Source organism: Pradoshia sp. Z6_59, from assembly GCF_058267515.1.
Map to the genome: position 1 here is coordinate 1 of NZ_JBZCPP010000002.1, position 230,686 is coordinate 230,686.

The 230,686-nt window shown below is 37.0% G+C and carries 243 protein-coding genes, 1 other RNA gene, 6 pseudogenes, 1 riboswitch and 2 other annotated features; of the genes and pseudogenes, 81 read left to right on the forward strand and 169 right to left on the reverse strand.

The window, feature by feature from the left end; translation table 11 throughout:
* From AC4D4B_RS02050 to AC4D4B_RS02070, 5 genes are all read right to left on the reverse strand, one after another.
* A partial coding sequence (locus AC4D4B_RS02050; RefSeq protein WP_490999058.1) for a SpaA isopeptide-forming pilin-related protein occupies nt 1–2,256 on the reverse strand: 2,256 nt, incomplete at its 3' end.
* A 258-nt stretch (nt 2,257–2,514) separates the two neighbouring features.
* Nucleotides 2,515–2,711, reverse strand: a non-coding RNA gene (gene ssrS, locus AC4D4B_RS02055) — 6S RNA.
* Between the two features lie 125 nt (nt 2,712–2,836).
* A complete protein-coding gene (locus tag AC4D4B_RS02060) occupies nt 2,837–3,724 on the reverse strand; it encodes a TIGR01777 family oxidoreductase (protein ID WP_490999059.1) in 888 nt (295 codons plus the stop codon).
* Between the two features lie 73 nt (nt 3,725–3,797).
* Nucleotides 3,798–4,670 (reverse strand): ATP-grasp domain-containing protein, encoded by an 873-nt coding sequence (locus tag AC4D4B_RS02065; RefSeq protein WP_490995395.1) that lies wholly within the window; start codon nt 4,668–4,670, stop codon nt 3,798–3,800.
* Nucleotide 4,671: 1 nt separating this feature from the next.
* Complete coding sequence (locus AC4D4B_RS02070; RefSeq protein ID WP_490995396.1) at nt 4,672–5,565, reverse strand: ATP-grasp domain-containing protein; 894 nt, start codon at nt 5,563–5,565, stop codon at nt 4,672–4,674.
* Between the two features lie 171 nt (nt 5,566–5,736).
* On the opposite strand from AC4D4B_RS02070, the gene AC4D4B_RS02075 reads away from it, so the two are divergent.
* Nucleotides 5,737–6,501, forward strand: coding sequence for a YqcI/YcgG family protein (locus AC4D4B_RS02075; protein ID WP_490999060.1), 765 nt, complete (start codon nt 5,737–5,739; stop codon nt 6,499–6,501).
* A 61-nt stretch (nt 6,502–6,562) separates the two neighbouring features.
* Here the strand turns inward: AC4D4B_RS02075 and AC4D4B_RS02080 are convergent.
* Nucleotides 6,563–6,745 (reverse strand): annotated as a pseudogene (locus AC4D4B_RS02080) (KGG domain-containing protein); the annotation flags it as partial.
* A 327-nt stretch (nt 6,746–7,072) separates the two neighbouring features.
* On the opposite strand from AC4D4B_RS02080, the gene AC4D4B_RS02085 reads away from it, so the two are divergent.
* The 3 genes from AC4D4B_RS02085 to AC4D4B_RS02095 are packed head-to-tail and all read left to right on the forward strand — an operon-like array spanning nt 7,073 to nt 9,819.
* The gene (locus AC4D4B_RS02085) at nt 7,073–7,750 is read left to right on the forward strand and encodes a nuclease-related domain-containing protein (protein WP_490999061.1); all 678 of its coding nucleotides are present in this window, start codon (nt 7,073–7,075) and stop codon (nt 7,748–7,750) included.
* Nucleotides 7,751–7,805: 55 nt separating this feature from the next.
* On the forward strand, nt 7,806–9,290 hold the full coding sequence (locus tag AC4D4B_RS02090; protein ID WP_490999062.1) for an FAD-binding oxidoreductase: 1,485 nt from the start codon (nt 7,806–7,808) through the stop codon (nt 9,288–9,290).
* Nucleotides 9,283–9,819 carry a hypothetical protein gene (locus AC4D4B_RS02095; RefSeq protein WP_490999063.1) on the forward strand — a complete coding sequence of 179 codons (537 nt, stop codon included), beginning with the start codon at nt 9,283–9,285 and terminating at the stop codon, nt 9,817–9,819. Before AC4D4B_RS02090 ends, AC4D4B_RS02095 begins: the two co-directional genes overlap by 8 nt.
* Before the next feature lie 16 nt (nt 9,820–9,835).
* Here the strand turns inward: AC4D4B_RS02095 and AC4D4B_RS02100 are convergent, their stop codons facing one another.
* The 3 genes from AC4D4B_RS02100 to AC4D4B_RS02110 all read right to left on the reverse strand — a co-directional run bounded on the left by AC4D4B_RS02100 (nt 9,836) and on the right by AC4D4B_RS02110 (nt 12,089).
* Nucleotides 9,836–10,510, reverse strand: coding sequence for an SOS response-associated peptidase (locus AC4D4B_RS02100; RefSeq protein WP_490999064.1), 675 nt, complete (start codon nt 10,508–10,510; stop codon nt 9,836–9,838).
* 74 nt (nt 10,511–10,584) lie between these two features.
* Complete coding sequence (locus AC4D4B_RS02105; RefSeq protein ID WP_490999065.1) at nt 10,585–11,064, reverse strand: spore coat protein; 480 nt, start codon at nt 11,062–11,064, stop codon at nt 10,585–10,587.
* A gap of 464 nt (nt 11,065–11,528) precedes the next feature.
* Nucleotides 11,529–12,089: a phosphatidylglycerophosphatase A family protein gene (locus tag AC4D4B_RS02110; RefSeq protein WP_077247956.1), complete on the reverse strand. Its 561-nt coding sequence runs from the start codon at nt 12,087–12,089 to the stop codon at nt 11,529–11,531.
* A 136-nt stretch (nt 12,090–12,225) separates the two neighbouring features.
* Here AC4D4B_RS02110 and AC4D4B_RS02115 point away from each other — a divergent pair, with 136 nt between their 5' ends.
* From AC4D4B_RS02115 to AC4D4B_RS02125, 3 genes are all read left to right on the forward strand, one after another.
* On the forward strand, nt 12,226–12,957 hold the full coding sequence (locus tag AC4D4B_RS02115) for an alpha/beta hydrolase (protein WP_490999066.1): 732 nt from the start codon (nt 12,226–12,228) through the stop codon (nt 12,955–12,957).
* A 78-nt stretch (nt 12,958–13,035) separates the two neighbouring features.
* Nucleotides 13,036–13,551: a 2'-5' RNA ligase family protein gene (locus AC4D4B_RS02120; RefSeq protein ID WP_490995404.1), complete on the forward strand. Its 516-nt coding sequence runs from the start codon at nt 13,036–13,038 to the stop codon at nt 13,549–13,551.
* Nucleotides 13,552–13,556: 5 nt separating this feature from the next.
* On the forward strand, nt 13,557–13,982 hold the full coding sequence (locus tag AC4D4B_RS02125) for a GNAT family N-acetyltransferase (RefSeq protein ID WP_490995405.1): 426 nt from the start codon (nt 13,557–13,559) through the stop codon (nt 13,980–13,982).
* A gap of 110 nt (nt 13,983–14,092) precedes the next feature.
* Here the strand turns inward: AC4D4B_RS02125 and AC4D4B_RS02130 are convergent, their stop codons facing one another.
* Entirely contained in the window at nt 14,093–14,380 is a 288-nt protein-coding gene (locus AC4D4B_RS02130) for a hypothetical protein (protein ID WP_490995406.1), read from the reverse strand.
* A 155-nt stretch (nt 14,381–14,535) separates the two neighbouring features.
* On the opposite strand from AC4D4B_RS02130, the gene AC4D4B_RS02135 reads away from it, so the two are divergent.
* Entirely contained in the window at nt 14,536–16,848 is a 2,313-nt protein-coding gene (locus AC4D4B_RS02135) for a UvrD-helicase domain-containing protein (protein ID WP_490999067.1), read from the forward strand.
* A 63-nt stretch (nt 16,849–16,911) separates the two neighbouring features.
* On the opposite strand, the gene spoVIF is transcribed toward AC4D4B_RS02135, so the two are convergent.
* Entirely contained in the window at nt 16,912–17,169 is a 258-nt protein-coding gene (gene spoVIF, locus AC4D4B_RS02140; protein ID WP_490999068.1) for a sporulation-specific transcription regulator SpoVIF, read from the reverse strand.
* 189 nt (nt 17,170–17,358) lie between these two features.
* Complete coding sequence (locus AC4D4B_RS02145; protein WP_066101369.1) at nt 17,359–17,517, reverse strand: YjcZ family sporulation protein; 159 nt, start codon at nt 17,515–17,517, stop codon at nt 17,359–17,361.
* Between the two features lie 171 nt (nt 17,518–17,688).
* Here AC4D4B_RS02145 and AC4D4B_RS02150 point away from each other — a divergent pair, with 171 nt between their 5' ends.
* Entirely contained in the window at nt 17,689–18,375 is a 687-nt protein-coding gene (locus tag AC4D4B_RS02150; protein ID WP_490999069.1) for a GNAT family N-acetyltransferase, read from the forward strand.
* A 420-nt stretch (nt 18,376–18,795) separates the two neighbouring features.
* Here the strand turns inward: AC4D4B_RS02150 and AC4D4B_RS02155 are convergent, their stop codons facing one another.
* From AC4D4B_RS02155 to mgtE, 13 genes are all read right to left on the reverse strand, one after another.
* Nucleotides 18,796–22,548 (reverse strand): AAA domain-containing protein, encoded by a 3,753-nt coding sequence (locus AC4D4B_RS02155; RefSeq protein ID WP_490999070.1) that lies wholly within the window; start codon nt 22,546–22,548, stop codon nt 18,796–18,798.
* A gap of 271 nt (nt 22,549–22,819) precedes the next feature.
* Entirely contained in the window at nt 22,820–23,176 is a 357-nt protein-coding gene (gene spoVAE, locus AC4D4B_RS02160) for a stage V sporulation protein AE (RefSeq protein ID WP_490995411.1), read from the reverse strand.
* A gap of 22 nt (nt 23,177–23,198) precedes the next feature.
* Entirely contained in the window at nt 23,199–24,215 is a 1,017-nt protein-coding gene (gene spoVAD / locus AC4D4B_RS02165) for a stage V sporulation protein AD (protein WP_490995412.1), read from the reverse strand.
* A gap of 1 nt (nt 24,216) precedes the next feature.
* The gene (gene spoVAC, locus AC4D4B_RS02170) at nt 24,217–24,693 is read right to left on the reverse strand and encodes a stage V sporulation protein AC (protein ID WP_490995413.1); all 477 of its coding nucleotides are present in this window, start codon (nt 24,691–24,693) and stop codon (nt 24,217–24,219) included.
* Nucleotides 24,694–24,705: 12 nt separating this feature from the next.
* Nucleotides 24,706–25,176 (reverse strand): sporulation protein, encoded by a 471-nt coding sequence (locus tag AC4D4B_RS02175; protein ID WP_490995414.1) that lies wholly within the window; start codon nt 25,174–25,176, stop codon nt 24,706–24,708.
* 351 nt (nt 25,177–25,527) lie between these two features.
* Complete coding sequence (locus tag AC4D4B_RS02180) at nt 25,528–26,103, reverse strand: hypothetical protein (protein ID WP_490995415.1); 576 nt, start codon at nt 26,101–26,103, stop codon at nt 25,528–25,530.
* A gap of 194 nt (nt 26,104–26,297) precedes the next feature.
* On the reverse strand, nt 26,298–27,155 hold the full coding sequence (nikC, locus tag AC4D4B_RS02185) for a nickel transporter permease (RefSeq protein ID WP_066102359.1): 858 nt from the start codon (nt 27,153–27,155) through the stop codon (nt 26,298–26,300).
* Nucleotides 27,156–27,212: 57 nt separating this feature from the next.
* Nucleotides 27,213–28,220 carry an ABC transporter permease gene (locus AC4D4B_RS02190; protein ID WP_490995416.1) on the reverse strand — a complete coding sequence of 336 codons (1,008 nt, stop codon included), beginning with the start codon at nt 28,218–28,220 and terminating at the stop codon, nt 27,213–27,215.
* 75 nt (nt 28,221–28,295) lie between these two features.
* The gene (locus AC4D4B_RS02195; protein ID WP_490999071.1) at nt 28,296–29,894 is read right to left on the reverse strand and encodes an ABC transporter substrate-binding protein; all 1,599 of its coding nucleotides are present in this window, start codon (nt 29,892–29,894) and stop codon (nt 28,296–28,298) included.
* A gap of 13 nt (nt 29,895–29,907) precedes the next feature.
* Nucleotides 29,908–30,903 carry an ABC transporter ATP-binding protein gene (locus AC4D4B_RS02200; RefSeq protein WP_490995418.1) on the reverse strand — a complete coding sequence of 332 codons (996 nt, stop codon included), beginning with the start codon at nt 30,901–30,903 and terminating at the stop codon, nt 29,908–29,910.
* Entirely contained in the window at nt 30,881–31,852 is a 972-nt protein-coding gene (locus AC4D4B_RS02205; RefSeq protein WP_490999221.1) for an ABC transporter ATP-binding protein, read from the reverse strand. The genes AC4D4B_RS02200 and AC4D4B_RS02205 overlap by 23 nt, the downstream gene beginning before the upstream one ends.
* Nucleotides 31,853–32,195: 343 nt before the next feature.
* A complete protein-coding gene (fabI, locus tag AC4D4B_RS02210; RefSeq protein WP_490999072.1) occupies nt 32,196–32,975 on the reverse strand; it encodes an enoyl-ACP reductase FabI in 780 nt (259 codons plus the stop codon).
* Between the two features lie 108 nt (nt 32,976–33,083).
* On the reverse strand, nt 33,084–34,445 hold the full coding sequence (gene mgtE / locus AC4D4B_RS02215; RefSeq protein WP_490995420.1) for a magnesium transporter: 1,362 nt from the start codon (nt 34,443–34,445) through the stop codon (nt 33,084–33,086).
* Between the two features lie 132 nt (nt 34,446–34,577).
* On the opposite strand from mgtE, the gene prpE reads away from it, so the two are divergent.
* Entirely contained in the window at nt 34,578–35,324 is a 747-nt protein-coding gene (prpE, locus tag AC4D4B_RS02220) for a bis(5'-nucleosyl)-tetraphosphatase PrpE (protein ID WP_490999073.1), read from the forward strand.
* Between the two features lie 209 nt (nt 35,325–35,533).
* Here the strand turns inward: prpE and AC4D4B_RS02225 are convergent, their stop codons facing one another.
* The 3 genes from AC4D4B_RS02225 to yjbM form a co-directional block, all read right to left on the reverse strand.
* Nucleotides 35,534–36,433, reverse strand: a complete 900-nt coding sequence (locus AC4D4B_RS02225) for an RluA family pseudouridine synthase (protein WP_490995422.1) — start codon at nt 36,431–36,433, stop codon at nt 35,534–35,536.
* Nucleotides 36,434–36,559: 126 nt separating this feature from the next.
* The gene (locus tag AC4D4B_RS02230; protein WP_490999074.1) at nt 36,560–37,354 is read right to left on the reverse strand and encodes an NAD kinase; all 795 of its coding nucleotides are present in this window, start codon (nt 37,352–37,354) and stop codon (nt 36,560–36,562) included.
* Nucleotides 37,355–37,376: 22 nt separating this feature from the next.
* Nucleotides 37,377–38,000, reverse strand: a complete 624-nt coding sequence (gene yjbM, locus AC4D4B_RS02235) for a GTP diphosphokinase (RefSeq protein WP_066101419.1) — start codon at nt 37,998–38,000, stop codon at nt 37,377–37,379.
* Between the two features lie 272 nt (nt 38,001–38,272).
* Between yjbM and AC4D4B_RS02240 the strand changes: the two genes are divergently transcribed.
* From AC4D4B_RS02240 to AC4D4B_RS02260, 5 genes are all read left to right on the forward strand, one after another.
* Nucleotides 38,273–38,869, forward strand: coding sequence for a CYTH domain-containing protein (locus tag AC4D4B_RS02240; RefSeq protein ID WP_490999075.1), 597 nt, complete (start codon nt 38,273–38,275; stop codon nt 38,867–38,869).
* 5 nt (nt 38,870–38,874) lie between these two features.
* The gene (locus AC4D4B_RS02245; protein ID WP_490995424.1) at nt 38,875–39,546 is read left to right on the forward strand and encodes a lytic transglycosylase domain-containing protein; all 672 of its coding nucleotides are present in this window, start codon (nt 38,875–38,877) and stop codon (nt 39,544–39,546) included.
* Nucleotides 39,547–39,765: 219 nt separating this feature from the next.
* Complete coding sequence (locus AC4D4B_RS02250; protein ID WP_490999076.1) at nt 39,766–40,170, forward strand: globin domain-containing protein; 405 nt, start codon at nt 39,766–39,768, stop codon at nt 40,168–40,170.
* Complete coding sequence (locus AC4D4B_RS02255) at nt 40,163–41,044, forward strand: ClpXP adapter SpxH family protein (protein ID WP_490995426.1); 882 nt, start codon at nt 40,163–40,165, stop codon at nt 41,042–41,044. The genes AC4D4B_RS02250 and AC4D4B_RS02255 overlap by 8 nt, the downstream gene beginning before the upstream one ends.
* A 305-nt stretch (nt 41,045–41,349) precedes the next feature.
* Nucleotides 41,350–41,523, forward strand: a complete 174-nt coding sequence (locus tag AC4D4B_RS02260; protein WP_490995427.1) for a hypothetical protein — start codon at nt 41,350–41,352, stop codon at nt 41,521–41,523.
* A gap of 290 nt (nt 41,524–41,813) precedes the next feature.
* Here the strand turns inward: AC4D4B_RS02260 and AC4D4B_RS02265 are convergent, their stop codons facing one another.
* From AC4D4B_RS02265 to AC4D4B_RS02295, 7 genes are all read right to left on the reverse strand, one after another.
* Entirely contained in the window at nt 41,814–41,972 is a 159-nt protein-coding gene (locus AC4D4B_RS02265) for a hypothetical protein (protein ID WP_490999077.1), read from the reverse strand.
* A 275-nt stretch (nt 41,973–42,247) separates the two neighbouring features.
* A complete protein-coding gene (gene pepF, locus AC4D4B_RS02270; RefSeq protein ID WP_490999078.1) occupies nt 42,248–44,059 on the reverse strand; it encodes an oligoendopeptidase F in 1,812 nt (603 codons plus the stop codon).
* Between the two features lie 51 nt (nt 44,060–44,110).
* Nucleotides 44,111–45,256 (reverse strand): competence protein CoiA, encoded by a 1,146-nt coding sequence (locus tag AC4D4B_RS02275; protein ID WP_490999079.1) that lies wholly within the window; start codon nt 45,254–45,256, stop codon nt 44,111–44,113.
* A 122-nt stretch (nt 45,257–45,378) separates the two neighbouring features.
* Nucleotides 45,379–46,893, reverse strand: coding sequence for a cardiolipin synthase (gene cls / locus AC4D4B_RS02280; protein ID WP_490995431.1), 1,515 nt, complete (start codon nt 46,891–46,893; stop codon nt 45,379–45,381).
* A 193-nt stretch (nt 46,894–47,086) separates the two neighbouring features.
* On the reverse strand, nt 47,087–47,746 hold the full coding sequence (mecA, locus tag AC4D4B_RS02285; RefSeq protein ID WP_066101444.1) for an adaptor protein MecA: 660 nt from the start codon (nt 47,744–47,746) through the stop codon (nt 47,087–47,089).
* A 259-nt stretch (nt 47,747–48,005) separates the two neighbouring features.
* The gene (gene spxA, locus AC4D4B_RS02290; protein WP_066101447.1) at nt 48,006–48,401 is read right to left on the reverse strand and encodes a transcriptional regulator SpxA; all 396 of its coding nucleotides are present in this window, start codon (nt 48,399–48,401) and stop codon (nt 48,006–48,008) included.
* Between the two features lie 355 nt (nt 48,402–48,756).
* Nucleotides 48,757–49,338, reverse strand: coding sequence for a GNAT family N-acetyltransferase (locus AC4D4B_RS02295; RefSeq protein WP_490995432.1), 582 nt, complete (start codon nt 49,336–49,338; stop codon nt 48,757–48,759).
* 294 nt (nt 49,339–49,632) lie between these two features.
* Here AC4D4B_RS02295 and AC4D4B_RS02300 point away from each other — a divergent pair, with 294 nt between their 5' ends.
* Complete coding sequence (locus AC4D4B_RS02300; protein ID WP_490995433.1) at nt 49,633–49,821, forward strand: hypothetical protein; 189 nt, start codon at nt 49,633–49,635, stop codon at nt 49,819–49,821.
* A gap of 516 nt (nt 49,822–50,337) precedes the next feature.
* Here AC4D4B_RS02300 and AC4D4B_RS02305 read toward each other — a convergent pair.
* From AC4D4B_RS02305 to AC4D4B_RS02330, 6 genes are all read right to left on the reverse strand, one after another.
* A complete protein-coding gene (locus AC4D4B_RS02305) occupies nt 50,338–51,525 on the reverse strand; it encodes a putative glycoside hydrolase (protein ID WP_490995680.1) in 1,188 nt (395 codons plus the stop codon).
* Between the two features lie 191 nt (nt 51,526–51,716).
* Nucleotides 51,717–52,655: an ABC transporter ATP-binding protein gene (locus tag AC4D4B_RS02310; RefSeq protein WP_490995434.1), complete on the reverse strand. Its 939-nt coding sequence runs from the start codon at nt 52,653–52,655 to the stop codon at nt 51,717–51,719.
* Between the two features lies 1 nt (nt 52,656).
* Nucleotides 52,657–53,727 carry an ABC transporter ATP-binding protein gene (locus tag AC4D4B_RS02315; RefSeq protein WP_490995435.1) on the reverse strand — a complete coding sequence of 357 codons (1,071 nt, stop codon included), beginning with the start codon at nt 53,725–53,727 and terminating at the stop codon, nt 52,657–52,659.
* 18 nt (nt 53,728–53,745) lie between these two features.
* Nucleotides 53,746–54,774 (reverse strand): oligopeptide ABC transporter permease, encoded by a 1,029-nt coding sequence (gene opp3C / locus AC4D4B_RS02320; RefSeq protein ID WP_490995436.1) that lies wholly within the window; start codon nt 54,772–54,774, stop codon nt 53,746–53,748.
* A complete protein-coding gene (gene opp3b, locus AC4D4B_RS02325) occupies nt 54,774–55,703 on the reverse strand; it encodes an oligopeptide ABC transporter permease (protein WP_066101463.1) in 930 nt (309 codons plus the stop codon). Before opp3b ends, opp3C begins: the two co-directional genes overlap by 1 nt.
* A gap of 124 nt (nt 55,704–55,827) precedes the next feature.
* A complete protein-coding gene (locus AC4D4B_RS02330; protein WP_490995437.1) occupies nt 55,828–57,489 on the reverse strand; it encodes a peptide ABC transporter substrate-binding protein in 1,662 nt (553 codons plus the stop codon).
* Between the two features lie 359 nt (nt 57,490–57,848).
* Between AC4D4B_RS02330 and AC4D4B_RS02335 the strand changes: the two genes are divergently transcribed.
* Both AC4D4B_RS02335 and trpS read left to right on the forward strand, forming a co-directional pair.
* Nucleotides 57,849–58,229: a DUF3899 domain-containing protein gene (locus AC4D4B_RS02335; RefSeq protein ID WP_490995438.1), complete on the forward strand. Its 381-nt coding sequence runs from the start codon at nt 57,849–57,851 to the stop codon at nt 58,227–58,229.
* Nucleotides 58,230–58,276: 47 nt separating this feature from the next.
* Nucleotides 58,277–58,515 (forward strand) — a binding site (T-box leader).
* Nucleotides 58,516–58,561: 46 nt separating this feature from the next.
* Nucleotides 58,562–59,551 carry a tryptophan--tRNA ligase gene (gene trpS / locus AC4D4B_RS02340; protein WP_490995439.1) on the forward strand — a complete coding sequence of 330 codons (990 nt, stop codon included), beginning with the start codon at nt 58,562–58,564 and terminating at the stop codon, nt 59,549–59,551.
* A 721-nt stretch (nt 59,552–60,272) separates the two neighbouring features.
* On the opposite strand, the gene AC4D4B_RS02345 is transcribed toward trpS, so the two are convergent.
* The 4 genes from AC4D4B_RS02345 to AC4D4B_RS02360 all read right to left on the reverse strand — a co-directional run bounded on the left by AC4D4B_RS02345 (nt 60,273) and on the right by AC4D4B_RS02360 (nt 64,242).
* Nucleotides 60,273–61,034: a YjbA family protein gene (locus AC4D4B_RS02345; RefSeq protein WP_490995440.1), complete on the reverse strand. Its 762-nt coding sequence runs from the start codon at nt 61,032–61,034 to the stop codon at nt 60,273–60,275.
* A gap of 105 nt (nt 61,035–61,139) precedes the next feature.
* Nucleotides 61,140–61,910 (reverse strand): DUF2268 domain-containing putative Zn-dependent protease, encoded by a 771-nt coding sequence (locus AC4D4B_RS02350; protein WP_490999080.1) that lies wholly within the window; start codon nt 61,908–61,910, stop codon nt 61,140–61,142.
* Between the two features lie 121 nt (nt 61,911–62,031).
* Nucleotides 62,032–63,273, reverse strand: a complete 1,242-nt coding sequence (gene fabF, locus AC4D4B_RS02355) for a beta-ketoacyl-ACP synthase II (RefSeq protein WP_490995442.1) — start codon at nt 63,271–63,273, stop codon at nt 62,032–62,034.
* 33 nt (nt 63,274–63,306) lie between these two features.
* Nucleotides 63,307–64,242: a beta-ketoacyl-ACP synthase III gene (locus tag AC4D4B_RS02360; RefSeq protein WP_490995443.1), complete on the reverse strand. Its 936-nt coding sequence runs from the start codon at nt 64,240–64,242 to the stop codon at nt 63,307–63,309.
* A gap of 163 nt (nt 64,243–64,405) precedes the next feature.
* Here AC4D4B_RS02360 and AC4D4B_RS02365 point away from each other — a divergent pair, with 163 nt between their 5' ends.
* On the forward strand, nt 64,406–64,672 hold the full coding sequence (locus AC4D4B_RS02365; RefSeq protein WP_490999081.1) for a hypothetical protein: 267 nt from the start codon (nt 64,406–64,408) through the stop codon (nt 64,670–64,672).
* Between the two features lie 7 nt (nt 64,673–64,679).
* Here AC4D4B_RS02365 and AC4D4B_RS02370 read toward each other — a convergent pair whose 3' ends face one another.
* The 3 genes from AC4D4B_RS02370 to AC4D4B_RS02380 form a co-directional block, all read right to left on the reverse strand.
* Nucleotides 64,680–64,868: a ComZ family protein gene (locus AC4D4B_RS02370; RefSeq protein WP_490995445.1), complete on the reverse strand. Its 189-nt coding sequence runs from the start codon at nt 64,866–64,868 to the stop codon at nt 64,680–64,682.
* Between the two features lie 75 nt (nt 64,869–64,943).
* Nucleotides 64,944–65,696, reverse strand: a complete 753-nt coding sequence (locus tag AC4D4B_RS02375) for a Rossmann-fold NAD(P)-binding domain-containing protein (protein WP_490995446.1) — start codon at nt 65,694–65,696, stop codon at nt 64,944–64,946.
* Between the two features lie 59 nt (nt 65,697–65,755).
* Nucleotides 65,756–66,478 (reverse strand): alpha/beta fold hydrolase, encoded by a 723-nt coding sequence (locus tag AC4D4B_RS02380; protein ID WP_490995447.1) that lies wholly within the window; start codon nt 66,476–66,478, stop codon nt 65,756–65,758.
* Nucleotides 66,479–66,741: 263 nt separating this feature from the next.
* Here AC4D4B_RS02380 and AC4D4B_RS02385 point away from each other — a divergent pair, with 263 nt between their 5' ends.
* Nucleotides 66,742–66,933 carry a YjzD family protein gene (locus AC4D4B_RS02385; protein ID WP_490995448.1) on the forward strand — a complete coding sequence of 64 codons (192 nt, stop codon included), beginning with the start codon at nt 66,742–66,744 and terminating at the stop codon, nt 66,931–66,933.
* Between the two features lie 26 nt (nt 66,934–66,959).
* Here the strand turns inward: AC4D4B_RS02385 and AC4D4B_RS02390 are convergent, their stop codons facing one another.
* The 7 genes from AC4D4B_RS02390 to AC4D4B_RS02420 form a co-directional block, all read right to left on the reverse strand.
* The gene (locus AC4D4B_RS02390; RefSeq protein ID WP_066101493.1) at nt 66,960–67,145 is read right to left on the reverse strand and encodes a YjzC family protein; all 186 of its coding nucleotides are present in this window, start codon (nt 67,143–67,145) and stop codon (nt 66,960–66,962) included.
* Nucleotides 67,146–67,191: 46 nt separating this feature from the next.
* Nucleotides 67,192–68,154, reverse strand: coding sequence for an ornithine carbamoyltransferase (argF, locus tag AC4D4B_RS02395; RefSeq protein WP_490995449.1), 963 nt, complete (start codon nt 68,152–68,154; stop codon nt 67,192–67,194).
* 57 nt (nt 68,155–68,211) lie between these two features.
* Nucleotides 68,212–69,375, reverse strand: coding sequence for an acetylornithine transaminase (gene argD / locus AC4D4B_RS02400; RefSeq protein WP_490999082.1), 1,164 nt, complete (start codon nt 69,373–69,375; stop codon nt 68,212–68,214).
* A complete protein-coding gene (gene argB / locus AC4D4B_RS02405; RefSeq protein WP_490999083.1) occupies nt 69,375–70,145 on the reverse strand; it encodes an acetylglutamate kinase in 771 nt (256 codons plus the stop codon). Before argB ends, argD begins: the two co-directional genes overlap by 1 nt.
* Nucleotides 70,146–70,159: 14 nt before the next feature.
* A complete protein-coding gene (argJ, locus tag AC4D4B_RS02410; protein WP_490995452.1) occupies nt 70,160–71,386 on the reverse strand; it encodes a bifunctional ornithine acetyltransferase/N-acetylglutamate synthase in 1,227 nt (408 codons plus the stop codon).
* Between the two features lie 25 nt (nt 71,387–71,411).
* Entirely contained in the window at nt 71,412–72,449 is a 1,038-nt protein-coding gene (gene argC / locus AC4D4B_RS02415) for an N-acetyl-gamma-glutamyl-phosphate reductase (protein WP_490999084.1), read from the reverse strand.
* A 540-nt stretch (nt 72,450–72,989) separates the two neighbouring features.
* Nucleotides 72,990–73,196 (reverse strand): twin-arginine translocase TatA/TatE family subunit, encoded by a 207-nt coding sequence (locus tag AC4D4B_RS02420; RefSeq protein WP_066101510.1) that lies wholly within the window; start codon nt 73,194–73,196, stop codon nt 72,990–72,992.
* A 240-nt stretch (nt 73,197–73,436) separates the two neighbouring features.
* Between AC4D4B_RS02420 and AC4D4B_RS02425 the strand changes: the two genes are divergently transcribed.
* On the forward strand, nt 73,437–74,087 hold the full coding sequence (locus AC4D4B_RS02425) for an MOSC domain-containing protein (RefSeq protein WP_490995454.1): 651 nt from the start codon (nt 73,437–73,439) through the stop codon (nt 74,085–74,087).
* Between the two features lie 237 nt (nt 74,088–74,324).
* Here the strand turns inward: AC4D4B_RS02425 and AC4D4B_RS02430 are convergent, their stop codons facing one another.
* The 5 genes from AC4D4B_RS02430 to AC4D4B_RS02450 all read right to left on the reverse strand — a co-directional run bounded on the left by AC4D4B_RS02430 (nt 74,325) and on the right by AC4D4B_RS02450 (nt 76,621).
* Nucleotides 74,325–74,795, reverse strand: a complete 471-nt coding sequence (locus AC4D4B_RS02430; protein ID WP_490999085.1) for a GNAT family N-acetyltransferase — start codon at nt 74,793–74,795, stop codon at nt 74,325–74,327.
* 185 nt (nt 74,796–74,980) lie between these two features.
* On the reverse strand, nt 74,981–75,115 hold the full coding sequence (locus tag AC4D4B_RS02435) for a hypothetical protein (RefSeq protein ID WP_490995456.1): 135 nt from the start codon (nt 75,113–75,115) through the stop codon (nt 74,981–74,983).
* Between the two features lie 84 nt (nt 75,116–75,199).
* Nucleotides 75,200–75,469, reverse strand: a complete 270-nt coding sequence (locus AC4D4B_RS02440) for a thiamine phosphate synthase (RefSeq protein WP_490995457.1) — start codon at nt 75,467–75,469, stop codon at nt 75,200–75,202.
* Between the two features lie 6 nt (nt 75,470–75,475).
* Nucleotides 75,476–75,784 carry a metal-sulfur cluster assembly factor gene (locus AC4D4B_RS02445; protein ID WP_490995458.1) on the reverse strand — a complete coding sequence of 103 codons (309 nt, stop codon included), beginning with the start codon at nt 75,782–75,784 and terminating at the stop codon, nt 75,476–75,478.
* Nucleotides 75,785–75,856: 72 nt separating this feature from the next.
* Nucleotides 75,857–76,621, reverse strand: coding sequence for a prolyl oligopeptidase family serine peptidase (locus AC4D4B_RS02450; protein ID WP_490995459.1), 765 nt, complete (start codon nt 76,619–76,621; stop codon nt 75,857–75,859).
* 146 nt (nt 76,622–76,767) lie between these two features.
* On the opposite strand from AC4D4B_RS02450, the gene AC4D4B_RS02455 reads away from it, so the two are divergent.
* The 3 genes from AC4D4B_RS02455 to AC4D4B_RS02465 all read left to right on the forward strand — a co-directional run bounded on the left by AC4D4B_RS02455 (nt 76,768) and on the right by AC4D4B_RS02465 (nt 77,999).
* On the forward strand, nt 76,768–77,586 hold the full coding sequence (locus AC4D4B_RS02455) for a Cof-type HAD-IIB family hydrolase (RefSeq protein ID WP_490999086.1): 819 nt from the start codon (nt 76,768–76,770) through the stop codon (nt 77,584–77,586).
* 77 nt (nt 77,587–77,663) lie between these two features.
* On the forward strand, nt 77,664–77,804 hold the full coding sequence (locus AC4D4B_RS02460; protein WP_490995461.1) for a competence protein: 141 nt from the start codon (nt 77,664–77,666) through the stop codon (nt 77,802–77,804).
* Nucleotides 77,805–77,999, forward strand: a complete 195-nt coding sequence (locus AC4D4B_RS02465) for a DUF3813 domain-containing protein (protein ID WP_490995462.1) — start codon at nt 77,805–77,807, stop codon at nt 77,997–77,999. It abuts the gene before it with no gap.
* A 38-nt stretch (nt 78,000–78,037) separates the two neighbouring features.
* On the opposite strand, the gene AC4D4B_RS02470 is transcribed toward AC4D4B_RS02465, so the two are convergent.
* Nucleotides 78,038–78,880, reverse strand: a complete 843-nt coding sequence (locus AC4D4B_RS02470; protein ID WP_066101567.1) for a YitT family protein — start codon at nt 78,878–78,880, stop codon at nt 78,038–78,040.
* 135 nt (nt 78,881–79,015) lie between these two features.
* Here AC4D4B_RS02470 and AC4D4B_RS02475 point away from each other — a divergent pair, with 135 nt between their 5' ends.
* The 3 genes from AC4D4B_RS02475 (at nt 79,016) to AC4D4B_RS02485 (ending at nt 80,712) form a co-directional block, all read left to right on the forward strand.
* The gene (locus tag AC4D4B_RS02475; protein ID WP_490999087.1) at nt 79,016–79,873 is read left to right on the forward strand and encodes a DegV family protein; all 858 of its coding nucleotides are present in this window, start codon (nt 79,016–79,018) and stop codon (nt 79,871–79,873) included.
* Between the two features lie 87 nt (nt 79,874–79,960).
* Complete coding sequence (locus AC4D4B_RS02480) at nt 79,961–80,095, forward strand: DUF3941 domain-containing protein (RefSeq protein ID WP_490995463.1); 135 nt, start codon at nt 79,961–79,963, stop codon at nt 80,093–80,095.
* 125 nt (nt 80,096–80,220) lie between these two features.
* Nucleotides 80,221–80,712 (forward strand): YajQ family cyclic di-GMP-binding protein, encoded by a 492-nt coding sequence (locus tag AC4D4B_RS02485; protein ID WP_490995464.1) that lies wholly within the window; start codon nt 80,221–80,223, stop codon nt 80,710–80,712.
* Nucleotides 80,713–80,766: 54 nt separating this feature from the next.
* Here the strand turns inward: AC4D4B_RS02485 and AC4D4B_RS02490 are convergent, their stop codons facing one another.
* A complete protein-coding gene (locus AC4D4B_RS02490; protein ID WP_490999088.1) occupies nt 80,767–81,201 on the reverse strand; it encodes a DUF1259 domain-containing protein in 435 nt (144 codons plus the stop codon).
* Nucleotides 81,202–81,427: 226 nt separating this feature from the next.
* Between AC4D4B_RS02490 and AC4D4B_RS02495 the strand changes: the two genes are divergently transcribed.
* Both AC4D4B_RS02495 and AC4D4B_RS02500 read left to right on the forward strand, forming a co-directional pair.
* Nucleotides 81,428–82,300 carry an SDR family oxidoreductase gene (locus tag AC4D4B_RS02495; RefSeq protein ID WP_490995465.1) on the forward strand — a complete coding sequence of 291 codons (873 nt, stop codon included), beginning with the start codon at nt 81,428–81,430 and terminating at the stop codon, nt 82,298–82,300.
* Nucleotides 82,301–82,510: 210 nt separating this feature from the next.
* Nucleotides 82,511–83,377: an SDR family oxidoreductase gene (locus AC4D4B_RS02500; RefSeq protein WP_490995466.1), complete on the forward strand. Its 867-nt coding sequence runs from the start codon at nt 82,511–82,513 to the stop codon at nt 83,375–83,377.
* A 47-nt stretch (nt 83,378–83,424) separates the two neighbouring features.
* Here AC4D4B_RS02500 and AC4D4B_RS02505 read toward each other — a convergent pair whose 3' ends face one another.
* The 6 genes from AC4D4B_RS02505 to AC4D4B_RS02530 all read right to left on the reverse strand — a co-directional run bounded on the left by AC4D4B_RS02505 (nt 83,425) and on the right by AC4D4B_RS02530 (nt 91,405).
* Nucleotides 83,425–84,456 carry a LacI family DNA-binding transcriptional regulator gene (locus tag AC4D4B_RS02505; RefSeq protein WP_490999089.1) on the reverse strand — a complete coding sequence of 344 codons (1,032 nt, stop codon included), beginning with the start codon at nt 84,454–84,456 and terminating at the stop codon, nt 83,425–83,427.
* A gap of 30 nt (nt 84,457–84,486) precedes the next feature.
* A complete protein-coding gene (locus AC4D4B_RS02510; protein ID WP_490995468.1) occupies nt 84,487–86,154 on the reverse strand; it encodes a glycoside hydrolase family 13 protein in 1,668 nt (555 codons plus the stop codon).
* Between the two features lie 76 nt (nt 86,155–86,230).
* Nucleotides 86,231–87,772, reverse strand: a complete 1,542-nt coding sequence (locus tag AC4D4B_RS02515) for an alpha-amylase family glycosyl hydrolase (protein ID WP_490995469.1) — start codon at nt 87,770–87,772, stop codon at nt 86,231–86,233.
* A gap of 36 nt (nt 87,773–87,808) precedes the next feature.
* Nucleotides 87,809–88,654, reverse strand: coding sequence for a sugar ABC transporter permease (locus AC4D4B_RS02520; protein ID WP_490999090.1), 846 nt, complete (start codon nt 88,652–88,654; stop codon nt 87,809–87,811).
* Nucleotides 88,654–89,943 carry a carbohydrate ABC transporter permease gene (locus AC4D4B_RS02525; protein WP_066101593.1) on the reverse strand — a complete coding sequence of 430 codons (1,290 nt, stop codon included), beginning with the start codon at nt 89,941–89,943 and terminating at the stop codon, nt 88,654–88,656. The genes AC4D4B_RS02520 and AC4D4B_RS02525 overlap by 1 nt, the downstream gene beginning before the upstream one ends.
* Before the next feature lie 196 nt (nt 89,944–90,139).
* On the reverse strand, nt 90,140–91,405 hold the full coding sequence (locus AC4D4B_RS02530; protein WP_066101595.1) for an extracellular solute-binding protein: 1,266 nt from the start codon (nt 91,403–91,405) through the stop codon (nt 90,140–90,142).
* A gap of 335 nt (nt 91,406–91,740) precedes the next feature.
* Here AC4D4B_RS02530 and AC4D4B_RS02535 point away from each other — a divergent pair, with 335 nt between their 5' ends.
* Nucleotides 91,741–93,480 carry a glycoside hydrolase family 13 protein gene (locus tag AC4D4B_RS02535; RefSeq protein ID WP_490999091.1) on the forward strand — a complete coding sequence of 580 codons (1,740 nt, stop codon included), beginning with the start codon at nt 91,741–91,743 and terminating at the stop codon, nt 93,478–93,480.
* 103 nt (nt 93,481–93,583) lie between these two features.
* Here the strand turns inward: AC4D4B_RS02535 and AC4D4B_RS02540 are convergent, their stop codons facing one another.
* Nucleotides 93,584–94,060, reverse strand: a complete 477-nt coding sequence (locus tag AC4D4B_RS02540) for a GNAT family N-acetyltransferase (RefSeq protein WP_490995474.1) — start codon at nt 94,058–94,060, stop codon at nt 93,584–93,586.
* 221 nt (nt 94,061–94,281) lie between these two features.
* Between AC4D4B_RS02540 and AC4D4B_RS02545 the strand changes: the two genes are divergently transcribed.
* Together AC4D4B_RS02545 and AC4D4B_RS02550 are read left to right on the forward strand one after the other, a co-directional pair.
* Nucleotides 94,282–94,665 (forward strand): hypothetical protein, encoded by a 384-nt coding sequence (locus tag AC4D4B_RS02545; protein ID WP_490999092.1) that lies wholly within the window; start codon nt 94,282–94,284, stop codon nt 94,663–94,665.
* Nucleotides 94,655–95,137 carry an aminodeoxychorismate lyase gene (locus tag AC4D4B_RS02550; protein ID WP_490999093.1) on the forward strand — a complete coding sequence of 161 codons (483 nt, stop codon included), beginning with the start codon at nt 94,655–94,657 and terminating at the stop codon, nt 95,135–95,137. Before AC4D4B_RS02545 ends, AC4D4B_RS02550 begins: the two co-directional genes overlap by 11 nt.
* Nucleotides 95,138–95,204: 67 nt before the next feature.
* Here AC4D4B_RS02550 and AC4D4B_RS02555 read toward each other — a convergent pair whose 3' ends face one another.
* The 3 genes from AC4D4B_RS02555 to asnB form a co-directional block, all read right to left on the reverse strand.
* On the reverse strand, nt 95,205–96,131 hold the full coding sequence (locus tag AC4D4B_RS02555) for an aminoglycoside phosphotransferase family protein (protein WP_490999094.1): 927 nt from the start codon (nt 96,129–96,131) through the stop codon (nt 95,205–95,207).
* A 129-nt stretch (nt 96,132–96,260) separates the two neighbouring features.
* The gene (locus AC4D4B_RS02560) at nt 96,261–96,758 is read right to left on the reverse strand and encodes a hypothetical protein (RefSeq protein WP_490999222.1); all 498 of its coding nucleotides are present in this window, start codon (nt 96,756–96,758) and stop codon (nt 96,261–96,263) included.
* A gap of 355 nt (nt 96,759–97,113) precedes the next feature.
* Nucleotides 97,114–98,964, reverse strand: a complete 1,851-nt coding sequence (asnB, locus tag AC4D4B_RS02565) for an asparagine synthase (glutamine-hydrolyzing) (RefSeq protein ID WP_490999095.1) — start codon at nt 98,962–98,964, stop codon at nt 97,114–97,116.
* 220 nt (nt 98,965–99,184) lie between these two features.
* Between asnB and AC4D4B_RS02570 the strand changes: the two genes are divergently transcribed.
* Nucleotides 99,185–99,754 carry a DUF2777 family protein gene (locus AC4D4B_RS02570; RefSeq protein ID WP_490999096.1) on the forward strand — a complete coding sequence of 190 codons (570 nt, stop codon included), beginning with the start codon at nt 99,185–99,187 and terminating at the stop codon, nt 99,752–99,754.
* Between the two features lie 131 nt (nt 99,755–99,885).
* Here the strand turns inward: AC4D4B_RS02570 and AC4D4B_RS02575 are convergent, their stop codons facing one another.
* The 10 genes and pseudogenes from AC4D4B_RS02575 to AC4D4B_RS02620 form a co-directional block, all read right to left on the reverse strand.
* On the reverse strand, nt 99,886–100,461 hold the full coding sequence (locus tag AC4D4B_RS02575) for a DUF1572 family protein (protein ID WP_490999097.1): 576 nt from the start codon (nt 100,459–100,461) through the stop codon (nt 99,886–99,888).
* A gap of 205 nt (nt 100,462–100,666) precedes the next feature.
* Nucleotides 100,667–101,149, reverse strand: a complete 483-nt coding sequence (locus tag AC4D4B_RS02580) for a DinB family protein (RefSeq protein ID WP_490999098.1) — start codon at nt 101,147–101,149, stop codon at nt 100,667–100,669.
* Nucleotides 101,150–101,178: 29 nt separating this feature from the next.
* Nucleotides 101,179–101,685 carry a DNA topology modulation protein gene (locus AC4D4B_RS02585; protein WP_490995481.1) on the reverse strand — a complete coding sequence of 169 codons (507 nt, stop codon included), beginning with the start codon at nt 101,683–101,685 and terminating at the stop codon, nt 101,179–101,181.
* Nucleotides 101,686–101,882: 197 nt separating this feature from the next.
* Complete coding sequence (locus AC4D4B_RS02590) at nt 101,883–102,443, reverse strand: DUF2238 domain-containing protein (protein ID WP_490999099.1); 561 nt, start codon at nt 102,441–102,443, stop codon at nt 101,883–101,885.
* A gap of 278 nt (nt 102,444–102,721) precedes the next feature.
* Nucleotides 102,722–103,236 (reverse strand): annotated as a pseudogene (locus AC4D4B_RS02595) (shikimate kinase).
* A 283-nt stretch (nt 103,237–103,519) separates the two neighbouring features.
* Nucleotides 103,520–104,212: a copper homeostasis protein CutC gene (locus AC4D4B_RS02600; RefSeq protein WP_490999100.1), complete on the reverse strand. Its 693-nt coding sequence runs from the start codon at nt 104,210–104,212 to the stop codon at nt 103,520–103,522.
* A gap of 241 nt (nt 104,213–104,453) precedes the next feature.
* Nucleotides 104,454–105,302, reverse strand: a complete 849-nt coding sequence (locus AC4D4B_RS02605; RefSeq protein ID WP_490999101.1) for a GNAT family N-acetyltransferase — start codon at nt 105,300–105,302, stop codon at nt 104,454–104,456.
* A 119-nt stretch (nt 105,303–105,421) separates the two neighbouring features.
* Nucleotides 105,422–105,778 (reverse strand): DUF1516 family protein, encoded by a 357-nt coding sequence (locus AC4D4B_RS02610; RefSeq protein ID WP_490995486.1) that lies wholly within the window; start codon nt 105,776–105,778, stop codon nt 105,422–105,424.
* 80 nt (nt 105,779–105,858) lie between these two features.
* Entirely contained in the window at nt 105,859–106,743 is an 885-nt protein-coding gene (locus AC4D4B_RS02615; protein WP_490995487.1) for a fumarylacetoacetate hydrolase family protein, read from the reverse strand.
* A 120-nt stretch (nt 106,744–106,863) separates the two neighbouring features.
* A complete protein-coding gene (locus AC4D4B_RS02620; RefSeq protein WP_490999102.1) occupies nt 106,864–108,057 on the reverse strand; it encodes a DUF418 domain-containing protein in 1,194 nt (397 codons plus the stop codon).
* Between the two features lie 189 nt (nt 108,058–108,246).
* On the opposite strand from AC4D4B_RS02620, the gene AC4D4B_RS02625 reads away from it, so the two are divergent.
* Genes AC4D4B_RS02625 through AC4D4B_RS02650 form a run of 6 tightly spaced genes read left to right on the forward strand, consistent with a single transcriptional unit; the run spans nt 108,247 to nt 110,127 of the window.
* Nucleotides 108,247–108,468, forward strand: coding sequence for a spore germination protein (locus tag AC4D4B_RS02625; protein ID WP_139891460.1), 222 nt, complete (start codon nt 108,247–108,249; stop codon nt 108,466–108,468).
* A gap of 11 nt (nt 108,469–108,479) precedes the next feature.
* Nucleotides 108,480–108,701: a spore germination protein GerPB gene (locus AC4D4B_RS02630; RefSeq protein ID WP_066101641.1), complete on the forward strand. Its 222-nt coding sequence runs from the start codon at nt 108,480–108,482 to the stop codon at nt 108,699–108,701.
* Nucleotides 108,698–109,315: a spore germination protein GerPC gene (gene gerPC / locus AC4D4B_RS02635; RefSeq protein ID WP_490999103.1), complete on the forward strand. Its 618-nt coding sequence runs from the start codon at nt 108,698–108,700 to the stop codon at nt 109,313–109,315. The genes AC4D4B_RS02630 and gerPC overlap by 4 nt, the downstream gene beginning before the upstream one ends.
* 8 nt (nt 109,316–109,323) lie before the next feature.
* Nucleotides 109,324–109,500, forward strand: coding sequence for a spore gernimation protein GerPD (locus AC4D4B_RS02640; protein WP_139063800.1), 177 nt, complete (start codon nt 109,324–109,326; stop codon nt 109,498–109,500).
* Nucleotides 109,501–109,513: 13 nt separating this feature from the next.
* On the forward strand, nt 109,514–109,909 hold the full coding sequence (locus AC4D4B_RS02645) for a spore germination protein GerPE (RefSeq protein ID WP_490995491.1): 396 nt from the start codon (nt 109,514–109,516) through the stop codon (nt 109,907–109,909).
* Nucleotides 109,909–110,127, forward strand: a complete 219-nt coding sequence (locus AC4D4B_RS02650) for a spore germination protein (protein ID WP_490995492.1) — start codon at nt 109,909–109,911, stop codon at nt 110,125–110,127. The genes AC4D4B_RS02645 and AC4D4B_RS02650 overlap by 1 nt, the downstream gene beginning before the upstream one ends.
* Before the next feature lie 4 nt (nt 110,128–110,131).
* On the opposite strand, the gene hlpB is transcribed toward AC4D4B_RS02650, so the two are convergent.
* Entirely contained in the window at nt 110,132–110,434 is a 303-nt protein-coding gene (gene hlpB, locus AC4D4B_RS02655) for an HNH nuclease-like protein HlpB (protein ID WP_490995493.1), read from the reverse strand.
* 244 nt (nt 110,435–110,678) lie between these two features.
* Here hlpB and AC4D4B_RS02660 point away from each other — a divergent pair, with 244 nt between their 5' ends.
* A complete protein-coding gene (locus AC4D4B_RS02660; RefSeq protein WP_490995494.1) occupies nt 110,679–111,587 on the forward strand; it encodes a 3-hydroxyacyl-CoA dehydrogenase in 909 nt (302 codons plus the stop codon).
* 135 nt (nt 111,588–111,722) lie between these two features.
* Nucleotides 111,723–112,154: an SMI1/KNR4 family protein gene (locus tag AC4D4B_RS02665; protein ID WP_490999104.1), complete on the forward strand. Its 432-nt coding sequence runs from the start codon at nt 111,723–111,725 to the stop codon at nt 112,152–112,154.
* A gap of 121 nt (nt 112,155–112,275) precedes the next feature.
* On the opposite strand, the gene addA is transcribed toward AC4D4B_RS02665, so the two are convergent.
* The 7 genes from addA to AC4D4B_RS02700 all read right to left on the reverse strand — a co-directional run bounded on the left by addA (nt 112,276) and on the right by AC4D4B_RS02700 (nt 124,339).
* Nucleotides 112,276–116,016 (reverse strand): helicase-exonuclease AddAB subunit AddA, encoded by a 3,741-nt coding sequence (gene addA, locus AC4D4B_RS02670; protein ID WP_490999105.1) that lies wholly within the window; start codon nt 116,014–116,016, stop codon nt 112,276–112,278.
* Nucleotides 116,009–119,488, reverse strand: a complete 3,480-nt coding sequence (gene addB / locus AC4D4B_RS02675) for a helicase-exonuclease AddAB subunit AddB (protein ID WP_490995497.1) — start codon at nt 119,486–119,488, stop codon at nt 116,009–116,011. The genes addA and addB overlap by 8 nt, the downstream gene beginning before the upstream one ends.
* A gap of 280 nt (nt 119,489–119,768) precedes the next feature.
* On the reverse strand, nt 119,769–120,182 hold the full coding sequence (locus AC4D4B_RS02680; RefSeq protein ID WP_490999106.1) for a GNAT family N-acetyltransferase: 414 nt from the start codon (nt 120,180–120,182) through the stop codon (nt 119,769–119,771).
* 32 nt (nt 120,183–120,214) lie between these two features.
* Nucleotides 120,215–121,291: a beta-carotene 15,15'-monooxygenase gene (locus AC4D4B_RS02685; RefSeq protein WP_490999107.1), complete on the reverse strand. Its 1,077-nt coding sequence runs from the start codon at nt 121,289–121,291 to the stop codon at nt 120,215–120,217.
* Between the two features lie 190 nt (nt 121,292–121,481).
* Complete coding sequence (gene abc-f, locus AC4D4B_RS02690) at nt 121,482–123,377, reverse strand: ribosomal protection-like ABC-F family protein (protein ID WP_490995500.1); 1,896 nt, start codon at nt 123,375–123,377, stop codon at nt 121,482–121,484.
* 130 nt (nt 123,378–123,507) lie between these two features.
* The gene (locus AC4D4B_RS02695; RefSeq protein ID WP_490995501.1) at nt 123,508–123,627 is read right to left on the reverse strand and encodes an RAxF-45 family protein; all 120 of its coding nucleotides are present in this window, start codon (nt 123,625–123,627) and stop codon (nt 123,508–123,510) included.
* A 100-nt stretch (nt 123,628–123,727) separates the two neighbouring features.
* Nucleotides 123,728–124,339 (reverse strand): TVP38/TMEM64 family protein, encoded by a 612-nt coding sequence (locus AC4D4B_RS02700; RefSeq protein ID WP_490995502.1) that lies wholly within the window; start codon nt 124,337–124,339, stop codon nt 123,728–123,730.
* 211 nt (nt 124,340–124,550) lie between these two features.
* On the opposite strand from AC4D4B_RS02700, the gene AC4D4B_RS02705 reads away from it, so the two are divergent.
* Nucleotides 124,551–124,925: a YhjD family protein gene (locus AC4D4B_RS02705; RefSeq protein WP_066101681.1), complete on the forward strand. Its 375-nt coding sequence runs from the start codon at nt 124,551–124,553 to the stop codon at nt 124,923–124,925.
* Nucleotides 124,926–124,941: 16 nt separating this feature from the next.
* Here the strand turns inward: AC4D4B_RS02705 and AC4D4B_RS02710 are convergent, their stop codons facing one another.
* Nucleotides 124,942–125,535, reverse strand: a complete 594-nt coding sequence (locus AC4D4B_RS02710) for a competence protein ComK (RefSeq protein WP_490995503.1) — start codon at nt 125,533–125,535, stop codon at nt 124,942–124,944.
* A gap of 259 nt (nt 125,536–125,794) precedes the next feature.
* Here AC4D4B_RS02710 and AC4D4B_RS02715 point away from each other — a divergent pair, with 259 nt between their 5' ends.
* Nucleotides 125,795–126,025, forward strand: coding sequence for an IDEAL domain-containing protein (locus AC4D4B_RS02715; protein WP_490995504.1), 231 nt, complete (start codon nt 125,795–125,797; stop codon nt 126,023–126,025).
* A gap of 116 nt (nt 126,026–126,141) precedes the next feature.
* On the opposite strand, the gene AC4D4B_RS02720 is transcribed toward AC4D4B_RS02715, so the two are convergent.
* From AC4D4B_RS02720 to AC4D4B_RS02740, 5 genes are all read right to left on the reverse strand, one after another.
* Nucleotides 126,142–126,951 (reverse strand): aminoglycoside adenylyltransferase domain-containing protein, encoded by an 810-nt coding sequence (locus AC4D4B_RS02720; protein ID WP_490995505.1) that lies wholly within the window; start codon nt 126,949–126,951, stop codon nt 126,142–126,144.
* 11 nt (nt 126,952–126,962) lie between these two features.
* The gene (locus AC4D4B_RS02725) at nt 126,963–127,418 is read right to left on the reverse strand and encodes a GNAT family N-acetyltransferase (RefSeq protein WP_490995506.1); all 456 of its coding nucleotides are present in this window, start codon (nt 127,416–127,418) and stop codon (nt 126,963–126,965) included.
* A 57-nt stretch (nt 127,419–127,475) separates the two neighbouring features.
* Nucleotides 127,476–127,940: an NUDIX domain-containing protein gene (locus AC4D4B_RS02730; protein ID WP_490995507.1), complete on the reverse strand. Its 465-nt coding sequence runs from the start codon at nt 127,938–127,940 to the stop codon at nt 127,476–127,478.
* 72 nt (nt 127,941–128,012) lie between these two features.
* On the reverse strand, nt 128,013–128,552 hold the full coding sequence (locus AC4D4B_RS02735) for a DinB family protein (protein WP_490995508.1): 540 nt from the start codon (nt 128,550–128,552) through the stop codon (nt 128,013–128,015).
* A gap of 114 nt (nt 128,553–128,666) precedes the next feature.
* Nucleotides 128,667–129,923 (reverse strand): M48 family metallopeptidase, encoded by a 1,257-nt coding sequence (locus AC4D4B_RS02740; RefSeq protein WP_490999108.1) that lies wholly within the window; start codon nt 129,921–129,923, stop codon nt 128,667–128,669.
* Nucleotides 129,924–130,120: 197 nt separating this feature from the next.
* Between AC4D4B_RS02740 and AC4D4B_RS02745 the strand changes: the two genes are divergently transcribed.
* The gene (locus tag AC4D4B_RS02745) at nt 130,121–130,714 is read left to right on the forward strand and encodes an SCO family protein (protein WP_490999109.1); all 594 of its coding nucleotides are present in this window, start codon (nt 130,121–130,123) and stop codon (nt 130,712–130,714) included.
* Between the two features lie 168 nt (nt 130,715–130,882).
* Here AC4D4B_RS02745 and AC4D4B_RS02750 read toward each other — a convergent pair whose 3' ends face one another.
* Nucleotides 130,883–131,785: a patatin-like phospholipase family protein gene (locus tag AC4D4B_RS02750; protein ID WP_490995511.1), complete on the reverse strand. Its 903-nt coding sequence runs from the start codon at nt 131,783–131,785 to the stop codon at nt 130,883–130,885.
* Nucleotides 131,786–132,349: 564 nt separating this feature from the next.
* Nucleotides 132,350–132,621, forward strand: a binding site (T-box leader).
* A 64-nt stretch (nt 132,622–132,685) separates the two neighbouring features.
* Here AC4D4B_RS02750 and AC4D4B_RS02755 point away from each other — a divergent pair.
* On the forward strand, nt 132,686–133,891 hold the full coding sequence (locus tag AC4D4B_RS02755; protein ID WP_490999110.1) for an MFS transporter: 1,206 nt from the start codon (nt 132,686–132,688) through the stop codon (nt 133,889–133,891).
* 70 nt (nt 133,892–133,961) lie between these two features.
* On the opposite strand, the gene AC4D4B_RS02760 is transcribed toward AC4D4B_RS02755, so the two are convergent.
* From AC4D4B_RS02760 to AC4D4B_RS02770, 3 genes are all read right to left on the reverse strand, one after another.
* A complete protein-coding gene (locus AC4D4B_RS02760) occupies nt 133,962–134,774 on the reverse strand; it encodes an alpha/beta fold hydrolase (RefSeq protein ID WP_490999111.1) in 813 nt (270 codons plus the stop codon).
* A gap of 155 nt (nt 134,775–134,929) precedes the next feature.
* Nucleotides 134,930–135,319 (reverse strand): hypothetical protein, encoded by a 390-nt coding sequence (locus AC4D4B_RS02765; RefSeq protein ID WP_490999112.1) that lies wholly within the window; start codon nt 135,317–135,319, stop codon nt 134,930–134,932.
* 255 nt (nt 135,320–135,574) lie between these two features.
* Complete coding sequence (locus AC4D4B_RS02770; protein WP_490999113.1) at nt 135,575–136,333, reverse strand: SDR family NAD(P)-dependent oxidoreductase; 759 nt, start codon at nt 136,331–136,333, stop codon at nt 135,575–135,577.
* 136 nt (nt 136,334–136,469) lie between these two features.
* On the opposite strand from AC4D4B_RS02770, the gene AC4D4B_RS02775 reads away from it, so the two are divergent.
* Nucleotides 136,470–136,898, forward strand: coding sequence for an RrF2 family transcriptional regulator (locus AC4D4B_RS02775; protein WP_490999114.1), 429 nt, complete (start codon nt 136,470–136,472; stop codon nt 136,896–136,898).
* Nucleotides 136,899–137,014: 116 nt separating this feature from the next.
* Here AC4D4B_RS02775 and AC4D4B_RS02780 read toward each other — a convergent pair whose 3' ends face one another.
* The 11 genes from AC4D4B_RS02780 to AC4D4B_RS02830 all read right to left on the reverse strand — a co-directional run bounded on the left by AC4D4B_RS02780 (nt 137,015) and on the right by AC4D4B_RS02830 (nt 146,120).
* On the reverse strand, nt 137,015–138,001 hold the full coding sequence (locus tag AC4D4B_RS02780) for an ABC transporter substrate-binding protein (protein WP_490999115.1): 987 nt from the start codon (nt 137,999–138,001) through the stop codon (nt 137,015–137,017).
* 14 nt (nt 138,002–138,015) lie between these two features.
* A complete protein-coding gene (locus AC4D4B_RS02785; RefSeq protein ID WP_490999116.1) occupies nt 138,016–138,684 on the reverse strand; it encodes an ABC transporter ATP-binding protein in 669 nt (222 codons plus the stop codon).
* A gap of 25 nt (nt 138,685–138,709) precedes the next feature.
* Nucleotides 138,710–139,471, reverse strand: coding sequence for an ABC transporter permease (locus tag AC4D4B_RS02790; RefSeq protein ID WP_490999117.1), 762 nt, complete (start codon nt 139,469–139,471; stop codon nt 138,710–138,712).
* Nucleotides 139,472–139,614: 143 nt separating this feature from the next.
* Complete coding sequence (locus AC4D4B_RS02795; protein WP_490999118.1) at nt 139,615–140,088, reverse strand: hypothetical protein; 474 nt, start codon at nt 140,086–140,088, stop codon at nt 139,615–139,617.
* Between the two features lie 391 nt (nt 140,089–140,479).
* Nucleotides 140,480–140,830 carry an immunity protein CdiI family protein gene (locus AC4D4B_RS02800; RefSeq protein ID WP_490999119.1) on the reverse strand — a complete coding sequence of 117 codons (351 nt, stop codon included), beginning with the start codon at nt 140,828–140,830 and terminating at the stop codon, nt 140,480–140,482.
* 3 nt (nt 140,831–140,833) lie between these two features.
* Nucleotides 140,834–141,718: an SMP-30/gluconolactonase/LRE family protein gene (locus AC4D4B_RS02805; protein WP_490999120.1), complete on the reverse strand. Its 885-nt coding sequence runs from the start codon at nt 141,716–141,718 to the stop codon at nt 140,834–140,836.
* A gap of 287 nt (nt 141,719–142,005) precedes the next feature.
* The gene (locus AC4D4B_RS02810; protein WP_490999121.1) at nt 142,006–143,172 is read right to left on the reverse strand and encodes an MFS transporter; all 1,167 of its coding nucleotides are present in this window, start codon (nt 143,170–143,172) and stop codon (nt 142,006–142,008) included.
* A gap of 180 nt (nt 143,173–143,352) precedes the next feature.
* Nucleotides 143,353–144,201 (reverse strand): alpha/beta fold hydrolase, encoded by an 849-nt coding sequence (locus tag AC4D4B_RS02815; RefSeq protein ID WP_490999122.1) that lies wholly within the window; start codon nt 144,199–144,201, stop codon nt 143,353–143,355.
* Nucleotides 144,202–144,301: 100 nt separating this feature from the next.
* The gene (locus AC4D4B_RS02820) at nt 144,302–144,976 is read right to left on the reverse strand and encodes an HAD family hydrolase (RefSeq protein WP_490999123.1); all 675 of its coding nucleotides are present in this window, start codon (nt 144,974–144,976) and stop codon (nt 144,302–144,304) included.
* A gap of 87 nt (nt 144,977–145,063) precedes the next feature.
* A complete protein-coding gene (locus AC4D4B_RS02825) occupies nt 145,064–145,585 on the reverse strand; it encodes a GNAT family N-acetyltransferase (RefSeq protein WP_490999124.1) in 522 nt (173 codons plus the stop codon).
* Between the two features lie 79 nt (nt 145,586–145,664).
* The gene (locus tag AC4D4B_RS02830; protein ID WP_490999125.1) at nt 145,665–146,120 is read right to left on the reverse strand and encodes a GNAT family N-acetyltransferase; all 456 of its coding nucleotides are present in this window, start codon (nt 146,118–146,120) and stop codon (nt 145,665–145,667) included.
* Nucleotides 146,121–146,409: 289 nt separating this feature from the next.
* Between AC4D4B_RS02830 and AC4D4B_RS02835 the strand changes: the two genes are divergently transcribed.
* A complete protein-coding gene (locus AC4D4B_RS02835) occupies nt 146,410–146,733 on the forward strand; it encodes a hypothetical protein (RefSeq protein WP_490999126.1) in 324 nt (107 codons plus the stop codon).
* A 163-nt stretch (nt 146,734–146,896) separates the two neighbouring features.
* Nucleotides 146,897–147,124 (forward strand): annotated as a pseudogene (locus AC4D4B_RS02840) (DUF2651 family protein); the annotation flags it as partial.
* 13 nt (nt 147,125–147,137) lie between these two features.
* Here AC4D4B_RS02840 and AC4D4B_RS02845 read toward each other — a convergent pair.
* Nucleotides 147,138–147,767 carry an FMN-binding negative transcriptional regulator gene (locus tag AC4D4B_RS02845; RefSeq protein ID WP_490995532.1) on the reverse strand — a complete coding sequence of 210 codons (630 nt, stop codon included), beginning with the start codon at nt 147,765–147,767 and terminating at the stop codon, nt 147,138–147,140.
* A 79-nt stretch (nt 147,768–147,846) separates the two neighbouring features.
* Entirely contained in the window at nt 147,847–148,557 is a 711-nt protein-coding gene (locus tag AC4D4B_RS02850; RefSeq protein ID WP_490999127.1) for a B3/B4 domain-containing protein, read from the reverse strand.
* 427 nt (nt 148,558–148,984) lie between these two features.
* On the opposite strand from AC4D4B_RS02850, the gene AC4D4B_RS02855 reads away from it, so the two are divergent.
* Nucleotides 148,985–149,719: an alpha/beta hydrolase gene (locus AC4D4B_RS02855; RefSeq protein ID WP_490999128.1), complete on the forward strand. Its 735-nt coding sequence runs from the start codon at nt 148,985–148,987 to the stop codon at nt 149,717–149,719.
* Nucleotides 149,720–149,924: 205 nt separating this feature from the next.
* Here AC4D4B_RS02855 and AC4D4B_RS02860 read toward each other — a convergent pair whose 3' ends face one another.
* Nucleotides 149,925–150,302, reverse strand: a complete 378-nt coding sequence (locus AC4D4B_RS02860; RefSeq protein WP_490999129.1) for a nuclear transport factor 2 family protein — start codon at nt 150,300–150,302, stop codon at nt 149,925–149,927.
* Between the two features lie 205 nt (nt 150,303–150,507).
* Between AC4D4B_RS02860 and AC4D4B_RS02865 the strand changes: the two genes are divergently transcribed.
* Entirely contained in the window at nt 150,508–150,663 is a 156-nt protein-coding gene (locus tag AC4D4B_RS02865) for a hypothetical protein (RefSeq protein ID WP_175354227.1), read from the forward strand.
* A 17-nt stretch (nt 150,664–150,680) separates the two neighbouring features.
* Nucleotides 150,681–150,962, forward strand: coding sequence for a hypothetical protein (locus AC4D4B_RS02870; RefSeq protein WP_490999130.1), 282 nt, complete (start codon nt 150,681–150,683; stop codon nt 150,960–150,962).
* A gap of 47 nt (nt 150,963–151,009) precedes the next feature.
* On the opposite strand, the gene AC4D4B_RS02875 is transcribed toward AC4D4B_RS02870, so the two are convergent.
* The 11 genes and pseudogenes from AC4D4B_RS02875 to AC4D4B_RS02925 form a co-directional block, all read right to left on the reverse strand.
* Complete coding sequence (locus AC4D4B_RS02875; protein ID WP_490999131.1) at nt 151,010–151,834, reverse strand: aminoglycoside phosphotransferase family protein; 825 nt, start codon at nt 151,832–151,834, stop codon at nt 151,010–151,012.
* A gap of 122 nt (nt 151,835–151,956) precedes the next feature.
* Nucleotides 151,957–152,421, reverse strand: a complete 465-nt coding sequence (locus AC4D4B_RS02880) for a GNAT family N-acetyltransferase (protein WP_490999132.1) — start codon at nt 152,419–152,421, stop codon at nt 151,957–151,959.
* Between the two features lie 81 nt (nt 152,422–152,502).
* Complete coding sequence (locus AC4D4B_RS02885) at nt 152,503–153,396, reverse strand: DMT family transporter (RefSeq protein WP_490999133.1); 894 nt, start codon at nt 153,394–153,396, stop codon at nt 152,503–152,505.
* Nucleotides 153,397–153,660: 264 nt separating this feature from the next.
* Nucleotides 153,661–153,972: pseudogene (locus tag AC4D4B_RS02890) on the reverse strand (GNAT family N-acetyltransferase); the annotation flags it as partial.
* Between the two features lie 45 nt (nt 153,973–154,017).
* Nucleotides 154,018–154,443 carry a GNAT family N-acetyltransferase gene (locus AC4D4B_RS02895; protein WP_490999134.1) on the reverse strand — a complete coding sequence of 142 codons (426 nt, stop codon included), beginning with the start codon at nt 154,441–154,443 and terminating at the stop codon, nt 154,018–154,020.
* A 116-nt stretch (nt 154,444–154,559) separates the two neighbouring features.
* A pseudogene (locus AC4D4B_RS02900) lies at nt 154,560–155,270 on the reverse strand (nucleotidyltransferase domain-containing protein).
* Between the two features lie 121 nt (nt 155,271–155,391).
* Entirely contained in the window at nt 155,392–155,928 is a 537-nt protein-coding gene (locus AC4D4B_RS02905; protein WP_490999223.1) for a GNAT family N-acetyltransferase, read from the reverse strand.
* 74 nt (nt 155,929–156,002) lie between these two features.
* Nucleotides 156,003–156,547 (reverse strand): annotated as a pseudogene (locus tag AC4D4B_RS02910) (GNAT family N-acetyltransferase).
* A 31-nt stretch (nt 156,548–156,578) separates the two neighbouring features.
* The gene (locus tag AC4D4B_RS02915; protein WP_490995543.1) at nt 156,579–157,334 is read right to left on the reverse strand and encodes an SDR family oxidoreductase; all 756 of its coding nucleotides are present in this window, start codon (nt 157,332–157,334) and stop codon (nt 156,579–156,581) included.
* A 181-nt stretch (nt 157,335–157,515) separates the two neighbouring features.
* On the reverse strand, nt 157,516–157,824 hold the full coding sequence (locus tag AC4D4B_RS02920) for an AzlD domain-containing protein (RefSeq protein WP_490999135.1): 309 nt from the start codon (nt 157,822–157,824) through the stop codon (nt 157,516–157,518).
* Nucleotides 157,817–158,539 carry an AzlC family ABC transporter permease gene (locus AC4D4B_RS02925; protein WP_490999136.1) on the reverse strand — a complete coding sequence of 241 codons (723 nt, stop codon included), beginning with the start codon at nt 158,537–158,539 and terminating at the stop codon, nt 157,817–157,819. The genes AC4D4B_RS02920 and AC4D4B_RS02925 overlap by 8 nt, the downstream gene beginning before the upstream one ends.
* Nucleotides 158,540–158,785: 246 nt before the next feature.
* Between AC4D4B_RS02925 and AC4D4B_RS02930 the strand changes: the two genes are divergently transcribed.
* The gene (locus AC4D4B_RS02930) at nt 158,786–159,193 is read left to right on the forward strand and encodes a hypothetical protein (protein ID WP_066101814.1); all 408 of its coding nucleotides are present in this window, start codon (nt 158,786–158,788) and stop codon (nt 159,191–159,193) included.
* Between the two features lie 61 nt (nt 159,194–159,254).
* Here AC4D4B_RS02930 and AC4D4B_RS02935 read toward each other — a convergent pair whose 3' ends face one another.
* The 6 genes from AC4D4B_RS02935 to AC4D4B_RS02960 form a co-directional block, all read right to left on the reverse strand.
* Nucleotides 159,255–160,049 (reverse strand): ABC transporter ATP-binding protein, encoded by a 795-nt coding sequence (locus AC4D4B_RS02935; RefSeq protein WP_066101815.1) that lies wholly within the window; start codon nt 160,047–160,049, stop codon nt 159,255–159,257.
* Nucleotides 160,015–161,061: an ABC transporter permease gene (locus AC4D4B_RS02940; protein ID WP_490999137.1), complete on the reverse strand. Its 1,047-nt coding sequence runs from the start codon at nt 161,059–161,061 to the stop codon at nt 160,015–160,017. Before AC4D4B_RS02940 ends, AC4D4B_RS02935 begins: the two co-directional genes overlap by 35 nt.
* Before the next feature lie 45 nt (nt 161,062–161,106).
* The gene (locus AC4D4B_RS02945) at nt 161,107–162,096 is read right to left on the reverse strand and encodes an ABC transporter substrate-binding protein (RefSeq protein WP_490995547.1); all 990 of its coding nucleotides are present in this window, start codon (nt 162,094–162,096) and stop codon (nt 161,107–161,109) included.
* Between the two features lie 269 nt (nt 162,097–162,365).
* Complete coding sequence (locus AC4D4B_RS02950; protein ID WP_490999138.1) at nt 162,366–163,919, reverse strand: fatty acid--CoA ligase family protein; 1,554 nt, start codon at nt 163,917–163,919, stop codon at nt 162,366–162,368.
* Nucleotides 163,920–164,205: 286 nt separating this feature from the next.
* Nucleotides 164,206–165,195, reverse strand: a complete 990-nt coding sequence (gene lplA, locus AC4D4B_RS02955) for a lipoate--protein ligase (RefSeq protein WP_490995549.1) — start codon at nt 165,193–165,195, stop codon at nt 164,206–164,208.
* Nucleotides 165,196–165,213: 18 nt separating this feature from the next.
* Nucleotides 165,214–165,951 carry an MBL fold metallo-hydrolase gene (locus AC4D4B_RS02960; RefSeq protein WP_490999139.1) on the reverse strand — a complete coding sequence of 246 codons (738 nt, stop codon included), beginning with the start codon at nt 165,949–165,951 and terminating at the stop codon, nt 165,214–165,216.
* A gap of 348 nt (nt 165,952–166,299) precedes the next feature.
* Between AC4D4B_RS02960 and yhfH the strand changes: the two genes are divergently transcribed.
* The 3 genes from yhfH to AC4D4B_RS02975 all read left to right on the forward strand — a co-directional run bounded on the left by yhfH (nt 166,300) and on the right by AC4D4B_RS02975 (nt 167,562).
* Nucleotides 166,300–166,434 carry a protein YhfH gene (gene yhfH, locus AC4D4B_RS02965; protein WP_077247967.1) on the forward strand — a complete coding sequence of 45 codons (135 nt, stop codon included), beginning with the start codon at nt 166,300–166,302 and terminating at the stop codon, nt 166,432–166,434.
* A gap of 578 nt (nt 166,435–167,012) precedes the next feature.
* Complete coding sequence (locus tag AC4D4B_RS02970; RefSeq protein ID WP_490999140.1) at nt 167,013–167,159, forward strand: hypothetical protein; 147 nt, start codon at nt 167,013–167,015, stop codon at nt 167,157–167,159.
* A 268-nt stretch (nt 167,160–167,427) separates the two neighbouring features.
* Nucleotides 167,428–167,562, forward strand: coding sequence for a hypothetical protein (locus AC4D4B_RS02975; RefSeq protein ID WP_257468976.1), 135 nt, complete (start codon nt 167,428–167,430; stop codon nt 167,560–167,562).
* Nucleotides 167,563–167,863: 301 nt separating this feature from the next.
* On the opposite strand, the gene AC4D4B_RS02980 is transcribed toward AC4D4B_RS02975, so the two are convergent.
* From AC4D4B_RS02980 to hemE, 4 genes are all read right to left on the reverse strand, one after another.
* Nucleotides 167,864–168,394, reverse strand: coding sequence for a GNAT family N-acetyltransferase (locus AC4D4B_RS02980; RefSeq protein WP_490999224.1), 531 nt, complete (start codon nt 168,392–168,394; stop codon nt 167,864–167,866).
* A gap of 210 nt (nt 168,395–168,604) precedes the next feature.
* A complete protein-coding gene (gene hemY, locus AC4D4B_RS02985; protein WP_490999141.1) occupies nt 168,605–170,038 on the reverse strand; it encodes a protoporphyrinogen oxidase in 1,434 nt (477 codons plus the stop codon).
* 29 nt (nt 170,039–170,067) lie between these two features.
* The gene (gene hemH / locus AC4D4B_RS02990) at nt 170,068–171,006 is read right to left on the reverse strand and encodes a ferrochelatase (protein ID WP_490999142.1); all 939 of its coding nucleotides are present in this window, start codon (nt 171,004–171,006) and stop codon (nt 170,068–170,070) included.
* Nucleotides 171,006–172,067 carry a uroporphyrinogen decarboxylase gene (hemE, locus tag AC4D4B_RS02995; RefSeq protein WP_490995554.1) on the reverse strand — a complete coding sequence of 354 codons (1,062 nt, stop codon included), beginning with the start codon at nt 172,065–172,067 and terminating at the stop codon, nt 171,006–171,008. The genes hemH and hemE overlap by 1 nt, the downstream gene beginning before the upstream one ends.
* 288 nt (nt 172,068–172,355) lie before the next feature.
* Here hemE and AC4D4B_RS03000 point away from each other — a divergent pair, with 288 nt between their 5' ends.
* Entirely contained in the window at nt 172,356–172,850 is a 495-nt protein-coding gene (locus AC4D4B_RS03000) for an antibiotic biosynthesis monooxygenase (RefSeq protein ID WP_490995555.1), read from the forward strand.
* Nucleotides 172,851–173,056: 206 nt separating this feature from the next.
* Nucleotides 173,057–174,241, forward strand: a complete 1,185-nt coding sequence (locus AC4D4B_RS03005; RefSeq protein WP_490999143.1) for a M20 metallopeptidase family protein — start codon at nt 173,057–173,059, stop codon at nt 174,239–174,241.
* A 114-nt stretch (nt 174,242–174,355) separates the two neighbouring features.
* On the opposite strand, the gene AC4D4B_RS03010 is transcribed toward AC4D4B_RS03005, so the two are convergent.
* Genes AC4D4B_RS03010 through AC4D4B_RS03020 form a run of 3 tightly spaced genes read right to left on the reverse strand, consistent with a single transcriptional unit; the run spans nt 174,356 to nt 177,033 of the window.
* Nucleotides 174,356–175,081: an EcsC family protein gene (locus AC4D4B_RS03010; protein ID WP_490999144.1), complete on the reverse strand. Its 726-nt coding sequence runs from the start codon at nt 175,079–175,081 to the stop codon at nt 174,356–174,358.
* Nucleotides 175,082–175,100: 19 nt separating this feature from the next.
* The gene (locus AC4D4B_RS03015; protein ID WP_490999145.1) at nt 175,101–176,300 is read right to left on the reverse strand and encodes an ABC transporter permease; all 1,200 of its coding nucleotides are present in this window, start codon (nt 176,298–176,300) and stop codon (nt 175,101–175,103) included.
* Complete coding sequence (locus tag AC4D4B_RS03020; protein ID WP_490999146.1) at nt 176,293–177,033, reverse strand: ABC transporter ATP-binding protein; 741 nt, start codon at nt 177,031–177,033, stop codon at nt 176,293–176,295. Before AC4D4B_RS03020 ends, AC4D4B_RS03015 begins: the two co-directional genes overlap by 8 nt.
* A 520-nt stretch (nt 177,034–177,553) precedes the next feature.
* Between AC4D4B_RS03020 and AC4D4B_RS03025 the strand changes: the two genes are divergently transcribed.
* Together AC4D4B_RS03025 and AC4D4B_RS03030 are read left to right on the forward strand one after the other, a co-directional pair.
* Nucleotides 177,554–177,976, forward strand: a complete 423-nt coding sequence (locus AC4D4B_RS03025) for an HIT family protein (RefSeq protein WP_490999147.1) — start codon at nt 177,554–177,556, stop codon at nt 177,974–177,976.
* A 325-nt stretch (nt 177,977–178,301) separates the two neighbouring features.
* On the forward strand, nt 178,302–179,168 hold the full coding sequence (locus AC4D4B_RS03030) for a glycosyltransferase family 8 protein (RefSeq protein WP_490995561.1): 867 nt from the start codon (nt 178,302–178,304) through the stop codon (nt 179,166–179,168).
* A 279-nt stretch (nt 179,169–179,447) separates the two neighbouring features.
* On the opposite strand, the gene AC4D4B_RS03035 is transcribed toward AC4D4B_RS03030, so the two are convergent.
* A complete protein-coding gene (locus tag AC4D4B_RS03035) occupies nt 179,448–180,434 on the reverse strand; it encodes an alpha/beta fold hydrolase (RefSeq protein WP_257468977.1) in 987 nt (328 codons plus the stop codon).
* 350 nt (nt 180,435–180,784) lie between these two features.
* Between AC4D4B_RS03035 and serC the strand changes: the two genes are divergently transcribed.
* On the forward strand, nt 180,785–181,864 hold the full coding sequence (serC, locus tag AC4D4B_RS03040) for a 3-phosphoserine/phosphohydroxythreonine transaminase (protein ID WP_490999148.1): 1,080 nt from the start codon (nt 180,785–180,787) through the stop codon (nt 181,862–181,864).
* A 114-nt stretch (nt 181,865–181,978) separates the two neighbouring features.
* The gene (locus tag AC4D4B_RS03045; protein WP_066101867.1) at nt 181,979–182,494 is read left to right on the forward strand and encodes a tryptophan transporter; all 516 of its coding nucleotides are present in this window, start codon (nt 181,979–181,981) and stop codon (nt 182,492–182,494) included.
* Between the two features lie 60 nt (nt 182,495–182,554).
* Here AC4D4B_RS03045 and yhzF read toward each other — a convergent pair whose 3' ends face one another.
* Nucleotides 182,555–182,740 carry a membrane protein YhzF gene (gene yhzF, locus AC4D4B_RS03050; protein ID WP_490995565.1) on the reverse strand — a complete coding sequence of 62 codons (186 nt, stop codon included), beginning with the start codon at nt 182,738–182,740 and terminating at the stop codon, nt 182,555–182,557.
* Nucleotides 182,741–182,998: 258 nt separating this feature from the next.
* Between yhzF and AC4D4B_RS03055 the strand changes: the two genes are divergently transcribed.
* The 3 genes from AC4D4B_RS03055 to AC4D4B_RS03065 all read left to right on the forward strand — a co-directional run bounded on the left by AC4D4B_RS03055 (nt 182,999) and on the right by AC4D4B_RS03065 (nt 184,458).
* Nucleotides 182,999–183,364: a YtxH domain-containing protein gene (locus AC4D4B_RS03055; protein ID WP_490999149.1), complete on the forward strand. Its 366-nt coding sequence runs from the start codon at nt 182,999–183,001 to the stop codon at nt 183,362–183,364.
* A 123-nt stretch (nt 183,365–183,487) separates the two neighbouring features.
* Nucleotides 183,488–184,063 (forward strand): HTH-type transcriptional regulator Hpr, encoded by a 576-nt coding sequence (locus tag AC4D4B_RS03060; protein WP_490995567.1) that lies wholly within the window; start codon nt 183,488–183,490, stop codon nt 184,061–184,063.
* 206 nt (nt 184,064–184,269) lie between these two features.
* Nucleotides 184,270–184,458: a hypothetical protein gene (locus AC4D4B_RS03065; RefSeq protein ID WP_490995568.1), complete on the forward strand. Its 189-nt coding sequence runs from the start codon at nt 184,270–184,272 to the stop codon at nt 184,456–184,458.
* A 183-nt stretch (nt 184,459–184,641) separates the two neighbouring features.
* Here the strand turns inward: AC4D4B_RS03065 and AC4D4B_RS03070 are convergent, their stop codons facing one another.
* A complete protein-coding gene (locus AC4D4B_RS03070; protein ID WP_066101882.1) occupies nt 184,642–184,728 on the reverse strand; it encodes a YjcZ family sporulation protein in 87 nt (28 codons plus the stop codon).
* 34 nt (nt 184,729–184,762) lie between these two features.
* Entirely contained in the window at nt 184,763–184,849 is an 87-nt protein-coding gene (locus AC4D4B_RS03075) for a YjcZ family sporulation protein (protein ID WP_066101885.1), read from the reverse strand.
* A gap of 273 nt (nt 184,850–185,122) precedes the next feature.
* Here AC4D4B_RS03075 and AC4D4B_RS03080 point away from each other — a divergent pair, with 273 nt between their 5' ends.
* Nucleotides 185,123–185,971 carry a peptidylprolyl isomerase gene (locus AC4D4B_RS03080; RefSeq protein ID WP_490995569.1) on the forward strand — a complete coding sequence of 283 codons (849 nt, stop codon included), beginning with the start codon at nt 185,123–185,125 and terminating at the stop codon, nt 185,969–185,971.
* A gap of 38 nt (nt 185,972–186,009) precedes the next feature.
* Here the strand turns inward: AC4D4B_RS03080 and AC4D4B_RS03085 are convergent, their stop codons facing one another.
* The 6 genes from AC4D4B_RS03085 to AC4D4B_RS03110 form a co-directional block, all read right to left on the reverse strand.
* Nucleotides 186,010–186,180 carry a sporulation YhaL family protein gene (locus AC4D4B_RS03085; protein ID WP_490995570.1) on the reverse strand — a complete coding sequence of 57 codons (171 nt, stop codon included), beginning with the start codon at nt 186,178–186,180 and terminating at the stop codon, nt 186,010–186,012.
* A 107-nt stretch (nt 186,181–186,287) separates the two neighbouring features.
* A complete protein-coding gene (gene yhaM, locus AC4D4B_RS03090) occupies nt 186,288–187,226 on the reverse strand; it encodes a 3'-5' exoribonuclease YhaM (RefSeq protein WP_066101894.1) in 939 nt (312 codons plus the stop codon).
* A gap of 66 nt (nt 187,227–187,292) precedes the next feature.
* Nucleotides 187,293–190,271, reverse strand: coding sequence for an ATP-binding protein (locus AC4D4B_RS03095; protein WP_490999150.1), 2,979 nt, complete (start codon nt 190,269–190,271; stop codon nt 187,293–187,295).
* 18 nt (nt 190,272–190,289) lie between these two features.
* Nucleotides 190,290–191,513: a metallophosphoesterase family protein gene (locus AC4D4B_RS03100; RefSeq protein WP_490995572.1), complete on the reverse strand. Its 1,224-nt coding sequence runs from the start codon at nt 191,511–191,513 to the stop codon at nt 190,290–190,292.
* Nucleotides 191,514–191,729: 216 nt separating this feature from the next.
* Nucleotides 191,730–192,968, reverse strand: coding sequence for an ABC transporter permease (locus tag AC4D4B_RS03105; protein ID WP_490995573.1), 1,239 nt, complete (start codon nt 192,966–192,968; stop codon nt 191,730–191,732).
* Nucleotides 192,961–193,860 (reverse strand): ABC transporter ATP-binding protein, encoded by a 900-nt coding sequence (locus AC4D4B_RS03110; protein WP_490999151.1) that lies wholly within the window; start codon nt 193,858–193,860, stop codon nt 192,961–192,963. The genes AC4D4B_RS03105 and AC4D4B_RS03110 overlap by 8 nt, the downstream gene beginning before the upstream one ends.
* A 152-nt stretch (nt 193,861–194,012) precedes the next feature.
* Between AC4D4B_RS03110 and AC4D4B_RS03115 the strand changes: the two genes are divergently transcribed.
* Nucleotides 194,013–194,198 (forward strand): YhzD family protein, encoded by a 186-nt coding sequence (locus AC4D4B_RS03115; protein ID WP_139891504.1) that lies wholly within the window; start codon nt 194,013–194,015, stop codon nt 194,196–194,198.
* Between the two features lie 46 nt (nt 194,199–194,244).
* Here the strand turns inward: AC4D4B_RS03115 and AC4D4B_RS03120 are convergent, their stop codons facing one another.
* Nucleotides 194,245–195,036: an enoyl-CoA hydratase gene (locus tag AC4D4B_RS03120; protein WP_490999152.1), complete on the reverse strand. Its 792-nt coding sequence runs from the start codon at nt 195,034–195,036 to the stop codon at nt 194,245–194,247.
* 153 nt (nt 195,037–195,189) lie between these two features.
* A complete protein-coding gene (locus AC4D4B_RS03125) occupies nt 195,190–196,692 on the reverse strand; it encodes a coproporphyrinogen III oxidase (protein ID WP_490999153.1) in 1,503 nt (500 codons plus the stop codon).
* Between the two features lie 345 nt (nt 196,693–197,037).
* On the opposite strand from AC4D4B_RS03125, the gene AC4D4B_RS03130 reads away from it, so the two are divergent.
* Nucleotides 197,038–197,172, forward strand: coding sequence for a hypothetical protein (locus AC4D4B_RS03130; RefSeq protein ID WP_490999154.1), 135 nt, complete (start codon nt 197,038–197,040; stop codon nt 197,170–197,172).
* A gap of 121 nt (nt 197,173–197,293) precedes the next feature.
* Here AC4D4B_RS03130 and AC4D4B_RS03135 read toward each other — a convergent pair whose 3' ends face one another.
* The 3 genes from AC4D4B_RS03135 to AC4D4B_RS03145 form a co-directional block, all read right to left on the reverse strand.
* Nucleotides 197,294–198,163, reverse strand: coding sequence for an HAD hydrolase family protein (locus tag AC4D4B_RS03135; RefSeq protein WP_490995579.1), 870 nt, complete (start codon nt 198,161–198,163; stop codon nt 197,294–197,296).
* 172 nt (nt 198,164–198,335) lie between these two features.
* Nucleotides 198,336–198,686 (reverse strand): YlbF/YmcA family competence regulator, encoded by a 351-nt coding sequence (locus AC4D4B_RS03140; RefSeq protein WP_066101929.1) that lies wholly within the window; start codon nt 198,684–198,686, stop codon nt 198,336–198,338.
* A 93-nt stretch (nt 198,687–198,779) separates the two neighbouring features.
* A complete protein-coding gene (locus tag AC4D4B_RS03145) occupies nt 198,780–199,916 on the reverse strand; it encodes a DUF445 domain-containing protein (RefSeq protein WP_490999155.1) in 1,137 nt (378 codons plus the stop codon).
* 199 nt (nt 199,917–200,115) lie between these two features.
* Here AC4D4B_RS03145 and AC4D4B_RS03150 point away from each other — a divergent pair, with 199 nt between their 5' ends.
* The 3 genes from AC4D4B_RS03150 (at nt 200,116) to AC4D4B_RS03160 (ending at nt 202,498) form a co-directional block, all read left to right on the forward strand.
* Nucleotides 200,116–200,331: a YheE family protein gene (locus AC4D4B_RS03150; protein WP_490995581.1), complete on the forward strand. Its 216-nt coding sequence runs from the start codon at nt 200,116–200,118 to the stop codon at nt 200,329–200,331.
* 31 nt (nt 200,332–200,362) lie between these two features.
* A complete protein-coding gene (locus AC4D4B_RS03155) occupies nt 200,363–201,268 on the forward strand; it encodes a PucR family transcriptional regulator (RefSeq protein WP_490999156.1) in 906 nt (301 codons plus the stop codon).
* A gap of 129 nt (nt 201,269–201,397) precedes the next feature.
* The gene (locus AC4D4B_RS03160; protein ID WP_490995583.1) at nt 201,398–202,498 is read left to right on the forward strand and encodes an ABC transporter ATP-binding protein; all 1,101 of its coding nucleotides are present in this window, start codon (nt 201,398–201,400) and stop codon (nt 202,496–202,498) included.
* Between the two features lie 100 nt (nt 202,499–202,598).
* Here AC4D4B_RS03160 and AC4D4B_RS03165 read toward each other — a convergent pair whose 3' ends face one another.
* Entirely contained in the window at nt 202,599–202,763 is a 165-nt protein-coding gene (locus tag AC4D4B_RS03165; RefSeq protein ID WP_490999157.1) for a hypothetical protein, read from the reverse strand.
* 394 nt (nt 202,764–203,157) lie between these two features.
* On the opposite strand from AC4D4B_RS03165, the gene AC4D4B_RS03170 reads away from it, so the two are divergent.
* Nucleotides 203,158–203,376, forward strand: coding sequence for an alpha/beta-type small acid-soluble spore protein (locus AC4D4B_RS03170; RefSeq protein ID WP_490995585.1), 219 nt, complete (start codon nt 203,158–203,160; stop codon nt 203,374–203,376).
* Between the two features lie 66 nt (nt 203,377–203,442).
* On the opposite strand, the gene fumC is transcribed toward AC4D4B_RS03170, so the two are convergent.
* A complete protein-coding gene (gene fumC / locus AC4D4B_RS03175; protein ID WP_490995586.1) occupies nt 203,443–204,831 on the reverse strand; it encodes a class II fumarate hydratase in 1,389 nt (462 codons plus the stop codon).
* A gap of 426 nt (nt 204,832–205,257) precedes the next feature.
* Here fumC and AC4D4B_RS03180 point away from each other — a divergent pair, with 426 nt between their 5' ends.
* Entirely contained in the window at nt 205,258–205,554 is a 297-nt protein-coding gene (locus AC4D4B_RS03180; protein ID WP_490995587.1) for a hypothetical protein, read from the forward strand.
* Nucleotides 205,555–205,655: 101 nt separating this feature from the next.
* Here AC4D4B_RS03180 and AC4D4B_RS03185 read toward each other — a convergent pair whose 3' ends face one another.
* Complete coding sequence (locus AC4D4B_RS03185) at nt 205,656–207,653, reverse strand: transglycosylase domain-containing protein (RefSeq protein WP_490995588.1); 1,998 nt, start codon at nt 207,651–207,653, stop codon at nt 205,656–205,658.
* 111 nt (nt 207,654–207,764) lie between these two features.
* Complete coding sequence (locus AC4D4B_RS03190) at nt 207,765–207,929, reverse strand: hypothetical protein (RefSeq protein WP_175354229.1); 165 nt, start codon at nt 207,927–207,929, stop codon at nt 207,765–207,767.
* Between the two features lie 274 nt (nt 207,930–208,203).
* On the opposite strand from AC4D4B_RS03190, the gene AC4D4B_RS03195 reads away from it, so the two are divergent.
* Nucleotides 208,204–208,722 (forward strand): universal stress protein, encoded by a 519-nt coding sequence (locus tag AC4D4B_RS03195; RefSeq protein ID WP_490999158.1) that lies wholly within the window; start codon nt 208,204–208,206, stop codon nt 208,720–208,722.
* A gap of 170 nt (nt 208,723–208,892) precedes the next feature.
* Here the strand turns inward: AC4D4B_RS03195 and AC4D4B_RS03200 are convergent, their stop codons facing one another.
* The 4 genes from AC4D4B_RS03200 to AC4D4B_RS03215 all read right to left on the reverse strand — a co-directional run bounded on the left by AC4D4B_RS03200 (nt 208,893) and on the right by AC4D4B_RS03215 (nt 212,299).
* A complete protein-coding gene (locus AC4D4B_RS03200) occupies nt 208,893–209,354 on the reverse strand; it encodes a helix-turn-helix domain-containing protein (RefSeq protein WP_490995590.1) in 462 nt (153 codons plus the stop codon).
* Between the two features lie 299 nt (nt 209,355–209,653).
* A complete protein-coding gene (gene thiT / locus AC4D4B_RS03205) occupies nt 209,654–210,244 on the reverse strand; it encodes an energy-coupled thiamine transporter ThiT (RefSeq protein WP_490995591.1) in 591 nt (196 codons plus the stop codon).
* Between the two features lie 114 nt (nt 210,245–210,358).
* Nucleotides 210,359–210,459: riboswitch (TPP riboswitch) on the reverse strand.
* 64 nt (nt 210,460–210,523) lie between these two features.
* The gene (locus tag AC4D4B_RS03210; protein WP_490995592.1) at nt 210,524–211,783 is read right to left on the reverse strand and encodes a dicarboxylate/amino acid:cation symporter; all 1,260 of its coding nucleotides are present in this window, start codon (nt 211,781–211,783) and stop codon (nt 210,524–210,526) included.
* Between the two features lie 345 nt (nt 211,784–212,128).
* Nucleotides 212,129–212,299, reverse strand: coding sequence for a hypothetical protein (locus AC4D4B_RS03215; protein WP_490995593.1), 171 nt, complete (start codon nt 212,297–212,299; stop codon nt 212,129–212,131).
* Nucleotides 212,300–212,772: 473 nt separating this feature from the next.
* Here AC4D4B_RS03215 and AC4D4B_RS03220 point away from each other — a divergent pair, with 473 nt between their 5' ends.
* Complete coding sequence (locus AC4D4B_RS03220; protein ID WP_490995594.1) at nt 212,773–214,134, forward strand: hemolysin family protein; 1,362 nt, start codon at nt 212,773–212,775, stop codon at nt 214,132–214,134.
* A gap of 186 nt (nt 214,135–214,320) precedes the next feature.
* Here the strand turns inward: AC4D4B_RS03220 and AC4D4B_RS03225 are convergent, their stop codons facing one another.
* Complete coding sequence (locus tag AC4D4B_RS03225; RefSeq protein ID WP_490995595.1) at nt 214,321–215,418, reverse strand: AI-2E family transporter; 1,098 nt, start codon at nt 215,416–215,418, stop codon at nt 214,321–214,323.
* Nucleotides 215,419–215,887: 469 nt separating this feature from the next.
* Here AC4D4B_RS03225 and AC4D4B_RS03230 point away from each other — a divergent pair, with 469 nt between their 5' ends.
* Nucleotides 215,888–216,931, forward strand: coding sequence for a serine hydrolase domain-containing protein (locus AC4D4B_RS03230; RefSeq protein WP_490999159.1), 1,044 nt, complete (start codon nt 215,888–215,890; stop codon nt 216,929–216,931).
* Between the two features lie 83 nt (nt 216,932–217,014).
* Nucleotides 217,015–217,254, forward strand: coding sequence for a hypothetical protein (locus AC4D4B_RS03235; RefSeq protein WP_490999160.1), 240 nt, complete (start codon nt 217,015–217,017; stop codon nt 217,252–217,254).
* Between the two features lie 479 nt (nt 217,255–217,733).
* Here AC4D4B_RS03235 and AC4D4B_RS03240 read toward each other — a convergent pair whose 3' ends face one another.
* On the reverse strand, nt 217,734–218,957 hold the full coding sequence (locus AC4D4B_RS03240; protein ID WP_490999161.1) for an aminopeptidase: 1,224 nt from the start codon (nt 218,955–218,957) through the stop codon (nt 217,734–217,736).
* 116 nt (nt 218,958–219,073) lie between these two features.
* Nucleotides 219,074–219,994: a LysR family transcriptional regulator gene (locus tag AC4D4B_RS03245; protein ID WP_490995599.1), complete on the reverse strand. Its 921-nt coding sequence runs from the start codon at nt 219,992–219,994 to the stop codon at nt 219,074–219,076.
* 124 nt (nt 219,995–220,118) lie between these two features.
* Between AC4D4B_RS03245 and AC4D4B_RS03250 the strand changes: the two genes are divergently transcribed.
* Nucleotides 220,119–221,408 (forward strand): NCS2 family permease, encoded by a 1,290-nt coding sequence (locus AC4D4B_RS03250; RefSeq protein ID WP_490995600.1) that lies wholly within the window; start codon nt 220,119–220,121, stop codon nt 221,406–221,408.
* Nucleotides 221,409–221,545: 137 nt separating this feature from the next.
* Here AC4D4B_RS03250 and AC4D4B_RS03255 read toward each other — a convergent pair whose 3' ends face one another.
* The 4 genes from AC4D4B_RS03255 to AC4D4B_RS03270 all read right to left on the reverse strand — a co-directional run bounded on the left by AC4D4B_RS03255 (nt 221,546) and on the right by AC4D4B_RS03270 (nt 224,535).
* A complete protein-coding gene (locus AC4D4B_RS03255) occupies nt 221,546–222,439 on the reverse strand; it encodes a cation diffusion facilitator family transporter (RefSeq protein WP_490995684.1) in 894 nt (297 codons plus the stop codon).
* Nucleotides 222,440–222,641: 202 nt separating this feature from the next.
* Entirely contained in the window at nt 222,642–223,580 is a 939-nt protein-coding gene (locus tag AC4D4B_RS03260) for a magnesium transporter CorA family protein (RefSeq protein ID WP_490995601.1), read from the reverse strand.
* Nucleotides 223,581–223,598: 18 nt separating this feature from the next.
* On the reverse strand, nt 223,599–223,721 hold the full coding sequence (locus AC4D4B_RS03265) for a hypothetical protein (RefSeq protein ID WP_257468979.1): 123 nt from the start codon (nt 223,719–223,721) through the stop codon (nt 223,599–223,601).
* A 310-nt stretch (nt 223,722–224,031) separates the two neighbouring features.
* Nucleotides 224,032–224,535, reverse strand: a complete 504-nt coding sequence (locus AC4D4B_RS03270; protein ID WP_490995602.1) for a YusW family protein — start codon at nt 224,533–224,535, stop codon at nt 224,032–224,034.
* A 224-nt stretch (nt 224,536–224,759) separates the two neighbouring features.
* On the opposite strand from AC4D4B_RS03270, the gene AC4D4B_RS03275 reads away from it, so the two are divergent.
* From AC4D4B_RS03275 to AC4D4B_RS03290, 4 genes are all read left to right on the forward strand, one after another.
* Nucleotides 224,760–226,907 (forward strand): MMPL family transporter, encoded by a 2,148-nt coding sequence (locus AC4D4B_RS03275; RefSeq protein WP_490999162.1) that lies wholly within the window; start codon nt 224,760–224,762, stop codon nt 226,905–226,907.
* An 80-nt stretch (nt 226,908–226,987) separates the two neighbouring features.
* Nucleotides 226,988–227,776 (forward strand): TIGR00266 family protein, encoded by a 789-nt coding sequence (locus tag AC4D4B_RS03280; protein WP_066101999.1) that lies wholly within the window; start codon nt 226,988–226,990, stop codon nt 227,774–227,776.
* A 523-nt stretch (nt 227,777–228,299) separates the two neighbouring features.
* Complete coding sequence (locus AC4D4B_RS03285) at nt 228,300–228,902, forward strand: tetratricopeptide repeat protein (protein ID WP_490995604.1); 603 nt, start codon at nt 228,300–228,302, stop codon at nt 228,900–228,902.
* Between the two features lie 176 nt (nt 228,903–229,078).
* Entirely contained in the window at nt 229,079–229,456 is a 378-nt protein-coding gene (locus AC4D4B_RS03290; RefSeq protein ID WP_490995605.1) for a GtrA family protein, read from the forward strand.
* Between the two features lie 101 nt (nt 229,457–229,557).
* Here the strand turns inward: AC4D4B_RS03290 and glpX are convergent, their stop codons facing one another.
* Nucleotides 229,558–230,532 carry a class II fructose-bisphosphatase gene (gene glpX / locus AC4D4B_RS03295; protein WP_490999163.1) on the reverse strand — a complete coding sequence of 325 codons (975 nt, stop codon included), beginning with the start codon at nt 230,530–230,532 and terminating at the stop codon, nt 229,558–229,560.
* Between the last annotated feature and the right edge of the window lie 154 nt (nt 230,533–230,686).

A 230,686-nucleotide genomic window follows, 5' to 3' on the forward strand; every position in this document is an offset into this window, starting at 1 on the left:
GGTTCCATATGTGAGATTTTCAAATTTAACCAAGCCATTTTCATCTGACACTGCTTGAGTTACCGGCTCTCCCTCGCCTTTTTCATTATCGAACAAACCAAATATCGCTCCCTGCAATCCATGACCTGTGTCCTTATCAATTTTGGTAAATTGAATGGTTCCTTTTGACTCTTCTTTGATTGCTTCGTTTTCAAAGCCCTCTGTTAGCTCAATATCTCCATTTACTTCAATTGTCCTAATTTCTTTAGATAACTGATAACCTTCCGGTGCTGTGAGTTCTTTCACATAATAGGTTCCATATGTGAGATTTTCAAATTTAACCAAGCCATTTTCATCTGACACTGCTTGAGTTACCGGCTCTCCCTCGCAATTTTTGTTATCGAAAAGACCAAATATCGCTCCCTGCAATCCATCACCTGTGTCCTTATCAATTTTGGTAAATTGAATGGTTCCTTTTGACTCTTCTTTGATTGCTTCGTTTTCAAAGCCCTCTGTTAGCTCAATATCTCCATTTACTTCAATTGTTCTAATTTCTTTAGATAACTGATAACCTTCCGGTGCTGTGAGTTCCTTCACATAATAGGTTCCATATGTAAGTTGCTCAAATTTTACTATCCCTTTTTCATCAGATGTTGCTTTAGCCTTCGGCTCTCCCTCGCAATTTTTGTTATCGAAAAGACCAAATATCGCTCCCTGCAATCCATCACCTGTGTCCTTATTAATTTTGGTAAATTGAATGGACCCTTTTGACTCTTCTTTGATTGCTTCGTTTTCAAAGCCCTCTGTTAGCTCAATATCTCCATTTACTTCAATTGTTCTAATTTCTTTAGATAACTGATAACCTTCCGGTGCTGTGAGTTCCTTCACATAATAGGTTCCATATGTAAGTTGCTCAAATTTTACTATCCCTTTTTCATCAGATGTTGCTTTAGCCTTCGGCTCTCCCTCGCAATTTTTGTTATCGAAAAGACCAAATATCGCTCCCTGCAATCCATCACCTGTGTCCTTATCAATTTTGGTAAATTGAATGGTTCCTTTTGGATACTTGATTGGTTCGTCTTCAATTTTACCTAAATTTTGATAACTGCTATTTACTTCAATTGTTCTAATAGTATTAGATTGCTGATACCCTTCTGGCGCTTTTATCTCCTTCAAATAATATGTCCCATATGGAATATCCTTAAATTTGACGATACCATAACTATTAGACTCAGCTTCATACTTTGCTTCTCCCTCACCTTTTTCATTATCAAAAAGGCCGTAAATCGCTCCTTCAAGTCCCTTATCAGTTCCTTGTTCTACTTTAGTAAATATGATAGTTCCTGTTTCATTATCGTTATCATCATCCATTGGTAACTTTGCATTAAAAGGATAATGATGTAGTTCAATACTGCCCTCACTTGAATTTATAAAATCCTTTACTACAATGGTTCCGTTAATTTGACCCCATCCTGATGGAGTTAACGAAGCGTCTGGGGCCAAGATAGAGCCAACCATCTCAAAATTATTAATATCTAAATTGGTCAAATCAGGGAAATTCCAGAGGATTCTACTGCCATTAGAAGGTTCCAAATTTCCTCCATCTTTTTTCAGAGCATAATTCCCCATATTTAAAACAGTACCTGAGACATTAATTAAAACATCTGATGAATTTGGTACTACTAAATCAAGCAATCCAACGTTTCCTTTTGCAAGGTCTTCAGTGGTTAAGTTAAATATATTTAAATCTTGGTCATAACCTTTCAATGTCAAATTGGAACCATTTTTTTCAACAATTCCATTAGGAGTCAACTGTGACCATTTAGAAGATTTATAGGTTAAATCGTTATATACATCCTCAAAATCGATCAGTTCTGTTTTTAAATCTACCCTAAATGGATTTCCTTCTACATTATTATTGTGTTTCGCACTATGAAATTCATATGTAGCATCTATCCCAATGGCTGTATTCCCTTTAAAATTAGTAAAGTTTTGGGCGTAAAGTGAGTTTCCAACAATTAAATCGTAACGTTCTTTAGATTCCGTCAATTTGTCACCTATACCATAATTGGTATAATGAGCGTTATTCCCAACAGCAACTCTTCCTTCTGCATCGGAATTCATCTGGATGTGATCATTAAAAACAAAGATATTAAAATCATTCGCTACACCTAAGTTAGTGTAAGTGGTTGCAGCATCTGTCTGTGTGTTTGATACTGGCAGCCAAGAAATAAATAGCGAAAATATGATTGCATAAATAAACAGCTTGTTCTTCATTCTCATTCCTCCAAATATTTTGACATTAGAATTTGAACCTTTTCATCCACCACTTGATAATATATCAATATATTATTAATTTATTAATAATTTTATAAAAAATCAATAAATTATGTACTTATGTAATTTAATTAATTATTTTATTATATTATTTTAACAAAAAACCAACCCTTTACAGGATTGGTTTTAGTTGCTTATTGTATCTTGAATTGTGTCAATGGCATTAAAAAAAACCAATTCCTTATTGGAATTGGTTTTGATTAAGCCACTTTTGCCGTTACATATAAGAAAGTTTTAAACCACCACTTCTCCAAGTGGGTGTTCGCAAAAGCTTTTCTGCTTGTCCTCCAGGTCATATAGACAGAGGCTTGTCATTCCAGCCTTTATAATAAAACTCCCTATTACAGCTTAAAGGTTAAAACTTAAATTATGCATTACGTACAATGTAGCTCGTACTAAGTATAATACTCCTCGAATCGTTTAAATGCAATGGAGATGACTTCCAATAAATATATAATGTCTATAGCTTATCGGTTCTAAGAGGCACCAACACATCCGATATGGAGTTAATAAGATTAATTCATTTAATAATATCTTTTAGTGCATTTTCCAATCTTTTATATTTAAACATATACCCAGCTTGTTTAAGCCTTTCAGGGAGTACCCAACGACTTTTTAAAACAAGTTCCGGCTCCGTTCTAATCAGTACGGCACCTGATTTAAGCATCCACGCTGGTGTGGGGAGCCCAATTTTTCTGTTCATACTGTTACGTAGGTGAGCCATTAATTCACGATTTGTGACTGGATGAGGCGAGGAGCAATTAAATACTCCCACCAATTCTTCTCTCTCCTTAAGAAAGAGAACAATTTGAAATAAATCTTCAATATGTATCCAGCTAAACATTTGTCGTCCAGATCCCTGATAACCTCCAAGGCCAAATGTAACGAGATTTTTATACGGAGTCATTACTCCGCCGCTTTCCCCTAAAACGATTGCGATTCTTAAGGCAACTTGTCTTGTATGCGGTAACTCAAAGTTAAAAAATGTTTCTTCCCATGCTTTCGCAACATCAACTGAAAAGCCGCTTCCGATTTCTCCCTTTTTCTCTGTCATAGGTCGATCTTCCGCATGTCTGTATATGGTGGCAGTACTTGAATTAATCCACAAAGGAGGTGGAGCCGTACACTCAAGTAGCGCATTACCCAATATAGCTGTTGTTTCAGTTCTAGACATGACAATTTCTAGCTTATTACTGGTATTATAGCGGCAATTTACCGATTTTCCAGCCAAATTAACCAATAACTCGGCCCCTTCAAGCGCTTCCTTTATTTCACCATTATTATGCCAGTTAATATGTTCGTTACTTCTTGAAATGATCAGCACATCATATCCCATTGAATGAAACTGCTTCTCAAAATACTGACCAATAAAACCTGTTCCCCCAGCAATTACAACCTTCTTTCTCATCCACTCATCCCTTTACCTCATTTTTGTGAAGTGAAGTATATCACTAATATTTTATCAAATATTTTACATTTTTTTAAATAAAAGGATTATTTTGCGCACTGTCAACCATTTGTTTATTAATATACTTAAGATACAACTGCACAACATCAAAGTCATATTGTTGATAAAGCGTACGGGTACCTACTGCATCTTCTATTTCGTTAAACAGGAATTCTCCGTCCTGGCCGATGAGGAAATCGATTCCTACAAAGTCAAAATCAAATAACGTACCTATTTTATTTACTAATTTCACCTGGTTCTCAGACAAAGTATAACGCTCAGCTTTTCCGCCAAGTGAAAAATTGGATTTAAAACTATTGCTGGAATAACGTTTAACCGCTCCAATAATCTCTCTGCCCAGTACGAAGACTCGCACATCAACACCGGGATTATCACACATTTCCTGTAGGATAATATCCCCCTTATTAAGCTTCTCCATATGCTTAGTTAATTCTATTCTGCTATTTACTTTAAAAACATCGGTACCGCCATGGCCACTGTTGGTCTTCAAAATAAGTGGATAATTTAATAGCGACTGTCCCTCAGTGAATGAGATCGCCGTCTTCACAGATTTTATTCCATGGCTATTAATCAGTTGATGTGTTTTAGCTTTATGATTACAAATATCCGTCACCTGAGAATTGTTAAAAACTCTGCACCCCATTAATTCAAAATGAAGGCCTATTTGACTGTCTCGGGTGCGGTTAATAACGAAATCCGGTTGAAGCGAATTCCCATCCCTCATATAAACGGACAATCTTCCATTATCAATTATTAAACTCAGTTCCTCTGCAAATACAAGCTGGATATTAAGATTGTGCTGATGACTATTATTGATAAACTGATTGGCAAACCATTTATTTTTATCATAGTCCGCTCGCTTATAGATTAGTAAGCCTTCAAACATGTCACACCATCCGTAAAATATAATCGAAGATATGCTCAGTTACATCAATACCTGTACAATCATAAATATTTTTTATATGAGCATTTGAATTTACTTCACAAAGAATTGGTTCTTCCTCTTCTCCAAACAAAAGGTCTACTCCGCTAAAATCTGCTCCAATGATTTTACTTACCTTAATTGCCAGTTCTTCAAATTCTTTCGGTAGAACGTATTCATGCATGACCCCACCATTTGTCACGTTTGCTCTAAAATCTATTTCGGAAGTACGCAGCATGGACGCTACCACTTTGTCACCTACTACATGAACTCTTACATCTCTGCCTTTACTATTTTTTATGAATTCCTGATAAAGATGTGGGATTCGAAGTAGTTCTTTTCTCTTTTTCTCCAATTCTTCACGGGTTTGTACCAGGTACACCTGCTCACCAAAGGATCCATAGGCCTCTTTTATGACAATGGGATAGGATAATTCCCTTTCAATAAAATCAATAAATGAAGGATCCTTTTCTAATACATCTGTAAAACTCAGAGGGGAAAATATAGTCTTCGGTAATTTAAATGAATGATTAGCCAGTGCCTGGAATGTCATGATTTTGTTATCACACACTTCAATTACAGATGCCTTGTTAAACAATCGATAACCCATTTGTTCCAACTGATTCGCCAGACGTATATCCTTATCTAAGAACAAAATAAAATCCGGCTGTGCATATTGTCTCTCACTTTTAATAATGGTTTGATTTCCTTCGATAACGGAGAATACTTCCGTATTTTTGACTAAATCGAGAGTGATTCCTTTTTTTGCAGCTGACTCTTTATACCAATCATGGATCTCCATAAATTTTGGAGACAGCAAACTTCCATTATAAATTAACCAACCGTACTTTCTTTCCATTTTGAAGATACTCCTTACTATTCATTCGTTTGATTTATTATATCAAACCAGGGAGAATTGAAGAATTTCATAATTAATCTAATCGAACAAAGCAACCATTCTAATCATTTTCATATGATGAAATTATCCCTAATTGACACGTACGTAAAAATACATCAAGGAGTTTAATTTATGAACCATTTACTGATTAGTTCTGATTTTAAAAAGGGGAATCTTCTTCCGAGGTGGCTGAATGAGGCCTATGATTATTGGAATTCTACTGTCAGTGACAATCAATTTCCATGTCACTTTGGCATGAAAGCAGAGCGAGATGGTCTCCTCCGCTATACGTATTGTGAGAATCATAATTTTTCTAAGCTTCCACAAACACTTAGCGAGTTTCTCAAACTTTCCAGGAAGAACCCATCTATTCGGTATGCATTGGTTCTTTTCGTAGAACCTGAACTTAATCATCAGCATCTTGATTATGATTATTATAACGCCTATTTTTGGAATGTTTTATCCTATTTGCACGAACAGGATAATAAAGAATGGTCCAATGATATTCCTATCGATCCAGATCATCCCCATTGGGAGTTCGTTTTCAACGGAGAACCTATCTTTGTATCTGGCAATGCTCCTTTTTATCAAAATCGGATTACCCGAAATCTAGGGGATTGCCTAATCATGATTTTTCAGCCAAGAAGAATTTTTGCTGATTTATCTTATACCACTCCCCATGGCAGAAAAGCTATTGAGGTTATTAGGAAAAAAGTGGAGAAGATTGAAAATATGCCGTATCATCCAGATTTAGGTGGCTATGAGGATGTATCCAAGAGAGAGTGGAAACAGTACTTAATTACGGATGACTGTATCCCAATTAAAGAAACTTGTCCAATGAGGAATACTCTATTGTCATCAGGTAAAGGAAATCAGGAAAAGGAAAAACCATGCTAAATCAGCATGGTTTTTCCTTGATTGCTTATAGTATTATCAGATTTCTGATGAAGGTTTAATCGTTGTTTGCGCGGGCTTTACCGCCTTTTTCACCAATCTCTTTATAGAAGTCTTTATCATGATTTTTTTTGGTGGCTTCTCCACCCTTTTCGCCAATTTCTTGGTAGAAGTCCTTATCATGATTTTTAGCTGTAGCTTCTCCGCCTTTGCGTCCTGCTTCTTCTCTAGACATTTTGTCTGCCATTAATAATCGCTCCTTTTTAAGAAATTATTTTGTTGCTTACACTACTATATTTATCCTCTTTTAAAAGATAAAAACATAATTACACGTATTTAACCTTTTTGTTATTCTCTTGTTATGCGAACTTCATGTTTAAAATCGAAGTAATAGTTTCAGTCGTTAAAAGTTCCTAGAATTTCATGTATTTCTCTTACTAGCAATTTGTAGTCAACACGTTTCCTTCTCTAATTCCTCTCTTCTATTTTTTACCATATAGTAGTATGATTGTACTGCAGTTTACTATATTGAACGAACAATTTAATCAACCTATTAGAAGGAGGTCAAGGAAACATGATAGTAGTCATTATTCTTTTTTTATTTTTACTAATGTTGTTAATTGAAAAATTGAAGTATGAAAAAAGCACCTATAAACAAGAAACGAATAACTCCTTTTTAAAAGTAAGGTTTAATACGGGATTATATGGCGAATACCTAATCGTCAGAGTTTTAGATAATCTGAAGGATTTCCACAGAATACTGGTTAATGTTTATCTTCCTAACGGTAAAGGCGGTACAACTGAAATAGATGTAGTCCTTATTCACACGTCTGGTATCTATTCCCTGGAATCAAAAAATTACAGTGGTTGGATATTTGGTAAGGAACAGGATCATAAATGGTGCCAAGTCCTGCGTGGAGGCAAGAAAACATTCTTCTATAACCCCATTAAGCAAAATCGCACCCATATTAAAGCATTGCAAAGAATACTCCCTGCCATTCATGAATCAGCCTTTAAATCCACCATTGTATTCAGCGAACGATGTGAGCTAAAAAAAATTGCAATTCAGTCTTCAACTATCAAGGTCATCAAAAGGGGAAAATTGCTTCAATCTATACAATCTGATTCGGATCATGCTCTATCCGGATCACAAATTGAATCTACCTACGCTTCCCTTAAAGGCTATACACAAGTTAATGATCATATAAAGCAAACTCATATTGAGGATATCAAAAAGAAATATAAATCCTAACAATAACGAAGGTACTTTACATTTGCGAAAAAATCTTTACAGGAGAACTACAAAAATGATAAGAAGGATTATTATAAAACCTTGGTTCCTCGGTCTTTTTGTAATTATTTTAGCTATTGGAATTGCGTGGAATATACCGCTTGAAAAACGAAAATACGGCTTGCTACAAGGTGGATTAATGACCGATTATACAGGTCTGCTTCCTGAACGAATCGACCGGATTGAACAAATAAGGGACCGTGATGAAATACAACGCATTATTAAAGAAGCCAATCAAAATGGCAGACATATTTCGATTGCAGGCTTACAGCATTCCCAGGGTGGTCATACATACTATAAGGATGGTATTGTCCTGGATATATCATCCTTCAACCGTATTTTAGAGATTGATAAAGAAGCAAAAACAGTCAAGGTGGAAAGCGGTGCAACATGGGAGGATGTCCAGAAGAGATTAAATCCACTGGGGCTTGCCTTAAAAGTGACTCAATCCCAATCTATTTTTACAATTGGCGGCTCGTTATCTGTAAATGGCCACGGGAGGGATATTCGTTTTGGTCCCATGGCTGATTCAGTCAAAGAAATGACCTTGCTAACCCCTACCGGAGAAATTAAGCATCTCACTAAAAATGACCCAGAAAGTTATATGAAATACGTTCTTGGTGGGTATGGGTTATTTGGTGTCATTTTAGATGTAACTTTACATGTTACCGATAACACCGTTTATACGATTAATTCTGAAAAAGTCATAACTAAAGATTATGAATCGTATTTCACTAATGTTCTAGAGAATGAGAAATTTGATATGCATTATGCCAGAATAAGTGTGGCACCAAAATCATTTTTAGATGAGATGTATGTCGTTAATTATGAAAATACGGGACAGATTAATCATGTCACCCCTTTAAAAGGTGAAACAGGGGTTAAAGTAAGCAAAATGGCATTAGATCTCGCACGCAAAGGCGGAAGAATGGAAGATTTCTTTTGGAAAACACAGGGAGTATATATGAATTCTCTGAACGGCAAAGAGATTACAAGAAATAACGTTATGCGTTCTGAATCTACTTTTATGGAATTTACGAAGCCGGGTCGAGTAGAAATCTTACAGGAATTCTTTATACCTCTTCACTATTATGAGGAGTATATGGATGAATTGAAAACCATCCTTAATCGTAATGATCAGGACGAAGATTTCAAGGTCCACAATATTACGGTCCGCTATGCGGCAAAAGATTCTGTCACAAGCCTGCCATACGCTAAAGAAAATATGCTTGGATTAGTAGTCTTGATCCAACACGGATTAGAAGATAAGGAGATTTTGAACGCCAAGAAAATGATTCAAAAATGGACGGACCTCACCTTAAAATACGACGGCACCTATTATCTTCCATATTATCCTTATCAAACAAAGGAGCAATTCCAATTGGCCTATCCCGATTCGGATAAGGTCTGGAATGAGAAACGAAAGCATGACCCTAACGAAGTGTTTGTGAATTTATTTTATGATCATTATTTGAAGAGAGCGGATGACGGCCATGAATGATAAATATTTACGCAACATTCCATTGATGGTTACGGTTGGACAGGTTGTCATTTTACCTTACTACACCATCTGGTTAAAAGAGGCAGCCTATAGCTATACACTATTTGCGTGGTTGTTTGCGATTTTTTCCTTTTCATCTGCCTGGGGATATCGCGTTTACCATAACAACCCTACTCGTTCAAAGCCATATATCCCATACATCTACATCGCTATGGGGCTTGTCTATTCAGGAGTAGGAATCAACAAGCTGCCAACCGAATACCTTCCCTATATGGCTTTATTTCTTCAAATATTCCTTGGATTTTTGCAAGGGTATTTTAAAGCCTGGCATATCCAACAAAAGGTTTATTCTCTGCAAGCAACCCAGCAATATTTAATAGTTGGGTTTATCATGATTGGATTATCTTTTATCAAAGTGGTGTCACCTTTTATTTTTCTTGGAATATTTGGTTTTGTTCTGCTATGCAATGGTATCGTCTCTCTGGTATATGGTTGGAAAAAACACGAAAACACCATTAATAAATACTGAGAGAAAATTTACATGATCAACATATTCTTTGAATTAAGTGCTCCGAATTATTTTTAGGTGAATTTACATCAGCACTTACTTCAAAAGCTTCCATTAATTCAGGATTAAACGGACGTAAATATTGTTTTAGTAAATGGGAATCATGAATCTTTGGATCCAGCCACTTTTGTTCATCCTCCGGGTTAAGAATAACTGGCATCCGGTCATGTATGGAAGACATCAATTCATTGGAGGACGTTGTAATAATGGTACACGTATAGACTGCTTGTCCTTCTGGTGAATTCCATGATTCCCATAAACCTGCCAATCCAAATGGCTCTCCGCTTTTCAATTTAATCCGCATCGGTATTTTTCTTTCAGGCGTTTGCTTCCATTCATAATAGGAATCAGCCACAATTAAACAGCGTTTGTTTTGGTATGCTTTTCGAAAACTTGGTTTTTCTGCAAGTGTTTCTGATCGGGCATTGATCAGCTTATATCCGATTTTTTCATCCTTTGCCCACGATGGGATCAATCCCCATCTCAAATAACCCAAACGATTTTTGGATCCATCATTAATCACGGCAACAATTCTATGAGACGGGGCAATATTATAACTAACTTGGTAATCGACCTCATCAAAGGCTGACTCTATATGAAATCGTTCCATAATCGTTTCAAACGTTGAAAATAATGTGAATCTGCCACACATATGTATCACCTCATGGCCATTATAACAGTTTTATTTCAGGATCCAAAAAGGCACCCGGCCAGGTGCCAAAGCTTTCAATATTTTTTTGCAAGAGCTTTATTCGCGTTGTTTACATCGTTTTTAATCAAAGCACTTAAATCATATGCGGGATACATATTATTCTTATACATATAGTTAAATACCTGGCTATGCAAATCAATCATTCCATTAAGTTGGTTTGTTAATGTCTTTTTTAAAACAGGCGTAGCCGTTTCGGTGATCGCTATCGAATAATTTCGGATTAATGTCTTTGTTAAGCCTAATAAATTTCCTGCAAAAAAGCTGGCGTCCGGTTGTTCTCTTTCATCCTCTTCCCTTTGCGGTGCTCTTGGAAAGTACTCCAGCAACTCTTTAATATATCGTTCCAAAACTTTAATTGTAGTCAAATATAAATTTTTTAACTCCTGATTTGGTACATCTCTGACCTTCATTTTCAAGCCTATTAATGCATTTGATGCAAATGCCACTAATTCATGCAATTCAAGCGTTTCATGATATGCCAATGTATTAGCCAAACAACATCCCCTCCTTCATTCCTTCATAAAGAGTATATGATTGCCAGGCTTGTCTCTTTCCTTTTTTTTATCTTGGTAAATATACTCTATTTTCAAAGTTCATTAAACGGATGATTTTTAATAATGATTAACAACTTCAACAAAAAACGAACATACGTTTCTTTTTTATTGAATAAGAAACGTATGTTCGTATATAATAAGAATAGGAGGTGAAGATAAGTGAATGATTTACTTAGGAGCATGAGAGAACAAATTCCCGTTGATATCATCTATGTTTCCAATAAAAATATATTTACAAAACGACGTATTCTAGTTAAATCAATGGGTGATCAACTGATTCGCGCCTATTGTTTTAACCGCAAACTCTATCGAACATTTAAGAAGGAACAAATCTTATCTACACAACTTGTTTGTCGATCACAGCGGTCCTCATAAAAAGAAAAAGAAGAGGTTTCCCCCTTCCCTTAACCAATCATTTCTTCATGATCAATATCTTCAATTTCATCCTCGGACAGGGATTCCTCTTTATCACGCAGACGATGAGCCAATCTGGAAGCAGCACTTGCTGCAATCGCAGCGACCAAATCATCAAGGAATGTATTTACGCCTCTTCCCTCTTTCTTCGTATCTAAATATCGGATAATCCCCAATTTATTCTTATCCAGGTGACCAAATGTTGTCACACCAATACTTCCATAGCCAAGCACAGCTCCTAAGGCAATGGTTTCATCCACGCCAAACAAGGACTCATCAGATTCTACAATGGACTGTAACGGCTCTGACAGCATTCCCTTTTCTGCCAATCGATCTAATTCAATACCTACAAGAAGGGCATGCTGAATTTCACGTTTCATCAGGACACGTTCTATACTATATATGCATTCATCCAGAGTTAAATTATCATTATAAGGGAATTGCATTTCATAAACAATTTCAGCGATTGCTTCGAGTGTAACACCTCGACTTTGCAAGGCAAGTTTAGCAGCATTTGTCACTGTTTTACTATGTACACGTTTTTTAATCATATCTCTATTACTCCTTTTTACACTTTCATCCATTATACCATCAGAATCTTCATAATAGCACAAATCTACTGATTATTATATACAAGTCAGATTATGCTAAAATATACCTGAAATAGAATAACAGGGGGTGAGTTCATTGGCATTAAAAGCCGGAAAAATTAAGGGTGTATCTTTTAACAGCAAGGAATTAAATGAGGAAATCGAACTTCTTGTATATTTACCTTCAACCTTTTCCCATCTGTATAAGTACTCCGTCCTGATTGCACAGGATGGTAAAGATTATTTCCAATTAGGCAAAATTGGACGAGCTGCAGATGATCTTTTAGAAAGGCAAGAAATAGAAAATATAATCATTATAGGTGTCCCTTATAAAAATGTTGAAGATCGCTGGAATAAATATCATCCTGACGGCCCTAAGCATACTGCCTATAAAAGGTTTCTTGCGCATGAACTTGTTCCATATATTGATGCCGAATATCCGACCTACCAAATGGGGCTGAGCCGCGCCCTAATCGGAGACTCCTTGGCAGCTACTGTTTCATTAATGGCAGCTATGGATTATCCTAATACATTCGGCAAGATTGCTTTGCATTCTCCACTCGTAAACGAGTCCGTACTATCAGCAGTGGAGACTTTTCAGTTCCCACATTTAACGCAAATTTACCATACGATTGGAAGGAACGAAATAACAGTACAAACATCTAAAGATGGGCTCATAGATTTTGTACAACCTAATCAGGAACTTAACTCGCTTATCGAAAGCAAAGGTTTTCCAGTCTTTTACGAGGAGATTGATGGAGACCATACGTGGAGGGCATGGCAGTCAGATATGAAGAGGACACTTACCTGGCTTTTCCACAGGACATAATTAGCAAGGAAATTTTTTTGAATATTTGCTATAATAGAGTAATATCTAATTTTACAAAATAAGTCAGGGGGTTCTTACATGAATTTTGGAATTGCTATTTTCCCTTCAAAAAATTTTCAAGACATTGTAAACTCATATAGAAAGCGTTATGATTCACATTACTCTCTTATATCTCCTCATGTCACATTAAAATCTGAATTCACAGCCACAGATGAGCAAATCAAGGAAATTTCAGCAAAACTCGAGGAGATTTCAAACAAACACCAGCCTTTTACGTTAAAGGTCTTAAAAGTAAGCACCTTCGAACCAGTCAATAATGTGATTTATTTAAAAATTGACCCTACTCCCGAATTAATTGCTCTTCACGAAGATTTTCATAGTGATATTCTGGGCAAAGATAAAAAATACAAATTTGTTCCGCATATTACTATTGGTCAGGATTTATCTGACAAGGAACATAACGATATTCTCGGACAACTGCGTCTCATGAAATTCGAACACGAAGAAGTAGTTGATCACTTCCATTTACTCTATCAAACTGAAAATGGGTCATGGAAAGTATATGAAACATACCAATTAAGAAAGGACAACTGATCACGATGGACATCAAGATTGTATCAGAACAAAGAGAATTGGATAAGGTATTTTTGGTACGTACTAAAGTCTTTGTAGATGAACAAAATGTACCTGAAGAAGAAGAAATTGATCATTTAGAAGAGGAATCTACACATTTTCTCGTAACAGATGATGAAGGTAATCCAGTAGGTGCCGGACGTTTTAGAGTGGTTGATAGCTACGGAAAAGTCGAAAGGATTTGTATCGTACCAGAGTTCCGTTCAAAAGGCGTAGGTAAAGATTTAATGAATGCCATAGAACAATATGCACTTTCTAAACAAATTGAAATCCTTAAACTAAACGCTCAAAACCAAGCGATTCCTTTTTATGAAAAACTGGGTTACTCAGTTATATCCGATGAATTTTTAGATGCGGGCATCCCACATCACACTATGAAGAAGCACATTTAAGACTGCAGCCGACTGCAGTCTTTATTTGTTTATACCCATAAACACAAAAGGAAAGCAGCGTATTTTGATAGGCTGCTTTCCGCATGTATAGAATGCTTTTAAATGTCTGTTTAAATACTTTCATTAACAAATTGGCCGACCCCTGTCACTTCAGTAACAGTTTTTTCAACTATTTCTGTCGGCACAAAATTTTTGTTAATGCGATCAGATGAAACTCTATAATCGTCTGAATTATCTTCCCTGTCAAATGAATCCCGTTCATTATTTTTGCGATGGAATCTGATTGGCTGTACGGGCTGAAAGCGAGAGATCATATTTTTAGTCAGTTTCTCCGCTGCGATCGTTCTGTTCGTGTACTGTATGTATTCGTATTGCGTGATTGGACTTATGTACCCCATCCCTTTTCCACCTCACTTTTTTATCCTTTTTTTACATTTATTACCCACTTTTTAAGGGAATAAAACTACTATCCTCTTTTGTAATATATGATTCGATTTGATAAGATGATATTTGTCTGTCGTTTTTAAAATTTTTTATATAAATGAGGAATATGATGAAAACAGCTAATTGGAAAAACGAATCTATCTCTTTACTTACTTGGCCCAAGGAGGCATTTGCTCGTATTCATGAAGCTGGAAAAAATGGTGAACTCGGGTGTACTCATTGTGGTCAGCCTGTTTATATGTATCTTGGAATTCATGAAGAACCATATTTTATTCATCGTGATTCTTCACGTCCTCCTTGTGTGGATAAAACTGAGAAAACGAATCTGGCAGTGAATGAAGCTTCAGTGGAATACGGAGGATTTCGCCTACCGCAATCCAGGTCCATTACCAATTGCTCGGATGAAACCATCTGGCAAGGTCCAAAGTCCATTACAAATCTGCCATCCTATAATGATAAACATCTTCCAGGGGTGAACAACAATCATCCATTCATCGGCATTATGAGTTCAAACGGCTGGTTATTGGATGATCAACAAGCAGATGCTGTCGTAACAGATGCAAGACATTTACTCGTTCTTGCAGGAGCAGGCAGTGGGAAAACCCGTGTTTTGACTGCTCGGACAGCTTTTTTATTATTAGAAAAACAAGCTGATCCCAAATCGGTGATGCTCGTTACATTTACATCTAAAGCTGCAGCTGAGATGAAAAGCAGGCTACAGCAAATGCCTGGTGTAACTCCCTTTATGCTGCAGCATGTATTTACCGGTACCTTCCATTCCATTTTTTATCGAATTCTTTTACAACATGAACCTCAAAAATGGCATTCAAGTAAATTGATAAAATTTGATGGAGAGAAAGAATATGTCCTGAAAATAGCTGCATCAGAATTAGGAATCGATGAACGCGAATTCGCATTTGATCAAGCCTTACAGCAAATCAGCAGATGGAAAAACGATCTATTATCTCCTCTGGATGTTCATCCTGCTGACGATTGGGAAGTCAGTTGCCAGGAGCTTTATAAAAAATACGAATCCTATAAAGAAATAAATAATAAATTCGATTTTGATGATATGCAAACAGGCTGTTATCAACTTTTGAAAGAGAATGAACAAATTCTTAATTTTTATCGAAACCGGTTTAGACACTTTTTAATCGATGAGTTTCAGGATATTAATAAGGTACAATATGAGATTGTTAAACTACTTGCTTCGAATGCAGAGTCTGCTTGTTTCGTAGGTGACGACGATCAGGCAATATATTCATTCCGCGGCAGTGATTCTGCTTTTTTACAGAACTTGAAGCTTGACTACACTTATCTCGAAACCATTATCTTGTCAGCTAATTACCGTTCTGGCCATAAAATCATTCAAACAGCCAATAAAATTGTTTCGCAAAATAAAACACGAACGCCCAAAAAGATGGTCGCTACACATGACCAATCACCATCTCCGGTTTTATTTTATCCATTTGATGAAGAATCTGAGGCAATCATGATTATGACCGACATTACCGAAAAAATAAGGCATGGAGCTAACCCGGAAGATTTTGCAATTCTTTATCGAACCAATACAATGAGCCGTGCTATTTTTGAAAAGCTCGCATCTTCAAGTCTTCCATTCCGTGTGGATTCTGACTATGATTCCTTTTATACAAGAAAGACTGTGCGCAGTATTTTGGCCTTCATGAAAGCAAGCATAAATCCAGATGATCCGGGAATGCTGCAGGATCTATTACCGCCGCTTTATTTGAAAAAGTCGGCAGTTCAGGATGCTAAAGCTCTATCCATCCTGAATGATTGCACTTTGCTCGAGGCACTTCGATTTCTCAATAATTTAAAACCATTTCAAATGCGAGCAATAGATAAAGCTGTCTCTGTCATCCATTCGCTTAAAGATTTGTCCCCATCAACAGCTATCGAGATGATTGAAAAAGAACTCGGTTTTGGAGCCTACCTCAAAAAGCGGGGGAATGAAGGAAATAAAATGGACAAAGGGTCAGATGATATTAAAGATGTGAAAATTGCTGCAAGACGCTTTGATACGGTGCTGGACTTTATTCTTCATGCGGATCATATGACAGCCATGGCAAAAGAGATTAAATCAATGTCTAAGAAAACAATAAATGCTATCCAACTAAGCACCATCCACCGTTCAAAAGGACTTGAATATAAATATGTTTATATTCTTGGCTGCGTAGATGGAAACATGCCGCATGATTATGCCCTGGAATCTTGGCGTGACGGTGACAGGAAACCTATGGAGGAAGAAAGACGTTTATTATATGTAGCGGTAACACGCGCCTGCTCGGGATTATATATTTCCGTACCGGAAAATAGACGTTCAAAACGGGCAAGGTCTTCCCGTTTCTTAACGATTTTAAAAGGGGAGCCATCATACAAAGAAGAACTGCTTACCAAATAACCGAGTAATACAGATCGGCATTCGGAATCAAATGTTCTTCATATGTAAAGGTGGCTCCTTTACTCATTTTTTATTATTCATCATATTGGCAATTGTATTAAAATCTAATGATTTCCCATCCTTAATGATGGATTGTACCAACTGGTCCTCTACATCCCTCGGCACAGGTTTGTTTGCAATTTGCGAAACCCTCTTAATGACATTGCGGACTGTTTTTTCATCTTTAAAATTTGCATTTTGTAAGGAATTAGCCAGCTCCATTACATCTTTCATATTTACGCCTGTTTTCTTTTCCATATTTTTAAAGAATCCATTATCCATAATTCAGCCTCCTTATCGTTACTGCTATCATATGAATGAAAATAAGAAAGGTGTGACTCAATTCTCTATGCAAAAAAAGGGATTCAGTATAGACTGAAATCCCTTTCTTTCATTTACTAATTGTAAATACTTAATTAACAGTAGGGCATAGAAGAGGTTTTAGGTCTCTTCTATGCATTTCAATTATTATTAGCAGAAGCTAGCGCCAACAATAATTAACAAGATAAATAGTACAACGATTAGTACGAAAGTAGAACCGTAGCCACCGCCGTAGCTACCACCACCGCCGTATCCATAGCCGCCACCGCAGCTGCTTCCGCCGCCGCCATATCCATAACAACCAAACATGTAAGTCACCTCGCTTTCGCTTAGTACACTCATAACATATGATAAAAGTGTTTCCTCGGTATGGGCTAATCTCCATTTAAAAATACCCAAATATTTAAATCGGCAATAATACCTTGAATTACTGTAAATATATCTTTTACACTAAAAGAAAACAGTAAGGAGTCATACACAATGGCTATAGAATGGAAGGAAATAACAGACCTAGAGGATGGACTGTTAAAGAAAGCATTATTTTTATATCATGATTGCTTTCCTGAATACGTGCGTGAAGATGAATGCGTATTTTACGAGTCCATCAGACAACATGATAAAAACACACCAAATAAATTCCATTTTTTAGTTGGAATTGTAGACGATAGCGTAGTCTCCTTTTCAACTGCCCATTATTTAGCTGAAGTAAATAGCGGTTATATTGTTTATATAGCAGCCGATCCGAAAGAACGCGGGAAAGGCTTGGGGAAACATACACTTTTACAAATGGAAGAGTTACTTAAAGATGATGCATTACAGGCTGGACTCCCATCCTTAAAGGGAATCTTCCTCGAAACCGAAAGAGAAATGGATGCAGAGAACGCAGAAGAATACAAAGAGAGCGTAAATCGCCTTCAATTCTTCAATCATCTTGGCTTTTCACCTATAAAAGGATATCAATATGTCCAGCCACCCCTATATACTGGACAAACTCCGGTGCCTTTATATCTCGCATTTAAAAAGTTAACTCACGGAGAAGATATTAATTATGATCAAGTTGTTAAAGCAATCTATCATGAAAAATATCATAAGATGAATAAGATTTCCTCATCTGTACTTGATGAATGCATAAAGTCTCAGAGGAAATTATCGGAAACAAACCAATAGTGGAAGCCAAAAAGAAGCTTCTTTTTGGGCATAGGTACTTGAAAGGTGTTCGGTAGGTGTTTGATAGTAGAGCTTTCCTCGGGACTTCACACACCTTTCACACACCTATCCCCCGGTATAGACCAGGCATAGGTGCCTCATAGGTGAGGCATAGCTGCTTTCCTCGGGACTTCATACACCTTTCACCCACCTATACCCCGGTATAGCCGGGGTATAGGTGCCTCATAGGTGGGGCATAGCTGCTTTTCCCAGGACTTCATACACCTTTCACCCACCCTTTACACACCTATCACCCGCCTTTGACCCACACACAAATACCCCAGCAATCGCCGGGGTATTGATGTTTAATAAAATTCCAGTTTAAGTGTTAATACCAGACTTTTCATCTGTCAAACAGCAATAATAAGCAACCTGGATTAATCAAATTTCACTAACTTTCTTCTTTAATTCTTCGTTTCTTAATAGTTCTTTCACTTTTTGATCCATTCTTTCGATTTCCTGAGCAGGGGTTTTCCACCAGTTTCTACTCCAGATTCTTTCTATTGTCCATCCTCGGCTTTCAAGGAATCTTTGACGATAGATATCTCGTTCTTTTGCATTGGCCGAGCTATGGTACATCGCTCCATCACATTCAATTCCCATTATATATTTGGAGGAATCATTAGGATGGACGATGGCCATATCGATTCTGTACCCGGACATTCCTACTTGTGTGTGGACTTCATACCCTAAATTTCTTAATTGATTATAGACCTGTTCTTCAAAGGGGGAATCAAAATGCAGTGCCAGTTCTTGTACATGTGTATTTACGTTATCGTTGATTTCCTGAACAACCGACTGTATTTCCTCCCTGTTAGTACGTGAGACAGCTCTTACATATTTTAAATATGATTTAAGAAGCTTTGGTCCAATTTGTGCTGTGCCCGCAACATTCAGTTCTTCCGGCTCGATACTAGAAACTACAATAATACGTTCCTTTGCTCTTGATACGGCTACATTCAATCTATTTTCTCCACCATATTGGTTAAGCATTCCGAAGCGATTGTAGACCTTTCCTTCTTCATTCTTAGCATAACCTATAGAGAAAATAATGATGTCACGTTCATCACCCTGAACATTTTCAATATTTTTCACAAATACTCTTTCATCCAGTTCTTTTGCCATCACTTGATTATAAGCAACATTGAATTCTTGATCGCTTGCAGCCGATTTTTCAATGATATCCAGTATTTTTGTTTGCTGTTTGGCATTAAACGTAATGATACCGACAGTTTTATCGGGCTGTTTAATCAATGTTTCTTTTAATAGTCTATATACCTCAAGTGCTTCTACTTCGTTTGATTGATTGATCCATCTGCCATTCACTTTTTCCCATTGGATAGCCGGAGGATCTTTTAAAGGCTCGACATTGGGAGCAATCTGAACATGTCCATTATAAAAAGCATGATTAGAAAAGTTAATGAGTTCCTCAAATTTCGAACGATAGTGCCACTGAAGAATCTTTTCTGGGAACCTTCTTTTCGCTAGATTTAATAAACTTTGCGATTCATCAACATCATATTCCTCTTCATCATCTTCATTTACAAAAGATGACTGGAACATATTAAATGGCGGCAATTGCTTTTCGTCTCCAGCGACAATTAATTGTTTTGCTCTAAAAACGGCTGGAAGACCGCATTCTACTGTACATTGAGAAGCTTCATCGAAAATCACCAAATCAAATAACTCATCATTTAACGGGAAAATCGAGGAAACTATTTCGGGTGATGCCAACCAAACCGGCATTAAATCCACAAGACCCTTCTCAGCAAATTCATTCACCAATTTGCGCAGTGGCCAAATCATCCTCTTTTTCCCTGCCTGATGTTTAAGATCTCTCATTTCCCTCGGGTAAGCTTTCTTAAGCTCCTCGACTGATTGAGTCAATTGATGAATTAAATATTGGTTAGCAACCTCTCTTTTTCGGTCAACCAGTTGACTAAACTTTTCCCGGATCCTTGAAAATTCGCTCGTTGAAATCTTCTTAACTTCAGGATATTTATTTTCCGTTTCATCAATCCAATGAATATATGCCGAGTTTTTAAATAACTGGACCCAATACTCCGGTAGAGCTTGTTCAGAGGCAGGACTTTTCATGCTGAGTTCTTGAATAATCTTCTTCGTAACCTCTGAACACTCTTCCCAATATGAATCCATTTGCTGCAAATCCTCAAAGTCTTGATGAATGTACTCTAATAATTTATTTAATTCCTGTAATGGAATGTCTCCATCCGCAATTCTGCTTTGATAATTTTCGATCATTTTCTCATCGAAATATTTTTTCAGCTGGTTGATTTCATCAGACATTTTCTTTGTTTCTTTACCTAATTGATTCATGATTATAAGGGCTTGCTTAATTTTGATCCAGTCTGCAGAACTTGTTCCTTTAAATTTCCCACCCTCTAATAACTCTTCGATAATTGCTTTACCTGAAAAAGAGGTCCACCACCATATTCTCAAGCCTTGCAATGTCCTTTTGCCAGTACCCTCTAAATCAGGATAGATACTATCTAACTTGTCTCCTACCAGCCATGTATACGCAGGTGTGATTTTTTTGTAATCTAAGGAATCCAAATACTCAAAGGCGTTCTTTGCCTTCACAATTAAATCATTCAGAAGTTCTACCAGGTTCAGTTTATCTTTAATGGAAAATGGAGCGAATGATTTACGCTTTTTCAATTCGTAAGACTCGCTGCCGAATCGCTCGTACCATTCTGCATAACTGTAGATTTTTCCGCTAATCTCATCTAGTACATCTTTATTTAACTCACTTAAGACAGGTTTTAAATTTAGCATTTTGTCCATATGATCTAATGGTGTTGCTTTTCCGTATAAATCATATAAACGATACCCAAAATCCTGGTACTCATAAAGCCCCTTCGCAATACCATTTAATAGCTTTTCATGGGTAAACAAACTATTTGATGTAGATTTTAAATCTTCAAGTGAGCGTTCAAATAATACTCTATTAGTCTCAAGAACAGCACTTATTTTATTATAAAGTGGTTTTCGATCAGTTTTTTCATCATGCACCAAAGCTATATGATTGGATAATCTCAGCCCATCTAAGCGTTGGTATACTACATCAAGAGCAGCCCTTTTCTGACAAACGACTAATATTTTCTTTCCCTGACTAAGTGCGTCTGTAATTAAATTCACTATAACCTGAGATTTCCCTGTTCCTGGCGGTCCGTGAACAACAATCCCTTTCTTATATCTTGCTTCTTTTAATATTTCCTCCTGTGACCCATCCGTAACAAGTAAATTCAGTATATCCGGTTCTTCAATAGTCTGATTATCTTCATTGTTTATATCTTCTGCTGACTCAAACTCTTGAGGCTCTATCAATTCACTGACTAACGATGATAGATTAGCGTCCTCTGAAAGGTCTATTAAAGCATCAAAGTCTTTAACTAGTGAAGAACCACCTTGTGGAAAGTTCCCGATAATCGCATTTTCCAATAGTACGATTCCAGTGGCTTCAGGAATTTCTTCCCTCTTATATTCTTTTAACTTTGTGAGTCCTTCATTAGAAAATGAAAGATTAATATCATGTGCTCGGAAGAAAGTATCCCATTTTTCCCTATCATAAGACTTAGCTATTTCGGCAGCCTCTTCGAAAAAATCTTCGGTAAACTGGACACTATTTAATTTCTTAAACGCCAAAAATAAGGTTCGATTAATCTGCGGACCACCTTCTTCCACACGAATAATCCATCTCTGTGTATTTACCTTACTTTTTTCTAATCGAATTGGATATAAGAATAGGGGAGCCTGAAAAAAAGTCCTATCAGAGAGGCTTCCTGATATAAAGGGGTAGCCTAAATAAAAGTCGTGAATACCTGTTTCTTCTTCAATTCCTTTTATATTTCGCAATAAATCTGTGAGTTTTTTCGAAATGACCATTGAATCGTCATTCTCTATTGTCGGCTTAAGTAACGTGATTTCACCTTTAGACTGCATGACGATTTTCTTTACTATAGCTTCACTGATTTTTTCATTATTGGTTGATAACTTATCTAATTCAGTTAAATCAAAACTCCATTTATTGTAGATCTTCAATAATCTAATGGAGCGATTACGACGACTAATATCATTCAATTTATCTCTCATATGAATTAGTTTTTCTTTCACCGTTTTACCTTCTTTCCAGATAAAAAATTCTACACCGCAAAAAGGAAGAGCATGCGCCCTCCCCATAACTTATTGTTTTCATACAGAATATATTCAACGGAAATTGAGTCTTGATCTTCTAAGCAGGTATTAATTTTCAATTTTATAATACCATGAAAATGGAATTTTTCTTCCGAGTTACATAAATTACCATTCTCACATTCAACATGCTGTTACTAGCCCTCTCAACATGAAGAATCCCCTTAATCAAAACTTAAGGGGTTCTCTTTCATTAACCTTTTGGTTTGAAAATCAAGGCTGCAATAAATCCAAAGACAATCGCTGCCGTTATGCCTGATGATGTAATTTTAAACATTCCGGTTAGCACACCAATAAGACCATGCTTATCTGCTTCCTCTAAAGCCCCGTTTACAAGCGAATTTCCAAAGCTTACAATTGGAATAGAAGCCCCGGCACCTGCAAAATCCAATAACGGTTCATACCATCCAAGACCACCCAATATAGCTCCAATGACAACAAATGTCGAAAGAGTATGGGCAGGTGTTAATTTTGCTACATCAAATAAAAGCTGTCCAATCACACAAATAATGCCTCCTACAACAAAGGCCCAAAAAAACATTGCCAGCATATATGCTCCTCACTTTCAAGCGCTATAGTCTTTCAATAGCAACTGCATGTGCTATACATGGAATGGACTCACCTTGCTGGAAGGTCAACGGAGAAAGAAGCGCTCCGGTTGCTGCCAGTAAGATTCGTTTATATGTACCCTTTCTCATTTCATTAAGTAAATGGCCATATAGAACAGACGCAGAGCATCCTGCACCGCTTCCACCTGATTGTACGGGTTGATCATCTTTATAAATCATTAAACCGCAATCCTTAAATTTTTCTTTGTTTAGCTTTAGGCCCTTTTGCTCCAGTAAATCAATCGCTGTGTTATGACCGATTTTTCCAAGATCACCTGTAACAACAAGATCATAATAATCCTCGTCAAGGTTTAAATCCCTGAAGTGATGATAAATCGTATCTGCAGCAGCAGGTGCCATCGCGCCTCCCATATTAAACGGATCCTTTAATCCCATATCAATAACTTTACCAATGGTTGCACTTGTTACTACGAGCTTACTTTCAGAAGAGTTATCATTTTGCTCCACTAAGGCAACTCCCGCTCCGGTTACAGTCCATTGGGCAGTTGGCGGTTTTTGACCGCCATATTCTGTTGGATATCTGAATTGCTTTTCTACGGTTGTATTATGGCTTGAGGCACCAGTTAATATCTTGTTGGCACCGCCATAATTAATTATAAAAGATGCCAATGCCAAGCCTTCCATAGTTGTTGAGCATGCACCAAACAGACCAAAATAAGGGATGGCCAATGTCCGGGCTGCAAAGCTAGTAGGCGTGATTTGGTTAATTAAATCTCCCGCAAAGAAAAATTGAATATCACGGGTTTGCAGTTTCTTTTTATCCAAAGCCGTCTGAACAGCTTCCTCAATTAATACACGGTTCGCTTTCTCATATGTTTTCTGATTTAGCCAAAGATCATCATGAATAATATCAAAATCATCAGCCAAATGGCCATTGCCTTCAAAAGGACCGACAGCTACGCCTGTAGAGGAAATGACAGGATGATTATGCAGCACCCAGGTTTGTTTACCAGTTAGCATATTAACCTCCTATAACCATTAGATAGATTTGCTTTACTAAAGCAACGACAAATGCTGAAAAAACACCGTATAGGATTACAGTTCCAGCCAATTTAAATATATTTCCTCCTACCCCAAGCACGAATCCTTCTGTTCTATGCTCAATCGCTGCTGAAATGACTGAATTACCAAATCCCGTAACCGGAACAGCACTTCCCGCTCCAGCAAATTGACCAATTCGATCGTAAACCCCAAAGCCTGTTAATAACATCGATAAAAATATCATCGTTGCCACAGTTGGGTTACTGGCTGTTTGCTCAGTAAAATTAAAATAAAATATATACATATACGTAATAGCTTGTCCTAGAAGACAAAATAGCCCGCCTACAAAAAATGCCTTAATACAATTCTTTACAACTGGACGTTTTGTTTCATATTTTTGTTCGAGTTCTTTATATTTTTGTTGTTCAGGGGTTTGTTTATTCTTTTTATTTGCCATATGTACACCTACCTATGCCATATCCTTCTGTAGTTTCATTATTTTATCAAACCATTTTCCAGCTTTTTTCTTGGAGTAACCTTTATCCTTCACATTCACAATTAACTCGACTGTTTCAAGAAATATTTTCATATCACTGGATACAGTGAAATTAAAGGATTTAAAGTTACTCTTTAACTCCTTATCTAATTTACTTTCGATACTTTTCATTCGAAAGCGTTGCATATGCTTAACCTTGTACGCCACCAAAATATCTTTATCCTTTTGGACAACTGCTACATCGTAGATCTCTTTATGGGAAGCTACTCTCTTTTTTATTTCCTCTAATGGTGCCTTTGAATGATCACCAAGATAAACGGGATCTTGATCCACGGATTGAATAAGTGACATCCTGGCTTCTTTACTGCTTGAGTCACCGGAACATCCGCTTACTATTGTGAAAAACATAGCTATAATTAAAAATACAGAGATCCTCTTATTCATAGCACCTTCACCCCCTCGTTACATATTGAAATTATTATCCTGTATTGTTTGTTAAACACACCATTTTATCCACTTTATTTGGATAAAACTAATTGCTGCAAATCAACCTAAAGTAAAAAACCTGCTGAGTAATCAGCAGGTTACGGTTGTAAACGACCTTTTTTATTATTTTTTGTACATCCGCAGTTTTTTTTCGTTTGCTTCGAAGGCGTTCTCTTGATTTGGCTTGCTTTTTGTTTTTGTATTTTCATAAAAGGGGTCCTCCTTCCCTGATTAGGACTCATATAGTATAAGTATGTAGGAGGGTTAGGTTTGTCTAATACAGATAACCAGATCCGATGCAGAAGTATTTTAAAAACGGACTATTTTTATCTCTTTTATTTGCCGCAATGTGTATTTAATCCACTTTTTTCCGAATGCAACTTTAATATAAACATAATCCCCCTTTACTTTTTCAATTGTTCCCCTCAGCCGCTTTCCATCTTCCACTATAAAATCGCACACCGGGCTCGACATGAGCGATGGCATTTTGGAGAGATAGGTGACTAATTCCTCCTTCGTCATATCCTCTATACGTTTACGCTTTGTTTTTCCATTCGCTTCACTTGCATCCAATAAATCTGGCTCCCGTTCTTTCAGTGATTCAGTAATTTGTTTCTTTTCTATCTCAAAGCTTAATAAAGGGGCCTGCTGCAAAGCATCATCACTATCTCCCTCTTCAAGTCCTTTACGTGAGTTTTCTTTATCAGCAATATGTTGTTCCCATTCCTGTTGCTGATTGATTTTATGCATCAATTCTTTAGTCGCGGCATTTGTAAAAAAGTCATCAATTTCCACTATTTCTTCTTCACGCAATCGTCTCATTATTTGTTCCTTATCAAGCCAGGCATTTGCCGGCAGTGCACTATCGATCTCATTATGGCTCAAAAAATTACCTCCTTAACCTTCTATTTGCTATATATATATGTGCAAACGACTGTAGATATATCTGAGCACCCCTCAGTTGAAAGCTTTACTAATGAAGGTCATCTAGACATTGCCTGCACACAGTCAATTTCACAAAAAAACCGCTCCCTCTAACAATCACGGAGGGGCGGTTCATACCTTATTTTTACTCTAATTTAACGCTGTTTCATTTTTGGATCAAGGGCATCTCTCAGTCCATCACCCAATAAATTAAATCCAAGGACCGTTAACATGATAGCCAACCCTGGAAAAAAGAGCGTTCCGGGAGCCTGAACTAAGAAACCCTTCGAATCTGCTAGCATTTTTCCCCATTCAGGCGTTGGTGCCTGAGCTCCCAGTCCAAGGAATCCAAGCGCTGCCGCTTCTATAATTGCTGTTGCAATCGCCAATGTTGCCTGAACAATAATTGGTGTCATACTGTTCGGGAGGATATGACGAAAGAGAATTCTTGAATCCTTCATACCAATTGCGTTGGCGGCCATAATATATTCCTCTTGTTTCACACTTAGTACTCTTGATCTTATAAGCCTCCCAAAATTTGGAATATTTATAATAGCGATTGCAATCAGGGCATTTTGCAGAGATGGCCCTAAAATAGAAATAATCGCGATTGCCAATAAGATACTTGGAAAGGCAAGGAGGATGTCAAAGAACCTTGAAATAATCGTATCAATCCATCCGCCATAATATCCGGCTACAAGCCCCATAATCGAACCTACAATGACAGAACCCAATACAGAGAAAAATCCAACGGATAAGGATATACGCGCACCATATAATATCCGTGAAAGAATATCCCTCCCAAAGTCATCTGTTCCAAACCAATGCTCAGCAGATGGCGGCTTTAAACGGTCTGTTAAACTAACCTCCTTATATCCATAAGGAGCAATAATCGGAGCTAATAATGCTAATAAAATAAAGAATAAGACAATCCCCAGACCCACCATTGCCAAACGGTTCCGTTTAAAAGCAGCCCATGATTCCCCCCATGGAGAAACCACTTTTTCATCCATTACCAATGGTGTTTCTTCTGTATTTCGTACTAATTCCCCCAATGTCTACACCACCCTTTATTTGGAGTATTTAATTCGTGGATCGACCAATGCATAAAGGAGGTCGACAACTAAATTAATGAACACAAAAGCAGCGGCAATCAGTAAAATGCCAGATTGAATAACCGGATAATCGCGATAGCCGATTGCTTCATATAAATAACGTCCTATGCCCGGCCAAGCAAAAATGGTTTCTGTCAGAATGGCCCCTCCAAGAAGTAATCCTGTTTGCAGCCCTATAACGGTTAAAACCGGAATAAATGCATTTTTTAAAGAGTGCTTGTACACCACCCAAAACATACTGACACCTTTTGCACGTGCTGTACGAATAAAATCTGATTTCATAACTTCAAGCATAGTCGATCTTGTCATCCTGGCAATGATCGCCATAGGAATAGTTGCTAAAGCGATACTGGGCATAATCAAATGCTTAACGGCCACAAAAAATTGGTCGAAATCACCTTGTATCAGCGTATCCACCAAATACAAATTAGTTATCGCATTGATTGGATCTCTGATATCTTCACGTCCTGTTGTCGGTAACCAACCCAGCTGAAGGGAAAAAGCCCACTGCTCCATCAGCCCCAGCCAAAAAATAGGCATGGATACTCCAATTAACGCTAAGATCATGGCTAAATAATCAAACCAGGAATTTGAAAACCATGCACTGATGATGCCGGCATTTACACCAATAACGATGGCAATAATCATCGCAACTAGCGTTAATTCAAGCGTAGCAGCAATATACGGCCATATCTCACTAGTAATCTCTGCATTCGTTCTAATGGATGTACCCAAATCACCGGCAAACAAATTCTTAATATAATCTATGTATTGAACATACCAGGCTTTGTCCAATCCAAGCTCCTGAGTTAATACAGCAATGGACTCCTTGGTTGCCCTTTGCCCTAAAATAACCTGTGCCGGATCTCCAGGAATGGCTCTGACAATGGCAAATACAATCAACGTCATTCCAAACAGAACCGGTATAACAGACAGAATCCTTTTCATTGTATAAGAAAACATCTGTATGCACCTCCATAATAAACAGGCGCCCCTATATGAATCATCCATGTAAAGGCGCCCTTACTTAACACAGTTTTACTTGAATTCTACATTCTTCAAAATATCTGATCCGGTCGGATGCGGAACAAGTCCTGTTAAATCAGCTGATGCTGCCAACAAAGGCGTTGAGTGAACAAGTGGAATCCACGGTGCATCTTCATGGATAATTTCTTGAGCCTGTTTATATAGCTCATTCCGTTTATCCTGATCAACAATTGTTTGCGCTTCAATTAAAATGTCGTGGAGCTTATCATTCGCGTAATAGGAATAGTTGTTAGATCCGATTGAATCTTTATCAAGCAATGTATAGATAAAGTTATCAGGGTCTCCATTATCACCTGTCCAACCCAGCATATAGGCCGGGAACTCACCGTTTGTTGCTTTTTCAAGGTATGTTGCCCATTCTACAGTCTGAATTTCTGCCTTAACGCCAATTTTTTCAAAATTGGCTTGAATCGCTTCTGCAATTTTCTTACCTTCTGGTATATATGGACGTGGAACTGGCATAGCCCAAAGATCCATTGTAAATCCATCTGGATAACCAGCTTCTTTTAATAATTCTTTTGCTTTGTCTAAATCAAATTCATAATCCTGAATTTCATCGTTATAGCCTTCCACTGAATCCGGCAGAGGATTTTTCGCTGGTTTTGCCATTCCTAAATAGAAAGCATCAATGATAGCTTGCTTATCCACGGCATGGCTTAAAGCTTGACGGACCTTTGGATTATCAAATGGTTTTTTCGTTACATTAAAGCCAAGATACCCAACGTTCATAGAAGGACGTTCAATAGCCTGTAAATTTGCATCTCCTTTAATTGTTTCAAGGTCTGATGGGTTTACACCGTCCATCACATCAATCTCACCGATTTTTAATGAATTCAAACGTGCGGAGTTATCAGGAATCGTACGGAAAATAATTGTTTTTAATTTTGGTTCTCCGTCTACATAATAATCTTCATTCTTTTCAATAACGATTTTGTCATTTGCTTTTTCTTTAAATTTATACGGACCGGTACCAACTGGATTTTCCCGGAACTTATCACCATCTTTTTCAACTGCAGTAGGGCTGGCAATTCCAAAACAGCTCATGGCTATATTTTTAAGGAAGGTCGCCTGAGGTCGTTTCAAGGTAAATTGAACAGTCGATTCATCAACCGCTTTTACTTCCTTAATGACATGCCCTTCATCTTTTTTATAGCCGCCAAACATGCTATAGTAAGGAAACTTATCAGCATCGCCATTCATCCATCTATTAAAGTTGAATACAACTGCTTCTGCGTTAAAATCAGTACCATCATGAAACTTAACGCCTTTTTTCAATGTAAACGTATATGAAAGACCATCATCAGAAGCCTCCCATTTTTCAGCCAATCCAGGTTGCAGCGTCGTATCCTGTTTACCGTAAGTTAGCAGTGTATCAAAAATGTTAATCGTGACTTTAAATGACTCTCCTTCGGTTGTTGTGATTGGATCTAACGAAGTAGAATCACCGCCGCGTCCAAAAACAAGTGTATCCTTTGTATTTCCTTTCTCTTCACTGCCTCCACCCTCAGTCTCCTTGTCGCCAGAACTACATGCTGCCAGTACAACGCTTAGCATTAGAACACTGACCATAGCCAATAAAAGCTTTTTCATATGAAACCCCCTCTTATATTTGTTTATTATCATTGCTGTCATGTTCACCATGCAGATGACATGCAGCATAATGATCCCCTTTTATTTCTTGGTATACTGGATTAATAGTCTTACAAACTTCCATTGCATGCTGACATCTAGTATGGAAAGCACAGCCGCTCGGTGGATTGGATGCGCTTGGGATGTCTCCCGTTAAGATGATGGATTCACGTTTAATATCAGGGTCTGGTATTGGCACCGAAGACAATAAAGCTTGTGTGTACGGGTGGAGTGGGTGTTCGTATAACTCTTCGCTGCCCGACAATTCTACCATTCTCCCCAAATACATGACTCCAACGCGATCACTGATATGCCTGACAACCCCCAGGTCATGGGCTATAAAAATATAAGTAAGTCCAAATTCTTTTTGGATATCCTTTAATAGGTTTAATACCTGGGCCTGTATGGAAACATCAAGCGCAGACACAGGCTCATCTGCAATAATTAATTTAGGTTTTGTCATGAGGGCTCTGGCAATGCCAATCCGCTGACGCTGACCGCCACTGAATTGATGGGGATAACGCTTTAAATGATAGGAACTGAGTCCCACAACATCTATCATTTCTGCTACCCTTTTTGCCCGCTCCTTCTTATTGCCAATGCCATGAACAATTAAAGGTTCCTCTAATATTTGCTGGACAGAATGTCTCGGATTTAACGACGCATACGGGTCCTGAAAAACCATTTGAATATCACGTCTCACTTGTCTAAGCTGCTTTTTAGACATAGACATGATTTCCTTATCCTCGAATACAATGCTTCCTTCTGTTGGGTCAATCAACCTCATTAATAATCTGCCGGTTGTTGACTTTCCACAGCCACTCTCCCCAACAATCCCAAGAGTTTCTCCTTTTTTCACATGAAAGGAAATATCATTAACGGCTTTTACTTCACCAATCTTCCGGCTCAAAACTCCCCCATTGATTGGGAAAAACTTCTTCAGACCTTCAACTTTTAACAGCTCCGTCATGATGAATGCCTCCTTCCTGTCCCTGATATAATAGGCACCTTACCCATTGATACTGAGGAGACACCTTTTGTAAATCCGGAGTCACTGTGGCACAGGCAGGCATGGCATATTCACAACGCGGTGCAAATACACAGCCAGTTTGAATCATTCCTGGTTTTGGAACATTACCTGGAATAGAATATAATTTGCTGTCTTTCTGCCGGATGTCAGGTACGGATTTCAGTAATCCTTTTGTGTATGGATGTTTAGGATTTTTAAATATATCCCTGACCGTTCCTTTCTCAACAATTTTTCCTGCGTACATGACAAGAACGCGATCGCATATTTCAGCCACCACTCCAAGATCATGTGTAATAAGGATGATTGATGTTTCAGTTTGATTGTTTAAATCTTTCATCAACTTAAGAATTTGGGCTTGAATGGTGACATCAAGTGCCGTAGTCGGTTCATCTGCAATCAAAATGTTTGGTTTGCAAACCATGGCCATCGCAATCATAACCCTCTGTCTCATACCGCCTGATAACTCATGTGGATAATTTTTCATTAAATCAGCAGCCCGAGGCAGCCCTACCTGCTTTAACATTTCCATACATTCAGTACGCGCCTTAACTTTATTACTGTTTCTATGCAGCCTGTATGCTTCAATCATTTGTTGGCCGATTGTAAACAAAGGATTAAGAGAAGTCATCGGTTCCTGAAAGATCATAGATATCCGATCCCCGCGAATTTTTCTCATTTTTGATTCGGATTTTTTTAATAAATTGTCTCCCTCAAAATTAATGATTGCCTGGGGATCAACAATAGCCGGTGGTTGTGGAAGCAGTCCCATAATGGATAAAGAGGTCAAACTCTTCCCACTTCCTGATTCACCAACAATACCAAGAATTTCTCCTTTATGAAGCTGGAAATCGATATTCTCTACTGCAGGAACCAATTTTCCATCATCCATAAAAGAAACGGTTAATTGGTTTACATCTAAAACCACAGTGTCATCCAAGCCATTCCCTCCTGCGTAATATTATTATGTAATTTATTAAAATATTTAAAATATTATGATTTATTATGTCACAGCTTTTCCCAATTGACCATCATTTTTTAGAAATTTATAACATTTTTGTAATATAGGAGAATAATATTGGAGCTTAACACAATAAGGAAGGGGGAACAGTTCCACAGGATTCAAGTGATAATTTGGCCTATTTACGCAGTTACACTTTTCATTAAAAAACAAAAGACTCTCTATTTACAAAACGGCCATCATAGCCGCCTTGCAATAGAGAGTCCTTTTTTATTTATAAGCTTAAAATATGATACCCTGAATCCACATGGATATTTTCTCCCGTAATTCCACGGGACAATGGACTGAACAGGAATAGGGCTGTGTCTCCCACTTCCTCCTGGGTTACTTGTCTGCGCAACGGTGCACGCTCTTCAAATACTTTTCGAATTTCATTAAAATCGCCTACACCTTTGGCCGATAAGGTTCTGATGGCTCCTGCGGAAATAGAGTTTACCCTTACACCGTTAGGTCCAAGATCATTAGCCAAATATTTCACGCTTGCTTCAAGTGAGGCCTTGGCAACACCCATGACATTATAGTTTTGGACTACTCGTTCACCGCCAAGATAAGTAAGTGTTACGATACTAGCCCCTTCATTCAGGATTTCTTTTGCTGCTTTAGCAACAGCAGTTAATGAATAAGAGCTAATATTTTGGGCTAATAGGAAGCCATCCCTCGTCGTGTTCATATACTCACCTTTGAGCTCTTCCTTATTAGCAAAAGCAATACAGTGTGCGATTCCGTCTATCTTCCCATATTTTTCTCTTATCGTAGCAAAACATCCATCGATTTCTTCATCTTTTGTAACATCACATGGCAGGACGAAGGTCTCTGATCCACCCTCTAAGCTGTTTACAAGGTCATAAACACTCTTTTCCATCCGTTCCCCTGCATATGTAAAAATTAATCTAGCACCAGCCTGGTAAAGTGAATTAGCTATACCCCAAGCTATACTTCTTTTATTTGCCACACCCATTACAACAATGGTTTTCCCATCCATACTTAAGTTCATAGGAAGGATTCCTCCTTAAATAATTAACACAAGTTATTAGTACCTACTACTAATTTAAACTAAGTAAAGAAGAATCGCAACCATTTTCTGTTTTTTCAGCAAAATATATCACGTGAGATAACTCATAAAGAGAGTAGCCATTCCAAAGTAAATAAGAATACTGATTAAGTCATTAATGGTTGTGATAAATGGTCCCGAAGCGACGGCAGGGTCAATATTCATTTTATGCATCAATAAAGGCACAAGGCTTCCTGCTAATGTAGCGACAATTAATGTTACCAGTATTGAAATGCCAACAAGAGCGGCTAGAATTAGTTCACCTTTCCAAACATAAACGATAATGGTAACCACGATTCCACATGATATCCCGGTTATAAGTCCTGTTCCTGCTTCACGCCAAAGGAGTTTTAGCTTATTCTCATCCTCAATCTGTCCTGTAGCAATCCCTCTAACAATAACAGCCAAGCTTTGTGTACCTGTATTCCCGGCCATACCTGCAATTAAGGGGATGAACACCGCCAGAATTGCCTTTTTAGATAAAGTTTCTTCAAATTGACCGATTAAATTAGCGGTAATCATGCCTAAAAATAATAATATAATCAACCATGGGAGTCTTTTACGGGCAGATGAAAATGGACTTTTGTCTATGTATTCCATATCGGATACCCCTGCTAATTTGGAATAATCATCGGAAGCTATTTCATACATAACATCAATCATATCGTCAAATGTTATAATGCCAACCAGATGATGCTGAAAATCAACAACCGGCATAGCAATAAAATCATAGTCTCTCATTTTTCGAGCTACTTCTTCCTGATCATCGCTTACTTTCACCGAATAAACCTGACTGTTCATTAATTCAAAGACCATTGTATCATCATCTGCTACGATCAAATCTCGCAGGGATAGTACCCCTGTTAATTTATGCTTATCGTCCATAACATAAATATAATAAATTAATTCAGCATCCTGAGCTTCCTTCCTCACTAGTTTCATGGCAGATCCTACTGTTTGATTTTCTGCAATACTTATAAATTCAGTCGTCATGATACTTCCTGCAGTTGATTCCTCATAGTGAAGCAAATGCATAATATTTTGCGATTGTTCCTCATCCATTAAAGACAAATAACTGATTATTTGTTCCTTATCCAAATTACTGAGCAAATCGACAGCATCATCCGTATGCATTTCAGCTAAAATGGAAGCGGCATATCGAGGATCCATTTCTGCTAAAATTCTCTCTACGACCTCTTCTTCATATTCATAAGCTAGATTTCCGATTAGCTCTGCCATTTCATCTGGTGAGAGAAAATGATGAACAGTTGCTCGATCTTTTTCTTCTAAATTTGCATAAAATTTTGCCTGATCATAGGGGTGAATATCTAAAAATAAAATCCGAAACTGTCGGAGGTTCTCATCTTTTAATAAACGCAGTAAATCTCTTTGCTTGCTTTCCTGAATTTCCATTTTGGAGGTCACCATACCTTTTTTTATGTCGTCTAAGGCGTATCTATCATACCCTTTACAATTTCCTAAATAGATATAATTGAAACCCTTTAAAAAAGGGTAATATAGAGGTAATAGAAGGAAGTGATTCAAATGATCTATGATTGTATAGGCGATGTACATGGTTGTTATGGGGAATGTATCGAATTATTCCACAAACTGGGTTATCAATTTGATGAGGATAATATTCCTGTCCATCCAAACGGAAATACCCCTGTCTTTATAGGCGATATTACTGATCGAGGCCCTAATTCTATAGAGATGATCAACCTTGTATGGACATTAACCATACAACGGAAAACTGCCTTATATATACCGGGTAATCATTGCAATAAATTATATCGTTATTTCCTAGGCAATAAAGTAAAGGCTGTACATGGCTTAGAGACAACGATTGCTGAACTTGAGGCTTTATCTAAACCAGAAAGAAAGATGGTGCGCGATCATTTTATGCAATTATACGAGTCAGCTCCTCTTTATCTTGTCTTAGATCAAGGAAAGCTTGTCCTTGCGCATGCCGGTATTAAAAAAGAATTCATTGGAGCAACACATAAGGGTGTTAAAACATTTGTTTTATATGGGGATATAACCGGAAAAACACTGCCGGATGGAAGACCAGAACGAAGAGATTGGGCACTTCGACATCCGGGTGATCCGATTATTGTCTATGGGCATACACCTGTCCGCGAACCAAGAATTAAAAATAATACGTACAATATCGATACGGGAGCTGTATTTGGAGGGAAATTAACTGCTTTGCGTTACCCTGATATGACCCTTTTCTCGGTAACCTCATCTCAGCCGCTGGTTCCAGAAAAATTTCATACGTATGAAAGTTAATTCTAATGATTAAAGGTGTCTGATAGGTCCTATTGTGCGACATTCAGCACCTTTTTATTTTCCAAGAAAACTTTTGTTGAAAAAATCGGATTATCCTCGATCCTGAAGTACTCATTACATAGGTCAATAATCCACAGTCTATTTATACAATACTCCTTTTAATTTTCGACTTTAAAAGATCAACTATTCCTGCTCAAATTCCATATACACTATTTTAAGCCCTCTATTAATTGCATCATATCTTCTGGTAATTCACTCTCAAATGAGAGTTCTTTTTCCGTTATTGGATGCAGAAATTTCAACGAATAACAATGTAGGGCCTGCCGCTTAATCAGTTCTCTGCTTCCCCCATATAAATCATCACCTAATAATGGATGTCCCAAATGTGCCATATGTACTCGTATTTGATGTGTTCTTCCAGTTTTCAGCGTTAATTCCACAAGTGAAAACCGCTCAAGCGAGTGCAGCGTTTTATATTCCGTACATGCATATTGGCCATCTTCCCGTACCTCACGTTTAATAATGCTGGTATCCATACGACCAATAGGTTCTTCCACTTTTCCAGCCAGGGGTGTCATCACACCGGTTACGATTGCTTTATATTTTCTTTCCACTGTTTTTATAGATTTTGACAAACTTAATAAATGGTGTATATGCCGATGCTTGGCTATTAAGACCAAGCCAGACGTATCCCGATCCAATCTTGTGACAATATGAACAGTCGCTGAATGGCCAATTTGTTCATAATGGCCAATGATTGCATTGGCTAAGCTCCCGGCTGGATGCTCTCTTGACGGAATTGTAGACATACCGGCCGGTTTTTCGACGACCATTACATAGTCATCCTCAAAGACAATAGACAGTGGTATCTTCTCACCTATCAGCTGCTCACTTCCCACCTCTTTCGGGAAGATTACAGTAACCTGATCACCAGTCTTCAATATGTATCGTACTGTAACTTCTTGCTGATTAACTAAGATATGACCACCCTTAAATTTAATATCTGCCAACGCTGATTTTGATATTTTTTTATCAGACAAATATTCTCTCAAAATTTTATCGCTTTCCTGATTTTCTACTGTCCACTCTAATGTAAATGGCTTCACCATGGAGACCTTCCTTTTCATCATTCATATTTATAGCTAGCTTTTTAAGCTAAAGGATTATTTATTCAGTAAAAAAGGTGCCCAAAAGACAAACTGCATTCTTTTAGGACACCTACTATAACCTTCTTTTTATTCTGTAACAAAAGAATCACGAACTCTTTTCCAAAATGGGAAAGGTCTAAAACGAGCAAAACGGATTCGTTCATCTGCCACTCTGAATTGTATGGACCTTACCTCTTTATGCAAAAGACTTAAATGGTCAATGGTAATTTGAAAGTCATCATTTGTTACTGGTTTCATCATACAGGTATGATGAGCTGGCAGTATTAAAGGAGAACCAATAGTACGGAACACTCTATTATTGATGGAAGCCATTTCCGTCAATTGCACAGCAGGGATGGAAGGATGAATAATCGCACCGCCAAGGGCTTTATTATACGCAGTACTGCCTGAAGGAGTTGATACGCACAAACCGTCCCCTCTAAACCTCTCGAAGGATTGCCCTCTTATTTCTACGTCCATCACCAATGTGCTCCCCACACTTTTAACAGTTGATTCATTCAAGGCTAAATATTTTGACTCTCTGCCACCGTGACTGTAACGAACCGTAACCTCCAGTAATGGATACTCAACAGTTTGGTAAGGCGTCTTAGCTATAGCATTGGCAAGCTTTGTAATCTCCTCAGGCCTCCAGTCAGCGTAAAAACCCAAATGACCTGTATGTACACCTATAAATGCTGTTTTATCAAGACGTGAGCTATAACGATGAAAGGCATATAACAATGTTCCATCACCGCCGACAGATATAACTACATCAGGTTGATCCTCATCATAAATAACACCCAGATTATCCAATTGATCCTTCACTTGCTCCATAAAATGATTGGATTTGGTATCTCCTTTAGACGTAACTGCATATTTCATCATAATCCCCACCTGTAAAGTGTTATTTCCCCCTCTTCTTAAAGACATATTGCTGTGCTTCCTGGATTTCCATTTTGATCTGTGTCATTTCTTCATCCATATGGAAAGCTGCTTCAGCTAATCTCTCTAAGCGATTGCGTAATGTTTCCGGGAATTGTCCGTTATATTTATAATTAAGTGAATGCTCTATCGTAGCCCAGAAATTCATGGCAAGGGTACGAATTTGTATCTCCGCTAATATTTTTTTCTCTCCGTGAATCGTTTGAACCGGATATTCAATAACTACATGATACGAACGGTATCCACTTGCTTTTTTATTTGTAATATAGTCTCTTTCTTCAATAATTACGAAGTCAGTTCTTTGTCGTAACAGCATAACGACCTGTTTTATATCATCCACAAATTGGCACATAATTCGAAGACCTGCTATATCCTGTAATTCCAGTTCAAGTCTTTCCTCAGGAATTTGCTTTTGATAAGCCTTATCCAGGATACTTGCGATCGGTTTAACGCGTCCTGTAACAAACTCTATTGGTGAATGTTCTTTTTCTAAGTCACATTGGGTTCTTATACCCCTTAATTTGATCTTTAACTCATCAACCGCCTGTTTATAGGGGGCTAAAAATTCATCCCATTTTCTACTCATGGATTCCACCACCTGAAATACTTTTCAATATCTTGTTATTGAGAGCAAGGGAAAATTCAGAATCGAAGACATTACATTATCATGTATTAGTATGTATTTTATGAATTGATCATCATTATTCAACCATGCTAATGAATACATTTAGTACTAATTATTACCCTAAATTGCTCAAACCCATTTTAACACAAAGATTATACGGATATCTAAGATTGATGTTATCTAATGAAAAAGCCATAATAGTTATACATAAGTTTATCATGGAGGATGTACATATGAGCGAACAAATCGAAATTGAATTCAAAAATTTGCTGACATTTGAGGAATTTAACCACCTCATGCAACGTTTCAAAATAAAGCCCGAGCATTTTACAGTACAAAAAAATCATTACTTTGACACAGCTACGTTTGATTTAAAAAAATATACCTCAGCACTACGCATACGTGAAAAAAATTCATCCTATGAGATGACCCTTAAACAGCCTCTTGAAAATCAAAAAGGCTTACTGGAAACCAACTGGGATATAGATCCTGATACAGCTAATAAAATCATAAAAGATGGTGGTATCCCTGATAGCAAAATCTCGGAAAGAATAAAAAATCTAAAAATCAACCCACAAGAAATTCGTTATTTTGGTACCTTGACAACAAAACGGGTTGAGCTTCCTTTTAAGAGCGGCCTGCTCGTTTTAGATAATAGCTCCTATTTCCAAATAGAGGATTATGAGGTAGAATTTGAAGTAGACAACTTTGATCAAGGAAAGAAAGAGTTTGATCAGCTTTTATCAGAAGCTGGCATTCCGGTTCGTCCAACTGAAAATAAAGTTCAACGTTTTTATAATCAAATGATTTTAAACCATATTGAGGAGTGAACATAATGAACGTAGGAGACATAAATACGATTATTCAACTTCAAGCTCTCGGATCCCTGAGACCAACAGATACTAATACTGTAACTCAGGCACCTTCTTCTGCCAATTTATTTCAGGCTATGCTGAATGAAGTTCTTACATCCGTCAGCCATCCTACGAATAATGCACTTGCTGCCAATCCAGGATTAGGTACATTGGCAACTATAATCAACAGCAGCATTCCGTCTTCTCCGTCCATTGCGTACAATCCTGTCCCAATTACTAATCAATCAACTAATAGTAAAGTAAGTATGAATCAGAATACGGATTACGATGACATTATAAAAGAAGCTTCCACTAAATATCATGTTCCTGAAAAATTAATAAGATCCGTCATACAGCAGGAAAGCGGCTATAATTCAAATGCCATTAGCTCAGCCGGGGCATCAGGCTTGATGCAGCTAATGCCCAAAACGGCTTCATCTCTTGGTGTAAACAATATTATGGATCCCTATGATAATATTATGGGTGGAACTAAATATCTTAAATCCATGATGACTAAATATAATGGAAATATCGAATTGACCTTAGCTTCTTATAATGCAGGTCCAGGAAATGTTGATAAATATGGTGGAGTACCGCCTTTTAAAGAAACGCAGAACTATGTAAATAAAGTCATGGCTTCCTATTACGCATAAAATAATAACCAAACCTGCAAAACTGTTCATAAAATGAACAGTTTTTTATTTCCCCTTCTATAAACAATTTGAAGCTCAATCAATAACCTTCTAATAAGCTTATCTCCCAGCATCCACCTCTCAATATTTTATAAAATCAGGAAAAAAAGCAGTATATTGGATAATTCAAGTTTTGCTTGTTAAAATTATTCTTATCAACTCATGGAGGGAGAATAATGTATGGCAGAAAATCCAACTCCATATGATGCATTAGGGAAAGAGCGGTTATCTGAATTAATAGATGCATTTTATGATCATGTGGGTTCGCATCCGCTGCTAGCTCCTATTTTTCCAGATGATCTTACAGAGACAGCCCGTAAACAGAAACAGTTTCTTACTCAGTTTCTTGGCGGACCTTCTTTGTATACTGAGGAACATGGGCATCCCATGCTAAGAGCAAGACATCTTGCTTTTGAAATTACACCTATGCGTGCAAAAGCCTGGCTGAGCTGTATGGAGAAGGCTATGGAAAGTATTCAGTTAGATTCTCCTTTAAGAGAGTATCTTCTGAACAGACTTACTTTAACAGCTGAGCATATGATAAATACAAACGATATCCAGCAAAAAGGTGATAGTTATGAATAAGCATGACTCTTCAATTCCAAAATGGCAGGATTGGCTGTCTGTCCATCAATATTTTAAACCCTTGGAAAAACCATTAGAAATCTATTTATTTATAGATCCTACTTGTTCAATTTGCTTTGAGCTGGAACGAATTATAAAACGACTGAAATTAGAATATGGGCATTACTTTGCTCTAAAGTATGTGTTTAGCAAAAAAGTGGAAAGAAAGCATCCAAATGCTAAACACCCACATCCCTCATTTCTTTCTGCTGCAAACAGGTCTGGTATTTCCTGTGATGATAATATTTGGATCAGCGATCCCGAAAACTCGTTATATATCACCCCAATCGCGATTAAAGCTGCAGAAATGCAAGGAAAAAAGGCTGGATATCGTTTTTTCAAGAAAATCCAGGAGGCTTTATTTCTTGATCAAAAAAGTGTATCAAATTGGCATACATTGTTAGCCTGCGCTCATAAAGCCAAGATAGATTGTGATGAGTTTTCACGTGATATGAATTCAGAAAGTGCCATAAAAGCTTTTCAATGTGATTTAAAAATCTCTTCAGAAATGGATGTCACTGATCTGCCTAGCCTGGTCTTTTTTAATCAAAAGATGGAAGATGAAGGTATAAAGGTATCAGGAGCTTACCCTTATGAAGTTTATGTTCAAATACTTGAGGAGATGTTGGGATTTCCGCCTAAAGCACAGTTACTCCCCTCTTTAGAGGACTGTATTAAGGATTTTCAAATTATTAATACTCATGAGATTACGTTTATTTACCGAATGGATATACAGGAAGTTGAAAGGGAAATGAAAAAATTACTCTTGAAGCGCACAGTTGAGAGGATACCATCATCCAACATAACGTATTGGAGATATGCAGAAAACGATTAAAAACCGCCATTATTATTATTCTATAATATTTTTCCGTATAAATAAGAATAAGACTCTGTAATCGGACAGAGTCTTATTCTTCATACGAACAAAGGGGATGGGAGAAATTTTTCACGGTCAAACAAAGGGGTAAATGTTTGCTAGTGATCAACTTCACAATAGTAATATAACAAATTCTTAACACATATGCAAGTACTTTGTTCATTTATTCACATTTCTGTCATTTTTTCTGCATACTTGCTTATCCTCTGCCATATTCTTTAGAAATCAGTACTATTTATACTATGTATTAAAGGGTGATTTCTATGAAAAAAATTTATATTAGCAGTTTAATCTTATTAGTTTTATTTTCCATATCCCTGCAGCTGTTTGGGATTATGCGGATCATTCCTCTCTATGTATCATCACCTATTTTATTTCTCTCTTTTTTCATCTTTATGTATAGTCTCGGTTATCAAAAAAAATTCAAGGGATTCTAAAAGCCTTAAGTTGGCATAGATCTACTGGATATTGTTGAATGACGAATTAAACGTGAGAGCTCGCAGAAAATTAGCGAGTTCTCATGATTGGCTTCACTTACTTTTTAGAGTTTAAGATTCTGTAACAGTATCCAATAATTAGATTATCTTTATTATTCCAACTATGATACCTTTCTAAATGCCATTTATCTAATTGTCTTTCATATCCGTTTTTTTCAACCCAGGCGTGTAATCTTGCGTATGTATCTCTAATACTATAATTAGCCATTATGTTTACTTACAGCATATCTTTAAGGTGGAATTGTTAAGAAAACCATATTATCCGGGATATTTTCATACTCGTTAACTTGAACACAGATCCAATAACCATCTTCATCTTCTGAATAGTTATCAACTACAAATGCTCCATATTGTACAGATGAATTGGTAACCTGTTGGATTTCATCCATACGTTCATTAAGAAGTTTCGCTGCTTTTGGAATTTCATTTTAGATATTGTTCACCTTCGCACACAACTCGAAAACCTACTAATTTAATTTCACTAAGATCCTCAATTATTGGGCTTTGTAATACTTTTTCCTCCAAGGGTTATTTACCCCCTCTATTTTTTTTATTACTGGAACTTTAAGTTTAATTTCAGCATTTAATACCATCAAAAAAATAGCCCCTTAAAAGTTTGGAGTCTAACTTCTAAGGGGCATTTCAAAAAATCATCAACTTTTTCTTATTTATCTAAAAGAGCTTCCAGCTCATTCAATTTTTCCTCAAAAACTTTACAAGCTTCTTCAACCGGATTCGGCGAAGTCATGTCTACACCTGCTTTTTTAAGAACCTCAATCGGGAAATCACTTGAGCCTGCTTTTAAGAATTCAATATAGCGCGTAACAGCCGGCTGACCTTCCTCTAAGATCTGTTTACTTAACGCTGCTGCTGCACTGAATCCAGTTGCATATTGGTATACATAATAATTGTAGTAGAAATGAGGGATTCTTGACCATTCCAAACCAATCTCCTCATCAATAACAATATCATCACCAAAGTATTTTTTATTAAGCTCATAATATTTTTGTGTTAGGCTTTCTGCAGTCAGAGCTTCTCCGTCCTGTGCCATCTTATGAATAATGTGCTCATACTCCGCAAACATCGTTTGACGGAATACTGTTCCTCTAAAACCTTCAAGATAATGATTTAATAAATAAATTTTCTTGCTCTCATCATCAATTGTTTTAAGCAAATAATCATTCAGCAGGGCTTCGTTTGTGGTAGATGCTACTTCAGCTACGAAAATCGAATAATTACCATATGGATATGGCTGATTTTTACGTGTGTAATAACTGTGTACAGAATGGCCGAATTCATGAGCCAATGTGAAAAGATTATTCACATTATCCTGCCAGTTCATTAATATATATGGATTAGTTCCATATGAACCTGAGGAGTATGCGCCGCTTCGTTTACCGCGGTTTTCGTGAACATCTACCCAACGGTTTTCAAATCCTTCTTTTAATACATTGATGTATTCCTCGCCTAAAGGCTCAAGCCCTTTTAGGATAAATTCCTTAGCCTCGTCATAGGAAACATCCATCTTCACATCTTTCACTAAAGGTGTATATAAGTCATACATATGCAATTCATCCACACCTAAAAGTTTCTTACGAAGCTTCACATAACGGTGCAATAAATGCAGATTGTTGTGAATGGAATTGATTAGATTTTCGTATACTGTTTCCGGAATATTATTATTGCTTAAAGCTGCATGTCTTGCAGAATCATAATGACGTACCTTTGCATAAAAATTATCTTTCTTCACCGTGCCGGATAAAGTACTTGCGAATGTGTTTCGGTACTGTCCATATGTCTTATACATCGCTTTAAAGGCTTCTTCACGAACTCTACGGTCACTGCTCTCCAAAAACCTGCTGTACCGCCCGTGAGTTAGTTCAACCTTTTCTCCGTTTTCATCTTTAATTGTAGGAAAACGAAGATCGGCATTATTTAACATACCAAATGTATTGGATGCAGTCCCCATCACCTCTGATGCCTGAGCCAATAAAGCCTCAGCCTCTGCAGATAGAACATGAGGTCTTTGTAAATTAATCTCTTTTAAAGATTGTTCATATAAGGAAAGCTCCTTTTTTTCTTGCATGAACTGATTAATTGTTTCTTCTTTAATTGCAAGGATTTCAGGTAAAATATACGAAAAAGCACTGGCAGCCTGAGAATATAAATTCCGGGCGCGGTCGTCCATTCCCTGATAAAATGTATTACCGGTATCCTGGTCGTATCTCATGTGAGAATATGTATATAATCGTCCAAGTCTCTCAGTAATCATGTCCTGAAATTGCAAAGCCTGCCATAAGGTATCAGCACTTTCTTCCAATTTCCCTCTATATTGATCTCCTTTTGGCAATTCAGCCAAAATGTCCTTGAATTCCTTTTCCCATGCTTCATCGCTTGGGAAGATATCCTCCAGTCTCCAAGTATCTTCTACAGGTATATCTTTTCTTTCAGGTAATTGTTTAATATCTGCAGCCATGCAGTTCCCTCCAATCATTTACTTCTTTCATAAAAGTTCTTCATAATACCTTTAATTCCCTTCAAAAAAATCGAATAACCTCAATTTGATTTTCTCTTCAAAATGATCGTCTAAAATGAAGTCCTCTCTTATTATATAATGATTTACATCTATTTTTTCCAAATAATCAATTTTTTCAAGGAATCTCAGATATTCTTTCAATGCGCTAAAAATATCCTGGCTCATTAAAGGGCATTGATTTAAAATTATATCCTTCTTCTTTATTCTTTCCAAAAAACTTGACCGAATCCATGTTTCACTGATTCTTCCATGCATCTTAAAGCACTTCATTAAATTGATATAGATTAATCCTTGCCAGACAGTAGCCGGCATTCCATACATACAGCCACTCAACAATGGAACTCCTACAAATTCAGGTACTTTATATGGAGATATCCCAGCCTGATATAATTCTTTAATCAACTTACTTTGTAAGCCCTTAAATCGGATTTCATTCATAAGTTGCAGAGTACGTTTTTTAAACCAATCGTTTAAATAAGCGATTTCTTGTCTGGGTGGAGATAAGATACTTTTCAGGTCCATCCCATTGGATAACACTACCATCTGACCAAAACATTGTTCTATTGAGACTGGTATGATATTCACAAGTGCCAGTATGGAATTTGCTTGCTTGGGGTTATGAAAGAGGAGAAAAGGTGATGAAGATTTTCTAAGAGCAGATTTAAGGAGTGAATTTAGCCTCCACAGATAAACTCCGTTTCTTTTAATGAAATGGCTGTGAAAAATCCAGATAGGAACAATATCGGCATCCAAGTACCCTTTTGTTCTTTTCAAAAATAACTCTTCATGAATAAGTGAACACTGATATTCTATTGCATAATATTGATTTTGCTTCCTTACATAAATGTCTGGCCTTTGCTTTATGATAGCTAAATATTTCTCCAGTTCAACATCCAGTTGACACCTTCTTAACCAATGGTATAAATTATTTTTCCCTGATAGATGATCTGCTGTTTCAGATTCAGTTGCTGCCTGGCAGTTCCCCTTTGTTTGATGGGCAAAATGTGGAATCGTCCGTGGGCCGGAACGGTATATCACACGTTTCCGGCAAGCAGGACAGCGATACTCTTCCTCGTGTCTCTTTATAATATGATTGGCATGAATTTGCTTATCTTCTTTATTAATAGCAACCAGCATGTACAGGCTCCTTTTCCTATGGTTTACCTATCAAATTCTCGTTATCTATTAATAAACCTTCATTCTAAATGAACTCTATATGTATATCTGTTGAACATTTCTACTCGATTGAGCTTTTTTCATCATAGCATCGGTGATAATAGTCTAAATAGTGATTCCAGCATTCTCATACCGAAATGTCTATCTTTAAATACCTCAACATGCAGCTCATTCGAAACTAATAAATCATGTAGATAATCATTTACTAATGTTTGTACACTTTCGGTCTTATAGAGGAACGCATTGACTTCAAAGTTCAAATGAAAGCTTCTCATATCCATATTTGATGTACCTATAGATGCAAGTTCACCATCTACAATGATGATTTTTGAATGCATGAAACCCTCACGGTATTCATAGACTTTAACTCCTGCCTCCAATAAATCAGGATAATAGGATCTCGAAGCATGGAAGACAATTCTCTTATCCGGATTACTAGGTACTAATAAACGAACATCAATGCCACTTAGAGCAGCAATTTTCAAGGCAGAAAATATATCTTCATCCGGGATAAAATAAGGAGAGGCAATCCATACCGATTTTTTTGCTGAAACAATCATAGAAAAGAATATATTTTTAATCGTACTGTATTCATTATCAGGCCCACCTGCAATTATATGTACTCCGCCATGCTTTTTTTCATGTTCTGTTGCTACAGGAGCAAGATACTCATCTGTTAAAAAACTGTGGTTGGTCATGTAATACCAATCCTGCATAAAGATTAATTGTAAACTGCGGACTCCTTCTCCATTTAATCTCAAATGGGTATCACGCCAAAATCCAAAGTTCTCATCTTTACCCAAATACTCATTACCGATATTTAAACCACCAACAAACCCAATATCTCCGTCCACTACAACAATTTTTCGATGGTTTCTAAAATTGAATTTATTATTTAAAAAGGGGAGCCTCACAGGGCCAAACGCCACTACCTCAATCCCCCATTTTCTCATTTCCTTGATATATTCCCCTGAAAGAGTCCATGAACCGACTGCATCATAAAGAAATCTTACTTTCACACCATTTTTCGCTTTATTAATAAGTATGTCTTTAATTTCATTCCCCAAGGTATCATGGCGAACAATATAATATTCCATATGTATATGATGTTTTGCTTGCAATAAAGCTTCTTTAATAGCATTAAATGTCTCTTTTCCATTTGTAAGAACTTTCGTCTCCGTGGATAAAGAGATAGGGGTGTTGGCAATCTGATCAGCTAGATTAAACAATTGGCTGTAATCATGATTCTCATCATCTAATCTTAATAATTTTTTCTCATTTTCACCTGTAATATCCATATACTTTTGCTTATCTAAAAAATATTTTTTCTTAAATATCTTTTCTTTTCTAAAATTCCTTCCAAATAACAAATAAAACAAGAATCCAACTACCGGAAAAGCACCCAAAACGATTAACCATGCTAGTGTCTGTGCAGGATGACGATTTTCCAGGAATATAATAAATCCAATAAAAACAACAGTTATTGTAAATAATATACTTCCATATTGAATATAATCCCCATCGAAATTTTTCTGATATATAAATCCCACAATCCCTAAAATTGCGATAAATAAAAGAACATTAATAAAATTCTTCATAATCCTCACCTTATCCATTTTTCATTGAAAACTTTCATTATCTATACCCCAATATGGTCTGAATGACGCAAACCCTCGATTAGTTTTTCAATCACACTTTCTAAATAGGGGGTCCTCAATGTGGTGATTCCAGACCAATTTAAGAACTAAAAAGCCGACTTCCAAGTGGAAATCAGCTTTCAATTAATGAGTATTAAGAAAAGTATTGGCTTACAGTCGAGAATACATCTTTAGGTATAATGACTTTTCCATATTCTTCAAGACGATGGATTGTAACAGGAGATTCATCAGCATATTCAAGTATAATTGATAGCTTATTATCAATCTCTTCTTCCACAAACTCTCCATCTGGAAATTCTACATACAAATAATATATATTTTCAAAGGAGTATAACTTGGTCACAACTCCTTGAATTCCGTTCGTTTTACTTAATGCAATGACATCTTCAAAGTCTTTAAATGAAAGGACAAATTCCAATGTATCATCCTCTGTTATTTGCTCATCTATTGCTTGGTTAGTTTGAAAATGCTCTTCAAGCATAGACTCTATCTTCACATCAACGGAATTGGCGGGATCATCAATTGGCAAATCGAATTTATGGCCATCCTTGGATAGATGCGCTCGAGTAACTAAAATCTCCAACCCTTTTTCAAGTGCTTGGATTTGAATCCAAAGTGGGCCTTCAACAGTAAAATCCTCTTCTTCATGCACTTCATCCATCATTTCCCAGAAAAGTTCCTCACTTCGATCACGATTATACCAGATCTCTTCTCGATCGAAGCCTCGCTTTTCAATATCCCCATATGAAATGTAGAATTTTACAGTATTCTCATTAATACGTTCGATTTCCATGATTCACTCTCTCCCTTCTGGTTTGAGGTAATTGAAGGGATATACCCCCAAACTAGGTTGTTATATCTTTTCCCTGTTTTTAAAAATGTTAATCATGGATGTTCTTTTTATAAAGCAGGTGGTAGTTATATTTTATGATAAATAGTAAATAGTGGGAAACAAAAAGCCTATATTTCATAAAATAATTATGTCTAATAATTTAAGATACACCAAAACCCCCTTCGCTGTCCAGGAAGGGGGTTTATGAACAATATAAAAATTAATTAACTAAGCGCTGTGCTTCTCGAAGTTGAAATGTTCTTACTTTACGAGGTAAAAATCGTCTGATTTCATCTTCGTTGTAACCAACTTGCAGACGTTTTTCATCAATGATAATTGGTCTTCTTAATAATCCGGGATTCTGTTGGATGATATTAAACAATTCCTGTAAAGGTAAATTATCAAGATTTACATTTAACTTTTGAAAAGTTTTCGAGCGTGTTGAAATGATTTCATCGGTACCATCTTCAGTCATACGTAAAATCTCTTTTATTTCATCAAGACTTAATGATTCAGAAAAAATATTACGTTCTTTATATGGAATATCATGTTCTTCTAACCAAGCTTTTGCTTTTCTACATGACGTACAGCTAGGTGATGTGTAAAGTGTAACCATTCCCTGTCACTCTCCCTATTCTTTAAGTTCCCTTATCCCGTTAGAGCTATATATTTAACATTTCACAATGCTTATGATACTATCTAAATTAAAATAATTATAATTAAGGAACATATAAAATTATTATACATGATTAATAATGGAATGTGTAGAGATTTTTTAGAAAATGTTTCCGGGTTTACTAAACATTAACCTTACTATCATATTATTGAAATAATTGTTATATTACTCCATTCCTTTGCCCTATTTCATTTGGCCTGTGTCTCTTTTTTTAAATAATTTCTATTATTTATATACCCTAGAGCGAAGCCGTTAAACATTTGAGGTAAAAAGAAAACAAGCTGAAGTTAAATCTTCAGCTTGTTATTTCATCTAAAATATCAGATTTATTTTCTTTTATTTTCAGTGCTTTCTCAGTTGGCCGATATTTTCCACCATATAATTCTTCATCCTTATAAGTATGCAATTCACGGTAGATTTCTTTCATTCCGTCTAATACCTCATGATCCATATGCTTATCTGGTTCAGGACTCCAATAAAGAATCTCCAATTCTACATCTTTATTTGTAGCGAGTGAATTTTTAACATAGGAGACGGTATTCGCATGCTTAAATCCTTCTCGTTTATAAAATCGTAATCTTTTCTCCGAATCCTCTTCCGTCTCGTTTATCGGTTCTACTTCTAAAAAGATTGGTTTTCCCTTTAATTTCAACTTGTCCAAAACCTTTTTTCCTGTACCATTTCCTCTTGCACTACCCATCACATATAAGTAATCAACAAAAATAAAGTTCTCTTTCTCTGCATATAATAAAATATGATTTTTCCCATTATCAAGGAAGTAATCTTTCTGACCGTGATTTAACAGCATGTTTATATGTTCTTCTGATTTCATTTCTTCTTCCGGAAAATATTCACGCAATCTTTTATACCAACTCATCTGATGCACCTGCTCCTTTGTTTATCTAGTTCGTATCCTAATAATTTTGATTTTAAATACATACAATTCTTATAGGTTGTTAAATGATAGGTGCTACCTATCCCATGGCTTAATAGTTTAGAATAAGCATCCTGCCTATTCGCATGATTTTTTTCTATCTTCTAAGGTGATATATTTTATTAAATGTATAAAATTTAGCAACCAAGTTACCTTTTCCCTTTTCTCCCACTTCTTAATCTATTACAATGTAAATGTAAAGAAATTTACACAGTCGAAATATAAAAGGAGGAACGAATGAGCGAATATATCCTTGATTTTATATTGGTATCTTGTTTAATCATCGGTCTAACTGCTTTTATGGGTCCTTTAACAAATGGTATTGGAAATCTTATCTTCGGCAGGCGTAAGCGTTCTGAGTTTGTGATACAAACGAACAGATCAACAAGCGGATTTAATAAGGTTGGCGGCAAGAAAAACAAATAACCATTTCGATTTTCTATATCTTCCTAATGCAATTGTATACGAGTAGCGAAATAATCTTCATAATCACCAATGGCTTTAAAAATTCTTACAAATAGCGGCCTCATCCAGTATTCTACTTCTTAAGAACCTATTGAAAGAATATCCCCTTTTGATACATTACAAATTAAATTCTTATAAAAATAATGTAATCTTCCTTTTTCACTTATTAAAGAGTTAAGTTGGAAGAAAAGTTCGTTCCATTACGCTGCAGCCACTCGCTTTCCGCGGGGAGGAAGCTGAGCCTCCTCGGCTGCGCCTGCGGGGTCTCAGCCTTTCCTCTACTTCCCGCAGGAGTCGGTGGCTTCCGCTCCATTCCACTAAGTTTAATAATTGTATAAATAAGTAACCAATCTACTAAAACAAATAAAAATCGGAACTATTGGCGCAGTATTTATAAAATATCACCTAATAGTTCCGATTTATCATTGACTGAAATACTTATGTCCCAGCCTCTTTGTTTCATCTAATATGATTTTATTATTGTTTATAGTCAACTCCGGAGGTATAACGGTTTCCTGAGTTCCATAACAAATATTCATTGATTCCTTCTTCTTTTAACGCTCTAATTTGATCTTCTACTTCTTTTTTTCCATATTGCTTATAATTCCCTTTACCTAGCCATGGTGCCGTAAAATCCTGAATCCAAGGTCTGGAGATTGGCGGACTCTCTAAACTGCTCAATTTTTTATTCTCTAGTTTTGCATATTCTTTTACAAGTTTATATGGTTCTAAATCAGGCTTGGCAATTCCAAAATACGATGTCCAATGGCTCGGATAGATCATAGAAGAAATGACATCAACATGCTCAGATATCTTAGAGAAGTTTTGTCCTATTCCAGGCGCTTCTGGAAGAGTTGCAGAGTAGCCGAAAATATCAACTGATACCTTTACCCCATATGGCTCCAATTCACTCTTAGCATACTCTACAAAGTCCGTAACAGCATTTACTCGATGCTGAACATTATCAACAGCCTTATCCCCGTAATTACCCACTGAGTATTTCAGTTCTTTATCGCGATTCTCAAATCCTTCGGGAAAGCGAACATAATCAAATTGAATTTCCTGAAAACCCATTTCAGCTGCTTCTTTTGCAATCTCTACATTATACTCCCACACATCTTTTACAAATGGGTTAACAAATGATTCTCCTCTGCCATTTTTCCATACTTCTTTTCCATCTAAAAATGACCATTCAGGTTTTTTATTTGCCAAATAACTATCCTTAAAAACCGTTACTCTGGCAATCGGATAGATTTCCCTTTTTTCCATATCCTTTAATAATTTATCTGGATCTTTAATTAGATTTGTTCCAGCTTTAGCATATGACTTAGATGGATCTGGTTTATAGGTTAATTTACCGAAGTCATCTTTTATATCAATAACCATCGCATTCAAATCTGTTGTATCTACTAATTTTGCCAGTTCGTTATATTTACTGCCCCCTGCAGAATTTCCTGTCACATAGATGCCTCTTACTGCATCAGGATATGTAAATGAATATTTCGATTCTTTTATAAATCGTTGCATCCCGTCAGGAAGTTCCTTGTTTTTTAGAAGAATACTCTGTCCACTATGTAATAAAAACTCTTTTTCAGCCTCTGTAGCAGCATAAGCTACTTCTGTAAACAGTGTCCCTATAATTAGGATTGATAATACCACTGCCATTTTTTTAACCGATTTCATCCCCCACATCACTCCTTCATGTCACTATTATTATACCTCCTATATATATGAAAAAACCTCTCACTTCCCTCTTTTTCCAAAAATACATCAAAAAGGCTATCCACAGAAGGATAACCTTTTTGATACATATTCCAATATGACATTTGAACCACATCCGGTTCATGCTAATCTTTTTAGATATATGCTTTTTTATATTGCTCAAATTCCTTTAATGAACACAATACATGATGTCCTGGTGCAATCTCACGCATCTCTAATTGTTCATTTTCTTCATAATTATGAACTTCCGGATTATACGGTTTTCTTCTGCGCGTACGTTCACTTTCCGGATCCGGCAGTGGAATCGCAGAAAGAAGAGATTGAGTATATGGATGCATTGGGTTTTTATATAAATCTTCACTGTCTGCAACTTCAACCAATTTACCATAATACATAACACCTATACGGTCACTGATGTATTTGACCATTGACAAGTCATGCGCGATGAACAGATATGTTAACCCTTTTTCTTTTTGAAGCTTTTTCAGAAGGTTAACAACCTGTGCCTGAATCGAAACATCAAGCGCTGAGATTGGCTCATCGGCAATAATAAATTCAGGATCCACTGCGAGTGCACGAGCAATCCCAATCCTTTGACGCTGACCACCAGAGAATTCATGCGGATAACGACTCGCATGCTCACGATTAAGTCCAACTGTTTCAAGAAGATCATATACACGTTTCATACGCTCTTCCTTACTTTTTGCTAATCCGTGTATATCAATTCCTTCTGCAATAATATCAGCTACAGTCATACGAGGATTTAATGAAGCATAAGGATCTTGAAAGATCATTTGCATGCCTCGGTTAAATTGCTTTAGATCCTTACCTGATTTTCTGCCATGGACTTCTTTCCCTTTAAAAATGACTTCTCCGCCACTCAAATCATATAAACGGATAATGGATCGCCCTGTTGTAGATTTACCACATCCAGATTCCCCCACCAGACCAAATGTTTCACCTTTATAGATTTCAAAAGATATATCGTCCACCGCTTTAACCATATTCGGTTTACCAACATTAAAATATTGTTTAAGTCCTTTGACTTCGATAATTTTTTCTTTTGTAGCCATATTAGTTAACCCCTCCTACTTGTACAGGTTTTTCAAAATTGGAGGCCATATGGCGAATACGCTGTTGGACTAGCTCCGGTGGATTTACTTTTGGTGCATCCGGATGTAGGAGCCAAGTTTTTGCAAAATGAGTATCTGAAATCTGGAACATAGGTGGTTCCTTTTCATAATCAATTGCTAAAGCATATGGATTCCTTGGTGCAAATGCACACCCCTTCGGTGGATGAATCAAATCCGGAGGAGTACCAGGAATCGCTGTAAGCTCAACATCCCCACTATTATCTAGGCTAGGCATTGAGGATAACAGCCCCCATGTATATGGATGGCGCGGATCATAGAAAATTTCATCTACCGTTCCAGTCTCAACAATTTGTCCTCCGTACATAACCGCTACACGATCAGCTACGTTCGCAACGACTCCTAAATCATGTGTAATAAAGATAATGGATGTATCAATCTTATTTTGTAAATCCTTCATTAATTCAAGTATTTGCGCCTGAATGGTAACATCCAAGGCTGTTGTAGGTTCGTCTGCAATCAGCACCTTTGGATTGCACGAAAGAGCAATCGCTACAACTACACGTTGTCTCATTCCGCCTGAGAATTGGTGAGGATATTGATTCATTCGAATTTCAGGCTGGGCAATCCCTACTAATCTTAAAAGCTCAATTGCTCGCTCACGGGCAGCTGCTGTGCTTAAATTTTGATGCTTGATTAACCCTTCCATAATTTGCTTACCGACTTTCATGGTTGGGTTTAAAGAAGTCATCGGATCCTGGAATATCATTGACATTTCTTTCCCACGAATTCGTTGCATTTCTCTTTCAGTCATTTTAACAAGGTCACGATTTTCCCCAAAAAGTATTTGCCCCTCTTTTATACGTCCTGGAGGATTCGGAATTAATCTCATTAATGCCTTTGTTGTTACGGATTTTCCGGAACCGGATTCTCCAACAATTGCTAATGTTTCTCCTTTGAACAAGTCAAAACTAACTCCACGTACAGCTTTAACCTCACCACCATAGGTATCGAAGGAGACATGCAAATTTTTTACTTCAAGTAATTTCTCCATTATAATTCTCCTTCCCTATTATTTTCGCATTTTTGGATCAAGCGCATCACGAAGACCATCAGCCAATAAGTTAAAGCTTAAGATTAGTATACTGATAGCTAAGGATGGAATGATCAATAAATACGGATATGATTTTATATATCTAAAACCGTCATTTACTAAAGAACCTAAAGAAGCTTCAGGTGCAGCAATTCCCAGACCAATAAAGCTTAGGAATGCCTCGGTGAATATGGCTCCCGGAATTGTAAACATCGATGTAACAATAATGGGTCCTAATACATTTGGTAGTAGATGCTTGAATATTAAGCTTCTATTTGAAGCACCTAGCGTTTTCGAAGCCAAAACATACTCCTGATCTCTTAATTTCAGGAATTGCCCCCTAACCATCCGAGCCATTCCTATCCAACCGGTTATAACCATGGCGAGTGTAATCGAAATTACCCCAGGCTTTTCGAAAATTAGGATCATTAAAATAACAACAATTAGATATGGAATACCGACGAGCACTTCAATAATACGCTGCATGACAGCGTCAATTCTGCCTCCAAAGAAACCAGATATCCCTCCATAGGTTACACCAATGAAAAACTCAATTACGGCTGCCAATACAGCGATGTACAAGGAAATCCTTGCGCCGTACCAAACCCTTGTCCATTGGTCACGCCCTAAATCATCTGTACCAAACCAGTGATATCTGTCTTCAATTCCATTTTTTTCATAGACATTCACACCATTTTTATCTGTACCATCAAATGGAAGCCAGCTGATATTTTCCAACCCCTGAACACGAGGCGGCAATTTAGAATTCGCTATGTCCTGTTGCTTATATGTGTAACCAGACGTCATTGGTGCAAAGATCGCTAAAAGAACAAAGATCACAACCATGACAAGTCCAAAAATTGCACCTTTATTTTTAAGCAAATGTCTCCATGCATCCTGCCAAAATGTTAGGCTGGGGCGAACGATTTTCTCTGCTTCATGAGATTCTTGCCCTACAACCTTAAATAATTCTGGAGAAAGGTTTTCTGTCTTTAGATTATTTTCCATCATTTTTTCCCCCCAGCAAGGCGGATACGAGGATCAACAATTCCATACATGATGTCCACCAAGAAGATTACAAGAATAAATAGTGCACTATAAAAGATCGTAGTACCCATAATGGTTGGATAATCATTCATATTAATAGAGTTAACAAATTGTTCCCCTAATCCAGGAATAGCAAAGATTCGTTCAATTATTAGTGTTCCAGTCATAATATTGACGGCCATTGGTCCAAGAATCGTAATAATTGGAATCAATGCATTTCTTATACCATGTTTAAATACTACAGCTACACCGGATAAACCTTTTGCTTTTGCAAGAGTAATATAATCCGATCCCATAACTTCTAGCATTTCAGACCTCATAAAACGAGCGATGCTTGCTATAACCCCAGCGGAAAGCGCTAGTGTTGGCAAGATCGTATATTCGAATCCATCCCAGAAAGCAACCGGGAAGATTTGATTTTCAACGGCTAAGAAATACTGTAAAAATCCTGCAAAAACGAAGGATGGGATCGAAACACCCAGGACAGCAATAACAGTGGCACCATAATCTATCCATGTATTATGACGCAGTGCAGCAGCTATTCCTAACATTAGGCCAACAATCGTTCCAAACAGCAAAGCTTGAAAACCCAAATGGGCTGAATTTGGAATACGTGTAGCAATTAATTCTGTAACCGGTCTGTTGTCATATTGGAAAGAAGTACCTAAGTCCCCTTTAACTAAGTTTGTCATATAAGTGACATACTGCTTCGGCACTGGGTCATTCAGTCCATATTTTTCATAAATAATCTCTTTTTGTTCAGCAGTAAGCTTTTCCTGATTTTTCAGCGGAGATCCCGGCAGCATTTTCATCAAGAAAAAGGTAGCAGTTGTAATAACAAATAAAGTAATAATCATATAGAATATCCGTTGTAATGTATATCGCAGCATTATTAGCCCCCCTTTTTCAGTTTATCGCAATTATTTTTCTATTCTGAATTTTCTCCCATAACTAGGGAAAAGGAGAGCACATGCCATTTCAGGCATGCACTCTCCCATTCAGGCACACGAGCTATTATTCCTCGATTGATACCCACTTGTAGCTGTAATCTCCACCAAAGGCGTGATTGTATAGATTTTTAACTTTATCCTTCGTTAGGAATGAAAGTCCGCGTTGATAAAGTGGGCTGATGGCCGCATCTTCTTCAATTAGGATTTTTTCTGCTTTTTGAAGAGCTTCCCAACGTGCTGGCAGATCACTTAATAATGTAGATCCAGCTTCTTTAACCAATTTGTCATACTCAGGATTTGAGTATCCCATTTGGTTATGAGCTCCATCAGTTACGAACATATCGATGAAAGTCATAGGATCTTGGTAATCTGGACCCCAACCAGCATAAGAGAAGTCATAATCACCTTTAGATTCTAATTCAAGTTTTTGCTTGAATGGTTGTTGCTTAAGGCTAACTGTAAGTCCTGGAAGAGTAGTTTCAAGCTGTTCTTTGATATACTCACCAGTTTTCTTAGCAGAGTCACCATCATAATTTAGCAATTCAAGTTCAACTTTGGATTCGCCGATTTCTTTCAAACCTTGTTCCCAAAGCTTTGAAGCTTCATCTTTATTTGTAACGTTCATATCTCCGTTAGTGTCACGGAAATCTTTTCCGTCCGGACCTTTAACAAAATCACTTGGTACCAAGTAGTATGCAGGTACAGATCCATTATTTAAGATTGTTTTTACAAAAGCATCTTTGTCATAAGCCATATCAATTGCTTTACGGATATTAACATTTGCTAATGCTTTGTTCTTTTGGTTATAACGAAGGAAGTATACAGCAGTATCTTTTTCCGTACCGAATTCTTCGCTATCTTTGTAGTTATCAACGTTTTCAGCAGTCAATCCTACACGATCAATTTTACCTGTTTCATATAAGTTTACTGCCGTATTAGTATCTTTTACGATTTTAAAATTGATTGTTTCAAGCTTTACAGTATCTTTATCCCAGTATTGATCATTTTTAGTAAGTGTGAAGCTTTCTTCATGTTTCCACTCAGACATCGTGAATGGTCCATTATAAAGTGTTGTATCTGCTTCAAGACCAAATTTTTCACCTTGTGCTTCAACAAACTTTTGATTTTGTGGCATGAATGTTCCGAAAGAAAGTAGAGATTGGAAATAAGGGATAGCATTTGTTAGTTTAATTTCAAGAGTGTAATCATCAAGCGCTTTAGCACCTAACTCTTCCACTTTCTTTTTACCAGTGTTGATTTCTTCAGCATTTTCAATTACATACATCATGTATGCATATTCAGCAGCAGTATCAGGATTTACAGCTTTTTGCCAAGCAAAAATGAAATCGTGAGCTGTTACAGGATCACCATTTGACCATTTAGCATCTTGGCGCAGTTTGATAGTGAAAGTTTTTCCATCTTCACTTACTGTTGGATCGCCCTCAGCAACACCTGGAACAACTTTATCTCCCTCTCCTAAACGGTAAAGACCTTCCATCGTATTGTTCATAACGTTGAAAGAAACAGAATCAGTAGCCATTACAGTGTCCATAGAAGGAATTTCAGATGTTTCTACTAAGTTAAGTACTTGTTCAACGTCTTTCTTGCCTTTGCCTTCACCTTTATCATTGCCGCCTGTCTCTTCGTCTCCGCCGGAACAAGCTGCAAGGAAAGTGCTCAAAGCAAGAATCATTACAAGAAATAATGAGATTTTTTTTGCTTTCATACTAGTAAATGACCTCCCTATTTTTTACTCTTCTAATTTTCAGAAGATTTCGTAACCAATCATAAAACGTTTCAGAATTTTTTGCAATCATTTTTTTACATTTTGTTTACGAACATATGTCATTTCGAATACAAGTATTAACAACAAACCTTGATGTACCAATGCCTGGGTAAAATATCCTATAAAAATAAAAAAATTATATTTTTCAGATAATTTAAACCAGAAGAGCGTATTTAATTAAAAATGAAACGTTATGAATATAATAAAATTTTATAAATAAACTTGCAACTTTTAATTTTTAAATTATTGATATAAAATTTAAATACATTTTATAAAACAACTTATATCGGAGGAAACCAATGAAGTCTTCACAAAAAAAATTTCTTTTATTAAACGGTATCAGCCTTCTGATTTCAATTATCTATTCAATTATTATAAAAAATCACTTTCTGCTTTCATTGATTGATAGCTATTTTATGATAGGCCTCTTTTATGTTTGTGCCGGCGCTATCCTATATGTAATAGGAGGAGGTTTCTTCTCTGTCTTTTCCTATTCATTTAAAAAGTTCTGGAAAGTCAATTCTAAGAAAGAGGAATATGTATCAGAGCATGAAGAAGAATCCCTACATAAAGGCCCGAATATGGAGGTGCTTACCTTCTCCTGGACTAGTCCTTTACTTTATTCCGGTATCTTTTCATGTGTCATTACTTTTATTTGTTCAATTATTTTCTTTGGATAGTTGCATTTCTAATCAGGTTTAAGTAGAATATCATTACTTAATATTTATTATAGGCTATGACAAAGAGTAGTAAGGTAGTACAAGGTTTTCAGAGAGTTTGTGGTTGCTGCGAACAAACAGCCCGTATACCTGAATGGACTTTTAAGCCTCCTGTAGGAAAAATGACAGTATGACAGGACGTTTGCCCGCGTTACTGGGCATGAATATCTTAATGGATATTCCTGAGTGGTTTATGTATAGAACGTAAACAATTAGGGTGGTACCGCGAATCCCATTCGTCCCTTTTAATAGTGGAGACGAATGGGATTTTTTATATTGAAGGGAGAATGAAAATGAGTATTATTTTTTCTGGCATTCAGCCAACCGGTCTCGTGACCCTAGGTAATTATATTGGAGCATTAAGACAATTCGTAGAGTTGCAAAATGACTCCCATTGTTACTTTTGCATAGTTGATCACCATGCGATTACGGTTCCGCAGGATCGCCTCGAACTAAGAAAGAACATTAGAAATCTGGCAGCTCTTTATCTGGCTGTTGGGATTGATCCTGAGAAAGCGACAATTTTTATCCAATCTGAGGTTCCGGCTCATACAGAAGCCGGATGGATTATGCAATGTAATACTTCCATTGGTGAACTTGAGCGAATGACTCAATATAAAGATAAATCTAAATCACAGGTATCTGTTTCAGCCGGTCTCCTGACTTATCCTCCATTGATGGCTGCTGATATCCTTTTATATCAAACCAATATTGTTCCAGTAGGCGATGATCAAAAACAGCATGTTGAATTGACTCGTGATATTGCTGAACGCTTCAATAAAAAATATGGAGATGTCTTTACAATTCCTGATATCCAACTACCTGTTTCAGGAGCAAGAATCATGGCTTTACAGGAGCCAACAAAAAAAATGAGCAAATCCGATCCAAATAAAAAATCAACTATTTCTTTATTAGATGATCTAAAGCAGGTTGAGAAGAAAATCAAGAGTGCGGTTACGGATTCAGAAGGAATCGTGAAATTCGACAAGGAAAATAAACCAGGCATTTCAAACCTTTTATCCATACACTCTGCACTGAGCGGTGAAAGCATAGAATCCATTGAAAAACGCTTCGTGGGTAAAGGATATGGAGATTTTAAAGCAGAGGTTGCCAATGTAGTGGTTGAAACACTACGACCTATTCAGGAACGTCATCAGGAATTACTGAATTCACCTGAATTGGATGAAATCCTCGACAAAGGTGCTCTAGAAGCAAATAAAGCTGCTAATAAAACATTACGAAAAATGAAAAACGCGATTGGTTTAGGACGCAAAAGAAGATAAAGATAGTTATAAATTAAAGTGCTGAAGCTAGATTGAATTGAATCTAGCTTCAGCACTTTTTTAGGCCAACAGGATGTTGGTCACAAAGACGTTGCCACACGACGTGGCGGTTTTAGTCTTTGTTCCTTAAGTTTAGTTTCAGCTTTTATTCAATCTAGCTTCGGCTCCTAGCTCCTCGAGGTCATAAGTGTAGCCACTACGGGAGGAAAGAGTGCCTCCCTACGTGCCTCCTCTTATGCTTGTCGGAGCTGGGCAGTCGCCTCAGCTTTATACTCAATCTAGCTTCAGGGCCTAGCCGCTCGAGTCATAAGTGTAGCTGCTGCGGGAGAGAGAAAACGCTCTCCCTCCGCACCTCCTCTTATGCTTGTCGCGGGCCAACACGATGTAGGTCATGAAGACGTTGCCACACGACGTGGCGCTTTTAGTCTTCGTTCCTTAAGTTTAGTTTCAGCTTTTATTCAATCCAGCTTCGGCTCCTAGCTCCTCGAGGTCATAAGTGTAGCCACTACGGGAGGAAAGAGTGCCTCCCTAAGTGCCTCCTCTTATGCTTGTCGGAGCTGGGCAGTCGCCTCAGCTTTTTACTTAATCTAGCTTCGGCTCCTAGGAGCTTGAGTCATAAGCAAATACTCTGCGGGAGGGAAAAGCACCTCCCTCCGAGTATTCGTCTTATGCTCTTCGCTCCTGGGCAGTCCCTTCAGCTTTTTATACAAAAAACCATCCATTACAGCATGGATGGTCGATCTCCTACTTCTATTTCCCAGAGCTTTTCGAAGAATGGTTGGCCTTTTATTAAGCGTTCACATAGCATGGCGTGTTTTTCTGACCAGCCTATCTTCATTTCCGAGTAGAGCTTGTGCCAAATTTCATCAAAATCCATTTTTAAAACGGTCGAATATTGTTCGGGGGCCCATTCCGTATACCAATAACGGATTTCAGCTGTATTGCTTGAACTTTTTAATTGATCAAGCACCATGAACAATAATTGCTTTAATTGACGTTCCTTGCGTGTTAACCCAAGCATAAAATCAGGAGATGGGGAAAGGATATGATACTCTTTTTTCTTATAATCTGTAATCATTGACTGATAGTCATACGGATGCGCATCCACATTACGTACCATGTCATAGGCCAATTGCTCCTGCCTTGGAATTAATCTACTTTTTCGGATAGGTATGGTGTATCCTATCGTATCAATAGCAATGATGCCTGTCCCATCTGTAGCAACAAAACAATAATCCATCGGAAGTCTTTCATGATTCTTCCGAATATACGCCTTCTTATAAACATCCTGTAGAAGACTTGAAGGCAATTCCAATAAATCATTTTCAATGTAATGAAAAAGAACCGGCTCCAACTTCAAAAGCGGAACCTGGTCAAGTAACTCAACCGTATCCTCTTTCCTCCACTCGTGAAAGCTGCAAATGTTATAACTGTTTTCTTCACCTTCAAACCAATTTACCCAAACATCATGGAGATACAACATTCCCGAATATCCCTCACTTCTATCCTATTTGTCAATCATTATAGGCAAGTTTCCTGTAAAATATTCCTTGTATGAGTGGCAAATTGATTTTCTTTGCATAGGGCATTATCCATTAATCATTTTATCAGTAGAAAGACCAATCAGATCCCTTGTCTTCATGGAATGAAGATCTGCATAATCCTTTACAAGCTTGTAACCTGCTGCATATCCGGCCATTTTAGGCATTGTACTATGACCAAATAACAACTTATCATGAAGGGGATCAGACCGCTTCAAATCAAAGTTCGGTTTGAATTTTTCTGTAATCAATTCTTCGATTTCCTTCGTTTGATAATTGGTTATCCAAGGCGCCAAATACGCTCCACCGCAATATTCTGATACCGCGAATTCTGCAAGACCTTCCATAATAATAGAGTCTGCCAATCTATATTTAACCTCACCCCCTAAGGATTCCAATCTCGTTGTATGATGATATTCATGGACAAATAGAGCTTCCAGCTCTTTATCCTTCACCTTCTCCGTTATAAATAAAAACAATTTATCAATGAAAGCAATCCCTGATTTATGTTTATTGGGAGAGCGAAATAAGCTGAACACTTCACTTGCCATTGGAAATAGAAAAATAGGAATATCCGGCCCATCCCATGCTTTCTTATATTTTTTATAATAATGTGCGATTCTATGCCATGCCTTACGTTCCTGCATATTCTGAAAAGTCTTCTTTGTTTTTAGGTTGGGCTGGTATAGGCCAATTCTATTTAAAACTTCAATTAGAACGTGTTCTCGCATATTCACTGTGTCTAAAATATTCTCTTCTATTTTTAACCGATCACCAAAGGACTCCTCCAACCATTTATCCGTTCTGATAACTCCCATCCCATTCACCTATCCTGTTTATATTTGAATAGAGCATTATATGAAAGGAAATATTTTATGGGAATCAAAATAGCCTCTCTTTTTGGTAGATGAACCAAAAAGAGAGGCCGTTTGAAGTTTCCTATCCGTTATATTTTTTAAAAACGATTGTGGCATTGTGGCCGCCAAATCCAAGTGAATTACTCATCGCACAGTCAACCTGCCGTTTTCTTGCTTCACCCGGGACATAATCAAGATCACATACTGGATCTGGTGTTTCAAGATTAATAGTCGGTGGAATGATACCATTCTTGATTGCCAAAACCGTATAGACTGCCTCAACTCCACCTGCTGCTCCCAATAAATGACCAGTCATCGATTTTGTTGAACTTACTGCCAATTTATAAGCGTGATCACCAAAAACTGTTTTAATGGCCATCGTTTCATAGGCATCATTGTATTCTGTGCTCGTTCCATGAGCATTTATATAATCAATCTGTTCCGGATCAAGACCTGCATCATCAATAGCCATTTTCATTGCTCTTGCGCCACCCTCTCCTTCAGGGGCTGGAGCGGTTATATGATGGGCATCTCCTGTTGATCCATATCCGACAATTTCAGCATATATCGGCGCATTCCTCGCAAGTGCATGTGATAATTCCTCTAGTACAAGAATGCCTGAACCTTCTCCAATAACAAATCCATCTCGATTTTTATCAAATGGACGGCTTGACGTTTTAGGATCTGGATTAGATGATAATGCAGTATTTGCACAGAAACCGGCTACAGACATTTTCGTGATAGGGGCTTCCGCACCACCTGTAATCATCACATCTGCATCACCGCGCTGGATAACTTTAAACGCATCACCGATTGAATTCGTCCCTGTGGCACATGCTGTCACCGTACAGGAATTTACCCCCTTTGCACCGAGAAGTATGGATACTTGCCCAGCAGCCATGTCCGGAATAAGCATCGGAACAAAAAATGGACTGACTCTACGATAGCCTCTTTTTTGAAATGTTTCATATTGCTGTTCAAATGTCTCCATGCCGCCAATTCCGGAACCAATCCATACACCAACTCGATTTGCGTTCTCTGGAGTAATCTCCAATTTTGCATCCTCAACTGCCATTTTTGAAGCTGCAATCGCATAATGAGTGAACCGGTCCATTTTTCTAGCTTCTTTCCGATCAATAATATCTGTTATCTCAAAGTTTTTGACTTCTCCCGCTGTCTTAGCAGGGTACTCATCCGCATTAACTCTGGTTAGTGGCCCGATTCCTGAAACTCCGGCCACTAAGTTTTCCCAGTTCTCCTGGATAGTATTGCCTAAAGGTGATATGGTCCCCATACCTGTCACAACTACACGTTTACTCTCCATTACAATCTCTCCTTGAGTTAATCTCGGCTTTTCTTATTTGCCCCAACGCATCGCAACTGCTCCCCATGTTAAACCGGCTCCAAAACCAACTAATACGAGCAAATCACCGTCTTTTATTTTTCCTGCTTCCACTTCTTCAGCAAGCGCAATCGGAATAGTAGATGACGATGTGTTGCCATATTTATGAATCGTTTTGGACATCTTTTCAATCGGAAGCTCCAATCTTTGTCTTGCAGCTTCCATAATTCGTATATTTGCTTGATGAGGAATTAAAAAGTCTACATCCTCTTTTGTCAATCCTGCTTTATTTAAAACATTGATGGATGATTCACCCATTTGTCTAACTGCAAACTTATACACTTCCCGGCCATTCATCGTGAGATAATCTTGCTTTTTCTCTAAATGAATGCCACCAGAACCATCCGCTCCAAGCTCGAAAGATAGAATGCCCTTTCCATCACTGACAGGACCCACAATTGCTGCTCCTGCTCCGTCTCCGAATAATACAGCAGTATTACGGTCATTCCAATCCGTAATTTTAGAAAGCTTTTCCACACCGACTACCAGGATTGTGCGATAGCTGCCTGTCTTAATAAATTGACTTGCAGTTACGATTCCATAGGTAAAACCAGCACAGGCTGCACTAATATCCATAGCTGCTGCATTCACTGCGCCCAATCTTTCTTGAATCATACAGGAAACAGTAGGAAAGGATTGGTCCGGTGTGACAGTCGCCACTAAAATTAATTCAATTTCCTCAGCAGTTACTCCAGCATTTTCAATAGCCCTGACCGCTGCCTCGTAGGCCATATGCGAAGAATCAACGTTATCATCGGCAATTCTTCTTTCTTCTATTCCAGTGCGTGTTCGGATCCATTCATCTGACGTATCAATCTTTTTTTCCAAATCAAAGTTTGTTACCACGTTTTCAGGAAGATATTTGCCAATTCCGATTATGCCAGCATTCATCCTTACACCCCTCTTGCTATATTCATCTGATTATATTATTTGATATTATGACTTGGTACTAATTCTAAAAGAAATCTATCCTTATTGCAACAAATTTTCCGAAAAAGATAATGAATGTCCATACAAGTCAGCAATAGCAACATACATTAATTAGTAAGAATATGTGAAAAACGAGGTGAATGTCTTGAACAATGAGCATAGAAACAGGTCAGACAATCAGGAGGCTTTTAATCGATTCATGTTCGGTGACCGCCATACGAAAAATCAGGCGAAAGAAGATCCTCCCCCTGAAGAACAGCAAGCGTCTAATATTGATTTCACTAAACTGATGGAACAATCTGATGTTCTAATGTCCACTATCAGCGAGTTGAGTCCTTATTTCAAAAAGATTCCATCCCTTTTAAGTAAATTTACAAATTTAATCAAATGAGGGACTGTCACTCACCTTTTTTTAAACGACCATCTTTATATCCTTTTTCATAAGCTTCATCCATAACCGTAAAAAAAATGTCCATAAACGGCTGTAATTGTTGGCGATCTATTTCTAAGCCCGCTTCACTTAATTTCTTTTTGATTTCTGAATAGTGTTTCATGCCCATTGCCATATATTCGAGCTTCCTCTTCATGTAATCACTGCCCTTCTAAATAATTGTAAAAACCCCTTAACCGTGCTAGAAAGGGGCGATTATACAAAAAGTATTCTAATAACCCATGAGTTTCCTAACCCTTATATGCTGCTTAACTAAATTGATCCCCACATGTGGGGATGTTTTTGTTACCGCTACATATTCCTTAATGTTCAGCTTTTGAAGGTCAGGATTCCGCTTTTCACCACTGTCTGCGATAATCCGATAACCAAGCTCTTTTAATAAAAGGTGCCAGTGCTCTTTTATATCTGATTGAACCTGGTAGATTCCATGCTCAAGTCTTGATAATTCTATAATAGCCGTAACTGCATCGCTTATATAGATAGCATCTCTTTTGTCTTCGAAATCATATTGCTCAAAGGGAAATTGAGACTGACTAAGACAATTGTAAAATAAGGTATTTTCCGGCTGCCAAGGGCCGTATACGGTTGGCAATATGATAGTGGTATCCACTCGATTGGGAATGTCACCTTTGACCAATCCCTCTTGATCCATAACCACATAAATAAACGTATCTTCCATTTTTTTGGGGATGTTTTCTACATATTTGAGCCATTTTTCACACTCGTTATCCATATCAGTAATATAGAAAAAATAGCCATCCTTTATTTCTTTAATAATCTGATCATATTTCTTTACTGTGAAATTTGAATTTCTGCCTAAAAATAATTCTTTTTCTTCCTTTTCCATTTGATCTGCCAAAACGGGTAAATCCACCCCAATAACTTCCATTCCATCTTCCATTAACTTATTGCATATCTCAAATCCAACAAAGGAATACGGAGACAGAACAATGTGTTCAGGCATATAAAAACCCCCTGTCGGTTTATATAAATGTATTAAACCAACCCGAGGGTTATTCAGATTTATAAATCTTTTTCATGGTTTTTAAAAAAGGAATTGATTTGATAAGGAATAATATATCTTTTTTCCGGTGTAATATACTTAATTTCTGATAAAGGATGGTTGTCTATGAATGAGTTATATTTAATCGGCAGGTTGCTTTCCAGCTTATCGAGAACATGTACGATTAAGACAGGCATATCTTTGCCTAATGTCATATCCGACTTCTTCTCAATCCATTCTTTAAATGTATGATCATCCAAATGGTAGGCTTGGTACAATTCTTTCTTCATTTTCTTAAAGAAAAATTTATTTATTTCTTCTTTTTCATAGCTCTGTTTTACGGATAATATGGGATTTAGTAATACAACAGATCGTACTTTTTCTTTTAATTTATGACAAATTGTATCTAACACTAACGCGCCAGTTCCCTCCGCAATGATATGAATTCTTTCGTTAACAATCTCCTTACGGATAAAAAATGCATACATTTCTGTAGCTAAATCTGCAGCTTCAGCATTGCCCCAATGCGCACCGGATAAATAAGAGCTAAAAACCGTATACCCTCTCTTCAATAGATACTCTATCATCTGTTTTTTGCCGGGATGATCCAGCCAAAAATTAGCCTTTTCATTTATATAATGCTTATCTCCACCGAGTAACATAATGGCAAAGCCACTCGGTTGTTCCGGGTAAAAAATGGTTGTCCATTCTTTATTCAGTTGAAATGTTTTGTGATTTATCATAGCTTACCCCTCAAATAACCTTAGTCCATGTTAATGTATGTCATTATAAATCAATTTGTCCGGGCTATTTATCTCTCTGATTGCTTAGAATCGCCATTCTTTTTTAACTTGTATTCATAATCCATTACATTTTGGGCTATGTTATGATAAAACCCAAAGTAATAAAGTACAAACCATTTTTACCTAAATAATTTAAATTGTTTCCAGTGTTACGTATGGTATGATAAAATAATAACGGATTGTAGATGAACGGGGTGAGAAAATTGAAATATATTTTGACATTTATATGGACATTTGCATTAACACATATGGTGGTTTATGTAACAAGCTCAATGGTTGAAGGCGGTAAATACGATTTCAATACAGCTTCCATTCTTAGTGTGGTCATTACCCTATTAATTTTAGTGGTTTCAGCTGTAATACCAAATGATCCGGTACAGGAATCCGGACATTAATTCATTTTTCAAAAAAGGGCCGCTAATTAGCGGCCCTTTTTTGATACATATGTCCAATGACGATCATCATTGGTTGTTTCAGGAAAATACTCTCCTGCTTTCAGCTTAATCTTCTTTGGGTTAACGACATTGCTGCCAGTCTCCCCTATTTCGATATATTCACCATTATTTGGTGCCTTTTGTCCATGTTTAAAATGACGATTCTGTCCCAAAAAAATCCCTCCTTTTGTTCTAGAATCCCCAATTATGCTTCAACTATTAGTTAGGTTTGACCATTAAATCAACCAGAAGGGCTTTTTGAGCATGTAAACGATTTCCCGCCTGTTTAATGACAATGGAATTAGATGAATCAATAACGGAAGATGTCACCTCTTCGCCGCGATGTGCTGGTAAACAGTGCATAAATAAATAATCGAGTTTGGCACCAGCAACCAATTGCTCATTTACCTGAAATTTCTTAAAATCTTCCAGCCTTTTTTCATTCTCTTTTTCTTGGCCCATACTGGTCCAAACATCACAATAAATAACATCAGCTTCCTTAACAGCAGCCTCTGGATTGTGGGTCAGTTCTATTTTCCCTCCATTGATTATCGCTTCAGTCCTAGCTTTCTCGACCAAAAGAGGATTTGGTTCATAACCAGGCGGCGTTGCAATCGCAATATGCATACCGGATTTAACAGCAGCCATCATCAAAGAATTGGCAACATTATTCCCATCCCCGATATAAGCGAGCTTGATTCCACGAAGAGATCCTTTCTCTTCCCTAATAGTTAATAAATCAGCCAACGCCTGGCACGGATGCTCAAGATCAGTCAATCCGTTAATAACCGGTACACTGGAGCTTGCTGCCAATGTTTCCGCTCTGTCATGGCCAGTAGTACGTATCATGATTGCATCCACATATTCTGACAACACTTGTGCTGTGTCTGAAATCGGTTCACCTCTGCCAAGCTGTGTGTCATTTTTACTTAAGAAAATGGCATGCCCCCCTAGCTGAAGCATACCTGCTTCGAAAGAAACCCGTGTCCTTGTTGAATTTTTTTCAAAAATCATCCCCAATATTTTTCCATTTAATGGGGTATCCAAATATCCTTTATTCAGCCTTTCTTTTAAATCCATTGCGAGATTCAATAATTCATTCAATTGCTGCGCCGTAATGGCTTCCATAGATAAAAAATCTTTTTGACTGATTATTGGTTTAGTTCCATACAGTAGTTTCATATCTGCCTTTCCTCTCACTTGAAATTTATAGACTATACGAACGGGGCATCAGATAACTTAGGCCTTCGTCATTGTTAGATTGGTTTTGCATACTTCCTTTAAAATGGCTAAAGCTAATAAAAGCTCATCTCGTGAAACAGTCAACGGAGGAAGCAAACGAATCACATGCGAGCCGGCTGGTAAGACAAATAATTGATGTTCAATTATTTGTTTAATATAGGGAGCTGCTTCTTCCTTCAATTCAATCCCGATCATCAGACCCTCTCCCCTGATCTCTTTTATAACTGGGATATCCTCGGCTGCTATCTTCAGTACACTAATAAACCATTCAGCTTTATCCCTGATTTCTACTAAAAATTGAGGATTGCTTATTTGATTCAACACCACTTTGCTTGCCGCCAATGATACTGGATTTCCGCCAAAGGTAGAACCATGAACACCTTTTCCAAATGATTCTTTCAGCTCTTTTTTGGCTACCATCGCACCTATAGGCAGACCATTAGCAAGACCCTTAGCTGTGGTCATAATATCGGGTTTGATTCCCTTATACTTTAAATAAGCAAAAGGATAGCCTGTTCTCCCATTTCCCGTTTGAACTTCATCAATAATCAGCAATATATTGTTTTCATTGCAAAGTTGATGAAGGCCCTTAAGAAAGTCCTCATCAATCAGCATAATCCCACCTTCACCTTGAATGATCTCTACCATAATAGCCGCTACATCTTCATCAATAGCCTTATGGACTGCATCAATATCATTAAATGGTACATAAACAAAGCCTTCAAGTAATGGACCAAATCCATCATGGATGCTACTTTGTCCAGTAGCAGCCATTGCTCCAAATGTACGGCCATGAAAAGATTGTTGAAATGTAATGATTTTCGTTTTTCCAGTTGCTCTTCTGGCCAGCTTTAGTGCCGCTTCATTTGCTTCCGCACCGCTATTGCAAAAGAAAACACCATCCAATCCGGTAAGCTCGTTCAGCTTTAATGCCACTTCTTCCTGAATGGGAAGCTGAAACAAATTGGACGTATGCCAGAACAATTCCATTTGTGCCTCAACAGATTTTTTGACTTCATCATTTTTATGTCCGAGATTAACCACACCAATACCGGATGTAAAATCAAGGTATTTCTTTCCGCCCTCTGCTTCAATCCATGAACCATCCGCTTTTATTGGTGTGATATCCCATTTTTTGTAGACCGGTAATAGCGCAGACATCACATCACCCTCTCCTCAGCTCCAAGGAATGTACCCAGCCATTTATCATCAGTAAAGAATCCGGATACACCACTTGTAATTAATATTGTTGACGCACCTTGCTTTTTAGCAGATAAAGCTGCCTGCACTTTTGGAATCATCCCGCCATATATCGTTCCCTGATCAATCATTTGGGTGATTTCTGATTCTGTTATATGCTCAATAGTTTTTGTACCATTCCTTATTCCATCGACATCCGTTATAAAAATGCACATATCTGCACTTAGGGCTGCCGCAACAGCACCAGCAGCGGAATCTGCATTTACATTAAGCTTTCGTCCTTCTTTTGACATGGAAATTGGGGTGAGTACGGGATACACCCCATTCGATAACAGACTCTCTAGAAGATGGCTGTTTACCTTTTTAATCATTCCTACCTCACCAAGCTCTGCTTTATTAATATAATCTGCTTCCAATATGAATCCGTCCGACCCATTTATTCCGATGGTTTGAAACCCTTTTGATTGTAATTTATGAACAAGCTGCCTATTCGTCTTACCAGCAAGGACAAGCTCTGCTATCTCAAGGACCTTGACAGATGTTTTTCTTAACCCCTTTTCAAACTGAACAGGAATTTCAAATTTAGCGAGCATATCATTTATATCTGGTCCGCCCCCATGAACAAATACAAATGAATATCCTCTATCCTCCAGCTCTCTTAAACTATTGAAAAAATGATCGGTTAATTGATCAATAATGCTTCCCCCGCATTTGACAACAATTAGCTTCATCCAAACATCTCCCCTTAAGTTCGATAGCTTGCATTAATTTTTACATAATCATACGTAAGGTCGCATCCCCATGCAGTTCCTGTGCCCAGTCCATCTGTCAATTCGATTCTGATTTGGACTTCATTGCCTAGTAAATAATCACGGGCCTTTTCCTCATCAAAAATAATGGGTGCACCAAAATGAAGAACCTCCACGGGTCCGAAGAAAATACTTACCCGGTCCTGATTAAAAGGGATATTGCTTCTCCCCATCGCTCCGACAATCCTGCCCCAATTGGCATCGGCCCCATACACGGCAGTTTTCACTAAATTTGATCCAATAACGGTTTTTGCAAGTGCTTGAGCCTCTTGGTCTGTTTCTGCTCCTGATACCACCACTTCAACCAGCTTGGTCGCACCCTCACCATCACGTGCAATTTGTTTAGCCAACGATTCGGAAGCCTCTTTTAATAAATTTACAAAGCGATTCCATTCCGGATGCTTCTCAGAAAGCATTTGATTATTTGCCATTCCATTTGCCAGTACAACAACCATATCATTGGTTGAAGTATCTCCATCGACTGTTATTTGATTAAATGAAACATTCGTTACAGTTCTTAATGCTCTTTGCAAAGATTCCTGATCCACATTTGCATCCGTTGTAATAAATCCAAGCATCGTTGCCATGTTAGGATGAATCATGCCTGATCCCTTTGCCGCTCCTCCCATTGAAACGACAACCCCATCTATTATAGTTTGAAAAGCACAGCTCTTAGTCTTTGTATCCGTTGTCAGAATAGCCTCTTCAAAATGTTCGGCTCCCGCTTCCTGGTCTGTCAGATGAATATTTGCAATTCCAGTGCATATCTTATCAATCTCTAAAAATTCTCCAATCACTCCAGTAGAAGCAACCGCTACGTAGGACGGAGGTATTTGTAATTTATCCGCTACATGTGACCGCATACGATAGGCATCCTTCAATCCACGTTCTCCGGTACAAGCGTTAGCACATGCACTATTTACTACGACTGCCTGCAGCTTTCCCTCTATTTTCAAGCTCTCCTTCGTAACAAGGATCGGAGCTGCCTGGTAAGTGTTTAATGTATAGACGGCTGCTGCATTCGCTGGAACAGTTGAATATAAAATAGCTAAATCATTACGCGCGTAGCGTAAGCCTGCATGGATTCCTTCTGCCTGATACCCTTTTGGTGTAAGAATCCCTCCTCTTACTGCCTTAATATCCCCATTCATTAGCACATTCATAGATTATCTCCACTCCCTTTGTTCCTTAAGGATAGACTGGATAGAAACGTAAACCTTCTGTTTCTTCAAGTCCCATCATAATATTTGCGTTGTGAATCGCCTGGCCTGCTGCTCCTTTGACGAGATTATCAATTACAGAAACCACGGTGACTCTTCCTGTCCTCTCATCCATTCTGAAACCGATATCGCAAAAATTGGAGCCATACACTTCCTTTGTCGATGAAAAGCTATTTTCACCTCTATAACGAATAAAGAATTCATTTTGATAAGCTGTAAGGAAAGCATTATGAATATGTTCAGCTGTTACTTCAGGCTTTACCTTTGCATGCATCGTCACCATAATTCCACGTGTCATGGGAATGAGATGAGTAGTAAACATAATAGGAGAAAGCTCAGAGTCCCATTCTGATAATTGTTGTTCTATTTCAGGTATATGTTGATGCTGATGTACTTTATAGATTGATAGGTTATCATTTACATGAGCATAATGTTTTGAATCATTACTCTTTTTACCCGCCCCTGAAACACCTGATTTGGCATCAATAATAATGTCAGATGATTCAATTAATTTATTTGATAAAAGTGGAGCTAATCCTAACAAAGCAGCTGTCGGGTAACAGCCTGGATTTGCGATCAAACGGCTCTCACGGATTGCCGCCCGATTCCATTCAGATAGTCCATAAACACTCTTTTGTAATAGATCGCTTGATGGCGGTGACCCTTCATACCACTTTTCATATAATTCTCCGTTTTTTAACCTATGATCTCCGGATAAATCTATAATTTTCAAACCATTCTTATACAATTCCGGAACAAGTTCCTTTGATACGCCACTGGGCATTGCCAAAAACACAAGTTCACTTTGCTTAGCAATTAACCCTGGATCCACTTCATTTAAAACATGGGGGATCAGTCCAAAATGCTGTCTATTTTCATGATCAAGCCGATTACCTGCACTCGAAGATGAATATACAGCCGTTAAATGGAATGTTGGATGACTCGAAAGTAAACGTATTAATTCCATTCCACTATATCCTGTAGCCCCTACAACAGATACATTCATGTTTCCACCCCATCCATTGATTGTATATTCTGTAATATCTATCTATTATAGTATGTATATTTATAAAATCAAATGTATTTTTATTTATTTTCAGAAAAATGGTCATCTGCCTAATTTATATAGTTCAAAATATATATCTTCATCATCATTAAACTATGTCAAAGGTAGTATTATGACCTTGATTACTTTTCCAGAAATTTTTCAAACAACCATCCCTTAATAATCAGTCCTACATTTTATACTCAACAAATGCTGTTATTCACTGCCAGCCAGGTTGACCTAATTATTTATTTATTCGTTGCTTTAAAAGCTATTCATTTAACAAAAAATAAAAGCTCCATTTTAAAACAAAATCAAGATGGAGTATCTTTTATACATAGTTATATAAAAGGATGGTTTTTTACTTACTATATCTTTATTGCCCTTTATTCAAGACATTAAAGTATCTTTTGGCACCACACCATAAAGACAAACTAAAAACCACCCCGTCTGCAAAATAAAGGGTGGTTTATCATAGTACTTTAAAATTTTTATGAAACATTAAGGATTTGGCGTTTTCTCAATATTGACCTTATTGTTCTTTTTAACTTCATCATCATCTTCTATTATATCTTTTGTAGCATTTTTAAACTCTTTTAATGTTTTCCCAAATGCCCTTCCTATTTCAGGAAGCTTTGATGGTCCAAAAATCATTAATGCGAGAACTAATATAAGAATAAGCCCAGGTACTCCAATATTTGAAAACATATTATTCTCTCCCATCTCAATCTATCTCTACTAAACATTAGCATGTTCCCATAGCTATCCTACCATTCTCTTCACCGAAAAACAATTATTGGAATTTCCTTATCATTAGTTTGACAGGTTTAATTTTCCCCTAAGGGCATGACATAATTACTAATTTTTGTAATAAATTATGTCTATACGTAATAGACTGTCTTTATTTTTGCTAATATTAAAGAAATAAAGATGAGAGAGGGGATTAGCTTGATCAGTGGAACAATCGAATCAATACGTGTTGGAAAACCTACATCTCTACCCTATAAGAGTAAAATTGTACAATCTGCTATCTATAAAGATGAAGTCCACTACCCCATACAAGTTGCAAAGACCAACCTAGAAGGTGATGAACAAAGTGACCTTAATCATCACGGAGGTCCTGATAAAGCAATATGTGTATACCCCTCAGAGCATTACCCATACTGGTCAGAAAAAATCGGACAATTATTTAAAGCGGGAGATTTTGGAGAAAATTTAACTTTATTGGGATTAACGGAGGATAAGGTTAGGATTGGCGACATTCTTAAAGCAGATGGCTGCCTATTTCAAGTTACCCAACCACGGGAACCCTGTTATAAAATTGCCGCTCGGCATAATATAGACCAATTACCTTTCTGGATTAGAGCAAGTGGCTATTCGGGTTATTATTTACGAGTTTTGGAGGAGGGTATCCTTACTAAAGGTTCTGTCATTGAAATTATCGATCGAGCCCCACAGAACATTACGATTGCATATGCCAATCAAATTATGCATCATGACTCCAGCAATAGAGAGGCCATCCAAAGTATCCTTTCCGTCGATGCTTTATCAGAAAGCTGGAAAGAGAAATTTAATAGGATATTGGCTTTGGCTAAATAATACACATCTTTTTTGGAGACTGGCCGTCACATTCATATACCCAGTCTCTAATGCCTATCCAATAATATAAAACCTTTCAATCTTTTTGCGTAAATTGACCGTCTCTGCTGTTCGATTATCTGAATAACAGTCAAACTGCGATTCCAAATAAAAATGGTTCTTTCCTGTATTTCTTCATTTCGTAGATAAACTACATATATGAGTTCACTCCCCAAAATTATATGGCGCTACTAACTACTATTTATTTAATTGAAATTTCCTTTCTAAACGAATCATGTCCCGGCACAGCATACCATTTTCATAGATTGGCTCAGGATAATTCCTACTAAAATAATCATGTTCGATACCCATAATTCTAAAGCCAACCTTTTGATAGAGTGCAAGTTGATAGATACTTGAATTTCCAGTACCTATCTCTGCGATGCGATACCCTTTGGCAGCTGAAAAGGAGCAAGCATATTCAATCAGTGCTTTCGCATATCCTCTGCCCCGCCATTTTTCATCTACGGATAGATTCATAATTTCTACTCGTTCCGTTGTTTTTGGAGTTACAATAATAATCCCTGCTATATCATTATCAATAGGAAGTTCAAAGGTATAGCCTGTATCGCTATATTTTTCGATTTGCCGTCTAGAAGGATCTGCCTCCATTAACAACTGCCAATGTTTTTCGGTAAGTTCCGTACATATGCGAATATTCCCTATCACTCTTCTCTATCCCTTCTTCTATCCTTCTCTTCTGTACATGGTTTTAGGATTCATAAATACCTATATTAACTGTAAACCATCTATCTATAATCTTCCTGTATGATTGATCAATTCACCTAATCATTTTCTCTAATATGAAAAAAAGACGATTCAGCCCAGTATAGCTGATCGCCTTTTTATAGGAATTAAATGCTTTCCTCCTCATCATGATAAGCAATCAGAATAATATCTTGGCCTAATTGCTCGCTGAGTTTTTCTTGGAACTCATTTAATTGCCTTACCTGTTCTTCATTTAATTGGGCTAGGTCATATTCACGCATGTTTGTTATGCCTCCTATCAAGAATAATAGCGGAAGAGATTCTCACTCTTTCACTTTTATCCTTCCCATAAACCCTAATTCATTTCATGATTCTTTACATACAAGCTGCTGCTTAAACGATTCGACCGCTTGAAGTGGATGATCACTTAAAGCAATCGCAGAAACAACAGCCACTCCATCAGCACCAGCTTCTATTATTGATTTCATATGATCTGGAGTTATCCCACCTATCCTTACAATCGGCAGCTCTGGATAAAGCTCCGCCACTTCCTTTAAAAATAGCTTGGATATTAAAAAAGATATTCTTTTCCATAAAAAAGAGAGCCTTAAACTCAGCTCCCAAAATATATTCAAACTTTATTATTGTACTCCCAAGGCAATTTTCGCATAACGGGACATACGATCCTTTGTCCATGCCGGTGTCCAAACAATGTCTACCTCAACGTTTTTCACTTCAGGCAGTTCCTTTAATGCATAACGTACTTGATCGACAATGGTACCTGCCAAAGGACAGCCCATCGCGGTTAATGTCATCGTTACTGTCACATCGCCTTCGTCAGTCATATCGACATTATAGACTAGGCCTAGGTTTACTATATCAATTCCCAATTCAGGGTCCAAAACTTCTTCCAATGCACTCATAAGACTATCTTTCATATCTTGATCCATGGTAAATTCTCCTTCCTTAACATTCTTGTTTCAATCCTACCAAATTTCACTTAATCTGACCAATCTAAATCCTTATACAAGATTCTCTTCTATCCAGTTTACGGCCTGGAGCAACCCACTTCTGGTAACAGCGTGACCGGCCGTCTTATCAGATATGTAAGTAATCATGCCAGATTCTACTTTTTCCTGGTGGTTTTCTACAAATGCACGACCACCTGCAATCGGTACAATAGGATCCTTTTCCCCATGCCAGAAGAAAAGGGGACGATTGTTTAATTTTTCAGGCTGCAAGGATAAATCAAGTTCTTCAAGAGTACTGAATACTTTCAATTTTTCTTCCTCCGTAAAACCTAAATCAATCCCCTGTTTTTCAAATTCCTCCACTTGATACTGCGCAAACTCTTTATATGCCGGGTTTCCCATCAGACTGACTCCCACACGAATCCAATCATATTGAGTTAGGGCTCCTAGTGTCGTGATTGCACCCATAGATGTACCGCCCAGACCTATACAATCATAAATCGCTAATCCATGCTCTGTGATATATTTTTTTATCATATGCAATTCTTTTATAGAGGAAATAACAATTTTCCAAAATGAACTCGATAAATCCTTCTTCATTTCCCGTTCTTCTCGTTCACCGTGCAAGTATGCTTCAGGCAAAAATACTCTAAATCCCTTTTCCGCCAGAAGATACGCATAGTGCAGATTATGCTCTTTTGCACTGGTAAAACCGTGAAGAAAAATAAATCCGGGGAGAGGTACATTATTCATATCCTGCTTACCTACGATAAGCATCGGAATATGTTCAACATATACTTTCTCTACTTGTATCATTATTATTCCCCTTCTCTATATATTTTTTTACAAACCAAACGATACCATTAAACGGCTATACTTGTTATGATATATAAAATAGGAATCTAAATGGAATTAATTCAACTTATAATTCTAGAATAAATTTAATTTAGAAGGAGAGCCATATGTCAGATAAACACTTAATTGTACTTGATTTAGATGGAACGTTATTGAAAGATGATAAAACCATTTCTCCACGCACCAAAAAAGTATTGCAAACATTACAAAATAATGGTCATGAAGTGATGATTGCTACTGGAAGACCATACCGATCAAGTGAACCTTATTATCGTGAAATGCAATTTAAAACCCCGATTGTGAATTTTAATGGAGCTTTTATTCACCATCCCCTCCATACAGGCTGGGGCATGCATCATTCGCCGCTAGATATAAAAGTGGCAAAAGACATTGTGGAAGCTATGGACGATTACCGTTTCCACAATATTATTGCCGAGGTAAAGGATGATGTGTATTTCCATTACCATGATGAAAAATTAATTGATGTTTTGCATCACGGCAGCACGAATATAACTACAGGTGATCTACGCCAATTTTTACAGGCTTCCCCTACTTCGATGCTTATTCATTCCGATGAAAATGATGTCGCCGGAATCAGGAAACACCTTTCGGATGTCCACGCTGAAGTCATTGATCACAGACGCTGGGCAGATCCATGGCATGTCATCGAAATTGTTAGAAATGGAATGAGCAAAGCGGTTGGTGTTGATTTGGTATCAAAAGATTTAGGAATTTCCAGAAAAAATATTATCGCATTTGGCGATGAAGATAATGATCTAGAAATGCTTGATTATGTGGGAACCGGCGTAGCCATGGGAAATGGTATTGAACAGCTGAAAAATGTTGCTAATCACATCACATTATCAAATGAGGAAGATGGAATTGCAGTCTTCCTTGAAGAGAAATTTAATATAAAATCTGCGTGACTAACATAATCTCCGTCTGGTTATGATAGATATGACTCTTTCTTTCGAGTCACACCTTGAATGCGGGAGGTACTTCCATGGGAAAAAGAAATAAATCAAAGCGCTTTGTTCAACAAGGTAAGACGGCTGTGTCTAAACATAGTGAGCGATTCCCATATCGCTTAACAATGGCTGAGGCTGAAGAGAATCGTGATTCTTCTACCTGTGGAGGACTGTAAATGCGCAATGAATTATTTAGCCGGGCTCAAAAAGCTGTGGAATTGGCACAGATAAAAAGCTCTAATCAACAGGAACTAATCACTAAAGCACGCAATGAGCTTTCTTCTGCATTTGCGAATTCAACACTGGCTGAGCAGGCTCAATTGCATACCATGCAGGATATACTGGATTCCCTTGAAAAGCATTCAAACTAATGAAGAAGAGCACAAGACTAAGATCTTGTGCTCTTCTTTTAATCTTTCCGGAAAGAACCGATAACCCCGGTAGATTGAACGATATTTGTAAATGCATGTGGGTCTACTTCCTGAATAACACTCTGCAGGTCATATAGCTCATAACGGCTTATCACGATCATTAGCATATTTTTATCTTCGCCCGTAAAGGCTCCAACAGCAGGAATCATCGTTATTCCGCGTACCAGCTTGGAATGTATCGCCTGCTTCAATTCATCTGCATGTCTTGTTACAATCATAGCCGTAACTTTTATATGTCTTGTGTGAATAGCATCAATTACTCTCGTAGAAACATATAATGAAATTAATGTATAAAGTGCCTGTTCTTCTGAATACATAAGCCCCGCAATGGCTACAATAGCTCCATTCAGCATTAAAAAGTAAATGCCGATTGGCTTATCATTGATTCTGGAAAGAATCATTGCCACAATATCCATACCACCAGTGGAAGCACCGAATCGAAGTGTGATTCCCACACCGGCCGCTCCAATTACACCGCCGAAAACAGCATTCAGGATAATATCATCTGAATAGGATTGTACAGGTAATATTTCTAAGAATAATGACATTAATACAACAGCTAAAAAGCTGTACACTGTGAAAGACCTTCCAACCTTAAACCAAGCAAGAATAGCAATCGGAATATTAAGAGCAAGTAATAAAATCCCTGTAGATAAATTAATATTCGTAAACATGTCCAATGCTGCTGATATAATTTGGGCTGTCCCCGTGAACCCACTCGCAAACACGTTTGCAGGTATCAAGAAATAATTCATTGCGATCGCATTTAATAAAGCTCCAACCACAACAGCCAGTATTTTTTTTGTTTCATTCCAAACCAAATTTAGCTCCTCCTTAAGTTGACAACTGAAAATAAATTCCCCATGATAGATAGATATGTGAACAATTTTTGTTTTCTATAAAAGATAATAGACTTATAATTAAACTAAGTAAATTTTAAAAAAGTAGGTGTCTATATGAGTGTACAAATATTGGCTGATAGTGCAAGCGATTTGCCATTAGAATACTTCCAGGATAATAACATCATTCTTTTTCCATTAAAAGTACATCTTGATGACAATGAATATGATGATCAAGTTACAATCAAACCAAAAGTAGTCTACGATGCCATGCGCGAAGGAAAAGCACCAAAAACATCACAGGTGTCTCCACAAAGTTTTTACGAAAAATTCGAAGAGCTGGCAAAAAATAAACAACCCGGACTTTATGTCGCATTTTCTTCCGAATTAAGCGGTACCTATCAAACAGCTGTCATGATGAGAGACGAAGTTAAAGCTGAGTACCCAGATCTTCAATTAGAAATTGTCGACAGTAAATGCGCGTCTTTAGGCTATGGCTTAGTCGTCATGGAAGCCGTACGCAAAGCCGCTAAAGGAGCCAGTCTCGAAGAACTGAAAGAAACAGCACAGTTTTCAGCCTCCCATATGGAACATTTATTTACGGTAGACAATTTGGAATACCTGGCTCGTGGTGGCCGAATTTCCAAAACATCTGCTTTTTTCGGCGGGTTATTGAATATCAAGCCGCTGCTAAATGTTGAAGATGGCAAACTGGTTCCACTGGATAAATTCCGCGGCCGCAAAAAACTGATGCAAGCCGTCATCGATGTCATGAAAGAACGAGGAGACCAATTAGATAAACAAATAATTGGAATCAGTCATGGCGATGATATCGAAAAAGCTATGGAATTCAAGCATTTAATTGAAGAAAATTTCCAACCAAAATCCGTATATATTTCATCTGTCGGTGCAACTGTTGGCGCTCATGCCGGTCCAGGTACCATTGCAATATTTTTCTTAAATAAACTATCCTGAAATACATTCTGATGTATACATATTTTCCCCCACTTGCAGCATACTAGACATATTCCTAGTAAATAATTAGCAAGGGGGCTAACACACATGGCTTATCATACTTCAGATAACGATAAAAAAGCCAGAGATAACCAAGCTAAACATGAAATTAAAAATATTCAGGAAGAGAAAAACCGAAAAGCCGGAAAAAAATCTTTTTCAAAAAAGACTGATCACTTATAAGTAAAATCTCCATTTCAACATATTAACTGTGTATAAAGAGGATTTCAATAAAAAATCCTCTTTTTCACTTGTAATTGAACTTATATAGTGCTTTTTTTATAATAAAAATAAAACGGAGGGATCCTATGGCTAAAGAAAGCTCATTTGACGTGGTTTCAAAAATTGATTTATCAGAGGTAACAAATGCTGTAACGATGGCAATGAAGGAAGTAAAAACACGTTATGATTTTAAAGGTAGCAAAAGTGATATTAAGCTGGAAAATGAGGAACTCGTGCTTGTTTCTGACGATGATTACAAAATGGGGCAATTAAAGGATGTTTTAATGAGCAAGCTCATTAAACGGGGCGTTCCCGTTAAGAACCTTGATTACGGAAAAATGGAAGGCGCTTCAGGCGGCACAGTTCGCCAACGTGCTAAATTGGTTCAAGGTATAGACAAAGACAACGCAAAGAAAATTAATTTAATTGTTAAAAATGTCGGTAACAAAGTAAAATCCCAAATACAGGACGATCAAATCCGTGTGACCGGAAAAAGCAAGGATGATCTTCAGCAAGTTATTGCAGCCATTCGGGAAGCAGATCTTTCTATTGAAGTTCAATTTATCAACTTCCGCTAGTAGTTACATAGATTTATTCATTATCGATAAGGGGCAGCCCATAAAAGTCCAACTTTAACGACTTTTGGGACAGCCCCTTATTTTAGTTTTTAAAACCTTAAATGCTTCCCTTACCTTTCTTGCAAACTGTAAAGGTGGTTCAACTGATTCAAAGTGCATATACATTGCCCTAGGTTCTTCGAATAACCAGTGATTATGAATTGCAGTAACAATAATATCCCGTTTTCGTAGTTCCGTTAATAATGGATTAATTTCTTCTTGCAGCAAAACAGTCTCACCTAAGTTTAATGTATTCCCTCTTCTATCTAAATTCTCGAAGGAAAAAATTTGAGGATTAACCAATGGAGAAATTGTTTTACGATTTAAAATCTCAAAGTCAATATCTCGAAACCTCTGAACCAGGCAAACTCCATTTTCATCTAGACTACTATCACCATCAAGTATCCTTGAAAATTCGCGGCATAGTTCTTTTTTATTGTCCCAACCCATCCTTATTCTCCTTTAACAAAGCAATTTTATTAGAGATACTCCCCTTTTTTACACTATGATTTTCTTCTAAGCATTGTGTGGACAAGCATACATAGATATAGCTTTTTTAAAATTAACCAATGAGTGACACCTGTTCATTGATGGTATATTTCTCATCTTCCATGTTTCTTTTTCCATAAATGAGGAATAACAATAGGGAAACATTAATTGGAAAGGATGTTGTGAAATGAATGAAGATATAAAAATCGGTAAAGATGGATTTCCAGCCCAAGAACAGGATACTCAACCTGGTGTAACAAACGAAATGCATCCTGAACCAAAAGAAGTCGATGAAAATTATAAAGGCAGCGGTAAATTAAAAGGAAAAGTAGCGATTATCACAGGCGGAGACAGTGGGATTGGCCGATCTGTTGCTCACTATTATGCTAAAGAAGGCGCCAACGTCGCGATTGTGTATTTAAATGAACACGAGGATGCGAACAAAGCAAAAGATTTAGTGGAAAACGAAGGTGTACAATGCATGCTGTTAGCTGGAGATATTGGGGACAGTGCTTTTTGCCGCGAAGTCGCTGAAAAAGTTAAAAGTGAATTCGGCAAAATTGATATCTTAGTCAATAACGCAGCTGAACAGCATCCTCAGGAGAGCCTGTTGGATATTAGTGACGAGCAATTAGAAAAAACATTTAGAACCAATATCTTTTCACAATTCTATTTAACAAAAGCTGTTCTTCCTCACTTATCTAAAGGAAGTTCCATTATTAATACAACTTCTGTAACAGCCTATCAAGGTAACGCACAATTGATTGATTATTCTTCAACGAAAGGTGCCATTGTATCCTTTACACGTGCGCTTTCCAATAGTATCGCCAGCAAAGGAATCCGAGTGAACGCAGTAGCACCGGGTCCAATTTGGACACCATTAATTCCCGCTACATTCGAGGCTGATAAAGTAGCTGAATTTGGTAAAAACGTTCCGCTTGGACGTGCTGGACAACCATCCGAATTAGCCCCAACTTACGTTTATTTGGCAAGTGATGATTCCAGCTATGTCAGTGGACAGGTTCTTCATGTAAATGGCGGCTCTGTTGTGAATGGGTAATTAGCGATTCTAGGTCATATACAAAAAGACAGGGTAACACTCTCATTTGATAGTGTTACCCTTTTTCATATTCTTTCTATATAGCTTATAACCCTCACTTGACGCTAATTATATAATCTTATCCAGCGCCCATCATGACGAAAAATGTTTTGTTTCACCAAACAGTGGAAAAGTATACACATAGATGAAAAATATAGGAGGTATTCAGTTGTGAGTGAAAGATTTAATAATGCGCCAGGACAAGAGCAAGAAGTACAACCAGGATTGCAGTATAAAATGGATCCTGAACCTATTACCGTTACTTCTTCCTATAAAGGCAGTGGGAAATTAAAAGATAAAGTGGCTATTATTACAGGCGGTGACAGCGGAATTGGCCGATCTGTTGCAGTCTACTTTGCCAAAGAAGGTGCCGATGTAGCTATTCTTTATGTAGATAGAGAGCAAGAAGATGCCGAAAAAACAAAAGAGCTTGTAGAGGCGGAAGGCCGAAAATGCCTGTTAATCACAGGCGATGTTGGATACGAGGATGTTTGTATAAATGCTGTAGAAAAGACAGTGGAAACATTCGGTAAACTCGATATTCTTGTCAACAACGCTGCAGAACAGCATGTTCAAAAAGAATTTACTGACATAACTTCAGAACAATTGGAACGCACATTCCGAACCAATATATTCGGATATTTTTATATGGCAAAAGCGGCCATGAAACATCTTCCGAAGGGCGGAAAAATCATCAATTCTTCCAGTGTAACAGCCTATCAGGGTAATCCATTGTTAATTGATTACTCATCTACAAAGGGAGCGATCGTATCCTTTACCCGCGCGCTTTCCAATAGTGTTGCACCTAAAGGAATCTATGTAAATGCCGTTGCACCGGGCCCTATTTGGACACCGTTAATTCCCGCATCCTTCTCTGCTGAGCAAATTGAAGAAAGCTGGGGTCAAAACACACCGCTTGGCCGTATTGGGCAGCCTGATGAATTGGCTCCTACTTATGTGTACCTGGCAAGTGATGACTCGTCCTATGTATCCGGACAAACCTTGCATGTAAATGGCGGCAGCGTCGTAAATGGATAAAGAATAAAAAATGGTGAAGACACCTTTAGGGTATCTTCACCGTTTCTTTATAAATTTACCTCATTTTTTGCAACAGATGACCGAATAATGAATTGATGCGGAATAATCATACGCATCGTTGGTCCCTGGGGGTTCTTTATTTTGGAAATCAGTAATTTGACTGCCTGATACCCCAATGTCTCAATATTGATATCCACAGAGGAAAGAGCCGGCTTTGACAATTGCGAAATTAAGACATTATTAAAGCTTACTACTGAGATATCTTCTGGAACACTAATATCCATTTCATCAAGCATGTTCAGTACCCCAAGTGCCATAAAATCATCAGCAACTATTAATGCTGAAGGAGGTTTATCAAGATTCATTAATTGCTTGACTGCTTCTTTACCACCTTCAAGCATGAAATCTTCATGAATCGCATATTCTTTTAAAATAGGTATTCCAGCATCCTTCAGTGCTTCCTCGTACCCTCTCATCCGTTCAATCGTGACGACCAGATGAGCACTCCCTCCAATAAAGGCAATATCCTTATGCCCGTTCGCAAGTAAATAATCGGCTACATCCTTGCCAGCCTGAAAATTATCGTTATCCACATACGTAATACTGCTGTCATGCATAGGTGGTTTTCCAATGACAACAAAAGGGAAATTTATTTTATATAGATAGTTCAATACGGTATCGTCAACTTTGGAGTAGAGCAGAATTACTCCGTCCACTCTGCCGCCATGTACCATTTTTTCAACTTCATTAAATATTCCCTCATCTGATATCCCTGTAGTAATATGTAAGCCATACAAGTCTTCATGGGCAGCCTGGCTCAAACCCTTCATAACCGTAGAGAAAAATGGATTTAAAAAAGATCCATCTCCAGACTTGGGCATAACGATTCCTAAAACCTCACTTGACTTGTTTGCCAAGCTTCTCGCTATAAAATTTGGATGATAGCCGAGTTCTTCCATTGCTTCTCTAACTTTTCTTTTTGTCTTCTCGCTTATTCTTGGATTGTTGGCAATTACTCTGGAAACTGTCGAAGGTGCCACATTTGCCAATTTCGCTACGTCTTTTATCGTTATCGCCATACGATTGTTCCCCATTTCCTATTCAGCGATCTATTTGAAGAGATAGACTCTTGATTCATATGGTGATAAATAGATATTACCCTGTTCGTCTGTTTCTTCACTATGATTATTATAATTACTAAGGATTAGCTCCCCTGTCAACCCATTGAAAGCCGGTAGAGTAATAACTTCACTATCTTCACTGAAATTACAGATTACTAAAGCGGTTTGTTCATCTGTAAATCTGGAGTACATGTACACATTAGGATCATCCTCTAGGTAAAGCTTATATTCACCATAAACAAGACAATCATACTGCTTGCGCAAGCGAATCATTTTTTTATAAAAGGAAAGAATCGAATTGGAATCCTGACGCTGATGCTTGACATTAATATCCTGGTAATTTGGATTCACCTTCATCCAAGGGATTCCTAATGTAAAACCACCGTTTAACGAATCATCCCATTGCATTGGCGTTCTGGAATTATCACGTCCGTTTTTCCATATTACTTTCATAATATCAAGATGGTCTCTTCCTTTAGCGGTTTCTAACTGATAATAATTCTTCATACTAATATCATCGTAATCATTAATAGAAGGAAAAGCTACATTTGTCATGCCAATTTCCTGCCCTTGATAAATAAAAGGGGTACCCTGCATGAAGAAATACATAGTTCCTAGCATCTTAGCACTTTCTTGCCAATACTCCTGATGATTTCCTAGCACTGATACAATACGTGGTTTATCATGATTTTCTATGAATAACGCATTCCAGCCTTTACCATGTAATACAGTTTGCCATTTTGACAGGATTCTTTTTAATGATACAAGGTCGAGATCAACTTCAGTTTCTTTTTCCCATAAGCTCAAATGCTCGAATTGAAACACCATATCAAATGCACCTTTTTGTTCTTCTACCCACGGGTCTGCATCTTCGGCGCTTACCCCACTTGCTTCTCCCACCGTCATAACGTCATAGTTTGAGAATGTTTTCATCTTTAATTCTTGAAGGAAATCATGAATCCCATCCTGGTCCGTATACATCTTGAACCCTTTTATCCCGTTATCATCTAATCCTGCTGAATTTGGAAAACCAGCCTTCTTTTTTATATGGCTAATAGCGTCAATACGGAATCCGTCAATCCCTTTATCTAACCACCAATTGACCATATTATACACGGCCTCTCTCATATCCTTGTTCTCCCAATTCAAATCAGGCTGTTTTGTTGCAAATACATGCAAATAATATTGCCCACTTTCCACATCATATTCCCATGCACTGCCCGAGAAAATGCTCTCCCAATCATTCGGTGGGCCACTAGGGCTTCCATCACTCCATATGTACCAATCTCTTTTAGGTGAATCTACTGATGTTTTGGATTCTAAAAACCACGGGTGCTCATCACTTGTATGGTTAACGACCAGATCCATGATAAGCTTCATACCCCGTTTATGAACTTCCGCGAGTAATTCGTCAAAATCGTCCATCGTTCCAAATTCGTTCATGATTGCTTGGTAATCACTGATATCATAGCCATTATCCGCATTGGGGGATTGATAAATAGGGCAAATCCAGATAACATCTATCCCCAGTTCGGTTAAATAATCAAGTTTATTAATTACCCCTCGTAAATCTCCAATCCCATCTCCATTGGAATCTTTAAAACTCTTTGGATATATTTGATAACAAACTGCTTCCTTCCACCATTTCCTATTCAAGCACCTTCAACCTCACTTATGCTAGTCTATGATTATTATTTAAAAAATGGAGGAAAAAGCATCCCTCCATTTTCGTTCAATTATGATTGTTTTGCCGTCTTCCTTTTCTTCGTGCCAAATAAAGGAATCCAAAGAACAAGATATTAACTAAAGCAATTACAGCAATGAATACATAATTTACGCCGCTTTTTTCTGCTGCCAAATAGACTTCTGATGTTTCGCGGTCCAAAGTAATTGAATAGGTATCATTGCTTTTTCTCACCATATCTGCGTTAAGCCTGCCACGTAATTCTTCACTTGCTGGAAGATTAGCCGCATCAAGTTGAATGGTTTTTGTTTTCGAGCTATTATTAATTGCAATAATCATGATTTGGTCTTTATACTCTCTTTTATAGACGACCATTCCATCCTGCTCGCTCAAAAGTTCAAGAGTTCCTTTCCTTAAAGCAGGATACTCTTTACGCAGCGCAGCTATTTTACCTATATATTCAATTAAATCCTTATCTGTTCTGAAATCCATCATGCGGCGATTATCTGGTACCTCATTACCATTCATGGCTATCTCGGATCCGTAATAAACCATTGGGATACCAGGCATTGTATACATATGGGTTATCAGTAATTCCCATCTCGTTCCAGGGAATTGATTATGATCTTGCATTGATTTAGTGAATCTTGGTGTATCTTCTGTATCAACCATAATTCCTAACTGATGTGGTTGACTCATCGATTGCATTCGCTCATTCCAAATAGAGAATAATGAATCCATCTTCTGATCCGGTTTAGCAAATACCTCTCTCAACGCTTCCATTTGTTGTTTATCTAGTACACCATCAATACCTGATTCCTTAAGGTCAACCAAATCAGATTTATTTTCTATAGTACCATTACCAAGTAGAAAGAAATCATTTTTAACCGATTTCATTTCTTTACTGAAATTACTCCAAAAATCAACAGAAACATACTCCAAATCATTCAAACGATAGCCGTCAATATTGGTTTCTGTAATCCACCACTTCGCAGCATCCAACAAGTAAGCAGATACCTCAGGATTTTCCTGTGCCAAATCTGGCAATCCATCTATCCATCCAGCCTGTGTGTCTTCCTGGTTACTTGCAGAGGTCACATCTTTTCTTTCATGAAACCAATCTTCTTTTGCCGGATCCTTAAGCCATGGATGATTAGGTCCGACATGATTCGCATTAAAGTCAACGATTACTTTCATATTACGTTTATGAGCTTCTTGCACTAACTGTTTAAATTCCTTTAATGTTCCATAATTCTCATTGATCTTTCTATAATCCAGAGCCCAATCGCCATGATAGCCTGATTCTGTGTTTTCAACGATTGAATTTAATGCAATAGTGGTAAAGCCCATTTCCTGCAAATAATCTAGCTTTTGCATAATACCGGCAAAATCACCGCCCTGGTATGTATTATGATTATCCAGGTCCACACTATAATCATTTTTCGTATTCCCATTATAAAATCTGTCCACCATGATGAAGTAGATGGACTCATCCTGCCAATCTCTTTCCTCTCTTTCATCCGCAGATACCGGAATTGTCGAAAATAAGATAAACGGCGCCAGCAGAATGGCCATTACTTTTTTTAACATACTAATTTCCCCCTTATTTCTCCCATCAAAATAACCTTATCCCTTTGTACCGCCAGCCGTCAATCCGGAAACAAAGTATTTTTGGAAGAATAGGAAAAGAGTAGCAATTGGAATGGCAATTAAAACCGAACCTGCTGCAAACTTAGTGAATTCTGCTCCAAATTTCTTACCAACCAGTTCATATAAACCAACTGCAATCGTATACTGATCACTTGAGCTAATTAATATTTTCGCTAAAATAAAATCTCCGAAAGGAGCAACAAAAGCGAATAATGCTACAACCGCTATGATTGGTTTTGCCAAAGGCAGGACGATTTGGAAGAAGATACGTAAATGACCGGCTCCATCCATCTTCGCACTTTCATCGAGTTCACGTGGAATGGTATCAAGATACCCCTTCATCAACCACGTATTCATCGGAATTTGTCCACCCACATACAGTAAAATTAAGCCGATATGTGTATCCAGCAATCCTGTCCGAACGGCCAATACATAAATGGCAATCAAGGCTGCAAAGTTCGGGATCATTTGTAAAATCAAAAAGGTCATTAATCCATTTTTTCTTCCAACAAACCGATATCGTGAAAACGCATAGGCTGTAAAAGAAACCGTAATAACCGTTAAAGTCATGGTCATAATACTAATTTTAAGAGAGTTAAAGTACCAAATCAGATAATCACTGTTTTTCATATCAAATAGCTCTTGATAATGGTCTAGCGTTGGATTTTTGGGAAACATCGTTGAACCGGACAAACTGTTCCCCGGATTAAAGGATGAGCCTATAATCCAAAGAATTGGATAGATGACAATGGCAAACATGATGGCTATGACTATATAAGATAAGGTTAAGCGGATTATTTTATTCTTCTTTGAACTCTTCATTACATCATATCCTCCTCTTGGAAAGACTTAGTCCGTTTAAATTGCCACAATGCTACAGACATGACAATTAGTGAAAGAATCATCGTAACTGCGGCAGCTTTTCCATATTGAGCCGATGTCATCGTCAATCTATAAATCCACGAAATTAATATATCCGTACCCCACGCATTTTGACCCGGTATGGCAGGGCCTCCGTTATTAAATAAAAAGATTAAATTAAAGTTATTAAAATTAAACGTATACTGTGTGATTAGTATAGGCGCAGTGGCAAACAAAACGAGCGGTAAAGTAATTTTTCTGAATTTCTGCATCAAGCTAGCCCCATCTATCGTGGCCGCTTCATATAAATCCTCCGGTATAGATTGAAGGACTCCTGTTGTCATGGCAAAAATAAATGGAAAGCCCAGCCAGCCCTGTATAAGGATTAAAGCAAGTCTTGTCCAATTTGCTTCCGTCATCCAATCCACTGGAGGTAAACCAAGAGCCGGAAGAATGGTCGTATTGATAATACCAAATGATTCATTGAACATACCTGAAAATACAAGAATGGATACAAAGGCAGGAACGGCCCAAGGTAAAATCAGGACGGTTCTAATGATGGCCTTGCCCTTTAAATCTTTCTGATTAACCAATACTGCCAGAAAGACTCCGAGTGCAATTTGTAAAGTCGTTGCTGTAAATGTCCATACAATAGTCCAGCCAAACACTTTAAAGAATGTGGTTCTCCATATTTCTATTTTAAAAATATCTATAAAGTTTTGAAATCCAATCCAATCGACCAGATTTGCAGGTGGGGAATGATACAAATCATAGTTTGTGAATGCCAAAAGGAAAGAGAAGATAATCGGAAATATAACAACGAAAATTAATAACAAAAATCCCGGAGAAACAATTAGATAGGGGAATCCATTATCAATTAAATTTTGATATTGCTCGCGTATAGAATTTAATGCAATCTCTTGGTCTCTCTTTTTACCATTGTTATAAGCATCGTAAATATTAAAAGCGTAAATACCTAAACCAATAATCGTTACAATTAACGTTAGAATGCCGTCTATCAATAAAATAACAGAATGATCAAGCTTCGGAATTTCACCTAAAGTGACCAATCCCCAAAATCCAATATTTAACATATCTGCAAAAGCAATAAAAAAAGAGGCTGTCAAAATAAGAAAGATAATTCCTTTTATGTATTGTTTATTAAAAAACTGTCCAAACCCTGGAATAATCGAAAATAAAGCAGCCTTTTTAGCATAGTTGGTTTTTGTTTGAGCAGGAATTATATCCATCGTGGGTTTTTCCCCTTTCTTCGAAAAAGAATTGGCTATATTCAGTGAAAGCCCAGAAACAAACTTCCTAAAGAGAAGATGAACAACGAGAAAGTCTCTTCCTGAGTTTTCACGAAATGCAATATAACCAATACCGTGTTATAAAAGGATAGGCCATATCCAAAGTAATTGGATACCGCCTAACCCTTACCTAGCATTATTTTTTATGGTTGGTATCGATATTTGTTTTAATTGTCTTCGCTGCTTCATCCATTGCAGATTTAGCATCTGCTTTACCAGTTGCGATTGTCTCTAAAGCCGCTGCCATCGGGGACCAAACTTCTCCCATTTCAGGTATATTAGGCATTGGAATCGCATATTGGGATTGCTCTGCTACTGCTTTAGAAAATTCATTGTCAGCAATAATTGGATCTTCAATCAATTTTTTAACCGGAGGAATCTCCTGTGTTTTTTCATAACGAACTTTCGCGCTATCATAATTAGTTAAGTGTTCAACCAATTTAGTAGCCCAATCTGTATTTTTAGAGTAAGCTGACACGTGCCATCCTTTAACACCCATGAAAGTTTTCATGTGTTCTCCATTTGGAAGTGTCGGCAATGCAGTTGCTCCAATATCTATACCTGCATCTTTATATCCTTGGAAAGCCCAAGGTCCATTTTGTACGGAAGCCAGTTTTCCTTCATTAAATAAACCATCCTGTGCTGAACCGCCGCTTTCTCCAATAATCCCTTTAGGGAACAGGCCTTCTTTATACCATTTAGCAATAAATTCAGCGCCTTCAATTGCACCTTCATTATTTAGTCCTAAATCATCACGGTTTAGAGATCCATCTTTTTCTCCAAACACATAACCACCCATACCGCCAATTACACCATATGCATGATAAAAATCATCCCATTTAGCTGTAAATCCATATGTTTTGCCTTTTGTGTTCTCTTTTGCAAATGTATATAATTCATCCATTGTTGCAGGCGGTTTTTCCATAAGTTTCTTGTTATAAATAAAGACTGGTGTTTCAGTAGCTTTTGGCAAGCCATATAATTTACCATCATAGGTTTGTGCCTGAACAGAAGATTCTGTAAAAGTATCGATTACACTTTGGTCTACTTTTAGTTCAGCTAATACACCTTCAATAGCTAATTGACCAATTTGATCATGCGGCAATGTGATAACATCCGGACCTTTTCCAGCTGGTCCATCCAATCTGATTTGTTCACGAATCTTATCTGCCATACCCATTTCTTTATATTCAACTTTAATTCCATGCTCTTTTTCAAATGCTTTTATAGCCGGCTCTAAGCCAGGTCCTTTATCTGTATCTTCCCAAATGACTAGTTTTTCAGGTTTATCCGTATTCGTATCTTCCTTACTGCCTGTTTCTTTCTCTCTGTCTGGTCCACAAGCAGCCAGTACGCCAATTACGAGCATGAGCACCATTAACATGGAGTATGCTTTTTTCATGGGTCAACCCCTCCTCTTATAATATCGCTAAGTAAACAAACGTTTGCACATAAGAATGCACTTGATGTTCAAATATAATAATTTTTGTATTAATTTTCTAATGAAAACGATTGCAGACTCAACACCTTTATTATACTTATTTATCAAAATTTAACAATAAATAAAATTGTGAATTATTTTTTAAGTTATTTTCCATCGTTTTATGGGTAAAAACACATTGTTATTATCTGAAATTTTCGAGATTGAAAATTTATCATTAACTGATATAGTTAATGAATAGAAGGCGCAAGCGTTTGCATTAATATTCACTTGTATATTGAGAGGAGAAAGGTTACATGGAAAAAGCATCTGTTATTCACTTTGCAAGAGATCAATTTATGTATAGTTCATCATTAAACTCCATTACGATTATGATCATGAGTAAAAAAGATGATATTGAAAAGATGGAGTTACTATATGGTGATCCCTATGATTTTCAGGGCAGTGAATGGATTTACAAAGCAAAAAATATGGACTATACCGGCAGTGATGAACTGTATGATTATTGGCGTTCTACCATTGATCTTCCCCACCGCCGAGCTCGCTATACTTTCCGTTTAACAGATAAGAATGCTAAAACAGCCTATTATTCTGAAAAAGGTTTTTACGAGGAACTTCCTAAAGTCGGCCTTCTCTTTGCTTTACCATATCTTCATCATACAGAAGTATTCAGCGCACCAGAGTGGGTTAAAGATACTGTTTGGTACCAAATCTTCCCCGAACGATTTGCAAACGGGGATGCAAAATTAAATCCTAAAGGTACTTTGCCATGGGGAAGTGCCGCACCGACACCAACCAATTTCTTTGGCGGTGACTTGGCAGGGGTCATCGATCATTTAGATTATCTCAAGGATTTAGGCATTACTGGAATTTATTTCACCCCTGTATTTCATGCTTATTCCAACCATAAATATGACACCATTGATTATATGGAGCTTGACCCGCAATTTGGAACGAAGGAAACATTAAAACGACTCGTTGAAGAAAGCCACAAGCGTGGTATAAGGGTCATGCTTGATGCGGTATTTAATCATAGCGGCTATCATTTCAAGCCATTCCAAGATGTATTAGAAAAAGGAGAGGATTCCAAGTATAAGGATTGGTTCCATACGCGCAGCCTTCCAATGGTTGAAAATCTCAACTATGATGCCTTTGGTTTTGTAGAAACAATGCCAAAATTAAATACAAAGAATCCAGAAGTAAAAGAATACTTGCTAAATGTGGCTAAGTATTGGATCCGTGAATGCAATATTGATGGCTGGAGACTAGATGTAGCCAATGAAGTAGATTTTGATTTCTGGCGTGATTTCCGTAAAGCAGTCAGATCTGAAAAAGAGGATGCATACATACTCGGCGAAATTTGGCATGATTCCATGCCGTGGCTGCGTGGAGACCAATTTGATGCTGTAATGAACTATCCATTCTTAACTGCAATCTTGGAAATTTTCGCCAAAAACACCATCACACCTACACAGTTTGCTGAAAAAATGACGAAGGTTTATCATATGTATCCACATATTGTGAATATGGCGGCCTTCAATTTAATCGGAAGCCATGACACACCTAGGATTTTAACAGAATGTGAAGGTAATCTTGATAAAATCAAACAAATTTTCACGATATTACTTACCTTTACGGGAACGCCATGCATTTATTATGGCGATGAAATTGGACTAGATGGTGAAGATGATCCGGGCTGCCGTAAATGTATGCCTTGGGAGGACAAAAATCAAGACCTCGAGCTTCGTAAGCATGTGCAATCCTTAATTAACTTACGTAAAGATCATAAGGTCCTCGCCAATGAAGGTGATCTTCTCTTTGTAGCTCATGATCCTGATGTAGTTATGTATAAAAGAGAAAGCTCTGACTCTCTTGCCTATGTGTGCATTAATCTTGGCAAACAATCAAAGTCTATTTCTTTGAAAGAATGGAAGAGTGCTAAGCCACTTTACATGGATTCTAAAAGTCAATGGAATGATAAAGGTCAGATTACACTTGCCAAAGACGGATATACGATTCTTTCTGTTTCTAAATAAAGTATCTATAAAGCCGCCTGTTTTTGGGCGGCTTTTTTCAACAAAATGCTTTCCATTCTTCAGCAATTATCTCTATGAACCTACCATAGTACAAATAATCCACTTAAAGACTATTTGTATTGTATTGTATCTTTTTCCTCATCATAATATCCGTTTCTATATATCCTAATTTTTCATATAAATTTCGTGCTGACTTATTGTGACCAAAGACGTGAAGGCCTATATAGGTAAGACCCTGATTTTGGGCGAAGATTTCAATTTCTTTCATTGCCTCTTTTCCATAACCAAGTCCTTGATTACCCTTCCAGATATTAATGTCATAAATATACCCTGCCTCAGCTGAAAGCTGAGCAAGCCAAATCATCCCCACTTCTCTCTCTTCATCTCGAATAGAGAATAGATGCTGATTAGCGGTTTCTTTTCCATCAGGTAATAGCCTTTTAAATTCAGCTTCTGCCTGATCAATTGCTTCTGCCTCCTTCCAATTGCCAGCCTTTACGTGTTCATTTGCATAGTTTTTAATTGCATACCTTAGATAATTTTGAAACTCATCTGATTTCATTTCTTCCAATCTAACCATTGCCTTCCTCCTTTAAAATGTAACTTCTTTATTGTTTACCCACCAAACACACATGTAAATATTTACTGTATTACCAATAAAATTACAAGATAAGTATAATAGTTGCTCATATCGCTTGTTAAAGAAGATTACAAATTTTTTTCTTTTGGGCAATTTCTGTCGTAAATGCTATTTTTATATGTATAATAAATAGAGGATTTTTATAGGAGGATATAAAACAAATGAATATAGCTTTAATTATCTTATTTAGCACAGCTGTCGTTTTACTTCTTATTGCATTTATGAAAATGAAGAAGCAAACGAAAGAGGAAAAAAAGCAGTTAGAAAGTTATTATGCAGTCATGCTCGATGAAACGAACAAACTGCAGGAGCAAATTAATAAACTAGAATTAAATGCAGAAGTTACTGCTCAGGAAGCTGGTATCATGACTCATCACTCTGATGAACGCCAAGCTATGGTGAAAATGCTAGACTTATATAAGCGCGGCTATTCCACTAAAAGTATTGCCTCTATGCACAAACTTACGGAGGAAGAAGTAATAGAATTGCTTGCTCCATACGAAGGCCCTAGCCAAAGAAGGAGGAAAGTAGCCAATGACGCCTAAAGTTCTAAGTAGCTTTGCTGCCGGGATCATTGTGGCAGCAGGTGTGTGCGGCGCCGTATATTATTCCTCCTCTGAGGATGAAACGGTTACTCAAGCTGCAGAGTCTCCAAAAAATACTATTACTAAAGAAATGACAGAAAATGAAATGAAAGATGAGCTATCTTCTTTGGGATATGTTATAAAAACAGAGGAAGAATATTCTGCTGAACTGAAAGAAGCAGAGCAAACTGTAAAAGAAACCTCTGATCAGCAGGATCAAAAAGTTATCTACAAAACAGTAATAAATGTAGCTAGCGGAATGACCAGTATTGATGTTGCTCAAGCCTTGGTTAAAGGTAAAATCATTAAAGATGCTTCTGGCTTTACGAAAACGATTGAAAGCAGGAAGCTGGAAAACAAACTGAAACCTGGCGTATTTGAAGTTGATAGTACAATGTCCATGGATGAAGTCATTAACCATATATTCAAGTAATAAAGAACAGCCGGGAGCCTTTGAGACTGAATGAACTCTAAAGGTTTTCGGCTACTTTCTGTTTATTTCAAAGATTTAAAGAGCAGCTATTCAAAACGGCTTCTGCCAATACAATATCTTTCTTAACACTTGAATATTCTCCACCGTCTTCTATACACCAACACACGCTCATAAGAGTTTCGACATATAGGCATTGTCTTATAATAGAATCTGAGATAGTAAGCTCTTTTTCTAAAACTTCAATGATATAGTTTATCTTCTTATACGTTTCCTTATCTTTTTCATTATCAAATTCATTTAATATAAAACGCGCAACATCAAACACTGGGTCGCCGATGACACCTTTAGGATCAATAATTATATACTCTCCATCCATGCCAAGAAGAATATTATCATGGTGCAAATCACCATGAAGTAACACCTTTTCAGAATACATAGTTGAAAGCGATAAACCAATATCCCTCGCTTTTTTCATGTATGAATATAGCTCTCTGCAATCTTTTCGCTTGCTCATGTATTCTGTTATTCGATTGACCCATTGCATATAACTAGGATAAACCTCGGATTTAGAAGGGGAGATATGAAGTCCTTTGTAAAGGTGACAAAAAACAGATAATCTTTTTTCAAGAGAACTCTCTTCTCTCAAAGATGTTCCAGGCTGTATACGGGCCTCAAGAATGACACCATTTTCAATATCCGCTTCAATCACTCTACAAAATCCTCGCACATGATATTGGCGTAACGTACGATATTCTTTAACAATCTCCCCAAAAGAAGGATCAGCTAGTTTTAGGATCACATCACCATATTTTTTAGACTGACATTTGAACACTACCTTTGCGGAATAAGACGGAATGAATTGAAAGGCTGTTAAACTCCACTTGTCTGCATAATGTACAAGATCTAACAAGATTTTCTTATAAAAATCCAATCCAAAGCGATTAATTATTTTTTCACTTTCAGTTTGACTGAAGCAAAGGGGGAAATCGTTCAATGTACTACCTCCGTCTTATACATTGTTTATTCTTTTCGAGATCTATAAATAATTGCTGCTTCGCTTATTAAAATATCCTTTAGTAGGTTACGAATTTAGCATTAGTCCTACCTAGAGAAAACTTCCATGTTAGTTTAGTATCACAGTATTGTTAAATGAGATTCCAAGATAGCTATATTTTATATGAACCTTTTTTATTTCTTCGTTATGAATTGCGCTAACCCCATAAATTTCATCACTTTTAGAAGCATTTCCAGCATCTGATTTTACAAAATTTGCTGATGGTGAAGTTTCCGTTTTTATAGCAACCTTATCTATAGTTGTAAAGCCAAAGTTTTTCGCTTCTATACTTTTATAGTCATCCGTTAGTATGAAACCTTGTAATACATTACTTACTTGCAGTTTAATTGTTGAAGGGTTTTCATTATTATTCACCAACACATCTGTTATTTTTACTTCACGAAAACCTTTATTACCAACACCAATAACAACTGATTTATTATCTGAACTTGAAGCAAGTGTGCCAATCTCCAGTGGTGGATAAAATTTCAAAAAGTAATAAACACTGCAGATCATTATTGCTAAGAATAGAACAACCCCAATTATTATCTTCTTCAATATGGACATCTCCTCAACAATGTTTATTTCGTTACACTCATTAAACCAACATCTTTGCATGTAAGGACTAACATAGAATTACTATATAGAAGTAAAGCATATATATGAAGAATACGAAAAGGAGCTCTTCAGCAATAATAGTTCAACAAGATGTTTATAAAAAATTCACTCAATGAGTTTAATTCTATATTTATATCAATTTAACCTGCCGAAAATGGTTAATAGAGACCATAAAAGACGTTAATGCTTATTAAATCAGGGTAAATACTAAACAGTTGTTCTTATCGGATATTTACACTCCTCCTTTTACGCTTTATGTACAGTAAAAAAAGCTGCCGATTATTTCGACAGCCCTAAGCCTCTATTATGAATCCTCCAAAACAATATTGTAATGCTTAAACCATAAATGCACTTGAATCAAATAAGCAAGTAATTGCGGACCGGACATCAATTGCCCAAACCATGGCTTTTTAAATGATGATCCTCCAGTATCAACAAGGGCTTTAAGCTGATCTTTATCGAAGAATTCGAATAGGGGGGAATCCCCATCCTCCAATAATTCCTCAAGCCAATCCTTCACCAGCTTTGTATAAAGAGGATTATGCGTTTTCGGATATGGGCTTTTCTTTCTGTATAAAACATCTTCCGGCAGGATTCCCTTCAAGGCTTTCCTTAGTATTCCCTTTTCCCGGTTACCGGCCATTTTCATATCCCACGGTATATTCCAGGCATATTCTACTAGACGATGATCCGCAAATGGAACACGTACTTCTAAACTTGCTCCCATACTCATTCGGTCTTTACGATCCAAGAGATTGGTCATAAACCAAGTCATATTTAAATAAAATAACTGCCTTCTTTTTGTTTCTAAGTCGGATTCTCCCGAAAGCAAAGGTGTCTCCTGTAGACTTTCCTGATATTTATGCTTTACATACTCTTCAAGAGATAGCTTTTTTCTCCAGTCTTGTCTAAGTAATTGATTTCGTTCATGTATAGAGCGCATCCATGGAAAAGTATCGTTTGATAATTGTTCAGGATTATGAAACCATGGATAGCCTCCAAAAATCTCATCCGCACATTCTCCAGAAAGACCGACGACATAGTCTTCTTTGATTTTTCTGCAAAACCAAAGCAAGGAAGAATCGATATCTGCCATTCCTGGTAAATCTTTTACGATCATGGCCTCTCCCAAATTAGTAATCAGTTCTTCCTGACTGATGACACAATAGTGATGTTTTGTGCCAAATTCCTGATTCATTAGTTCAATCCAATGCCCATCCGCGTTGGGTTGGAATTCATTTGCTTGAAAATGGGCAGCATTATCCTCATAATCAATCGAGTACGTGTTAAGAGCAGGTTTCCCCTCTATCTGATATTGCTTGGCAGCGATTGCTGTAATGGCACTCGAATCGAGTCCCCCTGATAAGAATGTACATAATGGAACATCTGAAACCAATTGTCTTTTTACAGCATCCGTCACTAGAAAACGGACCTTTTCCACGGTTTCATCCAAGCTCTCCTGATGTGTTTCACTCTTCACATTCCAATATCGGTTCATTTCAAGTCCATCTCTATTAAAGGTTAAGGTATGCCCTGGGCGGAGTTCGTGAATGTTTTTAAAAACCCCTGAACCAGGTGATCGCGAAGGACCAAATCCGAATATTTCTGCCAGCCCTTCTCTGGTCAGTACTGGCTTGACTGTCGGGTGAGCCATAATTGCTTTTATTTCAGAACCAAACAAAAATTGGCCATTTTGCAGGGAATAAAAAAAAGGTTTTACCCCTAGTCGATCTCTTGCCACAAATAATTGTTGTTTGGCTTCATCCCAAATCGCAAAGGCGAATATCCCATTAAAAAAATCCACGCATTTTTCTTGCCATTCCATATAGGCAGTTAACAGAACTTCAGTGTCCGAATGGCCAGTAAATGAATATCCTTTTAATAATAGTTCTTTTCGTATATCTTCTGTATTGTAAAGTTCACCATTGTAGCATAGTACAAACTGATTCCCATTTTTTTCACGGATCATAGGTTGTTTTCCACACAGCGGATCGACCACAATGAGCCTTTTATGTCCCAAACCGACATGTTGGCTAACCCATATATTTGTATCATCCGGTCCACGTTTTGAGAGTGTATTTGTCATTTTAATGAGAATCTCTTTCTCTTGATCAATAGATCGATTAAATTCAACCCAGCCAGTAATACCGCACAAAATGCATCATCCTTTCAAACAAGCAATGGCCCATTCCTGCTAACATGATATGCATCTTACACAAAGTTGTTAATTGTCCAACTTTAAGGGGTGGGGTTATAAAAGAGCATGCTTATGTCAAGAAATAGAAAACAGTGCCATAAATATTATCATTACAAAACGGATATGCAGTAATTTGAGTTCTACATAGACTCTTTTATCTGCACTTGGAGGCGCACACATGAAAAATCAACTTAGAAATCAACTATTGAGTAAACAGCTGCGAGCATATACAGAAGGAATCTTTGAAAACATCAATGATCAATGGGTCTTTTTCGACGAAGAAACAGATGAGGCATACCCACTTGAGGAATATATGAATAACGAGATATCCATTTATCGTAATAACCGTTGGAGAAAAGGAACATTAGTAGAAGACGGGAAGCTCTTATCGGGCAAAGAGCTTATTTTTATAAAAGATGAAGACCAGGTTCGTATTAAAAAAAATTTACAATACTCGTTAGAGCGATTACTGGAAGAATTAAGGGATGATGCTTTCTTTCAATTCATCACGACGTTAAACAGCATGGATTTCTCTGCTTATGACTGTATTTATGGCTATAACCAATTATCCTTTTCATCTACTGTCCAATCATCAGGCACAAACTTTTTCATTTTTGATAATGGTGATTATATCTGCTCTGTCCATCATCATTTTAACGAGCATAACAAAGAACAAAACCGCTTTGAATTTACCCTGAATACTGGCAAACGAATGATCATTGAAAAATTAGTAAAGAACAAGGATTAAGGATACTGGCAGCTCACTTCACCTTTACATCTACAATCCATTTTAAATGCTGATAACCTAAAGTACTTTCAGCTCGTGAGCACTTTAGGTTATAATCTGTTTACTTCAACAGACTGGCTACTATAGGCAAATTATTTTTTTAGAGGGGTTTTATTAAGAGGATACCCTATTTCAGGATTGATGTTTTTCAGCATTTGCTGCAAATAAGCTTCTGATTGGCCTTTTGGGATAATTAGACTATTCCAATCTTTACTCTTTATTTGTTTACCGATATAAACAATTTGTCCAATGTGATACGCATAATGAGCTAATTGCCTCTCGATTGCGTCTATTACCACATGACTTTCCGCACGTATATATACTTTCTTTAATAAATCTTCTTCACTTAAATTATGTAGTGCTTCAAAAAGAGTATTCCAACCTTCTTCTAAAATACCCATCATTCCATCCTTTGTTAAAAGATGATCTATAAATTCCTGTTCCCGATTCCGATTAGGCTTCTCTCCATCAGAATTCAGAGAATCGGTCCATCTAGATACCATATTTCCGCTTAAATGCTGCACGATAACGGCCACACTATTGGCTTCCTCATTTAATACCCAACGAATATCTTCTTCTGATAATTGGGAAATTGCTTTATCTCCGAGACTTTTAACACTTTTAAATCGTTCCTTAATAATCCTTAAATACTCAGTCTCCATACCCATCAGTATCCTCCCGCATCATAAATCAGGAAATTTTTTATCCTTAACCGTAAACATATTCTTGTTTAAAATCCACTTTGAACAATCTAGCCAATATCAATATCTATGCTGGGGAAAAGAGAATAGACACCATCCGTCCTTCCAACTTTACATATAAGCTATTCATTATCATCTTAATTACTGCACTTACAGATACCGTAAATTAAATTCAATTTGGATTCGAGGAAAGACCCCGGCCAATAAGGTTTGCAGAAACAGGCGTTTTTCCAATTTCTCTTGCCCAAATTGATAATTGTCCAATATGGTGAATTTCATGGGCAATCGTATGTCTCATGATTTCTCCCCAAGTATCTGTTACAACCTTTCCATCAGATAAGGTACTATACAATAACCGATTTTCCATCGTAGCATTCCAGTTATTTACAAAGCTTGCCACTTCCAGATGAAATTCTGCGTCCAATTTTCGAACCTTATCCAAACTTCTATAACCATTAAAACTCTCCTGAAAGTCTGTTTTACCTTCCAATAAACGTATCCAGCTCCATTCAACTTCAACTATATGGAAAAGTGTATGTAATACACTTCCCATTCCACCCGTTCGGTTTTGCAGAAGTTCTTGTTCACTTAACCCTTCACACCATCTATACCATTCTTCTCTTACCATCCAGTTATATTTAAAAAAGATCTGCAAAAAACCTCCCCCATTTTCAGTAAATATAATCATTTAATCTTTTCAAAGAACTTTTCAACTTCTCCGGTTGATTTCAAAATGATAATCTCTTTGTCTTCCGAAAACTGTTTGAGTCTGTTTAAAATTTTTGGTTTTTGCTTTTTTGGATATTCCCAGATCCATTTTAAAAACTCGAAAGAAAATCTCTCTTCACAGCCTTCTCCCATATCTGGTCTTGTTTTATTACGGTATTGGAGCATTCTTTTAAATGCTCTGTATATGCAGATCGTTCTAGGTATATCAAGAAAGATTATCATATCGGCGGCATTTAACCTTATATCCATTGTGCCACTATAATTACCATCAATAATCCAGTAATCTTTTGTTACTAGCTCATTTTGAACCTGTATTTGCTCCTCTTTAGAAACGCCTACCCAATTGGGTTTCCAAAACAATGCATCGAGATGATAGACATTTATATTCAACTTTTCACCCAGTTGTCTTGCTAAAGTTGATTTCCCTGAACCTCCAGAACCAATAAGCATGATTTTTTTCATATAAATCCCCTGTCTAAAATTAAAGGTTTTAATTCTAAAAATTAAAGACTATATCCTTCTTCATTTACCGAACCTCAATATTATATTTTCAACATAATTAGTGTTAATCCTTCTTAAATCAACGTATCTAATGAACTCAAGCGAGTATTCCAAAATAGTAAAAATGCCGGCCACCATCATGCGGCCGACTTCATTTATTATTTTCTGATGATAAGGTAAAAAACTGCGCTAATAATCCCACCAATCAATCCATCCATCATATCAAACATCGTATCCTTATGATCTCGTCCTTGAGCAGTAAAATGAAATAATTGATCGCCCGCAAACTCGAGCAGCTCCCATGCACCAGCTGAGCAAAGCGCAAAGATAACCATGATACTAGCTAGAAACGCTTTCGGCAATTTTTGTGTAAGCTCCTCACCAATTATCTGCCTAGTGAGTACCAATGCTGCATACCCAAGCCAAATCCCGGAGGTAACATGGAGGAAATCATCAAAGTGATTAATCGCATAACCTCCGCCAAATGTACCAATTCCGACTGAAATGAAAATAAATAAATACGTCATCACCATAAGTGGCCAGTCAAGCGACTTTTTTGCTTTCCATTGCCAACCGCCTAAGACTACTAAGCTCATACAAGTTAGAATACCCATGAATCCTTTCGTACTGTCACCATCTATGAACATTATTATTGTTGCAGCCCCCATTAACAGTGTAACTATCCAAAATGTGATTGTTTCGATTTTAATTCTATGCACCACTGTTTCTCCTCTCGCTGTCATAAAAGTATATTTAGTAATAGAATATGCTATATGTATGGATGCGTTTTATCTTCGTATTAAATAAAAAAAGCCGCACATTTGGCGGCAGCATCAGGTAAGATCCAACTGAACAATTAGCTCAATTAACATTGCTCATTGTTTTGGTAAGAAAATTAATAAGAGCACCGCTATGTTACATGATATTCTTACACTTCACTATCATAGCAAAAATGCTTCTATTCTATTAAATAAATATGAAACTACCAATAAGCGCTTTATAATTTGAAGTCGTTTTTTATCTTTTGGGCAACTTGTTCTGCACTTAAATCTGTATTGTTAATTCTCAGGTAATTTTTCTTGTTTATCTCACCTTCAAGCGAATTTAATCGTAAGTTTTCCATAGTGGATAAAAGATGTTCCTCAGATTCCAGCTTGTTTCTCTTAGTTGGTTTATGCTCTAATCTATTCGGTGATTTATTGCGTAATAGCCTTTCTTCTACATCAGCTTCTAATTCAATAAAATAGACTTCAATCCCCCTGGATTCAAAAATCTCACACATTTTCTCGATTTCCTCATACTCTTGTTCCGAACTGAGATCCCAAACCTTTGTAAATATAAGCCCATAGGTATCACTTTTCGAGAAGGCTTCAAAAATTTCACTTCTAAAAAGTTTGCTAACCTCCACATTTCAGATGTGAATTCAAAAAGCGGGTGAAGCATATCGATTGTCATATGGTTGTGGAATAATTTCATATCTGTAATTTTAGTTAATTCTTGTCCTACAGTCATTTTACCAACCGCCTGTGGACCAAATATAAATACAAACTTCTCCACTCTTTTTCACCCCTATATATTTATCCTGACTGAATAATAAAAAGCGGCTTAACCATTGCTTGCCCTTGACTGTTTCCAGCTATCTTCATTCACCAGCTTATAAACCCATAACGGACATACTCTACGTAATGACCATGTAGTTTTAATAAATTCTTAGAATATACATGATAACGGATAAAAAAATCTATGAATCATAGAGTAGAAGTCTTCGACTGACCAATAACGATCTTTTCAACCATCACTTACTTTCAAATAACTCAAGCATGTACTCTATTTTTTCGGTGTCGAACCCATTGGCAAAAGAACGGTCTACTCGGACCCCGGACCCAAAATGGTATTCCTTTGCATTCAGGTATGAATGCAATTCCTCCATATGCTCCTTATCCAGGCCCCCGCCAATTAAGATCTCAGGACCCGACCATCCATCTGATAACGTAATCAGCTGCTGCAGTGTTTCCCTGCCTTCATAGGCTCTACTTTCACCGCCGGAAGTTAGAATCCGCTTTACATGCTGGGAGTACTGACAAAGCACTTCGAGTCCCTCTACATGAGACTTTAGTTCATCGAACGCCCTATGGAACGTAGTATCAAAATGCGGTACTTCCTTTATCACTTTCTCCAGTAAAGCCTGGTCGATTTTCCTGTTCCTCAAGCAGCCAAAGACAATCCCTTGTACACCTAAATCTGAAAAGGCTTGAAGCTCTTCCTTCATCGACAACCAATCGAATTCATCATATTCAAAAGAATAGCCATGCGGTCGTAGCATGACCTGAACAGGTATATTCACATTTTCAATTACACGTTTTATTGTTCCATAACTTGGGGTTAATCCGCCTTCCGACATGGCAGACACTAATTCTAAACGGTTAAAGCCGAGCTGCTCTGCTTTAATGGCATCTTTTTCATTTTCCACAATACATTCCAAAATCATATTATCACCTGCTGCTAGTTCACATTATTTAATTCCCGGGAAGATATCCCTATAAAGAAAAGTATTATTTTATAAACTTCATTATAACAAAACGAACAATAGTTATTTTACAAAACAATCACAATATAACCATTGGTCTAAATAGTAAGATTGAATATTATAAGAGTTTTATTGTTATTTCTGCAAAAATAAATTTGAACAGCTTAAATAGAAAGTATCTATACTTTCAAAATCGCAGTCATTAATCCCTTGGAATCACGATAGCATTGCACGCTTTTTCATAAAATTCCAGTGGTCCAGCCTGCCCGATGATAGCATATTCATAGCCCTTTTCCTGCATCTCTCTTAAACAATGATGAAGGAGATTGTATCCTATTCCTTGTACTCGGTTTGATAGAGAGGTTCCCATCGGACCGAACAATCCCTTTCTTTTTCTAACTACATCAAAGCAAGCGAATCCATTAATTTGGTTATCTTCTAAAGCAATGAAAACAGGAATATCATCTTGTAAAAACCCATTTTCAATTGAATCCAGCCACCCATTTCCAAATTCACTTTCCACAAAGGCTTTTAACGATGCGGCATCATTTTGCTCCGCTTTCCGATAATTTATATTACTTGTTAAAATGCTTGGGAATTCATAATCCTTCAGAGGAACAACCATATCTCTCGGGGAAGACATTATTCCAAGTATGCTGGAAACATCTAAGCCTTCCAGTATGGATCTTGTTAAATGGTCATTGCTTTTAAATATGGCATCAGCCAGATGACCCTCATTCAAATAAATCTGGTTAAAGCGTTTCATTCGGTTATTTGCATGTATTAATACCTGATCAGTCGATAAAGAAATGTTCATTTTAAAGGGCTCATAAACAATTCCATGTTCGTATGTATTCGAGTACACTTCTTTAATCCGCTTAACTAATAGCTCCCGAAGCTCTGGATTCTTAATAGATAGCTCAGCACAGACACCTGTCCTTTCAAGCAACATCCCTAGTACTAAATGAACTGGATAAATGATATTAGTTGTCCTTTTAGCTTCTATTTCTGCATATTTAAAAATTTTCAAGGTACGTTCCGTAAATCTCAAGAACTTCATCTCCCTTCTGAATTTAAATTAATTCTAGAAGTAAAATGAAAAAACCTTTTATGATAATAAATTAATTAGATTAAATAAAAAAGCCCAGTCTCGATCGACTGAGCCATAACTTATCCGAATAATTGAATACCAATAGGTAATCTAAAGCCTAGCAATAACACTAAAACAAACGAAATCCAAAACTGGATAAAGAAAGATTTGTGACTCTTTCCTTTTGATCGCTTCACGTTTGTCATTTCCATTGCAGCGATTACCCAAACACCAATAATTATCTTGGCGATATATTCCCCACCAATATTGGAAACATTCATTAACATAATGATACCTGTTGCAATAATTAATATGTATAGTACCCTATTAATCATCATCATTATTTTTAAATTTTTGCCTGTCATTTTTAAAGACACTAAGAACACAATAATGGATAACACCCACATAAAAATATGTTCATAAGTAGACCCACTCATAAAATCCCCCCACTTTCAGCAATATTCAACATAATAGTAGCATACTAGGTTGTAATCTTCGAACATTATGTATTTACAATTTATTTAGAAATGATAGATTTCAAGGTCCCAACCGATTCTATCGTTATTTCAATCACATCACCATCTTTTAAATAACGCGGTGGTTTAAACCCTTTTCCTACTCCTGCCGGTGTACCTGTAGCAATAATGTCGCCAGGCTCAAGCGTAATTCCTTTAGAAATCGTAGCGATGATTTCGTCAATTGGGAACAAAAATAATGACGTTCTGGCATGCTGCCTTGTTTCCCCGTTTACTTTTGTTTTAATTTCCAGATCATATGGATGTGACACTTGATCTTTTGAAACAATCCACGGACCCATTGGACACGTACCATCCAGACTTTTTCCCAGGAAATATTGCTGATGCTTGGATTGCAGATCTCTTGCTGTTATATCATTTAGGATGGTATATCCAAAAATGTAATCATAAGCTTTATCACGGGAAATAGAGGTTCCCTTTTTGCCAATGACAATAGCCAATTCCCCTTCATAGTCCAGCTCATTCGTTACTTCTGCATGAAGAGGCACAGCCTGTTTGTGGGCATTGACTGCGGTCGGAGCTTTCGTAAATACAATCATATCCTCCGGTGGAACCCCGCCATCAAATTCAGTAGCATGTGCAGCGTAATTTTTACCTACACAAAAAATATTTTTGTGCGGACGCGGCAGAGGAGCCATCCATGACAAAGAGTCGATTGATTTACCTTCTGTTTTCTCTGCAGCTTGTACCCATTCCTGAAGCATTGGCAGCCATGTTTCGGATTCTTCAATCAAAGCCTGTAAAGAAGTTGGCAATCCATTCAGCGCCTCACTGGATTGCTTAATTACTTCTAAAGAATAAAATAAATCCTGATCAATCAATCCTGCTACTGCTTTTCCATTATCATTAACGGTTGAGAATTTCATTCTACATCCATTCCTTTCAGATTGGTTTAAAACCATTTATACAGCTGTTTACTGCTACTAAAATGATAAATTACGTTTCTCCACTTTTAAGCTATACTCTTATTAAACTGCGTTCCACCCTTATTGAAATGTATCATATTCCTTTTCCCGCTTGAATGATGGTTTGTCCCAGTAAGTAATGATTCTCCAGCCATATTCAATTGGTCCCATTCTAAAAGAACGTAACCAATATTTTGTAAATACCAATTGAAACAGGATAATTAATACAGCTAATAAAGTACCCATAAAAGCTCCCACTTCGCCATAAAGCCCTAGTCCATATGAATAAAAGATCAGCGTACACAGAATGGAGTGCATAAGGTAATTTGTAAGCGACATTCTTCCCAGTCTGACAAAGGGAACAGCCATTTTTCTAACATTTGGAGATTTATCATAAATAAGGGTAATCCCTGTTATAATGGCCAGTGTCAGGAAGGGCCCGCCAAAAATATCTTGCCAAAATTCAGTCGCATAATTTTGGGTCGATAGATACGGATACATTTTTAAAAGTAGTCCTACAGGCAATGATACAAGAAACATGACCTGTAGCTTTTTCTGATGAACCTTCAGATTCGTGAGCCATTCCAATTTGGCAAAAGCCATTCCTGCCAGAATACATGGAAAAACCGATAAAAATAAAAAAAACATATTTGCCGGTCCATTGACAGCAGCCCAGTCATTAAATCTCATTGAAAAAATCTCTGCAAACGTCCCATTTGAATAGATCTCGATGGCTTTATTTATTTTTGAAAAATCGGTATTTAACAAACCAGATGTTGGGGTCAATAATTCGAGCAGCAGAATAAGTAGCCCAAATATTCCATAAGGAATGGTATATAACCATACCGATAAACGAAGCAATGTTTTACCTTTTAATCGATAAACCAGCAGCAAGAGTAACCCACAAACGGCATACGTGATTAAAATATCACCGTGCCAAATTAAAAATGCATGAATCATTCCCAGCAAAAGCAAAAAGATCATCCGCCTTGTAAATAAAGCAGGAAACGATATCCCCTTTTGTTCTGCCCTAGTCATTAAAATAACCGTACCGAACCCAAACAAAAAGGCAAAAAGCGGGTAAAAATTCCCCTGTGCCAAAATATCAATGAGTGCATATGTATAGAGATCTAGCTTGTTATCCCAATAATCTAATTCAAGATACAAAAAAGGCGAATGAAAATCGAGCATGTTGACCAATAAAATTCCTACAATTGAAATCCCACGCAGAAAATCAACCACATGTATCCTTTGTTTATCCGTTATGGATTGCAATATTACACTCCTCTCTCCTAAAAATTTCTTATAAAACCAGTTTAGCAGTTTCTGCTAAAATCCCCTATCATAATTATCTATTTTTTCTAAAGCACAGGGAGGTTCCCTCACCTTTCAGCCCATTCCACATATACTGTTAAAGAATTGTTAAGAATCCAGATACAGGTATACCCAAGGAAGGTGTTAAATGTGCCAGGAATTGTAGGTATTGTCCAAATTCTCAGTGTAGGGAGCAGCGGTGTATTTAATGTGGGGGATATTTATAAAGTCACTCCCTACTCTAATGCTAAAACATTTTCCGGAGCGGGTTCTTTTAATACGGGTGACTATGTAGCTGTAAATAATCCTTACAGTGCTACGAATACGTTTGATGCAGATGTTGTCGATCAACCAATTGCATTTACGTTATAGAGGTGAAGAAAATGAACATCTTTGTTAAGCAAACGATTATGATTAATACCATTAAAATTAACGCAATCGCCAATGCATCCGTCCTGCAAATCGGCAGTGCCGGTATCATCAAGTCCAAGTCACTCATGACCAATTCCGGTGGCTTTGAGGCACCTGCTCCGGAAGCGCACCATCCCCTTTTTGAGACTGAAGAAGATTCACCGCAGGTTCAAGTCCAGAATAGGAAAGGATGAGTCATTTGCAGCAGGATTTAACCCAATTCCTACACTACTTACAAAATACGCTGGAATATCAACAGCAGGCTATCCGCAAACTGGAAGAAGACGTAAAGAGATTAAAAGAAGAATTAACAGAGGCAAAACACCAGGCACCGATTCGAGTCGATCGGATAGAATATAAATTTGACCAACTGAAAGTGGAAAGATTGGAGGGTACCTTAAATATTGGGCTAACCCCATCAGATTTAGAAAAAATCGATGAGTTGGCTATCAATAATCACACTCCTCCCGGTCCATTTCTCTTTCCATCCAGGGATGAATTTGTCCATCAACTAACGAGCGAGGTTTTACTTGACCTAAATAATCAGAAGGATGAAATCTTTAAAAGAGCCGAAAATATCTGCGAACAAAAAGCGGATGAAACCATGCGCTCCTTTATCATGGAGGATCTAGCCCGGCAACTTCCTCAGCGTATTCATCATTATTTGGATCGAACGCCGCCTCATAACCGGACTGAGCAAAAAATCCCGGCAATTCGGGAGCAAATATCAGAAGTACTCAGAACAGATATTGAAAATGCCATCATCAGATTTATAGAGGTTTATCCTGATTCAATGAAGGAGCAGTGAGCAGTGTGATGAATTTCCATGTCGTAAACGAACAAATTAAGGTTGGCTGTATTAAGTTAATATCTGTATCGAGCGCCTCTGCCATTAAAGTCGGCGATACAGAAACCATGCAGCTATTTGCTGCCTCTGACACACCATTAAACGCATTAGAATTTGGGCCATTGCAGCCTATTGTCAATCGTTAAAGAGGACAATGCCATGTGGGAAAGAACATCGATAGTCAATCATATTCATGTATCCATTTTATCAAGGGGATCTACATTTGACATAGGAGAACTTCAATATAGTTATTCAGCTGACAATGTCCTTGCCTATCAGCGGGAACAGGAATTTTTTTACGGACAGGAAGGTAATTTCGGAGATTATAAAGTATTTTACACAGTACCTGACTTTGAACCAATTGATGAAATGGTCCATATCAATTTTGAAAATGTTAATCCATACCTTTTTGTAGATTGTATCCGAACACAGGCCATCTCTGCCTCCTCTTTATTACAGGTAGGAAACGGACGGTTTATCCGCTCCGAAACTAGAGTCATGAATGTAAGACAGCTTCTAAATCGGCCCAGTAATGAAAGAAGGGAGGAAACTTAATGCCTGCTCTTGTCGGTTCCGTCCAAGTTCTTAATGCAGGAAGCGGAATTATTCAATTTGGAGATTCCCTAGTTATCTCTCCAAAACACGCAACTAAAAGTGTGAATGGTTCAGGCTCTGGAATTACCGGAGGTGTTATTTTTGATACAAATGGAATTAGCGGAAATTCCGTTATTGGTATAAATGGGGTTGATCAACCCATCTCAGCAAACAATTAATCACTCATCTTCTTCCGGCCTTATAGCCGGATTTTTTTATTCGTGGCAATTTGCCTGCTGGCTGCTTTATAATCCATTTTAAATATTTCTTTATTTCAGGATCATCCCTCAGTTTCTCAATCGTATTAAGTCTGACAGCCAGCTCCAAATTTGGATAAAGAGCATGAATCTGTTTATGGCAAGGAATACATAGCTTGGAGGTATCATTGGGGCCCCCTCCATATTCCCGTGGAATTAAATGGTGAATAGTCCGCTCGACATCATTTCGCAGACAGAGTTCACATACACCGCTCCTTGCTTTACTCATATAATCCCCCTCCTTCGTACCTTTTCCGTAAATTAGCATCAAGGATTGTATTCATTTATATTTCCATTCTTAAGGTATATCCATTCCTTTTTTACTCCTACCTATATCGTTTTATTTCCTTTGGACAGGTCTAAGGTCTTACTATTTTTATTTTTAACAATATAGTAGTATATTTCCCTTGAAGGGTATGGATATTTACTGGTAAGAACAGAATATCCAAATTACAGATTGGGGGAAATTAATCATGAATTATAAAAATGTTACAGTTGCAGGCAGCGGGGTTTTAGGGAGCCAAATCGCTTTTCAAACAGCCTTTAAGGGCTTCAATGTCACTATTTATGATATTAACGAGAGCGCCATTGAACAAGCAAAGAACCGTATCACTGATTTAGAAGATACCTACGTTGGCTATTTTAAAAACGAACAGGAAGCAGCCCAGTCTGCTCAATCACGTATTCAATATGCAACAGATTTAAAAATCGCAACAGCTAATGCCGATTTGGTTATTGAAGCTATTCCAGAGCTAAAAGAAATCAAAATTAACTTTTACACTGAGTTGAGTAAAGTTGCACCTGAACATACGGTGTTTGCGACAAACTCTTCTACTATGCTTCCTAGTGATTTCGCCGAATATACTGGACGTCCAGAGAAATTCCTGGCTCTGCACTTCGCAAACCGCGTTTGGATGAATAATACTGGAGAAGTCATGCCACATCCTCATACTGATAACCAAGTGGTTGAAGATGTACTGCAATTCGCAGCCGCAATTGGAATGGTTCCGCTCCATATTAAAAAAGAGCAACCTGGCTATATTCTAAACAGCTTACTCGTTCCATTACTGGATGCAGCCCAAAATCTATGGGGAAATGGAGTAGCGGATCCATACACAATCGATAAAACATGGATGATTGCTACAGGTGCACCTCTTGGACCATTTGCGATTATTGATGTAGTCGGTTTGGAAACAGTTTATAACATCGTCAGTACTAAAGCAGCAAAGCATCCAAATCCAGAGCAAAATCCATTCAAGGATATTGCGGATTTGGTCAAAACAGAATTCATTGATAAAGGCAAATTGGGTATGAAAACGGGTGAAGGATTCTATAAATATCCAAATCCAGCCTATAAGGAAAAAGACTTTCTACAGCCTTAAACTAGATCAATGATACTTCTTAGAGAAATCCTATTGGCATAAATGCTAATAGGATTTCTTTATGTCCACTGAAAAAGGATTTTAAAAATATATCAAGAATCTTTATATAAGATTATAAGGGAGGTTATGTATTAAATGCATGATATTGTCGATTTGCTTGATACAAAAAAACCTGGAGTTACAGATTTAGATATAAAATCTGCAGAAGAACAATTCGAAATACTTTTTCCTGGACAGTATAAAGACCTTTTTAAACTATCTAACCAAGCACAGATTGATGAATGGATCCTTTTCCCCATTAAAGATCCTGGAAATTTAAAAAGAACATGGGATGATATTGTAAGACAAAATAAAGATATGCGAGATGAGGAAATGGATGAAAATCTCATATCTATTGGCGAGGATGGTACAGGGGACAAATTATGCTATAAGATTGTGGATACAATCGTGGAGGATAAAATTTATATTTGGTATCACGAAACCGGCGAATTAGAAGAAGTAGCTTCTAACTTAAAAGAATTTATTGTATCGAATTCTGAATCAGATAATGAGATTGATGAGGATTAATAAATGATAAGCGGTGTATGTTCGCCTTTTGCTTTCCCAAATTAGACAATATCGAAAGTGAAAATATAAAAAAGACGACACAACTGCACGGTTTCCCGCCCAAATGTGCCGCCTTCAGCAGTTAAAGCTTCAGTACGTGTGTACCGTCAAAGAACATCAGATATCTTTCTGATACTTCTCTTTTCAGGATTTGTTCAATCGCTCTTGTATATAGCTGAATCTGCTTTTCATATCTTTCTTTTAATACAGGCTCAGCTTCTTCAAATCCATTTTTAAATCGATCTGTTATCGCGTCTGTTTTATAGTCAAGCAGTACAAGCCCATTCTCATCTTCAAATAGGCAATCCACTATCCCCTGAACAAGAATGTTCTCGTCGCCATCCTGCCAATCCTGATATGCTTCATGTGCAGGAAGTGCCATTGTAAATGGAATTTCCTTGCGTATTTTTTGGGCATGCTGCAAGCGTTGACCCAATTCACTTTCAAAAAAGCTCAAAATCTGGTCAGTTCTTATCTCACTGACTTGTTCCTTCGTAGCGTATTCCTTCATCACCAAATACTCCAGTAACGTCTGAACAGACACTTCCGTGACTGGCTTTGTAAAGTCCAAATGCTGCATCACTAAATGCATCATCGTTCCCTTTTCTGCAGGTGACATTGTTTTTTGCTGCATAAAAGCCGGTCTCTTTAAATTCATCCGTTTAAAGGTCGCCCGAACCAAATCAGTTGCACTATATTCATCCTTTGATTCATTTAATCGTTTCAATTCGGACACAGACTGTTTAGAACGCCCAGTTGTCGAGCTTTTAAATCGATAATCCCATTCCATTTGGTCCCTGACCCGTTCTTTAAACTCAGACTCTACCTCAATTGGTTCCATTTGTTCAATTGATTTAAATAATCGTTTACTTTCAAGGTTTTCTTCCTCTGTAATTGATTGCAACGTATTCGATTTTCGGACATGTACCTGCCATTCTGATGGATGACTGGCAATCTCAGCAAGTGAATCACTGGCGATTGCCCCTTCTTTAAAGATACGATGCCGCACTAGAGACGGACCAATCCAGTCCATATAAGAAGTGGCATTTGCCCTTGTATAATCAGGTAGAAGCCAGCCTTCTTTATTCTCATAGGCAGACCACTTCTTAAACGATTTTTCAGCATCTGAGAGTGTTCCGATTAAGTACAGCTTCTCTTTTGCACGGGTTAACGCAACATACAGAACGCGCATCTCTTCCGCAATATTTTCAAGGAGCTGCTTCTTTTTAAAGGCAATCTGCGGTAAGGATGGATACGTGATCCTTAACTCCGGATTCACATATCGAAATGCAAGACCCAGATCCTTATCCACTAAATAGGAACGTTTTAAATCCATTTGATTAAACTTTTTAGACAAGCCACCCAGAATCACGACAGGGAATTCCAGTCCCTTACTCTTATGAATGGTCATGATTCGGACAACATCTTCCTGTTCACCAAGGGCACGTGCTGCACCTAAATCACTACCTCTTTCTCTCATACGATCGATAAAACGCAGAAAGCGGAAAATTCCCCTGAATGAACTTTCTTCATATTGTCTGGCCCGATTATATAGGGCCAATAAATTGGCCTGTCTCTGTTTACCACCAGGCATACCGCCAACAAAATCATAATAGCCAGTATCCCTGTACAGCTGCCAAATTAAACTGGACAGTGCTCCCTCACGCGCCTGGTTTCTCCATTCGTGAAGATAATCAAAGAATCGCTTCACTTTTAAATAGACAGTACCGTATTTTTCAAATGAACCGTTCTGGCAATAGGCCTTTAACGCATCATAGAATTGCCCCTTTGGCAGGGTAATCCGGATATCCGACAGGTTTTCTTCATCCAGCCCCACGATAGGAGAGCGCAGCACGGATGCAAGCGGAATATCCTGATATGGATTATCAATAATTTGCAGGAGAGAGATCATAATAGCTACTTCTGTCGCCTCAAAATATCCTGTAGAAAGATCCGCATAAACCGGGATACCCTGCGCTCTGAATTCATCCATAATTTGAGGAGCCCATGGCATGGAACGCAGCAAGATGACAATATCCCGATAGGTAATGTTCCGGTATGTTTTCGTTTTGGCATCATACACTTTGCGGCGTTCATTAATCATTTGTTTAATTAATTCAGCCATTTGCCTAGCTTCCAACAATACCGTTTCAAGATCTTCGTCTGCCTCGTCATCATCCTCAGATCCGTAACCAGCTCCTTCTGCCGATTTATCAATCAAATAAAGTTCCACCGGGTACTCTTCATCCTCAGGATAGGCTGCTCCTTTTTTTAATTCAGCGGGTTCATCATATTCAATTTCACCAACCGTTTTACCCATCAATTGTTTAAATAAAAAGTTCGTACCTGCCAATACTTCACTTCGGCTGCGGAAATTTTTATTCAGATCAATCTTCATTCCGGTATCTATCGGCTCTGTTAAAAATCTGCTGTATTTCCCCATGAATAGATTAGGCTCAGCCAGGCGGAATCGATAGATTGATTGCTTAACATCCCCAACCATGAACATATTGCCGGTTGACTCACCGTCCTGTGTGACAAGCTGAAGGATTGTTTCCTGCACCATATTAGTATCCTGATATTCATCGACCAGTACCTCTTTGAATTTATCACGGTACTCCAACGCAACATCTGTTGGCTTTAATGCTCCATCCTCATAAGTCCCCAGAATTTCTAACGCCATATGCTCCAAGTCGGAAAAATCAACAATCCCACGTTCAAGCTTTTCTGCCAGGAATCGTTTTTGGAACGCTGTGACCAACTCGGCAAGTGTCACCACATACGGCTTCATATCTGATATATCCCTTAAAAAGCTATCTGCTTTCCGGAAGAATAAATCGCTCGAAATTCCATTCAGCAACTTCTTAACATCATCTCTCATTTTCTTGGCTTGCTTTGCCAAGTCCTCATTACAGGTTCCCTTGCGAATCGTTTTTGCTTTGGCAAAGCTAACCGCTGAAAATGCATCTGCCATTGACTGCCAATCTGCTTCAATAGACTCTGATAACTTGTGAATAAGCTCTTCGTCTAATTTAAATGTTTCGCCCAGGGCTGCTGGACCATCAGGCAGCAAGGTTAATTGATAGCCTTCATGGATCATTTCTTTAGCTGCAGCTAGGCGCATCATGATATCAAATTTCAAGACTGGATAAAATGGCAGATCCTCAATTCTGGTATGTTCCCCTATCTCATACATATCCGCAAGGCTTTCCAGCCATTCTTTAGGATTGGGATTGGACCGTGAAAAATCATCTAGCACTCGGATAATTTCGAGAATCGTACGATCACTGCGGTCATCCGTAAATGCATCGATAAGCCTGAAAAACGGCTCATTATCTGATATTCCATACTGTGTTTCCAATACTTCTTCAAGAATTTCATCTTTAATTAATTCGATTTCCGTTGAGTCCCCAATTCGAAAACCGGGATCAATGTCCAACAAATAATAATGACTCCGAACTACATCCAAGCAGAAGGAATGAAGGGTTGAGATATTCGCCTTATTCAGCAAGCTGAGCTGCTTACGTAAATGTCTGGAGTCCGGATTCTTTTTAATTTCCTTCTCCAGTGCTTCCGCAATACGGTGGCGCATTTCAGCAGCTGAAGCATTGGTAAAGGTGGCTATCAATAAACGATCCACATCAAGAGGGTTATCCTCTGAAATAATCTTCCTGATAATCCTCTCAACCAGTACAGCTGTTTTACCACTTCCGGCCGCAGCCGCTACTAGAATATCATTTCCATCCGCAGTGATAGCTTTCCATTGGTCATCTGTCCATAAAGCATCTGCCGGTTTTACGGGAATTTGTTTACGGTTATTCATCATCTTCTTCCTCCTCCCGTATAGCCTCAAAGATTTCTTCTTTTTTAGCCGGTTTAAATACTCTGTACTCGTTGCTTTCAAGAGAAGGATCAAATTGGCAAACTGTTTTAAAATTACAGAAGGTGCATGGTAATTTATTTTGCAAACGATATGGTTTGATATCAGCCACACCGCTCGTAATGGCATTACCTGTATCGGCATACATTCTCTTCACATGCCGGCTTAAAAGAGAGAACTCTCCTTCACTTGCAATCCGTGAAGCCGCCGTAAAATGTCCATCCTTCTTGAATCCTGCGGGTACAATCAGGGATTCCCCATTCTCCAAATCGCTATCCATCATTTTAACAACCTGGTCATCCCCTAATAGCAATCCCTTCATCTTAAAGCTTTTAAAGACTTCACGTTCAATCTGGTCTAACGTATAAACTCCATTGTTTTTAATTAATGGATTGTGAACATGGAAATACAGGACACCTGCAGGCTTAGCCTGTTCCCCAACCAACAGTGGTGAGTGTGTGACCACGATATCGAGGTAGGTCAGCATTTGCAAGGCGATTCCATAATAGATTTCCGTGAAGTTTAAATCCTTCGAGCTCGATTTATAATCAATGATTCTCAAATAGGTTCCATCATCTGTCTTCGCCTGATCAATCCGATCAATCCGTCCAGCCAGTTCCATCTTTGTTCCATTTTTAAGCTCAAAGGTCAGTGGAGGCAATGAACCTCTCCGGCCAAATCCAAGCTCTAGCCCAATCGGTGAAAATTGGCTGTTTTTCGCCTGGCCGCTTAAAGTAATTGAGGCTCTCGCCACAATTTGTTCGAGTTTCCTTTTTAAGTAATGGAATCGATTGGAAGATAATAGGATTTCATTCTGCAGTTTCGGCGCCATTACCTCTACAGCCGTTCTGGCTAATTGGATACATTGCTCCCGTGATAAAGCTCCCCAGCTTGTCCCGCGATCGATGATTTGTTCCGTCATCCATTGCAGAGCACCATGGAACATTTCTCCGATATCAGGAGCTTCTAAACGGTAGATATCCCGTTCCCTAAGCTTTAAGCCGTGTGAGGAAAAATGCGCAAATGGACAGCTATTGAATAGCTCCATTCTCGACACGCTGCCCTGGATTGTATCTCCATACAATTCAACCGCTTTTTGGTCAGGGATTTTCTTCGCTTTATTTTGATACGAAAGCGCTGAAAGAACAAAGGCTGCCTGATCCTTCATCGGGCCGTCTTTAACATATTCGTTATATACATCCCACCAAACAGGGGATACCGGATAATTCCTTTTTTTCTGTTGAAGCTGGCTCGCCAGGAATGACAGCGTTGCTCTAGTCTGAACCACATACTCCAGCTGCAGCTCATCACTCATTTCAGCCGGATCATGCACAAAGAAGGTTTCTTTTACTGAACCAAATAAATCCTTAACTCGTTTCATATAAGATGAAGCCAATAACTGCTTTCCTTCGTCATCAGCCAGTGGATAAGAAAAATATACATAGTCGGATGCCAGCAGGAATGCCTTGTATGCAGCAAACTCCTCATCCAACAACTTAGTGCTTGATGTCGGTGCCATCTTTATTCCCGAAGACTGCAGTGCTTCTCGATCCTTATCTGAAAGGATTCCCCCTTCACTTACTTTAGAAGGTATCACGCCTTCATTTAAGCCTGCTATGAAAGCAATCTTTACATTTTGAGGGCGCGATAAATCCATATTGGTCACGACTACTTGGTCAAGGGAAGGTGGAATTAAAGAGAAGTTCAGTGTTTCAATCCCGCTTTCTAGGATTGCACCAAAATTCTTTAACGTAACCGGCCTGTCCCCAACAATTTCTACAAATTGATCCAGCAACTCCATAACACCATTCCATGCCTGATCGTGCTCTGTTGCATGGATGAGTCGGCCTTCCTGCTCATCGCTTCTAGCCATTTTTTCAAGCTTTTCCGGTATATCAAGCTCATCTAAATACATGTATAAAGCCTGAGCATAATCCGTTCCGGATGTTGCTTTTTTAAAACGATTTGCAAGTCGACGGATGGGCTCTGCCACTTGTTCCTTCGTTTCATTCAGCAACGCTTCCATTTTCAGCTCTTCATCTGTCTGGACACTGGCCACCAGTTCAAGACCGCGATTTTTTTTATACTTCCATCCCTGCTTCTTACTCCATCGGTCACCATAATAGCCTCTGGATAATACGTAATTTTCTAGCAGAGCAGCACTCTCACGCTCTTTTGGTATATAGGCATTCTTATCAAACAAAAGGTCTGTTTTTATAGCACGGAACATCGGTTCATAACGCCAATTATTCGTTACGGCTTCAAGCGTAGAACGAATAAGCTCGATCAAAGGGTGATTAAGCATAGGTCTCTTTTGGTCGATAAAGACAGGAATGCCATAGTCCATAAAGACGGTTTCCACCACTTCAGCATATTCCTGGCTATTTCTCATTAATACAAAGATATCTCTGTATCGATATCCTTCCCTAACACTCTTTAAAATCTTACGCGCGATTCCTTCCACCTCTGCCCTTCTGTTACCAGCCGGGCAAAATTCAAAATTCGGCTCCTGATTGTAAACTGGTGCCGGTCTGTTGGCAAACCATTTATCCAAATGCTGCATGGATTTATTTTGAATAAATCGATGCGGCTCCTTAAATAAACGATCCTCCTCCACCTTTACTCCGTTTTGGAGCGCAATCTGGTATAGATCAAAATAAGTTTCCCCTGTCATCCTGAATAAATGAAGTGGATCAGGCGCCCATTCTTTAAAGGGCTGATCTAATGTCAACGAAACCGTCACATTCCTGCAGTGTTGCATTAGAGCTGCCATAATGCCGTATTCCTGGGCTGTAAAGCTGTAAAATCCATCTATATAAATTTCAGCATCGCGAAGGTAAGCTGATTCAGGCATCTTTTCTACTAATAAAGTAAAGTAATCCTCTGAATCTACGTACTGACCTTCTAATTCACGCTCAAATCCATTGTATAAAAGGGATAAATCATCAAGCTTTGACCGTAAAATCGGTGAAACCTTTCCATCTGATTGGTTCAGCATTTCCTCTGGAGTCAGGCAATATCGCTTACATTCCTTCAGCAAATCACTTAACTGTGTAATGAAGCCCTGCTTATCACTGGAACGTTGAAAGGTTTTTAATTCATCCTTCTTTTCCTCCATGATTTTGCGGATCACCATATTAACACCGACATTATTTAAATGCCGCCTGCCCATACCGCCTGTTTCTTGAAGAACCTTCCAAGCCAGACGGCTGAAGCTAAACACTTGGGCACGTATCATCCCGCCCAGATTAGGTGTATTAATCAATTCCAGTTCAGCTTGAAAAGTCATCTGATCTGGAACAATATATATAATCGAAGAACCTTCCGGATCACTCTCCAGCTTGGTCCTAATGTCATTTAAAATAGTCTCAGTCTTACCTGTACCTGTTTTTCCAATATAAAATTGCAAAGACATTAAATGTGCCTCCCCCCTTTATATCTATCTCTCTATTTTATCATAATTCATGGCGTTTTCTCTTCAATTGACTCTATATCCCAGCATTGTAAAAAATGGTTTATTTTAATGGTGAATAGAAGATTAGTTTTTGTTATATATCACAGGAAACGAGGGAAGAAGGAGAAGACAAAATAGGCACTAATATGAAAATTACAATCGGCAAGGGGAAAACTTTCACTGCAAAAATAAAACAATGACCATCTGGATTGATGATCATTGTTTTGGTTAATGACTAAAATTATTCATCAAATGTTTTTCTAAATCCATAAAAAGGTCTGTAACCGATTTGGTTATAAAAGGATTGAGATTCACTGCTTGCCAGCATCTCTATTCTCGTAGAGGGATACAATCCATGTACAAACTTTAGCAGATACTGACCAATCCCTAGCCCTCTATATCTTTTATCGATTAAAAGTTCGCAAATATAGAGAGTGACATGTCTATCAGTAAAGCCCCTAATATATCCGATAATTTCCTCTTTTGAGAGTACTACAAATGCAATATTGGAATTGTTCCAGGCTTGCTTTGTTTTATCTTTCCCCGCAACCAAGTTTGTCCATTGTTCTTCCGCATTCAGCTTATTTATAGAAACAAAGTCTTGCTCACTATATTTGCGGATTTCTATGGGCTGCCCATTCTCTATGTGAATCATGATATCCCCCAATGCCTTTTTTATCGTTACTCCTAATGATTAGTATCCCTATCTAATGTGACCTTTTCTCTCAGAATAACCTTGAATCTTTCTGGTTCATCTACTCGAATCGCAACTTGTTCATATTCTTTCTTTATACCCATTATAAGAGTGGCTTGAACAGGGTGTTTTAATTTTAAAATAACATCTGGATAAACTTCTTCTAAATCTCGGTAAATGAATTCAACCGTCTTTTCAGTAACTTTTTGCTTAAGTTGTTCTTGTTCATCAATTATGGATTCAATATCTGTCCACTTTATTTCCATACGTTTCATTAATCCAAGCGAAATATACATACGGTCCTCCGTAATCTTTAAGGGATTCAAACGGACAGCCTGAATATCTGCCACAAAAAGAATGACCGAGTATATATTAAGAAGGAGTAAGATCATGGACAATAGAAAGTATTTTTCATGCAGCCACCAATGAATTGCTGCGGTTTCAAAAACAATCGCGTGAATCAACATCACTTGGAAAGCAATATAGCTTGATTTTTGATGCAAGGTGTATTGATTTTCGCCCAGCTTCACCGTTTTGTTCCAGCTTGCAAAAGCATAATAAAACATAAGCATTTCTGAACAGATCATTTGAATAATAACAGGCGTTTTTTTCATTTTTTGCTCAACAGCATTCGGGAATGAAAAAACAACTGGGAGTGGACTATTTTTAACAGAACGGGTAATGTACGGCATATATTTGAACAATGTAACGATGAGCAGCACTTCAAAACATACTAATAAGCCTTCAATCAGAAAGCCGGCCCAGGTGATTGATTCAAATGGCGCCAAATATTCCATTGGAATTAGGAAGCGTACTAAAATGAGACCGCTGGCAGCCAATAAAATCATATTTTTCCATCCCCAGCTTTTCTTCCATGCCATAAATAAAACCGGTAAAACAAATGCCAAATCAAATATGGAGCCTACCACTGCACCATTTGGATTGTATTGTAAAATTTCAACTCCAAATGCTGTACGATATAAACAAACATTAGAGATTAGAACAAGCAGGAACAACATAATCAATAAAAAATCTCGATATAAGGATTTTTTCACAATCACTGTTTTCACACCTTTCTCCGAAACAATTCGACTTTTTCCTAACTGTCTATATGTATTTAAAAATAGAAATATCATCATTTCGCCTACAACAATCTTATTCTACAAATCCCATTTTTATCCTGCACACTTCTATTTCAAAGCAAGAAAAGACGGCAATCATTGCTTGCCGTCTCTTCAACCTCATTTGATTTATTTTAGGTCATATGCTCTCACAATCTAACCGCTCCAATTCATCATAAAGTCCATCACGTACCTCTTCTGCTTCTTTCTTTTTTACATATAGTAGCTGAAGTGCTTCTAATGCTGTCTCTTTCTCCATATCACGAATGATATCTGATAAAAGATGTTCCACCTTATCAATTTTTTTCTCCAGTGATTCGTAAGTCTCGTTCAAAATTACATGGTGTACAAGCTTCACATTACTCTGACTCCGAGTCACCGATTGACTTGTTTGTTTCCCTTGCAACATATCTGCAAGCATATGCTCTCTCGCCCAAGAATAATTCCCTAAATAAAGCTGTAATGTCCGATTTTGTAGCCAATATGTTTTTTGAAACAGCTTATTCAGCAAGTATCGATCATGGCTAACCGTAATAATAGTTCCCGGAAATTCACTTAATGCCTCTTCCAGTACTTCTCTCGAATCAATATCCAAATGATTCGTTGGTTCATCCAGTATCAATAAATTAATATCCTTATACATTAGCTGAGCGAGTCGTAATCTCATACGCTCACCCCCGCTTAATTTCTCAACCTTTTGAAAGACTTGAAAACCATAGAAAAGGAACCGGGCCAGAATATGACGGGCTTCCCCTTCTGTAACATGGACCTCTTGGCGGAAGGCCTCCAGAACGGTCATGTCTTTTCCTTCTTGAAATAGCTGTTGAGACAAGTATCCAATCTTCACATTGCTGCCCAGTTTAACCTCTCCATCGTCAGGTGTAATCTCATTCAGAGCCAATTTAAGAATAGTTGATTTCCCGGTGCCGTTAGCACCAACAATCGCGATTCGTTCACCGTATTGTACAAACAGGTCCATATTCTCAAACAATGTTTGCGTACCAAATCGCTTCGTAATTCCATGAAGCTGCAGAACATCTTTACCGCTTCGCTCTGATTGGTCAAAATCGAGGTCCATTTTACGCCTTTCTAAAATGGGCCGTTTAATTTTCTCCATTCTCTCTAGGGCACGTTCCATATTGCGGGCACGCTTATGCAATCCTTCACTCGGCGGATTCGCCTGATTGGCCCATTCGCGTAACCGTTTTATCGCTTCCTTCATTTTTTTGATTTTCTTCTGCTGTTCCTTATATTGATTAAATTCTTCCAGAAGCCGTTTTTCTTTTGCTTGCACGAATTCAGAGTAGTTTCCTTCGTATACGAATACCTCTCCATCGTCCAAGTCTAAAATCCTCTTAACCGTTCGATCTAGGAAAAATCGATCATGCGAGACAATTAGGACTGTCCCATCATAGTCTTCGAGGAATCCTTCAAGCCATTCAACTGCACCAATATCCAGATGATTGGTTGGTTCATCTAACAATAGGAGATCTGGCTTCTGCAGGAGCAGCACCCCTAGACCGACTTTTGTTTTCTCACCTCCGCTTAAGGAAACAAAACGTTTATCGAGCATCGAATCGAGCATCAGCCCATTGGCTATCTTCATAATCGTGCTGTCCATCTCATAGCCGCCAAGCCGTTCAAACTGCTCCTGAACTTCTCCATACTGTTCTATACTGCGAGCCAATGAGCTTTCATTAGTTTCAACAGCCATACTATGCTCAAGTTTATCCAGTCTCTCCTTCAGCCCAATCATATGGCTAAAAGCAGATTGTAAGCATTCATATACCGTGGTGCCATCAGTAAAGTCAGGGATTTGTGACAGCAAGCCCAATGCTGCACCCTTTTTAATGTGAATAGCCCCTTCATCAATTGTTTCGACACCTGCTATCATTTTAAGAATTGTTGATTTCCCACAGCCATTCCGACCAACGAATCCAATTCGTTCTCCTTCCTTGATCTCAAACGTAATATTTTCAAATAGCTTTGTTCCGCCATAGTTTTTTTCAATTTGCTGTACACTGCATACAATCATGTGCATAAACCCCTCTCACGCCCATACCCTGTACATGAAAAAAAGCCATGGGAAAGTCGATATAAGACTTCCCCATGGCTTTTGAATTTCTATTCTATCAAGGGTATAGAGACTTATTATCGTTCTTTTTTCATATGAAATTTCCTAAAAAGGGCAGACTACCCCCTTGACGAAATTGCACATGAAAAATGGCACGAATCAATGACAAGTTTTCAAGCCATTGCAAACATACCTTCACAGAACGATTCATCTCTACACCTCCTTCAATGGAATAATTTAGTTATAATTATAAACTTTCAGTTAATTATTAACAACCGCTTTTTTACACTCTTCACAGATATTCTTCCATTCTACGAATGGTCCTTCTGTTCCACCCGATTCAAACGCAATTCTACTTGCTTGCCTACTAGCCACAAAAGGAAAATGACGATACCCACAATAATACTTTTAACTGGTTCGCGAATTAAAGACATAATGTCATGGCCAATATAACTAATAGTAAAGATCATAACCAATTTTCCCGCAAAGACAGCAAGCATATATTGTTTTGGACTAATGTCAGATAATCCGCAAACAATATTTACGATCGCAGATGGAGTGAATGGGAAACAAAGCAAGATAAACAACGGGCCAAATCCATGATGGTTGATCCAGAGCATCGCTTTTTGCACAGCCGAATGTCTATGTAAAAATGAAAGGGCTTTTTTCTTTCCATATTTTCTGGACAAATAAAACACAACCATTGCACCAGCGACAGCACCTGTCCAGGAGAGAAGAAAACCAATCCATAAGCCAAAAGCATTGGCATTAGCCGTCACAAAAACAAACAAAGGCAAAAAAGGAAGGAACGCTTCAACAAACGGGAGCAGCAATCCCGGAATGGGACCTAAGTTTCTATAATCACTTATTAATTCGGCTAAATGCTCCAATGTTAGCCATTCTGTTAACCAATTAAGATCCATAGTCTCTCCTCACAAACAAATAACAAATTCAGTCCATACTATATAAATATCCCCATATACATTAGATTGAAACAATCCTTACCCCTATTATATCAGATTGCTGTAAGGAGAGAATTAGTTAGAAAATAAACTTGTCAAAAATGTGAAAAGCGATTATTCTATTTAAGAACATATGTTCGTTTTTTACAGACATTGAAAGGACGCGATTTACATGACCCGCATCCCTACAGAAGAGCGCAATATAATGGAAAAAGCGATCTATCTACCCATGGTCCTCACCGTCCTTGCCCGAGACCTTCAAGTGGTAAAAGCATCGCCCCTAAAATTAAAACAACCATACATATTATTAATTGATGAAACCATGAAACAGGTCCAAGCGGAATTGAAGCAAGCAAGCCACTATATGAGGACACATCAACTCAAAGTGGAAGAAACAAAAAGAGACGAATCATTCACCTCCTTTTTATTTCTGTATAAGGGCTATGAGGAATACCATAATTATTTCAATCCCCGCATTCGAAATAAAGTACAGGAATTACTGGAGTATTATTTTTTGAAGCAATGGACTGACCAACTGAAAAATTAACAGCAATAAGTATGCATCAACCTTCCTTATAACTATTTGATGAATGCATCAAAACATGCTTTGTTTGGAAATCTGAATTCCTATCATTAACTTGCATAGCATTATATAAATAATGTGTCTTTCGCTCCGTCTCTGCTAAGGTTTGAAGCAGCTTCGACTTCAACATCGCAGTTCTGAGCATCTGATTTTCAATAATACTATAGGAAACCGGAACAACGATAGATTGTTTATTATGAAAATTGATTTGTGTTTTAGTCGCATCAATCTTAACTCTGGATACAATATGCTCATAAGAAAGCCAAATACACGATTCTTTTGCAGGAGATGTAGTAGGAAAAAAGAATAGGCGATTAGCCGGTTCTAACGATATCGGCACTTTATGCGAGATACCAAGGAGCTTTTTCGTCGACTGACATCTTCCAGGATAATCAGCTCCAAAATAATCACAGCTGGATTTTACTACTTCAGATGGTCTAAAAGGTACTAAAATTTCTTCATCAAATTCAATCACTTTAGAATACGTTTTCGATCCATATTCTACTGGAACAACAGCAAATGTAAATGGACTTATTTCGTAATCCTCTCTCCTGCTTATCACGTTCTTTTCCATGGCTTCCTCCTTATAGATCCTACAATATTACTACAATTTCAATATAACATAATATTTCGAAATAATTGGTTTATTCACCAAAATTTCAAATTTAACCCAAAATCCCCATGATTGTTAAAGTTATTTTGTTTTATATTTTGGGTATCTTATATATTAACTATTTCAAACTACTAAAATAAATTTTCTGAATAATTTAAATATTTAGTTGATTTTTCTTTTCATCTGACTTATAATAAAAAAAAGCAACGGGGGGATATCCATGAATCACGAAAAAGCAAATACAGATATCGTAAAAGCTGTTGATGTGACTGTTGACCAGGGGACCATGGAAGATCTACTGATGGATATGATGATTTACGAAGCTCAACTAACCCATGCACAAAGGAAACTGAAAGAAGAAATCGATCATGCCTTGGACAATAAGGACAAAGAAGCATTTATGAAACTTTCCGCCGAGCTAATTGAATTGGAGAAAAACTTTGGGAATTAAATCAAACAACTTGTAACGAGTAAATACGGTGTATAAACAAAATCACAGAGCGAGGATTATTTAATCCCGCCCTGTGATTTTCTTGTTTTCACTCTTTAATCAATTATTTCTCTAAATTAAATGAAACGTTGACTGCAATCAATCAAATACCTCGAAAATGATATAGTCGAATCCAAAAGTTCCTTGTTTGAATTATATAAAGTCCCCTTATCACCTGTGCGAGCACGGATAGCTTCATTAATAACCTGATGATACTCTTTTGGCATATGGCTTAATCCATATCCCCCTGCCCCTGTTTTGGAAATAACATCGTCCTCCGCTAACGTATAGTATTGACGAAGCAGCCCAAGAACTGTCCATTCTATTTCCTCCCGTAAATCACGAGCAGACCTACCCACCAATTCATCGACTGAGGATTCCATCCACTGAATTCGATTGGCCCAGTAAGTATTCATATTCGCAAATACATAGGATTTTAATTGCTTTGAGGGGAATTCCAGTTTAAAATCAGAGGATGCAGGTCCCAGAACAGTGATTCCTTTTTCAGCAAAAAGGGTCCATGTCACAGGATTGAAATTAAAATAGGGACCAAAGCTTAAATTGCCGCTATTATAATAAAAATGATTTTGATGATCATTTTTCACTTTTCCTAATTCTCCCCAAGTAATATAGACACCGTCCATCTCTGGAGACTTATATTTTTGAGCGATCATTCTATGAATCTTTGAGAGAATACCAGCTTCATCATCTGTTAAATGCCGACTTGTAACAGCAATAAAATCGATATCACTTCTACCTTTTTCAAAGGCATCCAATGCAATGGAGCCATGTAAATACAAACCCTCCAACGCATTTGGCAGATATTCATTAAATAATCCTTTGTATTCATTCAAAATAGTTTCTGCGATTTTTGGTATTTTCAACATACCTATCCCTCTTAAAATTCTTTTGTCATAAACACACTGTTCGGGTCCTCTTTATAATCTGCAAACGGCTTACAATATTGAAATCCAACACTCTCATAAAGCCTTTGGGCTGGTTTAAATGCAGTCATTGACCCGGTTTCCAGACTTAGTTTCTTATAGTTCCGTTCCTTCGCTATCTTGATAATGTGCTCTAGCAGCTTTCTAGCTACCCCTTTTCTTAAATGATCCAGCGACGTTTTCATTGATTTAATCTCTCCATGAGTCATATCAAGTTCTTTCAGGGCCCCACAGCCAACTAACTCCTCATTCTCCCAAACGCTCCAAACTGTGATATTTGTTTTCTTCAACTCTTCCAGATTTAAAGCATGTATACTCTCAGGCGGCGAATGCTCGGCCATACTGTAAATATGGCTATTAATTAAAGCAGCCACTTCAGTTCCTGTTAAATCATCCACTTTAATCTTCAACCAATCACCCCTCACCTTTAAAGACACCCCAAAAAAGAATATACAAAATATTAATCTTTAATTTATGTCTCCTAAATAGACGGGAACCGTATCACCTTTGTGATAATTGATTACGTGTTTTCTCATGGCTTGAGGATAGAGTCTGTATGCTAATAAATCACTTAACGGCAGCCATTCCACCCCAATTTGTCCTTCATCAGGATTTATTCCATTTTGAATCACTGTATTCCTGCCTTTAATCGTACATAAAAACATATATTCAATTTGATGGGTATCCTTATCAAAAGCAGCATGCTCATGATTTTGTCCGATATATTCACGAATCAGGATCAAATTACCAATTTCAACCTCCTGTCCTATTTCTTCTATACATTCTCTTTTTAATGTTTGATGAAAGGTTTCTCCCTGCTCCTGCCCGCCACCAGGCAATATATAATAGATACCTTCACGATCTTCCTTTTCTATCGCGAGTAATTGATCATCCTGAATAATAATGGCTTTAGCAGAATTTCGAATTGGCATTATCGTTCATCCTTTATCCTTTTATTTATATATTTTTAAAGACAAAAAGAGCTGAAAATTCAGCTCATATGGTTATGATTGATTTAGAATTGAGTCAGCGTTCATATAACGTTCAATGATGATATTACGATGGTGCACTTCATGCCCGGCAATGATAACAGCAAGAGCACGAACCGTAATATCGCAATCATTAGCTGTGCCACGGCGCAGCCACTCTTCACTGCAAAGACTTTTCAATAATACAATCGTTGACTGACGGACGATAGAAAAGTTTTGTAGAAGCTCTTCCACTGTTTGTTTTGTAAAGGATGCTTGCTGAACATATTTTTCTTCATTAAAGCCGGGCAAGTTTCTGCGGTCTCCTCGCGCAATTGCAAGAAGCCTGTATGCCATGATTCTCTCTGTATCAATCATATGTCCGATAACTTCCTTGATACTCCATTTCCCTTCTGCATAACGGAATTCCGCCTGAGTATCAGTTATTTTTTCCAAAGCAGCAATCGTCTGTTTTATTTGTTCGGATAAAAGTTGAATCAAATCACCTTCCGGAACCAAATCCACATACGGTTGATAATAAGGGGCATATTCATTTTGTTCTAATTGTTTTCGCATATTCCCTCTCCTTTTATGTACTTCCACTATTTATTCCACCTTCATTGCCTAAATTCCTTTATTGCACGAAAGCAAAAATAGAGCCACTCCGTATAACGAAGGGCTCTTCACTTTTTACTTTTTATACTTCTCTGCCATTTCAATCCGTTCAAGCATGGTTGGATGACTGTTCCGGAATATTTTAATCAGTAAAGGTGGATTCATTTGGCTTAGTCCCTTTTCTGAAAGCTTCTGAAAGGAGGAAATAGCTGCTTCAGGATTTTCGGTCATGTTTAAAGCATAGGTGTCTGCTCTTGTTTCCTGCACCCGGGATACATAATTTGTAACGGGACTTGATGCAAACAACAGAATGGACGTGATCAGTAAAAAGAGCGGCAATGAGCGAATATCACTCATGGATTCTAAATGGTACAATTCCCCTCTTTTCCGTATAGCTCTTTTCATCCATTTATCTGTCAGCCATAAACCAACCAACATGAGAACCAAATATCCAGCAATACCGAGGTATATATGCTTTTCCACATAATGAGCCATTTCATGAGCCATGATAAATAAAATCTCATCATCCTCCAGGCTATTCAATGTGGTGTCCCAGAGTACAATTCTGGAATTTGAGCCAACCCCTGTTACATAAGCATTTAAAGAATTGGTTTTCTCCGACATATTTACTTCATATACATGCTCAGCCGGAATATGGGCTTTCGCCGCCAAATCAAGGATTTGTTCTTCCAGCGCTTTATCTTTAAGCGGATAAAAATCATTGTATAGCGGATCGATGACAACCGGCTGAATAAACATGACGAATATCGTGAATGGAATACATAACAGCCAGCTATACAGCCACCAGCGAGCAGGACTTTTCTTAATGAGCCAGTACAAGACAAGAACGACTATTAAGGTCATCCCTAAGTCCACCCAAAACTCAATAAAATTATCCTTCATCCAGGAGGAGAAAACCTGTGAGGATATGCCGTAGGCAAGCGATATTTTATATCGAATGTATGAGAGCGGCAGGAAGACAATGAATAACAGGAGTGAAAGCCAAAAGACATAGGCGCTAATTTGAACGGAACGCCTTTTCCAGGTTTGCTTCCCCCATTTCTCTAGCCCTTTGGACAATCCAGATACAAGAACAATCGCGTAAAATAGCCACTCAAGCGGTGTACTGATAAAAAAGAAAAAGTTCCGTATGTTAGAATACGTTTCACTCTTTTCTAATAATTCCTTATTCATAAACGTAGAGGGATCTGCATTGGTTCCCCTCATCGATTCAGGAATAGCTGTATTGGCACCATGAAAAAGATAAACATATATCGCCAACGCATAAATCAGAAATAGGCTTAATATGATTAGAATCCATTTTTTTCGCAAATATACCCCTCCTCAAACATTCCATCTATATAGTTTACCGGTATTTGTACAAGTTAGAACCTTAATTCATTCTTTCTCCATACGACACAAAATAGACACTCATTTCTCACAAGTTTCCAACAACTTTACCATAACCACTATCTATATAATGGTAAAATAGGGGAGGAATAACAAACAGAGGGGAACTGTTAAACGATATGAAAAAGTTATATATAGGATTTACTATCTTATTAATTTTAAGTATCGGTGCTGGTATTTACTACTTCACTGGTTATAGGCAGTCACAAATGGAGTTTCCTAAGGAAGTTACAATGGAATCCACTACCGGTACGGATTATTCATTCAAGGAAATGCCACAAAAAATACGCCTATTGGAATTTATGTATACGAACTGTCCTGATGTCTGTCCAAATACAACCTATCAAATGGTCGATATACGTGATCAACTTGTGAAAGACGGTCTGTTTGGCGATAAAGTCGAATTCCTGACAGTCACAATTGATCCAGCTCGAGATACACTCCCGATTATGAAAGAGTATGGTGAGACCTTTAAAACTACTGCCGCAGACGGATGGTATGTATTGCGTGGAGATGCACAGGATACAAGAAAGCTGGCAGATGCTTTCCGTTTCCAGTATAAAGACCCAGGTTCAGGCTTCCTAATCCACACAAATGCCACTTATCTTATTAATGAAAAAAACCGTGTCATTGAAGTATTTGGAATGGGAGAAAAGGATTTTGACCGAGAAGAAGTTTACAAGAAAATCGTCAAGAATGCTGAAAAGATGTAGCTAATTCCAGATAACTTGTACATAAAAGTGTAGACAAATAAAAGACGGCTCTTTCAATTATAAAACCAATCAACCTTCTCCATCCCACTCTAAGAGTATAAGAAAAGACTGTCCATTGACAGTCTTGTTCTTATGCGGAAATACTATCCTTCGCACAATTAAAGAAACCTATATTTCCAAGAGAGAAGCTTCAGCTTGGCATCCCTCATAATCAGCTCCAAGAAAGTCTAGTAATTCCTGATTTCGGTCATGAAATTGTTCTAACCCTTTTTTATGTGATTTCCACATAATCTCTGTGTTTTTTTCAAAACTCTTAAGTTCAAACGGTGGTCGATAAACGAATGCTTTCCCTTCTTGCTCCAGCTTTTCTATCAAATCCATTGTTTGATTATAATGTTGTGCACGTTTCACCATGGCTTGAACCAGTCGTGGATATTTCTTACGCAATAGCTTAACTGCCCATTTTGTCTGACTGTCGAGCTTCTTCCTGTAGCCCGGCGGTCTTGTTAAAATAATGACATGCTTTTCATAGCCATCTGCTATCGCCTTTTGGATTGGTACTGAATCAGCTAACCCTCCATCATAGTAAGGAACATTATTTATTTTGATTTCAGGAAACAGCAATGGAATAGCACATGAGGCCCGTAAAATAGTAGCCCCTTTGTCCATTGTTTTGCCGTCCATGTATTCTACCTGTCCGGTATAGGCATTTGTCACACCAAATAAAACTTGACCTTGATAGTTTTGATATGTCTCCCAATCAAAGAAATCCAACTGATTAGGAACCGTATCATAGGCAAACGTCAGCCCAAACAGACTTCGCTCCGTTAGAAAATTGCGCACTCCGACATAGCGCTTATCATTCCGGTAAGTAGATATGAAGCGAATCGTCCTGTTTTTTTGCTCAGAAATATAGGAACAGGCACTAATAGCCCCCGCAGAGATACCCAATATGTAAGGAAACATCATCTCTTTCTCTAAAAAACCGTCTAAGACACCTGCTGTATATACCATGCGGAATGTTCCGCCCTCTAAGATCAAGCTCGTATTTTTTATATTGATAGGAATCATCAAAAAGTCTCCTTTATTCTTGCTCACTATAGATGTTTATAGGTGTTGTTTAAGCCATAAGGCACTCTATGCTCTCTTTATAATTCTTCATACATAATCAATTGTAACGTATTAAAAGTTCTACAGCGCTGGTTAATCTTTACTATTTTTTCTCGTAAAAAGGAGCTGTCCCGAAAGCCAGTGAAGTATGGCTAATAAGAGGCAGCTCTTTCTTCCTATTTAAATCGGATGATAGAAAAAACTTATCTTTCCAAAACAATTTGGCCACATAACACCCTATCATAAGTACGTTGTTGATGTAACTATTTATACTATTGAACAAGTTGAACAACTAAGCATCAACAAGAGGAACTTCTGCTACGATCCTTTACATTTTATAATAAGGCAAATAATATATATTTTTCTAACTATAATGACTGCCATTGTGGTTACTGAAAAAAACATACTATTTTAATCTTAGTAAATATAAAATTATTAATCAGGTAGTACATCCCCATTTTTATTTTTAATTTAGTATTTCCAATTTATCCGAAACAATATATAATGTTATAAATCCATAATAAGGAAAAAGCAATGAAGAGAAGAGTAAGTGTGCTTAAGCATAACAGAGAACTCCAGTAGCTGAGAATGGAGGATGTAATAGCCCGCCGAACCAAGTCTCGGAGCTTCGTATAGGATATTTCTTCTGAGATTGATTATGCGTCGGTGTCTCCCGTTAAAGAGATAGAGTATAACCAGGCCTTGTCCTGCCGTACTCGAAAAGATTTCTGTGGCAACATAGAAATAAACTGGGGTGGCACCGCGAACTTCTAAATTCGACAAGTCTCGTCCCCAAGGTTATTAACCTTGGAGGTGAGACTTTTTTATTGTCCTAAAAATCAATGTTTGGGAGTGGATTAAATGAAGTGGAAATACCCCCTTTTACTTTTACTTGGAATTGGTGTATCGAATGTTGGTGCATGGATTTATTTGATTGCATTAAATTTAATTATTTTGGATAAGACAGGATCACCATTAGCCGTTTCCATCCTATATATCCTATTGCCTATTGCATCCTTATGTACAAATTTCTGGTCTGGGACTTTAATTGATCGGTTCAATAAAAGAAGGCTCATGATTTATCTGGATATTATAAGAGCCATATTTATTTTTATCTTGCCGTTTTTGAATTCACTTTTATTTATTTACTTCATTGTATTTATCATCAATATTGCAAGGTCTATTTTCGAACCAACCTCAATGGTCTATATGACAAAATTAATTCCAAAAACAAATCGACAACGATTTAATGCCATGCGAAATTTTATTAATTCCTGTGGGTTTATACTAGGGCCTTCCATTGCGGGTTTCCTTTTTATTATTGGTTCTCCTAATTTAGCAATCCAAATAAATGCTTTCGCTTTGTTATTTTCAGTAATCATTATTCTATTCCTACCGAATGTGGAATTTGGGAGTGAAGATCGTATATATGAAAAAATCAACCCTTCATTAATCCTGAATGATTGGAGAATCATCCTTAAATTCAATAAAACAAATAAACATATAACGATAGTTTATATTCTATTTAGCGGAATGTCTGTATGTATGTCTGCCTTAGATTCATTAGAAGCTGCATTTGCAACCGAAGTTCTCTTTTTATCCGAAAGTACCTATGGATTTCTTGTTAGTATTGCCGGTGCAGGTATCATTGGAGGTTCACTAGTAAATACAATCTTTGCGAATCAATTGAAAATAAATATACTAATGGGACTTGGAGCGTTCTTCACTCCGATTGGTTATCTAATCTTTGCCTTTTCAAACGATTTTATATGGGCTTCGATAGGATTTTTCGTTCTAACATTTTCTTTATCATTTGCAAATACAGGCTTTTTAACCTTCTACCAAAACAATGTGCCTGTAGATATTATGGGCAGATTCTCCAGTGTCTTAGAAATGCTAGAGGCAGGTTTAATCATCATATGCACAGCCTTAATTGGTTTATCTGCCGAACTGTTTGATATTCGCCCTGTTTATATCATGGGTTCCTTTATTTTTTTCCTATTGGGGCTGCTCATTAATTTTGTTATATCTGATCATTCGAAAAGAAGTTATTATGTTCAAATATAAAAAACAATAATAAAACAGGTACTTTCAAGAAAAGAGAAAGTACCTGTTTTTCGTTTTATTTAACAATCTATCATAATCCTTCAATCCGATCCAACCATTCATTCATTAGAACGTTAAAAATTTCGGGTTGTTCAATTTGCAAATTATGGCCTGCTTTATCCAAAATAGCGAACGTTGCTCTCGGATACTTTTTGATTAATTCGAGTGCGTCCTGATAGCCAACAGACGAATCTTGTCTGCCTAGCAGGAAAACGCTTGGCTTAATAAAATTTGTTTGGTCAATCTCGAAGGAGAATCCATATTGGTCTATGTACGCCATCAAAAATTTATCATCGCCTAGTTTACTTCCGCTTACAATCTCTCGGTTATATCTCAACCATGTGTATTCATCAAGTATGACATTATTTTTGCTGAAATTCTCTATCTCTTTCCTTGTTAATGTGGCCAAAAATTCGTCATCCGTCTTAAATATTTGATGTTTCTCCACTCTTCTGTTTTCTAAATAGGGGAAGATAACCGGACAGATAAATGCAGCACCTAATAATCTATCATATTGGTTTTCAATAACTCCTCTTGCTATATATCCCCCATAGGACTCACCTGCAATGATAAATTCTTGGTCAGGCAGGATGGCTTGAATAAAATCTTGAACGGTATTAAGCATTTCATCAGCGCTTTTAATGTCATCATAGTTTTTCGTCAAACCCATACCAGGAAGGTCAAAATAAATACGGCGATATCCCTTTCTAACAGCAAATATGGGTTCCATACACCCCTTCATTAATCGATGATCGAGGGAATACCCGTGTAACATTAAAATGGGTTTACCTTCACCTATGTCTTCATAATATATTTCTGCCTGACGGACTTTGCAATATGGCATCCTATTAACCTCGTTTCTAAGCAGTAAATCCTACATTCAATATTCTCTATAATTCTTTCGATGGCCTTCTTGTACAGTTTATAGAGTTAGAAAAAAAGAGCTGATCACATCATTATGAAGTGAACTGCTCGGAGGATCACTCTTACCTATTCATTTCAATCAGTGAGACTAAAGCCCATGATATGATCCGTATAAAGAGCATAAGATTCTAATTCAATGATGTTATTAGGTGCTGAAAATGGAATTATTTTTACATTTCTAAGCAATATCATTCCAGATAAATTGGTAGTGTTGCCTTCATTAATAATGCTGTGTATATCATCTTCTGCTTCAAGGATTGATTGTTCCAATAAAGACATCTGACCCATAATAGGTTCTTTTGTATTGATTTTGTCGGCAATGATTAAACAATGAGACGTCGTTATTTGGATTTTTTTATTTTCTTCTTTATGTAGCTCATCTAAGGTTGCTTGAGTTAATAGTAAGGTTACTTTTTTTATATCATGTACCGTATTCAACTCATGACCAGTAACAGTAAAACGCATCATATTTCCCCCTTTATCCCGAGCATACTCTTCCAAAAAGTCACTCTAAACAAGTAAATTCTCTATTGGGTTTAAGAAATCCTTCTTCAGCTAACTGTTTCTCCACCACTAAGGGATTCAACAGAAAAAAGCGTTAATCCTTTAGAATCAACGCAACATTTGGTTCTTTATATATTCAAAGTCCAAGCCTCAGTATTGTAAAGTATCTCTTTTCCATTTACCATTTTTACTCCGTATATCAGTAAAAGTCCTAAACTATTTAGAACTCCATCCTCCATCAATGATTAACTCTTCACCAGTAACAAATTTGGATTCATCAGAAGCTAAATATAAATAACCGTTAGCAATATCAAGTGCTTCCCCTGCGAATGGCGGTAATGGAATTGTGCCTTCAAATGCTTTCCCCAATACTTCTCGGGATGTCACACCATGACGCTCGGCAGCACCTGTTAAAATAGCTCCAGGATAAATAGAATTTACACGGATATTATCTTTAGCAAAGTTGATAGCTGCATGTTTTGATAAAGAACGGACACCACCTTTTGCTGCAGCATACGCCGCTGCCCCATTGTCAGCGCTTCCAATAATTGCTGCTAAGGATACACAATTGACGATTGATCCACCGCCATTTTCCTGCATATAAGGAATAACGGATTGCATTCCTAGGAACACGGAGGTTAAATTTAAGTTAATAGTACGATTCCATCCATCTAATGTTTCTTCCAAAAGTGTTTTATGAAACGATACACCGGCATTATTAATTAAAATATCAATTTTACCAAATGCCTCTTTCGTTTGTTCCATTACAGTTTTCCAATCTTCATCAGAAGTGACATCTAAACGAGCACATAGTATATCACCTTCTATTACAGCAGTTACTTCTTCTAACTGATCAAACGCGATATCTGTCGCAACAACCTTTGCGCCTTCACTTATGAATAATTGAACTGCAGCTAACCCCATACCTGAAGCAGCACCCGTAATAATTGCTACTTTATTATCTAAACGCCCCATCAAAATCCCTCCATTCGATTAAATGTGATTTTTTATCACACTTAAAACTTAACAACCCATCCATTTAAGGTCAACCATTTTATCTTTAATTTCAAACAATTCATTGCTAAAATAGTAACAGATTGGACGTGAATGTATGGAAGACCTCTTACAATTAAGCTACTTAGGTAAAACAAACTTCATCGTTGCTATTAAGTCTTTAGCTATACTTGCAAACGAAAAAAAGCTTGTAACTAGCAGCATTTTAACTGAAAAATTACATGTTGAATCGAGCTTTATTAGGAAGGTATTAGCTAAATTAATACGGGAAAAAATGGTCGAAGGTGTCGAAGGACGCTACGGTGGTTATAAGCTGGTTGTTAATCCCGAAAAGACAACACTTTATGATGTATATGCTGCCATTTTGAAAGACGCACATCCGACTAAAATGGATAAAGAAATCGATGAAATGGACCAAATTATTTTAGATATTCTACTAGAAGCACAACATAAAATAAAAGATGTCTTGAGCCAATATACTATTAATGATCTTGCAAATGGTTCTATAAAAGGGACTCTTTTTTGATTTTACCTTTATATTTCACAATAAAACAGCCTCTACACTATCAAATTGATGCCGTTTAGTATTGCCATATCTTTTAATCAAAAAAAGCATGCTTCTTAGAAACATGCTTTTTACTATTATTCTACCTCTAAAATCAAGGACTCAATATCTACATCATTTTCAATCATATTATTTTCTTTCATGAATTTTACTGTTTTTTCCATACTCTCAATATCTGATGGTTTGATTTCCATATTGAAGTCATACATTTCATACATTTCTTTTACGCCATCTAGAGGTAGATCGGTTTCCTTTGCTGTAATTTCCATAACTTCCTCATAATGATCATCGATATATTGGAGTGTCTCTTTTTGTACTTGCAAAAATCTCTTTACTAAGCCAGGATTCTTTGAGTAGAAATCCTCACTAGTTGCAACTACAATTGTTCCATCGACCAGCCCTTCACCATTTGTAACCACCTGGTACCCATCTTGAATCATATTATATGCGGTAGGGCCAGCTAGTAACGCAAAGTCGACTTCTTCTGCTACTAACGCTGCTTGTGCAGATGGTATATCCATTTGAACAAATTCAATATCCTTTTCTGTTAAGCCTTCAGTTGCTAAATAATTGATAAGCAGTTCATGTAAAATTGTTCCCTTTGGACCAGCAACTTTTTTTCCTACTAAATCTTGTGGGGAGTCAATTCCCTCAAGATTTGTGAATAACATGAAAGCCTCAGGAGAACGGCTATACATGCTCATAATTTTGATATCAGCTCCATTCGATGCAGATAAAATGACAGATGTGGCACCGACTGCATTCAGGAATTGAATATCTCCCGAAGCTAAAGCCTGAGTTTGTTCAGGACCGGTTGTTAAATTGGAATAGCCGAATTCGATTCCTTCTTCCGCAAAAGAATCGGCTAACAATCCTTTTTCTTTTTCTACAATAGAAGGTATATTTAAAGGAGATTGCACATAAGTTGCCTGCACTTTATCAACTGTATACGCGTTCTCCTCATTATTTTTAGTACTGTTCTTCTCAGGATCGTTATCTTTTCCACATGCAACGATAACTGAAATGCTCAATAAAGCAAGTAAAGATAAAAACCATTTTTTCATTTTATGTCCCACTCTCACGCTAGTTTTTCTATGATGTTTTTCTTTATTTCTATTAGAGAAGTAGAGAATACATCTCTTGGGTATTCATATTGCTCTAAGTTAAATTGAGCATGAATCCTTCCTTCATTAACAACAAAAATATTTTGTCCTATTGCTATGGCTTCTTCGATACTATGCGTAACAAAGATGATGCTTTTCTTTTTTAGTTGGTAAATTCTTATTAATTCTTTCTGCATTGCTTCACGTGTGAAATAATCGAGTGCAGCAAATGGTTCATCCATTAAGATGATGGATGGGTCATAGGCTAATGCTCTTGCTAATGCGACTCTTTGTTGCATGCCACCGGATAATTGGTGTGGATAAGCTTTTTCAAATTTTTCTAATCCTATCAAATTCATTAACTCTTCTATTTCCTTAAAATTAATCTTTTGTTTTTCTAAACCGAATGTAATGTTCTTGGATACGGGTAACCAAGGTATTAAACGGGGTTCTTGAAAAACAAAGCTAATTTTTTCACCACTATTAATGGATACTTCTCCTGCATCACATTGCTCCAGATTGGCTAATATGCGTAGGAGCGTCGTCTTCCCACATCCGCTTTTTCCAAGAATGACACTGATGCTATTCTGTGGAAAATCGACATTAACATTTTTTAAAACATCATACTTTTTTCCATCGACCATAAAGCTTTTAGAAAGTTGATTTATTTTAATCCCAGCTATTTTTTATACCTCCTATACGAATGAATTTCTTGCTTAAAAATGAGAAAACTTTATCGCAAATAACTCCCAGGAGACCAATCACCAGAATTCCTACAATCACTTTATCAGAGCGAGACATCGTCTGTGCATCCAATATGAAGTATCCTAAACCGCTTGCAGCGGCAATCATTTCTGCACCAATAATAGCTCTCCAGCTATATCCCAACCCAACCTTCATGCCTAAAAAAATATCCGGAACAGCAGACGGGAGAATGATTTTCACGAAACGCTGCCAAGGATTTAATCCTAAAACCTTTCCGACCTCCAAAAGCTTATGATCACAAGAACCGAAGCCTTTTTTTATATTTAAAAACATCGGGAAAAACGAAGCTAAAATGATTATGATTGTTTTGGATTCTTCTCCGATACCAACCCATAAAATTAGCAAAGGAATCAGGCTAAGTGGAGGTACATTTCTGAAGAACTCCACAATATGATTGTAATAGGGAGAAAGGGCAGGCTTTAAACCAGCAATGATACCTAGAAAAAAGGCGAATACAAAGGCAATCGAAAAACCGACTAGTACTCTATATAAACTTGCAAAGATATGAATAAACAGTTCTCCGTTTTGTATCATTGATACAAAGGTATTCCATACTTGCATTGGACTAGGTAGAATATAGGCACTCCAAACTTCGAAATAGCTGCATAAATACCATGCGATTAAAATACAAGCAATCGGTATCAATCTTTTTATAAGATTATTCATTTGCTATTCTAACTCCATCTCCATTATGGCAACCACCCTGGCAATATAACATTTCTATTAATTGTTGTTCTTGCTTAGGTTTATCCTGGAAAAAGCGATCAATATCATCCTTGGATGCAAGGCTGACCACATTAGGGATATTATCAAAAAAATCCTGGTGGAATCGGACTATTTTCAGTTGGTTTACTATTAAGCCTGATATGGTAAATTCTGCAAAATTCAGTCCATGTCTGAAATATCGTATTTTTCAATGCCAAGCTGTTTCCTAGGTCTTTTAAATCCGTACAAGGAGTGATGATATATAGTTTTGCATCATCATCTTTATATCTATTAGCCAGTTCTTCAGCAGAATGAATTAAGATTGGTTGGATACTAGCGTACTCCAAGCTAGATTGATCATAATGAGTTTTCACATAGGAAATTGCTTTAGGACATCTATTATCACAAAGGAGCTGATTACATCCTTCGTATCGCTCTTTGTATTTATTTTTCACAGTCATCAAGTGATTTTCCTCACAAGTAACAACCTGAAAATCTAAGCATTCTAAAGTAGAATATAATTCTTCCTGTTCATACATTTTTAAAACAACAGGATTTAGCCAAATATATTTTTTCACTTCCTTCTCCTTTCTAATTAGAAGTGATAAAGATTAACAAAATTATTTCTGAATAATATTATCATAAATGATAATGGTTATCAATGAGGTTCATATACATTTATATCATTGCCAAAGAAAGTAAAATCTGTTAAACCTTAAAACATCTACTATCCTTACAGTTAGCGTTTATTTATCAAGACTAAATCTAAAATAGATATAAATTAAGGACATAACCTATTAGGATAATAGATTATGTCCCATGTTATTTCTCTAAAGTCTTCATTTATTTAAATACATATATTCACAAGATCAATTATTTCGCTAAGTATAATTCAATACCCATTAGCCTCCATAAATACCTACTCAGTAGCAGTCTTGGTCTTCAACTATTAACTGTAGAAATAAACATTCAACCATTTTCTAACTCGTTATATTGATGTGCTGATTTAGATGGGACAAATACGATCGGATATTTTCCGCCTAATTGTTTCTTCACTTCTTGGAATAGCCGCAATCCTTTTTCATTGTGCCATTCCTCTAGCTTTACTCCATTTTCCTTTAATAGGTCGGTTTCTAACTCAATCCAATTACCATATTCCGATACCCATTCCAATAGTTCTTCCTGCAATTTATCTGATATAGGGAAATCATCTATCTCCAAATTTTCTCCACAATCATTACACCAAATTGGGTCAGTCATAAAGTCAGCTTCAAATTTATATGAAGTATGGTTGCAATTTCTATTTTGTTTCCAAATCATTAGTTAATCCCCACCTTTAAACGAATAAGATGGACTTCCCTTTACATCCATTTTGATTCTGAAAAGTCCTCCTGATAATGGGTAATTCATCAGTTGTTCTTCACTAAGTCCCGACTTTGCTGTAGTTATATATAATTCATTTAAATCTTTCCCTCCGAAAGTACAAGATGTAACATTTAGTGCTGGGACCTCTATGGAGCCTATTTGTTCACCTGTTTTAGGGTTCCACCTAGATACTTTTGAACCACCCCAATGAGCAATCCACAACATTCCTTCTTCATCAATAGTCATACCATCTGGCATTCCTTCTTCTTCTGGGAAACTAATAATATCTTTGGGATTTTCAATATTGCCCGTAACAAGATTAAAATTAAAACAACTAACCTTTTTTGATAGAGTATCTATGTGATACATAAATTTATTATCAGGCGACCAGGCCAGGCCATTTGATAAGCCAATCCTACTCAGCTTCTTTTCTACTTTTCCATTTGTATCTAAGCAATAAAGGGAACCTTGTTCTTTAATATAAGATTTATCCATTGTCCCTGCCCAAAAGCGTCCATAAGCATCACATTTTCCATCATTAAACCGATTATTAATCAAGTGACTCTCTGGTTCATTTATCAGGGTTACTTTTTCCGTGGAGTAATTCAAAAAATAAAAACCATTTTCCAATGCCACTACTGCTTCGTCTATATTTCGAGGAGCTATTGCTCCAATATATTGTTCTAACTGAATTCCGTGGTTTTCATTTGTATCTGGATTAAAGATGTATATCTTTTTTTCTAAAATATCAATCCAATACAACAATTGTCTTTCCCTATCCCAGGATGGTCCTTCTCCCAGTGTCGCTTTTACATCAAGAACCAGTTCTAAAACTCCTACCAAGCCAAACACCTCGTTTAGTATTATTTTCTATATGTCCTTTATTCTATAACTATAAGAAGTAATCCTTCTTTCGTTAAACTGGCTCATTACTACCATAAAAAGGGCAATAGAAAAGGGCATTAATCCTTTGGTTCAATGCCCCGATAGCTCAATAGAGTATCATATACTATGAATTTACCCGCTTTTTATATAATAAAAAAATTAAAGATGATGAAATAAATATAAGGTTGATGTAAATACTGTATTAAGTTATTTAAATACCAAAAAGGGAATGGAACCTTTCCTACTTATACAGTACTTACAGTTCTCCTCTTTTCAATAATAATGGTTGCCCCAAGTAACGTAAGAGCAAAAATCACTAAAACGATCGGAAATAGATTCATTGTATAATTCTGAAACAGGATTCCTACTAACGGAGGTAAGATGGTTACTCCAACATACCCAGAAGCTACTTGAAAACCAATAATTGCACTTGCACTCCTTTTCCCAAATCTTCTTGGGGTTTCATGTATCATGGTTGGAAAAATTGCCGCACACCCAAGACCAATTAATATGAATCCTATGTACAAAACGCTGCCTGTTCCAAAGGCAACTGTAATAATTCCTATGAGTAGCGCAATTTCGCTAAACAGTAACAATTTCTGATTAGATAGCCAAAACGTTATAAAACCAGAAATAATCCTTCCCACGGTTAAACTTGCAAAGAATACTGATATTATGAAACTAGCAGTAGCTACTGATAATGACTTCATTTCTATTAAATAACTACTTCCCCACAAAAATATTGTACCTTCTAAACCAACATAAAATACAAAGGATAATAGCGCAAAAACAACACCATTTTCTTTCAAAACCGAACCATTAGACATTGGACTCTCTTCAGACTTTTCAGATCCTTTTTGTTGATTTGTCTTCCAAAGAGGAAGAGAGATGAAGAGAATAATAGCTAATACAATTTGAATACCGCCAATAATAAAATAACCGTTTCTCCAGGAAAATTGATTATTTAAAACGACACCCATAATAACTGGGCCGAGAGTTGCTCCTACTCCCCAAAAAGCATGCAACCAATTCATATGATGTGCCTTAAAGTTAGCAGCCACGTAGTCATTTACAGAGGTGTCAATAGCGCCAGCTCCAAAACCCAAGGGTAATGCACAAACAATTAATAATAAGAAATTTTGTGTAAACGCAAACCCTATCAATCCAATCACAGTAAGCAATACACTACCTAGAACTAGCTTTCCCGTGCCGATTTTTTTATTAATTCGCATAGTCGACAAGCTAGAAATAACCGTACAAATAGCAATAGTCATTGAGATTAACCCTGCCGCACTATGTGCAACATTAAATTCTCCCACCATCTCAGGCCAAGCTATCCCTAAAAGGGGATCGGGCAACCCTAAACTAATATAAGTGGCGTAGATGATAAATATAAAAATTATCTTCCGCAAGAGTAGTCCTCCATTATTGGCTTATGTATAAAGTTCAGTCAATCAATTACATTGAGTGTCTGCTTTTATTCTGGTGTCAATATAGTGTTCTCACCGTTATTTCTCTATCCTTGTCCTATTGCCGCACCGATAAAAAGCTGTTTACGCTCATAAGGATAACCTTCTATCTTAATCAGTAACCTAATATATATAGTCGTTTATCGTACCAGTAACAAATTGTTTGAACTTCTCCTCCTCTTCTACAAAAGGAGAATGATTGCTCAGTACAAATGTTGTCATTGTAGCATTCGGTATTAAATCTGCTGCTTCTTTTGAGAAATCATGAGGGCATTGTGCATCATAAAGTCCACAGTAGATAAAGGCTGGGATAAAGATATTTGGTAAATTCGATCTTAAATCGTAGGATTTTAACTCTTCATTTGAAAAATAATTTAGACGGACACTGACAACTTTTCCACTGTTTGGTCGGTTCACTATGTCGTCATAACGCTCGAGGTCAAAGATTGACATTAATGCCCATTCTTTATTTAATGCTCTTCTTTCCTCTATTGGGGTTTTTGGTGATTCAAGTAACTTTATAATTTCTTTAATCCGGATGTTATTCGGATTCTCTTTACAATAAATACTCCCTCGATGATTCATATATTCTGCTGATGCACTTAAACCCCCAGCAATTATTTTAGTAAGACTTTCCTGTGCCTTTATGGCATACATTAACGCAAGCATTCCTCCAGTTGAGTGTCCAGCAAATCCCCACTTTTGAATAGTTAAAGCCTCTCTAATTGCTTCTAAGTCTTTCACTGTTTCCGACATACTATATTCAGATTCATACTCAACTTCATCTGACTCACCGCAACCCTTTAAATTTATTAAGTAAACAGAATAATGCTCAGTAAATGGCAATGCAAAAGTATTTCCTTTAGCATTAAATTCACTATACAAATGTGTTATACAAAGAGGTTCACCATGACCTTTTTGGAAATATTCAAAGTTTCCCCTACTCGTCTCGATAAGATATTGCTTCCACATACCAATCCTCCATCGAATACTGTTGTAGTTAGTTACATATGAAAATCGTTAATATAATATTTCTTCACTTCATTAACCTACGCACTTAAATTATTTTGTATCATTTATTTACGTTGTTTATCTTTTTAATAATTATAGGAATATCCGATAAATTATCCACAATAAAATCTGCATCTGCTTCAGACCAAAACTTATTCTTTTTCCAAATCCCTTTCATTCCAACTTTTCTAGCCGCTTTAATATCAAGGAAGGGATGGTCGCCAACATACACCGTTTCAGCTGGTAAGGCATTCAATCTCTCCAAAGCTCTCATGAATATCCTTGGATCCGGCTTCTTTAGTCCTTCCCATTCAGAAATCAGTATCTCTTCGAAATAACCCTTAATGCCTAAAGCCTCAATAGTATCCATTTGAAATTGGCCATTACCATTCGAAATGATACCTAAAATAAGATGGCTTTTCTTTAAATCTTCCAACATAGCAATTAAATTTTGAAAAGGAACACAATGATATTTAAAGTTGGTTATGTAATCATTCAACAGCTCATCTTGGGTTATTCCCTGAACATCATATTCTTTTATTAATTGCTGGTATACTTGATCCTTCCACTCATATCCACGTTGATCTAATTCAATAAATCTTGATGTATAATTATCCTTCGGTATATGGCCTAAGCAACTATGTAATCTTTCATATTGATCGTTAATGAATTGCACCAAAGATGCATCCCGATTCAACAAGGTACCATCTAAATCAAATATAATAGCTTTTATCATTTTATCCCTCATCTCAATATGGAGATTACTTTGGCAATAAAACGGTTCAATCTCTTTTGTTTAATTGAAATCTTTCAAAATAGGAAATTAGCAATAGTACATAAAAACATCTTTTCCATTTAATACTAGTTCTTTTTCTATTCGCATACCAATCTTTTGAGCAACTTTTTGAGAGGCCGTGTTGTCTTTTTGAATAAGGGCAATCATTTTTTCAAGATTCAGCTTATTCTTTCCGTATTCCATTACCCCTCTGGCTGCTTCAGTTGCAAATCCTCTACCCCAGTATTCCTGTGAAATCCAATAACCAATTTCAATCTCTTTTTTTCCATCTATCAATTGAGGCACCAATCCTGCGTGACCAATTCTTTTGTTACTTTCTTTTTCTAAAATGAGCTTCAATCCATAATTAGGATTAAGGGCATATGTATCAATAATCCAATTCAAAAATTTTTGAACTCCTTCTTGATCTCTTGTATGTCCATTTCCTATATATCGTACAATATTAGGATTCGTTAAAAGAGATTTAAGAAAATCTAAATCATTATCATTATATGGCCTCAGCAATAAGCGGTCTGATAGTGCTTCCATCATAAACTCCTCTTTAATCATAAATTATAGGAACATTGCGGTTCCTTTTCGTTCATATAAAAAAAATTATCAATCTCTCTTAGATTCATACCAGGCGAGTTTAACAAATTCTTCCATTCCTAAATTCACATTGAAATCGTTCCACACCCGGATATTTTTCTCCTAAGCTTTTTATCATGAAGCCATATTTACGATAAAATCCCACTCCATCCTTGTCCGTTTCAACAGAGATGAGACAGAATTGATTAGACAGGAAATCAATCATTTTACTGCCGATCCCTTTTTCTCTTTGTTCCGGAAATACAGCAATATGTGAAATGACACATTCTTTTGGACTAATCATTTCAAATCCTATGCATCCGACATATTTCCCATTGCATTCTAAACCAAATAATTTTCGATTTGGAGATTTTAAATATGTATTGTATTCCTGGTCAACCCTAAAATCTGAGGTAGCGTAGGAAAGAAGGTTCCGTATTAATGGATGGATTTTTTCTGTATTAATTTCTTTCATATCATCATCCTTCAAATGAGTAATGATTAAATAATTCTTCAATTACAAGCAATCTCCTTCTTGTATTACCCCGGACCATTAGATGATATATAATGAAACAATTCACATAAAATCTTTCCTGCTTATTACTCATCCACTGTTTTATTTAAAAAAACAAAAAGACTCTAACTCAACACACTCCTAAATGTTGAATTAGTGTCTCTAGGGTCCTTGTGGAATCCATTATAGTTTACAAACACATACATTGAATTACTTAGTTTTAAACTTCATAGTCTTACTATATGTTTGCAGCAGGTAACATAATTTTCCAAAAATAATATATAATTAAATTATGGAGGTGAATATAATCAGAAAATATATTAGTTTTATAGGTACCTTTTTAATCATTGGAATTATTAACTTTGCATTAACCTCATGGCTTGATGCTTATTTCTTTGATTACAGTGTGTTTGTTGGCTTCTTTGCTACAATAGTTATTTATTTCTTCACTTCAACTGGCGGCTACCCAAGTCGCAGTCTTGATGTACAAATTCAAGGCAGTACTGGCCTGCGACAAGAAGAAACTCAAAGTAAGTTTACTCCTTCCTATGTTTTCTTTGGCTCTCTTGCATACTTTTTAATCTCACTTATTGTAACGATTTTCATTTATTTATAATTCAATTGTATTTTTACGTATTTAGTTTCAAAACTAGGTAGCTCTTTACCTAGTACAATCTATCCTTAGCGTTTATCTGAGTCATGAACACCATCATTATTCGTAATTCAGTACCTCTAAAAATACCTATTACTTTAGCCTTTGTTTTCATCAATTCAGCACTTTACCAACTATTGTTATTGGATTAGGCGTATTAGTTTCAGCCATAACTAATAAGATTTTTATTGGCCCGCTATTAACTTTAATAGGCAACCTGATCTTTGAAGTTTGGCATTCTAAGTACTATTATGAGTATCCTGATATATCATTTTCAGCATGGAACATCATATTTCCTGGTATTTCCTTGTTACTATCAGCAATTATTGTAGCTTATTATAGAACCAAAAATTAAAGAATTCCATTATTTATAAGAAGTATTCTTTTTTCCAAATTAAATTTCTCTTTATTAAAGCTGCGATTTGTTTATCATTTTGATCCGGATTGTTTTCCAAATGTTTAATAATTAACTCTTGTCTCTTCACAGGATGATTTTGACTCAGCTTTGCCTGTGCTTCTATTTTAGTAATCGTAATCTTAAAGGCAACAAGCTCTCTGATCATACCTTCGATCGTATTGGAATCTAAGTCTATATAATGGTATGAGCTATCTGCCTTTTCATATTTATTAACCAGGCTATTTAAGGTGTGAATGGTGACATTCTCGTCACTCACGATCTCCATTTTTCCATATACATGAATAGATACATAATTCCAAGTAGGTACTGCCTTAGTAGTTTCGTAATAAGTAGGAGAAATATAACAATGAGGGCCGTGGAAAACAGCAAGGACCTGCTGTTTTCCTACTTCTTCCCACTGTTTGTTTGCACGCGCCATATGGCCATATAAAGCAAATTGATCTCTATCTAATAATAAGGGTAAATGAGTAGCATATGGTTCGCCATTATGCTGTGAAAATAGAGTAGCGAAGCTGTATTTTTCAATAAAATCATAAATGGTTTCTTTGTCATCGATAGTAAAGCACTCAGGTATGAACATTGTGATATTCCTCCTTAAGTTCGTCTAAGAAAAGAACAAAGAAGAGTTAAAAAGATATGATTCAAAATATGTAAAAATATTAAAATTCAAAAACTGAATCTTTTGCCGTCAACATCACACTGGTACTAGTAGTGTTGAAATAGGAATCAATCAATTGCTTCAATTCATTCATGGCTTGATTAGCACGCTCAGCTTGTTCTTTGTTAATGGATTCAATGAATAGGACAGCATCCGTTGTGTCATCAGTTAGCATCGTTCTTTGAGCTTCTCGCCAGTTTAAGCATCTGCAAATAGCTCCGTCCTGATCATAATAGATGATTTCCTCCGGTAAAGCAGGGGAATCCTGATCAGCACCGAGTGGCAAGAATGGTTCTCCTCCTTTTGCTTTCCCAAGATATAAGTCCCCAGCGATACAATTTAAATCTTCTCCGCCACAAGGAACAGCATATTTTAGAGAAACACTATTATAGATGTCCACCAAAGGATTAATTGGTGTAAACTCTCTACCTTGATTGGCTCTCTTTAGCAATGCTTCAATCGATGAACGAGTACCCTTTTTCGTTTTAAATTTGCCAAATGCTTTACGCCATTCATCAATAACTTGATTTCGGCTAAATGTATCTTCTGTCAGAAACTGAGTAGCTTCCTTAGCCGCGCTATTAAGAATTTCAGAGAAATAATTATGTTTTTCTTCCGAACCTTGATTATTGATATTTCTGACAATTAACATATTAATTTGAGCATCCGGGAAAACATCCCAAAATTCAGTATCGACAATAAATTTACCCATAACTTTACACTCCATTTCATATATTTAGTCAAGAAAGGGCTGCTAAAGGTTAAATTGTTCTTCGTCCCCTATATAGAAAGGATGAACTCAATTTATACAAAGCCTTATTTTTATATTCATTCTTTTCCCAGCCTCCTGGTCTTATAAGCTTCTTCTTTTTTCCAATAGCTATTTCTGATGCTTTATTCATTGGCTCTTTAAAGAATAGTGTTGATATTTGATGCCTTCCCAACATGTTTCTTTTACGCGGGCGAGCGGTGAGCTTCCTTCCTGTCAGGTCTTTCCATGCTCGCTGTTCTCAGGAAGAGTCACCCATTCTCCGCTTCAATTATATCCAACAAAGAACATTCCAGATTCTTCCTACTAAAAAATCATTTTCATATGGTAAAATACTAATGATTTTTTTGAAAGAGATGAGAGAATTTATATGAAAAAGTTTATTACTATTAGTTTATGTACACTTTTGAGTATTGGTATTCTTGGGTTTGCAGCCTTTTATATTTGGTCCCAGCAAACCTATGAAGCAACAGAAGTAATCAGCTCTTATGTGGATGTAAATGATATTCAGGATGAAAATAATTGGCTTGTATTTGAGCCGAATGATCAGCCAAAAAGCGGTATCATTTTATATCCCGGAGCAAAAGTAGAACCTGAAGCATACAGCTACTATGCTCAAGGTTTAGCAGACAATGGGTATTTCGTAATCATCCCTAAAGTTAATTTGAACTTTGCTTTATTCGATGTTAATCAAGCAGAGCAGATCATCGAAGAATTCGGCGATATAACAGACTGGTATATCGGCGGACACTCGCTTGGCGGCGTAGCTGCAGCTTCCTATGCTTATGATAATCTTGAAATTGTCAGCCGGTTAATCTTACTGGCTTCCTATCCAAGTGATTCCAGTGATTTCTCAGAAACTGACCTGCCTACACTTTCCCTTTACGCTGAGTATGATAAATTAACAACAACAGAAAAAATAAAGGATACGAAACATTTACTTTCCTCTAAAACAACCCTTTATGAAATTAAGGGAGGAAACCACGCTCAATTTGGTATGTATGGAGCTCAAAATGGAGATGGTGATGCAACTATTTCCGCAGTGGAACAGCAAGATCAAATGGTGCAGGAAACCCTCCGCTGGCTAAATAGTCTCAAGCGATAGGTTAGTTTCACTCATTTTTTCGATACGCATAGAATAAATCACCTGTTCAAACAGGTGGTTTATCTTTAAGACTGTCAGAAATATAATCATAGTACATAAGAGAGAATCATTGATATTTACCTGTGTATAGCCTTGAGTTCTTTATTGATATATGAAATACAATTCAGAGGAAGTAATGGATAATTCATTTTCCAACTGTTCAATGCTAAACGTCTTTAATAACCTCACTTAATTGTAAAGGTGAGATAGTGCCTTGATGAAAATATAATTGCCATCTGCCACCAATCAATTTCCATATTGAACTTCGATAGGTGTTACGATTACGAGTGCTATCAACAATGAAATAAGTAGATAAAACAACATCTGGCGCTAACGGATAAATAGTATAGTTATAGAGTGACATCTCAGTTAAAACCACTCCATCTTCCAGGCAGGCTTTTTTATCAAACATAAACCCTGAACTACCAATCTCAAAGAAATCGTCTGCCAGTATTTTATCCAGCTTGTCCCGACTTTTACGAACTTCAAATCCAATATGGCTTTCCTCTAATTCCTTTAATTGTTCCTTTAATTTCACATCCATTTAATCAGTCCCTTTACTAACGCATTATTATTTTAATCCGCTTATTTTATAGCCTTTATCTACTAATGTGCTTTTACTATCTAATATTTATTTTCAAATTAGGTGTAGCATTCTCATTTTCTGGTGAGGTATCTTAACATTTTGCGCTTGAAATTGAATATTTTTCTGTATTTCTTCAAATGTTAGACAATGGAGGTGAGAGTAAATGAAGAATAATCAAGATCAATCTAAATTCCGGGTACGAAATCAGGAAACGACATCAAAAAACGGTGATACTCCTTTAAAGCATATACCTACTGTAAATGACCGCCATGGTTCAAATATCAAGTCACAAGACGAACAATCAGATTATATTTTCTAAATGGAAGGAGCAATTGGATGACTAACTCTAGTAAAGATTCTATTCAAATAAAAATGGAGCAAATTTTATCTCATACCTGTGGCTCCTTTGAAAATTGTACAGAAACTAATATCCAAACTTTTTTAACACAATGCTATGAAGAAAATATCGATCCGCAATATTGCTTAAGCTGGATCGCAGAACATAATGCAAAGATCCCTAATTGGGCTAATGTATCAAAAATCTCGCAGGAATGGATTAATGGACATACCTCAACTGGCTCTACGTATCCTTTTAATGAGGGAGATGTACTTCGGTAAAAGTAAAGCTGTCCATAGGGCAGCTTTTTATTACTTACCTACAACTTCTATTTTGATGATAAAAGTTTTTTCAAAATCGCTAAATTTTCTTCAAGAAATGCAGCATTTTTTTCTATTCCACGTTTCTTACACCATCCAATGCTATTGAAGGCATCTGTAAATCGATAAAAGGGCAATACAATATCTAAATCAACTAAAGGCCGGATACTTTTATAGCCCTCTTTATATGCTTGGTAGAGGGTATGATTGCAGCTTAAAATATCACGATAAATTTTAGTGAAATCAATTTCTGTTGAACCAAATCGCACGGATTCAAAATCGATGATTCCTGAGACTTGATTGTCATCCATTATAATATTGGCCGGCCGAAAATCCATATGTACTAAGCTTGGTCCGTCTGGGACAGGGAGTTGCTTTTTCATGATTTCAAATTTTTCTATAGACTGTTCATATAAATGTTCATCCAATACATCTCTTACATCCACAGCAAAATTATAGAATTTTGCTTCAAGGAAATCGGACCAATTCGGAAATTCATTTTGAATAGCAGTCAATTCTTTTGTGGTAGGCAGCTGAATAGAATGCATTGAAGCATGGATAATTCCAACATGATATACTGCTTTGGGTGAAGCCTCAGGTGTTAACGGTTGTCCTTTTAATTCGGAAAGTAAAAAAGCACCGGGGCACTCCTCATCTCCAAACCAACAATTTAGCATCTCAGGAATCGCAATTCTCCCTTTTAAAATCTCATAAGCTTCCAATTCCCGCTGAAACTTTAACTTTGTATAAGGGATTTTAATAAAAACCGTCGCTCCCCCAAGCAACTCACATTTATAGACGTTTGAACTAAAGGAATCTTCAACTTCATTCATTGATATTACCTGCAATCCAAAATGTTCAATGATACGTTTTATAATAAAAAGTCCCTCCCATCGACCATACTTTATTTGAAAACTCTTTATGATACTTGTTTATCAATAACAAACAATAAAATTCAACATCTGTATTCCATCTTTAAAAACTCGAAAGTGCTACCATTTGTATCTTGCATAAAAACATCAGCATCTTTAAATCCAGCTTTTCTATATACATTAATTGCTCTTTGATTAAATGTAGCCACTGACAAGGTGATTTTTTCAGGGTTCACTTCAGATTTAATAAACTCTATCCCTGCCTTTAAAAATTCTAGTCCCCTCCCTTTTCCAGTTAAATCCGGCCTCATCCCTAAACCGATATCAACCGTGTTATTGTCAACTCTGTGAATACTCAAGAAAGCTATTAATTCTTCATCCCTCGATACAGCGAACAAGGAGTTACCTCGTTTATCCGCATCTAAAAATTCCTCTAAATCCTCTTTATCCGCTTCCAAATCATAAAAAGAATATTCACGATCATAATGCCAGGTGAAAGCAATTGTTTCTGCTTGTTCTTGTGTCATACTATATATTTCAAATGACATTTTATCTTTCGCCCCTCAATATTTTTATTCATCTTAGCTGTAAAAAAGAAAGCAAGATAACTTTTTCCCTCTTGAAAGAATTTACACCTGTTTTTCCTTTTGAAAAGTAACTATGACAACACCAGCAATGATTAAAATGGCACCAACAAAGAAATTAATGCCCAACTTTTCATTTAGTATGAGCCACCCTAATAAAGAACCTACCAGTGGCTGAAAAAAGAAAAATAATGAGCCAATCCCTGCATCCATCAGTTCTAATCCTTTGTTCCAGAGGAAAAACGCTCCCGCAGTTGAAACTAACCCCAGATAGATAACCCCCATGATAACTAAAGTACTATCATAGTAAGCAGCATTTGATTGAATTTCCCATATCATTACAGGCGTTGTAAACACAAGTGCAAACATGACCGCATAGGTCGTGATTGTTAATGACGAAAAACGCGCAGAGGCAATTTTTACATATACGGATAATAAAGCCCAGGTAATAGCAGCTCCCACTAATATCATACTACCTAAAAAATAATCTCCAGCCTTTGTATCCCATCCAATAACAATGATGACTCCGATTGTTGCGAGTATGACCGAGATAACTTTTCTGCCCGTTAGCTTTTCCTTCAGAATAAGCGTTGCAAAGACAACCATAAAAGCTGGTGTAGCTGAAGTTATTAAAGATCCCGTATGGGCATCAGATAATTTAGTACCAATGAATTGAAAAGCAATTGATACAAAATAACCTATAAACCCAATCCACCCCAGTAGCAGCCAATCTTTCATCTGTATCGTTTCACGAGTTTTCCTGTTGACTTGAATGATCTTTAAAATAGCGTACAAAACAACAAATGCAACTACATACCTTAGCCATACTAGCGTCAATGGCGGAATAAAATCCAAAATATATTTGCTGACTACGTACATACCGCCCCACAAACTGGCGGCCAAGGATAAACAAACAGCTCCGAGTAAACTTTGTTTCATCTTGAAATACCTCCGTCTACAAAAATAGGATTATAAAATTAGCTTCAGCAAAGACGAGGTATGACTTTTTTGACTGTTCATTCCTCGACTTCTGAATGAACAGCTGGTTGGTCATTTTCAAATAGATTTAATTACAATCTCATTACTGATTACACCGCAAATTACCATTTTTAATTCATCTAAAGTATAAACTATCTCTTCTGCCATTCATTTTCTAAAGTGAAGTTCTTCAAATGCGATTTTAAGTATTTCTTTAATCATTTACTGACCTATTCCTTTACCTCTTGTGTTTTTATCACCGATTAGTACTTTTCCAACTCTTGCAGATTCGTTTTTTCTATCAATTCTCCCCAAAGAGATATGTCCAATAACGTTGCCTGTTTCTTGATCAACCACTTTATAAATCAGAGCTTCTGAGTTAGCATGATTGGCATTCTCCATGTACTTTTCTAATTGAGAATCATTCAAAGGATAGTTAAACCCAGGGCCACCCCATTGAAGTAAGAATGCAGGCGAATCAATCCAATTGATAAGCTGTTTAAAATCAGAGCGTTCAAAATACTTTAGTTCTATCATGACTACCACCTCCCCTTAATACTGGCCTAGTTATATAGAACATCTCTATTTTAAAGATTTCTTAAATACATAACTTACTTTGTCATAATTCATCCGCTCTTCATAAAAACGATGGGCATCTTCACGCTGTAATCCTGAAGATAAAGCTACTGTTTCATAATTATTATCCTTAGCCCATCTATGTACATAGGTAAGCAGTTGTTCACCATATCCTTTTGAACGCTTATTTATATCTGTAACCAGGTCACACACCCAAACAAATCGACCATTATAAAGGGTAATCATCGGTTTAAAACCAATTACAGCAACTATTTCACCTGCATCAACCAAAGCAAACATTCTGTATCTATCGTTTTCTTGTGCATCCATTACTAGATTGAGATATGTAGCTTCATCAAGATGAGTACGCAGCTGCTTCATCACTGGAAATGCTTCAAGGATTTCTTTTTTTGTTTGAAGTTCTTTAATCATGAATGAATCCACCCCTCCTACTAATCAGAATTTTCCGTTATTTATACTTGCTATACTACCTGTATCGATGAAGCTTTCCAAAAAGGTAATTAACAAGTTCATCACAAATCAGCCCTTTATTTTCTTCCTAAAGAAAAGCCATGGAATAACTCTCCTCCAAAAGGCTCTAATATATTTTCAGCTAAGTGCATTACTTGATCCTTTTCACCTGTCTTATAAAAACAATCAAATGCTTCTACAAATTGGTTTGCAAATGGTTCATCATATGCTTAAGAGAACGAACTATCCATTTTGATGTGCCAATCCATTGACGGTTTGCCCTTAATACAAATTCACTTAGCAATTCAGCAAGTGTGTTGGCTATAAAAAGTTCTTCTGCCCGATTCGTACAGCCTTTAAAATCATCGAGTGCATCCGTAATATAATAACGCTTCGTATTGATTATTTCGGCTGTCCATTCTTTTGGACCCTTAGCCAGTATTTCTTTAGCCTCTTTTTTTATTGAATCGATTATTCCGCAATCTTTTAAGATGATCCCTTCAGAAATCATTCTTGGCAGTGAAGGTCTTGCCCTTGCACAGTCACTTTCAAAAAACAGTTTATAAGAAGTTAAATTATATACGAATACTTCAATAGGCCATCCAAATTCAACTAATGACTCTCGATAGGATGAACTAATATTTTTATCGAAAATAACGATATCCAAGTCAGATGTTTCAGTTGCTTCACCCGCTGCCTGCCAATAGAGCACACTGACAGTTCGGAAAATATTCTTTGATAAACCGTTGCCCGGCTTCAATTGGACTTATTTTATTAAATCCACCCATTGACTCACCTCTGATTCGACAAATTTCTTAATTATTTGATTCTACATGGAGATATAGAATACCTTCTGGAAACCCAAGCTTTTATCGAAAACAAAAAAGAACTGGTTGACAGTTCTTGATTTTATTTAATAGTTTCCCATTCCTCTCGCAATAGACCCATTCTAATTGAATCGTAATACTCGTTATTATAGAAACGGCATTTCCTTAATCTTGCTTCCATTTGCATACCTAATTTTTCTCCAACTTTAATCATTCGTTGATTACCAGACCAGGTTGTGTACCCTACACGAACTAAAGGCATCGCTTTAAATAAATGGTCAATCCATAATTTTAAAGCTTTTGTACCATACCCCCCATTCCAATATTGAGGATTATATATACCGATGCCCATTTCAAGCCACTTTGACGGCTCATGCTCCCAGTAATAACTGACAGTACCGATTATTTTTCCTTCTACTTCTATTCCCCAGTAATGGTCCTGATTGATCATCTTATCCCTTTTCTTTAAGAAATCTTCATAGGACATAGATTTATGTTCAAAATAGGGGGCATCCCACTTTTTCCATTCAGGGGATTCTTCTTTATAAGCTAATTCCCATAAAGAATATAAATCTTCTTCTCTGATTGGTTGTATCACTAATTCATAAGATTTATGCATATATAACTGAACCTCTTTCTTCATTTTAAAACTTAATAATAGTACATCATTCTTTCTCTTAACTTCAGGAACCATCAATTATGTAACCTTCCCATCACGACAGTACTATAAAATTTACCATCAGATAGATACCTATCCTTTTTCAAAATCCCTTCCACTTCAAAACCATATCTTTTATACAAATCTATTGCTTTCTGGTTTGTTTCTAATACATTTAAGGTCATTTTCTTAATGCCAATGAATCTGCCCAGGAGATAGATTCTATTAATAGATTTTTCCCAATACCGTATCCCCAAAAATCCTTTAATACACCTACGCCAAACTCCACTTTGTGATGAAACCTTTTTAGATTAATCCCTTCACATCTGGAATAGCCTACTAATCTTCCCTCGACTATTGCAACTAAGAATAGATTTCTTGAGCTAGCGTTGTCTGAATGAATCAGCTGCTCAAAATAGTAAGCATCCATGAATGCTTCCCCTTTTTCTCTATCCATATTTTCTGTCTCACCATCAATTTCTAAGCGTAAATAGGACAAAGCTTCTGCATCTGCATCATTCGCAGATTGAATCGTATATATTAAGCTATTTGAATGGTATTCCTTTTTATTTATTTTCATCTATATCTCCATCTGAATCAGCTATTTCTTTTCACCCCCGTATAAATCCTCCCTCTGAATGTATAATCTGACCGGTTATCCACTCTCCTTCTTGAGAAGCAAGGAAGCCAATCATACGGGCTACATCTTCAGGTACACCTATACGTCCCATTGGAAACTTAGGTAAAAGATGTTCCCGAATCTCATCTGTCATCCATGTTGAATCAGTTGGACCTGGGTTTACAGCGTTGACTGTAATTCCTAATGATGCCAGTTCAGCGGACAATGACCGAGTGAACGCTGATACCGCTCCTTTTGTGGCTGCATAAGCCAATTCATCAGGCATCGCACCCAAGTCCTGACCTGATGTCATATTAATAATTCTGCCTGATTTATATCCAGCATTCTTAAAACACCGAGCAAATTCTGTACATAACAGAAAAGTAGTCCTCATATTAACGGCATAATGGTCATCCAAAGTTTTAGCGTCCAGATTTAGATACCCATCTCTGGTTGAATGGGCTGCATTATTAATCAATATGGAAGGTACACCTAATTCCTCAGAAATACGCTTCATTATTTCGGAGGCTGCATTTGCATCTGACAGGTCAATTTCCATGCCTTTGCAACGGACTCCGTTAGTTTGTATTTCATTAATAAAGATTTCAGGCCATTCTTGTTCTGCTTTCCAGTATGTAAAAAATATATCAGCTCCCTGTGAAGCTAGTTTTCTGCAAATGGCCGTCCCCATCTCCCTTGCACCGCTCGCACCTGTTACTAAAGCTATTTTTCTATGCAAAAAAGTCATGTATTTTCCCTTCCTAAAACAATTTGATATTTATACTCGGTATTGTGATAATCATAATTAAAAACCCATAATTTAACAATAAAAAAACCGACTATATCTACTGGAATAAATCTTAATCTGGCAAACTACTAATTGGAAACAAAAGGGGAGAGAGTCCCCCTTTTTAGGTATACGAATAAAATTATAAAAAGATAGACAAGACTGTTAAAATACTAATCGATCCCACCACTACAAGCATGACGTTGGCTCCAAGCAAAGAAAGAATGATAGCTGACATCCCTCCAATTAACCCTATCCAAATGTTTTCCTGGATAAAAAGCACACCAGGAAAAATCAAGGCACCCAGCGTTGCAAAGGGGATGTTTTGTAAAACACCTTCCCAAAATGGAGAGAGCTTCATTTCCTTAAACAAAACAAAAGGCAGCATTCTTGGTATGTATGTAACAAGGGCCATCCCTAATATAAGTATAAAATAGACGCCGTCATTCACTTGTCCTCCTTTTGCTAATCAACGTATACATCCATTCAACCAGAAAGGCTGATAAAAGCGTTGCCACAATAATTGACCAGCCGGTGGATAATAGACCCATTACAGATAATAGTGTGTTAAAGATTGCTCCCATACCAGCAAGGAGGAGGATTTTACGGCTTTTCGCCAATGCTGGCATTAACAGAGCAATAAACATCGCATAGAGGGCAATACTCATACTTTCCTGTAAGGCATGGGGCAAACTGGCTCCGAACAAATAACCAACTCCCGTACAGAGAACCCAGCTTACATAAGCAATTCCTCCAAGGCCGAACATATAGCCCGCTGTTATTTTCCCCTTTTTAAAGGATGCGACCGAAAACGTTTCATCTGTAATACCAAATGAATAAATAATCTTTTTCCATAAAGGATCATTCACAGATTTTAACTGAATGGATGTCGCCATTAATAAATGCCGTATATTTAAAATAAATGTAGCGACAATAATACCAATTACACCTGTACCGAGTGACAGCAAATTTAATGCTGTGTACTGAGAAGCACCTGCATATACCAATATACTCATAGCTAAGGCTTCCCCAAATGTTAGTCCCGATGATTTGGCAAGCAGACCAAATGTTAGCGCGATTGGAAAATATCCTATCGCAATACTGATTCCTGCCTGAATCCCCTCCTTAAAATCCGATACACTGCGCTCGGCAACCTGCACCTCCATGACATACTCCTTTCTTAGTCTCTTACGTCAAGATAAAATAAGCTATTCCTAATAATTCAAGGGTTTTTTACTCTTATCTACCAAGCTTCTGTAAGAGATTTACGTATTTTACTTATTCTTTTAATGGTTATACCAAAAGTGTGTCTTATCGAACTTATCTTTTGTATTGGAATTTTTTGAATATTGTAGAATTACATTCATCCCTCATATAATGGATTTATGATGAAGATGAAAGTAGGGATACTTATGCAAGGTAATGAAAAAACATTAGGATATGTACGAGTAGTTATTGATGAAGTTGGCAAAGTAGCACATATTTGTCCAAACACTCTGCATCATCCTGATCCAGACGAACAAGAACGTTTACAAAAAATAATTTCAGTTAATCACTTAGATGAAGTTTTCTCTAAAATGGGCCATTCCTATAAAGATTGCCAGGTTTTAGTCGTATTCCACGAAAACAATAACCATGTATGTGTAGAGCATTCTATGACGATTCAACCAAATTTCAAAAGCTTCTGGAGAGAGAGAATCACCAAAAAAATCGAAAAGCATCATGAAAGCATGCGCGATGAAATCCATATCCAGAGCCGAATTGATTTGTGGGAAGATACATACAAAGAAACATTTGTTCCAACAAGAAAGGTTGGCTAAAATAGATGGAAACAGCAAGCATAATGCTTGCTGTTTCTGTTTGTTTACTCCTATACATCTATTATCCCAACAAGCTCCTATCAGAAATTTGCGTATTCCGTTTTAGTTTTTGGAATTCATTCAATAACTGATCAATGGTTAACGTTTGTTTAGAGTTTTGATCTGCTTCATAAATAATTTCACCGCTATCCATCATGATTAATCGATTGCCCAAATCAAGGGCCTGCTGCATATTGTGGGTTACCATTAAGGTTGTCAATTTATGTTCTTTTACGATTTTTTTCGTAAGCTCGGTTATAAGCTGAGCCCGTGATGGATCGAGTGCTGCAGTATGCTCATCAAGGAGGAGTATATCCGGCTCTGTAAAAGTAGCCATTAATAAGGATAGCGCCTGTCTTTCCCCTCCTGATAACAAGCCGACCTTCGCAGATAATCGGTTCTCCAAACCTAAATGAAGCTCCTCTAGTTTTTCTTTAAAAAACAGTCTGCGCTTATTTGTAACTCCGAAACTGAGCCCTGCTCTTTTTGTTCTTGCATAGGCAATGGCCAGGTTTTCTTCGATTGTCATCGTCGGAGCAGTACCTGCCAGAGGATCCTGAAAGACCCTTCCTATTTTTCGGGCACGGCGGTGTTCCCCCGCATACGTCAAATCGGTTCCGTTAAGGATGATTTTTCCTGAATCAGGCAGGATTTTCCCTGAAATTAAATTCATAAGTGTGGATTTACCCGCTCCATTACTTCCAATTACCGTCACAAAATCCCCTTGCTTCAATTCAAGATTAATCTGATTTAATGCCATTTTTTCATCAGGAGAGCCTTCATTAAACACTTTTAATATCTGACTTAGTTGCAGCAAGCTGCTCTCCCCCATTCTCATTTATACTAGGTTTAACTGCTACAGCATTCAAGACTTTCATTCGATTGCGTCTTTTCCGGGATTTTTTCGTACTGTCTATCCATTTTGGAATAAGCAAAGCAATAATAACAATTACAGCCGTAATTAGTTTCATATCTCCCGCTTCAAGAAACTCCACTTTAAGGGCAAAGGCTACAACCAATCGATATAAAATCGCACCGCCAATAACTGCTAGGGTAGCTCTCGCTATGGATTTGGACCCGAAGACTGCTTCCCCGATAATAACGGATGCAAGCCCAATGACAATCATTCCAATCCCCATTCCGACATCAGCAGATCCAATATACTGTGCAACAAAAGCTCCTGATAAAGCGACCAGCGCATTGGCAATTCCAAGTCCCAGCATTTTCGTCATATCTGTATGAACCGAAAAGCTGCGCACCATTTGCTCATTATCTCCAGTTCCTCGAATGGCAAGGCCTATCTCTGTTTTCAAAAATGCATCCAGCAACATCTTGCCTACGATAACAAATAACATCATCGGTAATACGATAGACCATGTATGCGGAACATAGCCTTCTAATCCAATGCTTGTGAAGAGTGATGCGATCCAGTCGTCAATCCCAAGACTTGCCCACCATGTACCAAGCTGAGTAAAAATTGTATCCTCTGATAATAAGGAAACATTTGGCTTACCAAGAATTCTTAGATTAATAGAATATAAGGCAATCATCATTAAAATTCCCGATAAGAGAGGATTAATCTTCCCTTTTGTATGCAATAACCCCGTGATTATTCCTACGAAGAAACCAACAAATATCGCCGAAAACGTTGCAAGGATAGGACTTGTTCCGCCTGTAATTAAAATGGAAGCGACGGCCGCCCCTGTTACAAAGCTACCGTCCACTGTCATATCAGGAAAGTTAAGAATTCGAAATGATAAGTAAACACCTAAGGCCATAATGCTATAAATAATGCCGGCTTCCACCGAACCAAAAACAGATGCAAACACGTATTAACCTTCCTTTCTGTTTGGATTAATTACGGCTGAAGAACCTTATTCCAGAAATTCAGCTTCCTCTTTAATTTTAGTAAGATCTATTTTCATTTTTTCAGCGGCTGATTTATTAATAACTAATTTCAAATCATTCGGTGCTTCAACAGGCAAGTCCTTCACCTCTTTTTCACCCTTCAGTAATTGCACAGCTTGTTCCCCCGCCTGATAGCCGATATCATAATAATTGAAGCCATATGCTGCAAAGCCACCTCTTTTGACTGAATCCAATTCTCCAACAAATAAAGGAATACTTTCTTTTTCTGCAACCTGGATCACAGACTCGAGTGCGGATACAACTGTATTATCTGTAATGATATAAATAGCATCTACTCTACCCACCAAAGAATCTGCAGCTTGCTTTACTTCAGAAGTGTTTGCAACAGAAACCTTTTCAACAGACACTCCATTTTTCTTTGCTTCATCTTCAACAGTTTTGACCTGAACCTCCGAATTTTGCTCACCGGCATTATAAATCGTTCCTATTTTCGTATAGCCCATTTCTTTTATCAACTTCACTGTATTAGGGATCGCATCAGGGTGAGTATCTGTTGTTCCCGTCACATTTTTATCCGGTGCTTCCATGCTGGATACCAATTTTGCCCCTACTGGATCTGTAACAGATGTAAATACAATCGGTATATCCTTTGTAGCATTGGCTGCAGTTTGAGCACTTGGAGTAGCATTAGCAAAGATTAAATCGACTTTTTCACTCACTAAATTAGTAGCAATCGTTTGATTATTATTTAACTCCCCCTGAGCATTCTGTTCATCATATTTAATGGACAACCCAGAATCCTCAAGAGCCTTTTTAAATCCCTTTGTGGCCTCATCAAGCGATGGATGTTCAACAAATTGAGAAATCCCTACTGTATACTGTTTTCCTTCTCCATTTTTCTCACCTTCGCCGGACGATTTTTCATCTGAACCACAGCCTGCAAGTGCAATGGTTGATATTACAGCTATACTTGCCAATAAACTTTTCCATTTCATGATATGCTCCCCCACCCTTTATCGCTTTTATGCTTTTATTCGTTAAATTATAGCCTGAAAATTTTAGAATTGCAATAAATAATATAGAATATTCAGACAATAAGCGGTGGCATATCTGTAAAAATTGAAACTTAAACTATAATATGCTGTTTTTTAGCTAGGTGAGTAGGTTGATTAGTTTTAGCAGGATAAGACCCATAAAAATGATAGATAAATACGGATTAAGCAAAAAAAATTCCCGCATCACTGCGGGTCCAAAGTTCGTTCTTCTATTTTGTTTGCTGCAGCACAGTATTTCTTAAAGCTCTGCGTAAAATCTTACCTGTCGTATTTTTAGGAAGCTCCTCCATAAATTCAATCGATGTAGGTACTTTATATTTTGCTAAATGCTCATGGCAATAGTTGATTAATTGCTCTTCCGTTAAATCTAGGCTTTTGGATACTACAAAACATCGGATGACTTCTCCAAGATTCGGATCCGGAGCCCCTATTACAGCTACCTCCGATACTTCGGGGTGTGCAAATAAAACTTCTTCAACTTCCCTAGGATAAACATTAAAGCCACCGACAATAACCATGTCTTTTTTCCGATCAACAATATAAAAATATTCTTCATCATCTGCACGAGCTAAGTCACCAGTATATAACCAACCATCCTTAATGGTAGCTGCAGTTTCTTCTGGCATTTTATAATAGCCCTTCATGACATTTGGACCTTTAACAATCAATTCCCCAACTTCACCCGCTGGAACCTCTTCACCCAATTCATTTACGACTTTATTCTCAACATGAATGATGGATTTTCCAATAGAGCCAGGCTTTCTAGGGCGATCAATTGGGTTAAAACAGGTAACTGGAGATGCTTCTGAAAGACCATATCCCTCTGACACAATAACATTAAATTTCTTCTCGAAATTTGTTAATAACGCAACCGGCATAGCTGAACCTCCGGAAATACAGAACCTGAGAGTTTTAAAGCTATCTTGATTAGCCTCGGGATATTGCAATAGATAATTGAACATAGTAGGCACACCTGCGAAAAGGGTTACTTCATATTTCTCGGCCACTCTGAACACTTCTTGTGGACTGAATTTAGGCAGGATGATTAATGTACCTCCATTTATTAGTGGCGCATTTAAAGAAACCGTTAAACAAAATACATGGAACATTGGCAGCACCGTAATAACACGGTCATCTTCATTGATCTGTAAGTAATCTGCTACATCCCGGGCATTACTATAGAGATTTTTATGCGTAAGCATAGCACCCTTTGGTTTACCGGTCGTCCCTGAGGTGTACAAAATAAGGGCGGTGTCATCTTCCTCCACTTTCGGGGCAGAAAATTGTCCGGTAGCAATTTTGAGTATATCTGTAAACGGTTTCATTTTGTCGCTGATAGATAGGTTCTGAGGCAATTCATCTGGTCCTGTACCGGACGGACAAACAATCACATGATTAATATCTGGCAGTATCTTTCTCATCTTATCAAACATAGGAATCAGCAAATCCAATGTGATTACTGCTTTTACATCACCATTTTTCAATATGTAGGCTATTTCATCTGGTGTATACGTTGGATTAATCGGGATAGCCGTTGCACCCAATCTCATTAATCCATATAAACCAATTATGAAATGCGGTGAATTACCCAATAATAGAGCAACATTATCTCCTTTGTTTACCCCTAAACTCTGAAGACCATCAGCAAAACGGGTAACAGCTGCATTCAATTCAGCATAACTCGTTTCCTGATCCATAAAAATATAAGCTGGTTTTGTTTTAAACATTTCTGCCGTTTCTAGAAGTTGGGTTGATAAATTCATATTATTCCCTCCCCTGTTAGAAAGGTGTAAGTTTTGTTAAAATATTCTAAATACACCCAATTTTTATTATAGAAAAAGAACTAGGTATAAGCAACTATTTATTCCAAATCTTGGATTCAGTAATTCTACAGTCAAAATGCTCCTGAACAGGAATATATACCTATAACCTATATGTTTTCACAAAAATATCGTATTTTTATTGATATAGTTATTTGTATAAATAAAAAGCTTCTAACGGTTTAAACCCATTAGAAGCTTTTTGATAGAAAGTATCTTCACTTTTTATTTAATATAAAAGATTAACAAAATCCTCGTTTGTGATATTGCCAAAATAATGACTGATATTCACATCTTTCAATGCATTTTCAAGTTCAGATTTTGAAAATCTAACACCAACTAATCGTTCTTGGATTTCTTCTACATCACCCACTCCAAAGAAGTCACCAAATATTTTACATTCCTCAATTTTACCTTTAGCTACCTCTAAGCGAACATCTATTTGTCCAACTGGGAAACGATGAGAATGCTGAATATTAAACTTAGGTGATTTTCCATAATTCCAATCCCATTGTTGATAACGTTCTTCAGAGATTTCCATAATTTTTTTCCAGTCTTCATCAGTCCATTGATATTCTTGTACATTCTCGAGTCCACCAAAAATATGTTCAAGTAGCTTTTGGCGGAATTCTTCCATAGTCAATGGGTCAGACAGGAACTCGGAAATATTGGCAACTCTTGAGCGAATGGATTTTATTCCTTTTGATTTAATTTTATCTTCTTTTACCTTTAAGGCCGAAACCACATTTTCAATTTCACTGGAAAGCATTAATGTACCATGGCTGAACATTCTTCCCTTAGTGGCAAATTGAGCATTTCCTGAAATTTTGCGTTCTCCCACTACTAAATCATTACGACCGCTTAACTCAGCATTTACGCCTAATTCCTTCAATGCTTCCACCACAGGTTCAGTGAACCTCTTATAATTATGGAAGCTTTCACCGTCATCTTTTGTGATGAAGCTATAGTTCAAATTTCCGAGATCATGATAAACCGCTCCACCGCCGGAAAGTCTGCGGACAACAATAATATCATTCTCTTCTACATAATCACTGTTGATTTCCTCAATTGTATTTTGGTTCTTTCCAATAATAATGGATGGCTGATTAATATAAAATAATAAATATGATTCATCGATATCCAAATGTTTTAATGCATACTCCTCAATTGCCAAATTAATACGTGGATCTGTTATTCCTCTATTATCTAAAAATAGCATTACTGAATCCCCCTAAAATTAAATATAAATTTGTAAACCAGTCCTGGCTAAATCAATCTCACCTTTATAGACTTTTGCAGCTTGTTTTACTAGATCATTCTGATTCCCGAAGTGCGGCAAATGTGTCAAAATTAAGGTTTGTACTGCAGCATCCCTGGCTATTTTTCCGGCTTGAATACTAGTTAAATGGCCGGCTCTTTCGGCCATATCCATGCCCTCATAAAAATTGCACTCGCATAGTAAAACATTCGCATCTGTGAAAAAAGGTACGAGTTCAGGAAAATAGGCCGTATCTGCCGTATAAGCCAATCTTTTGCCCCCTGCTTCAATAACATAAGCATAGCATGGAACGGAATGCTTCGTCATAAGTGCCTTAACATGGAAAGGACCAATTTGAACAGATGTCCCTTCCACAATAGGTTCCCATACAGTCTGGCTTTTATATGTCAGAGTATCAGCTGCAGCTTTATCTTCCGTGTGAGCATATATAGGCAATGGCTCTTTTTCAATCCCTACCATTTGATCGATTAACAAAGCATGCTGCAGGACCCCTATGTCTGCAATATGATCTGTATGAAAATGTGATAAAAGAACGGCGTCCAAATCACCTGGTCTTATGTATTCCTGTAACTGAGATAATACTCCGCTTCCACAATCAAGGAGCAATTTAAATCCCTCATGCTCAATCAAATAACCCGAACTGGCTTCTTTCTTCCCAGGATAGCCGCCCCAAAACCCGATAACCGTTAAACGCATTTTATCCCCCCATTAAAAATCAATCTAACTTTATATTGTTTGTTGGCAAATGGCTGTAACGAAATCTATAAGCTATAAAATTCCTATCGTTCTTTCTCATAATCTGTCCTTTTCCACTAATTGCATGCAATTATAACCAATTTCATGGTTATGACTTCGCAAAATCTAATATAGCTTCACACTCAATATATAACAATTAGCCTATTTTTTCATCTTTTTCAAAATTGTCTTAAAACAGTGTTGACTTTCCATATCTGTTATAATACAATGACATTATCAAGCAGTTATATAACAGATTCGAAAATGGATTATCTGTTATAAATCAATTAAAAAACGGAGGTTTTAAACATGGTACGAAACGTTATGGAATTCTTCAGAAATTTGCCCCCTAAGAAATGTTCAGAATGCGGTGAAAACATTGAAGAACAGCACGAATGCTACGGAATCGTCTGTGATAAATGCCTGCGTCATGTATCTGAATAGTCTTTAAATAATGTTAGCAGCAATCCCCTTTAATCCTGGGGTGCTCATATCGACTGTATTCATACAGTCCCTGATTTTTTAAATTCCCTCTATTTTGCGATTTGCAAAAAACCAGCCAATTATATATGGCTGGTTATTTTTTAGGTTATTTTTAAAGAAAACATAAATAGATCATTCATTTATAAATTCACTTGATAAGAGTTCCTATAGTAAGAAATCCTTTATTGATGTTAACTTTTCAACATATAGCTAAACAATGGTCTGCTTCTGCTTTAAACCCTTTATCAATTCGAATTTCGGTTCTATAGAAGAAAGAATTGTTAATCTCCCCTTTGAAAAAAGACAATAATCCATCTTATAATTCCAATCAACACTATAAGAATTCCATTTGCTATTGTAATAAGTCCTAAAAACGCTCCAAGAATAATAAAGATAGCTCCGAAAAATTAGCATCCTATCTACTATGGATTAGCTCTAATAATGAAAATATAGAGATAGTTACCGATAGCGATAAATATATAAAATTATCAAAGCAAGATTCAACAGACCTATATAAAATTTTAACAGGGGAAACATTAATGAAATATTCTATATCTTTTATTCCTATCATGGATGTAGCGTTTGTTGATAACAAGTATAGCCCTTCCTTTACATCTCAGATTAATAGTAACAATAACAGCAATCTCTATGAAAACAGTCTTTATAAAGAAACGCTCAAACGATGATTCACATCATTTGAGCGTTTCTTCGTTATTAGACTGTCTTCATTGTATTTAGATAAGAAATAACTAGGTTCTAAAATGCAATCCCTTCTAAATAATAGACAGCCTATGTTTTTACACAGCTATCTGTTCTCCCCCGTTGCCGCTAGGGATTGAATCATCGTCATATCTCCAATTTTATTATTCAAGGTGATTGCCTCCTTCTGAATGTGGGTATAAAGCTGTAATAGGACTCATATATAATACTTCAGAAGCTAAGGAGTGATTGAATATGATAACCTGGATGCTGGCCTTTATATTTTTTATCATACTATTAATAATTGGTGAAACGGCAGGTAATATCTATTTAACAAAATTAATACAATCTTCACATGATCTTGAGGATGCAGCATTGAAAGAGAATTAAATATTTTTCAGCTGATTCTTTTTTATAAAACAAAATGCTGTTCGTAGAGGTTATTACTAATAGCTTAATAAAAAGAGACTATTTTGGTGCCATATCCGAAAAGTTAGAGTAAAACTAACTCCTCGGGTGCGACACCTTATTTGCAATCGCCTGCGTTATCTCTATTTTAATTAACCACTATAGAATTATCTAATGTATTCACTGATATTAATAAAATCCCCTTTGAACTAAACTGTCCTTCGTATTATAAAAGGGCGTTAATCCGTCTTGGATCAATACCCCACATAGTTGAAGGAGAAAATTATTTATGGTACTCCATTAACCAACAGTCCTGAAATTTTCCTTCGTGCCGTTCATTCTTAGGCAGTATTTTAACTTTTTTAAATCCGCATTTTTCATAGCATCTGATAGCCCTTGTATTTCTTAATTGAGGGTCCATCACTACTCTTTCAGCATCCTTTTCTTCAGTTAAAAAATAAACCATAGATGATACAAGTAATGTTCCAATCCCTTTATTCCAATAATCTACTTCCCCAATAAATTGGTCAGTACCAAAAACTTTTTCTCCAAAAAATCCATAGTCATTTTTTGTGTCATCATCCAATTGATAAAATTGAATATACCCAATTTCGGTTTCATCAATTTCCACAATACATCTTACTTCACTATCTTCAGGTGGATAAAAAGATTTTTCAACTTTTTCTAAATCAAATGGGTTGTCTCTACCCTCATAAAATTCAAGAACCGTTGGGTTTGAGAGCCATTTTACCAATAGATATTTATCCTTTATGTCTAATCTTCGAACCTTTAGATTACAATTTTGAAATAGCATAAATATTCCTCGCTTATAGGTCATAATAGATAGGTAATTCGTTTCCTTATGGACAAATTCCTGCAATTAGCTAGCTATCCAGCTAATCCTTCCTCCGATAGTGGTTTATTAGCAACAATATCTAGAAAACAGAGCCCAATAAAAAAGATACAAAAAATCCGATTAATACTTCTTCATAAAAGAGGAATTAATCGGATTTATTTTGTAAAGTTATAGATTTTTTTCTTCAATAAATGTAAGGACCTGATTCATGGCTGCGATTCCCTGATCAATACAGTCAGGCATTCCAATCCCATTATAGGATGCTCCGGCCAAATAAATTCCTGGAAGCTCCTTGTCCATTCTTTCCTTAATCGTTTTTAAACGTTCTAAATGACCGACTTCGTACTGAGGCATCCCTTCATTCCAGCGAGTGACGATGGTGAAATCCGGTTTTTCAGTAATTTGCATGATTCTGTTTAAATCATCCAATACGATTTGTTCAATTTCACCGTCTGATAAGTCTACGACTACCTCATCACCGGCTCTTCCTACATAACAGCGCAGTAAAACCTTGCCATCAGGTGTAGTATGCGGCCATTTTTTGTGGGTCCATGTACAAGCCGTAATGGTGTAATCACTGTTTCTTGATACAAGGAAACCTGTCCCATCAATATCCTCTTTAATCGCGCTTGCATCAAATGCCATTGACACCGTCGCCACTGATGTGGAAGGTATTTTCTTGAACGGCTCAAACATGTCGTATTCCGGTAGCATTTGCGGAACAGCCTGATGGGGAGTCGCCAATATAGCTGAAATGACAGGTAACCGATCCCCATTATTTAATGTCAGCATATATCCTTCACTTGTTTTAATAATTCCATCAACTCTCGTGCCTTTAAGGATTTGATTTGTTGGAAGCTTTGCTTCAATGGCATCCGTCAGGGATTGCAGCCCTTTATTAAAGGTTCGGAATATACCAATTTTGTTATCTCCGACTGCTTTATTATCTTTAGATACTGTTGTTTTAGGACGGTTCTTTTTGGTACCCAACACGATACTTCTGTATTTCTTCTCCAATTTAAGCATATCGGGAAACGTAGACATCGTGCTTAACTTATCGAGGTCTCCTGCATAAATTCCTGAAAGAAGAGGTTCTACCAAATTCTCCACGACCTCATCCCCAAGGCGACGCCTTAAAAATTTCCCTAATGGCTGATCGCCTTGTTCTTTGGAACGCGGCAGGACAAAATCCATGGCTGCTCTCATTTTACCTGATAGAGAAAACAGCCCCGTGGTAATAAACGGACCTATCTCCGTAGGAATCCCCATGACCGATCCACCCGGAATTGGATGAAGATTATCCTTTACGAGAATATAAGATTTCCCTGTTGAGTTTGGAACAATCGTACTTTCGAGACCTACTTCTTTCGCCAATTCCGTCATGCTCTTCTTTCGAGCCAAGAATGAATCCGGGCCTCTTTCAATGACAAAACCGTCACGTTCTACCGTTTGCATTTTACCGCCAAGCCTAGTTGTAGACTCTATTAGAATCACATTATATGGAAGATTGTCTTCCTTAACTTTTTTATCAAGGTAATAGGCTGCCGTCAGACCCGCGATTCCACCACCAATGATAGCAATATTTTGTTTCGTTGAATCCAATTTTATCGCCTTCTTTTCATTGTTGGTTATCAGTTAAGCTCCATTTTTTTCATAACGGCATCAACCATGGCATTGATGAAATCAGGATGCGTATTCGGCATGGCAGGGCGATAGTATGTTGCCCCTATCTCATCCGTAACTACTTTACATTCATAATCATTGTCATAAAGAACTTCCAAATGCTCAGCCACAAAGCCAACCGGTGTATATACAAACGCTTTATATCCATGTTGTTCATAAAGATCTCTTGTCAAATCCTGAACATCCGGTCCAAGCCATGGATCAGGTGTATTTCCGGCACTTTGCCAGCCAACCGCATAGTTCTCAACTCCTGCTCCTTCAGCAACCAGTTTTGCTGTTTCCTCCAATTGCTGTTCATATGGATCGCCTAGCTGTTTAATTTTTTCAGGTAAACTATGTGCAGATACGATTAGTACCGCTGCTGATCTTTCCTCAGGAGTCATTTGATTAAATGTTTCTTTAACATGGTCAACCCAATATTTAATGAAGTTTGTTTCTTTGTACCAGCTTTCAACTGAGGTAATTTTCATACCATATTTATCAGCAACATCTTTTGCACGTCCATTATATGATTTAATGCTGAAAGTGGAATAATGAGGTGCAAGCACAATGCTGACCACCTCCGTGATCCCGTCAGCATGCATTTTTTCAACAGTATCTTCAATAAATGGCTCAATATGCTTCAAACCTACATAAGCTACAAATTCATATTGATCCTGTACTTTATTTAGCGCTGCTTCCAAATGAGCTGCCTGATCTTCCGTTGTCTTTCCAAGCGGTGAAATCCCGCCAATCGCACGATATCTTGAAGTCAAGTCTTCAAGCATTTCTTCAGACGGCTTTCTTCCGTGACGAATATGTGTATAATAACGCTCAATATCTTCTTCCTTATATGGTGTTCCGTATGCCATTACTAATAAACCGATTTTTTTCTTTGTATGTGCCATTATTCAGCCTCTCCTTTTGATGTGATAATAGTTGCAGAATATTCATGTATAAATGCAGTCAGGCGTTTTAGAACTTCAGGATTTACCTCTGGGAAGACCCCATGTCCAAGGTTAAATACATGACCCGGTTCCTGTAATCCCTGTTCGATAATCTCTTTTGCTTTCTTCTCAATGGCATCCCAGGATGAAGTAAGCAATGCCGGGTCCAGATTTCCCATTACTGTTTTGTTTATACCGATATTTCTTGCTTCAGTAATGGACAGTCTCCAGTCAAGACCGACAACATCAAGTGGAAGGCTATTCCATTCCTTAGCCAAATGGCTTGCTCCCACACCGAACATAATTAAAGGAACTCGCATTTCCCTAAGTTCTGTGAATATCCGATTCATAATTGGTTTAATATAGTATTGATAGTCTTGAACATTTAAGGCACCGACCCATGAATCAAATATTTGGATTGCTTTTGCTCCTGCTTTTACTTGAGCTTTCACATAAATAATAATGGTATCTGCCAGCTTATCCATTAATGCAAACCATGCCTTTGGTTCGGTATACATAAATGCTTTTGTTTTTGTATAATTCTTAGAAGGACCGCCTTCAATCATGTAACTTGCGATTGTGAAAGGAGCTCCTGAAAATCCGATTAACGGGACGGATAATTGTTCTTCAGTCAATAATTTAATTGTATCGAGAATATATGGAACATCTTCTTCTGGATTTAATTCACCAAGCTTTTCGACATCGGCTAATGATTGAATTGGATTGTCGATAACCGGACCAATTCCTGATTTAATGTCAACCTGTACACCAATTCCAGGCAGCGGAGACATAATATCTTTATATAGAATAGCTGCATCTACATCGTATTGTTCAACCGGTAGTCGAGTTACATAGGCTGCTAATTCAGGTTGATGAGTAATTTCAAATAAGGAATATTTTTCTTTAATTTTTCGGTATTCAGGCTGAGATCTTCCCGCCTGTCTCATATACCATACTGGAGTATGATCCACCTTCTCTTTATTAATTGCTTTTAGGAAGGTATCATTGAATTTTTGTCTCAAAGCCGCTCCGCCCCTCTTTTTTACTATATATTTTATATTTTTTTCCTGAATTACATCGTTTAGGCATCAATAACAACTATATCCTTTCAGCCTTTCGTTGTATATAATCGTGAAAAAATTGTCAAAAAATAGACTTAATTTTAACCATTATAGTTAAATACTCTTTACCTAACGGCAATTTAAGTTATGACTTAACTAGTTATGGGTAAAATAAAATGTTACAAATTAGAATAATTACTATTAACTAACGACTCCATTATACTAAAATATCTAATCAGGGGGCAAACAATGAACTTCTATATGACGACCGGAACCTTCAGCTTTTTAAAAAGGATACAAGATAAACGAGTAAATTTACCTCTTATTTTGTTGAACAATCCTAAAACAGCCGCTCTGATCCATGAAACGGATCAGAAAACAATCTTCTCCTCAGCAAGAAAGTTCGAAGTTTTGGATGGATTCGGTTTACTTAAACAAGAGGGATTTTATGCCCTATATAATATACCTGTTTCTATTGAAGATCGGCCTGCATTTGAATTTGACCTAAAAAATAAATTGGTGTCGATCAATAACGAAACCGGGATCCATGCGATGCGTATACTTAGCCCTATCAAATCTGATACCTATGTTGTTTTGACAAACTGGAAGAACGAACAGGCTTATGCAAAATGGGATACAAGTGCACTATTCCTAAATAAGTCCAGCCTTTTTAATACACAGGTATTGTTTACAGGCAATCCTTACACAGTCACCTTCCATGCCTACAAAGAAGAAAACAAGTAGGAGGAGGCCATTATCATATTTGAAAAATATCTATAATGACAACTAGACTGACTTATCATCTATATTGGCCCCTTAATCAATGTTTATCCTTTTTTTAAAATATCAATCTATTAATCTTATAGAAGTTTTACCAAATTTAGTTTAATGATGGTTAATTATGTAAATAAGGATACTAGGAAACCATGTCATTTTATTAGGGGGATTATATGGAAAAGGAGCTATTTCAAAGATTAGAAAATGATTTCAAAGAAATGGTGGCCATTCGCCGTTATTTGCATAAGCACCCTGAACTTTCCTTTCATGAAAAGAAAACGGTACAATTCATAAAAAATTTTTATAAAGAATTAAATGTCCCTATCCGAAGTAATGTTGGGGGCGGCGGGATTGTGGCGACCATACATGGTAAATCCCCTGGCAGAACAGTTGCCCTGCGTGCAGATTTTGATGCCCTCCCCATCCAGGATGGAAAAAATGTCTCATACCGTTCAACAGTCCCTGGAGTTATGCATGCCTGTGGTCATGACGGACACACAGCTTTATTGCTTATATTGGCCAAAGCGATTAAAGAGATGCAGCATCAGTTGGAAGGAACATATGTCTTTATACATCAGCATGCAGAGGAGCTTGCTCCCGGTGGGGCTAATTTTATGATTGAAGATGGCTGTCTTGAAGGTGTGGATGCTATTTTTGGAACACATCTATGGTCCCCATTCCCTACTGGATCCATTTATATAAGCCCTGGTCCGATCACCGCCAATGCCGATCGGTTTAAAGTGACCATATACGGACAGGGTGGTCATGGGGCAGAGCCTCATACCTCTAGAGACTCATTAGTCATTGCGTCGGAAATCGTATCACTCCTGCAAACTATAACGAGCCGAAGAATTGATCCAATGGATGCAGCCGTTTTAACAATTGGAAAATTTAAAGCGGGGGAAGCATTTAATATCATTCCTGATAAAGCCTTTCTAGAAGGTACTGTCCGAACATTTGAATCAGAAATACAAGAACAAATCATTGAGGAAATTGAACGAATTGTTCAAGGTGTCTGCCTGGCAAATAACTGTCAATATGAGCTGAGGTACTTCAGAGGATATCCTCCAACCATTAATCATCAATCAGAGACAGACTATATTGAATATAAGGCAACCGAAATTGTCGGATGCGAGAATATTAAAAAACTTACACCGCTGATGGTAGGAGAGGATTTCTCATACTATCTTCAGCAGGTCAGAGGAGCTATGTTTTTTACAGGTGCTGCTCCAGAGAACACAGAGCACCCTTATCCACACCACCATCCTTTATTCGATTTTAATGAGAAAGCCATGTTAATTGCCGCCAAAACCCTGGGCAGTGCAGCTATCGGTTTTCAAGAATGGCGTTATTTCTAACCCCTTACTTCCACCAGTAAATTTTATCTGCTTCGGCATTTTAATAGGAGAAAAACAGAAAAAAACTGGCATATCTTTAATCGATGCCAGTTTTTAAGCTTACTAATTTTATTTTCAGCCCATTTCCTCTTCAGTGAACCATCTCATTTGATAGGCGTGTTTTGCCGTTTCACCCAATTGTTCAAGCAGCTGATGATTGGCCCAGGCTCCTACAATCGCGCCTATTCCTGGTACCAACTGCATCATTTTTATAAAGTCGATCGAATCCCGGTACTCCTGCTGAAAGCTTTGCCAATCAATTTCCTGGTACAATCCTTTTTTAGTTTCCCAGTCTTCAATCACTGGGAGAAGCTCTTTCCTTTTTTCTAAAGAAGAAAAAGCAAGCTGGAATACTAACAGGATAAATACCCTTTCCTCCCATTTTCTTGGGTCAAACCCATAAAGCTGAGAGATACTAAATAGATACTTTATTTTTATAGATAAAAGCAGCGGAAAGTCCGATAGACCAAGCAATATTCCTCCTGCCCCTGTTCCCGCTCCTTCAATGACTGCTGTTCTTCTATATCTATTCAGCATAGATTGAGCCAGCTCTTCTTTTTCCTCGAGTGAATTCCCTATATGGTCTACTTTCTTAAAATAGGTTGAACCGTACAATACGCCCTCCACCATTGTTTTAATAGAAGAGCTAATCATATCATGTACTTTTTGAGGTATCTTTTGATTAATTGCCGTTTGAGCCTGTTTGGACATACGCATTGCCATACTTGGCTTAGCACTGATTTTCTTCTTCCATAACATCAAATCCTGCTTAGCTCTTTCCTCGTACCGTTCAGATGACATACAAAACCTCCAATGCCATTCACATTTTTTTCATTGCATACGGTCTGAAAATGAAAATAAACGCAAAACCACTTACTAATGTTACAATTGCCAATTTAACTCCTGCACCAATCAGAACCGTTATAAAGAAAATTAAATTTTGAATAACTAGAACGGTAATGAGCAGTCTAAGAACAGCCTTCCTTCTATAATCTGTATGCAACGGATAAAGATCCATCACCATTTTTTGATCATGATGATGCCAGATTGGCAGGAGCTGTAAACCGGTTATATATAAAAAGAGAATCGCGATAAATAATGTTCCCCATCCCAGATCCGTAAACAGGAATAAAACAGCCGCAATGACAGTTAACCTCACAAATAGACCTAGATAGTCATTCGCTCTTACAAATGTTCGGGCATATAAATAGCTGAAGGGATTGTTTGACTTACCCGAAAGAAGAGTGATAACACCACCAAGCCATCTTCTCTCTGAGATTTTTTCACGTAATTTTGGAACATCCGTAAACAAATTCGCTACTCGATAAAATGCAGCCATTCTTCCATTCTCTAACTCAATTAGCTTTTCCCAATTTAAACTTTCCTTTCTTGTGCTTTTCCAATAATAGAAACAAAGCCCTCCTAAAAGAAGAAGGATAATTCCCATCAAAAGAAAAGACTCATTATTAACGAGAAAATACACAAAAGTAGCATTTAGGACGAAACGGACTAATCCATCAACGAAAGACGCACTTTTTTCCCTATAGTACAAAACGAACCAGCGCGAACAAAGATTAATCCCCTTTACAATTAACAAAGATAGTAGCATCCACAAGAAGGATACCGTTTGTTCTTGCATTGTTTGCATATACATTGGCATTAATACAGCCAAAACCATAATAAGAATATAGCCCTGCATAACCAAGCTAAATATGATCGATTTTTTTATATAGGATGATAATTTTGACTCGATTGGCAGTAAGAACACTATGTCCGGATCGCGGAAAAACGTTGAAACCGGACTAATCGTTGTAACTAATCCTAAGAGGATCGCCATAATCCATACAGTTGGAAAATCAGGACTTAATGTTTTAAGCCATTCACTGTAATAAAAACCTGCTCCTCCCAGCAGAATAATCATTACAAAGACCAGATGTCCATTAAATATGAACCGCAAGTATTTAGTTGTTTCCTTCAGATAGTTATTAAAACGGTTCTTCCACAATGTTTCCCTATTCATGGCGATCTTCCTTTGTCAATTGCAGATAGATATCATCCAGGGAAGCTCCAGGCATGTTAAATTGATTGCGTAAATCTTCAATATTCCCTTTAGCCCGTACCTCACCTTCATGAAGAATGATAAAGGAGTCACAATATTTTTCAGCCGTAGCCAGGATGTGGGTAGACATTAAGATACCCGCCCCCTGATTTTTCATATCCTTCATCATATCCAATAAGGATTGAATGGCAATCGGGTCAAGCCCAACAAATGGTTCGTCAACAATATATAAAGAAGGCTCAGCAAGAAAGGCACACATGATCATTACTTTTTGCTTCATCCCTTTGGAAAAGTGGGCCGGAAACCATTTCAGCCTTTTTTCCATTCGATATTCCTTTAATAACTTTTCGACTCTTTCTTGATAAACAGATTCTTCTATACCATAGGCCATGGCAGTCAATTTTAAATGCTCTTCCAAAGTCAGTTCTTCATATAAGATAGGGGTTTCAGGCACAAATGAAAATTGTTTGCGATAGTTGTCTTTATTATCCTTAAACTGGCTTCCATTTATCTTGATTTGGCCTTTTTTCGGTGTCATTAAACCAATAATATGTTTGATGATCGTTGATTTCCCTGCCCCATTTAATCCAATCAATGCGACAAGTTCATTGGGTTTCACTTCAAAACTGACGTCTTTTAATACAGGTGTTTTCGTGTAACCTCCTGTTATATGATTAATTTCAAGCAATGACATAGAGACAGTCTCCTTTTCTTTTTCTCCCTATCATTGTAACAAACGGTTCCTAAAACGGAAAACGCTAAAAGTAAATGTGGAACTTTTTTAGACATTTCGTATGTATATTAGGAAAAAACATGGGCAATCTATTATCAGAGGGGAACAACATTCACTTTACTTCATTGATAAATGGGGTGTTGGTTCGCGATAACGTAAGGCTTTAACCTAGGGTTTGATCAGTGTACTTCTTTTGAAAATGGGGTGTTCGCTAAAGGCCTAGAACCTGAAATTGGGATCAATAATTCCAAGTGTTAAGGGGATGGTTGCATTGGACATAACATGGGAAAACGACAAAATTGCTCCATCTAAACGATTGGGGTAATTGTCAGAGAAGAATCTGTAAGAATATCCAGGAATTAAGCTTCCCCTCGAGGACTTAGGGGCGTAACATTATATGTTGCGTCCCTTTCCTTTTTTCCCGTTTTTTTCTGTGCTACACTAATACATAATGAATCAATAAATAGAAAGGGTGTAAACCATGGAAGATTGTATATTTTGTAAAATTATTAAAGGTGATATTCCCTCCGCAAAAGTATACGAAGATGAGCATGTGATGGCATTTTTGGATATAAGCCAGGTCACAAAGGGACATACTCTCGTCATCCCAAAAATACATAAAGAAAATGTTTATGAATTAACTCCTGAAATAGCAAGCCATGTGTTCCAGGCAGTTCCAAAAATAACTCGTGCTTTGAAGCAGGAATATCAACCGATTGGTATGAATGTTCTAAATAATAATGGGGAACATGCTGGACAATCCGTATTTCACTTCCACATCCACTTGATTCCACGCTATGGACAAAAGGATGGGTTTGGCGCTGTTTGGAAAACACATACAAGTGAATATACGAGCGAAGACCTCGCTAATATTGCTGCATCAATCAATCAACATATACAATAATAAGAAAAATGGCTTCCTTTCAATAGGGGAGCCATTTTGTAATTTTACAGCTAAGAAGGCTGTCTGTCTTATTAGTATACATTCAACAACCAATGTTCATTTTAAGATACAGGTGTTTTTTGAAAATAACTGTTAACTCAATTGTTAGAATTACAATAAAACGGTATAGTAAGTCGAAATAATGATTTGAGAAATATTTTAAAAATATACTATACTATTTTTATTATTTATTTTTATTATTAGATGTAGATGTTACATAATCGTTCAGAAAAAAAGGTGTATTTCTTAAAAGCCTATATAAATGCAATTGGAAGGATGATTTACAGTGATTAATATACTGGTAACGCTAAATTCCACTTATTTAAAACCCCTTAATGTAATGCTTCAGTCCTTGTTCCTAAATAACTCACATAAAACCTTTAAAATTTTTATTATGCATACGGATATTAAAACAGAAGAGATTCATTCCTTAGAACAATTTGTCCATAGAAATGGAAGTGAGCTTATAAGTATTCAGGTGGATGATAGACATTTTCAAGATGCACCGGTTTTAATGCATTATACAAAAGAAATGTACTATCGATTATTGGCCTTCAAGTTCCTACCGAAAGATTTGGACCGAATCCTGTACCTGGATCCGGATATTCTTGTTCTAAACTCTGTTGATGACCTTTATGAGATGGACCTAGGCAATCATTTATTTGCTGCTGCCTGTCATAATAAAATATCAGTAAAAGGAATTAATCAAATCCGTTTATCCCCCTATGAAATAGATGCTTATTACAATTCAGGTGTATTGTTAATGAATTTAAAAGAACAGCGAAAAGTAATAAACGAGGATGAGATTTTTAAATTTGTAGAAGAGAATAAGAAAAAATTAATTTTGCCAGATCAGGATATATTAAACGCACTTTACTCCAAATATATCAAAAATTTAGAAGAAACGATTTATAACTATGATGCCAGATACTACAATTATTATAAATTAATGTCCAATCATAAGATGGATATGGATTATGTGATCCATCACACTGTGTTTCTCCACTTTTGTGGAAAGAAAAAGCCGTGGAAACAAAACTACAACGGTAGATTCCATGCTTTATATAAACACTATGATAAAATGGCATTTCGTGGAGCATACGCTATTGGTCAAGAAATCATGCAGCCTTCTCTAAGGAGTAAGCCAATATAAGGCTTTTATTTAAAAGGCTGTTTCGTAAGAATTGTAGCTATTGTTTAATATTTTTTCTGAGTGTGAAAACAGCCACCTCCATACAGGAAGTGGCTGTACTTGTTATTGAACTAAAATGCCCAGATAGTTTAAGGACAAGAAATCAAATGCTCCTCATTGCTTGTCAAAATTCAAACATTACTATCAATTTCCTACGCGAGGTATAAAAACAGCCATCCCTATATAGAACGACTGTATTCCTTATTCCGTTAAAGCCCCTTCAATGGCCTTCGCATGTTGTTATTGCTCAACAGAAAATGAACTTGTGAATTCATTAATTTCTTTGTTCATTTCCTTAGAACGTGTCCAATGAAGATAGTGATGACCCTGTAAGACTACAACTTTACTAGCAGGATGATTAGTTAATTGTGTCTGATAAAAAGACACGTTATTCTTGCCATCCTCTAATCCTTTTTCTTCTTTCGTTGTAAAGAATAAGACTGGAATAGTAGATGGTAACTTCATATCAACGGTTTTATCAATATTTTCTTTTATTTCATTGGCTTCAGCAACAACGTTTTTGTTGTAACCCTTCCATGCGGAAAGTGCCTTGGTCATTTTTAAATTTTTTTCGGAATAGGTGCCGTCATCTGCAATAGGTAAAAAAACTTGAGAATTAATATACAATGCTAATCTAGCGATTCCGGTTGGTGCCAGATATTTTAAAAACTTAGGCATTTTAGGTGCATCCTCACTAAAATATTCTAAAGCATGTGGTAATGTCGGGTCGATTCCTATGATACCTTTAACTTCCTCTGGGTATGTATTAGCAAAATACATACTGTAAATTCCTGAAACTGAATGAGGCATCAGAATATACGGGCCTTGTATGTTTGATTTTTTTAAGGCTACTCTTATTTCCTCTACAATGTTTTCAACTGTCCGTTCTTTTTTGGTTATATCACTCCATCCGTATCCAAACGGCTCTACCACTACTACTTTATTATTTTTTGAGATTTCATTTATTAAAGGGTCAAAATCCAATGCTGGTGCTGCTGTTCCGAGCCCGCTTAATAAAACGATTGTGTCAGCGCCCTCACCCTTTGTATAAATGTGTATATTTTCACCATCCACTTCAACTACTTCCCCTATGGGTTGGTATTTTGTTTGTTCATATACTGTCATAATATTACTAAAGGTAATCCAAATAACAAACGCTGCTAGAATGGAGAATAAAATATTTCTTAAAACTATCCAAATTCGATATCTTTTTTTAGTTTTCTTCATTACTTTTTATGACCCACTTTCTTTTTATCAATCATAAGTTAGGAACAAGATAATAGAAATGAGCCTCAGAAGTATTTTAAGATAAGTCTTAAGCCTTATAAAACTCTACATCTAATTTCATAAAACCCTCAAGATAGAATCTCCCATATTAGAGTTTTAATTTATTCCATTAACCTGTGTTGATCCTAACAAGTTATCTCCACGCCCCCCTGTAATTAACCTAATAGTCTGATTATTTATTTATTTTTATCTCCTTTTGTTGTAGAATATGGTGGAATTCACTCACTTTAGTACTGAAAAGTATTATAGGGAATTAAGTAAAGAATCGCGATATCGGAAGGGGAATAATCATGACACGTGCTTACAATTTTAATGCCGGTCCTGCTGCATTACCGGAAGAAGTATTATTGAAGGCTAAACAAGAGTGGATGAACTTTGAAGGCAGCCATATGTCTGTTATGGAATTGAGCCATCGCAGTAAAGAATATGACAAAGTGCATTCAAAAGCTACCCACTTATTGAAAGAGCTATTTGATATTCCTGATAATTATGAAGTACTATTTTTACAAGGCGGAGCTAGTCTTCAATTTTCTATGGTACCTATGAATCTTCTTTCACCCGATAAATGCGCAAGCTATATTTTGACTGGATCCTGGTCTGAAAAAGCTTTAAAAGAGGCTCGTAAAATTGGACACACAGAAATTGCTGCCTCCACAAAGGATATAGATTATAAGCGAATTCCTGAACATAACAATATTTCTTTGAATCCTGATGCTGCCTATCTGCATATCACCAGTAATAATACCATTTACGGCACTCAGTGGCAGGAATTCCCCAAAACAAATACAGTTCCTCTGATTGCGGATATGTCCAGCGACATTTTAAGCAGGCGAATAAACATAACTGATTTTGGACTTATTTATGCAGGTGCTCAAAAAAACCTAGGTCCATCTGGCGTCACAGTTGTGATTATCCGCGATGACTTAATTAAAGAACATCAGCAATTACCAACCATGCTCTCTTATGAAACTTATGCGACTTCAAAGTCTTTATATAATACGCCACCGACTTTGGCTATCTATTTATTGTCCTTAGTTCTTGAGTGGACAAAAGATAAAGGCGGTGTTGACGAAATCGAAAAAATAAATTCACAAAAAGCCGGAATCATTTATCAGACAATAGACAAGAGTAATGGATTTTATAGTGGCCATGCCGAGAAAGATAGCCGTTCAAACATGAACATTACCTTTACTCTTCCCACTAAAGAATTATCCGATCTATTCATTCAGGAGTCCAAGAATGCCGGCTTTGTCGGTTTGGCAGGCCACCGTTCCATAGGGGGATGCAGGGCATCAATCTATAATGCAGTTCCGATTGAGCACTGTCAAAAGCTGGCCGATTTCATGAATAATTTTAAAAATAAGCATTAACATGTGTTAAATTTTGCTAATGGATGATATACTCTATATAACCTTTTCGCGGTTGGCAACGAGTGCACAATCGGAGAAGAAAATGAGATAAGCTTAGAATAGGAGAGATGAGAAGTGAATACGAAGAATTTGGTGACTTTATCACTGCTTGTTGGAATTGGTACTGTATTGCACACTGTCATGCCAGGTATTGTGTTTGGGATGAAACCAGACCTTATGCTGATTATGATGTTCCTTGGAATATTTTTATTTCCTGATTTAAAAAGCACGGTACTGTTAGGGAGCGTAACCGGGGTCATATCCGGATTGACCACCACTTTCCCTGGAGGATTAATTCCAAATCTGATTGATAAATTTTTCACCGCTTTACTAATATATGCTATTTTTAGTATCGTTCAAAAGTTAGGCAAAACCTTTGCCTTTTCACTTGTACTGACTTTTATAGGTACACTGGTATCCGGCATGCTATTTCTTGGATCAGCCTATTTGATCGTTGGATTACCCGGACCATTTCTTGCTTTAGCAGCTGGCGTAGTCTTACCTGCAACAGTTGTGAATACTGTCGTAATGGCCTTGATACACCCCATTGCCAGCGGCATTTTAAAACGCTCAAATATAGCAGTTAACTAATAGAACAAGAGGATGCAAACCATAAAAGGTTAGCATCCTCTTTTTACGTTCCTCTACTATCTATAACTTCCATATTAAGATTAATATCAAAAGAAGAATTGAAGCCCATATTCCACTCATATGAATCCTCTTCTTTAGAACACGTTTAGCTGGATATACGCCTCCTTTTCCCAGAGAAATGATTGAGTAAAACAATATACTTATAAACCCACTGAAGAGAATTAATATGAGTAAAAATAATGACACTTCCTCCTCCTCCTTTTCATCTTCCTATCTAATTGTATGCACAATCAATATTTATATGAAATAACATAATATTGGATTAAAAATAAGGGATAACTTAAAAACAAATGAATTTTTTTCCAAAAATAGTTTCCGAAAATAGCTTTTTACGTTTAAAATAATATAAAAAAAGGAATTGTTAAATATAAGGAATAATTTTAAAGGGTATTTTAACTTTATGTAGAAATCTGTTATGGAAAGATAAAATTGAGGTGAATAGCAATGAAAGAAAAATCATTATTAATTGGTTTTATTTCCGGTTTTACAGTAGCTGGGGTCTCTGTATTGTTAAGCGCGCCTTCTTCCGGACAAGAGCTCCGATCGAAGCTTAAACAATCGAAAGATGAGACTATGGACCTTCTTCAGGATGTAAAAAGAAGTATCGTCCAGTTAAAGAAAGAATCCGTTTCTGCAACCGCGGTCAGCAAGACACAGATTCAAGCGTTCGTAAAAGGTGTAAAAGAAGCATTGGAAGAATGGAAACAAGACAGCCAGGCACACACAAGTGCTATTCAAGTCCAAATTAATGATGTTGAAACAGCCATCCAGGAGCTTGAAACAGCTATATCTCCGCTCACTACAAAATAAATCTGCGCCAAGAAAATCTCGGTAAAAAAACTAAAAATTTGGCAAATTACCATTTTTGTTATTTAATATTTTATAAGGATAATAAATCAGTAAGATAAATTGAGAAAAGTAGGTGAGCGTATTATGACTGAAAATTTAAATTCCATCAAAGAAGCCATGTTATTTACCCAGCGGGTTGCTCAGCTTAGCAAAGCTCTCTGGAAAGCAATTGAAAAAGACTGGCAGCAGTGGATTAAACCCTATAATTTAAATATCAATGAACATCATATTCTTTGGATTGCTTATCATCTTAAGGGAGCATCCATATCTGATGTGGCCAAGTTCGGTGTTATGCATGTGTCTACAGCCTTTAACTTTTCAAAAAAACTGGAAGAACGTGGTCTTCTTCAATTTTCAAAAAAGGAAAATGACAAACGTAACACCTATATTGAGCTTACAAATGAAGGTAACGAACTATTGCTTGAAATCGTAAGCGTATTCGATTCATCCAAGAACTCCGTCTATCTAGGTGCTCAACCCTTAAAAGACTTATACGGAAAATTCCCTGATATGATGGAAATGATGGCAATTGTTAAAAATATCTATGGTGACGACTTTATGAATATATTCGAAAAATCATTTGCTAATCTGGAGAATGAATTCACAGACGAAAATGGAATTCTTGAAAAAATTGAAAATCAAAAAGAGCCCATTCAATAATAGTAGATAAAAGCGGACACTAATCTTTCATACCTCCGCTTTTATCTTGAATGGGTTTGTGTATTTAATCACAATATTTCGTAAATCCCTCGTTTCTTTCCCTCTTATTTCCCGTGTTAATTAATATTATAAGATTCATATTCTTTACAAAATTGATACTTTTTTGATAATGTTAGAGAGATACTAGCGTCAAGGAGGATAACAGGATGATACCTCTCATTTGGTTTTCATTATTTGCACTTTTCATTTTGTATTATATCAATAAAATATCAGATAGCTTCTGTACAAAAAAGGAAATACCGGAAGCTAAACAGGCCAAATTTTTTCGGACGATCAATATCCTTATTACCATCCTGTTAATCTCTACTTATATTGAAATATTTTACACCATATAAAAGACGAGTGTTACTCACACTCGTCTTTCGTTCAACCTATAGAACATAAGTGACCTTTTAGAGGATTTTGCAGATGTCTGAATTCTTCTCCATATTCTCTGAGAATATACATGATATCAGCTTGCATACGCCCAATTGGCACTCATGGCCACATTCGTGTGGCAATCTTTCACAAATCTTGAATTAGTTAATCCAAGATGCTCCAATGATAACCAACAAGATAAATAATACTACTAATAAAGCGAAACCTCCGCCGTATCCACCAGACATGTTGTATCCTCCCTTCAGTTACATACTTACTTAGTTAGTACACATATGACGCACCAACAATCACGAGTAAAATAAACAGAACTACGATGAAAGCAAATCCTCCACCAAATCCTTGACTCATGATCACACCTCCTTTTGAGCTGCTACCGTATCATATTCAATTTCCACAAAAATGAATGGGCCTTTTGCTTAATTAAATGATTTTTATCGAAGACTCTAAACAGACTTGATATTCCACTGAAAACTCTGTTAGATTATGAGTAAGATTGTTCCAATTATTATAATTATCAAATAACATTTGTGCTTATCCTTTTTTTAACAGAATTTTTGTGTTATAGTTAGGCTTGTTATGAAATACTTTTTACTTGGCAACACGCTAAAAGGAGTGTAATGGATGAAGAAATGGTTAATTACGTTGGCATCAGCAGCTTTACTTGTCAGTCTTGCAGCCTGCAATAATGAATCTGATGAAGCAGTGGTAGAAACAAAAGCAGGAAATGTTACTAAAGAGGAGCTTTATCAACAACTAAAAGATCAATACGGGGATCAGGCAGTAAAAGAACTCGTATATAAAAAAGTTCTCTCTGATAAATATAAAGTAACAGATAAAGAAGTGAATAAACAGGTTGAAGAAGCTAAAGAAAATCTTGGCGAAAATTTTGAAGCAGCTTTAGCACAGTCTGGCTTTAAGGATGAAAAAGCTTTTAAAGAATCTGTGAAATTCAATCTTTTACAGGAAAAAGCCGCTCTTGATACAATTAAAGTAACGGATAAAGAACTTAAGGATTACTATAATAACAAATATAAAATCGACTTAAAAGCTCGCCATATTCTTGTAGCAGATGAGGAAACAGCGAAAGAAGTAAAGGCTAAGCTTGATAAAGGTGAAAAATTCGAGGATTTAGCAAAGGAATATTCACAGGATACAGCGAACAAGGATAAAGGCGGGGACCTTGGCTGGTTTGGGGTTGGACAAATGGTAACTGCATTTGAAGATGCAGCATACGGCCTTGAAGTCAATAAAATTTCTGATCCTGTACAAACTGAGCATGGATTCCATATCATTCAAGTTACTGAGAAGAAAGAAAATGACAATCCTTCTTTTGAGAAATCCAAAGATGAAGTAACTAGAAATGTTAAAATGACCAAACTAGATTCTGCAAAAGCTCAGGAAGCTATTCAAAAAGTGATTGATGATGCTGATGTTGAAGTAAAAGATAAAGATTTAAAAGATGCATTCTAATAGGTGAAACAGAAAACTCGACCGGTTTGGTCGAGTTTTTATTGTGCCATTGCTCTTTTTCTTTTTTCTTCTTCCATTCTTTCTATATAAACATTCCCCTCCTGTTCAATCCACGATTCATCCACTTTTTGCTCTTCCCTGATTGATTTTATGGTCATAAAAGCACTTAAGAAGATACCAGCTATGATTACTCCAATAAAAATTGACAAGCTTGTCTTCCCCCTCCTTAAGGATTAAGCATCCTTTTTAAAACTATATGCTTGTTAAAAAAAAATATGCTTTCCACTTAACGGAAAGCATATTTTAGAATCGATAATTATTTAATATTCGGTTTATACAGGCTGCGATTATCGAGAGGGAAGATTCGCTCTGTAAATTCTCCCGGTTTTACCCGATCAAGCGCACGATCCATCATATTCATTTTCGCATCCAAATTATCAATATAATGCAGAACCTCTGCCTCTTTAACCAATGGCGGTTTTGGGCTGCCCCATTCCGCTTTTCCATGATGGCTCAAAACGATATGCTGAAGAATAAGAACTTCTTCCCCCTGAATATTCAATTCATCAGCAGCTTTACCGATTTCATTCACCATAATTGAAATATGGCCAAGCAAATTGCCTTCCACTGTGTAAGTGGTCGCAATTGGTCCTGATAATTCCTTCACTTTACCTAGATCATGAAGGATGACTCCCGCATATAATAAATCTTTATTCAATGATGGGTATAGCTCAGCAATTGATTTTGCTAAGTTTAACATCGAAACAACATGGTATGCCAGACCAGAGAAAAATTCATGGTGATTTTTCGTGGCAGCAGGATATTCCAAAAACTCATTAAAATATTTTTTAACCAAATGTCTCGTAATCCGCTGTATATTAGGATTCGTCATCTCGAATATATATTTTGTAATCGTTTCAGACATCTCATTTTTTCCAAGAGGAGCAGTCGGCAATAAATCAGCAATATTGACCGTCTCATTATCGTACTTCAGGCGAATCGATCGAATTCGAAGCTGAAGCTTACCTTTATAATTTTGTATATCTCCTGTTACCCGTACGATTGCTTCCGGCATATACAGCTGTTCATCCTCAGGTTTTACATCCCAAAGCTTTGCTTCTATTTCTCCGCTTTTATCCTGGAAAATTAACGATAAAAAAGGTTTTCCATTACTTGCTGTTCCTTTTATAGCATTCTTTATGAATAGATGAAGATCTATCGTATCTCCAACTTCATGATGGGCAATTCCCTTCATGTATATCCCTCCCCGGTCCATTCCAATATTTATTATATCATGCGAAGGCAAATTAATATTTAAAAATCATCTTGTTAATTGGATGATATTCTGCCCATTAAACATTGCAGCAATATGATCATGGCAGGTAAAAAAGAGAACCTGATTCCCCTCTTTACTAATATGCTTTAATAGAGAAATCATTCTTTCCGTTCGCTTATCATCAAAATTGACAAACGTGTCATCCATGATCAGTGGCCATTCTTTTCTTCCATCAATCGTACCCGCTAAAGCAAGCCTGATAGATACATAAGTAAGTTCTGCTGTCCCTCTGCTCAAATTTTTCGAGTGAACCTCTAATCCCTTATGGTCCAGTAAAGAGAGTCCCTCACCATTTTCTGAAAATAGGATTTTTTCATATCTTCCATTTGTAAGTTTACGTAGATACTCATTAGCTTGTTCAATAATTGCAGGCAGTTTTTCTTCTTTATACGTCGTTATAGACTCAGCCAGAGTCCCCTTCATAAGGCTGAATGTTGTCCACTTCTTAGCCAACACTTGAAATTCCTGTTTTAGTAGCTGATGGTCATGAAGCAACGCCTCTACTGTTCCATCCTCCTCAAGCCTATTTATCTCGTATTTTACCTCTGCAAGTCTTTTTCGTAACCGATTTAATGTCGATTCATAGGAAGACTGCTCACCCTCATTCTCCTCAATTCTTTCCTTTAAAATCAAGTCTGTAACAGAATGGTACTGATTGAGGTCCGCATAACGTCCCAGCTGCCCAATCAATTGTCTCCTTGCCATGCTGAGCTGACTTCTTTCTTCGGCATCTCTACCGCACTGATAGAACCTTTCCACTTCATGACACTCAGCTTCCTGAAGCAATTGCTGCTTTTCTTGATTTAGCTGTCTGCACAAGTCCTTTAAAGGTATAATTTCTTCCTCGAGCTCCTGTATTTTTTCGAGCATATTATTTTTTTGCCTATTGACCAATTCATTCTCTTTGTACTTCTGGACAATTGTATAGTTTATTTGCTCAATGCTTTGAGTGCCGGTAACACCAAATTCCTCTGAAAGCTCCCCTATATAGCGGATATACTCATTCTTTTTTTCCTCTGTATAAGCAAGCAATGAAATGAGCTTGCTTTTCTCCAACATAAGGTTTTTAATTTGTTCAATTCGCTCAAAAGCATCTGAAAGCATCGTACATGATACCTCATTAGGCAATGACCATTCATTTCCAAGCATAATCAATTTATGTTTACAAAGCGCCAGCTCTTTTTCCCATTCTTCAAAGGAATCAATTAAACTGTCAAATATTGCTTCCTGTTGCTCTTTGCGCAGTGATTCCAGCTTATATTTTTCTCGATTTGCTGTATCCTCTTCAAGCATACTTTTTTGCATTCTATAGCTTTGTTCATCAATTGAAATCGAAGATGAATTTTTTACGATTTCCTCATAATAGTTAATTTCTTTCGCTAATTCATCAGATTGCAGTTGATTACCATTCATTGAATTTAAATATATAACGAGTACAATACCGACAACCGCTACAATCAATGCAACACCAAGCTGTCCTCCTAAAATTAATAATAGAACCGCCAAAATGGAAGCCAAAGAGACAGAGCCCAGAATAACTGTCTGTTTTTTCTTACCCTTTTTCTCTGATTCCAATGCTTGATTCCTTCGTTGCTTTAATCGCTGGATGACTTCCTTGGCTGACTTTTCTTCATGTGCTGCCTTGTCAGCATGTTCATACTGCTCTACTACTCTTTTAAGCCTATCTCTTTCATTGTCAGGCAACAATTTTCTCTCATAAATTTCAATGATTTGCTCGATTTGTTCCAATTTGACTCGTTCTTTTTCAAGCTGAGCATCAAGCTCCATCTTCTTCTTGGTAAGTGTATGCTTCTCTAATTCTATCTGTTTAATTTCCTCTTTCCGAAAGATACTTGTATCAAAATCTTCAACCATACCAGGGTCAAATTGTGTATGTAAATCTCCCTGAAGCTTAATGATTTTATCCTCTATATGCTCTAATTCAATCGATTGAGTCCTGATTTCTTCGAGTAGGATGATCAATTTATCACTATAAAGCTCAGCTTGACGTACCCTTTCCCCACTTGCCAGCCACTGTTCATTGACATGGAGGGAATCCTTTTCATTCTGGAGTACTTTCAATTTATTTAACTGAGTTTGCAGGAATGTTTCCTTTGCCGACCTTTCAGCCTCTATCTTTTCCATGCGCCCCATCCCATTTACCGGAAAAGGAGATTCTTTTAATTCTGATAGGCGCGTTTCAATGGCAGCAAGCTCCTGAATGGAAGGCAGCAGTCTCTTCCAATCCTTTAAATGAATCAAGTTCGTTTTTATCCGCTCTATTTGTTCTTGAGTTAGCGAAATTTCTTTACTTAATTCCCTTTCTTCGCTCAAAAAGGTATTATAGCTTTTCTCTTTCTCCCTTGCTTTTTGAATTGCCTGGGAGCTTTGCTTTAATTCAGCCAGCTTTTGATTCAGGATGGGCTTCTTTCCACCTGGCTTAAAGAGACTGTCCATTTGCTTTTGCAAGCCTGCTTCCATCTCCCAAAGCCTCTCACTGCCACTCATGCCAGCAAAAAAGAGATATTTGCCCAATTGATCTTCTTCCAGACGATAAATATCCTGTAAGCCGTCTAGATTAAAGGAGTATATAGATTCATAGAAGCTTCGGTCGACTCCCTTCAACCATTCTTTTATTTTCTCCTCTCCCCCTAATCTCCCAAACCTGTTATAAACTCCACATTCTGTACCCTGGTGCCCTTTAACTCTTTCAATCGTTATTTCACCTATTTCAGGGAGCTCAATAACCAGTTTTCCACCATACCGGCTGCTCCCCGACGGTTCGTAGGAGGCTGTTGTTTGGTTCTTAGCAGGGAATCCAAATAACATGGCATGGATAAAGGAAAAAATCGTTGATTTACCAGCCTCATTTTCTCCGTAGAATACATTTATATCTGATGTTAATTCTTGTTTGTAGTCTACAAATTTACCAAATCCATATATATGTATTTTCTTTATAATCAAAGCATTTTCTCCTCATTTTTAACGATTCAAGCGCTTTACTAATTCAAGCGTTGCCTCGTCCAAGATTTGCTGCCACTCGTTTTCCTCCCATGGCTCTATATATTTCCTTGCCGTAGAATGAGTAAAGAGAGCTTCCCCGTATTTCAGATACTGTTCAGAATTCATATTGGCAGTTGTCCTCAAAAGTTCATCTATAAATGTATCAGACAGCTCTCCGCCTCCGCTTGCATAGCGGGGTGGAATCAGTGTACAGGAATGGATCCATACAGAAATATCATCCATCTCCTCATCCTGAAGACCTTCAAGTAAATAATCCATATCTACAAATAGCCATTCAGGATTCATTTTGCAATCAGATGCATCGATCATGATATTCAGCAGAATAGACTTATCTGGCTCATACGCACCCTCTTTTATTTTATCTAGTTCAGCTATAAGTTCGTTTACAGATGAAATATGATCTGCCTGAATGGTTTCCGTTTTCCATTCAACGGTCGATACAGGTACAAATTCTAAAGAAGTATCTGACCCTGACATGGAGACTATATAGAACCCTTTTTCACCTGTCTCTTTTTTATTTCTCCCCTGCAAGCATCCTGGATAAATGGCTGGTGGATCCTGCAGAATTTCCATTCGTTTATGGATATGCCCCAGAGCCCAGTAGTCAAATTGCTTACTAAGCAGTTCACTTCTGGTAAAAGGAGCATAGTTTCCATGAGCACTCTCTCCATCTAAATTACCGTGTAATATACCAATATGATAATCACCATCGTCCGCCTTTTTATACTCCTGAATAACCCGATCATGTATATGGCGCTTATCATAACTGAATCCATATAGATTTACGACAGTTGCATCATTTTCTTTAATAAATTGTTTAACTTCTACTTCGCGTCCAAACTGATGTACATTGGCTGGTAAGCTTATATCAAAGTAATTCCCATTCATGTAATCATGATTTCCATGAATTATATAGACAGGAATCGAATAGTTTTCCAATCTTTCCATTTCAGCCTTAAATTTCAATTGTGCCTTCAAGTTTCGTTCTTCATTATCATAAATATCTCCAGCAAAAATAACAAAATCAATTCTTTCCTGAATTGCCGTGTCCACTAGCCTTGTTAATGCTGAATATCCACTGTTTTTTATTTTGTCATAAATGGCACTATGCATATGCTGAAATCCTGAAAAAACGCTGCCCAAATGCAGATCAGCTGCATGTATAAATTTTACGCCTCGCACTGTACCACACTCCTTCCATGCCATTTTACTACAAACGATTGTTCTTTTAATCAAAAAAAACGTAAATTTAATTATCTCATATACAAATACAATTAGATAAATATGACCTCCCCGTAATCAGCCAGGGGATTGCAAAGGATTTTTATTTAGGAAAATTAAACATACTGCTAAGAACCACAAAAAACTCACTTCCCATTTTCGGAAGTGAGTCTTTGTTTACTTATTGCTGTTTGTTAAATCCAGTGCTTTTTTAATATCTTTAAATGAACTTGAATTTCCATACATTAAAACTCCGCCTTTATAGACTTTAGCTCCAAAATAGGCTAATAATCCAATCGTCACAAGCAGAATACCAATGCTTATCGCAATTTCGATATTGGATATCTCAAGCATCCCTATACGCATAAACATAAGCATAGGTGTGAAGAACGGAATATAGGATGACACCTTTATAAAGGTTGCTTCCGGATTGCCAAGCCCGGTCATGGCAAGCATGAAAGCCAGGATAACCAGCATGGTCATTGGCATGATCATTTGTTGCAAGTCTTCAATCTTACTTACTAAGGAACCAAGAAACGCTGCCATTGTGGCATATAATAAATAACCTAAGAAGGTAAATATAACCGCATAAACAATCGTCTTCGCTTTCATATTGTCAAAGCCAAAAGCCTCGAAAATTTCTCCCATCCCACTGCTGCTTTTAAATGATAAATATCCAACCAGCACAAATATGGCAAGCTGTGTCAATGTCAGCAGAGCAATTCCAGTGATTTTCGCGAACATTTGCTGAATTGGTGACACACTTGAAATTAAGATCTCCATCACACGTGATGATTTTTCAATGGCCACTTCGTTGGCAATCATACCGGCATACACAATAACAGAGAAATAAATGACAAAGATCATCACATAGACTAGGCCGCGGGCCTGATTAAGCTCTTCCTCTGATTTAGCCTGATTATTTAATGGGACGACTTCAAAGGAAACGGGTTTGTAGATAGCTGCCAGCTGCTCATCTGTTATGTTAACCTGCTTTGTTAGAATACTTGTTTGTATTTGCTGCAAAGCATTTTGGATTTCTGTACTTTCATTTGAATTGGCGATGGATTGGGCCTTATAGACACCTATTGGAATACCGTCTTGCTCTTCAAGCAATAAATATCCTTCCAATTCTCCCTCTTCTTCAGCTTTCTTTACTTCAGTTTCAGATTTATATGTTTTCAGGCTTAATTCGCTACCACTACTATCAAGCTGCTTTTCCAGTGCGGCATAGAAATCACCTGAATTTTCCACGATTCCAATTGTTGTATCACCTTCATCAAACAAACCGATAATTCGATCCAAGTTCGTAAAAGCGAGAACCATTAATAAAATAACTGCAGTCGAAATGACAAATGACTTACTTTTAACCTTTGATATATACGTCTGAAATGTCATAATCCAAAACTTATTCATATTGAGCACCAACCTTTTCAATAAAGATATCCTTCAAGGATGGTTCTTCCAATTCAAATTTACGTATGAAACCATGCTTAACTGTATCCTGTAAGATTAATTCAGCATCCTTCTCATCCGCAATTTGCAAATGAATTCCTTCCGTTACTTCTACTGCTTTTGTCACACCAGGATAATCAGTCAGGAATTTAAGATCAAAATCAGCATGTATTACTATATTCTTTTTGCCATAGGAACGTTTGATATCCTTTAGTGAACCATTAACGACTGCCTCTCCTTGCTTAAGTATGCAGAGCTGTTCACATAATTCCTCAACGTGTTCCATACGGTGGCTGGAAAAGACGATAGTCGTCCCATTCTTCCTTAAATCATGGACTGCCTTTTTTAATAATTCCACATTTACAGGGTCCAAACCGCTAAATGGTTCATCCAAAATTAACAATTCTGGTTTATGTATAACTGACGCAATAAATTGTATTTTTTGTTGATTCCCTTTAGAGAGGTCACCAACTTTTTTTTCGTAATATTCCGGAACATTAAAGCGATCCAACCAGCCTTTTGCTTCCTGCATGGCATCGGATCTGTTCATTCCTCGCAAACGAGCCAGATAAATTAATTGTTCACCCGTTTTAATCTTTGGATACAACCCTCGCTCTTCAGGAAGATAACCGATCATCGAGCTTGTGGAATAGTCAATTTTCCTTCCCTTCCAACTAATGCTCCCTTCTGTAGGGTCCAATAAACCAAGAATCATTCTGAAAGTAGTAGTCTTACCAGCCCCGTTTGCCCCGAGCATACCAAACATCGTTCCCTCTTCCACATCAAGTGAAAGATGATTTACTGCTGTAAATTCTCCAAATTGTTTTACTACGTTATTTACCAGTAGTGTCAAAAGCATTTCCCCCTTTTTCCAATTTTTATGTCTATATATATTCTAATATATCCACCTGATAAATTGAAAGGTAATTCTAAACTTTACAAATTTTGTCTTCTTATGCGAAAATAATATCAACTGCTGATCAGCTGAATTTAGGAGGAATAAAGATGAAAATCTATAAATTAACCGTGTTTGAAGCAGATGGTGAAAAGATTTTAGAAGAATCGATTCAGGCAGAGAATGATGAAAGCGCCAAAGAATTGGGACAAAAGCTGTTAGCTGAAAAAGAATACGAAGAAAAGACACATCGGTTCACCTCACCGCTTGGCAAGCTACTATTATTCCATAGATAAGAAAAGGTTTGTATGATCCGTTTATAACGGAATCATACAAACCTTTTTATTTCCCTTTAAAATTAGGCTTCCTTTTCTCAACAAACGCCTTGATACCCTCTTCATGATCCTCTGTTTGTCTCATCACATACTGCGAGTATTTCTCCAATTCAAGCATCTTCAATAGCTTAGGACGATTTGTTTCAGCAAGAATTTTCTTTGTCCGGATCATAGACAAAATTGGTTTTGCCTGCCATTCTTTTACCTTTTTCTGAACCTCATCCTCAAGGCTATTCGTTGTTACCAGATCAACCAATCCAATTTCTGATGCCTGCTCAGCGCTCATCACTTTACCTTCCCAGATTACTTCCTGAGCTTTTAATTCTCCCAGTCTTCTCTCTAGAAAGAAGTGTCCTCCGCCATCAGGAATCAAGCCAATCCCAATGAAATTCATGGCTAATTTACTCTCCTGCTCTGCAATAATGCAGTCAGTGGCCAAGGCAAGGCTGAATCCAAGTCCCGCTGCTGCCCCGTGAACTGCTGCAATTGTTAATTTCGGCATCGTATACATGGCCATGGCTAGTTCGTTGATACAATCCATTATTCCATAAAAATCTTTTTCACTGCCCAAATTAAACATTGATTTAATATCGCCGCCTGAGCAAAAACCATTGCCATTTCCTTTAAGAATAATAATTGTAATTTCCTCATCAAGACTCAATGCTTTTAATTCCTTGTTTAATTCAACAAGCATCTCTTTATTAAGAGCATTTAATACTTCAGGACGGTTTAATGACACGGTAGCGACAGTGCCTTCCTTTTGCACAAGCACGCTCTTGATAATAGAGGCAGGTTTCACTGGCAAAATCCCCTTTCAAATTTGATATATATTTATTATAAAGGTTTGTGTAAGCGTTTTAACACAAAAAAGGTGTAACTTATTAGAATTATTTGTATATTTAGCGAAAAAATTAACCGAGTCCTCCATCTACATGAGAACTCGGTTTGTTAATCAGCGTAAAAATAATTCTTTTAAGTAATCAATTTTTTTAGTTGTATAATGCTCATAACTATCATTATAGGATTTTGGATCTTTTGGATTGGCAAAGTGCGTGATTTTTCCTGTATCAGGATCAATGAATTTACTTGCTGCCCCACATCCAAGTCCTATGATCGTTTGCTGCTCCTCCATAATCAGGATATTATACAAACTCTCCATTCCAGGCAATGAATATCCGACATTCTCAAGGTTACCTAAAATGTTCTTTTGCCTGTATAAATAGTATGGATGGTATCCATGAGCTGCAGTCCAATTTTCAGCTTCATTCATCATTTTTTCTACTTCCGTACGGTCCGCAACCTTATAGCGCATTTTATTTCTCGTCATTTCAGAAGCACGTTTAAAGGATAACGTATGAACAGTCAATGATTCCGGCATCAATTTTTCTGTTTCGTGTAAACTATTCTTTAATTCAGTGACACCTTCACCCGGAAGCCCAATAATTAAATCCATATTCACATTATTCATACCGGTCTCTTTAGCCAGTTTATATTTTTCAATTGTTTCCTCTACCGTGTGATGTCGCCCAATCGCCTTCAATGTTTCCTGTGTATAGGACTGTGGATTAATACTGATTCGATCAATATTCCATTTTTTTAAGACCTTCAATTTTTCCGGTGTAATCGTATCCGGCCGACCGGCTTCCACCGTAATTTCCCGCACATGTTTGATATCAGGGAATGATTCATATAGTTCCTCGTAAAGGATGTCCATTTCTTCAGCTGATATACTTGTCGGTGTACCGCCGCCAAAGTAGATGGTCGTAATTTTCATATGATTTTCCTTCAGCCATTTACCGATTTCTCGCATTTCATAATGCAGTCCACCTAAAAAGGATGTTACATTTCCCTGACGTCCATTAATTGCATAAGCGGGGAATGTACAATAGGCGCATTTAGTAGGGCAGAAAGGAATTCCAATATAAATGCTCACTTCCCTACTCAAATCATATAAATCCGGAATGACTTCTAATTGACGGCCAGCAATTTCCTCCAGCAAATTTAATTTCTCGTCTGTAATGGAATAGGAAGCCCGCAGCTCTCTCTTGGCAACAGATGCATCTATCTTCTTTTTCACATATTGATGCCACAATTTCGTGGGACGAACACCTGTCAACAATCCCCATTTCTGAATCATTCCTGTATGTTGTTCTAAAACCTTTAAAAAAACATAGGAATAGGAATGCTTTTTTTGTTTAAAAAGAGCCTTTTCATCTGTCTGGTTCATGACATCTCTTTCAAATGTGGATTCATGTACTTTATTAGATAAAGAATCCTCTAATATCGCTTTTGTATATAATGTATGATTAATCATTTCTTGTTTTAATGTAATTGATAAATCTGATGGTGATTCATCGTTGTTAAGCAATGTTGCCTCTTCAAAAAATAAGTCCGCAATTAAAGATAAGGGCCTATGCAGCCTTTCATCCTCAATGCCATTTACTAAAATACGCATGCCTATCCCCTTTTCAAAAATTCAATCCATATCAGTTTACTGAACATCATGACAGTGGTCAATCACAAATAAAACATGTCTTCCTTATCATGACTATTTGGGAATGAGGCTATTCAGCCAATAAAAAAAAGCTTAGGCGACTGTCAAGGAGCGACAAGCATAAGAGGAGTACTGATAGGAAGGGTCCTATTGAGCAAAGACTATGAAGCACCACATCGCGTAGAAAGATCATTGTGAACTAAATCCTGCAGGCCTCCGCTGAGTATTAACTGATGACTTGAGTTCCTAGAAGCCGAATCTGAATTCCATCAAAAGAGTAAAGGAATGGACCCCCAATTTAGGTGTTTGGCTGGATTATTGTTTGAACCGACTGGATTATTACGGAGTTTGGCTGGATTATCAGCTGAATCGGCTGGATTATGGCGAAGTTTGGCTAGATTATTGCGAAGTTACGAAGTTAAGCTGAAAAGCCCTAAATAGCTCCTTTATCATCATAACGAAACCCTAAACCGACAATATTTATTACCGATCCCCCAAAAAAGGATAACTCAAGAGGAGCCATCCTTTTGTAGGTGGTATAAAGAACACCTTCAACACCTATTTAATCAGTTTTGATATTCATCTTTTTTAAGAATCCAATTGGATGCTGTCTTCTGAATACCTCTTTAATGAGATAGGCCACACCCAGTTCATCATTACTGCGAGTAATCCATTTGGCTGATCGCTTTACGGCTGCATCAGCATTTGCCACAGCTACACCAAGTCCCACATTTCTTACCAGCTCTGATTCATCTTGATCGCTGCCAATTAAGACCACTTCATTTGCTGATATACCCCTGTTTTTTAATAAGTAGTTAAAAGCCTTCTCTTTAGTCACCTGTTCTGGTAAAATCACAAGCTTATTCGGATGACTTTCCTGGATCATTACGTTTTCAAACATCGCTTCAAGACCTGACTTTGCATCGATTCTGTCCTGTTTTTTATCCATATATATATCAATTTGCAATGGCGACATCGGATGCGTGCGTAAATACTCATCAAGAGAATCTACAAATTGCTGGGCATATATATTGCTCTCTCCCGGTGTCCATTTGATTCTTGCAAAGAGCGGTGTTGGCAGATCCATTCTATTTCCGATTGTCATATCCTCATGAATTAAGCGGATATGACCACTTAATTTTTCTAAAAAACGAACGATATCGAGGGTAGTGTTCTCAGATATTCGCTTAACAAAAATAGGATTATGAAGATTCTCCAAAATAAAGCCACCCTGATGCGCAATAATATGCGGATTACATCTAAGAGCTTTTCCTGTTCTCTGTGTATAGTCATAATTTTCAGAGGTTATCAGAGCTACTTCTACTCCCTTTTTAGCAACGTATTCAATTGATTCTCTTGTAAGAGTATGGAGTTTTCCTTTTGAAGATAATAGTGCACCATCCATATTAATCATTAACAGTTTATATACCATGATGTCCAACCCACCTTTCATGATGCCCATATACATTCTGTATGAGGATTTTGGCAGAAATAGAACAGTTATAAAGAAAAAAAGAACCGATTTAGCGCCCTGAGCTCCCTTTCACCAATTAAATAAATCTAACTGGCAGAGAAGCTTCGACACTAATCGATTCCTTATATGCTTAGGATTGTGTTCCGTACAAGTCTTCCAATGGTTTTGTAATAATACGATTCAGATCTGTAAGGATGACGCTCATTTTTTGTTCAGCATCCATTAATTTAGAAATCGCTTCATGTTGTTGCACAAGCGCAACAGTTTTTTGAGCCTGCATTACTTCTTCTTCAGTAATTTCCTGACCCATCATTTGTTTTTGCTGAAGATTTAGCTGAATATCTCTGAAATTGTTAAACATCGTTCTTGCTTGCTCATCAGCCATTATTGCATTGTATTGATTCTTTAGTTCTTGATATTCCGCACTTTCACGTATTCCTTTTTCTACTGTATACGCTAAATCATATAAATTAACTGACATCATATACCTCCTGTTTTCTATTACACTGAAGTCTCTCTTACTATACCATTATCAAAAGCATTATACATCCATTGTATGTTTATCAGAATGGTTTTAATTCATCAAAATCATAAAGATTCCCTGGAAGACTCCAATCAAGCCTCCTAATAAGGCTCCTAAATACGTAATCATTTTCAATTCACTTTTTGTGATGGACAGTACCATTTCTTCCAGACGAGTTACTGGAAAAGATGCAACCTGATCACGGACAATTTCCTTTAGCTTCAATTTTTCCATTATGCTTGGTACTTTTTCAATTAAAATCGCTGCAATCTCTTCAATAATATTTGGCAGCAATCTTCCCTTGATGGTCTCACTCCATTCACCAGTTATCTGATTAAGTGTCAGATTAGATAAATCCACTTTTTTATAGCCGGTTATGATTCCTTTATGCAGTAAATTTCTCATTTCATCCAATGAATAGAATTCCTCCACATCAGAAATCTGCTTGTGTTTTATTTTATGCCACTCACTATGCAGGAGTTGTGTCAGCGTATCCCTAGTACCAGGATTTGAGAGAAATTTAATAATCTCCGGCTGAAGTTTCTCGCCAAGATTTACATTTCCTAATAGCATCTGCATAATTCCACCGAGTTTTCCCCGTTCCCTCATGAAATCATCTGCCATTTTTTGAAGTCTTTCCTTACCTTGATTGCTGGCAAAAAAAGCAATTCCTTTATCCAAGATATAATGAGAAACATCCGGTATTTTATTCTCTATTTTCTCCTCAACACTTGCTGGTATAAAGGTTGCTAATGGTTTATTTTTATGCTGCAAGTACCAATCCTCTAACCAATTGGTTGAATGAGATTCAATTTTTCTTACGAGTAAATCCGGAATGTCGGCCAATCCAGCTTTTTCAAGCGCCTTTTCTATAGAGATCTCAGAAAAAATTGTTTTATCTAATATATTTTTTCCAATTCTCTTAGCTTCAACTTTGACAGTACCAGTAAGTAATTTATTTTTAATACTCTCTGGTGTGATTAAGTGTTCTACAACCATCCTACCCATCTGCTCGGCCAATTCGTCTCGTCTTTTCGGTATTAATCCAGGCGTAAATGGCAAGCGTTTACCAAAGATATAAATAGCCTCATAGGGGTGGAATAGCATTTTTATGGCTAAGGCGTTTGTAATACCGCCTATTAAGGCCCCTACTACAACTACTGTGATAATCGTTATAAATGTACCCATAAGTAGCTCCTTTTTAAAACTTCCTGTTTGTAAGAAATAGTTTAGTCTTTTCTACTATTAAATTGCAACCATCGGTGTCCATTTTTCGAAGATTTTGATGCTAGCTTTCCTTATACGAGGTTGTAATTGGATATAAATGCTTATTTAAAGTGTATAATTATGATTATTGCTATTAAATTTAGATTTGAGGTGCAATCTATTGATTAATCATTTTGAATGGAAATCATTATATGAAACAGAAAAAATACCTGGTTGGAAGTTTTCCTTCTACTTTGAAAAAAAACGGTATAAAGGAGTTTACCATAAAGATGGTTCTATTACCTGGATAGAAACACAACCATCTGACCATGCTCAAGCAGAATTAGAATCCAGAGTACACGAATTGATGCTTTATCATGTATATGATAATCAATAGACTATGATACAAATTATTTGGAGGATTACTCATGAACACTGACTTACTGATACTCTTTCCCAACGCAATCTGTGTTTCATATCCGTTGGAGGATCAATCCTATTATTGGTACATAGAAAATGCGAATCAATATATCGGTATTCCAAAAAGGTCTGTATCATCTGATCAATTGGCTCTATTAAATATTTTTTTAGAACCCTTTTTGCTTCATACTGAAAAACTAAATAGATCTGCCCAGCAAATCTTTTGGCACAAACTTTTATACCAACAGGATACTGCACCATTGCCGAAAATTGAAGATGGGTCATACCGCTTTATTCATTATAATCTTCCAAACAATGATATTAATATTACAGACTTCTCCGATGCTATAAATGGCTTTTTTCATGACCCAGTTATTTGCTGGAAGGACCCATCCAGTGGAGTCATTATAGAAAACACCAAATCTGCCTTGCTCACAAATCAAGATTTTAACGCTGTCATTCATACCCTTGAAAGCGATTTATACACTCATTTTCGTTTATTTATAGGAAATAATTATCCGCTTTCTAATGAGATCACTACGTATTTCGCTTCAGAAGATACTTGCTTTAAAACCATACGTTTGTATAACTCAAAAGATAAAGTTATTACTTTTTCTTCAGCTTTTTTGGACCTTTTATTACTAGGTAAAAATCAAACTTTATGTATAACTCTAGCCAAAAATCTACTTGGCACATTAAAAAATGAAAAAGACCTACTCAAAACTATTATGATTTACATTGAAGCTAACGCCAATGCAACCGTTGCTGCTAAACAGCTTTTTCTTCACCGTAACAGCCTAAAATATCGCCTTGATAAATTTTATGAAATCACCAATCTGGATGTTCGAAAATTTGAAGACAGCTTATGTGCCTATTTAGCTATCCGTTTACTGGAGAATACAAATGATCAATAAGTGCAACCCGCCCATTTCCTAATCATTATCTTTGTGCAAATTGAACATATATTTTTAACTATTAGACTAGTAAAATTATTTGTGAAAAGGGTTTCATTAATACATAGTTATCAAGGAGGACATTTAAAGATGGCTGAGTTAAAATTAGAAAATATTTATAAAGTTTATGATAATAAGGTAACTGCCGTAACCGATTTTAATTTACACATAAAAGATAAAGAGTTTATCGTTTTCGTAGGTCCATCTGGATGTGGCAAATCCACAACTCTACGTATGATTGCCGGATTAGAGGAAATCTCTAAAGGTGACTTCTATATTGATGATAAACGCGTGAATGATGTACCTCCAAAAGACCGTGATATTGCAATGGTTTTCCAAAACTATGCATTATATCCTCATATGAGTGTATATGATAATATGGCCTTTGGATTAAAGCTTCGTAAATTTGATAAAGCTGAAATCGATCGCCGCGTTAAAGATGCAGCACGTATTCTTGGTCTCGAGGAATATTTAAATCGTAAACCAAAAGCTCTTTCCGGCGGTCAACGTCAGCGTGTTGCATTGGGCCGTGCCATCGTTCGTGACGCAAAAGTTTTCCTTATGGATGAGCCTTTGTCTAACCTGGATGCTAAATTGCGCGTACAAATGCGTGCTGAAATCGCTAAGCTTCATCAAAGATTAAATACAACTACAATTTATGTAACACATGACCAAACAGAAGCAATGACAATGGCTACTCGTCTGGTAGTTATGAAAGACGGCTTCATCCAACAAGTTGGTGCACCGAAAGACGTTTATGAAAATCCAGAAAACATCTTTGTAGGTGGGTTTATCGGATCTCCTGCCATGAACTTTATTAATGGGAAATTAGAAGATGGATACTTTGTAACCGGCAGCACTCGCATCGCCGTACCTGAAGGTAAATTAAGCTATTTGCGTAAACAAGGCTATGTAGGTAAAGATGTTGTCCTTGGTATTCGTCCTGAGGATATCCATGATGAACCTATATTCATGGATGCATCCCCAGAAACTACAGTCAGCTGCATAATTGAAGTATCAGAATTAATGGGTGCTGAAACGATGCTCTATACTCAAATTGAAGGTCAATCCATCGTAGCGCGTATCGATTCCCGTTCTGATATCAGTCCAATGGATACCATTAAATTAGGATTAGATATCAACAAATCACACTTCTTTGATAAAGACACTGAATTAAGAATTAGACCATAATTCAATTAATGATTAAAACTAAAAGCCAAATCTTTCGGGATCTTGGCTTTTTTGTTTCCTGCTATAGCTTTAAGTCAGTATTCAGGAATTATGATTATTCTCAAATATACATTTCATTAATGGATACTACCTCGTCGTTGCCACATTGACTGCAGGATAAAAGATGCTTGCATGTATTCTGTCTTACTGATTGAGGATCTCCGTCCGTTTGTTTTTGTATAATGGTCTCCAGATATGCACTATAGTCGTCATAGTAATCCATCACCTTCCCAAAATCCTCCATATTTATATCGCAATTTTTACATAAGTATTCTATAGAAGTTAGACCATTGCATAAAGGGCATTCCATATTATCCTCTCCAAACCTTTTCTTTTCCTTATCGTTTCACTCATGAGATTTTTTATGTTCATGGAAACCAGATAATATTTTCCTGCTTCCATATAACCCTGTGAAGAATATCTGCTCCAGCTTTTACCTTTTTATATCTATGTATAAATTAAAGTGTGACCTTCCATACTAGCTAGTAGAAAGACGCAATCACATCAATGGGTCAAGCCGTTTAGGGCTAAGGAGATTCCATACGATAATCTCCTGTATGTCGGTTCAAATCCGACTGACCCAGCCAAATAAATCATTTTTTTAAAAGGAGATTAACATCATGGCTCAAAATAGCTCAAATAATAACTCATCTAATCAATTGGTTGCTCCAGGTGCAGCAGAAGCAATCAATCAAATGAAATACGAAATTTCTACTGAGTTTGGAGTACAACTTGGTGCTGAAACAACAGCTCGTGCAAACGGATCTGTTGGAGGAGAAATAACAAAAAGACTTGTTCGTATGGGTGAACAACAAATCAGCGGCAGATCTCAATCTTAATTAAAAACTTCATATAAATGACTAAAACCCCCTTCCGAACAATTCGGAAGGGGGTTACGAATGCTTTTAAGATTTTTGTTTGACCATATCTTTTGGATTTACCCATTGATCAAATTCTTCTTCAGTTAAGTAACCCAATTTCAAGGCTGTTTCTTTTAACGTGCTGTTTTCTTTAAAGGCAAGCTTAGCAATTTCAGCTGCTTTCTCATAGCCTATATGTGGATTAAGTGCCGTAACTAACATAAGGGAGGACTCTACATTTTTTTGAATGCTTTCAATATTAGCCTCAAGCCCTACCAGACAATTAACCCTGAAGGATTTAAGCGCATCTGACAATAGTCTGGCAGATTGCAGGAAATTATAAGCAATCACAGGTTTAAACACATTTAACTCGAAATTCCCCTGGCTTGCAGCAAATCCAATGGATGTATCATTCCCTAATACTTGAACAGCTACCATTGTCAAAGCTTCACTTTGCGTCGGATTTACTTTACCAGGCATAATCGAACTTCCAGGTTCATTTGCAGGAATGGTAATCTCCCCAATACCACTGCGAGGGCCGCTTGCCAACCAGCGTATATCATTAGCCACCTTCATCGCATCCATAGCCAAAGCTTTTAATGCACCATGTGCATAAACAATCTCATCATGACTGGTCAATGCATGAAATTTGTTTGGTGAAGAAATAAAGTTATAGCCGGTTTGTTCAGATATATACCCCGCTGTTTTATCGCCAAATTCGAGATGGGCATTAATGCCGGTACCAACAGCAGTACCTCCAATCGCAAGGCTAAGCAGCTTCTCAGCACTTTCTCTAATCATTTGTTCTGAACGTTCAAAGCTGTATCTCCATCCGCTTATTTCCTGGCCAAGTGTTAAAGGTGTAGCATCCTGCAGGTGAGTACGTCCAATCTTCACAATTCCCATAAACTCCTGCTCTTTTTCTTGAAGTACTTTTCTAAAAGCAATAATTTCAGGTAAAATATTTTTATGTATCGTTTCATAAGCTGCAATATGTAAAGCCGTTGGGTAAGTATCATTGGAGCTTTGAGACATGTTTACATCGTCATTGGGATGCAGCGTTGCTTCAAAGCCATTATTCTCCAGCCACTCATTTCCTTTACGTGCTACTACTTCATTCACATTCATATTACTTTGGGTTCCACTTCCAGTTTGCCAAACTTTTAGAGGAAATTGATTATTTAAATTTCCTGCGATAATCTCATCACAAACGTATGATATCGCATTCTTTTTTTCTTCCGATAAATTACCTAAATCAAAATTGGAATAAGCAGCTGCTTTTTTTAGGTGTGCAAAGGCATATACAATCTCAATTGGCATTAATTCTTGCCCAATTTTAAAATTGTTGCGGCTACGCTCTGTTTGAGCCCCCCAATAGCTATCAGCTGGAACACGCACTTCTCCCATCGTATCTTTTTCAATCCGATATTCCACCTTCATCATCCCCCATAAAGTATTATCTTACTATTAAGAACATACTCTCTATTATAGCAGATGGTCAAATGATAGCGCTTAAATTTAGCCCCTTGACTGTTAGCTTTTAGGAGATATTAGGTTTACGCATCCCAAAGCATGTGTCCGATAAAAAAGCCTAAAGTCATGATACTCGCTATAGCAAGCGTTACACTGTAATCGATCATCTTCCATGCCTCCTCATATCCTTCTAAAGATAAAAATAGCACATTTACCTCTGGGCTGACCGGGTAAAAAATGAAAATATATTACAATTCCATGACTATCTCTAAAGTTGATTCCAATTCATCATTAATTTCCCACGGTATCTATATTTTGTTTAATTAATTTGCCACAGGGTAAATAGTATATAAATTAGCACAATTACAGAGGAAAAGGTGAGACAAAATGCAAAAATATGAAATCGGTTCTTCTGAACTTTCCATTCAAAAACAAATAACACTTCCACAATTAATGTGTATAGCAGATTATGCGAAAAACTATAATGGAACAATAAAACTAGCAGCAAAAAACCAAGAAATAAATGTTAATGATATTCCCTCATTAACAGCGTTTTTCCTGACTTTGGGTACTGACGCTCAGGCTAAAGTCCTTGTTAAAGGTGAAAATGCCCAAGAGGCAATCGAACAAATTGAAACTATTTGTTTGGAAGAGAGCACCGAATTAACGCCATCTATGTCTTAATTACAGTATAGTAGAAAAGCCCATTTGAGACCGTAAAATTTACGATTTCAAATGGGCTTTTTTCATTCCTATTGAATATGAAAGGCAACTTTCTCTTTTAATTAATTTTTCCAGCGATTGATCCATTCATCAAAGTTCTTCTGAATCTTTTCCTTTTGCTCAATCCAATAGTTTTTAAAACGGTTCTTTTCTACTTCCTTTTCCATATCATCTATTGTTGGAACAACAAATGTTTGATTTTCGACATTTTGCAAGGCTTTCGTCATGATTTCCTTAAAAACAATATTTGAACCGCTTATTTTATCTTTGTAAAGATACTGATTGACTGTTGTTTTATCATAACCCATCCACACGGCACCAACAAGGTTGGGAGAATAACCGACAAACCATTGGTCCTTTACAGCGTCCTGTCTAGAGACATTATCTACCTGAGTTGAGCCCGTTTTACCAGCGATATCTCTATTTTCAACCTTTGCATTTGTTCCGGTTCCACCTTCATGATCAATCACACCCTTAAGCATGGCAGTCATATTTTTTGCTACTTCCTTGGTCGTTACTTTAGTTTTTTTCCCTTTAAATACAACAACTTCTTTGCCGCTTGCATCTACAATCTTTCGGATTAGATGTGCTTCCTGACGTACACCTTCATTTGCAAATACAGAATAGGCTGAAGCCATCTGCAGAGGAGATACTCCCTCATTTAGCCCACCTAAAGCAAGACCCAGTGTTCGGTCATTCTTTCCAAGTTTAATGCCAAATTTCTCTGCATAATCCATTCCAGCCTGTATGCCTATTTCATTCAAAAGCCAGACGGCAGGTATATTTTTCGATTTATAAACTGCCTCAAACATCGGTACTTCCCCTTCATACTGATCATTATAATTCTTCGGTGAATAACCTCCTGCAAATTCCATCTCCGTATCTTTAATCAAATCTGTAGGTTTATATCCGTTTTCAAGGGCAGGTGTATAAACTGCAAGCGGCTTCATGACCGAACCTGGCTGGGCTTTTAATTGTGTTGCTCTGTTATATCCAAGAAAAACATGCTCTCCCCTTCCCCCAATAAGGGCTCTGACGCCCCCAGTCTTGGGATCTAGCAAAACGGCACTGCTTTGTACTAATTCATCTGCATTAGACCCTTTCGCGAACAAATTATCTTGTTTATATACTTCTTCCATATCTTCCTGCATACCCTGATCTAGTTCTGTGTATATTTTATATCCACCTGTTAACAAATCGTCCTGCTTTATTCCGTATGTTTTGTCAGCTTCCATAATCACCTGGTCAACATAATAGGGAAACTTTCCTTTTAAGGGATCGCTTAACTCTGTGAATTTTATTTCTTCATCAGCTGCTGATTCCTTTTCTTCATTTGTAATAAAGCCTCCATTTTTCATCTGTACTAGCACTACTTCTTGCCTTTTTTTTGCCGCTTCGTAGTTTTTATAAGGATCCAAAGCGGAGGGAGCATGTATTAACCCAGCTAGCAAAGCTGCCTCAGAAAGATTGACCTTTTCGATTTCTTTTCCGAAATATACCTTGCTGGCATTTTGAATTCCCCAAGCGCCATGCCCAAAATAAATTTGATTTAAATACATCTCCAGGATTTCATCCTTTGTGTAATCACGTTCAATCTGGCTGGCTATAGAGACCTCCTTCAGCTTTCTCTTCAACGTTTGTTCAGGCGTTAAAAGTGTTATTTTTGCTAATTGCTGCGTGATCGTACTTCCACCCTGAACAACAGAGCCTGCTGTGAAATTCTCGTATGCCGCTCGAATAATCCCTATATAATCAATCCCACTATGTTCATAAAAACGCCGGTCTTCTATTGAGATAACAGCATCAATCACATGCTCTGGAATCTGATCAATTGAAACCCCTTCTGTCTTGTTTGCTGAAATTTTACTAGCCTCATCTCCATCCATATCATAAATGATAGTCGGCTGCATAAGCTCAGTTTTCAAATGAGACAAATCAACTTCCTGATTTAAGAGCAGATAAAGGAATGAACTTACAATAAGGGCTATGAAAGATAGACCAAGCAGAAGAATATGTACTAAACGAGAATGGTCAAATATTTTTAATAACTTATAACCCATCCAATTCTCCTCCTCTCTAAAAATCAACTAAATTTCTATCCATTGTTACATATTATACACAAAAAATAAAAAACAACTGATAGACAGTTGTTTTAGGTTTACCTATATTTTTCACTTGTTAATCTCATTATTCGAGTTTCCAATTTCTTTATGCAATGTTTCCATATACATATAAACAATTTGCTTTAATTTTACATCTGCTCCCAAAACATCCAAGTGAGTTAAGCATTTTTTTATAATTGGGTGAATATCTTGGGGTTGTTTTTCATCTAACATCCTCATCACCTCTTTTTTCTATAATACAAGAATACAAGATATTTGCTGGTATGACCATTGGTCTTTTGGCATATTTATCTATTTTTCGAACATTTAAATAGGAAATCGTAATTTCACCTTATTATAAAGACCATTTTTTCAAAATTATCACAAAAAAGATATATCTACTCTTTTAAGGAATAAGATCACCAAATAGGTTAATGGATTGGCAAGATCCTTTGTCTGATGTTTCCAAAAGCCAAATAAAGGATAAATAATAACGAGTGCAAATAAAATGAAGGGACTGAGTTACATGTTTAACCATATATTGGTGGCGTTCGACGGCTCAGATTCGGCTAAATTGGGATTGTCAATGGGATTAAATTTTTGTAAGAGTAAAGAAAACTCTTTATTATCTGTAGTTTATGTTTATGAAGAAAATAATGAGGGATTAATTCCTGAGAATACATTTGTAGCCTCAACCAATAGCACATTTTACGCAGATTCCAGCCAGGGGCAGGCAATCGTACCAGAAACAAATTCTTTAATAAACAGCAACTCCGCGAATAATAATCGCCTTGAGGAAATTGAACGCTACGTAAACAGCTTAGAGGGTAATAATCTTATCCATTCACATTTTGTAGTACTTGAAGGGACAATTGATGATATGATTCTTCAATATGCTGAAAAAGAAGGAGTCGATTTAATTATTGTCGGCAACAGCAGTACTACTGGTCTTCGTAAATTGTTCCTCGGCAATATCTCTGAAAAAATCATTAAAAATGCCTCATGTCCTGTATTAGTGGCAAAATAATCAATAGTTCCATACTTTTTATGGCCTCCTGCCTCTTACAGTGCAACGGGAGGCCATCTATGTTTGCTAGAAAATCTAAATCTAAAAAGTTTCATCAAACTAAAAAAAGAGACATTCCGGGCAATTTCATACACACTTACGTACGGCAGGAATCTCTCTATATCACAGTATTATTGCAACACTTTATTAACCAATTCTTTATATTTATTATGTGCATCATTCTCATTTAATGAACTATAAATCCGATACTGATCCTCATCTAAAATACGATAGTGCTCACTAATCATATTTTGCTGCAGAACATATCCGCCATCATTAAGTATATCTTTCCACCATACCTTACCGCCGAGCATTTTTTCTTTTCTGTAATCAATTCTTTCTCTCGAAACAGTTTCAATAACCTCGAGAGGGTCCCCGCCAAATAAGGTCTGCACAGTTAAGGTTTCACGAAATAATGAAACGACGGCCACGACAGTAGTCCAACTAGCTTCATTACGCTCTTTTTCAATTTGTACCAAAGTTTTTTTAGAAATACCGATGATTTCGGCCATCTTGTCTTGTGTATAATCAACTTCCACACGGATTAATCGCATACGTTCAGATATTAGACGAATAATTTCATCCTTACTCATAATCATCCCACTTCCCATCAATATAAAATATAATATTTATACTCCAAATTTAATGTTCACTACTATCATTATAATAGAAATAAATGGAAGATAGGTATTATTATGTATAAATTTACTAATTTTTTTATATTCTTTTGTTCTTTTTACAAAAAAACTGCTTTCTATTAATAAAAAGGACGATAGAACTATAACCCTTTCGAGAAGTGAAGCCAAAAAGCGGATTCAGTCAGATGGAATGAGAGAAAATCAAAAAGACTTTCGACTATGTCGAGAGCCCTCAATAAAAATGAATAATCTTCTTAGGAATGATGTACAGATTTCCGCAAGATCACCCGTGGTGCTGCCGCAAATAATAGCATCATAACCATTCCGCTTACAATAACACTTGGAAGCATGTAGGATAGATTATAAAGCAATGAGAAGACTGCGACTGATTGACCATCTGCCGCACCAGTTCCAAAGAATACCATTCCAGCAATAAAATGTGCCAAAAAGCGCATAGTACTACCTAGTAGTATTCCTAAAACAATAATACCTGATGTTTTAATATCCTTTTGCCCAATTCGTTCTCTATCTGCATAGCTAAATACAATCCCAGCTAAGCCAACAACCGTATAAGCGACAATATAATCAAGAAAACCTTGTACAGGATGCATGATATAAGCAGTACCTGACAATATTTGCAGCAAACCTAACAGTAATCCTGTAGTTACGCCGCCTTTAACTCCCCATCGATAAGCCATTAAAAAAACAGGTACCATAGCGATTGACACGCTGCCACCCTGCGGCCATAAACTAAACGACACAACAGTGGCCAACAAATCAAAAATAAATGCCAAAGCAGAAAAAACAGCAATCTCCACCATAAATAATAATCGTTTATTTCTCATCTTACTTCCCCTTTCTAATCAAGAGCTCCTAAAATCGTAACCTCCATCTTGATCGGGCATCCAAAAATGCAAAAAAGCAATGCTCGCACAAAAATGGCTCGCATTGCTTACATTACATTCATTCAGCCACATTCCTACGCTAGCGCTAACTAACAGGTTCAAAGGGTCAGAACTCGATCGTTCACTCTCAGCCATTGGCTCCCCTTGTGGAATACTATTCTTTCTTACATCGTACTAATTTTTCCATACATTAGCAAGTATTATTAATTCAAAATCTAACTAAGCAGTCATTTCTTCTATTTCTAGAGTATCTGCTTTATCTTCTTTTTCTTCACGTTTCTTTTCAGATTGGGCAATAATAACGGCACAAGATGCATCTCCAGTAATATTAACTGCTGTTCTGGTCATATCAAGTAAACGATCAATACCGAGAATCAAACCTACACCTTCAACTGGAAGGCCAACCTGTCCAAGAACCATGGTCAACATGACTAATCCTACACCTGGCACTCCTGCTGTTCCAATACTTGCAAGAACAGCTGTCAAGATGACAGTAATTAATTGCGTCATTGTAAGTTCCACACTATATGCCTGGGCAATAAATACAGTGGCAACCCCTTGCATAATAGCAGTTCCATCCATATTTATAGTGGCGCCAAGCGGCTGCACAAAGCTGCTGATACTTTTTGGTACATTCAGCTCTTTTTGTGTAAGCTCCATAGCTACCGGCAAAGTTGCACTGCTCGACGAAGTACTAAACCCGACTGTCATAGCTGGGAAAAACTTTTTGAAAAACTCTATTGGATTGCGTTTCGCGAATATTGCAATCGCTCCTCCGTATGTGACAATTGTATGAGCCAATAATGCCAAAAGAACTACGATCATATAAAGACCCATATTTTTAATAGCCGGTAGACCTTGGCTTCCGACAGCAGTTGCTATTAAGGCAAATGTTGCATAAGGTGCTGCCTTCATAATTAAGTTAACTAAATACATCAGTACTTCATTACCTTGCTCCAGAAGGTTGATAATACCTTTTGTTTTTTCTCCAAGAGCCGTAATTGCAATTCCAAAGAAAATAGACATTACAATTACCTGAAGCATATTTCCATCCGCCATTGCCTGAATTGGATTCTTTGGAATGATATTAATGAGAGTTTCAGTTATAGAAGGGGCTGTAGTGGCTGTATATTCAGCTGAGGCAATATCAAAATTACCTCCATTCCCTGGTTTAATGACTAAGGCCAGGAATATACCTATTGTGATAGCAAATGCAGTCGTTGAAAGAAAATAAAGAATGGTTTTACCACCAATCCTGCCGAGTTTTTTGGGATCCCCCAAACCCGCTGTACCTAACGTAATTGAGATAAGTACAATAGGAACAACCAGCATGGTAATGGCGTTAATGAACAGACTGCCGATTGGTGAAAATACTACAGCATTTAAAATTTCAAATGATTGAGGTGAAAAAATGTTTAGCACTAATCCAACAATTGCACCAAAAAACAATCCTAATATAATTTTAACTGTAAGGTTCATAGATGCCCTCCTTCAATTATCTACTAGAAAAAATCTACTATACTCCCCATAAAAGGAGAATTTAACGAAAAACATCCCACAAATTAGAACGGTTTTTCTTATTTCTATATAATAATAGTAGATTATTCCTAAGATGACAATGGAAAGAATTACAGGGAGGTGTGTACAATCTTACTCTTAGCTTGATTGAGGGCCTATTTTTCCTCGTTTTGTCGCTTGATTACATAAGTATTAATTTATAACTTTGCCCTTTCAGCAAGTCCTCATACAACAGCAAAAAAAGACGCATACATGCGTCTTCTGTGAAATAATCGTATTTTTAACTATTATGTATGTATTAGATGATCAATGACTTTTTAGTTCTACTTCCTTCTTGGACTCAGATGCTTCTTCAGCCATTAATTCATTACCCAAATGAGCGAATCCTGAAATAAATACATTTGAAAATATTTCATTACGTGATTTTGTCTTTTCGATGATAACTCCCTGTACCTTAAATTTAGATACAATATCCATACACACTATCTCCACCTCTAATTTATACTAATCCATACAAATATACCCTTATATTTATCCTTCAAACCAAAATATGAGCATTTTATTTGACATTTATACCAGCTATATTTACTAACTGATTTTATGTATATAACACTATAATTATGTTACTTATGTAAATAATACCACAACTTAAATTTTACTAAATTGCTGAAAAAAAGATAGTCCCAAATTTTATATTTATTGAAAATATAGTCAAATTATTAAATTAGGAATAAAAACAAATGCTATTCATTTAGAAATTTAATATAATGGATAGTAATAACTCTTTTTCAAATACTTCTCTTTTATAATCAAGGGGTGATTCACATGGGAAGTTGATGACCAAAAACATTCATATAGTCGATATCATATATTTAAACCATTTAGCTGAAAGCAGCTTATTACTACAGGAGGTGACTCCTTGACCGTCATATACGGTTAAAGGAAATTTATTGGACATATGGAATTTGGTTTTTATAGCCATTTTGATTGCATTAACCGCATTTTTTGTTGCATCGGAGTTCGCAATTGTTAAGATTCGATCTTCACGGATAGATCAATTACTGGAAGAAGGAAATAAAAAGGCAATAAGCGCAAAGAAAATCATCACAAATCTGGATGAATACTTGTCTGCCTGTCAGCTTGGCATAACGATGACAGCACTGGCACTTGGCTGGATCGGGGAAGAAACCTTTGCCACTATCATATCTCCGGTAATATCATTCTTAGCATTACCGGATGCTGTTACCCAAACACTGACGATCATTCTCTCTTTTATGTTAATTACATTTATTCACGTAGTCATTGGTGAATTGGCACCAAAGACTGTTGCTATTCAAAAAGCGGAAGCAATTGCTCTTCTTACCTCAAAGCCACTTATGGCTTTCTATAAAATCATGTATCCTTTTATATGGGCTCTTAACGGGTCAGCAAGGCTTATTGCCAAATCAGTCGGCGTTGAACCCGCTTCAAAATATGAGATTGCACATACAGAAGAAGAACTGCAAATTATTTTGTCTGAGAGTTTGAAGAGCGGCGAAATTAATCAATCTGAGTTTAAATATGTGAACAATATATTTGAATTTGATAACCGAATTGCAAAAGAAATTATGGTACCAAGAACAGAAATGATTTCCTTATCAAAAGATGACCTCGTAAAAGAATTTATTGATGTATTTCATGCTGAGAAATTCACTCGTTATCCTATTATTGATGGAGATAAGGATCACATCATTGGATTAGTAAATGTAAAAGAAATACTGACAGATATCGTCCAGCATAAACAGGTGACAACTGTCACTCTTGATCCCTACATTAGGCCGATAATCCGTGTCTTAGATACCATGCCGATTCATGATTTATTAGTCAAGATGCAAACTGAACGCATTCACATGGCCGTTCTGATGGATGAGTATGGCGGAACTTCAGGTTTAGTCACCATTGAAGATATAGTTGAAGAAATTGTTGGAGAAATCCGTGATGAATTCGATGCTGATGAGATACCTGAGATTCGTAAAAATCCAGACGGCTCCTATATCGTTGATTCTAAAGTACTTATCAGCGAAATTAATGACTTACTTGGAACTGATTTGGATGACACAGATATTGATACAATCGGCGGATGGGTTCTAACCGAAAATTATGATGCCAAGTTGGGCGATACGATTGACCTTGAAGGCTTTGAAGTAACCATCATCGATATGGAAGACCATCATATCCATTATGTTGAAATTAAGCAAAAGGTTAAAGAATATCAGATCATCGGTATACCACAAAAAAACGTCGCTGAAGAAGATAATGTCCTCTTCTCTTAATAATTGAATTATCTATAGAAAACCAACCAACAAACCGCTTCTCTAAATTGGAATTTATTTTCCTTAGAGAAGCGGTTTTTTATAATGTATGCCTCTTTTCCTGATTAGCTACAAGATCCTTTATAGTTAGCTTATTTACTTCGGGAAAACAAAATAAGCAGAACCTTAACAGGTCCTGCTTAATCATTACTCGGTTATAACTGTCGTTTTCGTCTTATACAGTCTATAGAGCCTTACAATATTTTTGGTGATTGTTTTTACAACTGCATAGGTCGGTACGGCTAATATCATCCCCAATATACCGGCTAAACTTCCTGCAACCAATAATATCAAGATAATCGTCAATGGATGAATATTAAGTGATTTCCCAATAATCAGCGGAGAAATCAGATTACCATCAATTTGTTGAACTATTACAATCACTAAGACAACCAAAATAGCTGTTAACGGCGATTGGAATAGACCGACCACCACTGCGGGTGCAGCCCCAATAAACGGGCCTACATATGGAATAATATTAGTAATTGCAATTACTAATCCCAGCGTCAGTGCATATGGCAAATCGAGTATTAAGAAACCGATAAAACAACACGTACCGACAAAAATACAGACAATAATTTGTCCCTGTATATAGCTTGCCAATGTCTCAGAGGTTTCCTGAATAATAACCATTCCTTCTTTCCTAAAAGAAGATGGCAAAAATCTCATAATTGCATTGGGAAGTTTATTCCCATCCTTCAACATATAAAACAGGATGAACGGAACTGTTATGACTATTAAAGTAAGATCTGTGATGAAGGAGACAACGGCCGAGACTCCAGTCGTGATATTCTTTGTCACAGTGGTTGTGAATTCAAGCAATCTGTCCTTCAGTTCGTCTATTTTAACTATATCCTGTTGAATCACATATTTAACCAAAGGGGAATCAGATGCATCCTCAATAATTCTTCCAATATCATCAATAATTTTAGGCGTATTCTCGACTATATCTGTTATTTGATTTGAAACGATTGGCCCAACTGTTGCTCCACCAAATATAAATAAACCAATCAGGGCTATGTATACGATCAAGATTCCAATAATTTTTGGTACTTTCCGCTTTATCATAAATTTTAAAAGTGGATTTAATAAATAAAACAAAAATCCTGAAATCAAAATTGGGAAAAATAGCGTAGATATGAAAATCCCAATCGGATTAAATAAGAAGGAAATTTTTGTACTTACAAATATAATCAATAACAGTAACAAGATTTCCAATGTCCAAAAATGTAATTTTGATTTCAATTGTATCCTCCTCTCCTCATATTCGGTTATTCCCCATTATATCGTATTTATTCGTTAGAAAAAACATTCCCATTAATATAATGTTTTCATACATTATATGTCATACTTTTTATAAAAATCTGTTTTATTACTAAATATTGTATAATATTGGTAAGGCGGTGTTTAAATTGAAAAACTATACAGTATTGTTTCTGTTACTATTTGTTGCAAGTATCACAGGTGGTATGGCATTAAAGAACATTTTCGAGTATTCAATGTTAGTTGGAGTTGGGTTAGCATTCATATTTATGCTTTGTTCAGCTTTTTCACTACGCATAAACAACCGTAGGAATCATAACACAGAAATGTGACTTAATAACTCCAAAGGCATTTTCAGCTACTTCTGTGCTAACAAGGTGATTGTGGACATAAGAGCTTTTTCAAACGGGGCAGGTCGGATAAAGATGGATATAGCATTGGGGGATTTATAGTGAAAACAACTATTTTAAATCGTATAAGCGAAATCCAAAAAAAGGTCGGATTTTCCGGAAGTATTCTCGTTGTGGAAAATGATGATATTTTAACAGAGTTAAGCTACGGTTATGCGAATCGTTCTGAACAAATTGAAAACAGGCTAACCACAAGATTCGGGATCGCATCAGGCTGTAAACTTTTTACAGCCATAGCAATCTGCCAGCTTGTAGAAAATAGAATACTTTCTTTTGATACGAAATTAGAAGATTGTCTTACTATTCAATTTCCTAACTTTGATAAGGGTATAACAATTCACCAGCTATTAACCCATACGGCAGGAATACCTGATTATTTTGATGAAGAAGTGATGGATAACTTTGAGGAATTATGGGTTAATAATGCGATGTATCAAATGAGAAAATCAGAAGACTTTTTACACCTATTTCAGAACCAACCAATGAAATTTAAAGCAGGAGAAAGATTCCACTACAACAATGCAGGCTATATTTTACTTGGTTTAATCGTTGAACAAGCAAGCCGACTTGAGTTTTCGGAATATATAGAGGAAAAAATTTTTAAAAGAGCAAATATGAGGACCTCAGGATATTTTGAATTTGATAATCTTCCTAAACATACAGCACTTGGTTACATTGATTATCCGAATGGTGAATGGAAGACTAATATATATTCATTACCTGCGAAAGGTGGTTCGGATGGTGGAGCCTTTGTGTCAGTCGATGATATGCGGAAGTTATGGTATTCGCTCTTTCATAACCTATTACTGAATGAAGAACACACTAATAAATTGCTTACACCATATATTCAAACAAACGATCAAAACAGCTTTTACGGTTACGGATTGTGGATAGAGAAACATAACGATGAGATTTTCAAATATCATATTATGGGCTATGACCCCGGAGTTAGTTTCCATTCTGCATTTTATCCTAAGATGTCAACCACAGCCGTAATATGTTCTAACAAATCTAAAGGTGCATATGATATTACGCAGGAAATTGAAAAAGAAATTTTAACCCTTTGGGATGAACTCAGGCTGTAGTGAGATTAATCCATAACAATGCAGAACTATTAATGGACATTCAATAGACTTATAGAAATTCTATGTAAGGGAGTGACTCTACATTGGAAAAAGTGAAGCCAGAGGTCGAAACATCGGATTTTGTTGTAATCTTTACGGATGTTTTACCTTTTCTTCTTTTGGCTATAGTTGGTGTAATCATTGTTGCTATTATATATTTCGTTAAGAGTTATAAGCGTTATCTAACTAACAGTAAAATAGTCGACCAAAAACTAAAGCTGGTAGAAACAGATATACAGGAGACTAAACAACGCCTTGACCGAATTGATAAAAACCTTAAATGAAGTTGAGTGATACCATTCTTATTGCGCTAACTGGGGCTTCAATGAATTGGAGACAGCAAAAAAGCTGTCTTTTTTTATTGAGATATCAGCAATATACTATTAGAAAAGAACGATACAAATAAGAGGATGGGACATAACTTATAAAAGATGCTGAAAAGACGAACGATATCTAATTTATCGACTTTGTTACTGAAAAGTTCGTTCCATTTCGCTGCAGCCACTCGCTTTCCGCGGGGAGGAAGCTGAGCCTCCTCGGCTACGCCTGTGGGGTCTCAGCCTTTCCTCTACTTCCCGCAGGAGTCGGTGGCTTCCGCTCCATTCCACTAAGTTTAATAATGGTATACAGAAGTAACCAATCTATTGAAAACAAATAAAAATCCGACCTATTAGGCGAAATATTTATTAAAATATCACCTAATAGTTCGGATTTATCATTGACTGAAATACTTATGTCCCAGCCTCTCCATTTCCAGCTTTAATTAGAATGCCCAATTCCCTTTTCGGAAAATAGGTTCCTTTGTTCCATCTGCCAATTCTCCATCAATGTCCATTTCAGCAGAACCAATCATAAAATCAACATGATTAATACTAATATTGACGCCATCATTCACTAATTGTTCTTCATTCATCTCTTTGCCTCCTTCAAGACAAAAAGCATAGCCTGAGCCAATAGCTAAGTGATTGGATGCATTTTCATCAAAGAGAGTATTATAGAATAAAATATTTGTATCAGAGATTGGTGACTGATGAGGTACCAGAGCAACTTCACCAAGATAGCGAGATCCTTCATCAGAATCAAGAAGATTCTTAAGAACGTCCTCACCTGTTTCAGCCTTTACATCTACAACTTTCCCTTTTTCAAATGTTAACGTGAAGTTGTTAATGACATTACCGCCATAGCTTAAAGGCTTCGTGCTTGTAACAGTTCCATTCACGCCTTCTTTATAAGGAACCGTAAAGACTTCCTCTGTTGGCATATTGGCCATAAACGAAATGCCCTTTGAATTTACACTTCCGGCCCCACACCATATATGCTTATCAGACAGCTCAATGGATAAGTCTGTTCCTGGAGCTTTATAATGAAGTACTTTATATTTTTTTAAATTTAAATAGTCTGCTTTTGTACGCAGGATTTCATCATGTTCCTTCCAGGCAGCAACCGGATCCTCACTATCTACTCGGACTGCTTTAAAAATAGCATCCCAAAGTAATTCCACACTGTTTTCGGAATCAGGGAAAATCTTATCAGCCCAGGCTTTTCCTGCAGCCGCTGTTACACACCAGCTCACTTTATCAGATTGCGTAGCTTGTCTAAATTTATTTAATGCAGTGCCTGCTGCTTTTTGGAAGCTAGCAATTCGATTTGGATTGATCCCCTTTAATAGATCTGGACTCTGAGAAACAATTGATAGGAAAGCTCCCCCTTTTTCCACCAACTCCTCTCGTTGAGCCACTATCCATTGCGGATATTCATTAAAGGCTTCATCTGGAGCCAATTCATATTTGATTCTGCTAACCTCTTCATCAGCCCAATCCACATATACATGCTTTGCACCAGCTTCATAAGCTTTTTTAACAACTTGGCGTGTGAACGATGCTGATTCAATTGAGGATGAAATCACCAAAATTTGTCCTTCTTGAATATTAACGCCAACTTTAACAACCAATTCTGCATATTTGTTTAATTTTTGTTCAAAATTCATTCTTTCAGCTCCTTTAAAACATCATTCCCATTCGTTACTATTTTACCACTCCTTGTTGGAATGCACAGTTGAACGAATTGGCTTTTTTGAAAACTATAAAAAATGGAATACACTTATCAATACTGGTTATTATCACTTGATTCGTCAGTAATTGGACTGTCCGTTGTCCCTTGTTTAATCATACTCAGGAAATTTTCCACTGTCTTTGCCAGATATCTTTCCTTGGACCAAATAACACCCACCGTAGATGTTAAATCTTTTTCTTTAAGCTGATAACTGTATAATTGGTGTGTATCATATGTCTTTACAACCGATTCCGGTACAACGGTGACCCCAAATCCCTGCTTTACCAATTGAAGTAATAGCTTGATGTCTGAGCATTCGCTTTTTACTAACGGTTTTATATGCAGCCTTGAGAATTCACTGACAATCATTTTGTAGATTCCCAGTCCTTCATTGCTTGGTAGAATTAAAGGTTTTTTACTAATACTTTTTAAAGAAACGATTGTTTCAGAACTCTCTATTTTTTCATTTGTTAAATAAACAAATGGCTCTGTTTTAATGGGCAGTATATTCACCTCATGAGATTCAATCGGAAAGATGACATATCCAATGTCAAGCAGCCCCTCTTTAATCATTTTCGTCAGTTCCACTGAATTCCCTTGATAAACGGTGTAATAAACATTAGGGTACTTTTGATGAAAGTCATTTAGATAACCTGCTAATTGATAATCAGAAAATGTATTTACCCCAATGCGGAGATTACCGCTTAATCCTTCCACCATTTCTTTCGTTTCCGTTATCATTTCTTCAAATACTCTTATGATATCTACTGCTTTTTGATAGAGAGAAGCTCCAGCCTGAGTTAATTCAAGAGTGTTTCCTTTCCTATTAAAAAGAATGACTTCTAATTCATCTTCCATTCTCTTTAATTGTTGACTGAGCGGCGGCTGAGCCATATGCAATCGTTTTGCCGCTCTAGTAATTTGTTTTTCTTCTGCAATGGCTACAAAATAGCGCAACTGTTTTATATCCATATCCTTGTCCTCACTTCTAGTTATATCAAAAAGATATACTTATCATACAAAATAAATATTTTTCATATATTACACACAATGATAGCATGGGAAGGTAGCTTTTTAAAAAGGAGAACAACACATCATGGAAAAATTATTTAAATTGGATGCTCACGGCACTACCATAAAACGTGAAATCCTCGCTGGTTTTATATCTTTTATCACCATTGTTTATATCGTAATTGTCAATTCTAAAATCCTATCAGAAGCAGGAATGCCATATGACGCAGCTATGATTGGGACTATCCTTACCTGCGTATTCGGCTGCATGATTATGGGGCTTTGGAGTAATACTCCCATCATCGTTGTCCCGGGCATGGGAATTAACGCAATGTTCACGTATACAATTGTTATTAATGGGAACTATAGCTGGCAGGAAGCACTTGGAATTGTTTTCCTTTCAGGTTTGCTTTTCATGCTTATTGCTTTTACACCGTTAGCTAAAAAAATTACTAAAGCTATCCCACATTCCTTAAAAGTAGGAATTACGGTTGGGATTGGAATTTTATTAATGTTTATAGGGTTTGAGCAAAGTGGAATTATTGTTTCCTCCCCTGAAACTATTGTTGCTCTTGGGGACTTAACAAATGCGGAAACCTTGTTAACCATTCTTGGTCTTATCATTACCTTTATTCTATTCACTCGCAATATTCCGGGAAATCTCCTAATTAGTGTCGCCATCATCACGGTACTAGCCATCTTCTTTGGAGTCGTAAACCTTGATGGATTCGAATGGACTCAACCATCATTTAGCTCGTATGGAGAAGTTTTTGGAGCCATGTCATTTACCAATATCTTCTCAATCGGTTTTCTGTTAACTTCTTTTTCAATGGCCATGGTTGTAACCTTTGAAAATATTGGGTTAATTCATGCACATACGGCATCTATAAAACAACCCGAAAAAAATAATAAAGCCCTTAAGGCTAACGCTCTATCTGTGCTGACATGCGGGATATTCGGTTCAAGCCCGACTGTTGCCACTGTGGAAACAGCAGCTGGGATTACAGCAGGCGGACGAACAGGATTAACAGCTGTCACTACTGGCTTGTTCTTTTTTGCTTCACTGTTTTTAATACCGGTAATAAAAATTATTCCGAATGCAGCTATATCCCCTATTTTAATTTTAATTGGGGCATTAATGATTCAAAATATAACGGAAATTGATTTGAATGACCTAACTGAGAGTTTTCCTGCTTTATTGGTGATTGTGTTAATTCCATTGACATTCAGCATTGCCAATGGAATGGCTATTGGATTCATAGCTTATCCATTGATTAAGCTATTTTTAGGAAAAAAACGCGATGTTTCAGTACCACTTTATATTATTGCTCTATTATTTACGCTCAATTTTGTCTTTCAATATACATCAATTTAAGAAACAAACCGGACAGGTGTTAGATGGCTGTCCGGTTTTTAATTTTAATGGAATGCTGAAGGTTGGACATTTAAAATTCGCTATTGGGGTAATACAAAAAAGGCCAATTTACAATTAACAAGTAAATTGGCCTTCGTTTATTCCGGAAAGTATGGATTTAAATGAATGAGCACTTCTTCTATATGGTCAAATTTTTCCTTTAGAGAGTTCTTAATCTCTCTTGATAGGTCATGACCTTCTTTAATTGTTTTATCCTGGTCAATGGAGATACGAATATCCATTATTATGTAGTGACCATGTTCCCTTGCCCTTATTCGATCAATGCGTCTGACTTCCTCAAAACTAAGGATAACAGCCTCAAATTGCTTCATCATTTCCGGCTGTACATTGCGTTCGATTAGAATATGAAAAGCTTCCGTCAGCATTTCCCTTGCAATTTTGAAGATCAAATAGGCTACGAATATACTTGCTACTTTATCCCCGTATAAGAGAATGGTAATTCCTAATTTATCCCCAAGATAAGATAAAAGTATTCCTATTGCTGCAGCCAGCGATGCCACTATATCTGCCTGGTGATCATATGCTACCGCTTCAATTGCTTTACTGTTTACCCGTTTGCCTACATTCATGGAATAACGGAATAAGCATTCTTTCGCTACATACGAAAATAAAGCAATCCAGAAAGCAATCATACTTGGGGTTTCAATAGGATGGAAAAATCCAGCTACACCTTCATATACAATATAAAGGGACACTAATAATAACAAGATTCCAATTACCCCGGAAACAATTACTTCAGCTTTGCCGTGTCCGTATGGATGCTCAAGATCCGCAGGTTTATTTGAAACTTTAAGTACCAATAATACGATGACTGCTGCAAAAACATCCGCTGCCGAGTGTATCCCATCTGCGAATAGCGCATCACTGCTTGCAATTATTCCGATTACGATTTTTCCAACTGTAAGAATTATATTGCTCCAAATACTAATCCAGGCTACCCTTTTTGCCATTGACTCTCTAAGTTCCAAGATAATTCACCCCATACTATTACACCTATATGAAATGGATTCCATACGTTGGTGCAGAAAAATGTTATGCCACTTTTTAATTAAACTGTATAAAACTGATTTCCAAACATATCAATTATGAACACAAAACAATATTTTATCTTTTTCATGAAAGAGACTCAACATATTTAGCTTACCCAAAAAAAAGAGATAGCTTTTGCTATCTTCAAAAGTATCTCTTTTTCCAAAATATGATAGTTGTAATGGATGATAACAATAAAGCAACGCATATAACACCGATAAACGCATATGGGTTATTTTGAAAAGGTAAATTAACATTCATCCCATATATGCTTGCTACAATAGTCGGGAATGATAAAATAATCGTTATGGAAGTTAAGAATTTCATCACGATATTCAGGTTATTCGAAATAACTGAAGCAAATGTGTTCATCATACTCGTCAAAATGGAATGATATGTCTCAGCCATCTCAATCGCCTGGGTGTTTTCAATAATAACATCTTCTAAAAGATCCTTATCCTCTTCATACATCTTCAAGTGATTCAACCGCAAAAGTTTTTGCAATACGATTTTATTGGATTTTAGCGACGTCGTAAAATACACCAAACTCTTTTCTAATGAAAGAAATGCATAAAGCTCTTCATTTTTCATAGACTGGTGTAATTCTTTTTCGATGTCATCTGTTTTACGATTGATCTGTTTTAAATATCTTAAATAATAGCTAGAGATATTAAACAGAATTTGAAGAGCAAATCTTGTCTTTTTATACGTGAAAAATCCCTTCATTTTCTTACTCATAAAATCAGTAATAATTGGATTTTCAATGAGTGAGATTGTAATAAAGCATTCGTCCGTTACAATCAGACCAATTGGGAGAGTTTCATAAAGCGGGAATCCCCCATCATCATACGTAATGTATGGAAAGTCTACAATGATTAATATATGATTATCTTCTCTTTCAAGCCGAGACCGTTCTTCATCATCCAATGGGTCTTTAATGAAATCTTCCGGTATATCCAGACGATCCGAAATTAACTTGATTTCAGCTTCGCTTGGCGCAACCATATTGACCCAGCACCCTTTTTTTAGTTCATCAATTTTCTGTAATTTACTATCTGTATCTGAAATATAATATTCTAACATTGATTTAACCTCCTCTCATTATGAGGAAGCAACAACTCTTTTTAATGGAATGACGATTATCTTTCCCCACCTTTTATAAAAAGCACTGTTGGTTTCCTCAGGCAAGCTCGTGTCTGGGTCACTCGAATCGTAGCTACTCAATAATCTCAACTCCTCCTGAAGATAGTTTTGCCTCTTACATCTTATACCTAACATTCAAAGCTGTGCAATGGGAAATTAACTATTCATAAAAAGAATACTTAGTCTGGCTGTCATACTTCCTTTTTTAGAACATCCTTCTTCCTTTCGTTCTCTAAAAAAACACTCTTCCTTATCCCAACCAATTATTAAAAATCATTATCTCAAAGCCCAACTAGTTTAATAAAAGTAACCTTCCACTTAATAAAATCTACATAAAAACAAAGCATCCCCTTTTCAATTCCAAAGGGATGCTCTGTTTTCGTATTTCAAATTACTTATTTTTTCTATATTCTTTTTCTGTTCCGTCATTAAATGAAATATCAATATCAACCGCCTGATAATTATCATCTAATTCAAATGCTGAAATAACTTTGGATATCACATCATCCTGTGAAGTATTAGAATCAATATCTAACTTTTTAAATATAGGATCTAAGCGATCAACTGCATCATTACCATTTACTCGCTCATTATTGCGATCATCTTCAATCGAAGCTTCTACTCCGTCGTTATCATTTTCGTAGCTAACCTCATAATCCTTATTATTTTCGTATTTTACTTCAAGGTCAAAATCTCTAAAAGAATAAGCTGTATCCTTTGTTGTATTTGTATTAGTACCCTTGTTATTGTCTGTTGCTGTATCATTCGCATTATTATTTTCTGTTGCTTGATTGTCATTCGTTTGATTATTTTTTTGTGCATCATCATTATTATTGCACCCTGCTGCAAATATCATTAAGACACACATACACATAATTAAAGATAATCTCTTCATAATGTCTCCTCCTAAGTTTGTTATGTAACTGTTGTTTTAGTATTTCCCCATTTAGCCTGTAAATACACTTTCTTTCCATATTTTATTAGTATCATTATACTTTTCAGAAAAACCTATAATCAGCTATCGTTAAAGTTGAAAATGTTATATAGCAGGAGGATATATCTTGTATACAGGGGTATAGAGAATTATGGTACATAGAGCTAAAAGAGGAGGTTTATTGAATGATGTATACATATCGTAAAATAATCTTAGTGATCTGGATTATTTTTACATTGGTAATGGGATTCTTCGCTCTAAAAATGCCTGGAATTCTGCAAGGCAGCGGCTTTGAGATGGAAGAGTCCTCCTATGACAAAACAAATGAGCTATTAGAGGATCGGTTCGGACAATCTGCCTCACCTTATATCATTTTATTTGAAAATGAGGATAATTTAGAGGAACAGGATTTTAAACAAAGGATAAACTCAGTATTAAGTGATGTGAAGAAAATCGACGGGTTTGGCTCAGTTGAATCCCCCTTAGAAAATGATTCACAATATAAAAAGGAGATTGCCTATGCCTCTATCTCTTTTGATGAAGACAAACAAGAACATGCAGATTATATTAAAGCTTTAAACCAGGAGATTACTGGCCAGGATATATCAGCTTCTCTGACGGGTTCCCATGTTATTGAAGAGGATATGAGCAAGGCATCTCAAACTGATTTAAAAAATGCAGAAATGATTGGGATTCCAATCGCCATGATTGTACTGTTATTAGCTTTTGGAGGATTGGTTGCTGCTTCCATTCCGCTAATGACCGGGATTGTAGCTGTTGTATCCTCAATGGGGATTATTTATTTTATTGGTCAGAGTATTAATCTTTCCGTGTTTGTTTTAAATGTTGTTCCCATGATCGGGTTAGCAGTCAGTATAGATTTTGCCCTTCTCTATATCCATCGATTCAGAGAAGAACTGCAGCATCATGAAGTCAGTAAAGCAGTGAGCATTACAAACAAAACGGCCGGAAAAGCAATTGCTTTTTCTGGAACCTGTGTTGTTCTTGGGCTTGCAGGTATGTTTTTCATTAATATTGATATATTCCGAAGTATAGCTGTCGGCGGTATAGTTGCTGTTTTCATTTCTGTCATTTCTGCCCTTACCTTCCTGCCGGCCTTATTAGGTATTATAGGTAAAAACATTAACAAAGCTATGATACTAAAAACTAAAGAAAACTCGGACAGTAAATGGAGAAGTTTCGCCAACTTCGTAATGAAACGCCCTATCATTATGGCCTTAGCTGCTTTACTCATTTTAATAATTGCAGCCACACCTATTCGCAATATTGATTTAGAAATACCTAATGCTGATTCTTTGCCGGCAGACAGCCAAACAAGAATTGCCTATGAAAAATTTGAAGACTCTTTCCTTCCAAGCAATCAGTCAAACGTACCGATTGTTTTAGAAACAAAGAATCAAGAGGACATATTATCAAAGGAATCCCTTGAGAGCATAGAAGCATTTATAAATAAGCTTAAGGAAGATGAGCTTGTCGATCAGGTTGACTCAATTTTTACGTATACAAACACAAACTCCGCTGAAGAGTTATATCAAACCTTACAATCTGATGTGGCTAGAGAAAAAATGGCTCCAGTCCTCAAAAAGCTAGCGAACGAAGATACAACCCATATAACGGTTAAACTCGATGCAGCATACAAAACCGCGAAGGCAAAAGATTGGGTTCGAGAGGCCGAGAATCAAGACATTCATCCAGAACTGACTCACACGATTGGCGGTCAGGCAAAATTTACACAGGAGATTTTTGATGAAATCCTGGAGCAAGTCCCAAAAGGTTTATTACTGATTATCGGGGCTACCTACTTGATTTTATTGGTTGCATTTCGGTCTGTATTAATTCCATTGAAAGCCATTCTTATGAATATCCTATCCCTTGGAGCTGCCTTTGGTATCATTGTATGGATATTCCAGCATGGGAATTTAGGAGTCGATCCTAACCCAATTGCGCTAATGATTCCTATTTTAACCTTTGCAATTGTTTTTGGTTTAAGTATGGATTATGAGGTCTTCTTAATATCCCGTATTCAAGAGATTTATCTCGAAACTGGAGATAACGATAAAGCTACCCTTGAAGGCTTAACTACAACAAGCAAAATTATCACCTCGGCAGCCGCCATTATGATTGCTGTTACTGGTGCCTTTGCTTTTACAGATATTGTACCGGTAAAGCAAATCGGGGTTGGCGTGGCCTTAGCAATCTTTATAGATGCCACTCTTGTCCGTATGGTCCTTGTTCCTTCTCTGATGAAATTGCTGGGCAAATGGAATTGGTGGTTCCCTGGACAAAAAGGGGCGAAGAAAAACAATAATTGATTGCATACCAAACTCGCATCCTCAATCGTTTTGGATTACACTTTAACTGAAGAGTTTTATCAATTTGGAGGTGTTTGGCAATGAACAACCATGAAATTGATTACAAGATATACGGAGACGATATGCAATTTGTAGAAGTGGAATTAGATCCGAAAGAAACAGTCGTGGCCGAGGCCGGAAGCTTAATGATGATGGATGAGCAGATTCAAATGGAAACCATTTTCGGTGACGGTTCTTCTTCCCAATCTGGAATGATGGGCAAATTATTCAGTGCCGGAAAAAGGGTCCTGACTGGAGAAAGTTTATTTATGACCACCTTTACAAATGAAGGAACTCAGAAAAAGCATGTATCCTTTGCTTCTCCATATCCTGGAAAGATCGTCCCTTTGGACTTAAGTGAATTGGATGGAAAAGTAATCTGCCAGAAGGACTCCTTTTTAGCAGCTGCGAAGGGTGTATCAGTAGGTATAGAATTCCAGAAAAAAATTGGGGCTGGCTTTTTTGGCGGTGAGGGATTTATCATGCAAAAACTCGAAGGTGATGGGATGGCTTTCGTGCATGCCGGAGGGACATTACATCAAAAAGTATTAGCTCCGGGAGAAAAAATACGAGTAGATACCGGCTGTATCGTTGCGATGACCAGAAATGTCGATTACGATATTGAATTTGCCAAAGGTATTAAAACCGCGTTATTTGGCGGAGAGGGTCTGTTTTTCGCTACATTGCAAGGTCCCGGAACAGTCTGGGTTCAATCACTCCCCTTCAGCCGTCTTGCAAGCAGAGTGTTTTCCGCTATGCCCTCTAGAGGTGGGTCAAGCGATGAAGGCAGCGTAGCCAAAGGGCTTTTTGATATGTTTGGCGGAAAATAGAAGAATAACAGAATAGCAGCCCGATAGAAAAGTCTATTGGGCTTTTTTTGTTTTATCCCCCTATCCATTCGAATAATATGGTAATTTAAAGTAAAGGGAGTATTTTTATAAAATCTAATTCATAAACTGACTGCTTCCACTTTTATAGATTTTTAATTTTTGGACGACTTCTCTCTCACATAGGAAGTGTTAACTTCCGTAACTTTCACCTTTCATTGTTCTTGAGCTATCCAGGTCTACTATGGCAATGGGTGGAGTAATCTCCGTTTATTCCTTACTCTTTGTTAGTATCCTTTCTTTTTTCAGGCATCCTTGTTGATAGATTAAATCGTGTCAAACTTATGTTGATTATAGTTTGGCAGTGAAACGATTCATGCCGCACTTAATATAGCTATTCTTATAATAGTTTTCTTACATTCCTGCATAAAGAAGTTCGTAATTTTAATTAAATTTGCAGAGATGAAAACAGGAATAAATGTTATAATTATATTAATATAATAAATTTTCTGAAAGGTGATGCTATATGAGTATCTTGAATAAGTTTCACCATACCAACCCAACGGAAGAACTTTTATATAAAGCACTTCATGCTGATGAGAACACAGAAACGGGTACAGTCATTCAGCTTTTAGAAACCGCCCTGCAATCCATCACGGATAAAATGCCAAAGAGAATCAGTAAAATGGTGTTTCCTGCTACAATCCTTTTGGCTGATCAATATGTAAAAGTGAATAACCTGCAAAAAGCTAGAGATACATATGAAGCAGCCTTATCGCTGGCTAAAACAGATATGGATAAAATGCGTGTTCATGAATCAATCGGGAAGATGAATTACTTACTTAATGATTTTGAAAAATCAGCTAACCATTATCTTAAATCCCTGCATTATGCCGCTAAATACACACCTAATGATGCGATAAAAAATGTCCATTCCCATTTATTGCATCAACTAGGTCACGTATTACTCGATAACCATCGTTCTGTTACGGAGGAGCAAAAAAAGCAGGCTGACGAGTTCCAAAAATATTTACTGAATCAACCTAACTCCTATAACTTAACAAAATTAAATTTTTATCGGGATATTGGAATGGATTGGTGGAAAGAGTTCCATCTATTTAACCAGTAACTAAGTAAGACCGCGAATGACCATTTCCGGTCTTACTTCTTTTTATAACCATCAGCCATTTACTTCGCAACCATCGCTACCTATTCTCGCCTTTTTACTTGGAATATTTAACCTGTACGTTAAATCGAGTATAATAAGAGAACCTAGAAGAAAAAGCGAAGAAAGCTGGTTACTTGATGATTTTATTTGAAAAGGAATTTTGGAAATTCAATATGGTTGGCATTGTAAATACAATCAATTATTATATTTTGTATTTACTTTTTAAAGAAGTGTTTCAGATGAACTACATGACTGCACATTTGCTAGGTTTCTTTATCAGTATGATTGGCTCCTTTTATCTGAATTCCTATTTTACCTATCGAACAAAACCAACTTTAAAAAAGTTCCTGCAATTTCCTTTAACCTATGTCGTTAATATTATAGTATCAACGCTTGCCATTTATATTTTAGTCCAGTTGCTTTCTATCCATGATAATATAGCACCTATAATCGCGACTGTTATTGCGATTCCTTTTACCTTTTTAATTTCAAAAATGATTCTTGCAAAGGATTAATTTAATTCGGGATTAAGATGTAAAAGGATTGAACAACCTTGAAATAAAAAAATCCTATAAAAGTATAGAAATACTTCTATAGGATTTCATTTTAGAAAGCATTAATGGTGGTGTGTATGGATAAATTTCGTATTTCTTGTATTAGCGCCTACTAATAACAAGGAGTGGGTACTCATTTTCCCGCTCGATAACTTCTTCACTCCATTCAAGAACATACCATCGGTGATTGCCGTTGCAGAAAACAAACAATCGTCTGTGCGAACAATTTCATCCAACTCGAAAATTTTAGTTGGATTTTCAATACCCATTTGTACACATCGATCATATTCTTCCTGATTCATAGGAACAAGCTGCCCCTGGAAATCTCCTCCCAGACATTTTAGTGCTGTTGCAGTGATGACACCCTCTGGAGCTCCACCTGTACCAACAAGCATATCAATATCCATTCCATCGATTCCGGTTGCTATAGCGCCCGTTATATCAACATCAGAGAATAACTTCAACTTTGCTCCGAGCTCGAGAACCTGTGCCATTAAAGTACTATGCCTATCGCGGTCCTGAATCATAATGGTCAATTCTCTTACATCTTTTCCAAGGGCCTTCGCTACTGATTGCATATTCTCTTTTAAGGATGCATTTATATTAATACAACCTTTTGCATTTGGCCCAACTGCCATCTTTTTCATATACATATCAGGAGCATGAAGCATACTTCCACTTTTCGCAGCAGCCAACACAGCCATTGAATGGTTTTTCCCTTTAGACATTAACGTAGTACCTTCCACCGGATCTACAGCTATATCAATTGCCGGACCATTCCCACTTCCCAGCATTTCATTAATATAAAGCATTGGCGCTTCATCCATTTCTCCTTCACCAATTACGACTCTTCCACACATATCGATTGTGTTTAAATGATGCCTCATAGCCCTTGTCCCAGCACCATCTGCTTCAATCTTATTGCCCTTTCCTATCCAGGGATATGAAGCAATAGCTGCCTGTTGAGTAACATGCAGCAGCTCTTCTGCAATTATCTGTACGGTGTGCTTCTTACTCGCATACTTGGTGAATTCCATAATCGACTTCCCTCGTTTAATAGTAAATTTCCCTATCCATTTTAGGGTTCATATATACAAATAAACAAGTTTATAATTTTGGTAATAAATTATACAGCTAGATAAGGTCATTTATTTAGGAAAGAAGAACATTACCCACATGTAAAAATAAGGT

Bases quoted from the DNA above. Each gene is read 5' to 3' on its own strand.
- AC4D4B_RS02540 (WP_490995474.1), bottom strand. From the start codon at position 94,060: ATGGTTAGATTGGAAGAAATGAAATCAGATGAGTTTCAAAATTATCTA.
- AC4D4B_RS02855 (WP_490999128.1), top strand. From the start codon at position 148,985: ATGAAAAAGTTTATTACTATTAGTTTATGTACACTTTTGAGTATTGGT.
- AC4D4B_RS03195 (WP_490999158.1), top strand. From the start codon at position 208,204: ATGAAGGGACTGAGTTACATGTTTAACCATATATTGGTGGCGTTCGAC.
- AC4D4B_RS02895 (WP_490999134.1), bottom strand. From the start codon at position 154,443: ATGATTAAAGAACTTCAAACAAAAAAAGAAATCCTTGAAGCATTTCCA.
- AC4D4B_RS02335 (WP_490995438.1), top strand. From the start codon at position 57,849: ATGAAGTCTTCACAAAAAAAATTTCTTTTATTAAACGGTATCAGCCTT.
- AC4D4B_RS02445 (WP_490995458.1), bottom strand. From the start codon at position 75,784: ATGGATCAAGATATGAAAGATAGTCTTATGAGTGCATTGGAAGAAGTT.
- AC4D4B_RS03025 (WP_490999147.1), top strand. From the start codon at position 177,554: ATGGAAGATTGTATATTTTGTAAAATTATTAAAGGTGATATTCCCTCC.
- AC4D4B_RS03080 (WP_490995569.1), top strand. From the start codon at position 185,123: ATGAAGAAATGGTTAATTACGTTGGCATCAGCAGCTTTACTTGTCAGT.
- AC4D4B_RS03285 (WP_490995604.1), top strand. From the start codon at position 228,300: ATGAGTATCTTGAATAAGTTTCACCATACCAACCCAACGGAAGAACTT.
- AC4D4B_RS03135 (WP_490995579.1), bottom strand. From the start codon at position 198,163: ATGGTATATAAACTGTTAATGATTAATATGGATGGTGCACTATTATCT.
- AC4D4B_RS02570 (WP_490999096.1), top strand. From the start codon at position 99,185: ATGAAAAATCAACTTAGAAATCAACTATTGAGTAAACAGCTGCGAGCA.
- AC4D4B_RS02745 (WP_490999109.1), top strand. From the start codon at position 130,121: ATGAAAAAGTTATATATAGGATTTACTATCTTATTAATTTTAAGTATC.
- AC4D4B_RS02575 (WP_490999097.1), bottom strand. From the start codon at position 100,461: ATGGGTATGGAGACTGAGTATTTAAGGATTATTAAGGAACGATTTAAA.
- AC4D4B_RS02370 (WP_490995445.1), bottom strand. From the start codon at position 64,868: ATGAAGAGGAAGCTCGAATATATGGCAATGGGCATGAAACACTATTCA.
- AC4D4B_RS02715 (WP_490995504.1), top strand. From the start codon at position 125,795: ATGAATCACGAAAAAGCAAATACAGATATCGTAAAAGCTGTTGATGTG.
- AC4D4B_RS03070 (WP_066101882.1), bottom strand. From the start codon at position 184,728: ATGTCTGGTGGATACGGCGGAGGTTTCGCTTTATTAGTAGTATTATTT.
- AC4D4B_RS02800 (WP_490999119.1), bottom strand. From the start codon at position 140,830: ATGATTTGGAAACAAAATAGAAATTGCAACCATACTTCATATAAATTT.
- AC4D4B_RS02665 (WP_490999104.1), top strand. From the start codon at position 111,723: ATGCATGATATTGTCGATTTGCTTGATACAAAAAAACCTGGAGTTACA.
- nikC (WP_066102359.1), bottom strand. From the start codon at position 27,155: ATGGATGAAAAAGTGGTTTCTCCATGGGGGGAATCATGGGCTGCTTTT.
- AC4D4B_RS02330 (WP_490995437.1), bottom strand. From the start codon at position 57,489: ATGAAAGCAAAAAAAATCTCATTATTTCTTGTAATGATTCTTGCTTTG.
- argB (WP_490999083.1), bottom strand. From the start codon at position 70,145: ATGAAGCTAATTGTTGTCAAATGCGGGGGAAGCATTATTGATCAATTA.
- AC4D4B_RS02960 (WP_490999139.1), bottom strand. From the start codon at position 165,951: ATGCGTTTAACGGTTATCGGGTTTTGGGGCGGCTATCCTGGGAAGAAA.
- serC (WP_490999148.1), top strand. From the start codon at position 180,785: ATGACACGTGCTTACAATTTTAATGCCGGTCCTGCTGCATTACCGGAA.
- AC4D4B_RS03075 (WP_066101885.1), bottom strand. From the start codon at position 184,849: ATGAGTCAAGGATTTGGTGGAGGATTTGCTTTCATCGTAGTTCTGTTT.
- AC4D4B_RS02095 (WP_490999063.1), top strand. From the start codon at position 9,283: ATGAATGATAAATATTTACGCAACATTCCATTGATGGTTACGGTTGGA.
- AC4D4B_RS02195 (WP_490999071.1), bottom strand. From the start codon at position 29,894: ATGAAAAAGCTTTTATTGGCTATGGTCAGTGTTCTAATGCTAAGCGTT.
- AC4D4B_RS02130 (WP_490995406.1), bottom strand. From the start codon at position 14,380: ATGGGGTACATAAGTCCAATCACGCAATACGAATACATACAGTACACG.
- AC4D4B_RS03140 (WP_066101929.1), bottom strand. From the start codon at position 198,686: ATGTCAGTTAATTTATATGATTTAGCGTATACAGTAGAAAAAGGAATA.
- AC4D4B_RS02450 (WP_490995459.1), bottom strand. From the start codon at position 76,621: ATGATACAAGTAGAGAAAGTATATGTTGAACATATTCCGATGCTTATC.
- AC4D4B_RS02175 (WP_490995414.1), bottom strand. From the start codon at position 25,176: ATGAATAAGAGGATCTCTGTATTTTTAATTATAGCTATGTTTTTCACA.
- AC4D4B_RS02875 (WP_490999131.1), bottom strand. From the start codon at position 151,834: ATGAATGAAGTTGAAGATTCCTTTAGTTCAAACGTCTATAAATGTGAG.
- yhfH (WP_077247967.1), top strand. From the start codon at position 166,300: ATGGTACGAAACGTTATGGAATTCTTCAGAAATTTGCCCCCTAAGAAA.
- AC4D4B_RS03055 (WP_490999149.1), top strand. From the start codon at position 182,999: ATGAAAGAAAAATCATTATTAATTGGTTTTATTTCCGGTTTTACAGTA.
- AC4D4B_RS03190 (WP_175354229.1), bottom strand. From the start codon at position 207,929: ATGTTAGATGAAAAACAACCCCAAGATATTCACCCAATTATAAAAAAA.
- AC4D4B_RS03240 (WP_490999161.1), bottom strand. From the start codon at position 218,957: ATGAATTTTGAACAAAAATTAAACAAATATGCAGAATTGGTTGTTAAA.
- argJ (WP_490995452.1), bottom strand. From the start codon at position 71,386: ATGAATGTGCTAATGAATGGGGATATTAAGGCAGTAAGAGGAGGGATT.
- AC4D4B_RS02760 (WP_490999111.1), bottom strand. From the start codon at position 134,774: ATGCCATATTGCAAAGTCCGTCAGGCAGAAATATATTATGAAGACATA.
- AC4D4B_RS02475 (WP_490999087.1), top strand. From the start codon at position 79,016: ATGAGTGTACAAATATTGGCTGATAGTGCAAGCGATTTGCCATTAGAA.
- AC4D4B_RS03245 (WP_490995599.1), bottom strand. From the start codon at position 219,994: ATGGATATAAAACAGTTGCGCTATTTTGTAGCCATTGCAGAAGAAAAA.
- AC4D4B_RS03180 (WP_490995587.1), top strand. From the start codon at position 205,258: ATGCAAAAATATGAAATCGGTTCTTCTGAACTTTCCATTCAAAAACAA.
- AC4D4B_RS02200 (WP_490995418.1), bottom strand. From the start codon at position 30,903: ATGACGGAGCTGTTAAAAGTTGAAGGTCTGAAGAAGTTTTTCCCAATC.
- AC4D4B_RS02640 (WP_139063800.1), top strand. From the start codon at position 109,324: ATGAATTTCCATGTCGTAAACGAACAAATTAAGGTTGGCTGTATTAAG.
- AC4D4B_RS02705 (WP_066101681.1), top strand. From the start codon at position 124,551: ATGACCCGCATCCCTACAGAAGAGCGCAATATAATGGAAAAAGCGATC.
- AC4D4B_RS02480 (WP_490995463.1), top strand. From the start codon at position 79,961: ATGGCTTATCATACTTCAGATAACGATAAAAAAGCCAGAGATAACCAA.
- AC4D4B_RS02110 (WP_077247956.1), bottom strand. From the start codon at position 12,089: ATGATTAAAAAACGTGTACATAGTAAAACAGTGACAAATGCTGCTAAA.
- AC4D4B_RS02300 (WP_490995433.1), top strand. From the start codon at position 49,633: ATGAGCGAATATATCCTTGATTTTATATTGGTATCTTGTTTAATCATC.
- AC4D4B_RS03160 (WP_490995583.1), top strand. From the start codon at position 201,398: ATGGCTGAGTTAAAATTAGAAAATATTTATAAAGTTTATGATAATAAG.
- hlpB (WP_490995493.1), bottom strand. From the start codon at position 110,434: ATGAGTAAAGCAAGGAGCGGTGTATGTGAACTCTGTCTGCGAAATGAT.
- AC4D4B_RS02375 (WP_490995446.1), bottom strand. From the start codon at position 65,696: ATGCCTGAACACATTGTTCTGTCTCCGTATTCCTTTGTTGGATTTGAG.
- cls (WP_490995431.1), bottom strand. From the start codon at position 46,893: ATGAAGAATTTTATTAATGTTCTTTTATTTATCGCAATTTTAGGGATT.
- AC4D4B_RS03065 (WP_490995568.1), top strand. From the start codon at position 184,270: ATGATACCTCTCATTTGGTTTTCATTATTTGCACTTTTCATTTTGTAT.
- glpX (WP_490999163.1), bottom strand. From the start codon at position 230,532: ATGGAATTCACCAAGTATGCGAGTAAGAAGCACACCGTACAGATAATT.
- AC4D4B_RS02230 (WP_490999074.1), bottom strand. From the start codon at position 37,354: ATGAAATATGCAGTTACGTCTAAAGGAGATACCAAATCCAATCATTTT.
- addA (WP_490999105.1), bottom strand. From the start codon at position 116,016: ATGAATAACCGTAAACAAATTCCCGTAAAACCGGCAGATGCTTTATGG.
- AC4D4B_RS03270 (WP_490995602.1), bottom strand. From the start codon at position 224,535: ATGAAGAGATTATCTTTAATTATGTGTATGTGTGTCTTAATGATATTT.
- AC4D4B_RS02755 (WP_490999110.1), top strand. From the start codon at position 132,686: ATGAAGTGGAAATACCCCCTTTTACTTTTACTTGGAATTGGTGTATCG.
- gerPC (WP_490999103.1), top strand. From the start codon at position 108,698: ATGAGTCATTTGCAGCAGGATTTAACCCAATTCCTACACTACTTACAA.
- argF (WP_490995449.1), bottom strand. From the start codon at position 68,154: ATGAAACTACTGTATGGAACTAAACCAATAATCAGTCAAAAAGATTTT.
- AC4D4B_RS02845 (WP_490995532.1), bottom strand. From the start codon at position 147,767: ATGTTCATACCTGAGTGCTTTACTATCGATGACAAAGAAACCATTTAT.
- spoVAC (WP_490995413.1), bottom strand. From the start codon at position 24,693: ATGGCAAATAAAAAGAATAAACAAACCCCTGAACAACAAAAATATAAA.
- opp3C (WP_490995436.1), bottom strand. From the start codon at position 54,774: ATGGAAAATAATCTAAAGACAGAAAACCTTTCTCCAGAATTATTTAAG.
- AC4D4B_RS03000 (WP_490995555.1), top strand. From the start codon at position 172,356: ATGAACTTCTATATGACGACCGGAACCTTCAGCTTTTTAAAAAGGATA.
- abc-f (WP_490995500.1), bottom strand. From the start codon at position 123,377: ATGATTGTATGCAGTGTACAGCAAATTGAAAAAAACTATGGCGGAACA.
- AC4D4B_RS02190 (WP_490995416.1), bottom strand. From the start codon at position 28,220: ATGTTTTCTTATACAATGAAAAGGATTCTGTCTGTTATACCGGTTCTG.
- AC4D4B_RS03035 (WP_257468977.1), bottom strand. From the start codon at position 180,434: ATGAAGAAAACTAAAAAAAGATATCGAATTTGGATAGTTTTAAGAAAT.
- AC4D4B_RS02255 (WP_490995426.1), top strand. From the start codon at position 40,163: ATGAATAAGCATGACTCTTCAATTCCAAAATGGCAGGATTGGCTGTCT.
- fabF (WP_490995442.1), bottom strand. From the start codon at position 63,273: ATGGAGAGTAAACGTGTAGTTGTGACAGGTATGGGGACCATATCACCT.
- AC4D4B_RS03210 (WP_490995592.1), bottom strand. From the start codon at position 211,783: ATGAACCTTACAGTTAAAATTATATTAGGATTGTTTTTTGGTGCAATT.
- AC4D4B_RS02490 (WP_490999088.1), bottom strand. From the start codon at position 81,201: ATGGGTTGGGACAATAAAAAAGAACTATGCCGCGAATTTTCAAGGATA.
- AC4D4B_RS02550 (WP_490999093.1), top strand. From the start codon at position 94,655: ATGACGCCTAAAGTTCTAAGTAGCTTTGCTGCCGGGATCATTGTGGCA.
- AC4D4B_RS02815 (WP_490999122.1), bottom strand. From the start codon at position 144,201: ATGTGGAAGCAATATCTTATCGAGACGAGTAGGGGAAACTTTGAATAT.
- AC4D4B_RS02260 (WP_490995427.1), top strand. From the start codon at position 41,350: ATGAAAAAAATTTATATTAGCAGTTTAATCTTATTAGTTTTATTTTCC.
- AC4D4B_RS02545 (WP_490999092.1), top strand. From the start codon at position 94,282: ATGAATATAGCTTTAATTATCTTATTTAGCACAGCTGTCGTTTTACTT.
- AC4D4B_RS02275 (WP_490999079.1), bottom strand. From the start codon at position 45,256: ATGCTGGTTGCTATTAATAAAGAAGATAAGCAAATTCATGCCAATCAT.
- AC4D4B_RS02085 (WP_490999061.1), top strand. From the start codon at position 7,073: ATGATAGTAGTCATTATTCTTTTTTTATTTTTACTAATGTTGTTAATT.
- AC4D4B_RS02730 (WP_490995507.1), bottom strand. From the start codon at position 127,940: ATGCCAATTCGAAATTCTGCTAAAGCCATTATTATTCAGGATGATCAA.
- AC4D4B_RS02820 (WP_490999123.1), bottom strand. From the start codon at position 144,976: ATGATAAAAGCTATTATATTTGATTTAGATGGTACCTTGTTGAATCGG.
- AC4D4B_RS02865 (WP_175354227.1), top strand. From the start codon at position 150,508: ATGAAGAATAATCAAGATCAATCTAAATTCCGGGTACGAAATCAGGAA.
- mgtE (WP_490995420.1), bottom strand. From the start codon at position 34,445: ATGGAAATTCAGGAAAGCAAGCAAAGAGATTTACTGCGTTTATTAAAA.
- AC4D4B_RS02790 (WP_490999117.1), bottom strand. From the start codon at position 139,471: ATGAATAATCTTATAAAAAGATTGATACCGATTGCTTGTATTTTAATC.
- AC4D4B_RS02485 (WP_490995464.1), top strand. From the start codon at position 80,221: ATGGCTAAAGAAAGCTCATTTGACGTGGTTTCAAAAATTGATTTATCA.
- AC4D4B_RS02515 (WP_490995469.1), bottom strand. From the start codon at position 87,772: ATGTTAAAAAAAGTAATGGCCATTCTGCTGGCGCCGTTTATCTTATTT.
- AC4D4B_RS02070 (WP_490995396.1), bottom strand. From the start codon at position 5,565: ATGGAAAGAAAGTACGGTTGGTTAATTTATAATGGAAGTTTGCTGTCT.
- AC4D4B_RS02825 (WP_490999124.1), bottom strand. From the start codon at position 145,585: ATGATTAAAGAGGAGTTTATGATGGAAGCACTATCAGACCGCTTATTG.
- mecA (WP_066101444.1), bottom strand. From the start codon at position 47,746: ATGGAAATCGAACGTATTAATGAGAATACTGTAAAATTCTACATTTCA.
- AC4D4B_RS02850 (WP_490999127.1), bottom strand. From the start codon at position 148,557: ATGGGTAAATTTATTGTCGATACTGAATTTTGGGATGTTTTCCCGGAT.
- AC4D4B_RS03290 (WP_490995605.1), top strand. From the start codon at position 229,079: ATGATTTTATTTGAAAAGGAATTTTGGAAATTCAATATGGTTGGCATT.
- AC4D4B_RS02930 (WP_066101814.1), top strand. From the start codon at position 158,786: ATGCAAGGTAATGAAAAAACATTAGGATATGTACGAGTAGTTATTGAT.
- AC4D4B_RS03145 (WP_490999155.1), bottom strand. From the start codon at position 199,916: ATGGGTACATTTATAACGATTATCACAGTAGTTGTAGTAGGGGCCTTA.
- AC4D4B_RS02880 (WP_490999132.1), bottom strand. From the start codon at position 152,421: ATGTCATTTGAAATATATAGTATGACACAAGAACAAGCAGAAACAATT.
- AC4D4B_RS02305 (WP_490995680.1), bottom strand. From the start codon at position 51,525: ATGGCAGTGGTATTATCAATCCTAATTATAGGGACACTGTTTACAGAA.
- yjbM (WP_066101419.1), bottom strand. From the start codon at position 38,000: ATGAGTAGAAAATGGGATGAATTTTTAGCCCCCTATAAACAGGCGGTT.
- lplA (WP_490995549.1), bottom strand. From the start codon at position 165,195: ATGCTATTTTTAGATAATAGAGGAATAACAGATCCACGTATTAATTTG.
- AC4D4B_RS02785 (WP_490999116.1), bottom strand. From the start codon at position 138,684: ATGGTCGATGGAAAAAAGTATGATGTTTTAAAAAATGTTAATGTCGAT.
- AC4D4B_RS02720 (WP_490995505.1), bottom strand. From the start codon at position 126,951: ATGTTGAAAATACCAAAAATCGCAGAAACTATTTTGAATGAATACAAA.
- AC4D4B_RS02885 (WP_490999133.1), bottom strand. From the start codon at position 153,396: ATGAAACAAAGTTTACTCGGAGCTGTTTGTTTATCCTTGGCCGCCAGT.
- AC4D4B_RS02455 (WP_490999086.1), top strand. From the start codon at position 76,768: ATGTCAGATAAACACTTAATTGTACTTGATTTAGATGGAACGTTATTG.
- spxA (WP_066101447.1), bottom strand. From the start codon at position 48,401: ATGGTTACACTTTACACATCACCTAGCTGTACGTCATGTAGAAAAGCA.
- AC4D4B_RS02950 (WP_490999138.1), bottom strand. From the start codon at position 163,919: ATGAATTTATCAACCCAACTTCTAGAAACGGCAGAAATGTTTAAAACA.
- AC4D4B_RS02250 (WP_490999076.1), top strand. From the start codon at position 39,766: ATGGCAGAAAATCCAACTCCATATGATGCATTAGGGAAAGAGCGGTTA.
- AC4D4B_RS02075 (WP_490999060.1), top strand. From the start codon at position 5,737: ATGAACCATTTACTGATTAGTTCTGATTTTAAAAAGGGGAATCTTCTT.
- AC4D4B_RS02245 (WP_490995424.1), top strand. From the start codon at position 38,875: ATGAACGTAGGAGACATAAATACGATTATTCAACTTCAAGCTCTCGGA.
- AC4D4B_RS02660 (WP_490995494.1), top strand. From the start codon at position 110,679: ATGAATTATAAAAATGTTACAGTTGCAGGCAGCGGGGTTTTAGGGAGC.
- AC4D4B_RS02525 (WP_066101593.1), bottom strand. From the start codon at position 89,943: ATGGATATAATTCCTGCTCAAACAAAAACCAACTATGCTAAAAAGGCT.
- AC4D4B_RS02060 (WP_490999059.1), bottom strand. From the start codon at position 3,724: ATGAGAAAGAAGGTTGTAATTGCTGGGGGAACAGGTTTTATTGGTCAG.
- AC4D4B_RS03155 (WP_490999156.1), top strand. From the start codon at position 200,363: ATGAACACTGACTTACTGATACTCTTTCCCAACGCAATCTGTGTTTCA.
- AC4D4B_RS02945 (WP_490995547.1), bottom strand. From the start codon at position 162,096: ATGAAATGGAAAAGTTTATTGGCAAGTATAGCTGTAATATCAACCATT.
- AC4D4B_RS02680 (WP_490999106.1), bottom strand. From the start codon at position 120,182: ATGATTCACATAGAGAATGGGCAGCCCATAGAAATCCGCAAATATAGT.
- AC4D4B_RS02905 (WP_490999223.1), bottom strand. From the start codon at position 155,928: ATGCATAAATCTTATGAATTAGTGATACAACCAATCAGAGAAGAAGAT.
- AC4D4B_RS02735 (WP_490995508.1), bottom strand. From the start codon at position 128,552: ATGCGAAAACAATTAGAACAAAATGAATATGCCCCTTATTATCAACCG.
- AC4D4B_RS02860 (WP_490999129.1), bottom strand. From the start codon at position 150,302: ATGGATGTGAAATTAAAGGAACAATTAAAGGAATTAGAGGAAAGCCAT.
- AC4D4B_RS03275 (WP_490999162.1), top strand. From the start codon at position 224,760: ATGATGTATACATATCGTAAAATAATCTTAGTGATCTGGATTATTTTT.
- AC4D4B_RS02650 (WP_490995492.1), top strand. From the start codon at position 109,909: ATGCCTGCTCTTGTCGGTTCCGTCCAAGTTCTTAATGCAGGAAGCGGA.
- AC4D4B_RS03260 (WP_490995601.1), bottom strand. From the start codon at position 223,580: ATGTTAGAATATTATATTTCAGATACAGATAGTAAATTACAGAAAATT.
- AC4D4B_RS02695 (WP_490995501.1), bottom strand. From the start codon at position 123,627: ATGAATCGTTCTGTGAAGGTATGTTTGCAATGGCTTGAAAACTTGTCA.
- AC4D4B_RS02610 (WP_490995486.1), bottom strand. From the start codon at position 105,778: ATGAGTGGGTCTACTTATGAACATATTTTTATGTGGGTGTTATCCATT.
- hemH (WP_490999142.1), bottom strand. From the start codon at position 171,006: ATGGCACATACAAAGAAAAAAATCGGTTTATTAGTAATGGCATACGGA.
- AC4D4B_RS02350 (WP_490999080.1), bottom strand. From the start codon at position 61,910: ATGGGAGTTATCAGAACGGATAAATGGTTGGAGGAGTCCTTTGGTGAT.
- AC4D4B_RS02750 (WP_490995511.1), bottom strand. From the start codon at position 131,785: ATGATTCCTATCAATATAAAAAATACGAGCTTGATCTTAGAGGGCGGA.
- AC4D4B_RS02310 (WP_490995434.1), bottom strand. From the start codon at position 52,655: ATGGCTACAAAAGAAAAAATTATCGAAGTCAAAGGACTTAAACAATAT.
- AC4D4B_RS02915 (WP_490995543.1), bottom strand. From the start codon at position 157,334: ATGACTTTTTTGCATAGAAAAATAGCTTTAGTAACAGGTGCGAGCGGT.
- AC4D4B_RS02125 (WP_490995405.1), top strand. From the start codon at position 13,557: ATGGACATCAAGATTGTATCAGAACAAAGAGAATTGGATAAGGTATTT.
- AC4D4B_RS03115 (WP_139891504.1), top strand. From the start codon at position 194,013: ATGAAAATCTATAAATTAACCGTGTTTGAAGCAGATGGTGAAAAGATT.
- pepF (WP_490999078.1), bottom strand. From the start codon at position 44,059: ATGGCTGCAGATATTAAACAATTACCTGAAAGAAAAGATATACCTGTA.
- AC4D4B_RS02205 (WP_490999221.1), bottom strand. From the start codon at position 31,852: ATGGATGATGGAAAATTGGTTCCTGCAGTAGAGAATATCGATTTCCAG.
- AC4D4B_RS02980 (WP_490999224.1), bottom strand. From the start codon at position 168,394: ATGCTATTTCAAAATTGTAATCTAAAGGTTCGAAGATTAGACATAAAG.
- AC4D4B_RS02835 (WP_490999126.1), top strand. From the start codon at position 146,410: ATGGAGGTGAATATAATCAGAAAATATATTAGTTTTATAGGTACCTTT.
- argC (WP_490999084.1), bottom strand. From the start codon at position 72,449: ATGAATGTATCTGTTGTAGGGGCTACAGGATATAGTGGAATGGAATTA.
- AC4D4B_RS03215 (WP_490995593.1), bottom strand. From the start codon at position 212,299: ATGGATATTGTATCTAAATTTAAGGTACAGGGAGTTATCATCGAAAAG.
- AC4D4B_RS02925 (WP_490999136.1), bottom strand. From the start codon at position 158,539: ATGGAGGTGCAGGTTGCCGAGCGCAGTGTATCGGATTTTAAGGAGGGG.
- AC4D4B_RS02710 (WP_490995503.1), bottom strand. From the start codon at position 125,535: ATGGAAAAGAACGTGATAAGCAGGAGAGAGGATTACGAAATAAGTCCA.
- AC4D4B_RS02120 (WP_490995404.1), top strand. From the start codon at position 13,036: ATGAATTTTGGAATTGCTATTTTCCCTTCAAAAAATTTTCAAGACATT.
- AC4D4B_RS03005 (WP_490999143.1), top strand. From the start codon at position 173,057: ATGGAAAAGGAGCTATTTCAAAGATTAGAAAATGATTTCAAAGAAATG.
- AC4D4B_RS02465 (WP_490995462.1), top strand. From the start codon at position 77,805: ATGCGCAATGAATTATTTAGCCGGGCTCAAAAAGCTGTGGAATTGGCA.
- AC4D4B_RS02975 (WP_257468976.1), top strand. From the start codon at position 167,428: ATGATAACCTGGATGCTGGCCTTTATATTTTTTATCATACTATTAATA.
- spoVAD (WP_490995412.1), bottom strand. From the start codon at position 24,215: ATGCTAACTGGTAAACAAACCTGGGTGCTGCATAATCATCCTGTCATT.
- AC4D4B_RS02520 (WP_490999090.1), bottom strand. From the start codon at position 88,654: ATGAAGAGTTCAAAGAAGAATAAAATAATCCGCTTAACCTTATCTTAT.
- AC4D4B_RS02265 (WP_490999077.1), bottom strand. From the start codon at position 41,972: ATGGATGAAATCCAACAGGTTACCAATTCATCTGTACAATATGGAGCA.
- AC4D4B_RS03280 (WP_066101999.1), top strand. From the start codon at position 226,988: ATGAACAACCATGAAATTGATTACAAGATATACGGAGACGATATGCAA.
- AC4D4B_RS03185 (WP_490995588.1), bottom strand. From the start codon at position 207,653: ATGGGTTATAAGTTATTAAAAATATTTGACCATTCTCGTTTAGTACAT.
- AC4D4B_RS02615 (WP_490995487.1), bottom strand. From the start codon at position 106,743: ATGAAATTCTCAACCGTTAATGATAATGGAAAAGCAGTAGCAGGATTG.
- AC4D4B_RS02770 (WP_490999113.1), bottom strand. From the start codon at position 136,333: ATGGGGCGTTTAGATAATAAAGTAGCAATTATTACGGGTGCTGCTTCA.
- prpE (WP_490999073.1), top strand. From the start codon at position 34,578: ATGATCTATGATTGTATAGGCGATGTACATGGTTGTTATGGGGAATGT.
- AC4D4B_RS02585 (WP_490995481.1), bottom strand. From the start codon at position 101,685: ATGAAAAAAATCATGCTTATTGGTTCTGGAGGTTCAGGGAAATCAACT.
- AC4D4B_RS03010 (WP_490999144.1), bottom strand. From the start codon at position 175,081: ATGTCATCTGAACGGTACGAGGAAAGAGCTAAGCAGGATTTGATGTTA.
- AC4D4B_RS02345 (WP_490995440.1), bottom strand. From the start codon at position 61,034: ATGTTGTATCTCCATGATGTTTGGGTAAATTGGTTTGAAGGTGAAGAA.
- AC4D4B_RS02535 (WP_490999091.1), top strand. From the start codon at position 91,741: ATGGAAAAAGCATCTGTTATTCACTTTGCAAGAGATCAATTTATGTAT.
- AC4D4B_RS02765 (WP_490999112.1), bottom strand. From the start codon at position 135,319: ATGCGTTTTACTGTTACTGGTCATGAGTTGAATACGGTACATGATATA.
- AC4D4B_RS02645 (WP_490995491.1), top strand. From the start codon at position 109,514: ATGTGGGAAAGAACATCGATAGTCAATCATATTCATGTATCCATTTTA.
- AC4D4B_RS02420 (WP_066101510.1), bottom strand. From the start codon at position 73,196: ATGTTTTCAAATATTGGAGTACCTGGGCTTATTCTTATATTAGTTCTC.
- AC4D4B_RS03105 (WP_490995573.1), bottom strand. From the start codon at position 192,968: ATGAATAAGTTTTGGATTATGACATTTCAGACGTATATATCAAAGGTT.
- AC4D4B_RS02775 (WP_490999114.1), top strand. From the start codon at position 136,470: ATGGAAGACCTCTTACAATTAAGCTACTTAGGTAAAACAAACTTCATC.
- AC4D4B_RS02315 (WP_490995435.1), bottom strand. From the start codon at position 53,727: ATGGAGAAATTACTTGAAGTAAAAAATTTGCATGTCTCCTTCGATACC.
- spoVAE (WP_490995411.1), bottom strand. From the start codon at position 23,176: ATGCTGGCAATGTTTTTTTGGGCCTTTGTTGTAGGAGGCATTATTTGT.
- spoVIF (WP_490999068.1), bottom strand. From the start codon at position 17,169: ATGGATAATGGATTCTTTAAAAATATGGAAAAGAAAACAGGCGTAAAT.
- AC4D4B_RS02495 (WP_490995465.1), top strand. From the start codon at position 81,428: ATGAATGAAGATATAAAAATCGGTAAAGATGGATTTCCAGCCCAAGAA.
- AC4D4B_RS02435 (WP_490995456.1), bottom strand. From the start codon at position 75,115: ATGCGTGAATATGACCTAGCCCAATTAAATGAAGAACAGGTAAGGCAA.
- AC4D4B_RS03015 (WP_490999145.1), bottom strand. From the start codon at position 176,300: ATGAATAGGGAAACATTGTGGAAGAACCGTTTTAATAACTATCTGAAG.
- AC4D4B_RS03125 (WP_490999153.1), bottom strand. From the start codon at position 196,692: ATGCGTATTTTAGTAAATGGCATTGAGGATGAAAGGCTGCATAGGCCC.
- yhaM (WP_066101894.1), bottom strand. From the start codon at position 187,226: ATGAAGGGAATTGCCCATCATGAAGTTGGAGATACGATAGATCTTCAT.
- AC4D4B_RS03060 (WP_490995567.1), top strand. From the start codon at position 183,488: ATGACTGAAAATTTAAATTCCATCAAAGAAGCCATGTTATTTACCCAG.
- AC4D4B_RS03200 (WP_490995590.1), bottom strand. From the start codon at position 209,354: ATGAGTAAGGATGAAATTATTCGTCTAATATCTGAACGTATGCGATTA.
- fabI (WP_490999072.1), bottom strand. From the start codon at position 32,975: ATGAACTTAAGTATGGATGGGAAAACCATTGTTGTAATGGGTGTGGCA.
- addB (WP_490995497.1), bottom strand. From the start codon at position 119,488: ATGTCTTTGCAATTTTATATTGGAAAAACAGGTACAGGTAAGACTGAG.
- AC4D4B_RS02100 (WP_490999064.1), bottom strand. From the start codon at position 10,510: ATGTGTGGCAGATTCACATTATTTTCAACGTTTGAAACGATTATGGAA.
- thiT (WP_490995591.1), bottom strand. From the start codon at position 210,244: ATGAGAAATAAACGATTATTATTTATGGTGGAGATTGCTGTTTTTTCT.
- AC4D4B_RS02380 (WP_490995447.1), bottom strand. From the start codon at position 66,478: ATGATAAATCACAAAACATTTCAACTGAATAAAGAATGGACAACCATT.
- trpS (WP_490995439.1), top strand. From the start codon at position 58,562: ATGAGTATTATTTTTTCTGGCATTCAGCCAACCGGTCTCGTGACCCTA.
- AC4D4B_RS02505 (WP_490999089.1), bottom strand. From the start codon at position 84,456: ATGGCGATAACGATAAAAGACGTAGCGAAATTGGCAAATGTGGCACCT.
- AC4D4B_RS02970 (WP_490999140.1), top strand. From the start codon at position 167,013: ATGAAATATTCTATATCTTTTATTCCTATCATGGATGTAGCGTTTGTT.
- AC4D4B_RS03170 (WP_490995585.1), top strand. From the start codon at position 203,158: ATGGCTCAAAATAGCTCAAATAATAACTCATCTAATCAATTGGTTGCT.
- AC4D4B_RS02780 (WP_490999115.1), bottom strand. From the start codon at position 138,001: ATGAAAAAATGGTTTTTATCTTTACTTGCTTTATTGAGCATTTCAGTT.
- AC4D4B_RS02530 (WP_066101595.1), bottom strand. From the start codon at position 91,405: ATGAAAAAAGCATACTCCATGTTAATGGTGCTCATGCTCGTAATTGGC.
- opp3b (WP_066101463.1), bottom strand. From the start codon at position 55,703: ATGCTGCGATATACATTACAACGGATATTCTATATGATTATTACTTTA.
- AC4D4B_RS02135 (WP_490999067.1), top strand. From the start codon at position 14,536: ATGAAAACAGCTAATTGGAAAAACGAATCTATCTCTTTACTTACTTGG.
- AC4D4B_RS02065 (WP_490995395.1), bottom strand. From the start codon at position 4,670: ATGTTTGAAGGCTTACTAATCTATAAGCGAGCGGACTATGATAAAAAT.
- AC4D4B_RS03020 (WP_490999146.1), bottom strand. From the start codon at position 177,033: ATGTCATTGCTTGAAATTAATCATATAACAGGAGGTTACACGAAAACA.
- argD (WP_490999082.1), bottom strand. From the start codon at position 69,375: ATGTCTGCGCTATTACCGGTCTACAAAAAATGGGATATCACACCAATA.
- AC4D4B_RS02560 (WP_490999222.1), bottom strand. From the start codon at position 96,758: ATGTCCATATTGAAGAAGATAATAATTGGGGTTGTTCTATTCTTAGCA.
- AC4D4B_RS02700 (WP_490995502.1), bottom strand. From the start codon at position 124,339: ATGGATCTTAATTGGTTAACAGAATGGCTAACATTGGAGCATTTAGCC.
- AC4D4B_RS02870 (WP_490999130.1), top strand. From the start codon at position 150,681: ATGACTAACTCTAGTAAAGATTCTATTCAAATAAAAATGGAGCAAATT.
- AC4D4B_RS02145 (WP_066101369.1), bottom strand. From the start codon at position 17,517: ATGTTTGGTTGTTATGGATATGGCGGCGGCGGAAGCAGCTGCGGTGGC.
- AC4D4B_RS02600 (WP_490999100.1), bottom strand. From the start codon at position 104,212: ATGATTTTGGAATGTATTGTGGAAAATGAAAAAGATGCCATTAAAGCA.
- AC4D4B_RS03250 (WP_490995600.1), top strand. From the start codon at position 220,119: ATGGAAAAATTATTTAAATTGGATGCTCACGGCACTACCATAAAACGT.
- AC4D4B_RS02225 (WP_490995422.1), bottom strand. From the start codon at position 36,433: ATGGTGAAGCCATTTACATTAGAGTGGACAGTAGAAAATCAGGAAAGC.
- AC4D4B_RS02090 (WP_490999062.1), top strand. From the start codon at position 7,806: ATGATAAGAAGGATTATTATAAAACCTTGGTTCCTCGGTCTTTTTGTA.
- AC4D4B_RS02295 (WP_490995432.1), bottom strand. From the start codon at position 49,338: ATGAGTTGGTATAAAAGATTGCGTGAATATTTTCCGGAAGAAGAAATG.
- AC4D4B_RS02150 (WP_490999069.1), top strand. From the start codon at position 17,689: ATGGCTATAGAATGGAAGGAAATAACAGACCTAGAGGATGGACTGTTA.
- AC4D4B_RS02460 (WP_490995461.1), top strand. From the start codon at position 77,664: ATGGGAAAAAGAAATAAATCAAAGCGCTTTGTTCAACAAGGTAAGACG.
- AC4D4B_RS02630 (WP_066101641.1), top strand. From the start codon at position 108,480: ATGAACATCTTTGTTAAGCAAACGATTATGATTAATACCATTAAAATT.
- AC4D4B_RS02360 (WP_490995443.1), bottom strand. From the start codon at position 64,242: ATGAATGCTGGCATAATCGGAATTGGCAAATATCTTCCTGAAAACGTG.
- AC4D4B_RS02240 (WP_490999075.1), top strand. From the start codon at position 38,273: ATGAGCGAACAAATCGAAATTGAATTCAAAAATTTGCTGACATTTGAG.